Annotated in this window: 201 protein-coding genes, 2 tRNA genes and 3 pseudogenes (2 of these 206 cut by a window edge); 122 read left to right on the top strand and 84 right to left on the bottom strand. The window is 72.1% G+C overall.

The features are described 5' to 3' along the window. Both DWB77_RS07190 and DWB77_RS07185 read right to left on the bottom strand, forming a co-directional pair. On the bottom strand, positions 1 to 1,143 hold the 5' portion of the coding sequence (locus DWB77_RS07190; protein WP_120720451.1) for an ABC-F family ATP-binding cassette domain-containing protein. 498 nt of this gene lie to the left of the window's left edge; only the first 1,143 of its 1,641 coding nucleotides appear in the window; it begins with the start codon at positions 1,141 to 1,143; its stop codon lies off the left edge, out of view. Between the two features lie 383 nt (positions 1,144 to 1,526). Continuing rightward, entirely contained in the window at positions 1,527 to 1,943 is a 417-nt protein-coding gene (locus DWB77_RS07185; protein ID WP_120720450.1) for an SsgA family sporulation/cell division regulator, read from the bottom strand. A 363-nt stretch (positions 1,944 to 2,306) separates the two neighbouring features. On the opposite strand from DWB77_RS07185, the gene DWB77_RS07180 reads away from it, so the two are divergent. Next, positions 2,307 to 3,404 (top strand): WD40/YVTN/BNR-like repeat-containing protein, encoded by a 1,098-nt coding sequence (locus DWB77_RS07180; protein ID WP_174248515.1) that lies wholly within the window; start codon positions 2,307 to 2,309, stop codon positions 3,402 to 3,404. 84 nt (positions 3,405 to 3,488) lie between these two features. Here the strand turns inward: DWB77_RS07180 and DWB77_RS07175 are convergent, their stop codons facing one another. Further along, positions 3,489 to 3,788: a YciI family protein gene (locus DWB77_RS07175; protein ID WP_120720449.1), complete on the bottom strand. Its 300-nt coding sequence runs from the start codon at positions 3,786 to 3,788 to the stop codon at positions 3,489 to 3,491. A 141-nt stretch (positions 3,789 to 3,929) separates the two neighbouring features. Here DWB77_RS07175 and DWB77_RS07170 point away from each other — a divergent pair, with 141 nt between their 5' ends. Beyond that, positions 3,930 to 4,640, top strand: coding sequence for an endonuclease V (locus DWB77_RS07170; protein ID WP_120720448.1), 711 nt, complete (start codon positions 3,930 to 3,932; stop codon positions 4,638 to 4,640). Between the two features lie 22 nt (positions 4,641 to 4,662). Here the strand turns inward: DWB77_RS07170 and DWB77_RS07165 are convergent, their stop codons facing one another. Continuing rightward, positions 4,663 to 5,844: a saccharopine dehydrogenase family protein gene (locus DWB77_RS07165; protein ID WP_246033443.1), complete on the bottom strand. Its 1,182-nt coding sequence runs from the start codon at positions 5,842 to 5,844 to the stop codon at positions 4,663 to 4,665. A 235-nt stretch (positions 5,845 to 6,079) separates the two neighbouring features. On the opposite strand from DWB77_RS07165, the gene DWB77_RS07160 reads away from it, so the two are divergent. From DWB77_RS07160 to DWB77_RS07145, 4 genes are read left to right on the top strand one after another with little or no spacing between them, the layout of a single operon-like run. After that, positions 6,080 to 7,264, top strand: a complete 1,185-nt coding sequence (locus DWB77_RS07160; protein WP_174248514.1) for a CaiB/BaiF CoA transferase family protein — start codon at positions 6,080 to 6,082, stop codon at positions 7,262 to 7,264. 1 nt (position 7,265) lies between these two features. Beyond that, on the top strand, positions 7,266 to 8,408 hold the full coding sequence (locus DWB77_RS07155; protein ID WP_120720445.1) for an acyl-CoA dehydrogenase family protein: 1,143 nt from the start codon (positions 7,266 to 7,268) through the stop codon (positions 8,406 to 8,408). A gap of 37 nt (positions 8,409 to 8,445) precedes the next feature. Beyond that, positions 8,446 to 9,660: an acetyl-CoA C-acetyltransferase gene (locus tag DWB77_RS07150; RefSeq protein WP_120720444.1), complete on the top strand. Its 1,215-nt coding sequence runs from the start codon at positions 8,446 to 8,448 to the stop codon at positions 9,658 to 9,660. A 39-nt stretch (positions 9,661 to 9,699) separates the two neighbouring features. Then, positions 9,700 to 11,874, top strand: coding sequence for a 3-hydroxyacyl-CoA dehydrogenase NAD-binding domain-containing protein (locus tag DWB77_RS07145; protein ID WP_120720443.1), 2,175 nt, complete (start codon positions 9,700 to 9,702; stop codon positions 11,872 to 11,874). A gap of 275 nt (positions 11,875 to 12,149) precedes the next feature. Here the strand turns inward: DWB77_RS07145 and DWB77_RS07140 are convergent, their stop codons facing one another. Together DWB77_RS07140 and sph are read right to left on the bottom strand one after the other, a co-directional pair. Then, complete coding sequence (locus tag DWB77_RS07140) at positions 12,150 to 12,887, bottom strand: MerR family transcriptional regulator (RefSeq protein WP_120720442.1); 738 nt, start codon at positions 12,885 to 12,887, stop codon at positions 12,150 to 12,152. A gap of 164 nt (positions 12,888 to 13,051) precedes the next feature. Continuing rightward, positions 13,052 to 14,035, bottom strand: coding sequence for a sphingomyelin phosphodiesterase (gene sph, locus DWB77_RS07135; protein WP_246033441.1), 984 nt, complete (start codon positions 14,033 to 14,035; stop codon positions 13,052 to 13,054). Positions 14,036 to 14,208: 173 nt separating this feature from the next. Between sph and DWB77_RS07130 the strand changes: the two genes are divergently transcribed. Both DWB77_RS07130 and DWB77_RS07125 read left to right on the top strand, forming a co-directional pair. Further along, positions 14,209 to 14,682, top strand: a complete 474-nt coding sequence (locus DWB77_RS07130; RefSeq protein WP_120720440.1) for a hypothetical protein — start codon at positions 14,209 to 14,211, stop codon at positions 14,680 to 14,682. 112 nt (positions 14,683 to 14,794) lie between these two features. Beyond that, positions 14,795 to 15,673, top strand: a complete 879-nt coding sequence (locus DWB77_RS07125; protein ID WP_120720439.1) for an oxygenase MpaB family protein — start codon at positions 14,795 to 14,797, stop codon at positions 15,671 to 15,673. 50 nt (positions 15,674 to 15,723) lie between these two features. Here the strand turns inward: DWB77_RS07125 and DWB77_RS07120 are convergent, their stop codons facing one another. Both DWB77_RS07120 and DWB77_RS07115 read right to left on the bottom strand, forming a co-directional pair. Beyond that, entirely contained in the window at positions 15,724 to 16,749 is a 1,026-nt protein-coding gene (locus DWB77_RS07120; protein ID WP_120720438.1) for a LacI family DNA-binding transcriptional regulator, read from the bottom strand. Positions 16,750 to 17,129: 380 nt separating this feature from the next. Then, on the bottom strand, positions 17,130 to 18,653 hold the full coding sequence (locus DWB77_RS07115) for a M1 family metallopeptidase (protein ID WP_120720437.1): 1,524 nt from the start codon (positions 18,651 to 18,653) through the stop codon (positions 17,130 to 17,132). A gap of 212 nt (positions 18,654 to 18,865) precedes the next feature. Between DWB77_RS07115 and DWB77_RS07110 the strand changes: the two genes are divergently transcribed. Beyond that, entirely contained in the window at positions 18,866 to 20,848 is a 1,983-nt protein-coding gene (locus tag DWB77_RS07110; protein WP_120720436.1) for a Xaa-Pro dipeptidyl-peptidase, read from the top strand. A 27-nt stretch (positions 20,849 to 20,875) separates the two neighbouring features. On the opposite strand, the pseudogene DWB77_RS07105 reads toward DWB77_RS07110, so the two are convergent. Together DWB77_RS07105 and DWB77_RS07100 are read right to left on the bottom strand one after the other, a co-directional pair. Then, positions 20,876 to 21,787: pseudogene (locus tag DWB77_RS07105) on the bottom strand (FAD-dependent oxidoreductase); the annotation flags it as partial. Between the two features lie 59 nt (positions 21,788 to 21,846). Next, positions 21,847 to 22,620: a thioesterase II family protein gene (locus DWB77_RS07100; protein ID WP_120720435.1), complete on the bottom strand. Its 774-nt coding sequence runs from the start codon at positions 22,618 to 22,620 to the stop codon at positions 21,847 to 21,849. Positions 22,621 to 23,013: 393 nt separating this feature from the next. Between DWB77_RS07100 and DWB77_RS07095 the strand changes: the two genes are divergently transcribed. After that, positions 23,014 to 24,651 carry an ABC-F family ATP-binding cassette domain-containing protein gene (locus DWB77_RS07095; protein WP_120720434.1) on the top strand — a complete coding sequence of 546 codons (1,638 nt, stop codon included), beginning with the start codon at positions 23,014 to 23,016 and terminating at the stop codon, positions 24,649 to 24,651. A 115-nt stretch (positions 24,652 to 24,766) separates the two neighbouring features. Here DWB77_RS07095 and DWB77_RS07090 read toward each other — a convergent pair whose 3' ends face one another. Both DWB77_RS07090 and DWB77_RS07085 read right to left on the bottom strand, forming a co-directional pair. Further along, positions 24,767 to 27,196, bottom strand: coding sequence for a Tex family protein (locus DWB77_RS07090; protein ID WP_120720433.1), 2,430 nt, complete (start codon positions 27,194 to 27,196; stop codon positions 24,767 to 24,769). 67 nt (positions 27,197 to 27,263) lie between these two features. After that, positions 27,264 to 28,127 carry an SCO6745 family protein gene (locus DWB77_RS07085; protein WP_120720432.1) on the bottom strand — a complete coding sequence of 288 codons (864 nt, stop codon included), beginning with the start codon at positions 28,125 to 28,127 and terminating at the stop codon, positions 27,264 to 27,266. Positions 28,128 to 28,250: 123 nt separating this feature from the next. On the opposite strand from DWB77_RS07085, the gene DWB77_RS07080 reads away from it, so the two are divergent. After that, positions 28,251 to 29,213, top strand: a complete 963-nt coding sequence (locus DWB77_RS07080; protein ID WP_120720431.1) for a GlxA family transcriptional regulator — start codon at positions 28,251 to 28,253, stop codon at positions 29,211 to 29,213. A gap of 18 nt (positions 29,214 to 29,231) precedes the next feature. Beyond that, positions 29,232 to 29,870 (top strand): DJ-1/PfpI family protein, encoded by a 639-nt coding sequence (locus tag DWB77_RS07075; RefSeq protein WP_120720430.1) that lies wholly within the window; start codon positions 29,232 to 29,234, stop codon positions 29,868 to 29,870. Here DWB77_RS07075 and DWB77_RS07070 read toward each other — a convergent pair. Beyond that, complete coding sequence (locus DWB77_RS07070; RefSeq protein WP_120720429.1) at positions 29,861 to 30,604, bottom strand: enoyl-CoA hydratase/isomerase family protein; 744 nt, start codon at positions 30,602 to 30,604, stop codon at positions 29,861 to 29,863. The two genes, DWB77_RS07075 and DWB77_RS07070, sit on opposite strands and share 10 nt — an antisense overlap. Positions 30,605 to 30,679: 75 nt before the next feature. On the opposite strand from DWB77_RS07070, the gene DWB77_RS07065 reads away from it, so the two are divergent. Continuing rightward, complete coding sequence (locus DWB77_RS07065; protein ID WP_120720428.1) at positions 30,680 to 31,357, top strand: HdeD family acid-resistance protein; 678 nt, start codon at positions 30,680 to 30,682, stop codon at positions 31,355 to 31,357. Positions 31,358 to 31,492: 135 nt separating this feature from the next. After that, positions 31,493 to 31,993 carry an ATP-binding protein gene (locus tag DWB77_RS07060; protein WP_120720427.1) on the top strand — a complete coding sequence of 167 codons (501 nt, stop codon included), beginning with the start codon at positions 31,493 to 31,495 and terminating at the stop codon, positions 31,991 to 31,993. Here the strand turns inward: DWB77_RS07060 and idi are convergent. Both idi and DWB77_RS07050 read right to left on the bottom strand, forming a co-directional pair. Next, a complete protein-coding gene (gene idi / locus DWB77_RS07055; RefSeq protein WP_120720426.1) occupies positions 31,968 to 32,573 on the bottom strand; it encodes an isopentenyl-diphosphate Delta-isomerase in 606 nt (201 codons plus the stop codon). The two genes, DWB77_RS07060 and idi, sit on opposite strands and share 26 nt — an antisense overlap. A gap of 115 nt (positions 32,574 to 32,688) precedes the next feature. Beyond that, positions 32,689 to 33,630 (bottom strand): cation diffusion facilitator family transporter, encoded by a 942-nt coding sequence (locus DWB77_RS07050; protein WP_120720425.1) that lies wholly within the window; start codon positions 33,628 to 33,630, stop codon positions 32,689 to 32,691. A gap of 421 nt (positions 33,631 to 34,051) precedes the next feature. Between DWB77_RS07050 and DWB77_RS07045 the strand changes: the two genes are divergently transcribed. The 18 genes and pseudogenes from DWB77_RS07045 (at position 34,052) to DWB77_RS37645 (ending at position 54,034) form a co-directional block, all read left to right on the top strand. Beyond that, on the top strand, positions 34,052 to 35,857 hold the full coding sequence (locus DWB77_RS07045) for a DUF5941 domain-containing protein (RefSeq protein WP_120720424.1): 1,806 nt from the start codon (positions 34,052 to 34,054) through the stop codon (positions 35,855 to 35,857). Next, a complete protein-coding gene (locus DWB77_RS07040; RefSeq protein WP_120720423.1) occupies positions 35,854 to 36,591 on the top strand; it encodes a sugar phosphate nucleotidyltransferase in 738 nt (245 codons plus the stop codon). The genes DWB77_RS07045 and DWB77_RS07040 overlap by 4 nt, the downstream gene beginning before the upstream one ends. Continuing rightward, complete coding sequence (locus tag DWB77_RS07035; RefSeq protein WP_120720422.1) at positions 36,579 to 37,640, top strand: iron-containing alcohol dehydrogenase family protein; 1,062 nt, start codon at positions 36,579 to 36,581, stop codon at positions 37,638 to 37,640. The genes DWB77_RS07040 and DWB77_RS07035 overlap by 13 nt, the downstream gene beginning before the upstream one ends. After that, positions 37,618 to 38,397 (top strand): CDP-alcohol phosphatidyltransferase family protein, encoded by a 780-nt coding sequence (locus DWB77_RS07030; protein ID WP_120720421.1) that lies wholly within the window; start codon positions 37,618 to 37,620, stop codon positions 38,395 to 38,397. Before DWB77_RS07035 ends, DWB77_RS07030 begins: the two co-directional genes overlap by 23 nt. 50 nt (positions 38,398 to 38,447) lie before the next feature. Further along, complete coding sequence (locus DWB77_RS07025; protein ID WP_120727469.1) at positions 38,448 to 39,293, top strand: glycosyltransferase family 2 protein; 846 nt, start codon at positions 38,448 to 38,450, stop codon at positions 39,291 to 39,293. A 72-nt stretch (positions 39,294 to 39,365) separates the two neighbouring features. After that, on the top strand, positions 39,366 to 40,247 hold the full coding sequence (locus DWB77_RS07020; RefSeq protein ID WP_120720420.1) for an ABC transporter permease: 882 nt from the start codon (positions 39,366 to 39,368) through the stop codon (positions 40,245 to 40,247). Next, positions 40,234 to 41,049 (top strand): ABC transporter ATP-binding protein, encoded by an 816-nt coding sequence (locus tag DWB77_RS07015; protein ID WP_120720419.1) that lies wholly within the window; start codon positions 40,234 to 40,236, stop codon positions 41,047 to 41,049. The genes DWB77_RS07020 and DWB77_RS07015 overlap by 14 nt, the downstream gene beginning before the upstream one ends. Before the next feature lie 417 nt (positions 41,050 to 41,466). Further along, positions 41,467 to 42,359, top strand: a pseudogene (gene hpnC, locus DWB77_RS07010) (squalene synthase HpnC). Further along, entirely contained in the window at positions 42,356 to 43,306 is a 951-nt protein-coding gene (hpnD, locus tag DWB77_RS07005; RefSeq protein ID WP_162952464.1) for a presqualene diphosphate synthase HpnD, read from the top strand. The pseudogene hpnC and the gene hpnD overlap by 4 nt, the downstream one beginning before the upstream one ends. A 136-nt stretch (positions 43,307 to 43,442) precedes the next feature. After that, the gene (gene hpnE, locus DWB77_RS07000; protein ID WP_120720417.1) at positions 43,443 to 44,825 is read left to right on the top strand and encodes a hydroxysqualene dehydroxylase HpnE; all 1,383 of its coding nucleotides are present in this window, start codon (positions 43,443 to 43,445) and stop codon (positions 44,823 to 44,825) included. After that, complete coding sequence (locus tag DWB77_RS06995; RefSeq protein WP_120720416.1) at positions 44,822 to 45,931, top strand: polyprenyl synthetase family protein; 1,110 nt, start codon at positions 44,822 to 44,824, stop codon at positions 45,929 to 45,931. Before hpnE ends, DWB77_RS06995 begins: the two co-directional genes overlap by 4 nt. 107 nt (positions 45,932 to 46,038) lie before the next feature. Further along, a complete protein-coding gene (gene shc / locus DWB77_RS06990) occupies positions 46,039 to 48,033 on the top strand; it encodes a squalene--hopene cyclase (RefSeq protein WP_120720415.1) in 1,995 nt (664 codons plus the stop codon). After that, the gene (locus DWB77_RS06985; RefSeq protein WP_120720414.1) at positions 48,033 to 48,674 is read left to right on the top strand and encodes a 1-hydroxy-2-methyl-2-butenyl 4-diphosphate reductase; all 642 of its coding nucleotides are present in this window, start codon (positions 48,033 to 48,035) and stop codon (positions 48,672 to 48,674) included. The genes shc and DWB77_RS06985 overlap by 1 nt, the downstream gene beginning before the upstream one ends. A 5-nt stretch (positions 48,675 to 48,679) precedes the next feature. Next, complete coding sequence (gene hpnH / locus DWB77_RS06980) at positions 48,680 to 49,702, top strand: adenosyl-hopene transferase HpnH (RefSeq protein WP_120720413.1); 1,023 nt, start codon at positions 48,680 to 48,682, stop codon at positions 49,700 to 49,702. A 131-nt stretch (positions 49,703 to 49,833) separates the two neighbouring features. Then, on the top strand, positions 49,834 to 51,741 hold the full coding sequence (gene dxs, locus DWB77_RS06975; RefSeq protein ID WP_120720412.1) for a 1-deoxy-D-xylulose-5-phosphate synthase: 1,908 nt from the start codon (positions 49,834 to 49,836) through the stop codon (positions 51,739 to 51,741). Further along, complete coding sequence (locus DWB77_RS06970; protein WP_120720411.1) at positions 51,738 to 53,174, top strand: aspartate aminotransferase family protein; 1,437 nt, start codon at positions 51,738 to 51,740, stop codon at positions 53,172 to 53,174. Before dxs ends, DWB77_RS06970 begins: the two co-directional genes overlap by 4 nt. Before the next feature lie 76 nt (positions 53,175 to 53,250). Further along, entirely contained in the window at positions 53,251 to 53,847 is a 597-nt protein-coding gene (locus DWB77_RS06965) for a helix-turn-helix domain-containing protein (RefSeq protein WP_120720410.1), read from the top strand. A 16-nt stretch (positions 53,848 to 53,863) separates the two neighbouring features. Continuing rightward, positions 53,864 to 54,034 (top strand): DUF6126 family protein, encoded by a 171-nt coding sequence (locus tag DWB77_RS37645; RefSeq protein WP_162952463.1) that lies wholly within the window; start codon positions 53,864 to 53,866, stop codon positions 54,032 to 54,034. A 16-nt stretch (positions 54,035 to 54,050) separates the two neighbouring features. Here the strand turns inward: DWB77_RS37645 and DWB77_RS06960 are convergent, their stop codons facing one another. Then, a complete protein-coding gene (locus DWB77_RS06960) occupies positions 54,051 to 54,866 on the bottom strand; it encodes a tyrosine-protein phosphatase (RefSeq protein WP_246033440.1) in 816 nt (271 codons plus the stop codon). A 171-nt stretch (positions 54,867 to 55,037) separates the two neighbouring features. Here DWB77_RS06960 and DWB77_RS06955 point away from each other — a divergent pair, with 171 nt between their 5' ends. Further along, entirely contained in the window at positions 55,038 to 57,137 is a 2,100-nt protein-coding gene (locus DWB77_RS06955) for an alpha-galactosidase (RefSeq protein ID WP_120720408.1), read from the top strand. 77 nt (positions 57,138 to 57,214) lie between these two features. On the opposite strand, the gene DWB77_RS06950 is transcribed toward DWB77_RS06955, so the two are convergent. Continuing rightward, positions 57,215 to 58,408, bottom strand: a complete 1,194-nt coding sequence (locus DWB77_RS06950; RefSeq protein ID WP_120720407.1) for an erythromycin esterase family protein — start codon at positions 58,406 to 58,408, stop codon at positions 57,215 to 57,217. A gap of 214 nt (positions 58,409 to 58,622) precedes the next feature. Between DWB77_RS06950 and DWB77_RS06945 the strand changes: the two genes are divergently transcribed. Continuing rightward, a complete protein-coding gene (locus DWB77_RS06945; RefSeq protein ID WP_120720406.1) occupies positions 58,623 to 59,414 on the top strand; it encodes an SGNH/GDSL hydrolase family protein in 792 nt (263 codons plus the stop codon). A gap of 50 nt (positions 59,415 to 59,464) precedes the next feature. Here the strand turns inward: DWB77_RS06945 and DWB77_RS06940 are convergent, their stop codons facing one another. The 3 genes from DWB77_RS06940 to DWB77_RS06930 form a co-directional block, all read right to left on the bottom strand. Next, entirely contained in the window at positions 59,465 to 60,478 is a 1,014-nt protein-coding gene (locus tag DWB77_RS06940; protein ID WP_174248513.1) for an NAD-dependent epimerase/dehydratase family protein, read from the bottom strand. Between the two features lie 70 nt (positions 60,479 to 60,548). Next, positions 60,549 to 61,340: a polysaccharide deacetylase family protein gene (locus DWB77_RS06935; RefSeq protein WP_120720405.1), complete on the bottom strand. Its 792-nt coding sequence runs from the start codon at positions 61,338 to 61,340 to the stop codon at positions 60,549 to 60,551. Positions 61,341 to 62,171: 831 nt separating this feature from the next. Beyond that, entirely contained in the window at positions 62,172 to 62,771 is a 600-nt protein-coding gene (locus DWB77_RS06930) for a GNAT family N-acetyltransferase (protein ID WP_120720404.1), read from the bottom strand. 234 nt (positions 62,772 to 63,005) lie between these two features. Between DWB77_RS06930 and DWB77_RS06925 the strand changes: the two genes are divergently transcribed. The 6 genes from DWB77_RS06925 (at position 63,006) to DWB77_RS06900 (ending at position 69,269) form a co-directional block, all read left to right on the top strand. Next, positions 63,006 to 64,211 (top strand): MBL fold metallo-hydrolase, encoded by a 1,206-nt coding sequence (locus DWB77_RS06925; RefSeq protein WP_120720403.1) that lies wholly within the window; start codon positions 63,006 to 63,008, stop codon positions 64,209 to 64,211. An 88-nt stretch (positions 64,212 to 64,299) separates the two neighbouring features. Further along, the gene (locus tag DWB77_RS06920; RefSeq protein WP_120720402.1) at positions 64,300 to 64,701 is read left to right on the top strand and encodes a thiol-disulfide oxidoreductase DCC family protein; all 402 of its coding nucleotides are present in this window, start codon (positions 64,300 to 64,302) and stop codon (positions 64,699 to 64,701) included. 83 nt (positions 64,702 to 64,784) lie between these two features. Further along, positions 64,785 to 65,303 (top strand): GNAT family N-acetyltransferase, encoded by a 519-nt coding sequence (locus DWB77_RS06915; protein WP_120720401.1) that lies wholly within the window; start codon positions 64,785 to 64,787, stop codon positions 65,301 to 65,303. A gap of 133 nt (positions 65,304 to 65,436) precedes the next feature. Continuing rightward, positions 65,437 to 65,919, top strand: coding sequence for a zinc ribbon domain-containing protein (locus tag DWB77_RS06910; RefSeq protein WP_120720400.1), 483 nt, complete (start codon positions 65,437 to 65,439; stop codon positions 65,917 to 65,919). Between the two features lie 657 nt (positions 65,920 to 66,576). Continuing rightward, a complete protein-coding gene (locus DWB77_RS06905) occupies positions 66,577 to 66,990 on the top strand; it encodes a PaaI family thioesterase (RefSeq protein WP_246033439.1) in 414 nt (137 codons plus the stop codon). A gap of 218 nt (positions 66,991 to 67,208) precedes the next feature. Then, the gene (locus DWB77_RS06900) at positions 67,209 to 69,269 is read left to right on the top strand and encodes a transglycosylase domain-containing protein (RefSeq protein ID WP_162952462.1); all 2,061 of its coding nucleotides are present in this window, start codon (positions 67,209 to 67,211) and stop codon (positions 69,267 to 69,269) included. A 17-nt stretch (positions 69,270 to 69,286) separates the two neighbouring features. On the opposite strand, the gene DWB77_RS06895 is transcribed toward DWB77_RS06900, so the two are convergent. Both DWB77_RS06895 and DWB77_RS06890 read right to left on the bottom strand, forming a co-directional pair. After that, positions 69,287 to 69,934 (bottom strand): response regulator transcription factor, encoded by a 648-nt coding sequence (locus DWB77_RS06895; protein ID WP_120720398.1) that lies wholly within the window; start codon positions 69,932 to 69,934, stop codon positions 69,287 to 69,289. After that, entirely contained in the window at positions 69,919 to 71,178 is a 1,260-nt protein-coding gene (locus DWB77_RS06890) for a sensor histidine kinase (RefSeq protein ID WP_120720397.1), read from the bottom strand. Before DWB77_RS06890 ends, DWB77_RS06895 begins: the two co-directional genes overlap by 16 nt. A gap of 191 nt (positions 71,179 to 71,369) precedes the next feature. Between DWB77_RS06890 and DWB77_RS06885 the strand changes: the two genes are divergently transcribed. From DWB77_RS06885 to DWB77_RS06860, 6 genes are all read left to right on the top strand, one after another. Then, a complete protein-coding gene (locus DWB77_RS06885) occupies positions 71,370 to 71,801 on the top strand; it encodes a hypothetical protein (RefSeq protein ID WP_120720396.1) in 432 nt (143 codons plus the stop codon). Positions 71,802 to 72,082: 281 nt separating this feature from the next. Beyond that, entirely contained in the window at positions 72,083 to 74,140 is a 2,058-nt protein-coding gene (locus DWB77_RS06880) for an ATP-binding protein (RefSeq protein ID WP_120720395.1), read from the top strand. A gap of 7 nt (positions 74,141 to 74,147) precedes the next feature. After that, a complete protein-coding gene (locus tag DWB77_RS06875; RefSeq protein WP_120720394.1) occupies positions 74,148 to 74,582 on the top strand; it encodes a roadblock/LC7 domain-containing protein in 435 nt (144 codons plus the stop codon). 2 nt (positions 74,583 to 74,584) lie between these two features. Next, complete coding sequence (locus tag DWB77_RS06870; RefSeq protein ID WP_120720393.1) at positions 74,585 to 74,956, top strand: DUF742 domain-containing protein; 372 nt, start codon at positions 74,585 to 74,587, stop codon at positions 74,954 to 74,956. After that, on the top strand, positions 74,934 to 75,554 hold the full coding sequence (locus DWB77_RS06865; protein WP_120720392.1) for a GTP-binding protein: 621 nt from the start codon (positions 74,934 to 74,936) through the stop codon (positions 75,552 to 75,554). Before DWB77_RS06870 ends, DWB77_RS06865 begins: the two co-directional genes overlap by 23 nt. 2 nt (positions 75,555 to 75,556) lie before the next feature. Then, the gene (locus DWB77_RS06860) at positions 75,557 to 76,126 is read left to right on the top strand and encodes a GAF domain-containing protein (RefSeq protein WP_120720391.1); all 570 of its coding nucleotides are present in this window, start codon (positions 75,557 to 75,559) and stop codon (positions 76,124 to 76,126) included. A 22-nt stretch (positions 76,127 to 76,148) separates the two neighbouring features. Here the strand turns inward: DWB77_RS06860 and DWB77_RS06855 are convergent, their stop codons facing one another. Further along, positions 76,149 to 77,354 carry an acyl-CoA dehydrogenase family protein gene (locus DWB77_RS06855; RefSeq protein ID WP_120720390.1) on the bottom strand — a complete coding sequence of 402 codons (1,206 nt, stop codon included), beginning with the start codon at positions 77,352 to 77,354 and terminating at the stop codon, positions 76,149 to 76,151. 1,175 nt (positions 77,355 to 78,529) lie between these two features. On the opposite strand from DWB77_RS06855, the gene DWB77_RS06850 reads away from it, so the two are divergent. From DWB77_RS06850 to DWB77_RS06820, 7 genes are all read left to right on the top strand, one after another. Next, a complete protein-coding gene (locus DWB77_RS06850; RefSeq protein WP_120720389.1) occupies positions 78,530 to 79,840 on the top strand; it encodes a Gfo/Idh/MocA family protein in 1,311 nt (436 codons plus the stop codon). Positions 79,841 to 79,988: 148 nt separating this feature from the next. After that, entirely contained in the window at positions 79,989 to 80,339 is a 351-nt protein-coding gene (locus DWB77_RS06845) for an MmcQ/YjbR family DNA-binding protein (protein WP_120720388.1), read from the top strand. Positions 80,340 to 80,451: 112 nt separating this feature from the next. Further along, positions 80,452 to 80,525 (top strand) — tRNA-Pro (locus tag DWB77_RS06840). Between the two features lie 300 nt (positions 80,526 to 80,825). After that, positions 80,826 to 82,802, top strand: coding sequence for a SpoIIE family protein phosphatase (locus tag DWB77_RS06835; RefSeq protein WP_162952461.1), 1,977 nt, complete (start codon positions 80,826 to 80,828; stop codon positions 82,800 to 82,802). Positions 82,803 to 83,112: 310 nt separating this feature from the next. Continuing rightward, positions 83,113 to 84,915 carry a CAP domain-containing protein gene (locus tag DWB77_RS06830; RefSeq protein WP_120720386.1) on the top strand — a complete coding sequence of 601 codons (1,803 nt, stop codon included), beginning with the start codon at positions 83,113 to 83,115 and terminating at the stop codon, positions 84,913 to 84,915. A gap of 208 nt (positions 84,916 to 85,123) precedes the next feature. Continuing rightward, complete coding sequence (locus DWB77_RS06825) at positions 85,124 to 86,029, top strand: S41 family peptidase (RefSeq protein WP_120720385.1); 906 nt, start codon at positions 85,124 to 85,126, stop codon at positions 86,027 to 86,029. A gap of 650 nt (positions 86,030 to 86,679) precedes the next feature. Beyond that, positions 86,680 to 86,931: a hypothetical protein gene (locus DWB77_RS06820; RefSeq protein ID WP_120720384.1), complete on the top strand. Its 252-nt coding sequence runs from the start codon at positions 86,680 to 86,682 to the stop codon at positions 86,929 to 86,931. A 271-nt stretch (positions 86,932 to 87,202) separates the two neighbouring features. Here the strand turns inward: DWB77_RS06820 and DWB77_RS06815 are convergent, their stop codons facing one another. Next, a complete protein-coding gene (locus DWB77_RS06815) occupies positions 87,203 to 87,454 on the bottom strand; it encodes a hypothetical protein (protein WP_216826835.1) in 252 nt (83 codons plus the stop codon). 323 nt (positions 87,455 to 87,777) lie between these two features. On the opposite strand from DWB77_RS06815, the gene DWB77_RS06805 reads away from it, so the two are divergent. Next, on the top strand, positions 87,778 to 90,501 hold the full coding sequence (locus tag DWB77_RS06805) for a TIM-barrel domain-containing protein (protein ID WP_428985107.1): 2,724 nt from the start codon (positions 87,778 to 87,780) through the stop codon (positions 90,499 to 90,501). 133 nt (positions 90,502 to 90,634) lie between these two features. Continuing rightward, positions 90,635 to 91,621 (top strand): MDR family oxidoreductase, encoded by a 987-nt coding sequence (locus DWB77_RS06800; RefSeq protein WP_120720383.1) that lies wholly within the window; start codon positions 90,635 to 90,637, stop codon positions 91,619 to 91,621. Between the two features lie 82 nt (positions 91,622 to 91,703). On the opposite strand, the gene DWB77_RS06795 is transcribed toward DWB77_RS06800, so the two are convergent. Together DWB77_RS06795 and DWB77_RS06790 are read right to left on the bottom strand one after the other, a co-directional pair. After that, entirely contained in the window at positions 91,704 to 92,651 is a 948-nt protein-coding gene (locus DWB77_RS06795) for a DMT family transporter (protein WP_120720382.1), read from the bottom strand. Further along, on the bottom strand, positions 92,648 to 93,583 hold the full coding sequence (locus DWB77_RS06790; protein ID WP_120720381.1) for a phosphatase PAP2 family protein: 936 nt from the start codon (positions 93,581 to 93,583) through the stop codon (positions 92,648 to 92,650). The genes DWB77_RS06795 and DWB77_RS06790 overlap by 4 nt, the downstream gene beginning before the upstream one ends. Positions 93,584 to 93,754: 171 nt before the next feature. Between DWB77_RS06790 and DWB77_RS06785 the strand changes: the two genes are divergently transcribed. Beyond that, a complete protein-coding gene (locus tag DWB77_RS06785; protein WP_120720380.1) occupies positions 93,755 to 94,354 on the top strand; it encodes a TetR/AcrR family transcriptional regulator in 600 nt (199 codons plus the stop codon). An 81-nt stretch (positions 94,355 to 94,435) separates the two neighbouring features. Here the strand turns inward: DWB77_RS06785 and DWB77_RS06780 are convergent, their stop codons facing one another. Continuing rightward, positions 94,436 to 95,215, bottom strand: a complete 780-nt coding sequence (locus DWB77_RS06780; RefSeq protein WP_120720379.1) for a DeoR/GlpR family DNA-binding transcription regulator — start codon at positions 95,213 to 95,215, stop codon at positions 94,436 to 94,438. Between the two features lie 151 nt (positions 95,216 to 95,366). On the opposite strand from DWB77_RS06780, the gene DWB77_RS06775 reads away from it, so the two are divergent. The 6 genes from DWB77_RS06775 to DWB77_RS06750 all read left to right on the top strand — a co-directional run bounded on the left by DWB77_RS06775 (position 95,367) and on the right by DWB77_RS06750 (position 101,551). After that, complete coding sequence (locus DWB77_RS06775; protein ID WP_120720378.1) at positions 95,367 to 96,251, top strand: SIS domain-containing protein; 885 nt, start codon at positions 95,367 to 95,369, stop codon at positions 96,249 to 96,251. Positions 96,252 to 96,408: 157 nt separating this feature from the next. Continuing rightward, the gene (locus tag DWB77_RS06770; RefSeq protein WP_120720377.1) at positions 96,409 to 97,266 is read left to right on the top strand and encodes a class II fructose-bisphosphate aldolase; all 858 of its coding nucleotides are present in this window, start codon (positions 96,409 to 96,411) and stop codon (positions 97,264 to 97,266) included. Positions 97,267 to 97,376: 110 nt separating this feature from the next. Beyond that, positions 97,377 to 98,606 (top strand): cytochrome P450, encoded by a 1,230-nt coding sequence (locus tag DWB77_RS06765; protein ID WP_174248512.1) that lies wholly within the window; start codon positions 97,377 to 97,379, stop codon positions 98,604 to 98,606. Between the two features lie 148 nt (positions 98,607 to 98,754). Further along, entirely contained in the window at positions 98,755 to 99,510 is a 756-nt protein-coding gene (locus tag DWB77_RS06760; RefSeq protein WP_120720375.1) for a (Fe-S)-binding protein, read from the top strand. Then, positions 99,507 to 100,925, top strand: coding sequence for a LutB/LldF family L-lactate oxidation iron-sulfur protein (locus DWB77_RS06755; protein ID WP_120720374.1), 1,419 nt, complete (start codon positions 99,507 to 99,509; stop codon positions 100,923 to 100,925). The genes DWB77_RS06760 and DWB77_RS06755 overlap by 4 nt, the downstream gene beginning before the upstream one ends. Next, positions 100,922 to 101,551, top strand: coding sequence for a LutC/YkgG family protein (locus DWB77_RS06750; protein ID WP_120720373.1), 630 nt, complete (start codon positions 100,922 to 100,924; stop codon positions 101,549 to 101,551). Before DWB77_RS06755 ends, DWB77_RS06750 begins: the two co-directional genes overlap by 4 nt. Positions 101,552 to 101,593: 42 nt before the next feature. On the opposite strand, the gene DWB77_RS06745 is transcribed toward DWB77_RS06750, so the two are convergent. Next, positions 101,594 to 102,079 carry a DUF309 domain-containing protein gene (locus DWB77_RS06745; protein WP_120720372.1) on the bottom strand — a complete coding sequence of 162 codons (486 nt, stop codon included), beginning with the start codon at positions 102,077 to 102,079 and terminating at the stop codon, positions 101,594 to 101,596. Between the two features lie 93 nt (positions 102,080 to 102,172). On the opposite strand from DWB77_RS06745, the gene DWB77_RS06740 reads away from it, so the two are divergent. After that, positions 102,173 to 102,246: transfer RNA gene (locus DWB77_RS06740), tRNA-Pro, on the top strand. Positions 102,247 to 102,498: 252 nt separating this feature from the next. Next, positions 102,499 to 103,218, top strand: a complete 720-nt coding sequence (locus DWB77_RS06735; protein ID WP_120720371.1) for an MgtC/SapB family protein — start codon at positions 102,499 to 102,501, stop codon at positions 103,216 to 103,218. A 60-nt stretch (positions 103,219 to 103,278) separates the two neighbouring features. Here DWB77_RS06735 and DWB77_RS06730 read toward each other — a convergent pair whose 3' ends face one another. Next, on the bottom strand, positions 103,279 to 104,487 hold the full coding sequence (locus DWB77_RS06730) for an IS110 family transposase (protein WP_120720370.1): 1,209 nt from the start codon (positions 104,485 to 104,487) through the stop codon (positions 103,279 to 103,281). Positions 104,488 to 104,791: 304 nt separating this feature from the next. Next, positions 104,792 to 105,592 carry a hypothetical protein gene (locus tag DWB77_RS06725; protein WP_162952460.1) on the bottom strand — a complete coding sequence of 267 codons (801 nt, stop codon included), beginning with the start codon at positions 105,590 to 105,592 and terminating at the stop codon, positions 104,792 to 104,794. 296 nt (positions 105,593 to 105,888) lie between these two features. Here DWB77_RS06725 and DWB77_RS06720 point away from each other — a divergent pair, with 296 nt between their 5' ends. After that, entirely contained in the window at positions 105,889 to 106,572 is a 684-nt protein-coding gene (locus DWB77_RS06720) for a chaplin (RefSeq protein ID WP_120720368.1), read from the top strand. Between the two features lie 109 nt (positions 106,573 to 106,681). Here DWB77_RS06720 and DWB77_RS06715 read toward each other — a convergent pair whose 3' ends face one another. After that, on the bottom strand, positions 106,682 to 107,194 hold the full coding sequence (locus tag DWB77_RS06715) for a hypothetical protein (protein WP_120720367.1): 513 nt from the start codon (positions 107,192 to 107,194) through the stop codon (positions 106,682 to 106,684). A 388-nt stretch (positions 107,195 to 107,582) separates the two neighbouring features. Here DWB77_RS06715 and DWB77_RS06710 point away from each other — a divergent pair, with 388 nt between their 5' ends. Next, a complete protein-coding gene (locus tag DWB77_RS06710) occupies positions 107,583 to 108,446 on the top strand; it encodes an ABC transporter substrate-binding protein (RefSeq protein WP_120720366.1) in 864 nt (287 codons plus the stop codon). Between the two features lie 73 nt (positions 108,447 to 108,519). Here DWB77_RS06710 and DWB77_RS06705 read toward each other — a convergent pair whose 3' ends face one another. The 3 genes from DWB77_RS06705 to DWB77_RS06695 are packed head-to-tail and all read right to left on the bottom strand — an operon-like array spanning position 108,520 to position 112,108. Next, positions 108,520 to 109,500, bottom strand: a complete 981-nt coding sequence (locus DWB77_RS06705) for a TolB family protein (RefSeq protein ID WP_120720365.1) — start codon at positions 109,498 to 109,500, stop codon at positions 108,520 to 108,522. Then, positions 109,497 to 110,762 carry an MFS transporter gene (locus DWB77_RS06700; RefSeq protein ID WP_120720364.1) on the bottom strand — a complete coding sequence of 422 codons (1,266 nt, stop codon included), beginning with the start codon at positions 110,760 to 110,762 and terminating at the stop codon, positions 109,497 to 109,499. Before DWB77_RS06700 ends, DWB77_RS06705 begins: the two co-directional genes overlap by 4 nt. Further along, complete coding sequence (locus DWB77_RS06695; RefSeq protein WP_120720363.1) at positions 110,762 to 112,108, bottom strand: discoidin domain-containing protein; 1,347 nt, start codon at positions 112,106 to 112,108, stop codon at positions 110,762 to 110,764. Before DWB77_RS06695 ends, DWB77_RS06700 begins: the two co-directional genes overlap by 1 nt. 379 nt (positions 112,109 to 112,487) lie before the next feature. On the opposite strand from DWB77_RS06695, the gene DWB77_RS06690 reads away from it, so the two are divergent. Next, positions 112,488 to 113,312 carry an SAM-dependent methyltransferase gene (locus DWB77_RS06690; protein WP_120720362.1) on the top strand — a complete coding sequence of 275 codons (825 nt, stop codon included), beginning with the start codon at positions 112,488 to 112,490 and terminating at the stop codon, positions 113,310 to 113,312. A 44-nt stretch (positions 113,313 to 113,356) separates the two neighbouring features. Here the strand turns inward: DWB77_RS06690 and DWB77_RS06685 are convergent, their stop codons facing one another. From DWB77_RS06685 to DWB77_RS06675, 3 genes are all read right to left on the bottom strand, one after another. Beyond that, positions 113,357 to 113,611: a hypothetical protein gene (locus tag DWB77_RS06685; protein WP_120720361.1), complete on the bottom strand. Its 255-nt coding sequence runs from the start codon at positions 113,609 to 113,611 to the stop codon at positions 113,357 to 113,359. Between the two features lie 97 nt (positions 113,612 to 113,708). Beyond that, positions 113,709 to 114,608 (bottom strand): hypothetical protein, encoded by a 900-nt coding sequence (locus tag DWB77_RS06680; protein ID WP_120720360.1) that lies wholly within the window; start codon positions 114,606 to 114,608, stop codon positions 113,709 to 113,711. Next, positions 114,605 to 115,609: an SPFH domain-containing protein gene (locus DWB77_RS06675; RefSeq protein WP_120720359.1), complete on the bottom strand. Its 1,005-nt coding sequence runs from the start codon at positions 115,607 to 115,609 to the stop codon at positions 114,605 to 114,607. Before DWB77_RS06675 ends, DWB77_RS06680 begins: the two co-directional genes overlap by 4 nt. 356 nt (positions 115,610 to 115,965) lie before the next feature. Here DWB77_RS06675 and DWB77_RS06670 point away from each other — a divergent pair, with 356 nt between their 5' ends. Next, positions 115,966 to 117,201 (top strand): hypothetical protein, encoded by a 1,236-nt coding sequence (locus DWB77_RS06670; RefSeq protein WP_120720358.1) that lies wholly within the window; start codon positions 115,966 to 115,968, stop codon positions 117,199 to 117,201. 142 nt (positions 117,202 to 117,343) lie between these two features. Here DWB77_RS06670 and DWB77_RS06665 read toward each other — a convergent pair whose 3' ends face one another. Together DWB77_RS06665 and DWB77_RS06660 are read right to left on the bottom strand one after the other, a co-directional pair. Further along, on the bottom strand, positions 117,344 to 118,009 hold the full coding sequence (locus tag DWB77_RS06665; RefSeq protein ID WP_120727460.1) for a phosphatase PAP2 family protein: 666 nt from the start codon (positions 118,007 to 118,009) through the stop codon (positions 117,344 to 117,346). A gap of 67 nt (positions 118,010 to 118,076) precedes the next feature. After that, positions 118,077 to 118,751, bottom strand: coding sequence for a DedA family protein (locus tag DWB77_RS06660; RefSeq protein ID WP_246033438.1), 675 nt, complete (start codon positions 118,749 to 118,751; stop codon positions 118,077 to 118,079). Positions 118,752 to 118,876: 125 nt separating this feature from the next. Between DWB77_RS06660 and DWB77_RS06655 the strand changes: the two genes are divergently transcribed. From DWB77_RS06655 to DWB77_RS06625, 7 genes are all read left to right on the top strand, one after another. Continuing rightward, complete coding sequence (locus DWB77_RS06655; protein WP_120720356.1) at positions 118,877 to 119,272, top strand: BlaI/MecI/CopY family transcriptional regulator; 396 nt, start codon at positions 118,877 to 118,879, stop codon at positions 119,270 to 119,272. An 8-nt stretch (positions 119,273 to 119,280) separates the two neighbouring features. Continuing rightward, on the top strand, positions 119,281 to 120,210 hold the full coding sequence (locus tag DWB77_RS06650) for a M56 family metallopeptidase (protein ID WP_246033437.1): 930 nt from the start codon (positions 119,281 to 119,283) through the stop codon (positions 120,208 to 120,210). A gap of 151 nt (positions 120,211 to 120,361) precedes the next feature. Then, on the top strand, positions 120,362 to 120,892 hold the full coding sequence (locus DWB77_RS06645) for a DoxX family protein (protein ID WP_120727458.1): 531 nt from the start codon (positions 120,362 to 120,364) through the stop codon (positions 120,890 to 120,892). Positions 120,893 to 121,034: 142 nt separating this feature from the next. Continuing rightward, complete coding sequence (locus DWB77_RS06640; RefSeq protein ID WP_246033436.1) at positions 121,035 to 121,631, top strand: lytic transglycosylase domain-containing protein; 597 nt, start codon at positions 121,035 to 121,037, stop codon at positions 121,629 to 121,631. Positions 121,632 to 122,018: 387 nt separating this feature from the next. After that, positions 122,019 to 122,456, top strand: a complete 438-nt coding sequence (panD, locus tag DWB77_RS06635) for an aspartate 1-decarboxylase (protein ID WP_120720354.1) — start codon at positions 122,019 to 122,021, stop codon at positions 122,454 to 122,456. 181 nt (positions 122,457 to 122,637) lie between these two features. Then, complete coding sequence (locus DWB77_RS06630) at positions 122,638 to 123,303, top strand: aspartate/glutamate racemase family protein (RefSeq protein ID WP_120727454.1); 666 nt, start codon at positions 122,638 to 122,640, stop codon at positions 123,301 to 123,303. A 61-nt stretch (positions 123,304 to 123,364) separates the two neighbouring features. After that, positions 123,365 to 123,634 (top strand): hypothetical protein, encoded by a 270-nt coding sequence (locus DWB77_RS06625; protein WP_216826834.1) that lies wholly within the window; start codon positions 123,365 to 123,367, stop codon positions 123,632 to 123,634. A 38-nt stretch (positions 123,635 to 123,672) separates the two neighbouring features. Here the strand turns inward: DWB77_RS06625 and gndA are convergent, their stop codons facing one another. Next, positions 123,673 to 125,115: an NADP-dependent phosphogluconate dehydrogenase gene (gndA, locus tag DWB77_RS06620; protein ID WP_120720353.1), complete on the bottom strand. Its 1,443-nt coding sequence runs from the start codon at positions 125,113 to 125,115 to the stop codon at positions 123,673 to 123,675. A 231-nt stretch (positions 125,116 to 125,346) separates the two neighbouring features. Here gndA and DWB77_RS06615 point away from each other — a divergent pair, with 231 nt between their 5' ends. Beyond that, positions 125,347 to 126,570 (top strand): transglycosylase family protein, encoded by a 1,224-nt coding sequence (locus DWB77_RS06615; protein ID WP_120720352.1) that lies wholly within the window; start codon positions 125,347 to 125,349, stop codon positions 126,568 to 126,570. Here DWB77_RS06615 and DWB77_RS06610 read toward each other — a convergent pair. Beyond that, positions 126,540 to 127,475: a DMT family transporter gene (locus tag DWB77_RS06610; protein ID WP_120720351.1), complete on the bottom strand. Its 936-nt coding sequence runs from the start codon at positions 127,473 to 127,475 to the stop codon at positions 126,540 to 126,542. The genes DWB77_RS06615 and DWB77_RS06610 overlap by 31 nt on opposite strands. Before the next feature lie 292 nt (positions 127,476 to 127,767). On the opposite strand from DWB77_RS06610, the gene DWB77_RS06605 reads away from it, so the two are divergent. The 10 genes from DWB77_RS06605 (at position 127,768) to DWB77_RS06565 (ending at position 139,724) form a co-directional block, all read left to right on the top strand. Next, on the top strand, positions 127,768 to 128,508 hold the full coding sequence (locus DWB77_RS06605) for a (2Fe-2S)-binding protein (protein WP_120720350.1): 741 nt from the start codon (positions 127,768 to 127,770) through the stop codon (positions 128,506 to 128,508). Between the two features lie 63 nt (positions 128,509 to 128,571). After that, positions 128,572 to 128,814, top strand: coding sequence for a hypothetical protein (locus tag DWB77_RS06600; protein ID WP_120720349.1), 243 nt, complete (start codon positions 128,572 to 128,574; stop codon positions 128,812 to 128,814). A 2-nt stretch (positions 128,815 to 128,816) separates the two neighbouring features. After that, positions 128,817 to 129,365 (top strand): Clp protease N-terminal domain-containing protein, encoded by a 549-nt coding sequence (locus DWB77_RS06595; protein ID WP_120727451.1) that lies wholly within the window; start codon positions 128,817 to 128,819, stop codon positions 129,363 to 129,365. Positions 129,366 to 129,510: 145 nt separating this feature from the next. Then, a complete protein-coding gene (locus DWB77_RS06590; RefSeq protein ID WP_120720348.1) occupies positions 129,511 to 131,037 on the top strand; it encodes an SDR family NAD(P)-dependent oxidoreductase in 1,527 nt (508 codons plus the stop codon). A 472-nt stretch (positions 131,038 to 131,509) separates the two neighbouring features. Then, on the top strand, positions 131,510 to 131,683 hold the full coding sequence (locus DWB77_RS37640; RefSeq protein ID WP_162952459.1) for a hypothetical protein: 174 nt from the start codon (positions 131,510 to 131,512) through the stop codon (positions 131,681 to 131,683). A gap of 294 nt (positions 131,684 to 131,977) precedes the next feature. Continuing rightward, the gene (locus tag DWB77_RS06585) at positions 131,978 to 134,005 is read left to right on the top strand and encodes an alpha/beta hydrolase family protein (protein WP_120720347.1); all 2,028 of its coding nucleotides are present in this window, start codon (positions 131,978 to 131,980) and stop codon (positions 134,003 to 134,005) included. 104 nt (positions 134,006 to 134,109) lie between these two features. Next, the gene (locus tag DWB77_RS37635) at positions 134,110 to 135,300 is read left to right on the top strand and encodes a DUF6777 domain-containing protein (protein WP_162952458.1); all 1,191 of its coding nucleotides are present in this window, start codon (positions 134,110 to 134,112) and stop codon (positions 135,298 to 135,300) included. Between the two features lie 159 nt (positions 135,301 to 135,459). After that, positions 135,460 to 136,491, top strand: a complete 1,032-nt coding sequence (locus DWB77_RS06575) for a hypothetical protein (RefSeq protein ID WP_120720346.1) — start codon at positions 135,460 to 135,462, stop codon at positions 136,489 to 136,491. 175 nt (positions 136,492 to 136,666) lie between these two features. After that, positions 136,667 to 138,661 carry a SpoIIE family protein phosphatase gene (locus tag DWB77_RS06570; RefSeq protein WP_120727449.1) on the top strand — a complete coding sequence of 665 codons (1,995 nt, stop codon included), beginning with the start codon at positions 136,667 to 136,669 and terminating at the stop codon, positions 138,659 to 138,661. Positions 138,662 to 138,863: 202 nt separating this feature from the next. Then, positions 138,864 to 139,724, top strand: a complete 861-nt coding sequence (locus tag DWB77_RS06565) for an Fpg/Nei family DNA glycosylase (protein WP_120720345.1) — start codon at positions 138,864 to 138,866, stop codon at positions 139,722 to 139,724. A 61-nt stretch (positions 139,725 to 139,785) separates the two neighbouring features. Here DWB77_RS06565 and DWB77_RS39245 read toward each other — a convergent pair whose 3' ends face one another. Next, positions 139,786 to 140,406, bottom strand: coding sequence for a zf-HC2 domain-containing protein (locus DWB77_RS39245; protein ID WP_120720344.1), 621 nt, complete (start codon positions 140,404 to 140,406; stop codon positions 139,786 to 139,788). Between the two features lie 83 nt (positions 140,407 to 140,489). Between DWB77_RS39245 and DWB77_RS06555 the strand changes: the two genes are divergently transcribed. The 4 genes and pseudogenes from DWB77_RS06555 (at position 140,490) to DWB77_RS06540 (ending at position 144,646) form a co-directional block, all read left to right on the top strand. Continuing rightward, on the top strand, positions 140,490 to 141,236 hold the full coding sequence (locus DWB77_RS06555; protein WP_120720343.1) for a LytR/AlgR family response regulator transcription factor: 747 nt from the start codon (positions 140,490 to 140,492) through the stop codon (positions 141,234 to 141,236). Between the two features lie 43 nt (positions 141,237 to 141,279). After that, positions 141,280 to 141,633 (top strand): annotated as a pseudogene (locus DWB77_RS06550) (hypothetical protein); the annotation flags it as partial. Between the two features lie 155 nt (positions 141,634 to 141,788). Beyond that, on the top strand, positions 141,789 to 143,468 hold the full coding sequence (locus tag DWB77_RS06545) for a cation acetate symporter (RefSeq protein ID WP_120720342.1): 1,680 nt from the start codon (positions 141,789 to 141,791) through the stop codon (positions 143,466 to 143,468). Continuing rightward, the gene (locus DWB77_RS06540) at positions 143,465 to 144,646 is read left to right on the top strand and encodes a histidine kinase (protein ID WP_120720341.1); all 1,182 of its coding nucleotides are present in this window, start codon (positions 143,465 to 143,467) and stop codon (positions 144,644 to 144,646) included. The genes DWB77_RS06545 and DWB77_RS06540 overlap by 4 nt, the downstream gene beginning before the upstream one ends. A gap of 30 nt (positions 144,647 to 144,676) precedes the next feature. On the opposite strand, the gene DWB77_RS06535 is transcribed toward DWB77_RS06540, so the two are convergent. After that, positions 144,677 to 145,168, bottom strand: a complete 492-nt coding sequence (locus tag DWB77_RS06535; protein WP_120720340.1) for a hypothetical protein — start codon at positions 145,166 to 145,168, stop codon at positions 144,677 to 144,679. On the opposite strand from DWB77_RS06535, the gene DWB77_RS39440 reads away from it, so the two are divergent. Next, positions 145,111 to 145,497, top strand: coding sequence for a zf-HC2 domain-containing protein (locus tag DWB77_RS39440; RefSeq protein ID WP_342777925.1), 387 nt, complete (start codon positions 145,111 to 145,113; stop codon positions 145,495 to 145,497). The two genes, DWB77_RS06535 and DWB77_RS39440, sit on opposite strands and share 58 nt — an antisense overlap. Here DWB77_RS39440 and DWB77_RS06525 read toward each other — a convergent pair. Continuing rightward, the gene (locus DWB77_RS06525; protein WP_246033434.1) at positions 145,398 to 146,018 is read right to left on the bottom strand and encodes a sigma-70 family RNA polymerase sigma factor; all 621 of its coding nucleotides are present in this window, start codon (positions 146,016 to 146,018) and stop codon (positions 145,398 to 145,400) included. The two genes, DWB77_RS39440 and DWB77_RS06525, sit on opposite strands and share 100 nt — an antisense overlap. Positions 146,019 to 146,297: 279 nt before the next feature. Between DWB77_RS06525 and DWB77_RS06520 the strand changes: the two genes are divergently transcribed. After that, on the top strand, positions 146,298 to 147,497 hold the full coding sequence (locus DWB77_RS06520; protein WP_428985106.1) for a CapA family protein: 1,200 nt from the start codon (positions 146,298 to 146,300) through the stop codon (positions 147,495 to 147,497). 143 nt (positions 147,498 to 147,640) lie between these two features. Here DWB77_RS06520 and DWB77_RS06515 read toward each other — a convergent pair whose 3' ends face one another. Then, complete coding sequence (locus DWB77_RS06515; protein WP_120720338.1) at positions 147,641 to 148,120, bottom strand: universal stress protein; 480 nt, start codon at positions 148,118 to 148,120, stop codon at positions 147,641 to 147,643. 71 nt (positions 148,121 to 148,191) lie between these two features. Here DWB77_RS06515 and lysX point away from each other — a divergent pair, with 71 nt between their 5' ends. Then, a complete protein-coding gene (lysX, locus tag DWB77_RS06510) occupies positions 148,192 to 151,461 on the top strand; it encodes a bifunctional lysylphosphatidylglycerol synthetase/lysine--tRNA ligase LysX (RefSeq protein WP_120720337.1) in 3,270 nt (1,089 codons plus the stop codon). Between the two features lie 128 nt (positions 151,462 to 151,589). After that, positions 151,590 to 152,435, top strand: a complete 846-nt coding sequence (locus DWB77_RS06505) for a polysaccharide deacetylase family protein (protein WP_120720336.1) — start codon at positions 151,590 to 151,592, stop codon at positions 152,433 to 152,435. A 45-nt stretch (positions 152,436 to 152,480) separates the two neighbouring features. Here DWB77_RS06505 and DWB77_RS06500 read toward each other — a convergent pair whose 3' ends face one another. Further along, positions 152,481 to 153,140: a class F sortase gene (locus tag DWB77_RS06500; RefSeq protein WP_120720335.1), complete on the bottom strand. Its 660-nt coding sequence runs from the start codon at positions 153,138 to 153,140 to the stop codon at positions 152,481 to 152,483. Positions 153,141 to 153,495: 355 nt separating this feature from the next. Here DWB77_RS06500 and DWB77_RS06495 point away from each other — a divergent pair, with 355 nt between their 5' ends. Further along, positions 153,496 to 153,960: a hypothetical protein gene (locus tag DWB77_RS06495; RefSeq protein WP_428985105.1), complete on the top strand. Its 465-nt coding sequence runs from the start codon at positions 153,496 to 153,498 to the stop codon at positions 153,958 to 153,960. Positions 153,961 to 154,119: 159 nt separating this feature from the next. On the opposite strand, the gene DWB77_RS06490 is transcribed toward DWB77_RS06495, so the two are convergent. The 3 genes from DWB77_RS06490 to DWB77_RS06480 form a co-directional block, all read right to left on the bottom strand. After that, positions 154,120 to 154,689, bottom strand: coding sequence for a hypothetical protein (locus DWB77_RS06490; RefSeq protein WP_120720333.1), 570 nt, complete (start codon positions 154,687 to 154,689; stop codon positions 154,120 to 154,122). 208 nt (positions 154,690 to 154,897) lie between these two features. Next, on the bottom strand, positions 154,898 to 155,659 hold the full coding sequence (locus DWB77_RS06485; protein WP_120720332.1) for a DUF4239 domain-containing protein: 762 nt from the start codon (positions 155,657 to 155,659) through the stop codon (positions 154,898 to 154,900). A 25-nt stretch (positions 155,660 to 155,684) separates the two neighbouring features. Beyond that, a complete protein-coding gene (locus tag DWB77_RS06480; RefSeq protein WP_120720331.1) occupies positions 155,685 to 156,275 on the bottom strand; it encodes a hypothetical protein in 591 nt (196 codons plus the stop codon). Between the two features lie 249 nt (positions 156,276 to 156,524). On the opposite strand from DWB77_RS06480, the gene DWB77_RS06475 reads away from it, so the two are divergent. The 3 genes from DWB77_RS06475 to DWB77_RS06465 all read left to right on the top strand — a co-directional run bounded on the left by DWB77_RS06475 (position 156,525) and on the right by DWB77_RS06465 (position 160,731). Further along, the gene (locus DWB77_RS06475; RefSeq protein WP_120720330.1) at positions 156,525 to 157,490 is read left to right on the top strand and encodes an SCO0930 family lipoprotein; all 966 of its coding nucleotides are present in this window, start codon (positions 156,525 to 156,527) and stop codon (positions 157,488 to 157,490) included. A gap of 257 nt (positions 157,491 to 157,747) precedes the next feature. Beyond that, the gene (locus tag DWB77_RS06470) at positions 157,748 to 158,560 is read left to right on the top strand and encodes an SAM-dependent methyltransferase (RefSeq protein WP_120720329.1); all 813 of its coding nucleotides are present in this window, start codon (positions 157,748 to 157,750) and stop codon (positions 158,558 to 158,560) included. Continuing rightward, positions 158,557 to 160,731 (top strand): putative bifunctional diguanylate cyclase/phosphodiesterase, encoded by a 2,175-nt coding sequence (locus tag DWB77_RS06465; RefSeq protein WP_120720328.1) that lies wholly within the window; start codon positions 158,557 to 158,559, stop codon positions 160,729 to 160,731. Before DWB77_RS06470 ends, DWB77_RS06465 begins: the two co-directional genes overlap by 4 nt. A gap of 2 nt (positions 160,732 to 160,733) precedes the next feature. Here the strand turns inward: DWB77_RS06465 and DWB77_RS06460 are convergent, their stop codons facing one another. Next, positions 160,734 to 161,648 carry a LysR family transcriptional regulator gene (locus tag DWB77_RS06460; protein ID WP_120720327.1) on the bottom strand — a complete coding sequence of 305 codons (915 nt, stop codon included), beginning with the start codon at positions 161,646 to 161,648 and terminating at the stop codon, positions 160,734 to 160,736. A gap of 94 nt (positions 161,649 to 161,742) precedes the next feature. Between DWB77_RS06460 and DWB77_RS06455 the strand changes: the two genes are divergently transcribed. Genes DWB77_RS06455 through DWB77_RS06445 form a run of 3 tightly spaced genes read left to right on the top strand, consistent with a single transcriptional unit; the run spans position 161,743 to position 165,150 of the window. Beyond that, complete coding sequence (locus DWB77_RS06455; RefSeq protein WP_120720326.1) at positions 161,743 to 162,447, top strand: succinate dehydrogenase; 705 nt, start codon at positions 161,743 to 161,745, stop codon at positions 162,445 to 162,447. A 1-nt stretch (position 162,448) separates the two neighbouring features. Further along, positions 162,449 to 164,398 carry a fumarate reductase/succinate dehydrogenase flavoprotein subunit gene (locus DWB77_RS06450; protein WP_120720325.1) on the top strand — a complete coding sequence of 650 codons (1,950 nt, stop codon included), beginning with the start codon at positions 162,449 to 162,451 and terminating at the stop codon, positions 164,396 to 164,398. Further along, positions 164,395 to 165,150, top strand: coding sequence for a succinate dehydrogenase/fumarate reductase iron-sulfur subunit (locus DWB77_RS06445; protein ID WP_120720324.1), 756 nt, complete (start codon positions 164,395 to 164,397; stop codon positions 165,148 to 165,150). Before DWB77_RS06450 ends, DWB77_RS06445 begins: the two co-directional genes overlap by 4 nt. A gap of 88 nt (positions 165,151 to 165,238) precedes the next feature. Here the strand turns inward: DWB77_RS06445 and DWB77_RS06440 are convergent, their stop codons facing one another. After that, positions 165,239 to 166,987 (bottom strand): glycosyl hydrolase family 18 protein, encoded by a 1,749-nt coding sequence (locus tag DWB77_RS06440; RefSeq protein WP_120720323.1) that lies wholly within the window; start codon positions 166,985 to 166,987, stop codon positions 165,239 to 165,241. 2,024 nt (positions 166,988 to 169,011) lie between these two features. Between DWB77_RS06440 and DWB77_RS06425 the strand changes: the two genes are divergently transcribed. Together DWB77_RS06425 and DWB77_RS06420 are read left to right on the top strand one after the other, a co-directional pair. Beyond that, the gene (locus DWB77_RS06425) at positions 169,012 to 169,293 is read left to right on the top strand and encodes a type II toxin-antitoxin system Phd/YefM family antitoxin (protein WP_246033433.1); all 282 of its coding nucleotides are present in this window, start codon (positions 169,012 to 169,014) and stop codon (positions 169,291 to 169,293) included. Between the two features lie 3 nt (positions 169,294 to 169,296). Then, on the top strand, positions 169,297 to 169,578 hold the full coding sequence (locus DWB77_RS06420; RefSeq protein ID WP_120720319.1) for a type II toxin-antitoxin system RelE family toxin: 282 nt from the start codon (positions 169,297 to 169,299) through the stop codon (positions 169,576 to 169,578). Positions 169,579 to 169,759: 181 nt separating this feature from the next. On the opposite strand, the gene DWB77_RS06415 is transcribed toward DWB77_RS06420, so the two are convergent. Continuing rightward, complete coding sequence (locus DWB77_RS06415; RefSeq protein ID WP_120720318.1) at positions 169,760 to 172,129, bottom strand: ATP-binding cassette domain-containing protein; 2,370 nt, start codon at positions 172,127 to 172,129, stop codon at positions 169,760 to 169,762. A gap of 35 nt (positions 172,130 to 172,164) precedes the next feature. Continuing rightward, positions 172,165 to 173,226: an LLM class flavin-dependent oxidoreductase gene (locus tag DWB77_RS06410; protein ID WP_120720317.1), complete on the bottom strand. Its 1,062-nt coding sequence runs from the start codon at positions 173,224 to 173,226 to the stop codon at positions 172,165 to 172,167. A 288-nt stretch (positions 173,227 to 173,514) separates the two neighbouring features. Here DWB77_RS06410 and DWB77_RS06400 point away from each other — a divergent pair, with 288 nt between their 5' ends. Further along, positions 173,515 to 174,003: an LNS2 domain-containing protein gene (locus DWB77_RS06400; protein WP_120720315.1), complete on the top strand. Its 489-nt coding sequence runs from the start codon at positions 173,515 to 173,517 to the stop codon at positions 174,001 to 174,003. Positions 174,004 to 174,182: 179 nt separating this feature from the next. Here the strand turns inward: DWB77_RS06400 and DWB77_RS06395 are convergent, their stop codons facing one another. Next, entirely contained in the window at positions 174,183 to 174,404 is a 222-nt protein-coding gene (locus DWB77_RS06395) for a dodecin (protein ID WP_120720314.1), read from the bottom strand. Between the two features lie 244 nt (positions 174,405 to 174,648). Here DWB77_RS06395 and DWB77_RS06390 point away from each other — a divergent pair, with 244 nt between their 5' ends. From DWB77_RS06390 to DWB77_RS06380, 3 genes are all read left to right on the top strand, one after another. Further along, positions 174,649 to 175,899 (top strand): extracellular solute-binding protein, encoded by a 1,251-nt coding sequence (locus DWB77_RS06390; RefSeq protein WP_120720313.1) that lies wholly within the window; start codon positions 174,649 to 174,651, stop codon positions 175,897 to 175,899. 84 nt (positions 175,900 to 175,983) lie between these two features. Continuing rightward, a complete protein-coding gene (locus tag DWB77_RS06385; RefSeq protein ID WP_120720312.1) occupies positions 175,984 to 176,475 on the top strand; it encodes a peptidylprolyl isomerase in 492 nt (163 codons plus the stop codon). A gap of 213 nt (positions 176,476 to 176,688) precedes the next feature. Beyond that, a complete protein-coding gene (locus DWB77_RS06380; RefSeq protein WP_120720311.1) occupies positions 176,689 to 178,050 on the top strand; it encodes an NAD(P)/FAD-dependent oxidoreductase in 1,362 nt (453 codons plus the stop codon). Here DWB77_RS06380 and DWB77_RS06375 read toward each other — a convergent pair. The 7 genes from DWB77_RS06375 to DWB77_RS06345 all read right to left on the bottom strand — a co-directional run bounded on the left by DWB77_RS06375 (position 178,030) and on the right by DWB77_RS06345 (position 184,412). Next, the gene (locus DWB77_RS06375; protein ID WP_120720310.1) at positions 178,030 to 178,854 is read right to left on the bottom strand and encodes a cytochrome c oxidase assembly protein; all 825 of its coding nucleotides are present in this window, start codon (positions 178,852 to 178,854) and stop codon (positions 178,030 to 178,032) included. The two genes, DWB77_RS06380 and DWB77_RS06375, sit on opposite strands and share 21 nt — an antisense overlap. Further along, the gene (locus DWB77_RS06370; protein WP_120720309.1) at positions 178,854 to 179,369 is read right to left on the bottom strand and encodes a DUF2243 domain-containing protein; all 516 of its coding nucleotides are present in this window, start codon (positions 179,367 to 179,369) and stop codon (positions 178,854 to 178,856) included. The genes DWB77_RS06375 and DWB77_RS06370 overlap by 1 nt, the downstream gene beginning before the upstream one ends. A 114-nt stretch (positions 179,370 to 179,483) precedes the next feature. Continuing rightward, entirely contained in the window at positions 179,484 to 180,446 is a 963-nt protein-coding gene (egtD, locus tag DWB77_RS06365; protein WP_120720308.1) for an L-histidine N(alpha)-methyltransferase, read from the bottom strand. Beyond that, positions 180,446 to 181,198 carry an ergothioneine biosynthesis protein EgtC gene (gene egtC / locus DWB77_RS06360; RefSeq protein WP_120720307.1) on the bottom strand — a complete coding sequence of 251 codons (753 nt, stop codon included), beginning with the start codon at positions 181,196 to 181,198 and terminating at the stop codon, positions 180,446 to 180,448. The genes egtD and egtC overlap by 1 nt, the downstream gene beginning before the upstream one ends. After that, on the bottom strand, positions 181,198 to 182,499 hold the full coding sequence (egtB, locus tag DWB77_RS06355) for an ergothioneine biosynthesis protein EgtB (RefSeq protein WP_120720306.1): 1,302 nt from the start codon (positions 182,497 to 182,499) through the stop codon (positions 181,198 to 181,200). The genes egtC and egtB overlap by 1 nt, the downstream gene beginning before the upstream one ends. Continuing rightward, positions 182,496 to 183,749 carry an ergothioneine biosynthesis glutamate--cysteine ligase EgtA gene (gene egtA, locus DWB77_RS06350; RefSeq protein ID WP_120720305.1) on the bottom strand — a complete coding sequence of 418 codons (1,254 nt, stop codon included), beginning with the start codon at positions 183,747 to 183,749 and terminating at the stop codon, positions 182,496 to 182,498. The genes egtB and egtA overlap by 4 nt, the downstream gene beginning before the upstream one ends. Positions 183,750 to 183,950: 201 nt before the next feature. Next, positions 183,951 to 184,412, bottom strand: a complete 462-nt coding sequence (locus tag DWB77_RS06345) for a type II toxin-antitoxin system PemK/MazF family toxin (protein WP_120720304.1) — start codon at positions 184,410 to 184,412, stop codon at positions 183,951 to 183,953. A 71-nt stretch (positions 184,413 to 184,483) separates the two neighbouring features. Here DWB77_RS06345 and DWB77_RS06340 point away from each other — a divergent pair, with 71 nt between their 5' ends. Next, entirely contained in the window at positions 184,484 to 185,530 is a 1,047-nt protein-coding gene (locus DWB77_RS06340) for a glycosyl hydrolase family 18 protein (protein ID WP_120720303.1), read from the top strand. 42 nt (positions 185,531 to 185,572) lie between these two features. Here DWB77_RS06340 and DWB77_RS06335 read toward each other — a convergent pair whose 3' ends face one another. The 3 genes from DWB77_RS06335 to DWB77_RS06325 form a co-directional block, all read right to left on the bottom strand. Then, the gene (locus tag DWB77_RS06335; RefSeq protein WP_120720302.1) at positions 185,573 to 186,049 is read right to left on the bottom strand and encodes an SRPBCC family protein; all 477 of its coding nucleotides are present in this window, start codon (positions 186,047 to 186,049) and stop codon (positions 185,573 to 185,575) included. A 153-nt stretch (positions 186,050 to 186,202) separates the two neighbouring features. Then, the gene (locus DWB77_RS06330; protein ID WP_120727443.1) at positions 186,203 to 188,920 is read right to left on the bottom strand and encodes a glycoside hydrolase family 2 protein; all 2,718 of its coding nucleotides are present in this window, start codon (positions 188,918 to 188,920) and stop codon (positions 186,203 to 186,205) included. Between the two features lie 153 nt (positions 188,921 to 189,073). Next, positions 189,074 to 190,249 (bottom strand): ROK family transcriptional regulator, encoded by a 1,176-nt coding sequence (locus DWB77_RS06325; protein ID WP_120720301.1) that lies wholly within the window; start codon positions 190,247 to 190,249, stop codon positions 189,074 to 189,076. Positions 190,250 to 190,407: 158 nt separating this feature from the next. On the opposite strand from DWB77_RS06325, the gene DWB77_RS06320 reads away from it, so the two are divergent. The 3 genes from DWB77_RS06320 (at position 190,408) to DWB77_RS06310 (ending at position 194,078) form a co-directional block, all read left to right on the top strand. Then, positions 190,408 to 191,856: an APC family permease gene (locus tag DWB77_RS06320; protein WP_120720300.1), complete on the top strand. Its 1,449-nt coding sequence runs from the start codon at positions 190,408 to 190,410 to the stop codon at positions 191,854 to 191,856. Positions 191,857 to 192,106: 250 nt separating this feature from the next. Further along, on the top strand, positions 192,107 to 193,099 hold the full coding sequence (locus DWB77_RS06315; RefSeq protein ID WP_120720299.1) for a GlxA family transcriptional regulator: 993 nt from the start codon (positions 192,107 to 192,109) through the stop codon (positions 193,097 to 193,099). Between the two features lie 328 nt (positions 193,100 to 193,427). Further along, a complete protein-coding gene (locus tag DWB77_RS06310; RefSeq protein WP_120720298.1) occupies positions 193,428 to 194,078 on the top strand; it encodes an isochorismatase family protein in 651 nt (216 codons plus the stop codon). Between the two features lie 46 nt (positions 194,079 to 194,124). Here the strand turns inward: DWB77_RS06310 and DWB77_RS06305 are convergent, their stop codons facing one another. Together DWB77_RS06305 and DWB77_RS06300 are read right to left on the bottom strand one after the other, a co-directional pair. Further along, positions 194,125 to 194,820, bottom strand: a complete 696-nt coding sequence (locus DWB77_RS06305; RefSeq protein WP_120720297.1) for an alpha/beta fold hydrolase — start codon at positions 194,818 to 194,820, stop codon at positions 194,125 to 194,127. Positions 194,821 to 194,979: 159 nt separating this feature from the next. Next, positions 194,980 to 196,227 carry an MFS transporter gene (locus DWB77_RS06300; RefSeq protein WP_246033432.1) on the bottom strand — a complete coding sequence of 416 codons (1,248 nt, stop codon included), beginning with the start codon at positions 196,225 to 196,227 and terminating at the stop codon, positions 194,980 to 194,982. Positions 196,228 to 196,462: 235 nt separating this feature from the next. Between DWB77_RS06300 and DWB77_RS06295 the strand changes: the two genes are divergently transcribed. From DWB77_RS06295 to DWB77_RS06275, 5 genes are all read left to right on the top strand, one after another. Further along, entirely contained in the window at positions 196,463 to 197,485 is a 1,023-nt protein-coding gene (locus tag DWB77_RS06295; protein ID WP_120727439.1) for a LacI family DNA-binding transcriptional regulator, read from the top strand. Between the two features lie 54 nt (positions 197,486 to 197,539). Next, positions 197,540 to 197,839 (top strand): hypothetical protein, encoded by a 300-nt coding sequence (locus tag DWB77_RS06290; RefSeq protein ID WP_120720296.1) that lies wholly within the window; start codon positions 197,540 to 197,542, stop codon positions 197,837 to 197,839. A 142-nt stretch (positions 197,840 to 197,981) separates the two neighbouring features. Continuing rightward, positions 197,982 to 199,166, top strand: coding sequence for a thiolase family protein (locus DWB77_RS06285; RefSeq protein ID WP_120720295.1), 1,185 nt, complete (start codon positions 197,982 to 197,984; stop codon positions 199,164 to 199,166). Positions 199,167 to 199,385: 219 nt separating this feature from the next. Continuing rightward, entirely contained in the window at positions 199,386 to 200,822 is a 1,437-nt protein-coding gene (locus DWB77_RS06280; RefSeq protein ID WP_120720294.1) for an aldehyde dehydrogenase family protein, read from the top strand. 52 nt (positions 200,823 to 200,874) lie between these two features. Further along, positions 200,875 to 201,798, top strand: coding sequence for an AEC family transporter (locus DWB77_RS06275; RefSeq protein WP_120720293.1), 924 nt, complete (start codon positions 200,875 to 200,877; stop codon positions 201,796 to 201,798). 12 nt (positions 201,799 to 201,810) lie between these two features. On the opposite strand, the gene DWB77_RS06270 is transcribed toward DWB77_RS06275, so the two are convergent. The 10 genes from DWB77_RS06270 to trxA all read right to left on the bottom strand — a co-directional run bounded on the left by DWB77_RS06270 (position 201,811) and on the right by trxA (position 213,103). Beyond that, positions 201,811 to 202,746 (bottom strand): endo alpha-1,4 polygalactosaminidase, encoded by a 936-nt coding sequence (locus DWB77_RS06270; protein WP_120720292.1) that lies wholly within the window; start codon positions 202,744 to 202,746, stop codon positions 201,811 to 201,813. Then, entirely contained in the window at positions 202,743 to 203,405 is a 663-nt protein-coding gene (locus DWB77_RS06265) for a spherulation-specific family 4 protein (RefSeq protein WP_120727437.1), read from the bottom strand. Before DWB77_RS06265 ends, DWB77_RS06270 begins: the two co-directional genes overlap by 4 nt. Beyond that, complete coding sequence (locus tag DWB77_RS06260) at positions 203,402 to 204,310, bottom strand: NAD-dependent epimerase/dehydratase family protein (RefSeq protein WP_120720291.1); 909 nt, start codon at positions 204,308 to 204,310, stop codon at positions 203,402 to 203,404. The genes DWB77_RS06265 and DWB77_RS06260 overlap by 4 nt, the downstream gene beginning before the upstream one ends. 7 nt (positions 204,311 to 204,317) lie before the next feature. Next, positions 204,318 to 205,031 carry a nucleotidyltransferase family protein gene (locus DWB77_RS06255; RefSeq protein ID WP_120720290.1) on the bottom strand — a complete coding sequence of 238 codons (714 nt, stop codon included), beginning with the start codon at positions 205,029 to 205,031 and terminating at the stop codon, positions 204,318 to 204,320. Positions 205,032 to 205,064: 33 nt separating this feature from the next. Beyond that, positions 205,065 to 206,066 carry a GDP-mannose 4,6-dehydratase gene (locus tag DWB77_RS06250; RefSeq protein ID WP_120720289.1) on the bottom strand — a complete coding sequence of 334 codons (1,002 nt, stop codon included), beginning with the start codon at positions 206,064 to 206,066 and terminating at the stop codon, positions 205,065 to 205,067. Positions 206,067 to 206,167: 101 nt separating this feature from the next. Further along, positions 206,168 to 207,556, bottom strand: coding sequence for a hypothetical protein (locus DWB77_RS06245; RefSeq protein ID WP_120720288.1), 1,389 nt, complete (start codon positions 207,554 to 207,556; stop codon positions 206,168 to 206,170). Beyond that, the gene (gene pelF / locus DWB77_RS06240) at positions 207,553 to 209,103 is read right to left on the bottom strand and encodes a GT4 family glycosyltransferase PelF (protein ID WP_120720287.1); all 1,551 of its coding nucleotides are present in this window, start codon (positions 209,101 to 209,103) and stop codon (positions 207,553 to 207,555) included. Before pelF ends, DWB77_RS06245 begins: the two co-directional genes overlap by 4 nt. Positions 209,104 to 209,203: 100 nt before the next feature. Then, complete coding sequence (locus DWB77_RS06235; RefSeq protein WP_120727435.1) at positions 209,204 to 211,315, bottom strand: hypothetical protein; 2,112 nt, start codon at positions 211,313 to 211,315, stop codon at positions 209,204 to 209,206. A 566-nt stretch (positions 211,316 to 211,881) separates the two neighbouring features. After that, positions 211,882 to 212,412, bottom strand: coding sequence for a hypothetical protein (locus DWB77_RS06230; RefSeq protein ID WP_120727433.1), 531 nt, complete (start codon positions 212,410 to 212,412; stop codon positions 211,882 to 211,884). Positions 212,413 to 212,710: 298 nt separating this feature from the next. Beyond that, complete coding sequence (trxA, locus tag DWB77_RS06225; RefSeq protein ID WP_120720286.1) at positions 212,711 to 213,103, bottom strand: thioredoxin; 393 nt, start codon at positions 213,101 to 213,103, stop codon at positions 212,711 to 212,713. Positions 213,104 to 213,228: 125 nt separating this feature from the next. Here trxA and DWB77_RS06220 point away from each other — a divergent pair, with 125 nt between their 5' ends. After that, positions 213,229 to 214,668 (top strand): dihydrolipoyl dehydrogenase family protein, encoded by a 1,440-nt coding sequence (locus DWB77_RS06220; protein WP_120727431.1) that lies wholly within the window; start codon positions 213,229 to 213,231, stop codon positions 214,666 to 214,668. A gap of 42 nt (positions 214,669 to 214,710) precedes the next feature. Here DWB77_RS06220 and DWB77_RS06215 read toward each other — a convergent pair whose 3' ends face one another. Both DWB77_RS06215 and DWB77_RS06210 read right to left on the bottom strand, forming a co-directional pair. Beyond that, positions 214,711 to 215,781 (bottom strand): SDR family NAD(P)-dependent oxidoreductase, encoded by a 1,071-nt coding sequence (locus tag DWB77_RS06215; protein ID WP_120720285.1) that lies wholly within the window; start codon positions 215,779 to 215,781, stop codon positions 214,711 to 214,713. A gap of 65 nt (positions 215,782 to 215,846) precedes the next feature. Then, the gene (locus DWB77_RS06210) at positions 215,847 to 216,629 is read right to left on the bottom strand and encodes a rhomboid family intramembrane serine protease (protein ID WP_120720284.1); all 783 of its coding nucleotides are present in this window, start codon (positions 216,627 to 216,629) and stop codon (positions 215,847 to 215,849) included. Between the two features lie 200 nt (positions 216,630 to 216,829). Between DWB77_RS06210 and DWB77_RS06205 the strand changes: the two genes are divergently transcribed. After that, on the top strand, positions 216,830 to 217,315 hold the full coding sequence (locus DWB77_RS06205) for a GNAT family N-acetyltransferase (RefSeq protein WP_246033431.1): 486 nt from the start codon (positions 216,830 to 216,832) through the stop codon (positions 217,313 to 217,315). 134 nt (positions 217,316 to 217,449) lie between these two features. On the opposite strand, the gene DWB77_RS06200 is transcribed toward DWB77_RS06205, so the two are convergent. Both DWB77_RS06200 and DWB77_RS06195 read right to left on the bottom strand, forming a co-directional pair. Next, complete coding sequence (locus tag DWB77_RS06200) at positions 217,450 to 218,499, bottom strand: M4 family metallopeptidase (protein WP_120720282.1); 1,050 nt, start codon at positions 218,497 to 218,499, stop codon at positions 217,450 to 217,452. A 104-nt stretch (positions 218,500 to 218,603) separates the two neighbouring features. Continuing rightward, positions 218,604 to 218,975 carry a tetratricopeptide repeat protein gene (locus DWB77_RS06195; protein WP_174248510.1) on the bottom strand — a complete coding sequence of 124 codons (372 nt, stop codon included), beginning with the start codon at positions 218,973 to 218,975 and terminating at the stop codon, positions 218,604 to 218,606. A 167-nt stretch (positions 218,976 to 219,142) separates the two neighbouring features. On the opposite strand from DWB77_RS06195, the gene DWB77_RS06190 reads away from it, so the two are divergent. Then, positions 219,143 to 220,108, top strand: a complete 966-nt coding sequence (locus DWB77_RS06190) for a pirin family protein (protein WP_120720281.1) — start codon at positions 219,143 to 219,145, stop codon at positions 220,106 to 220,108. Positions 220,109 to 221,073: 965 nt separating this feature from the next. Here the strand turns inward: DWB77_RS06190 and DWB77_RS06185 are convergent. Then, positions 221,074 to 221,664 carry a TetR/AcrR family transcriptional regulator gene (locus DWB77_RS06185; RefSeq protein WP_120720280.1) on the bottom strand — a complete coding sequence of 197 codons (591 nt, stop codon included), beginning with the start codon at positions 221,662 to 221,664 and terminating at the stop codon, positions 221,074 to 221,076. A gap of 128 nt (positions 221,665 to 221,792) precedes the next feature. On the opposite strand from DWB77_RS06185, the gene DWB77_RS06180 reads away from it, so the two are divergent. The 3 genes from DWB77_RS06180 (at position 221,793) to DWB77_RS06170 (ending at position 224,372) form a co-directional block, all read left to right on the top strand. Further along, on the top strand, positions 221,793 to 222,749 hold the full coding sequence (locus tag DWB77_RS06180) for an SDR family NAD(P)-dependent oxidoreductase (RefSeq protein WP_120727426.1): 957 nt from the start codon (positions 221,793 to 221,795) through the stop codon (positions 222,747 to 222,749). Positions 222,750 to 222,819: 70 nt separating this feature from the next. Then, the gene (locus DWB77_RS06175; RefSeq protein WP_120720279.1) at positions 222,820 to 223,239 is read left to right on the top strand and encodes a DUF6841 family protein; all 420 of its coding nucleotides are present in this window, start codon (positions 222,820 to 222,822) and stop codon (positions 223,237 to 223,239) included. Between the two features lie 407 nt (positions 223,240 to 223,646). Further along, entirely contained in the window at positions 223,647 to 224,372 is a 726-nt protein-coding gene (locus tag DWB77_RS06170; RefSeq protein ID WP_120720278.1) for a GAF and ANTAR domain-containing protein, read from the top strand. 622 nt (positions 224,373 to 224,994) lie between these two features. Here DWB77_RS06170 and DWB77_RS06165 read toward each other — a convergent pair. The 3 genes from DWB77_RS06165 to DWB77_RS06155 form a co-directional block, all read right to left on the bottom strand. Next, positions 224,995 to 225,726, bottom strand: coding sequence for a GAF and ANTAR domain-containing protein (locus DWB77_RS06165; RefSeq protein ID WP_120720277.1), 732 nt, complete (start codon positions 225,724 to 225,726; stop codon positions 224,995 to 224,997). Continuing rightward, positions 225,723 to 226,394 carry a GAF and ANTAR domain-containing protein gene (locus DWB77_RS06160; RefSeq protein WP_246033430.1) on the bottom strand — a complete coding sequence of 224 codons (672 nt, stop codon included), beginning with the start codon at positions 226,392 to 226,394 and terminating at the stop codon, positions 225,723 to 225,725. Before DWB77_RS06160 ends, DWB77_RS06165 begins: the two co-directional genes overlap by 4 nt. A 316-nt stretch (positions 226,395 to 226,710) precedes the next feature. After that, on the bottom strand, positions 226,711 to 227,149 hold the 3' portion of the coding sequence (locus tag DWB77_RS06155) for a DUF5994 family protein (protein WP_120720275.1). 2 nt of this gene lie beyond the right edge of the window; only the last 439 of its 441 coding nucleotides appear in the window; its start codon straddles the right edge of the window (only 1 of its three bases is visible, at position 227,149); its stop codon occupies positions 226,711 to 226,713.

Below are 227,149 nucleotides of genomic sequence, written 5' to 3'. Positions count from 1 at the left end.
CAGCGTCGTCTTGCCCGAGCCGTTGCGGCCCACCAGGGCGATCCGCTCCGGTCCGCGCACCTCGAGTTCCCCCTCCATCCGCGCGCCGTAAGGGAGTTGGAGCTCGCGCAGGGTCAGGACGGAGCGGCCGGGGTGCACCTTGGTGGAGGGGAGTTCGATGCGGATCTCCTCGTCGTCGCGCACCGCCTCCACGGCCTGGTCGAGCCGCTCGCGCGCCTGGCCGAGGCGCTCGGTCTGGAGGATGCGGTGCTTGCCCGCCGACACCTGCGCCTCGCGACGCCGGTTGTTGGCGACGATCCTCGGCACCACCTTGTTGTCGTAACTCTTCTGCCCATAACGCCGTCGCCGGGCCAACTTGACCTGGGCGTCGGACAGTTCACGCTTCTGGCGCTGCACATCGGCCTCGGCGACCCGCACCATCCGCTCGGCCGCCTCCTGCTCGGCCCGCAGGGCTTCCTCGTACGACGTGAAGTTCCCGCCGTACCACGTGAGTTGGCCCTCGCGGAGGTCGGCGATCCGGTCCACCCGGTCCAGCAGCTCCCGGTCGTGGCTGACCACCACGAGCACTCCGCTCCAGGCGTCGACCGCGTCGTACAGCCGCCGTCGGGCCGGCAGGTCCAGGTTGTTGGTGGGCTCGTCCAGCAGCAGCACGTCCGGGCGGCGCAGGAGCAGCGCGGCCAGCCGCAGCAGCACCGACTCGCCGCCTGAGACCTCGCCGATCGTGCGGTCGAGACCGATGGACCCGAGGCCGAGCTGGTCGAGGGTGGCGCGGGCCCGCTCCTCGACGTCCCAGTCGTCGCCCACCGTCTCGAAGTGGCGCTCGTCGGCGTCGCCGTCCTCAATGGCGTGCAGGGCGGCGCGGACCGCGTCGATGCCGAGCGCCTGGTCCACCCGCAAAGCGGTGTCGAGGACCAGGTTCTGCGGCAGATGACCGACCTCGCCCGCGATGGTGACGCTGCCGTCGGTCGGCGTGAGGACACCGGCGATCAGCTTCAACAGGGTTGATTTGCCGGACCCGTTGAGGCCGACGAGCCCGGTGCGGCCGGGGCCGACGGAGAGCTGGAAGTCCTCGAAGACGGGGGTGCCGTCCGGCCACGCGAAGGACAGCGCGGCGGAGCTGATCTGAGGAGGGAAAGATGACATACGGGTCTCCCGGTTGCGGGGAAGGAAGGGGGCAACGGGGGTTCTGAGACACCGCTCAGGGCAGGAAAAAGGCCCTGGTCGTGGTGGGGGACATGGCTCGGAGGCAGCAGTCACACCGGCGCGCGCGACACGGAAGGGAGTGCGCGAAACGGTGTCTCAGGGGCCTCAGACGAGCAACGTCCTACTCCATTCGACGACAACAGGGCCAGACACGAACCTACGCCGACGCCCCGCGTCCCGCAAACCATTTAAAAGCGGGGCCCGCACGCCCGGTGATCAGGCGCGGGTCGGGGGCAAGAGGGCGAGGGGCACAGGCGTCGGGCACCGCCGCGACCGGGCAGGAGCGGAGGCGGTGCGGCAGGTGTGCGTTCTGCGGGGGTGTATCAGCAGGCGTCGCGCAGCAGCGCGGTGAGGTCGCCGTCCAGGTCGAGGTGCTGGTACTCCCGGCCGGGCGGCACCACGAGCCGGGTGCGTTCGAGGAAGCGACGCACTTCGGAGGTGCGGATGTGGACCATGGCGACGCCTTCACGGGCGTGGAATTCGAGCACCGTGCGGTCGTAGCCGTACGGCCGCACCCGGACGTCGCCCACTCCGGCCGGCTCCTCGATGCCCGCTTCGAGCAGCTCGCGGGCGAACTCCCAGGAGACCTCGGCGCCTTCGAGGGTGGCCGGGGCGGGGAAGGCCATGTGGACGGCGAAGGGGTCATCGGGGTCGTAGCGCAGCGTCGCGGGCACGGTTTCCATACGGGGCGCGGACGCGATCAGGCGCACCTGGACGGGCTGCTCGATGACGGTGGACAAAGCCCTGCTCCCTCAACCTCGGGGTTCTCTCCTGCCGCCCGGAAAGACGTCGAAATTCGGCGTTCCGTGCACCGGGGGTTCACGTGACCTGCGTCACGGCGAACGCCGGGACGTGGCGCACGGGTCCGGATTGCTCGTATCAGGGCGGCTTCCCCCTCCCGCGCGGACCACACCACATCACCCCCGTAACTTCGCGCTCACTTCTTTCCGCCTCTTCGACAACGTCGCCTCCTCTTCAAGAGGGTCGCCAGGCGCAGCGGAGTGCTCGGACGCACGGTGCGTACGTCCAACGGCTCGCCGTCCCGGGGCCGGTGGCGTACGCACCCTGGACGGGTGGGGTGGGCTGGGCTAGCTTCCGACGCCATGAGGTCCATGGGGAAGACGAGACGCATGCTGTCGGTGGGGCTGGGCGGGATGGCCTTGGTGACCGCGCTCGCCGTGCCGGCCCAGGCACACGAGTACGGGCACGAGTACGGGCACGGGGGCGGGAGCGTGGCGTGGGAGGTGAAGGGCACCGGGACCGACGCCCGCTTCCGGGGGCTGGCGGCGGTCAGCCGGTCGACCGCGTGGGTGGCGGGCACCAAGGGAACGGTCCTGCGGACCTCCGACGGCGGCCGCACCTGGCGGAACGTGTCGCCGCCCGGCGCGGGCGCCCTGGAGTTCCGGGACGTCGAGGCCTTCGACGGGCGGCGCGCGGTGGTGCTCGCGATCGGCGAGGGCGAGGCGTCCCGGGTCTATCGCACCGAGGACGGCGGAGCGAGCTGGAGCGAGTCGTTCCGCAACACCGATCCGAAGGCGTTCTACGACTGCCTGACCTTCTTCGACCCGCGCCACGGCCTGGCGATGAGCGACCCCGTGGACGGCAAGTACCGCATCCTGTCCACCGCGGACGGCGGCCGCTCCTGGCGGGTCCTGCCGAGCGAAGGGATGCCGGCCGCCCAGACCGGTGAGGCGGGCTTCGCCGCGAGCGGCCAGTGCCTGGTCAGCTCCGGGCCCCGGGACGTCTGGCTCGCCACCGGCGGCGGCGCCACCGGCCGCGTTTTGCACTCGTCGGACCGGGGGCTGACCTGGACGGCCGCCGAGTCGACGATCCCCGCCGGCGATCCGGCCCGCGGGGTGTTCGGCCTCGCCTTCCGCGACCGGACGCACGGCATCGCGGTCGGCGGCGACTACCGCGCGGACCAGCCCTCTCCCCGGGCCGCGGCCGTCACCGGCGACGGTGGCCGCACCTGGCGCCCCTCGGCGACACCGGTGGCCGCCTATCGCTCGGGTGTCGCCTGGCTGCCGCACGCGCGCTCGGCCGCACTCGCGGTCGGGCCGACCGGCACGGACCTCACCCGCGACGGCGGCCGCACCTGGCGCACCGTGGACACGGGCTCCTACGACACCGTCGACTGCACGGCGGACGGCGGCTGTTGGGCCGCGGGGGAGCGGGGGCGGGTGGCCCGGCTCGCCCGCTGAGGCCGCGATCGTCCGAGCGCGTGCAGGTCCGAGCGCGCGTCAGCCCGAGCGCGTGCAGGTCCGAGCGCGCGTCGGTCCGAGTGGCTAGTTCGGCAACTGCTGCTGATACGGCAGGAGTTGAGGGGCGACCTTGGTCGCCAGGAACTCGGTGACCCGGTACGTGGCGCATCCGCCGAGGGCGAAGGGGTCGGTCGCGACGAGCTCTTCCATGGCCGCGCGATCGTCCCCGACGGCCAGAATGACACCGCCGTCGCGCGGCTCCTTGCGCCCGGAGGCGATGAAGACGCCGGCCGCGTAATGGGTGTCGAGCCAGGCGACGTGCTCGCCGAGCAGCGCGTCGACGCGGTCGAGGGGGGCGACGTAGGTCAGCTCGAGTATGAACATGATCGTCAGGCTACTCGGGTCGCTCAAGAACGCCTCGGGGGGCCGCACGGAACGTCGCGGCCATGCCCGTCGCGGCCATGCCCGTCGGGGCCGGGCCGGGCACGGCGTGAGCCACTCACGGCACGGCCTACGCTGGGCGCCATGGAGATCATCACGGGGATTCCGGACGGCTGGCCCGCGGACGACGCGGCCGCGCTCGCCGTCCAGGACGAGTTGCGGGACCGGGTCGTCCTCGACGAGCCCGGTCCGCCGCCCGGCGGCGGGCTCGTCACGGGCGTGGACGTCGCCTACGACGACGAGCGGGACCTGGTCGTCGCGGCTGCCGTCGTGCTCGACGCGGCCACCCTGGAGGTGGTCGAGGAGGCCACCGCCGTGGGGCGGGTGGCCTTCCCCTACGTTCCCGGGCTGCTCGCGTTCCGCGAGATCCCCACCGTGCTCGCCGCCCTGGAGCGGCTGGACTCCGGTCCCGGGATGGTCATTTGCGACGGGTACGGCCTCGCGCACCCGCGACGCTTCGGTCTGGCGAGCCACCTCGGCGTGCTCACCGGGCTCCCCGTCATGGGCGTCGCCAAGAACCCGTTCACCTTCACCTACGAGCAGCCCGGACCCCGGCGCGGCGACAGCTCCGCGCTGCTCGCCGACGACGGCACCGAGGTCGGCCGCGCCCTGCGCACCCAGGACGCGACCAAACCCGTCTTCGTCTCGGTCGGCCACCGGGTGGGCCTCGAAGGTGCCTGCGCCCACACGCTCGCCCTCGCCCGGCGCTACCGGCTCCCCGAGTCCACCCGGCACGCCGACGCGCTGTGCCGGCGAGCGCTCAAGGAGGTCCAACAGGCCGCCGTACAGCCTTAGTTGGAGCGAGCGATGGGGACGATCAGCGGGTGTCGACCACCCGGAAGCGCATCCCGGCGCCCCGCAGCCGCTCGGTGAGGGCCGGCCCCATCGCGGTCGCTGGGGTCAACTGGCCCGAGAGCTTGGGGAGTTCGTCGAAGGCGAGGCTGAGGGCGCCCTCGGCGAGGATCTTCGCCGTCTCCTCGTAGCCCGGGTCGCCGCCCGACACCTCGGTGAAGACCCGGCGCCCCCCGCCCTCGCCGACGAAGCGGACGGTGAACCAACTGCGCCGGCGCCGCGCCTCGTCCGGGCCCTGGCCCGCTTCGTAACGGCCCATCAACCAGTCGCGTGCGGGCGGGAGTTGGGTGACGGCGGCGACCGTGCCCAGGGCCGCGACCGAGCCGATCGCCACCGGAAGGTGCTTGACCGAGGCGAAGTGCCGGTAGCGGAAGTCCGGCCCGTAGCGTTCGTCGGCCGCCGCCGAGCGGGCGATGACCTGGGGGTCGATGGTGGGCATCGGCAGCGCCCAGGTGCCGGTCTCCTTGCTGAAGTGCGGGGCGCCGAGCGGCGCGCGGGCCCGTCGGCCCACCAGGCGCGGCTCGTGCAGCCGGCGCTCGCGGGCGGCCCGCGCGGTCTGCGCGCCCCGGCCCAGCGCGGTCAGCGCCGAGGCCAGCGTGCCGCCGGAGAACATCGCGTTCGTCCGCACGAACCCGTCGACGCGCAGCGGCACTCCCGCCGGGAGGTGGCCCACGGTGAACTGGACGCCGAGGTCGTGCGGCACCGAGTCGAAGCCGCAGGCGTGCACCAGCCGGGCCCCGCGCTCACGGGCCCGCGCGTCATGGCGTACGTACATGGTGTCGACGAACTCCGGCTCCCCGGTCAGATCGAGGTAGTCGGTGCCCGCCTCGGCGCACGCCGCCACCAGGCCCTCGCCGTACCAGACATAGGGGCCGACGGTGGTGGCCACCACGCGCGCCGACTCGGCGAGCGAGCGCAGCGACGCGGGGTCCGTGGAGTCGGCGGTCAGCAGCGGGATCGTGGCGCAGGCCGGGTTGAGTTCGGTGAGCCGCTCGCGCAGTCGCTCCAGTTTGGTCCGGTTGCGGCCCGCGATCGCCCACCGGCAGTCGGCGGGTGCGCGGGTGGCGAGATATTGGGCGGTCAGCGCCCCGACGAAGCCCGTCGCGCCGAACAGCACGATGTCGTAGTCGCGCTTCGAGGGTTCCACCGTGTGCCTCCGTGTGTCCGCTGCCTGGTGACGCCGTCGGCCGAAGCCGGGTTGTGAGGCTAGCGTGCGGGCCCGGTTCCGGGCACCCGGGGCCAGGGGTGAGGTGATCTGGCGGCGGGGTGACGGCGGGCAAGCCCGACGTATCGGGGCAACCGGCGCCACGGTGACCGCCCGACATGCTGAGCGGTTGCTCATGGGGGCTTGTGCACAGTGGAACGTGTTCTTAGCATCATTGATGTTACATCAGTTGTGTCACAGTGCTGGGGGCTTGATGGCAGCGACAGGAACCGGCCCGCTCGCCGGGGTGCGCGTGGTCGAGCTGGCGGGCATCGGGCCCGGCCCGTTCGCCGCCATGCTCCTCGCCGACCTCGGCGCCGACGTGGTGCGCGTGGACCGCCCGGGCGGCGCCGGCCTCGCCGTCGACCCGGAGTACGACCTGACCAACCGCAACAAACGCTCCGTGATCGTCGACCTCAAGGCGGCCGAAGGACCCGGCCTCGTCCTCGATCTCGTCGAACGCGCCGACATCCTGATCGAGGGCTATCGACCCGGCGTCGCCGAGCGCCTGGGGGTCGGCCCCGAGGAGTGCCTCGGCCGCAACCCCCGGCTCGTCTACGGCCGGATGACCGGCTGGGGCCAGGACGGCCCGCTCGCCCAGCGGGCCGGACACGACATCGCCTACATCGCCGTCACCGGCACCCTCGGCATGATCGGCGGCGCCGACGGGGGGCCGGTCGTCCCGGCCAACCTCGTCGGTGACTACGCCGGCGGCTCGCTCTATCTCGTCATCGGTGTCCTCGCCGCCCTCCAGCACGCACGGGGCGGGGGAGCGGGCCAGGTCGTGGACGCGGCGATCGTCGACGGCGCCGCCCACCTCGCCACGATGATCCACGGCATGATGGCGGCCGGCGGCTGGCAGGACCGGCGTGCGGCCAACCTCCTCGACGGCGGCTGCCCCTTCTACGGGACGTACGAGACCTCCGACGGCCAGTACATGGCGGTCGGCTCCCTCGAGCAGCGGTTCTACGACGAATTCGTCCGCCTCCTCGGCATCGAGGACGAGGCCCCCGCCCGCAAGGACCTGGCCCGCTGGCCCGCGCTGCGCACCACCATCGCCGACCGGTTCCGCACCCGGACCCGCGAGGAGTGGACGGCCGTCTTCGAGGGCTCGGACGCCTGTGTGGCCCCCGTCCTCTCCTTGAAGGAGGCGCCGCACCACCCCCATCTCGCGGCGCGCGCCACCTTCACCGGGCACGGCGGGATCACCCAGCCCGCGCCCGCGCCCCGCTTCTCCGCCACCCCCGGATCCATCCGGCGGCCCCCCGCCCTGCCGGGCGCCGACACGGCGGACGTGGCCCGCGACTGGGACCTGCCGGCGCTCCGCCCGGGCCCGGAGTCAACTCCCGTACAGGAGGCTTGAGTTGAAACGGCAGATTTTCCACGCCGAGCACGAGGCGTTCCGCGACACCGTCCGCACCTTCCTCGCCAAGGAAGTTCTGCCGCACTACGAGCAGTGGGAGCAGGACGGCATCGTCTCGCGGCAGGCGTGGCTCGCCGCCGGGAAGCAGGGGCTCCTCGGCCTCGCCGTGCCCGAGGAGTACGGGGGCGGCGGCCAGAGCGACTTCCGCTACAGCGCCGTCCTCGCCGAGGAGTTCACCCGCGCCGGCGCCGCCGGGCTCGCGCTCGGCCTGCACAACGACATCATCGGGCCGTATCTGACCGGGCTCGCCACCGAGGAGCAGAAGCGGCGCTGGCTGCCGGGATTCTGCGACGGCTCGCTGATCACCGCCATCGCGATGACGGAACCCGGCGCCGGATCCGACCTCCAGGGCATCCGCACCACCGCCGAGGACCGGGGCGAGTACTGGCTGCTCAACGGCTCCAAGACCTTCATCTCCAACGGGATCCTCGCCGACCTGGTCGTCGTCGTCGCCAAGACCACCCCCGAGGGCGGCGCCAAGGGACTGTCCCTGCTCGTCGTCGAGCGCGGCGCCGAGGGCTTCGAACGCGGCCGCAACCTCGACAAGATCGGCCAGAAGTCGCAGGACACCGCCGAGCTGTTCTTCCACGACGTACGCGTCCCCAAGGACAATCTGCTCGGCGAGCTCAACGGTGCCTTCGTTCATTTGATGACCAACCTGGCCCAGGAGCGGATGGGCATCGCGGTCGCCGGGATCGCCGCCGCCGAACACCTCCTGGAGATCACCACGAGCTATGTCAAGGAGCGCGAGGCGTTCGGCCGACCGCTCTCCAAGCTCCAGCACATCCGGTTCGAGATCGCCGAGATGGCCACCGAGTGCGCCGTCACCCGCACCTTCCTCGACCGCTGCATCGTCGACCACGCGAACGGAGAACTGGACGCCGTGCACGCCTCCATGGCCAAGTGGTGGGCGACCGAACTGCAAAAACGCGTCGCCGACCGCTGCCTCCAACTGCACGGCGGATACGGCTACATGACCGAGTACCGGGTTGCCAAGGCCTTCACGGACGGCCGAATCCAGACGATCTACGGCGGCACGACCGAGATCATGAAGGAAATCATCGGCCGTTCCCTGCTCGGCTGACCACGCTCACCCCCCACCTCATCCGAAAGGCCCGACGTTGAGCACCGAAGCGTATGTGTACGACGCGATCCGCACCCCGCGCGGACGCGGCAAGGCCAATGGCGCCCTGCACGGCACCAAGCCGATCGACCTGGTCGTCGGGTTGATCCACGAGATCCAGGCGCGTTTCCCGGGCCTGGACCCGGCCGCCATCGACGACATCGTGCTCGGCGTCGTCGGCCCGGTCGGCGACCAGGGCTCCGACATCGCCCGCATCGCGGCGATCGCCGCCGGGCTGCCCGACACCGTCGCCGGCGTCCAGGAGAACCGCTTCTGTGCCTCCGGGCTCGAAGCGGTCAACCTGGCCGCGATGAAGGTCCGTTCGGGCTGGGAGGAGCTGGTGCTCGCGGGCGGCGTCGAGTCCATGTCGCGCGTCCCCATGGCGTCCGACGGCGGCGCCTGGTTCGCCGACCCGATGACCAACTTCGACACCAACTTCGTGCCGCAGGGCATCGGCGCCGACCTCATCGCCACCCTCGGCGGCTACTCGCGCCGCGCCGTCGACGAGTACGCGGCGCTGTCCCAGGAGCGGGCCGCCGAGGCGTGGAAGGACGGCCGGTTCGGGCGTTCCGTCGTGCCCGTCAAGGACCGCAACGGCCTGGTCGTCCTCGACCACGACGAGCACATGCGCCCCGGCACCACGGCCGATTCGCTGGCCGGCCTCAAGCCCTCGTTCGCCGGCATCGGCGACATGGGCGGCTTCGACGCCGTCGCGCTCCAGAAGTACCACTGGGTCGAGGAGATCGACCACGTCCACCACGCGGGCAACTCCTCCGGCATCGTGGACGGTTCGGCCCTCGTCGCCGTCGGCTCCCGTGCCGCCGGAGAGCGCTTCAACATGACCCCGCGGGCACGCATCGTCTCCGCGGCCGTCTCCGGATCCGAGCCCACCATCATGCTCACCGGGCCCGCGCCCGCCACCCGCAAGGCGCTCGCCAAGGCCGGCCTGACCATCGACGACATCGACCTCGTCGAGATCAACGAGGCCTTCGCCGCGGTCGTGCTCCGCTTCGTCGACGACATGGGCCTCAGCCTCGACAAGGTCAACGTCAACGGCGGCGCCATCGCCATGGGCCACCCGCTCGGCGCGACCGGCGCGATGATCCTGGGCACCCTCGTCGACGAGCTGGAGCGCCGCGACCTGCGGTACGGGCTCGCCACCCTCTGCGTCGGCGGCGGCATGGGCGTCGCCACCGTCGTCGAGCGTCTCTGACCGTCCTGCCCCGCGCCCCCTCATACGGAGATTTCAGCAATGACCACGAGCACCACCATCCGCTGGGAACAGGACGAGACCGGCGTCGTCACCCTCGTACTCGACGACCCCAACCAGTCCGCCAACACGATGAACCAGGCCTTCAAGGAATCCATCGCCGCCGTCGCCGAACGCGCCGAGGCCGAGAAGGACTCCATCCGGGGCATCATCTACACCTCCGCCAAGAAGACGTTCTTCGCGGGCGGCGACCTCAAGGACATGATCAAGGTCGGCCCCGAACTCGCCCAGCAGGCCTTCGACACCGGCACCGCCATCAAGAGCTCGCTGCGCCGCATCGAGACGCTCGGCAAGCCGGTCGTCGCCGCCATCAACGGCGCGGCCCTGGGCGGCGGTTACGAGATCGCTCTCGCCTCCCACCACCGTGTCGCCCTCGACGCGCCCGGCTCCAAGATCGGCCTGCCCGAGGTCACCCTCGGCCTGCTTCCCGCAGGCGGCGGCGTGACCCGCACCGTACGCCTCATGGGCATCGCCGACGCCCTGCTCAAGGTGCTGCTCCAGGGCACCCAGTACTCCCCGCAGCGTGCCCTCGAAAACGGCCTCGTCCACGAAGTGGCGGCCACGCCCGAGGAGATGCTCGCCAAGGCGCGTGCCTTCATCGACGCCCACCCCGAGTCCCAGCAGCCCTGGGACGTCAAGGGCTACAAGATCCCCGGCGGTACGCCGTCCAACCCGCGCTTCGCCGCCAATCTGCCGGCCTTCCCCGCCAACCTGAAGAAGCAGCTCCAGGGCGCCCCCTACCCGGCCCCGCGCAACATCCTTGCGGCGGCCGTCGAGGGCTCCCAGGTCGACTTCGAGAGCGCTCTCACCATCGAGGCCCGGTACTTCACCGAGCTGGTGACGGGGCAGACCTCGAAGAACATGATCCAGGCGTTCTTCTTCGACCTCCAGGCCGTCAACTCCGGTGTCAGCCGCCCCCAGGGGATCGAGCCGCGCCCCGTCCGCAAGGTCGCGGTCCTCGGCGCCGGGATGATGGGCGCGGGCATCGCGTACTCCTGCGCCCGGGCCGGCATCGAGGTCGTCCTCAAGGACGTGTCGCCCGAAGCCGCCCGGAAGGGCAAGGCGTACTCGGAGAAGCTCCTCGCGAAAGCGCTCTCACGGGGGCGTACGACCGAGGCGAAGCGGGACGCGCTGCTCGCGCTGATCACGCCGACCGCCGACCCGCAGGACCTCGCGGGCTGTGACGCCGTCATCGAGGCGGTCTTCGAGGACACCGCTCTCAAGCACAAGGTGTTCCAGGAGATCCAGGACATCGTCGCGCCGGACGCACTGCTCTGCTCCAACACCTCGACGCTGCCCATCACCGGGCTCGCCGAGGGCGTTGCGCGGCAGGCCGACTTCATCGGGCTGCACTTCTTCTCGCCGGTCGACAAGATGCCGCTCGTGGAGATCATCAAGGGCGAGCGCACGGGCGCGGAGGCCTTGGCGCGCGCCTTCGACCTGGTGCGCCAGATCAAGAAGACGCCGATCGTGGTGAACGACTCGCGGGGCTTCTTCACCTCGCGCGTGATCGGCCAGTTCATCAACGAGGGCGTCGCGATGGTCGGCGAGGGCATCGAGCCCGCCTCCATCGAGCAGGCGGCGGGCCAGGCCGGCTACCCGGCCAAGGTGCTCTCCCTGATGGACGAGCTGACGCTGACCCTGCCCCGCAAGATCCGCGACGAGTCGAAGCGGGCGGTCGAGGAGGCGGGCGGCGTCTGGCCCGGTCACCCCTCGGACGCGGTGATCGACCGCATGGTCGACGAGTTCGGCCGCACCGGACGCAGCGGCGGCGCCGGGTTCTACGAGTACGGCGAGGACGGCAAGCGCGGCAGGCTCTGGCCCGGACTGCGCGAGCACTTCACGCGGCAGGGTGCGGAGATCCCGTTCGAGGACATGAAGGAGCGGATGCTCTTCTCGGAGTCCCTGGACACCGTCCGCCTCTTCGAGGAGGGCGTCCTGACCTCGGTCGCCGACGCCAACATCGGCTCGATCATGGGCATCGGGTTTCCCGCCTGGACGGGCGGCGTCATCCAGTACATCAACGGGTACGAGGGCGGGCTGCCCGGCTTCGTGGCCCGTGCGCGGGAGCTGGCCGAGCGGTACGGAGAGCGCTTCCAGCCGCCGGGGTTGCTGGTGGAGAAGGCGGAGAAGGGGGAGGTGTTCGGGGACGCGTGAGCCCTCCGGGGGGTGGGGGGGTCCGTGGGCGCGGGGCTGGTTTGCGCAGTTCCCCGCGCCCCTGGGGGTCTCTGGTTGTGTGCGGACCGGTGGGGGCTGGGCGCGCAGTTCCCCGCGCCCCTTAGCGGGTTGTGGGGTGGTTTCGCGTGTGCTTCAGGGGGTTGGGGGCTGGTTGCGCAGTTCCTCGCGCCCCTAGGGGGTGGGGTGTGGTGGTTGTGTGCGGGGCGGTGGGGGCTGGGCGCGCAGGTCCTCGCGCCCCTTGGGGGGCGTGTGCTTCAGGGGGCTGGGGGGCCGAAGGCGGCTCGTAGTTCTGCTTTCAGGGAGCGTTGGAAGGCGGTGACCAGGGCCTGGAGGACCATCGGCTGCATATGGGCCGAGAGCGATTTCATCGCCTCGACGTGGTCGGGGTCCGACTCCCGTTCGCGGTAGGGGTTCCAGACCTCGTCGCGAAAGAGCCGGGTCAGCTCGTGCGCGGCCGAGCGCGTGTGTTCCATCAGCACCGTGCGGGCCGCCAGGATCGTCTCGTGCGCGATCGGCACGTCCAGGAGCTGGACGCCCAGCGCGAGCAGGCCGGCGTCGACGCGGAAGGTGTCGGGGGAGCCCGGGATCCGCTCCAGGACGTCCATCGCGGTGAGCCGGTCGATGTCGGTGTCGGACAGCGAACGTCCGGCCCGCCGCTCCAGCTCCGCCCGGCCGGCGTCGTCCGCCGAGTCCGGCGCCCAGGAGGCGACCACGGCCCGGTGGATGGCCAGGTCGTGCGCGCTCAGATCGGCCGGCAGCCGCTGGAGGTGGCGCTCGATCGCGGCCAGCGTCATCCCGTGGTGCTGCAACTCCTCGATCAGCGCGAGCCGGGACAGATGGGCCGGGCCGTAGTGCCCGACGCGGCGCGGCCCGATCACCGGCGGCGGCAGCAGCCCCCGGGTGCTGTAGAAGCGGATGGTGCGCACGGTGACGCCGGCCCGCGCGGCCAGCTCGTCAACCGTGAGGGTCGGCTCCTCGGTCTCCGTCGCCATGGCAGTGCCTCGTCTCCCCGCTGTCCCCGGCCGGCCTCGTGCGCGGCCGATCCGGTGCAACAGTAATTCCGGTGCAACAGTATTGCTGTCTCACCAGCACTGCTCAATATGCCCGGGGCTGCCGGCCGGCCGGGGCGGGGGGCGTGCCTCGTCTCCGAGAGGGGCTACGCGGTCCGTCCCGCCTGGAGCGGGTAGTGGTCGCTGAGGTCGGTGTAGGTGTAGTCGGTGCCCCAACTGCTCACCGTCCAGGGCGCGGTGGGCTGCTGCACCACGGTGTTGTTCCAGCCGGACGGGCGGGCGTGGCCCGCGACGTGCAGGACGTAGTCGAGGTCCTCGCTCGGGTCCGTGGGGTAGCGGTAGTGCGCGATGGAGTTCTCGGCGGTGTCGAAGGAGTACGCGTGGCCGGTCCGTGCGTCGGCGCCCACCAGGCCGCCGTTGGCGAGCATCGAGGCGTACTCCGGACCGTGCGAGTCCACGTTGAGGTCGCCCGCCACCATGACCTCCTCGCCGGCCGGGATGTTCTTGGCGTCGAGGAAGGACTTGATGGCCTTGAACTGGAGGGCGCGGTCCTTGACGGCCTCGCCCGCGCCGCACCCGGAGTCCGTCGACTGGGTGTGGGTGCCCACGATGTGCACCTTCGCGCCGTTCACGTTCAACACGGCATAGACGAAGCCCTTGTTGGACCACCAGTCGGAGCCGCAGGCGTCCTTGTAGACGTACTGCTCCTTGCGCAGGATCGGCCACTTGCTCAGCAGGGTGACGCCGCCGTCCTCGGGGGTGGTCGAGGAGTAGGAGCCGCCGGTGGCGTCCCAGCCGTCCTTGCCGCGGCCCACGACGGGCGTCTGGTACGGGTACTGGGCCGAGGCGTTCCGCTTCAGCGCGTCCGAGGCGGAGTTGTCGAACGCCTCCTGAAGGACGACCACGTCGTTGCCCTGGAAGAAGGGCGCGGCCGGTATCGCCTGGGCCCGGTGGTCCTGACCCCAGTTCGGATACAGGCTCTGGCTCATCAGGAAGGTGTTGTACGTCAGCACCTTCAGGCGGGGCGGTTCGGCGGCGGCCGCCGGAGCGGGGGCGGCGGCCAGCGTGAGCGCGGTGAGCGCGGCGGCGAGGACCGCCCCGTGGACCCGGCGGCGCGATGGGTGCGGCACATGAACTCCCGTGTCTGGAGTGGTGATTTGGCCCGGCGCGCACATCAAAGCAGCTGCGGTTACCTGGAGGTAACCTCCGTGCGCCCACTGTCTTACCCCTGTCGTACGATCAGGAGTACGAATCCCGGGGATGGTGTGGCCCACGGGTAGGTGCGCGAGGGAAGGTGCCAGGCGTGAAGCTGCTCCCCATGAATGTGGGTCCGCTCAATCCGACCGTGCCGGATCTGCTGATCGGCCTGGTGCTGTTCCTGCTCTGCTTCTGGGTGATGGCGGGCCTGCTGCTGCCCCGCATCAACCGGACGCTGCGGGAGCGCGAGGCGCTGACCACGGGCCGTGCGAGCGAGGCCGAGGCCACGCTCGCCGAGGCCGCCGAGGTGCGTGCCCGTTACGAGGCCGAGCTCACCGCGGCGCGGCACGAGGCGGCCCGTATCCGACAGCAGGCCAAGGAGGAGGGCACCGCGGCGATGACCGCGGCCCGCGCGGACGGCATACGCGAGCGGGACGAGCTCGTCGCCGCCGCGACCGCGGGCATCGCCGCCGCCCGCGCCGCCGCCGAGGCCGAACTGCGCCCGCACGTCGACGCCCTCGCCGCCGAACTGGCCGGCCGCATCCTGGGCGAGCCCCTGTCGGCGCCGATCGGAAGCTGAGCCGGGGCGGCGCGAGAGCCCCTCCGTGCCGTCGTGACCTGGGCGATCGCATACTGGAATCCCCGGAGTCACATCTGTGTGCTCCGGAGCCGCCAGCCCCAGGAGCCCCGTCATGAGCCGCCGCGACGTCCCGCCCGTGCCTCCGCCGCCCGGGGGCGTGCTGTGGAGCCTGGCCGGAGACGTCCGGATGCTGCTCACCCTGCCCGCCGCGCTCACCTTGCAGGTCGCGCACCCCGCGGTCGGGGCGGGCGTGGACGAGCACTCGGTGTTCCGCACCGACCCCTGGGGGCGCGGCGAGCGATCGCTGCGCTCGCTCCAGCTGTGGGTGTACGGAGGCGAGCGGGCCGCCGAGGAGGGGCGCAGGCTGCGCGAACTCCACAAGACCATCCAGGGCACTGACGCCACGGGCCGGCGCTATCACGCGCTCACCCCCGCCTACTACGCGTGGGTGCACGCCACCGGCTATCCCGTCTACGCCCACGCCCAGCAGTACATCGGCCGCCCCTTCACCGACGCCCAGCACCGCGCGCTGTACGCGGAGTGGCTCCGGGTCGGCCGGATCCTGGGGCTCCACGACCGGGACATGCCCCAGACCATCGAGGAGTTCTGGCCCTACTACCGCAAGGTGCTGGCCGACGAGATCGGCACCAATGCCGTGGTCGAGGAACTCCTCGCCACCGACCGTCCCGTCCCGGCCCCCGACCGGGGTCCCCTGCCGCTGCGGCTGCTCCTGAGAGCGCTCTGGCCGGTGCTGTTCCCGCCGCTCGCGCGCTTCCGGCGGTTCGTCACCATCGGGTTCATGCCGCCGGACGCGCGCGAGGCGATCGGTCTGGAGTGGAGCGACGCACAGGAACGCACGCTGCGTCGACTGGGCCGGGCGGTGCGGTTGCTCGTGCCCCTGCTGCCCGACCGGCTGCGGTATCTGCCGCTCGCCCGCCGGGCCCGCGCGGAGTTCCGCTGCTCGGCGGCCCGGGGCGCGGGCTCCCGCTGACGCGGGGGAGCGCCCCCGCTGGAGCGACCCGCCGGGCCCGTTCCCCCGCTTCAGGCGGAAGCGCGCCGAACGAGCGAGGTCGGCGTGATCACGGAGGTGGGCTCGACCGCTCCTGTGCCGCCCTGGTCGAGGCCGCGCAACAGCAGGCGCGCCATCAGGCGGCCCATCTCCTCGATCTCCTGGCGGACGGTCGTCAGCGGGGGATCGGTGGCCTCCGCGACGGAGGCCATGTCGTCGAAGCCGACCAGCGCGACATCCTCCGGCACCCGTCGGCCGTGCTCGCGCAGCACCCGCAGCGCGCCCGAGGCCATCAGGTCGTTGGCGGCGAACACCGCGTCCAACTCCGGTCGCAGCGCGAGGAGTTGGGCCATCGCCCGGGCCCCGCTCTCCGCGGTGAACGCGCCTTCCACCACCAGCGCCGGGTCGGCCTCCGGCAGTACGTCGCGATAGCCGTCGAGCCGGTCCGTGGAAGCCGTCTGGTCCAGGGGGCCCGCGATGTGCGCGATCTGCCGGCGGCCGAGCGAGAGCAGATGGCGTACGGCCTCGCGTGCGCCGCCCCGGTTGTCGGCGTCCACATAGGGCACGGCGGCGGGAAACCCGGGCCGGCCGCCGAAGACCGTCAGCACGCCGGCGCCCCGGGTGATCGCGGGCAGCGGATCCTCGTCGTGCAGGGAGAAGGCGAGCGCGCCGTCCACATGACCCCCCGTCAGATAGCGGGAGATCCGCCCGTAGTCGTCCGGGCCCTCGACGAGCAGCAGCACCAACTGGCTGTCATGCGCGGCTAGTTCCTTGCTGATGCCGCGGATCTGCCGCGAGAAGAAGGGGTCGGAGAAGAACCTGGTCTCCGGCTCGGCGACGATCACGGCGACCGCCCCGGTGCGCCGGGTGACCAGGGAACGGGCCGCCGGATTGGGCACATAGCCCAACTCCTCGACCGCCTGGCGCACCCGGTCGACCAGCGTCGGCCGCACCCCTGAACCGCCGTTGACGACCCGGGACGCGGTGGCGCGGGAAACGCCGGCGCGCGCCGCGACGGCTTCGAGCGTGGGGCGCGTCCCGAAGTACTGCTCGGTCACGGCGGGTTCTCCTCATCGGCGGCGGCGCGGCGGGGCACGGCGGGACCGTGGCTGGCCCTGGCGAAGCCGCGTTGCCCGGCAGCGTATCGGCTGCTCGGACCGGCGGGGAGAGAGCGCTTTCGGCGCCGGGCGCCCCGGCGTCCGCCGCCACGCGCCCGCCGCCCGAGAGCGCTCTCACCACCGCCTGTGCCCGGGGTCGCCGGACCCGCCGCCACGCGCCCGCCGCCCGAGAGCGCTCTCACCACCGCCTGTGCCCGGGGTCACCGGACCCGCCGCCACCCGCCTCCGCCCGCCGCCCCCCGCCTTCCAGCCGCGCGAGAGCCGTGTCCAGGAGCGCGGTGTCGAGGAGAGCCGTGTCGAGGGGAGCGGAGTCAGCCGGGTCAGTGGCCGCCGTGGGCCGCGTGGGACTCGGTGATCTTCTTCCACGACTTGGGCTCCACCGGGGCGGCCGACGGGGCCGAGGGCGAGGCCGCAAGGCCCGCGCGGGGAGCCACCTTCGCCTTGGTGGCCGCGGAGGCGGACGGCTTGGACGGCTGGTAGAGCCAGGTGTCGAAGAGCTCCGCCAGCGGCTTGCCCGAGACCTTCTCGGCGTACTTCACGAAGTCCCCGACCGCCGCGTTGCCGTAGGCGTGCTCGGCCGGCCAGCCCTTGAGGATCTTGAAGAAGGACGCGTCGCCGACCGTGTTGCGCAGCGCCTGGATCGCGAGGGCGCCCCGGTCGTAGACGGCGCCGTCGAACTGGTCGTCCGGGCCCGGGTCGCCCGGCTTCACCTTCCAGAACGGGTCGTCGGCGGGGTGCTGCGCGTACACCCAGTCCGCCAGCTCCTGTGCGGTGCCCTCGCCCTCCTTCTCCGACCACAGCCACTGGGCGTAGGACGCGAAGCCCTCGTTGTCCCAGATGTCCTTCCACCCCTTGACCGAGACACTGTCGCCGTACCACTGGTGCGCCAACTCGTGGACGACCACGGACACGTTGGCGCCGCCCGCGAACTGGGCCGGGCTGTAGAAGGGGCGCGTCTGCGTTTCGAGGGCGAAGTGGGTCGGCACGTTCGGGACGTAACCGCCGAGCGCGTTGAAGGGGTAGCTGCCGAACACGCTCTCCAGCCACTCCGCGACGTCCTTGGTGCGCTCGACGCTGGCGCGCGCCGCCCCGTCGTTGTCGCCCAGGTCCTTGCTGTACGCGTTGAGGATCGGAAGGCCGCTCGCGGTCTTGTCGGTGGTGATGTCGAACTTGCCGACCGCGAGCGTGGTCAGGTAGGAGGCCTGCGGCTTGTTGGAGCGCCAGTGGTAGGTGGTCCAGCCGAGCTTGGAACTCTGGCTCTGCAACACCCCGTTGCTGACGGTCTGGGTGCCGTCGGGCACCTTCACCGTCACGTCGTAGGTGGCCTTGTCCAGGGGGTGGTCGTTGGAGGGGAACCACCACACCGCCGAGTCCGGCTCCTGGGCCGCCACCCCGCCGTCCGGGGTGCGCTGCCACGCCGTCCAGCCGTCGACCTTCAACTCGAAAGGCTTTCCCGCGTACTTGACGACCACCGTGATCGCCCTGCCCTTGGGCAGCGGCGCCGCCGGGGTGACCTCCAGCTCGTGGCTGCCGGACTTCGCGAAGCTCGCCTTGGTGCCGTTCACGCGCACCTCGCTCACCGCGAGGCCGAAGTCCAGGTTGAAGCGGGACAGGTCCTGCTGCGTGGTGGCGAGCAGGGTGGCCGTGCCCTCCAGCAGGTCCGTCTTCGGCTGGTAGGTGAGCCTCAGGTCGTAGTGGGAGACGTCGTAGCCGCCGTTGCCGCTGGCCGGGTAGTAGGGGTCGCCGATGCCCGGGGCGCCCGGAGTGAAGTCCGCGGCCGACGCCGGGATCACCAGCAGCAGGGAGGCGGCGAGCACACTCGGGGCGATGATTTTGCGGTGCACGAAAGAGCTCCAAGTCGTCAGTGTCGTCGTGGGGTGAACGATGGTGAACGATCTCTTCGGAGCCTATTCAGCCCGCACCGGCCCGGTCATGTCCATGGCCCCTGCTGTCACACGATCGCCATTCGGCCGACATGTTGACGTGTGCTCCCTCCTCCTTCCGCTTCTTGGACTGCCCCCTTTTGCAAGGGAGTTGACCGGAGTACCTTCCGGCCATGCCGATACGCGCGCGGGGCACCCGCCACAGGTCACGATCCCCCAGAGCACTCGTCCTCGCGGCGGTGACCGCCCTCGCGGCGGTGCTCCTGACCCCGGTCGGCGCCCAGGCGGCCCCGGCCCGGGAGAGCCGTCCCGTCTACTCCTACGAGAACGCCATACGCGAGGCGGTGTGGGTCGACACCGGCCTGGACGGCGACGGGAACGGCCGGACCGACCGGGTCGCCGTCGACATCGTCCGGCCCCGCGAACCCGCCCAGCAGGGGCGCAAGATACCGGTCATCATGGATGCCAGCCCCTACTACGCGTGCTGCGGGCGCGGCAACGAGAGCCAGCTCAAGACGTACGACGCCAACGGTGTCATCCAGCAGATGCCGCTGTTCTACGACAACTACTTCGTGCCGCGCGGCTACGCCTTCGTCGGCGTGGACCTGACCGGAACCAATCGCTCGGACGGCTGCGAAGACGTCGGCGGACGCTCCGACGTCCTGTCCGCGAAAGCGGTCGTCGACTGGCTGAACGGCCGCGCCCGCGCCTACACGACACGGACCGGAAGCGAGCGCGCCACCGCCGGGTGGACCAACGGCCGCACCGGCATGATCGGCAAGAGCTGGGACGGCTCCATCGCCAACGGAGTCGCCGCCACCGGCGTCGAGGGCCTGCGCACCATCGTGCCGATCAGCGCGATCTCCTCCTGGTACGACTACTACTTCGCCAAGGGCGCCGCCCTGTACGACGGCGGCCCCGCCGACCTCGGCGACTACGTCACGAGCCCCGACGCGCGGACCCGCTGCGCCGCGGCCCGGCAGAAACTGGTCGACGGGGCGCCGCGCAACGGCGACTGGACCCCGCTGTGGACCGAACGGGACTATGTGCGCGGCGCGGACAAGGTGAAGGCCAGCGTCTTCGTCGTGCACGGCATGCAGGACCTCAACGTCCGCACGAAGAACTTCGGCCAGTGGTGGGACGCGCTCGCCAAGAACGGGGTGGAGCGCAAGATCTGGCTGTCCCAAACCGGCCATGTCGACCCGTTCGACTACCGGCGTGACACCTGGGTGGACACCCTGCACCAGTGGTTCGACCACTACCTCCTCGGTTACGACAACGGCATCGAGCGCCGCCCGATGGCCGACGTCGAGCGCCACCCCGACCAGTGGAGCACCGACCGCGTCTGGCCGCCGTCCGCCACCGCGGCGACCACCGTCCACCCCGTGAGCGGGCCGGCCCCGGGCGTCGGCGGGCTCTCCCTGAAGGCCGCGCCGAGCGGAGCCACCGCCGCGTTCACCGACAACCCGGCGCTGGACGAGCAGAGTTGGGCCACCAGCATCGACACGTCCACGCCCGACAAGGCGGGATTCGTCACCCAGCCGCTGACCAAGGAGCTCCGGGTGTCCGGCTCGTCCCGGGTGACCCTCACCGCGACCCCCTCCACCAGCAGCGCCCACCTCTCGGCCGTCCTCGTCGACCTCGGGCCCGACACCATCCGCGACTACGGAGGGTCCGGCGAGGGCATCCGCACCGGCACCGAGCGCACCTGCTGGGGCGCGAGCACGGCCGCCGACAGCTCCTGCTATCTGACGACCTCGGCGGCCACCGTCGACGTGGGCCACACCGTCTTCAGCCGCGGTTGGGCCGACCTCGGCCACTACGCCTCCGCCACCCACGGCGTCGCGCTCACCCCGGGCAGGCCCTACACGATCACCCTCGACCTGGCCGCGACCGACCATGTCGTACCGGCCGGCCACCGGCTCGCGCTGATCGTCGCGGGCACCGACAACGGGCTGATCGAGCCGGCCGCGAGCCGGCCGACCCTCACCGTGGACCTGGCGCGTACGGCGGCCGAGGTGCCCTTCGTCGGCGGCGCCCGGGCGTTCGCACGGGCCACCGCCGGGACGGCTGCCCGGCTCGGCGCTCCGGCATCCCCCGAGGGCGTGCCGGTGCCGCGGATGACGCGGCGGCTTCCGGGAGCCGGTCAGGGCTGAGTCAGTGGGATCGGGACGCGGGGAGGGGGCGGCCAGCACCGCGGCCTCCTCCGCGCATCCCAAGGCGACCGTCACGCCGGCCCCGCCGTGCCCGTAGTTGTGCACCAACACCCCGCCCGACGCGGTGAGTTCACGCTCGACCCGTACCCCCGAGTCCCGGGCCGGGCGCAGTCCCACCCGGTGTTCCAGGACGCGGGCGTTCGCGATCTCGGGTCGGATCCGCGCACACCGCTCGATGATCCGCGTGGCCGTCGCCGGGTCGGGGACGAGGTTCCAGTCGTCCTCCTGGGCGGTGCCGCCGAGCAGCAGCCCGTACGGCTGGGGCATGAAGTAGGTGGTCTCCTCGCCGTCGTGCTCCACCGCGGTGTACCAGTCGCTGATGCCCGGGTTCTCGACCACCACCAACTGGCCGCGCACGGGCCGTACTTCGGGGTCGGGTACGAGGTCTCGTGCGCCCGTGCCGGTGCAGTTGACGACGTACGGCGCGTCCGGGAGGCGCTCGACCCGCCGGAGCTCGATCGTTCCGCCCGCCTCCTCCAAGCGCTGTTCGAGCCGGCGCAGATGGGCCGGCATGTCGATCAGCGGGAGCCGGGCCCGTACGCCCTGGGGCCCTTCGGTGATCCCGGCCACCTGGGCGGTCCACGGCCCGAAGCCGTCCAGCCGGGCCCCCGCGTGCAGCCCCTCGACCAGCCGCACCCCGCTCTCGCGCGGGTCGGCCGCCAACTCCTCGTACACCCGCAGCGAAGCCAGCGCCCAGGCGCCGGCCCGCTCCTCGGGCTCGATGCGGTAGGGCCACCACAGCGCCCCCGCCACCGCGGACGTCGACTCCGCCGCGCGCTGCCCGCACCACATCTGGACCCGACGGCCGGATTCGGCCAGCACTATCGCCGTCGTCAAGCCGATGACCCCGCCACCCACCACGATCACATCGTCGCTCATGCCGGGACGGTAGCCCAGCCGGCGGAGGGTGGCCACGGCCGTCTCGCGCCGGACGAGGATCAGCGCGCCGTTCGTTCCTGTCGCGCCCCCACGTCACACAGCGCCTCCTCCAGGGCCCGCAACACCGGGGCGGGGTGCTGGCGCAAGTAGAAGTGGCCACCAGGGAATTGACGTATCGTCAGATCCTCTGTGGTGTGCTCCCGCCAGGCGTCGAGCTCCTCGCGCGTGTGGTCCGCGCTGCCGCCGAGCAGGGTGATCGGCACGGGCAGCGGCTCCGCCTCGCGCCAGGTGTACGTCTCCAGGACGCGATAGTCGTCCCGCAGCGGCCCGACGATCAGCTCCCGCAGCTCGGCCGAGTCGAGTACCTCCTGCGGGATGCCGCCGTGGAGCTTCGCGACCCGCTCGATGAGCTCGTCGTCGGGCAGCCGGTGCAGCGGGTCGGTGGCGCGGACATGGCGGCGGTGCGGCGCCGGGTACCCGGACAGGATCAGCCGGTACGGCAGCGGCCGGCCCGCGTCCCGCAGGGCGCGGGTGACCTCGTACGCGATGAGGGAACCCAGGCTGTGCCCGAAGAAGGCGAACGGCTCGGGGCCGAGCGGGACCTCGTCGAGGAACGCGGCCACCAGCGCCCTGAGGGAGGCGAACATCGGCTCGCCGTACCGCGAGCCGCGGCCCGGCAGCTGCACGCCCTGGAGCTGGGCGGCCGGCGTGTCGCGGGCCCAGCGGATGTACTCGATGACCGAGCCGCCCGCGTGCGCGAAGCAGTACAGGCTGGGGGCGCCAGGACGCGGCGGCCCGGTGAACAGCCAACGGGGCGACACGGCAGGGCTCATGGTGCGGAAACCTCCGGAGGTGCGGGAGGGCGGTCCGGGGGCCCGCGCCGACCAGCGGCCCGGCCCCCGGCACCCCCGAGCGGGGCGGGGCGGGCTGCGCACGCGGCCCCGGCCGACGACCGAACCACGCGTCGAGGGGCGCCGCCCCGTACGGCCCCCTCGGCGAGCAGTCTGGCATCGCACCGTCCGACGGACGTCCCGTTTCGGCCAGGGTGGGGGTCGCGGGTACGGGTGCGGGTACGGGGGCGAGGGCGAGGATCGGGCGGGCGCCGTCGCGAGGTCGAGGCGGGCTCGCGTAAGCCGCTCGGTGGGCCGGGGGAGCGCGGGGCGCGTCAGGGGCCCGGTGGACCCGTAGCGGGCAGGGGGCGGCTACCGCTTAGGATCGGTCACCTCATGACTGCAACTCTCGTCGCCAAGGACCTCGCCGCCGGCCACGGCGACCGCACCCTGTTCGCCGGGCTCGACCTGGTGGTCGCCCCCGGCGACGTCATCGGCCTCGTCGGACCCAACGGCGCGGGCAAGTCCTCGCTGCTGCGGCTGCTCGCCGGGCTCGACACCCCGGAACAGGGCGAGCTGAGGCTCTCCCCGCCCGGCGCGAGCGTCGGCCACCTTCCGCAGGAGCCCGACCGGCGCCCCGGCGAGACGATCCGGGCCTTCCTCGCCCGCCGCACCGGGGTCGCCGCCGCCCAGGAGACGATGGACGTCGCGACCCAGGCCCTGGTCGACGGTGCGCCCGGCTCCGACGACGCGTACGCCGACAGCCTGGAGCGCTGGCTCGCGCTCGGCGGCGCCGACCTAGACGAGCGGGCCGAGGAGGTCGCCGCGTCGCTCGGCCTGACCACCGGCCTCGACCAGCCGATGACCGCGCTCTCCGGCGGCCAGGCCGCCCGCGCGGGACTCGCCTCGCTGCTCCTGTCGCGTTACGACGTCTTCCTGCTCGACGAGCCGACCAACGACCTCGACCTGGACGGCCTGGAGCGGCTCGAAGCCTTCGTGAAGGGGCTGCGGGCCGGCACCGTCGTCGTCAGCCACGACCGCGAGTTCCTCGCCCGCACCGTCACCAAGGTCCTCGAACTCGACCTCGCCCAGCAGCAGATCAACCTGTACGGCGGCGGTTACGAGGCCTACCTCGACGAGCGCGCCACCGCTCGCCGCCACGCCCGCGACGACTTCGAGGAGTACGCCGACAAGCGCTCCGCGCTCGAAGGCCGGGCCCAGATGCAGCGGTCCTGGATGGACAAGGGCGTCAAGAACGCCCGGCGCAAGGCCACCGACAGCGACAAGCTCGGAAAGAAGTTCCGCAGCGAAGCCAGCGAGAAGCAGGCGTCCAAGGCCCGCCAGACCCAGCGCATGATCGAACGCCTCGACGTCGTGGAGGAGCCCCGCAAGGAGTGGGAGCTGCGCATGGAGATCGCCGCCGCGCCCCGCTCGGGTGCCGTCGTAGCGACCCTGAACGGCGCCGAGGTGCACCGCGAGGGCTTCACCTTCGGGCCCGTCTCGCTCCAGGTCGACTGGGCGGACCGCGTCGCCATCACCGGCGCCAACGGCTCCGGCAAGTCCACCCTGCTCGCCGCCCTCCTCGGCAGGCTGCCGCTGGACGCGGGCCACGCCGCGCTCGGATCGGGGGTCGTGGTCGGTGAGGTCGACCAGGCGCGCGGTCTGTTCCTGGGTGAGGAACCGCTGCTCGACGCGTTCTGCGCGGCCGTCCCCGAGACGGAGCCGGCCGAGGTGCGGACGCTGCTCGCCAAGTTCGGCCTCAAGGCGCACCACGTGCTGCGGCCCGCCGGATCGCTCTCCCCGGGCGAGCGCACCCGGGCGGCGCTGGCCCTGCTCCAGGGCCGCGGCGTCAACCTGCTGGTCCTCGACGAGCCGACCAACCACCTGGACCTGCCGGCGATCGAGCAGCTCGAATCCGCGCTGGACTCGTACACGGGCACGCTCCTCCTGGTCACCCACGACCGCCGGATGCTCGACGCCGTGCACACCACCCGCCGGCTCGAAGTCGCGGGCGGCAAGGTCACCGAAGTCTGACCGCGCGCCCGGGAGGGGTGAAGCGCGGGCATCAACGAGGGGCGGCCGCAAGCCAGTTGGCCGTAAGCCAGTTGACCTGCGGCCGCCCCTCGGGGCGCGTGAGCGCGCGGTCGGCTCAGCGGCCGCCGCGGCCCTTCGGGTCGAGCAGGCCCGCCTTGCGCAGGGCGTCCGCCATCGCGCTGTTCGAGGTGGCCGGGGCCGCCCCGCGCGCCGGGCGGTTGCCGCCGGCGGGCTGGGCGACGTTCCCGTCGCCCCGGGGCCGGCGGCCCTGGTCCCGCGTCTGGCCCTGTCGCTGCTGCGGAGGCCGGCCGTCCTGAGCGCGGGCGCCCCGCTCGGCGCGCTCCCGCTTGGGGGCGCCACCCGGCGCGGACGCGTCGTCGTCGAGCCGCAGGGTCAGCGAGATCCGCTTGCGCGGCACATCGACGTCGAGCACCTTCACCTTGACGATGTCGCCCGGCTTCACCACGTCCCGGGGGTCCTTCACGAACGTCTTCGACAGCGCCGAGACATGGGCGAGCCCGTCCTGGTGGACGCCGATGTCGATGAACGCGCCGAACGCCGCCACATTGGTGACCACGCCTTCGAGGACCATCCCGGGCTCCAGGTCGCCGATCTTCTCGACGCCCTCCTTGAAGGTGGCCGTCTTGAACGCCGGTCGCGGGTCGCGGCCCGGCTTCTCCAGCTCGCGCAGGATGTCGGTGACCGTGGGCAGACCGAAGGTCTCGTCCACGAAGTCGTCGGGCCGCAGCGACCGCAGCACCCCGGTGTTGCCGATCAGCGAGGCGACCTCGCTCCCGGTCGTCTTCACCATCCGCCGCACCACCGGATACGCCTCGGGGTGCACGCTGGAGGCGTCCAACGGGTCCTCGCCGTCCCGGATCCGCAGGAAGCCCGCGCACTGCTCGTACGCCTTCGGGCCGAGCCGCGGCACGTCCTTGAGCGCGCGGCGCGAGCGGAACGGGCCGTTGCCGTCGCGGTGCGCCACGATGTTCTCGGCGAGGCCCGAGCTGATGCCGGACACCCGCGAAAGCAGCGGCGCGGAGGCGGTGTTGACGTCGACGCCGACGCCGTTCACACAGTCCTCGACCACCGCGTCGAGGGAGCGCGACAGCTTCACCTCGGACAGGTCGTGCTGGTACTGGCCCACCCCGATGGACTTCGGGTCGATCTTGACGAGTTCGGCGAGCGGGTCCTGGAGGCGCCGGGCGATGGAGACCGCGCCGCGCAGCGACACGTCCATGTCCGGGAACTCCTGCGAGGCGAACGCCGAGGCCGAGTACACCGAAGCGCCCGCCTCCGACACCATCACCTTGGCGAGGTTCAACTCCGGGTGTTTGTCGATGAGTTCACCGGCGAGCTTGTCGGTCTCGCGGGAGGCCGTGCCGTTGCCGATGGCGATCAGCTCGACCGCGTGCTCCTTGCAGAGCCCGGCCAGCTTCGCGAGCGCCTGGTCCCACTTGTTGGCGGGGACGTGCGGGTGGATCACCTCGGTGGCCACGACCTTGCCGGTCGCGTCGACGACGGCCACCTTCACACCCGTACGGAAACCGGGGTCGAGGCCGAGCGTGGCGCGGGTGCCGGCCGGGGCTGCGAGCAGCAGGTCGCGCAGGTTGGCGGCGAAGACGCGGACCGCCTCGTCCTCGGCGGCCGTACGAAGCCGCAGCCGCAGATCGATGCCGAGGTGGACCAGGATGCGGGTGCGCCAGGCCCAACGCACCGTGTCGGCGAGCCACTTGTCGCCGGGGCGGCCCCGGTCGGCCACGCCGAAGCGGCGCGCCACCATGTTCTCGTACGTCGAGGGGCCGGGCTCGGGCGAGGGCTCCTCGGGCTCCAGGACGAGGTCGAGGACCTCCTCCTTCTCGCCGCGCAGCATCGCGAGGACCCGGTGCGAGGGCAGCGCGGTGAAGGGCTCGGTGAAGTCGAAGTAGTCGGCGAACTTGGCGCCCGCCTCCTCCTTGCCCGCGCGGACCTTCGCCGCCAGGCGGCCCTTGGTCCACATGCGCTCGCGGAGCTCGCCGATCAGGTCGGCGTCCTCGGAGAACCGCTCCGCCAGGATGGAGCGGGCGCCGTCCAGGGCGGCCGCCGGATCGGCGACACCCTTGTCCGCGTCGACGAACGCGGCGGCCGCGGCGAGCGGCTCGACCGAGGGGTCGCCGAGCAGGCCGTCCGCGAGCGGCTCCAGGCCCGCCTCGCGGGCGATCTGCGCCTTGGTGCGCCGCTTCGGCTTGAAGGGCAGGTAGATGTCCTCCAGGCGGGCCTTGGTGTCGGCGGCCCGGATCCGCGCCTCCAGGGCTTCGGTGAGCTTGCCCTGCTCCCGTACGGAGTCGAGGACCGCCGTGCGCCGGTCCTCCAGCTCCCGCAGATAACGCAGCCGCTCCTCCAGGGTGCGCAGCTGGGCGTCGTCCAGCATCTCGGTCGCTTCCTTGCGGTAGCGCGCGATGAAGGGGACGGTCGACCCGCCGTCGAGCAGCTCGACGGCGGCCTTCACCTGCCGCTCCCGTACGCCGAGTTCCTCGGCGATCCTGCCTTCGATGGACGTCGTCACGTTGCCGTACCGCCTTCTCGCTGAGCCTGGGGCGCCAATTGTGGCAGGCGGCGACGGCAATCGACGATCAGCCCTTGCCGACGAGGTCGGCGGGGAAACCGCCCGCGAGGGCCGCGGTGACCACGAAGCCCTTGGCGAGTTCGGTCAGCCGCGCCACATCGTGGTCGCCGAGGAGTTCGTAGGGGGCGCGGTCGAGGCGGTCGGTGCGGTCCTCCAGTTCGGCGCGGAGCGCCGCGCCCGCTTCGGTCAACTCGCCGTCGGCGGCCAGCAGTCCGCGCTTTTGGAGGCGTTCGGCGGCCGCGTCCCAGTCCGACTGCTCCCAGCCGCGCGTGGCCAGCACCCAGCGCCGTGCCATGCCCTTGCCGGTCGCGGTGTGGCTGACCAGGGCCTCCACCGGGTCGAGTTCCAGGTCGAGCAGTGCGGCGAGGTGGCCGTCGCCCCGGTGCTCGCGCAGCAGCGTGGCCGCGTGCCAGAAGGCGAGGTGCGGCTGTTCGGGCACGGGCAGGTCGGCGTGGGCGGCGTACAGGGGCCGGGCGTGCCGGGTGCAGCCCTCGGTGGCGCGCAGCGCGAGGCGGGCCGCCTCCGCCATCTCGTCCGAGGCGAGCGTCTCCTCGCCGAGCAGCCGGCGCAGGGTGGTGTCGACCGAGCGCAGCCGGGCGGCCAGGACGGCATCGGGGGAGGCGGTGCGCCACACGGCGGGCAGGTGCTCGGCGATCAGGCCGTGGCGGAAGTTGTAGAACGAGGCCGCCACCGGTCCCGGCCCCACGGCGCCCATCGCGGCGGCCCGCCCCGCGAAGTAGGCGGCCCTCGGGTTCTCGATGCCGAGCCCGGCCAGTTCCTCGGCGTAGTCGGGCGAGAAGTAGACGGTTGCGTGCAGCGAGTTGAGCGGGCTCTGGCAACGGCGGCCGGCGCGCGGCGGGAGAGAACTCATGGCCAGCACGTTACCGACTGGTTGGTACGGAGTGAAGAGGTGGGCCGGACCCGATGGCCGATGGCAGGAAAGGTGGGCTTCTCGTCATTGCGGCCATCGTCGGCCGCGTCCAAGGATGGGGGCATGACGCAGCGCTCCGTCCTGATGGTTCTCTTCGACCACGTCCAGAGCCTCGATGTGACCGGACCGGCCGAGGTGTTCGCCGCGGCGGGCCGCGTGGTCGGCGACCCGGGCGCCTACCAGGTGCGGTTCGCCTCGCTCGACGGCGCGCCGGTGGTGTCGCACAGCGGGCTGCGCCTCATGGCCGACCGCGCGCTCACCGACGCCACGGACACCGACATCCTGCTCGTTCCCGGCGGCGACGGCGCCGCCGCCGCGGACCCCCGGCTGGTCGCCTGGATACGGACGCACGGCCCCCGCGCCCGGCGGCTCGTCTCGGTGTGCACGGGTTCGCTGCTGCTCGCCGAGGCCGGGCTGCTCGACGGGCGCCGGGCCACCACGCACTGGGCGCTGTGCTCGAAGCTGGCCAGGGGCTACCCCGACGTCCAGGTCGAAGCGGATCCGATCTTCGTGCGGGACGGCAACATCGCCACCTCCGCCGGGGTCACCGCCGGCATCGACCTCTCCCTCGCCCTGGTGGAGGAGGACCACGGGAGGGACGTGGCCCTGGCCGTCGCCCGCTTATTGGTGGTGTTTCTGCGCCGGCCGGGAAACCAGGCCCAGTTCAGCGCCCAGCTCGCCGCGCAGACCGCCCGGCGCGAGCCGCTGCGCGAACTCCAGCAGTGGATCACCGAGCATCCGGACGCCGATCTGTCGGTGGAGGCGCTCGCCCGGCGGGCCAGCCTCTCGCCCCGCCACTTCGCCCGCGCCTTCCACGCCGAGACCGGCATCACCCCCGGCCGCTACGTCGAGCGCGTCCGCCTGGAATACGCCCGCCGCCTGCTGGAGGAGACCGCGGACGGCGTCCAGGAGGTGTCCCGCGCCGCCGGATACGGCACCCCGGAGGCGATGCGGCGCGCCTTCGTGAAGGTCCTCGGCACCGCGCCCGCCGAATACCGCCGGCGTTTTCGACCCGCTTCCGCCTAGCTCCTCGAAAGGCAGCCCATGCAGATCGCGATCCTGCTCTACGACCGGTTCACCGCCCTGGACGCCGTCGGACCGTACGACACGCTCGCCCCGCTCCCCGGAGCCGAGACGGTGTTCGTGGCCGAGCAGGCCGGCCCCGTACGCAACGACAGGGGCAGCCTCACCCTCGTCGCCGAGCGGTCCCTCGCGGAGGTGACCCGGCCCGACATCGTGGTCGTGCCGGGAGCCCCGCCCGAGGCCGTCGAGCCACACCTCGCGGGCGGCCCGCTCCTGGACTGGCTGCGCGCCGTCGACACCATGACGACCTGGACGACCTCGGTGTGCACGGGCTCGCTGCTGCTCGGCGCGGCCGGGCTCCTCAAGGGGCGGCGCGCCACCTCGCACTGGCTGGCCCTGGAGGAGCTGCGCGCTTTCGGCGCGACGCCCACGGCGCAGCGGGTCGTCATGGACCGCAAGTACGTCACCGCCGCCGGGGTGTCGGCCGGCATCGACATGGGGCTCACCCTCGCCGGGGAGATCGCCGGGGACCGTCACGCCGAAGCCGTACAGCTCCTCCTGGAGTACGACCCCCAACCCCCCTACGACGCGGGCTCGCCGCGCACCGCGCCCGCCGAACTGGTCGAGCACTTCCGGGCCAAGGGGATCCCTCAGGTCTGAGGGCTCCAGATGAAGCGGGGCGTTCGGCGCTCCAGAAAGGCGGCGATGCCCTCCGCGGTGTCGCCGGCGCCCCGCTCCTGCTCGGCCCAGTGGGCGTCCCGGTCGGTTCGGCCGTCCGCGAACTCCTTGGCCGCGGCCTGGGTGAGCCGGGAGCGCGACACCAGGACCCGGGTGAAGGCGGCCACCCGCTCGTCCAACTCGCCCTCGGGCAGCACCTCGTCCACCAGACCGGTCCGCAGCGCCCGCGCGCTGTCGATCAACTCACCTGAGAACAACAGGTACTTGGCGGTCGCGGGACCCACGAGCGCGGCGAGGCGCCGGGTGGAGGACGCGGGGTAGACGATGCCGAGCTTCGCGGGCGTCACCCCGAACAGCGCGCCCTCCTGCGCGAACCGCAGGTCGCAGGCGACCGCGAGCTGACTGCCGCCGCCCACGCAGTGACCGCGCACCGCCGCCAGCGTCGGCTTGGGGAACGCCGCCAGCGCCTCCTCCGCCGCCACCGCGAGCGCCCGGGGGTCCTCGCCGGGCTCCCGCAGCGTCGAGATGTCCGCGCCCGCGCAGAACGTCTCCCCGGCCCCGGTCAGCACCAGAGCCCGTACGTCCGGATCGGCGGCCAGGGCTTCGAGCAGCGGCGGAAGGGCCCGCCACATCGCGGACGTCATCGCGTTGCGCTTCGCGGGATGGTTGATGACGACGGTGGCGACGCCCCCGGACAGGCTCTGCTCCAGCTGCATGCGCCGGATGCTATCCGGGCACCCGAAACCTATGATCGCAAGGGGGGCCGCACGCGGATCGATGAGGAGACGCCCATGGCCGGATCCAAGCAGAACGTCGGACGCGAGGGCAGGAAACTGAGCCGCAGCTTCGGTCTGCTCGCCCTGCTCGGGGCGATCCTGGTCGTGGCCGGCCTGGTGGGCCTCGCCTACACCGGGTTCGCCACCCTCACCACGATGCTGCTCTTCGGCTGGCTGCTGCTCATCGGCGGTGTCGTGGGTCTGGCGCACGCGATCCAGTCGCGCGGCTCGGGGTTCTTCTGGCTGGCCGTCGTGGTGGCCGCGCTGAACCTGGCGGCCGGCGTGGTGATCATCCGTCGCCCCGAGGGCAGTGCCGAGGCGCTCACCATGTTCGCCGCCCTGCTCTTCCTGACCGGCGGGGTCTTCCGCCTGGTGGGCAGCGTGGTGGTGCGCGGGCCGCAGTTCGGCTGGACGCTGGTGCAGGGCGCGTTCGGGGTGCTCCTGGGCATCCTGGTGCTCGCGAGCTGGCCGAGCAGCAGCCGGTACGTCATCGGCTGCTTCTTCTCGCTGGCCCTGCTGTTCGACGGTCTCGGTCTGATCGCGATCGGAGTGGGCGGCCGCAGAATCGTCACTCTCGTGAGTGACGCGGTGGCCCCCGCGGGGAGCGGGGAGGGCACACCTCCGATGTCTCCGACACCCCCGCAAGCCATGGCAAAGCCCTCAGACGGGGATCACAACCCGATGGAGAAGTGACCTTCTCGTCCAACGGGGATCAAAAAGCGGCAGTAGATGCTGACTTATGGTCAGTCGGCCGGTCCGGACCAGCGCACTCCCGACACTCTTCACCAGACGGGTGTGCAGTCGAGCCGCGAAGGTGGTGCCGGAACAATGGAGATCCGCGGGAGCCTGCCGCCCGAACCCGCCGCTCCGGCCCGGCAGCAGTCGTACGAGGGGGTGTGGCGCTTCACCGCCCCCTCGGTCGACGCCTCCGTCCCCCAGGCCCGGCACGCGGTGCGCGACCTGTTGCGCCGCCAGGGCGTGCCGGCCCACGAGGACCTCGTCCAGGGCCTGCTGCTGATCGTCTCGGAGCTGGTCACCAACGCGGTCAGACACGCGGCGCTGCTCTCGCCCGAGGTCGCCGTCGAGGTCGCCATCGGCGCCGAGTGGATCCGGGTGTCCGTCGAGGACAACCACCCCTACCGGCCCAAGGCCCTGGAGGCCGACTACGCGCAGACCGGCGGCCGGGGCCTGCTCCTGGTGCGCGAGATCACCGAGGAGGCCGGCGGGGTGTGCGACGTCGAGCAGACCGCCGGTGGCGGAAAGGTCGTCTGGGCCGCACTCCCGCTGGCCCCGCTGCCGGGGATCACCAGCCCGCGTCGGGCCCCGTGAGCTCCTTGACGGCCGGCCGCGCCGCGTCGAGAACCGTCATGAACCAGGCCGAGAACGGGGCGCGGGCGTGCCGCTCGGTGAGCTCCTCGGGCGTCACGAACGCGGTCTCGCCGATCTCCTCCGGGTCCGGCCGCAGCGGCGACTGCACCAGCCCCACGAAGAGGTGGTTGTACTCCTGCTCGACGAGGCCCGACTCGGGGTCCGGGTGGTTGTAGCGCACCGTGCCCGCCTCGGCGAGCAGCGTCGGCGAGATGCCGAGCTCCTCGTGGGTGCGCCGGGCGGCGGCCGCGAACGGCGACTCACCGGGGTAGGGGTGGCCGCAGCAGGTGTTGGACCAGACGCCGGGGGAGTGGTACTTGCCGAGCGCCCGCCGCTGGAGCAGCAGCCGGCCCGCCGGGTCGAAGAGGAAGACGGAGAACGCCCGGTGCAACTGCCCGGGCGCCTGGTGGGCGGAGAGCTTCTCCGCGGTTCCGATGGTGTTGCCGCTCTCGTCGACGAGTTCGAGCATGATCTCCGGTGCTGCTGCGCCCGTGGTCCCGGTCGACGAGTTGTTCGCCGTGGTGGCAGGTGTGCTCGGCATAACCATCCTTCGCTTCGGTCCTCGGCTGCCCAGTCTGCCGTACAAAAGCGGCGTGTCCGCCATTGACCGGCATCCGCATGTCCTGCCCCACGCGGGGCCCCGGGAACCGTAGGGCTCAGTGGCAGAGCTTCGCCTCGTGCTCGGCGTGACCGCCCGGCTCCAGCTGGAAGGTGCAGTGCTCGACGTCGAAGTGGTCCCCCAGACACCCCTGCAACTCGTGCAGCAGCTTCTCGTGCCCCACGCTGTCCAGGACCTCCTGGCTGACCACGACGTGCGCCGAGAGCACCGGCATCCCCGAGGTGATGGTCCAGGCGTGCAGGTCGTGGACGTCCTCCACGCCCGGCAGCTCCAGGATGTGGGCGCGCACCTCCGCCATGTCGACCCCCTTGGGCGCCGACTCCAGGAGCACGTTGAGGGTTTCGCGCAGCAGCTTGACGGTCCTGGGGACGATCATCAGGCCGATCACGAGCGAGGCGATGGGGTCGGCCGCCTGCCAGCCGGTGGTCATGATCACCAGGCCGGCCACCACGACGGCCGCCGAGCCGAGCGCGTCCGAGAGGACCTCCAGGAACGCGCCGCGCACATTGAGGCTGTCCTGCTGCCCCTTCATGAGCAGCGAAAGAGAGACCGAGTTGGCGACCAGGCCGATCAGGCCGAACACCACGGCGGTGCCGCCCGCGGTGCCGGCCGGCTCCACGAACCGCGCCACCGCCTCGAACAGGATGTAGCCGCCCACGCCGAGCAGCAGCATGCAGTTGGCGAGCGCGGCGAGGATCTCGGCGCGGGCGTACCCGTAGGTGCGGTTGCCCCCGGCCGGGCGGTTGGCGAAGTGGATGGCGAGCAGCGCCATCGCGAGCCCGAGGCCGTCGGTCGCCATGTGCGCCGCGTCCGCGACCAGCGCCAGGGAATCGGCGAGCAGCCCGCCGACGATCTCCACGACCATCACGGTCAGTGTGATGCCGAGCGCGATGCGCAGTCTTCCCCGGTACGCGGCGGCCGCGGTGCCGCTGGGCGGCGGACCGCCGTGCGTGTGTCCGTGGTCGTGCCCAGCCCCCATGAAGGCCCTCCCGGGTCCGTTGCCGATCAGTCCCGACGCCTGTACTCCGTCGCTGTACGAGGGCCAAGTGAACTACGGGTAGGGGGTATGTGCAACACGGCACTGAACACCGTTGTCATATGCTCTGACCTGCATAAATGCTTGCAGGTCAGAGCGCCGGGGAGATCACGCCGAGCACCTGGGGGCCGACCCGGCGCGGCGAGTGGACAAGCCCCCTCGGTACGCGGTTTGTGGGGTGCGCCCTTGATCCACCATGATGATCGCGGCGCCCCTCGCACCGGCGCTCCCGGGCCTCAGCGGGCGTGAACGGCCAGTGAATTCCCGGTTCCGTGCATCCGATAGCCTCTGCCGACGTGCCGCCCGCCCCCGTACCGGGCCGGGCCGGGCCGTCAGCCGTGTCCGTCGCAAGGAGTGAATTCGTCTGTCCACCGCCATCCTTACCGGTCCGCCGGTGCCCGGATCGCAGCTCGGAGACGATCTGCGCGCGCTGGGATTCGACGTACAGAACGCCTCGCTCCCCGACGATCTGCCCCGCCTGCTCGCCGAGGTGCCGGCCGGTGAACGCGTCGCGCTGGTCGACCCGCGCTTCCTCGGCCACCTCCACGCCCTGCGCCTGGCGCTGACCGACCCGCGCTTCCCGGCCGCCTCGGTGCCGGGCGCCCTGGCCGTCCAGGCCGAGGCACGCCCCGCGCTCGCCCGCGCCCTGACCGGGGCACCTGCGGCGCCCGCCGCCCAGGTCCGTACGGCTGCCGTGCTCACCGACGGCGTCGCCGCCGCCCTGGAGGCCGACGGGGTCGCGGTGCACCACCCCGAGCTCGGCTCGCTGATCGCGACCGTCCCCGCCGACGAGAGCGCCGCGGCCGCCGCGAGCCGGGCCGTGAGCGCCGTCGACGACGAGGCCGTGCGCCTGCGCAACGCCGTCAAGTCCCGCGACGGCTTCTTCACCACCCACTTCATCAGCCCCTACTCCCGCTACATCGCCCGCTGGTGCGCCCGCCGGGGGCTCACCCCCAACCAGGTCACCACCGCCTCGCTGATCACCGCGTTGATCGCGGCCGGCTGCGCGGCGACCGGGACCAGGGGCGGCTATGTCGCGGCCGGAGTGCTGCTGATCGTCTCGTTCGTCCTGGACTGCACCGACGGTCAGCTCGCCCGCTACTCGCTCCAGTACTCGACGATGGGCGCCTGGCTCGACGCCACCTTCGACCGCGCCAAGGAGTACGCCTACTACGCGGGCCTCGCGCTCGGCGCGGCCCGCGGCGGCGACGACGTATGGGCGCTGGCGCTCGGCGCGATGGTCCTCCAGACCTGCCGCCACGTCGTGGACTTCTCCTTCAACGAGGCACACGTCGTCGGCACGGACGCGTCCGCCAACACCAGCCCCACCGCGGCCCTCTCCGGCAAGCTCGACGCGGTCGGCTGGACGGTGTGGGTGCGCCGCATGATCGTGCTGCCGATCGGTGAGCGCTGGGCGATGATCGCCGTGCTGACCGCCGCCACCACGCCCCGCGTCGTCTTCTACGCCCTGCTCATCGGCTGCTCCTTCGCCGCCTGCTACACCACCGCGGGCCGCGTCCTGCGCTCGGTGAGCCGCCGCGCCCCCCGCACCGACCGCGCCGCCCGGGCACTCGCCGACCTCGCCGACAGCGGGCCCCTCGCCCAGCTCGTCGCCGCGAAGGCGCCGCGGATCCCGGGTGCGCCGGTGGTCGCGGCCGTCGGAGCCGCCGCGCTGATCGCCGCCGCCCTGACCCAGCCCGTCGGCAGCCGCCGGACGATCGTCGCCGCCGTCCTGTACGCGGTCCTCTCCGGCCTCGCCGTCTCCCGCCCCCTCAAGGGCGCCCTCGACTGGCTCGTACCGCCACTCTTCCGGGTGGCCGAGTACAGCACGGTCCTCATCCTCGCGGCCCGCTCGGACGTGGACGGGGCCCTTCCCGCGGCCTTCGGGCTCGTCTCCGCGGTCGCCTACCATCACTACGACACGGTCTACCGCATCAAGGGCGGCTCCGGCGCGCCGCCGCAGTGGCTGGTGCGGGTGATCGGCGGCCAGGAGGGCCGCACGCTCGTGGTGACGGTGCTGGCCGCCGTCCTCGCCACGCGAGCCACCGACTTCACCCTGGCGCTCACCGTCCTCGCGGCGGTCATCGCGCTCGTGGTGCTCGTGGAGTCCATCCGGTTCTGGGTGTCCTCCGGAGCACCTGCCGTACATGACGAAGGAGAAACAGCATGATTGGCCTCGTACTGGCAGCCGGTGCCGGACGCCGTCTGCGCCCCTACACCGACACGCTTCCGAAGGCCCTCGTGCCTGTCGACGGTGACACCACCGTCCTGGACATCGCGCTGAAGAACTTCGCCGAGGTCGGCCTCACCGAAGTCGCCGTCGTGGTCGGCTACCGCAAGGAAGCCGTGTACGCCCGCAAGGAGGCCCTGGAGGCCAAGTACGGCGTCACGATCACGCTGATCGACAACGACAAGGCCGAGGAGTGGAACAACGCCTACTCCCTGTGGTGCGCCCGTGAGGTCCTCAAGCGCGGTGTGATCCTCGCCAACGGCGACACGGTCCACCCCGTCTCCGTCGAGAAGACCCTGCTGGCCGCGCGCGGCCAGGGCCAGAAGATCATCCTCGCCCTCGACACGGTGAAGTCCCTCGCCGACGAGGAGATGAAGGTCATCACCGCCGAGGGCAAGGGCGTTCAGCGCATCACCAAGCTGATGGACCCCGCCGACGCCACCGGCGAGTACATCGGCGTCACGCTCATCGAGGCGGAGGCCGCCGAGGAGCTCGCGGACGCCCTGAAGGCCACCTTCGAGCGCGACCCCGACCTCTACTACGAGGACGGCTACCAGGAGCTCGTGAGCCGCGGCTTCACCGTCGACGTGGCCCCCATCGGCGAGGTGTCGTGGGTCGAGATCGACAACCACGACGACCTGGCGAAGGGCCGTGAGATCGCGTGCCAGTACTGACGCGACTGATCCCCTCGCCCGTCGTCGTCGACATCCGTCGCGGCGCCCTCGACGACCTCGCGACCGTCCTCGCCGACCAGCGCATCTCCGTCAACGGCAATCTGGCGATCGCGGTCAGCGGGGGATCGGGGCAGAAGCTGCGCGAGCAGTTCGCCCCGGTCCTGCCGGGCGCCGAGTGGTACGCGGTCGACGGCGGCACCATCGACGCGGCGGTCAAGCTCGCCGACCAGATCCGCGGCAAGCGCTACGACGCGGTCGTGGCGCTCGGCGGCGGCAAGATCATCGACGTGACCAAGTACGCGGCGGCCCGAGTCGGGCTTCCGATGGTCGCGGTCGCCACGAACCTGTCGCACGACGGCATCTGCTCGCCGATCTCCACCCTCGACAACGACAACGGGCGCGGCTCCTACGGCGTGCCCACCCCGCTGGCGATCCTCATCGACCTGGACGTGATCCGGGAGGCGCCCGCGCGTTTCGTGCGCTCGGGCATCGGCGACGCGATCTCCAACCTCTCCGCGATCGCGGACTGGGAGCTCTCGCACCGCGAGACCGGGGAGCACGTCGACGGCCTGGCCGCCGCCATGGCGCGCAGCGCGGGCGAGGCGGTGCTGCGCCACCCCGGCACCGTCGGCGACGACGACTTCCTGGTCACCCTCTCCGAGGGCCTGGTCATGTCCGGCATCGCGATGTCGATCAGCGGCGACAGCCGGCCCTCCTCCGGTGCCTGCCACGAGATCAGCCACGCCTTCGACCTGCTCTTCCCGCAGCGCGCCGCGAGCCACGGCGAACAGTGCGGCCTGGGCGCCGCGTTCGCGATGCACCTGCGCGGCGCGGCCGAGCAGTCCGCCCTCATGGCCGAGGTGCTGCGCAGGCACGCCCTGCCGGTGACGGTGGAGGAACTCGGCTTCACCGTCGAGGAGTTCGTGCGGGCCGTGGAGTTCGCGCCGCAGACCCGGCCCGGCCGCTACACCATCCTCGAACACCTCGACCTGTCCACCGACCAGATCAGGGACGCGTACGCCGACTATGCCAAGACCATCCGTAGCTGAGCTCCGCCCGGTCGTGCACCCGGCGGGTGTGAAGGACCGGGTCAGCGGCGAACACTGGGGCGGCCGCCTGTACATGCGCGAGATCTCCCTGCGCATCACCCGCGTCCTGGTCACCACCAAGGTCACGCCGAACCAGCTGACCTACCTGATGACGCTCAGCGGTGTCCTCGCCGCTCCGGCCCTGCTGGTGCCGGGCGTCTGGGGCGCCGTCCTCGGCGTCGTGGCCGTCCAGGGCTATCTGCTGCTCGACTGCGTCGACGGCGAAGTGGCGCGCTGGAAGAAGCAGTTCTCGCTCTCCGGGGTCTACCTCGACCGCGTCGGCGCCTACCTGTGCGACGCGGCGGTCCTGGTCGGCTTCGGCCTGCGCGCCGCCGACCTGTGGGGCCCCGGCCGCATCGACTGGCTGTGGGCCTTCCTCGGGACGCTCGCCGCGCTCGGCGCGATCCTGATCAAGGCCGAGACCGACCTCGTGGGCGTCGCCCGCCACCAGGGCGGCCTTCCGCCGGTCAAGGACGCGGCGGCCACCCCGCGCTCCTCGGGCATGGCGCTGGCCCGCCGGGCCGCCGCGGGCCTGAAGTTCCACCGCCTCGTCCTCGGCATCGAGGCGTCCCTGCTGATCCTGGTCCTCGCGGTCGCGGACCAGGTCCGGGGCGATCTGTACTTCTCGCGTCTTGGCGTCGCGGTGCTCGCCGGCATCGCGCTGCTCCAGACGCTGCTGCACCTCGTGTCCATCCTCGCGTCGAGCAGGCTGAAGTGAGCGCCCCGGTGCAGGGCGGCCCCCTGAAGGTCGGCGCGGTGATCATCACCATGGGCAACCGCCCCGCCGAACTGCGCGCCCTGCTCGACTCGGTGGCCGGGCAGGACGGCGACCGGATCGAGGTCGTGGTGGTCGGCAACGGAGCCCCGGTCCCCGAGGTCCCCGACGGCGTACGCACCGTGGAGCTGCCGGAGAACCTGGGCATCCCGGGCGGTCGCAACGTCGGCATCGAGGCGTTCGGGCCCTCGGGCGGCGAGATGGACGTGCTGCTCTTCCTCGACGACGACGGGCTGCTCGCGCACAAGGACACCGCCGAGCTGTGCCGTCAGGCCTTCGCGGCCGACCCGGAGCTCGGCATCATCAGCTTCCGGATCGCCGACCCGGACACCGGCGTCACCCAGCGCCGCCACGTGCCGAGGCTGCGCGCCGCCGACCCGATGCGCTCCTCACGCGTGACGACCTTCCTCGGCGGCGCCAACGCCGTACGCACCCGGGTGTTCGCGGAGGTCGGGGCGCTGCCCGGCGAGTTCTTCTACGCGCACGAGGAAACCGACCTCGCCTGGCGGGCGCTGGACGCCGGCTGGATGATCGACTACCGCGCGGACATGGTCCTGCACCACCCGACGACCGCCCCGTCCCGGCACGCGGTCTACCACCGGATGGTGGCCCGCAACCGGGTCTGGCTGGCCCGGCGCAACCTGCCCGCGCCGCTCGTCCCGGTCTACCTCGGGGTCTGGCTGCTGCTGACCCTGGCGCGCAAGCCCTCGGGGCCGGCGCTCAAGGCCTGGTTCGGCGGTTTCAAGGAGGGCTGGGCGACGCCCTGCGGACCCCGCCGCCCCATGAAGTGGCGTACGGTCTTCAAGCTCACCCGGCTGGGCCGTCCCCCCGTCATCTGAGAGTCTCGGCTCCGCGACCATCGGGCGTACTCGACCATCGGGCGTACTTCATGAACACGAAAGTTTCCACTTGTGAGTGACACAACCCTGTCCCCGGCGGACCTCGCCGCCAAGCACGGGCTGTCGGTGAGCGGTGCCCGACCCGGGCTCACCGCTTACATCAAGCAGCTGTGGGGCCGGCGCCACTTCATCCTGTCGTTCTCGTCGGCCAAGCTGACCGCGCAGTACAGCGAGGCGAAACTCGGCCAGATCTGGCAGGTGGCGACGCCCCTGCTGAACGCGCTGGTCTACTACTTCATCTTCGGCGTGCTCATGGGAACGCGGAAGGGCATCCCCAACGACGTCTTCATCCCGTTCCTGGTGACCGGCGTGTTCCTGTTCACCTTCACGCAGAACTCGCTGATGGCGGGCGTACGGGCGATCTCGGGCAACCTGGGCCTGGTGCGGGCGCTGCACTTCCCGCGCGCCTCGCTGCCCATCTCCTTCGCGCTCCAGCAGCTCCAGCAGCTGCTGTTCTCGATGATCGTCCTGATGATCGTGGTGGTCGCCTCCGGCTTCACCCCGGGCATGACCTGGCCGCTGATCATCCCGGTGCTGGCGCTCCAGTTCGTCTTCAACACCGGCCTGGCGCTGATCTTCGCGCGGCTCGGCGCCAAGACGCCGGACCTCGCGCAGCTGATGCCGTTCATCATGCGGACCTGGATGTATTCGTCCGGCGTGATGTTCAGCATCACCGCGGTGCTCCACGACAAGCCGAGCTGGCTCAAGCACGTCCTCCAGGTGAACCCCGCCGCGATCTACATGGATCTGGCGCGCTACGCCCTGCTGGACGGTTACGGCGGCGGGTCCCTGCCCCCGCACGTCTGGCTGCTCGCGACCGCCTGGGCCGTGGTCGTCGGCGCCCTGGGATTCGTGTACTTCTGGAAGGCTGAGGAGCGTTATGGCCGTGGCTGAGGACATCAAGGACCGCGTCGCCGTCGAGGACGCGCGCATTCCCACCGTCATCTGCGACGACGTGCACATCGTGTACACCGTCAACGGCGGCGGGGGCGGGCGGGGCAGCGCCACCGCGGCCCTGTCGCGCATCGTGAAGCGGGACAAGACCGGCGGGGCCGGCCGGGGCATGCGGCGGGTGCACGCGGTCAAGGGCGTGTCGTTCACCGCCTACCGGGGCGAGGCGATCGGCCTGATCGGCTCCAACGGCTCCGGCAAGTCGACCCTGCTGCGCGCCATCGCGGGGCTGCTGCCGCCCGAGAGCGGCCGGGTCTACACCGACGGCCAGCCCTCGCTCCTCGGCGTCAACGCGGCGCTGATGAACGACCTCACCGGCGAGCGCAACGTGATCCTCGGCGGCCTCGCCATGGGCATGTCGCGCGAGGAGGTCAAGGAGCGCTACGAGGAGATCGTCGACTTCTCCGGCATCAACGACAAGGGCGACTTCATCTCCCTTCCGATGCGGACGTACTCCTCCGGCATGGCGGCCCGCCTGCGGTTCTCCATCGCCGCCGCCAAGGACCACGACGTCCTCATGATCGACGAGGCGCTCGCCACCGGTGACCGCCAGTTCCAGATCCGCTCCGAGGAGCGGATCAGGGAGCTGCGCAAGCACGCCGGAACCGTGTTCCTGGTGAGCCACAGCATCGGCTCCATCCGGGACACCTGCGACCGCGTGCTGTGGCTGGAGCGCGGCGAGCTCCTCATGGACGGGCCGACCGACGAGGTCGTCAAGGCCTATCAGAAGGAGTCCGGCCGCTGACGCACGGTCATCCACCGGACCGCGATTCCAAGCCCCTGTCGATCAACCACGGCAGGGGCTCGTGCGTCCTATGGTGTGGTCGGAGGGTCAGGACCCGTCAACGCGCCGTTGTACGGGGAAGGTTGGGCGGGATCGAGGTGTTCTTGTAATGCTCGCAACACCCCGACGCGGGGGCGGTCGTTGTACAACGTAAGCTGTACCGGTGCTGATTCGCGGCAAGTGGGGTGATACGCCCCCGGTTCCTCGCACGGCAGGTCACGGCGTCCGGGGAGGTCAGGCGGCGTGTCCGAAATAGGATGTATTGGGTCGGCGGTGTAGAACGGGAGATGTGACGGCCATGGCTACGGAAGATCTCCAGCTCCAAGGGACGGCCGCCGTTCCCGCCCCGGGCGGTCCCCGGTGACCCCTGTCCGGGACGTGCGCACCGGATCCCCCACGCGCGCCACGCTCGACAAGGCCACGGACGAGAACTTCCCGGTGGCCCCCTTCTTCCTGCCGCGCGCCTGGCGCGACGACCTGATGGCCGTCTACGGATTCGCCCGGCTCGTCGACGACATCGGCGACGGCGACCTCGCCCCCGGCGGCGCGGACGCCCGCCATCTCGGCGTGGCCCCCGCCGACGCGGACGACCGGCTCCTGATGCTGGACGCCTTCGAGGCGGACCTGCGCCGCGTCTTCGACGGCAGTCCGCGCCACCCCCTCCTCGCGGCCCTCAAGCCCACCGTGCGGCGCTGCTCGCTGACCCCCGAGCCGTTCCTCGGGCTCATCGCGGCCAACCGCCAGGACCAGCGGGTGCGGCGCTACGAGACGTACGAGGACCTGCTCGCCTACTGCGAGCTTTCGGCCAACCCCGTGGGACGGCTCGTCCTCGCCATCACCGGCACCACGAGCCCGGAGCGCGTCCGCCGCTCCGACGCGATCTGCACGGCGTTGCAGATCGTCGAACACCTCCAGGACGTGAAGGAGGACCTCGGTCGGGACCGGATCTATCTGCCGGCCGAGGACATGTCCCGTTTCCATGTCACGCAGGCCGATCTGGCCGCCCCCGAGGGAGCGCCTCGGTGCGTGCCCTGGTCGCGTTCGAAGCCGAACGCGCCGGGTCGTTGCTGAATGAAGGCACCCCTCTGGTGGGTAGCGTCCACGGCAGACTCAAGCTGTTGCTGGCCGGTTTCGTGGCCGGAGGCCGCGCCGCGCTCGACGCGGTCGCTGCCGCCGGCCACGACGTACTCCCGGGGCCGCCCAAGCCCACCAAGGCAAGGCTGATGCGCGAGGTGGGAGCCGTCTTGCGAAGAGCGCGTAGAGAGGGGTGAGCCGGACAGTGGAGGCACAGGCACCCGTGTCCGCACCGGTACAGGCCGCATACAGCTATTGCGAGGCCGTGACCGGGCAGCAGGCGCGCAATTTCGCCTACGGCATCAGGCTGCTGCCGACCGACAAGCGGCAGGCGATGTCGGCGCTGTACGCGTTCTCGCGCCGGGTCGACGACATCGGTGACGGCACGCTCGCCGAGGACGCCAAGCAGACGCGCCTTGAGGAGACCCGGGCGCTGCTCGGGCGGATCCGCGACGGCGCGGTCGACGAGGACGACACCGACCCGGTCGCGGTGGCGCTCACGGACGCGGCGCGACGCTTCCCGATCCCGCTCGAAGGCCTCGACGAACTCATCGACGGCGTCCTCATGGACGTCCACGGCGAGAGCTACGAGACGTGGGACGACCTGAAGGTGTACTGCCGGTGTGTCGCGGGCGCCATCGGGCGGCTCTCGCTCGGCGTGTTCGGCACCCAGCCCGGGGCGCAGGGCAGCGAACGCGCCGCGGAGTACGCCGACACGCTGGGGCTCGCACTCCAACTCACCAACATCCTCAGGGACGTTCGCGAGGACGCCGGAAACGGGCGGACGTATCTGCCCGCCGACGACCTCGCCAAGTTCGGCTGCTCCACGGGTTTCAACAGCCCCGTGGCGCCGCCCGGTTCGGACTTCGCCGGGCTCGTCCACTTCGAAGTCCGGCGCGCCCGGGCCTTGTTCGCGGAGGGCTACCGGCTGCTTCCCATGCTGGACCGGCGCAGCGGGGCCTGCGTGGCGGCCATGGCCGGCATCTACCGGCGCCTGCTCGACCGCATCGAACGCGACCCCGAGGCCGTGCTGCGCGGGCGGGTCTCGCTGCCCGGGCGGGAGAAGGCGTACGTCGCGGTACGCGGTCTGTCGGGGCTCGACACGCGCACCGTCTCCCGGCAGTCCGCCAGGAGGCGCGCCTGATGCACCACGCCCACCTGGACGAAGGGCCGAGGACCATTACGCGGGCCCGACGTGCAACTTCCCGGCGTCCGACGGCGTCCCTGAGGGCATCGGCGTGCCGTGCGGGCGATGCCGGCACGGTCCAAGGAGAGGGCGCATGAACGACGCGCAGTCCCCACGCGCGGTGGTGGTCGGCGGCGGGCTCGCCGGCATCACCGCGGCGCTCGAACTGGCCGACGCGGGCCTGGACGTGACCTTGGTCGAAGGCCGCCCGCGCCTCGGCGGCCTCGCGTTCTCCTTCCGCCGCGGCGAGCTCACCGTGGACAACGGCCAGCACGTCTATCTGCGCTGCTGCACCGCCTACAGCTGGTTCCTCGACCGGGTCGACGGGGCCGAACTCGCCCCGGTCCAGGACCGGTTGGACGTCCCCGTCCTCGATGTCGCCCACCCCCGCGGCCCCCGGCTCGGCCGGCTGCGCCGCGACGCGCTGCCCGTGCCGCTGCACCTCGCGCGCAGCCTGGCGACCTATCCCCACCTCTCGCTCGCCGAGCGGGCCTCCGTCGGGCGCGCCGCGCTCGCCCTGAAGAAGCTCGACCCGGCCGATCCCGCCCTGGACGGCGTGGACTTCGCGACCTGGCTCGGCCGGCACGGTCAGTCCGGGCGCACCATCGAGGCGCTGTGGGACCTGGTGGGCGTCGCGACCCTCAACGCCACCGCGCCGCACGCCTCGCTGGGCCTCGCCGCCATGGTCTTCAAGACCGGGCTGCTCTCCGAGGCGGGCGCCGCCGACATCGGCTGGGCCCGGGTGCCGCTCGGCCATCTGCACGACACGCTGGCCCGCAAGGCCCTCGACGCGGCGGGTGTACGCGTCGGGACGCGTACCAAAGCCGAGTCCATCTCCCGTACCGGACACGGGAGTTGGCAGGTACGGGCGGGCGGCGAGACGCTGGACGCCGAGGTCGTCGTGCTCGCCGTACCGCAGAAGGAGACCCACGACCTGCTGCCCGACGGCGCCCTCGACGACCCGGGCCGGCTGCTCGACATCAAGACCGCGCCGATCCTCAACGTGCACGTCGTCTACGACCGCAAGGTGCTGAAGCAGCCCTTCTTCGCCGCGCTCGGCAGCCCCGTGCAGTGGGTCTTCGACCGTACGGACTCCTCGGGCCTCACCGGCCAGGGGCAGTATCTGGCCCTCTCGCAGTCGGACGCCGGGGACGAGATCGAGCTGCCGGTGGCCGAACTGCGCGCCCGCTATCTGCCCGAGCTGGAAAAGCTGTTGCCCGCGGCGCGCGGCGCGGAGATCCTCGACTTCTTCGTCACCCGGGAGCGGACGGCGACGTTCGCCCCCACCCCCGGCGTCGGACGGTTGCGGCCGTCGGCGCGGACCCGAGCGGACGGCCTGTACCTGGCCGGCGCGTGGACCGCGACCGGCTGGCCCGCGACCATGGAAGGCGCCGTGCGCAGCGGCTTCAGCGCCGCCGGCGCCGCGCTCGCAGCCCTTGGCCGCCCCCACGTTCATCCGCTTCAGGAGGCGGCATGACTGTCAGCAGTACTGGAACAAGAGGAGAGACTGTGCCGACTGTGCCTTCGGCTTCGGCGAATCCGGCTGTGGACGCCGTGGACGTCACCGCCCTGCTGGAGCGGGGGCGCGCGCTGTCGACTCCGGAGCTGCGCGCGGCCGTCGACCGGCTCGCGGCTCCCATGGACACCGTCGCCGCCTACCACTTCGGGTGGATCGACGCCCAGGGGCGTCCGGCGGACGGCGACGGCGGCAAGGCCGTCCGGCCCGCGCTCGCCCTGCTCTCCGCCGAGGCGGCCGGCGCCGCCGCCGAGGTCGGTGTTCCCGGGGCGGTCGCCGTGGAACTCGTGCACAACTTCTCGCTGTTGCACGACGACCTCATGGACGGCGACGAGCAGCGCCGCCACCGCGACACCGTGTGGAAGGTGCACGGCCCGGCCCAGGCGATCCTCGTCGGAGACGCCCTGTTCGCCCTCGCCAACGAGGTCCTGCTGGAACTCGGCACCGTCGAGGCGGGCCGCGCCACCCGCCGACTCACCACCGCCACCCGGAAGTTGATCGACGGTCAGGCCCAGGACATCTCCTACGAGCACCGCGAGCGGGTCACCGTCGAGGAGTGCCTGGAGATGGAGGGCAACAAGACGGGTGCGCTGCTCGCCTGCGCCGTGTCCATCGGTGCGGTCCTCGGCGGCGCCGACGACCGCACGGCCGACACCCTGGAGGCGTACGGCTACCACCTCGGCCTCGCCTTCCAGGCCGTCGACGACCTGCTCGGCATCTGGGGCGACCCCGACGCCACGGGCAAGCAGACCTGGAGCGACCTGCGCCAGCGCAAGAAGTCCCTGCCGGTCGTCGCCGCGCTCGCCGCGGGCGGCCCGGCCTCGACGCGTCTGGGCGAGCTGCTCGCCGCCGACGCCAAGAGCAACGACTTCGACAGCTTCTCCGAGGCCGAGTTCGCCACCCGCGCGGCCCTCATCGAGGAGGCCGGCGGCCGTGAGTGGACCTCCCAGGAGGCCCGCAGGCAGCACACCATCGCGATCGAGGCACTCGGCGCGGTCGACATGCCGGAAAAGGTCCGCGCGCAGCTCACCGCGCTCGCGGACTTCGTCGTCGTCCGAAAGAGATGATCACCATTCCCATATGACGCGCAGTCGCCGGAAGGGCCCGGGAGACCGGGCCGCCTCCGACGGAGACCCCAGCACAGCAGAAGTAGCTACTGCACGAAGGGGAAGCCATGACAGCGACGACCGACGGAAGCACCGGGGCCCCGCGGCCCCGGGCCGCCGCGGCCAGTGCGACAACCGGGACACCTCCCGGCGCGAACGCGGTGCGCGACGCCGCCCGGCAGGCAGCCGAGCGCGGGGTCGGGCACCTGCTCGCGAGACAGGACGCCCAGGGCTGGTGGAAGGGCGACCTGGAGACCAACGTCACCATGGACGCCGAGGACCTGTTACTGCGTCAGTTCCTGGGCATCCAGGACGAGAAGACCCTCCAGGCGGCCGCCCTGTTCATCCGGGGCGAGCAGCGCGACGACGGGACCTGGGCCACCTTCTACGGCGGTCCGGGCGAGCTCTCCACCACCATCGAGGCGTACGTCGCGCTCAGACTGGCCGGTGACCGGCCCGAGGACGCGCACATGGCGCGCGCCTCCGCGTGGATCAGGGCCAAGGGCGGGATCGCCTCGGCGCGGGTGTTCACCCGGATCTGGCTGGCCCTGTTCGGCTGGTGGAAGTGGGACGACCTTCCGGAGCTGCCACCCGAACTGATCTTCCTGCCCTCCTGGGTGCCGCTCAACATCTACGACTTCGGCTGCTGGGCCCGGCAGACCATCGTGCCGCTCACCGTGGTCTCGGCGAAGCGCCCGGTGCGCCCCGCGCCCTTCGCCCTCGACGAGCTGCACACCGACCCCCGGCGCCCCAACCCCGTCAAGCCGCTCTCCCCGTTGCGGAGTTGGAGCGGCGCCTTCCAGCGGCTCGACAAGGTGCTGCACGCCTACCACAAGGTGGCGCCCCGGGCGCTGCGCCGGGCCGCGATGCGCGGCGCCGCCCGCTGGATCGTCGAGCGCCAGGAGAACGACGGCTGCTGGGGCGGCATCCAGCCCCCCGCGGTGTACTCGGTGATCGCCCTGCACCTGCTCGGCTACGACCTCCAACACCCCGTGATGCGGGCCGGGTTGGAGTCGCTGGACCGGTTCGCGGTGTGGCGCGAGGACGGCGCCCGGATGATCGAGGCCTGCCAGTCCCCGGTGTGGGACACCTGCCTCGCCGTCATCGCGCTGGCCGACGCGGGCGTACCGGGCGACCACCCGGCGCTCGTCAAGGCGGCCGACTGGATGCTGGAGGAGGAGATCACCCGGCCCGGCGACTGGGCGGTGCGCAGGCCCGAACTCCCGCCGGGGGGCTGGGCGTTCGAGTTCCACAACGACAACTACCCCGACATCGACGACACCGCCGAGGTGATCCTGGCGCTGCGCCGCGTCAAGCATCCGCGGCCGGAGAAGGTCGAGGCGGCCATCGCCCGCGGGGCCCGCTGGACCCTCGGCATGCAGTCGAGGAACGGGGCCTGGGCCGCGTTCGACGCGGACAACACCAGCTCCTTCCCCAACCGGCTGCCGTTCTGCGACTTCGGCGAGGTCATCGATCCTCCGTCGGCCGACGTCACCGCCCATGTGGTGGAGATGCTGGCCCACGAGGGCCGGTCGCACGATCCGCGCACCCGGCGCGGCATCGAGTGGCTGCTCGCCGAGCAGGAGGCGAGCGGCGCCTGGTTCGGGCGCTGGGGCGTCAACTACGTCTACGGCACCGGGTCGGTGGTGCCCGCCCTCATGGCCGCCGGGTTCCCCGCGGCGCACCCCGCGATCCGCCGCGCGGTGGGCTGGCTGGAGCGCGTACAGAACGACGACGGCGGCTGGGGCGAGGACCTGCGCTCGTACGGTGAGACGGAGTGGGTGGGCCGGGGCCCCTCCACCGCCTCGCAGACCGCCTGGGCGCTGCTCGCGCTTCTCGCGGCGGGGGAGCGGGAGGGCAAGGCGGTCGAACGCGGGGTCGCCTGGCTCGCCGAGAACCAGCGCGAGGACGGTTCCTGGGACGAGCCGTACTTCACGGGCACCGGCTTCCCCTGGGACTTCTCGATCAACTACCACCTATACCGGCAGGTGTTCCCGCTCACCGCGCTCGGCCGCTATGTCCATGGAGAACCGTTCTCCCCCAACGGCGCCAAGGGGAGTTGATGGACACACCCCAGGCCCCGCGGTCCGTGCCGCTGGTGATCGCGTGTGCGCTCACCATCGAGCGGCTCGCGCTGCGCGGCGCCCGCGGCGCGGCAGGGCCGGTCACCGTGGTGCGCAGTGGCATGGGACCCAGGGCCGCCGAGCGCGCGATGGCGGGGGCCCTCGACGGGGCCGTGCTGCGTGACGCGGCGGTGATCGCCTCAGGCTTCTGCGCCGGCCTGGTCCCCGGGATGCACCCCGGGGACCTGATCGTCGCCGAGGAAACCCGCGGCCCGGCGGGCACCACGGTGTGCACCGACACCGAGGTGCTCGCCAAGGCGCTCGTCGAGGCGCTGCCGGGCCGCACGGTCCACACCGGCCCCCTCATCGGGTCCGACCACGTCGTACGGGGCCCGGAGCGGGCCGATCTGAGGGCGACCGGGGCGATCGCGGTGGACATGGAGTCCGCCGCCACCCTCGCGGTCGCCCAGCAGGCCGGATCGCGCCCGGTTGCGGCCGTACGGGTGGTCGTGGACGCTCCAGAACATGAACTCGTCCGGATCGGCACGGTGCGCGGTGGAATATCAGCCTTCCGCGTTCTTCGTGCCGTTCTTCCCGCTTTCTTTGAATGGCACCGTTCTTTGCCGCTCCCCAGGAGGTGAGCCAGATGGCCATGCCGCTTCGCCAGTCCATCAGGGTCGGGACCTATCTCTTTGAACAGAAGTTGCGCAAGCGTGAGAAGTTCCCGCTGATCGTCGAGCTGGAACCGCTTTTCGCCTGCAATCTGAAATGCGAGGGCTGCGGAAAGATCCAGCATCCGGCCGGGATCCTGAAGCAGCGCATGCCGGTGGCCCAGGCCGTCGGAGCGGTCCTGGAATCCGGTGCGCCGATGGTCTCCATCGCCGGTGGCGAGCCCCTGATGCATCCTCAGATCGATGAGATCGTGCGGCAGTTGGTGGCCAAGCGGAAGTATGTCTTCCTGTGCACCAACGCGCTCCTGATGCGCAAGAAGCTGGAGAACTTCACCCCGTCGCCCTACTTCGCCTTCGCCGTGCACATCGACGGGCTGCGCGAGCGGCACGACGAGTCGGTGGCGAAGGAGGGCGTGTTCGACGAGGCGGTGGCGGCGATCAAGGAGGCCAAGCGGCGCGGCTTCCGGGTCACCACCAACTCGACGTTCTTCAACACCGACACCCCCCAGACCATCATCGAGGTGCTCAACTTCCTCAATGACGACCTCAAGGTCGACGAGATGATGATCTCGCCCGCGTACGCCTACGAGAAGGCGCCCGACCAGGAGCACTTCCTGGGCGTCGAGCAGACCAGGGAACTCTTCAAGAAGGCGTTCTCCGGCGGCAACCGGGCACGCTGGCGGCTCAACCACTCGCCGCTCTTCCTGGACTTCCTGGAGGGCAAGGCCGACTTCCCGTGCACGGCGTGGGCGATCCCCAACTACTCGCTCTTCGGCTGGCAGCGACCCTGCTACCTGATGAGCGACGGGTATGTGCCGACCTACCGCGAACTGGTCGAGGAGACCGACTGGGACAAGTACGGCCGGGGCAAGGACGAGCGGTGCGCGAACTGCATGGCGCACTGCGGATACGAGCCGACCGCGGTGCTCGCGACCATGGGGTCGCTGAAGGAGTCGCTGCGGGCGGTCCGCGAGACCGTCCAGGGAAACCGCGGCTGATGCCGACGGCCCCGGAGAGCGGGTCTCTCCGGGGCTCCCCGGCGGCCGTGGCCAGAAGGTGGCCGAGGGCCGCCGTGCCGGGCCCGGGGTTGCTCGTGAACTGAACGGGATCGACAAGAGGGGGCCCGAACGTGACGATCTTGGAAAGCATCCGGGGGCCGCACGACCTGAAAGCGCTGGACCGGACGGCCTTGGGTGAACTCGCCCGGGAAATCCGGGAGTTCCTCATCCAGGCGGTGGCCCGCACCGGCGGCCACCTCGGCCCCAACCTGGGGGTGGTCGAGCTCTCCATCGGCCTGCACCGGGCCTTCGACTCCCCGGTCGACCGCATCCTGTGGGACACCGGCCACCAGAGCTACGTACACAAACTGCTCACCGGACGCCAGGACTTCTCGAAGCTGCGCACCAAGGGAGGCCTGTCCGGCTACCCCTCGCGCGCCGAGTCCGAGCACGACGTCATAGAGAACTCGCACGCCTCCACCGTCCTCGGCTGGGCCGACGGGCTCGCCAAGGCGAACGAGGTGCTCGGCCGGTCCGGCCATGTCGTCGCCGTCATCGGGGACGGCGCGCTGACCGGGGGCATGGCCTGGGAGGCGCTCAACAACATCGCCGCCGTCCGCGACCGCCCGCTGATCATCGTGGTCAACGACAACGCGCGCTCGTACGGGCCGACCATCGGCGCTCTCGCCGGTCACCTCGCGGCCCTGCGCACCAGCGACGGCTACGAGCGGGTCCTGGCGTGGGGCAAGGACGCGCTCCGCAGGACACCCGTCGTGGGGCAGCCGCTGTACGGGTCGCTGCACGGAGCGAAGAAGGGGTTCAAGGACGCCGTCGCCCCCCAGGGCATGTTCGAGGACCTGGGCCTGAAGTACGTCGGGCCCATCGACGGGCACGACACCGACGCCGTCGAGTCCGCCCTCGTACGGGCCAAACGCTTCCACGGTCCGGTCCTCGTGCACTGCCTCACCGAGAAGGGCCGCGGCTACCAGGCCGCGCTCGACGACGAGGCCGACCGGTTCCACACCGTCGGCGCGATGGACCCGCTGACCTGTGAACCCCTGGCTCCGGCGGGCGGGCCGTCCTGGACGTCGGTGTTCGGGGAGGAGCTCGCCCGACTCGGCGCCGAGCGGCCCGACATCGTCGCCCTCACCGCCGCCATGCTGCACCCCACCGGCCTGAGCCGTTTCGCCGAGCGCTTCCCGGAGCGGGTGTGGGACGTGGGCATCGCCGAACAGCACGCCGCGGTCTGCGCCGCCGGGCTCGCCACCGGCGGACTGCACCCGGTGGTCGCCGTGTACGCGACCTTCCTCAACCGCGCCTTCGACCAAGTGCTCATGGACGTGGCCCTGCACCGGTGCGGAGTGACGTTCGTCCTGGACCGGGCCGGCGTGACCGGCGTCGACGGGCCCTCCCACAACGGCATGTGGGACCTGTCGGTGCTCCAGGTCGTGCCCGGGCTCAGGATCGCCGCGCCACGCGACGCCGCCCAGTTGCGGGGCCAGCTCCGCGAGGCCGTGGACGTGGACGACGCGCCGACGGTGCTGCGTTTCCCCAAGGAGTCCGTGGGGCCCGAGGTCCCCGCGCTCGCCCGGCTCGGCGGCATGGACGTGCTGCGCCGCGACGAGGACGCCGAGGTGCTTTTGGTCGCGGTCGGGGTGCTCGCGCCGGTCTGTCTCCAGGCGGCCGAGCTGCTCGCCGGGCGCGGCATCACCTGCACGGTGGTCGACCCGCGCTGGGTCAAGCCCGTCGACGAACAGCTCGCCCCGCTCGCCGCGCGCCACCAACTGGTCGCCGTGGTGGAGGACAACGTCCGCAGCGGCGGCGTCGGTTGGGCGGTCGGGCAGGCCCTGCGCGACGCCGGGGTCGACGTACCGCTGCGCGGCTTCGGCATCCCCGAGCAGTTCCTCGCGCACGCCAAGCGCGGCGAGGTGCTGGCCGACATCGGGCTCACCCCGGTGGAGATCGCGGGACGGATCGGCGCCGCGCTCGCGGCGACCACACAAGCCGCCGCGGCGGCCGGGAAGGAGAGCGACGCATGACCGACGGCGAGCCGAAGGGCTTTCCCGCACCGGCCTCCGGGGCCCCGGGCGACAAGGGCTTCGACCTGACGCGGCTGCTTGCCGAACGCGGGGCCGAACGCTACGAGCTGCACGCCAGACACCTCAACCACCAGCTCCCGCGCATGCTGCACACCATCGGCTTCGACAAGGTCTACGAGCGGGCCGAGGGCGCCTACTTCTGGGACTCCGAGGGCAATGACTACCTCGACATGCTGGCCGGCTTCGGAGTCATGGGCCTGGGGCGCCACCACCCCGTCGTGCGCAAGGCGCTGCACGACGTCCTGGACGCCTCGCTCGCGGACCTGACCCGCTTCGACTGCCAGCCCCTGCCCGGTCTGCTCGCCGAGCGGCTCCTCGCGCACAGCCCGCACCTGGACCGGGTGTTCTTCGGCAACAGCGGCACCGAGGCCGTGGAGACCGCCCTCAAATTCGCCCGGTACGCCACCGGCAAGCCCAGGATCCTGTACTGCTCGCACGCCTTCCACGGTCTGACGACCGGCTCGCTCTCGGTCAACGGCGAGTCCGGGTTCCGCGACGGCTTCGCGCCGCTGCTGCCCGACACCGCCGTCGCGCTCGGCGATCTGGCCGCGCTGGAAAGGGAGTTGAAGCGCGGCGACGTGGCGGCCCTCATCGTCGAACCGATCCAGGGCAAGGGCGTCCACGAGGCGCCGCCCGGCTATCTGCGGGCCGCGCAGGAGCTCCTGCACCGGCACAAGGCGCTGCTGATCGCCGACGAGGTGCAGACCGGCCTCGGCCGCACCGGTGACTTCTACGCCTACCAGCACGACGAGGGCGTCGAACCGGACCTGGTGTGCGTGGCCAAGGCGCTCTCCGGCGGCTATGTGCCGGTCGGCGCGACGCTCGGCAAGGACTGGATCTTCAAGAAGGTGTACTCGTCGATGGACCGGGTGCTCGTCCACTCGGCGAGCTTCGGCTCCAACGCCCAGGCGATGGCGGCCGGGCTCGCGGTGCTCTCGGTGATGCGGGACGAGAAGGTCGTGGAGAACGCGCGCACCACCGGCGATCTGCTGCGCACCCGGCTCGCCGCCCTCATCGACCGCTATGAGCTCCTCTCGGACGTACGCGGTCGCGGGCTCATGATCGGCATCGAGTTCGGCCGGCCGTCCTCGCTCAAGCTGCGCGGTCGCTGGACCATGCTCCAGGCCGCCCGCAAGGGCCTCTTCGCGCAGATGGTCGTGGTGCCGCTCTTGCAGAAACACCGGATCCTGACCCAGGTCTCCGGCGACCACCTCGAAGTGATCAAGCTGATCCCGCCGCTCACCATCACGGAGCGCGAGGTGGACCGGTTCGTCACGGCCTTCACCGCCGTCATGGACGACGCCCACGCAGGTGGCGGACTGATGTGGGACTTCGGCCGCACGCTGGTGAAGCAGGCGGTCGCCAACCGATAGCGGCCGTGGACGAAGGGGCTTTGCCTCAGAGGCAAAAAGTTTGCCTCTGAGGCAATCGCCTGTCTGAATGGAGCGCATGAGCACTCCTGGCGACGACGACGTCGCGGCGCTCCCGGACGTCGCGCCCCGGCTGCGCGAACTGCGCCGGCGCCGCGGCCTCACCCTGGAGGCCGCCGCCCAGCGGGCCGACCTCTCGCCCGCCCATCTGTCCCGCCTCGAAACGGGGGGCCGTCAGCCCTCGCTGCCCATGCTGCTCGGACTCGCCCGTATCTACGGTACGACGGTCTCCGAGCTGCTCGGCGAGATGCCCCCCGAACGCGAGCCCGTCATCCGGGCCGGCCGCGCCGCCCCGCACGAGGTCGACGGCTGGACCTACCACCAGACCGGTGCGTCCGCCCGCGCCATGCAGGCCCTGCGCGTCGAGGTCCCGTACGGCACCCAGCGCGACCTGGTGCGGGTCCACCCCGGCGAGGAGTGGCTGTACGTCCTGACCGGGCGGCTCCGTCTCAGCCTGGGGGACGCCACCCATGAGCTCGACCCCGGCGACAGCGCCCACTTCGACTCACTGACCCCGCACCGCATCTCGGCCGCCTCGCACGGCGGGGCCGAGTTCCTGTTCGTGCACACGCTGCTCCAGAGCCCCGACCCGCATCCGCACCACCCGCACAGCTGAGAGGACGGGAACAGACATGTCCGAGCACGAGATCGCACCCGCGTCGAGGGAGCCCCGCAAGAACATCGAGGAGACGGCCGAGACCAAGTTCCCCAGGGGTCTGGTCGTCCGGCTGTTCGCCTACCTCGTCGCGGGACACATCTTCGCGGGCTTCCTCTATCTGCTCTTCGCGGTCGGCGGTAAGTGACGGAGCCTCCCGCCGCTCAGGCCGCGCTCTCCAGGAGGCGTTCGCGCAGCCGCTCGCGGGTCTCGCCGGACAGGCCGAGGCCCTCGGAGAAGTAGCGGTCGGTGGTGCCCCAGGTCTCCTCGATGGTGTCGAACGCCGCGTGCAGATAGCTGGAGCGGGCGTCGAAGAGGGGGCTCAGGAGCTCCATCACCTCGTCGGACATCGCGTCCGGGGACGTGCTGGAGCGACGCACCTTGTAGCGGCGGTGCGGGTCGTTGGACTTGAGGTAGTCCGCCTCGATGGCGTCCCGCTCCACGCCGACCGCCAGCAGCGCCACCGCGATGGACAGACCCGCCCGGTCCTTGCCCGCCGCACAGTGCATCAGCGCGGGCACGCTGTCCTCGGCCAGGGCGTGCAGCACCCGGCTGTGCTCGGCGGTGCGCTGGGTGATGATCTCGCGGTACGAGTGGATCATCCGGTCCGCGCCCTTGGTGCCGGAGAGCGCCGAGCGCAGCTCGTCGAGGTCGCCGTCGCGGACCATCTTCCAGAACTCGGCCCCGTCGGCCGGGTCGGTGAGCGGGATGTTGACGTTGCGGACGCCCGGCAGCTCGACGTCGGGCCCCTCCAGCTTCTGGTCCCCGGCATTGCGGAAGTCGAAGACGGTGTGCAGGTGGAGGGTGCTGAGAAAGGCCGCGTCGGCCGCCGTGGCATGCGCCAGGTGTCCGCTGCGGAAGAGCCGCCCGCCGCGCACCCGCAGTCCGTCCACGGTCGGCAACCCGCCCACGTCACGGAAGTTGCGCACCCCCACCAGCTCGGGCTCTGTGGCGGGGATCTGCGGAATCTGCTGGGTCACGGGGACTCCTGACGTCGATCCTGGGTGGCGCGTCCTGCGCGTCTGTCGACGATACGACATGTGTTCCTGGGGCAATCATCTCGGTGCGTACCGCACAGCCGTTGCCCCCGGGGCCGGGCAGCCCCGATCCTGTGCGTACGTGTGCGTACGTGTGCTGATCTGGGGGTCGCGATGATCGAGACCGGTGACAACGGACGTCTGTGGCTGCTCACGGGGCGGAGCAGCAGTTATGCGCTGCACCTCACCGACGACGACGAGTTGCTGCACCTCCACTGGGGCCCCCGGATCACCGTCGCCGACGCGACAGCACTGGCCCGGGAGCCGCTCCCACCCCCCTGGCCCTTCGAGTCGCGCCTGGATGGACGCGAGGAGTACCCGGTCGAGGGCGGGCCCCGTTTCGTGCGCCCCGCGCTCTCGGTGCGCGCGGGGCGGGCTCGCGGCACCGCCTGCGACTTCACCGGCGCCGAAGTCGCCCCGGACGAACTGCGGTTGTGCTTCACCGACCCCGTGAACGGCCTCGCGATCACCCTGCACTACCGGATGCGCGACGAGTTCGACGTCCTGGAACGCTGGACGACCGCCGCCCATCAAGGGGCGGACGGGGAAGTGGAGTTGCTGCGGGCGGACGCCGCGACGTGGACGCTGCCGGAGCGCGACGGCTGGCGCCTGTCCCATCTGCACGGCCGCTGGGCCGCCGAGTCCCGTCTCGTACGGTGCGACCTCACCCCCGGCGAGACGGTGCTCGGCAGCAGGCGCGGCCACACCGGGCATCAGCATCTGCCCTGGGTCGCGCTCGACGCCGACGCCCAGGCCACCGAGGAGAGCGGCGAGGTGTACGGCTGCGCGCTCGCCTGGTCGGGGTCCTGGCGCATCGCCGTCCAACGCCTGCCCGACGGCCGGGTACAGATCAACGGCGGCGCCGGGTACGACGACGCGGGCCTGGTGCTGCTCGCGCCGGGAGAGTCGTACACCTCCCCGGTGTTCGCGGGGCTCTGGAGCGGCGAGGGGTTCGGCGGGGCCAGCCGGCAGTGGCACGCCTGGCAGCTCGCCGAGGTGATCCCCGGGGCCGAGCAGCCGCGTCCGGTGCTCTACAACTCCTGGGAGGCCACCCTCTTCGACATCTCCGAGGACCAACAGCGCGCCCTCGCACACCGGGCCGCCGAGATGGGCGTCGAACTGTTCGTGGTCGACGACGGCTGGTTCGGCGCCCGCACCCACGACGGGGCGGGCCTCGGCGACTGGACCCCCAACTCCCAACGCTTCCCCGCCGGGTTGAAGCCCCTCGCCGACGAAGTGCACGCTCTGGGGATGCGGTTCGGGATCTGGGTCGAGCCCGAAATGGTGAACCCCGACAGCGACCTCTACCGCGCCCACCCCGACTGGGTGCAGTTCCAGCCCGGCCGCCCCCGCACCGAGTTCCGCAACCAGCTCGTCCTCAACCTCGCTCGTCAGGACGTACGGGAGTACGTGGGGGAGCAGTTGGACGCGCTGCTCTCCAGCGCGCCCATCGACTACGTCAAGTGGGACTTCAACCGGTGCTTCACGGACGCCGGTTGGCCGGGGGAGGCCTACCCCCAGAAACTGTGGACCGAGCACGTACACGCCTTCTACGCCCTCCTCGACCGGCTCCGGGCCGCCCACCCCCACGTCGCCTTCGAGTCCTGTTCCGGCGGTGGCGGACGCGTCGATCTCGGGGTGCTCTCCCGCACCGACCAGGTGTGGACCTCCGACAACACCGACCCCCTGGACCGCCTCGCCATCCAGCACGGCTTCAGCCAGCTCCACCCCGCCCGGGTCATGGCGGCCTGGGTGACCGACAGCCCCAACACCCAGCTCAACGGGCGCGTCAGCAGTCTGCGTTTCCGCTTCGTGAGCGCGATGGCGGGGGTGCTGGGCGTGGGCGGGGACCTGTCCCGGTGGAGCCCGGCCGAACGCGCCGAGGCGCGCGACTGGGTTGCGCTGTACAAAGAGATCAGGCCGGTCGTGCAGCTCGGCGCTCAGTACCGGCTGCGGGCACCCGAAGGCGGCCTGAGCGCGGTCCAGTACACCTACGGCTGCGACACCGTCGTCCTGGCCTGGCTCCAGGCGCAGCACTACGGGGAGCCGCCGCCCGCCGTGCGGCTGCGCGGGCTCGACCCGGCCGCGTCCTACGCCCGCGTCGACACCGGCGCCGTCCACAGCGGCGCCGTCCTGCTCCACCGGGGGCTCGTCACCGGCCTGCGCGGCGACCTCGACGCGGCGGTGTTCCGGTTGCGCAGGGTGGAGGGGTAGCGCCGCCCGGGCGAGAGCCGACCTGAGCACCTCAACTCCCCGACGGGATCGGCGTGTTGGGCGTCGCGGACGGCAGATCAGGCCAGCCACCGCACGGCGGAGGCCCGTCGGATGTGCACGAGCACGTCGAAGGCTTCGGCGACCGAGTCGACCGTGAGGTATCCGGCCGCGTCGTCGCGGGGGTCGTAGACGCCGCTGATGACCCGTGCCTTGGCCGGTCCCTGCCAGTGGCGGCGTACGTCGTCGCGTCGCAGGTCGAGCCAGTGGGCGGCCGCGTCCACCTCGCCGAGCCGCGCGTCGAGCGACCCCGCGAGGGGCTCCGGGACGACCGTGACCCCCAGATCGCCGTGGTGGAAGCCGATGGCGACGGACACGTACCGGTCGCCGTACCGCGCACGCAGCACGCTGCCCACGGTTGCCCGCGCGTCCTGTCCGGGCGCCATGCCCAGCACCGTCCCGGCCGCAGCGGTGTGCGCGATGCCGTCCCAATAGACCACGCGCGTCCCGGACCGCCGCTGGAAGCCGGCGACGACATCCGACCACGCCGTGGCCTCGCCCGCGTAGTCTCCCCGCCCGGCCACGCTGTGCTCATGGAAGTCGACGATCAGCCGCATGTGGGCCAGGGCGGCCTCGCGCCCCTCGCCCTCGGGCAGCGAACGGAGGAGGGCGAGCGCGTCGCGGGCGTGCTCGGCGAAGGGGCGCCCCGGATGCGTTCCCCGGGCGCGCTGTACGTGTTCGTCGAGGTCATGGGCGGTACGGATCGGGTCCAGATGGGAAGCCGTCCTGGCCAGCAGCTGGGGCGCCCGGGCGCGGACGTGCTCCAGGACGGCGTCGTAGTCCTCGCGCCCGGCCTGCGCCGGTTTGACGCCGAAGACGCGTACGGGGTCGTGGGGGTGGGCCCGGTTGAACGCGCGGATCCACTCCAGGGCGGCGGCCATCTCGGCGGTGCGCTGCGGCCGCCAGGCGTGGTCGAGTGCGGCGGCGGCCGAATCCGCGCCGCCGCCCACATAGGCGTCGAGCGTCGCGCCGACGCCCGCGCTGTCCTGGACGGCGAGCGCCCGGAAGCCGTGGTCGCGGACCAGCCGGCGCAGGAGCTGGTCCCGCACGCCGAAGGTCTCGCGGGAGAACCGGGTGGACTCCCCGACGCCGACGATCGTGGCCCCGGCGGCCACCCGCTCGGCGAGCGCGTCGAGTGCGGCGTCCGAAAGGGGCAGGGCCTCCTCGGTGGTGGCAGGGGAGGCGGGGGCGCTGTTCACGGTGTCGTTGCTCATGCCGCCAAGCCTCCGACCTGAACCCCGCTTGAGGTCAAGGGGCGACTTCCGGCGGTGGAGCAAGGCCTGAACTTCCGCGCCCGACGCGGTAGTTGCGGGGATGGGCGCCCTCTATTCCCGGACCCGACAAACTGACCGGGTGGTCTATATCACCCCCCGTCAACCCCTCCCTACGGTGGCGTAGGTCACTTGCGGGGGTGGAGTATATGCACTCGTGGCAGACGATTCGAGATCATTCAGCAGCGGCACGTTCGGGTCGTACACGGCCATCGGCGACAGCTTCACGGAGGGCGTCGGGGACCCCGGCCCGGACGGCACGTTCGTCGGCTGGGCGGACCGGTTCGCCGTGCTCCTCGGGGACCAGCGGCCGGAGGGCACCTTCCGGTACGCCAACCTCGCGGTCCGGGGCAGGCTCCTCGACCAGATCGTCGAGGAGCAGGTGCCCAGGGCCAAGGAGCTCGCTCCCGACCTGGTGAGCTTCTGTGCGGGCGGCAACGACATCATCCGGCCCGGTACCGACCCGGACGAGGTGGCCGAACGCTTCGAGCGGGCCCTCGCCGACCTGAAGCCCGCCGTCGGCACCGTCATGGTGACCACCGGCTTCGACACCCGGGGCGTCACCCTGCTCCGTCATCTGCGGGGCAAGATCGCGACGTACAACGGGCACGTGCGCGCCATCGCGGACCGCTACGGCTGCCCGGTGCTCGACCTCTGGTCGCTGAAGTCCATTCAGGACAGGCGGGCTTGGGACAACGACCGCCTGCACCTCTCCCCGGAGGGGCACACCCGGGTCGCGCTGCGCGCCGCCCAGGTGCTCGGGCTCGACGTCCCGGCCGACCCGGACCAGCCCTGGCCGCCCCTGCCGCCGCGCAACTCCCTGGAGGTGCGGCGCGACGACATCAACTGGGCGCGCGAATATCTGGTGCCGTGGATCGGACGGCGGCTGCGCGGCGAGTCCTCGGGCGACGAGGTCTCGCCCAAGCGTCCCGACCTGCTGCCGCTCTGACGAAGCGTCAGGACGGCGGGCGGGCCGACCTGACACGTCGCTGACGGGCGTCAGGAAGAAGCTTCCTCGCGCGGCCGCCCGGCCAGGACCTTCCTCTCCACCTCCGGGTCGAGGCCGACCCGGGGGCGGTCCGGGCGCTGGGGGGCGCTGCCGCCGATGGAGCCGAGCCAGGCCCAGGTGTCGGCCACCGTCTCCAGTACGGGCCGGCACCGCAGCCCGGCCGCGAGCGCCTTGGCCACCGTGGAGCCGTGCATGGTGTCGTGCTGCTCGCCCGGCGGGATCCACACCGGCAGATGCAGCCAGGGCTCGATTCCGGCCGCCAGGATCGGCTCGGGATCGGTCCAGCGCGGCACGGCCCGGCCGCCCGTGACGTGCACGCACGCGTCGAGGAGCGCGCCCATCGTGGCGTGACCCACCGGGCTGACGAGGTCGTACGCCCCGCCGCGCCCCGCCTCGGCGGCATCCAGGGTCCACTCGGCGAGGTCGCGGCAGTCGATGTACTGGATCCCCGCGTCGCGCGGGCCCGGCGCGAGCATGTCGCCGCCGCGCGCGGCACGGGCGAGCCACCAGGGGAGCCGGCCGATGTTCTCCCCGGGGCCGAGGATCAGGCCCGCGCGCACCAACAGGGCCCGGTCCTCGCCGAGTTCACGCACGACGGCCAGCTCGCCGCCGCGCTTGGCCCGTGGGTAGTCGGCCGCGTCACCGTCGTCGGGGGAGCCGGCCACCAGGGGTGCGTCCTCGCCCGCGTCGGGTGGCGTCGGGTGCGCGTACACCGAGCGGCTCGACACGTACACATAACGGCCGACCCGGCCGGCGAGCAGCCTCGCCGCGTCGCGGACCACGGCCGGGGCGCCCGACCAGGTGTCGACGACCACGTCCCAGCCGCCGTCGGTGAGCGCCGCGAGCCCGCCGTCGGCGGTGCGGTCGCCGTGCAGCGAGAGCACGCCGGCGGGTGGCTCGTGCCGCCCGCGATGGAAGACCGTCACCTCGTGGCCGCGCGCGAGCGCCGCCTCGGTCACGGCCCGGCCGACGAACTCCGTTCCCCCCAGCAGCACTACTCTCATGCCCTCCACTCTGCCCGGCGCGGCCCTCATCGGGAACGGTTGCTTGCTCTGGGCGTAACCCGGGGGGAGATCACGGCCGGTAGAGGGTGCCCGGTTGGGGGGTGCCGGGGGCGAGCAGCTGCGGCACGGTGACGAACGTGTAGCCGCGCTCGGTCAGTTCGTCGATGATGCCGGGGACGGCGGGCACGGTGCCGTCGTAGATGTCGTGCAGCAGGATGATGCCGTCCCGGCTCGCCTGGTCGAGGATCCGCTTGTGGATCAGGGCGCTGTCGGTCGTGGCGTAGTCCTTGGCGGTGGCGCTCCACAGCACCTGGGAGAGGCCGAGTTCCTTGCTGACGGCCGTGACCTCGTCATTGGTGCGGCCCTGCGGCGGACGCATCAGCGTGGGCGCACGGCCGGTCAGGGCCTCCACCGCCCGCTGGGTGCGGCCGAGTTCGGAGCGGATCTCGTCCGGCTTCAACTGGTCGAGCCGACGGTGCGTCCAGGTGTGGTTGGCGATCTCGTGCCCCTCCGCGGCGGCCCGGCGGACGATGTCGGGATACGTGTCCACGTGCTTGCTGCCGAGCAGGAAGAAGGTGGCGTGCACCTTCTTCTCCTTGAGGATGTCGAGGAGTTGGGGCGTGTGCGGGCCGGGCCCGGCGTCGAAGGTGAGGGCGATGCACTTGGCTCTGGCGCAGTCCACCGTGCCCGCGGTGCGGGCGGCCTTCGCCTGGACCCTGGTGTCGGCCCGGCCGCGGGCCTCCTGAGGAGAGGTGGAGTCCTGCCCGCAGCCGGCCAGCGCCAGCCCCAGAACGGCGGCGGCGGCCAGGCTTGCGGTGGCGGCGGCCCGGGGCCGGCGGGAACGTGCGGTGTTCTTGAGCATGGCGGTGCCCTCCCCGATGACGCGTCGTTGAGAGGCCCCGGGATCAGGGGCCGGGGTCGACTATACGTGAGGTGTATACATCGAGTGCATAGTGGTGGCCACCACAGGGGCTGAGGTTGCCCATGCGGGCCTGCACCGAGCAGTTAAGGGGCGCGGGGAACTGCGCGACCAGCCACGCACGGCCCGCACCCGAAAGCGGGGCGCCCTGGGGCTCCGCCCCAGTCCCCGTTCGCGCCTTAAGGGCGCTCGTCCTCAATCGCCGGACGGGCTGGGGTGCGGGCCCGCACCGAGCAGTTAAGGGGCGCGGGGAACTGCGCGACCAGCCACGCACGGCCCGCAGTCGAAAGCGGGGCGCCCTGGGGCTCCGCCCCAGTCCCCGTTCGCGCCTTAAGGGCGCTCGTCCTCAATCGCCGGACGGGCTGGGGTGCGGGCCCGCACCGAGCAGTTAAGGGGCGCGGGGAACTGCGCGACCAGCCACGCACGGCCCGCAGCCGAAAGCGGGGCGCCCTGGGGCTCCGCCCCAGTCCCCGTTCGCGCCTTAAGGGCGCTCGTCCTCAATCGCCGGACGGGCTGGGGTGCTGGCCAGCGCCGAGTAGTTAGGGGCGCGGGGAACTGCGCGCCCAGCCACGCACGATCCGCAGACGAACGGGCCGGGGGCTCGGTGCGGGCCGGTGCCAGCGCTGCTAGGGGCGCGGGGAACTGCGCGAGCGGCGACCGCGGCCCGCAGATGAACGGACCGGGGGGGGACGCGGTGCGGGCCGGTATCGGTGCCGCTAGGGGCGCGGGGGCGGGGTCGGCAGGGCAGGGCGGGGTTGACCCGGCAGGGCCGGGTCAACCCCCGGCCGGCCAGGGGTCGCCGGCGACCCGCGCATGGAGATGCTCATCGTGCCAACCATCCGCATGCAACAGCGCACTCCGCATCGTCCCCTCCAGAGCGAACCCGGCCCGCCGCGCCACCCGGCACGACGCCGGGTTGCTCACCGAGTGCGTGATCCGGATCCGGTGCAGGCCCAGTTCGTCCAGGGCCCACCGGCTGACCCGCAGCGTGGCGTCCAGTGCCGCGCCCCCGCCGCGGCCGGCCGGAAGCAGCCAGTACAGGATCTCCGCGCTGCCGCCCCGCAGGTCGAAGTCGGCCAGCCCGATCAGGCCCACCGCCCGGTCGTCCGCACGCCGCGAGATCGCCCAGATCGCCGCCTGCTCCTCCGTCCAGCGCTGCCCCCAGTGCGCGATCTTCGCCCGGGCCGCCTCCAGGGACAGCTGCTCGACGCGGTTCCACCGCACGATGTCCGGGTCCAGGGCCGAGGCCACCAGGACGTCCGCGTCGGATTCCCGCCAGGGACGCAGCTCCCGCCCGCCGGGCAGGACGAACGAAGGCTGCTGCTGCCGAGCCATGCGGCCCGCGGGCACTACGGGCGGTATCGGAGTGATCATCCCCGCATCATGGCAGAGCCGCCCGGGCGGACTTCGGGAATCCGCCGGCCGGGAGGAGCGTTCCAGGGGCACCCCCTTCCGCCGGTGGCGGCCCCCTTCCGCCGGTGGCGGCCCCCACCCGCCGGTGGTCACCCCCACCCGTTCACCTCGAAGCCGTTCACCCCGCAGGCCCCCGCACCGGCACAGACGTACCGGCCGCCCATAATGGAATGACCCCGAGTCCCTGGAGGTGCCGTGACCGGCGCTGGTTCTCTGCTTCCCCTTCGCTCCAGACTCCGCGAGCTGCGGACCGACGCGTTCGGCGCCGACCCGGCGGGGGAGCGGATGGCCCGCATTCGCCGCTCGCCCAACTTCGCGGACGGCGTCTTCAGGAACCCGGAAGGCGAGACGCGGATCCGGCCCTCGGGCTCGACCGTGGAGTTCGCGAAGCGGTTCTTCGCCAAGGAGCAGCGCGTACGTCGCGCTCCGACCGGCACCATCCCGGTCCACCCCACCACCCTCGCCGACCTCGCGAAGCCGCCGACGACCGGGCTGCGGCTCACCTGGATGGGGCATTCGAGCGTGCTGGCCGAGATCGACGGGCGGCGGGTGCTGTTCGACCCGGTGTGGGGCGAGCGCTGCTCGCCCTTCGCCTTCGCCGGGCCCAAGCGGCTGCATCCCGTCCCGCTGCCGCTGGCCGCCCTCGGCCCCGTCGACGTCGTCGTCATCTCGCACGACCACTACGACCACCTCGACCTGCCCACGATCCGCGCCCTCGCCGCGACCGACACGGTCTTCGCCGTGCCGCTCGGGGTCGGCGCGCACCTGGAGCACTGGGGCGTACCGCTCGACCGGATCCACGAGCTGGACTGGAACGAGTCCGCGAAGGTCGACGGGCTCACGTTCACCGCGACCCCGGCCCGCCACTTCTGCGGCCGTGGCCTGCGCAACCAGCAGCACACGCTGTGGGCGTCCTGGGTGGTGGCCGGGCCCGAGCACCGGATCTACCACAGCGGGGACACGGGCTACTTCGACGGATTCCGGGACATCGGCGCGGAGCACGGGCCGTTCGACGCGACGATGATCCAGATCGGTGCGTACAGCGAGTTCTGGCCCGACATCCACATGACCCCCGCCGAAGGCCTGCGCGCCCACCTCGACCTCCAGGGGGGCGCCCCGCACGGCGTGATCATGCCGATCCACTGGGGCACCTTCAACCTCGCCCCGCACCCGTGGGCCGAGCCGGGCGAGTGGACGAAGGACGCGGCGCAGGAAGCGAACCAGGCCGCCGCCTTCCCCCGCCCCGGCGAGCCCTTCGAGCCGGCGGCCGCGCTGCCCGGTGACCCCTGGTGGCAGGCGCTCTCCGTCCCGCTCGCCCACCCGTGGCGCCGCCCCCGTCCGGCGGGCATCCGCCCCAGCGCCACCCCCGCGGCCGACCTCGACCTGGCCGGGGACCGGTGACGGGACGGGGCGCCGGCCCCCACGCCCGCTCGGTGCGTGAGTTGCCGTGGGTACCCCCGGTAAGGGCGGGGACGAGGAGACTGTGACTGTGCGGACCCGACCCGTTCTCGTCTACGACGGAGACTGCGCGTTCTGCACCTCCTGCGCGAGCTTCGTCGAGCGCCGTGTCAGGCCCCGCTGCACGATCACCCCGTGGCAGTTCGCAGATCTCGACGCGCTCGGCGTCACCGAACAGCGGGCGCGGTACGAGCTGTTGTGGGTCACGCCCGGCGGAGTGGTCCAGGGTGGTGCCGACGCCGTCGCCCGCCTGCTGTTGAGCGCGGGTCGGGGATGGGCCCCCTTGGGCGCCGCGCTCACCCTGCCTCCCCTGCGCTGGATGGCCCACGGCGTCTACCGGCTCGTGGCCGACAATCGGCAGCGGCTGCCGGGCGGCACGGCGGCCTGTGCGGTACGCCGGGAGCCCGGGCCGCGCCCGCCCGGCGGCGGGTGAGAACGGGCGGGTGGGAAGAGGGCGCACAGCCTCGCCCGAAAGGGTTTGCGGGCCCGCGAGGGGGGTGCGTAGCGTCACCGTCCATGACCCCGACGCTACGGACCGAGCGGTTGCTCCTCGACCCCTACACCCCCGACGACGAAGAGGATTTCGTCGCCCTGTTCCAGGACCGACGGGTGTCGCGCTGGATGGGCGAGGGGCCGACCTCCGAAGCGGAGGACCGGGCTCTGTTCCGGCGGGTCTTCACCCAGGTGTACGCGCGGGACCTGTTCGCCGTATGGGCCGTACGCAGGGACGGAGTGCTGATCGGGCACGCCGAGATCAAGCCCACCGAGGCGACGGGCGGCCACGAGATCATTTATGCGCTGGCGCCTGCGGCGTGGGGAGCCGGCCTGGGCACGGAGCTCGCCCAAGCCGTCGTCGCCCACGGCTTCGACACCCTCGGCCTGACCGAGGTGCACGCCACGGTGGCGGCCGAGAACACGGCCTCGCTGACGCTGCTGGCCAGGATCGGCTTCGTCCACGTCCGTGACATTCAGGAGGACGACGGCAGTACCACCCGCGTACTGACCCTCACCCGCCGCCCACCGAACGGCCCCTGACCCCCGCCGCACCGACACCGTCACTCCTCTCGCGCTGCTGCGGAACACGGAGTCCCGCGAGCTGACTTACGGTTGCCGGGTGGAGTTGGTGGGAGCGATCCGCTCTTGCGGGCAGTGGGAGGGTGAGGAACGGATGGAACAGCACGGCGCGCGCGTGGTGGCCGACCTGGGCCGAGAGCTCGCGGCGGCGTCGTCGCAAACGGGTGGTGCGCTGTGGCGGCTCGCCGAGAGCGGACGCGGTCTGGACGCCAATCTGCTCCGGCTGCCCCCGGGCCGCGCCATCGACGAACACACCGACCTCGTGCTGGACGTCCTGCTCGTCGTCCTCGAAGGAAGCGGGGAACTCCGTACGGAGTCGGGCTCCCAGGATCTGCGCCCGGTCAGCGCGCTCTGGCTGCCCAAGGGTTCGCGCCGGGCGCTGGTGGCGGGGGCCGACGGGATGGGCTACCTGTCCGTGCACCAGCGCAGGCCCGGGCTCACCATCGGGACCCCGCCGCGCCCCGAGGCCGGCGAGGAAGCCGGCCTCCTGGCCCGGGTCTGCCCCGAGTGCGGCCGCCTCGCCCCGGAACGCGCGGCGAGGTTCTGCTGGAGCTGCGGCTCGGCGCTGGAGGCCTGAGCGAGGCGCGCGTCGCGCCTTAAGGGCGCTCGTCCTCAATCGCCGGACGGGCTGAAGGGCGCTCATGCGGGCCGGCACCGACCCGCTGGGGGCGCGGGGAACTGCGCGAGAAGCGGGCACGGTCCGCAGCCGGGAGCGGGTTTCTGGGGCTCTGCCCCAGACCCCGTGTCGCGCCTGAATGGCGCTCGTCCTCAATCGCCGGACGGGCTGAAGGGCGCTCGTGCGGGCCGGCACCAACCCGCTGGGGGCGCGGGGAACTGCGCGGGACGCGGGCACGGTCCGCAGCCGGGAGCGGGTTTCTGGGGCTCCGCCCCAGACCCCGTGTCGCGCCTTGAGGGCGCTCGTCCTCAATCGCCGGACGGGCTGAAGGGCGCTCGTGCGGGCCGGCACCAATTCGCTGGGGGCGCGGGGAACTGCGCGAGTCGCGGGCACGGTCCGCAGTCGACGTCTGGTTTTGGGGGCGCGGGGAACTGCGCAAAACGCCGGCACGGTCCCCGGATGAGGGGCGGCGTTGCTGGGGCTGGCCCAAGCCCCGGGCTCGGGTGGCCCGCGTACCAGCGCCGGGGGCGGGATCAGGGCGGGGGCGCCAACTACCCTCCCCCCGGGCCCAGTTGGTCGATCGTGGCCGTCGGCCGAACCGGGTGCTATGTTCCGTCGATGATGGATGCCGACGCCGCCCAAACCGTCCTCGACTCCACCCCCTTCGCCCCCTGGTGGGGATTCCGGGTGGACGCCGTCAAGGAGGGCTGGGCCCGGGTCTCGCTCCCGCGGCGCCCGGAACTCTTCCGCCCCGGCGGTGTCCTCCAGGGCGGCTGCGCGATGACGCTCGCCGATGTGACCTGCTGGATCGCGATCATGTCGCTGTTCGGCGAGGACGACCCTTCCGTGACCCAGCAGATGACCACGAGCTTCCTGGGTCCGGCTCGCACCGACCTCGTCTGCGAGTCGACGATCGTGCGGCCCGGGCGGCTCATCGTCTACGGGACCGCCGAGACGAGGGACACCGCGGGCAGGCTCGTCTCCCACCACACCCTGACCTACGTCCGCCCGCCCCGACCCGCCGCCGACTGAGCCCCCCCGGGCGCGCGGGATTTCCCGCGGCCCCGACCGATCACGGCCAACGCCACGGGCCCCGCCCCGGGGGTTTCCCGCAGCGGCGGCCGATCACGGCCAACGCCCGCCCACCACCGGCCCCGCCAGCCGCCCCCCCCGGTCGCGTACGGCCAAAATTCTCACCCCCGCACAACCCCCAGGCATGATTCACAGCTCCCCTGCGTATGTTTCGCCGTATGCACTCCCCGCGTTCTGGCCCGGCCGGTTCCCTGTTCACCCGCATCCTGCGCTTCCTCGGCGTGAGCGTTCTGGCGGGCGCATTGGCCGCCGGGATCGCGCTGCCCGTGGCGGGCGGGCTCGGTGTGGGCGCCAAGTCGGCGGCGGAGAGCTTCAACGGACTGCCCGACGCGTTCAAGGCGCCCCCGCTCTCCCAGGCGTCCCAGATCTACGACGCCGACGGCGGTCTCATCGCCACCGTCTACGACCGCGACCGCACCGTCATATCCGGCGACCACATCGCCCCCGTCATGCGCACGGCGCTGATCGACATCGAGGACAACCGGTTCTACCAGCACGGAGCCGCGGACCTTCAGGGCGTGCTGCGCGCCCTGAACAAGAACGCCGCCACCGGCGGTGTGGCCCAGGGCGCCTCCACCCTCACCCAGCAGTACGTGAAGAACGTCTTCGTCGAGCAGGCGGGCAGTGACCAGAAGGCGGTCCTCGAAGCCCAGCGCCAGACCCTGGGCCGCAAGATCCAGGAGCTGCGCTACGCGATCGAGTTGGAGCGGACCCTCTCCAAGGACCAGATCCTCACCAACTATCTGAACATCACGTTCTTCGGCGAGCAGGCGTACGGGATCGAGGCCGCCGCGACCCGCTACTTCAGCGTGTCCGCCAAGGACCTGTCCCTGCCGCAGGCGGCCCTGCTCGCGGGCCTCGTCCAGTCGCCGTCCATGTACGACCCGGTCACCCACCCCCAGGCGGCCAAGCAGCGCCGCGACACCGTCCTGAACCAGATGGCCAAATACGGTTCGATCAGCGCCGCCCAGGCCCAGCAGGCCATCAGCACCCCGGTCAGGCTCAAGGTCAGCGCGCCGCGCCAGGGGTGCATCACCGCTCACCTGGGCGAGGGCTTCTTCTGCGACTACGTGCACCGCATCGTGTTGAGCGACCCGGCGTTCGGCAGGACGGCCGCCGAGCGCCGGGCGCTGTGGAGCAGGGGCGGGCTCCAGATCCGCACCACGCTCTCGCCCAAGGCGCAGAAGGCACTTCAGGATTCGGTCACCTCGCACGCGTACACCACGGACGACGCCGCCGCCGTGATGAGCCTCGTGCAACCCGGCACCGGCAAGATCGTCGCGATGGGCCAGAGCCGCGACTACGGGCTCGGCGCGCACCAGACGGAGATCAACCTCAACGTCGGTACGCGCATGGGCGGCGGCCTCGGCTTCCCGACCGGCTCCACGTTCAAGCCGATCGTGGCGGCCGCCGCCCTGGAGAAGGGCATGAGCCCGGACCAGAAGTACCCCGCGCCGTACTCCATGCCCTGGCCCGCCATGTCCGACTGCGCAGGGAACACCTATCCGGAGAACGGCGAGGTCCACAACGACAGCCCGTCCCTGACCGGCCCGTTCGGGATGCCGGACGCCATGGCTCAGTCCGTCAACACCTACTTCGCCCAACTGGAGGCCGACACCGGCCTGTGCGACGTGGCGAAGATGGCCAACGCGCTCGGCATCACCGCGCAGGCGGGCGGCACGAAATTGCAGGTGGTCCCCTCGCTCACGCTCGGCAGCAATGACCTGACCCCGCTGGAGATGGCCAATGTGTACGCCACCTTCGCCAACCACGGCACGTACTGCACCCCGGTGGCCCTCACCTCCGTGACCAAGCCGGACGGCGGGAGCGTCCCGGTGCCGGGCGCCGACTGCCACCCGGTGATGTCCGCCGAGACCGCCGACACCATCACCACGATGCTCCTCGGCGTCGTGCAGGACGGCACCGGCAAACCGGCCGGGCTCACCGACCGCGACAGCGCGGGCAAGACCGGCACCACGGACGAGAGCAAGCAGGTCTGGTTCGCCGGATACACCCCCGAACTCGCGGGCGCCGCCGTCGTCAGCGACACCAGGGCCCCGCGCGACCTCGACGGCCAGAGCATCGGCGGCGAAACCGTCGGCCAGGCCTTCGGCGGCACCCTCGCGGGACCCGTTTGGCGCGACTCCATCGAAGGGGCGCTGGAGGGTCAGCCCGCCGGGACGCTCACCACGACCACCCTGCCGGGATCCGGCGGGTGAGGTGAACGGCGCCCGGATCAGGGGTTGTTGAGATAGGTGAGGACCGCGAGGACACGGCGGTTGCCGGTGTCGTCGTCGCTGATGCCGAGTTTGCCGAACATGGACGTCGTGTACTTGCTGATCGCGCTCTCACTGAGGAACAGACGCTGCCCGATGGCCGCGTTGGAGAGCCCCTCGGCCATCAAGGAGAGCACCGCGTGCTCGCGTTCGGTGAGCGCTTCGAGCAGCCGGTTCGAGGAGCCGCTGGAGAACAGCTTGGCGATGACCGCCGGATCCATGGCCGTGCCCCCGGCGGCGACGCGCTCCAGGGCGTCCATGAACTGGTCCGCGTCGAACACGCTCTCCTTGAGGAAGTAGCCGATGCCGCCGGCGCCGTCGGCCAACAGCTCGCGGGCATAGAGCTGTTCGACGTGCTGGGAGAGGATGAGGACGGGCAGGCCCGGCACTTCGCGGCGGGCGGCGAGGGCCGCGCGCAGACCCTCGTCCGACTGGGTCGGCGGCATCCGCACATCGACGACCGCGACATCCGGCCGCCACTTCAGGAGGGCCGCGAGCGTCTCGGGCCCGGTGGTGGCCGTCGCCACCACCTCGTGCCCGTAGGCCTCGATGAGGCGGACCATTCCGTCACGGAGGAGGTAGAGGTCCTCGGCTACCACGATGCGCATGGCACCATCATCCTCGCCCGCGTCGGGCCGCCCGCCGGGCTGGTGATCTCCAGGGTCCCGTCGAAGACCGCGAGGCGCCGGCGCAACCCGTCGAGGCCGCCCCCGGAGCGTGGATCGGCCCCGCCCCGCCCGTCGTCCTCGACCACCACCACGAGGTCGGGGCCCGTTCGGGTCAGGGAGATCCGCGCCCGGGACGCCTGGGCGTGCTTGACGGCGTTGGTGACCAGTTCGACCACACCGAAGTACAGCGCGGACTCGACGGGCGGCTCCAGGCGGAGCTCGACGTCGGCCTCGACCCGCACTTCCAGCGGGCTGTCCAGGGCGAACGCGCGCACGGCGTCGACAAGACCGCGCTCGTTGAGGACGGGCGGGTTGATGCCCTGGACCAGGTCGCGCAGCTCCGTCAGCGAGGTGGCGGCTCCCGTCCGGGCCTCCCGCATGAGCGCCTTGGCCCGCTCGGGGTCCCTCTCCATCAGCTTCTCCGCCGTCGCCAGCGACATTCCGAGCGCCACCAGACGTGCCTGCGCCCCGTCGTGCAGATCCCGCTCGATCCGACGGATCTCCGCGGCCTGCGCGATCGTGGTGTCCGCGCGCTGCGCGGTCAGTTCGTCCACCCGGTCCGCGAGCGTCATCGCCGCCGACGGCCGCAGAAACCGTACGGCCACCGGTTCGAGGGACCGCCACGCGTAGGGGGCGGACCCGAGGGCGACGGCCACGCCGAGCACCCCCACTCCGTTCGCGAGGAACCCGGAGCCGCCGAAACCGAGGACGGCCGCGGCCACCCCGGCCGGCGGGACGGCCGCCACCAGGCCCGCGGTCACCGGCAGGATCACGACGAACCGCAGATCCCGCCAGTTGGCCGGGTCGCGCCACCGCAGCCGCATCTTCTGGTCGAGGACGGCGTCGCGGTCGGTGCGCTCATAGCCGAACCCGTTCCACCAGTACCCGGTGGTCAGTTGGGTCACCGGCCCGGGACGCCGGTACCCGGAGGCGATGACGGTGGAGCTCCAGCGCGCGACGAGGAAACGGACGGTCCGGCAGACCGGACGGGAGAGCCCGAGCGTGCCGACACCCACCAGGACCGCCGGGGCCAGCCACGACCAGGGGTTCGACGGCCCCCATGCGATGCCGAGCAGCACCGCGGCGGCCCACACGACGGGGACCAGCAGGGCGACGGCGACCACCGCGAACGCCCGTACCAGGCCCACCCCGACACTCGTCACCCACGACCGCATTCCACGCATGAGCTGTCCTCTCCCCGCACTCGGTGCACTCGGCTCGGTGATCTCCACTCTGCACCGCCCGTCACCGATGAGGACCCTTCCCAGCCGAGGAGTGGGTCTGGACCCACCCCGCCGTGCGTCCAGGCCCATACCGGCCCTTCCGCGCGCTTCCTAACGTCGACACCACACCGAGCAGGAAGCCGAGGAGAACCATGGACACCACCCACCGCACCGCGCCCAGCCCCCTCCGCGACGACAACGAACAGGCCTTCACCACAACCAAGTTGATCGTCAAGGCGTACGGCGCGCTGAGCGCCGGGGTGTTGATCACGGTCGTGGTCCGCGCCCTCACCGGACACACCGTGACCTCGTTCATGTGGGGCCGCTCGATCGGGGTGCTCGCGAGCGCCGCCGTGACGTACTGGCTGACGGTGCTCGCCGCACGGGGAAAGCGATGGGCCTATGTGCGGGTGCGGATCGTCTCGGTCGTCGTGCCCGTCGCCGTCGTCGCCGTCGACGTGATCCCCGGGACCCTCCCGGTGTGGTTCATCGCGCTGCACACGATCTGCGCCCTCACGCTCGCCGCGACCGCCTTCGTCGTCAACGGATCCGGGCTGCGCGCGGCCTTCCCCAAGACGCGCTGACGCGCCACGGACGGGCGGCCGCGGCAGGGCCGGCGTCGATCGGGCCGCCCCGAAACCGCCCGTCGAACGCGTGTCGGCACGCCTCGGCCGCCGCGCGATATCGGTCCCCCGTACGAGGCCTCATACCAGAGCGGGACGCTGCGTGGGGAAGTTTGCCAACTGCACACCGAGGGTGATGGATTGAACACTACGGTGAGTGGTCGACGATCAAAGTGGGCCTTACAACAGACGCGTTGGGCCCACCAGAGTGATCCATGGGACCCCACGCACCGAGGACGCCGATGTCTCATCTCCGCGCACCCGCAGCGCGGCCGGACCGCCGCGAGGGCGGACGGCACGGCCGCACCACCACCCGGCCGCAGTCCCCCTCCGACGCCACCCGTTCCGCCCCGGCGGGCCGGGCTCCGGCGCCCCCCGGGCCGCGCCCGTCGCCCGAGTCCCGCATACGGCCGCAGTTGCTGCGCGCCGCCGTGCTGCCCGCCACCGTGGCGGTGCTGTGCGGCGCGGCCGCGGTCGCCTTCACCCTCCACTCCACCGGCCGCCACCCCTCGGTGGGGCTCTGGGCCACGCTCGCGGGCCTCGCCGGGCTCGCGATCGCCGCGCTGGTCGCGGCGGGAATCGGCGCCGACCGTACGGCCAAGACCGTGCTGGGCCGCGCCAACGCGCTGCGCCGGGGCAGCGCCCGCTCGGCCGCCGACCTCCGGACGGTCGTCGAGGCGCTGCGCCGCGGCGAGGGGCCGCCCGCGCGCGGGACGCCGGCCCAACTCCCGCAGGGCGCCGACGAGTTCGAGCTGCTCGCACACGAACTGACCCGCTCGCACGACGCGGCCGTGGTCGCCGTGGTGCAGGCCTCCCAGCTCTCCAGCAGCGTCGGCAACGAACAGAAGGTCGAGGTCTTCGTCAACCTCGCCCGCAGGCTCCAGTCCCTCGTCCACCGGGAGATCCAGCTCCTGGACGAGCTGGAGAACGAGGTCGAGGACCCCGAGCTGCTCAAGGGGCTCTTCCACGTCGACCACCTGGCCACCCGCATCCGCCGGCACGCCGAGAACCTCGCCGTCCTCGGCGGCGCCATCTCCCGCCGTCAGTGGTCCCACCCGGTCACCATGACGGAGGTGCTGCGCTCGTCGATCGCGGAGGTCGAGCAGTACCCCCGGGTCAAGCTGGTCCCGCCGATCGACGGCACCCTGCGCGGCCACGCGGTCGCCGACGTCATCCACCTCCTCGCCGAACTCGTCGAGAACGCGACCGTCTTCTCCGCACCGCACACCCAGGTCCTGCTGCGCGCCCAGTTCGTGACGGCGGGCCTCGCCGTCGAGGTCGAGGACCGGGGCCTCGGCATGCCGGTCACCGAGCAGAACAAGATGAACGCGCTGCTCTCCGACCCCGACCAGGTCAACGTCGCCCACCTGCTGCAAGACGGCCGCATCGGACTGTTCGTGGTCTCCGCGCTGGCCCGCCGGCACGGCATCGCGGTGCGCCTCCAGACCAACATCTACGGCGGGGTCCAGGCCGTACTGGTGCTGCCGCAGGGCCTGTTGGGCGCCGAGCCGGACGGCCTCAACAACCAGAGCCACCCCCAGCCGGAGGCGGCGCACGACGCGGTACGGGACGGCACGGGACGGCTTCCCGAGACGGGAGCCGCGCCCCAGCTCACCGGGGCGAGCGAGCCCGCCCCGGCCCCGGCGTCCGCGCCCGCCATCGCCCCGCTCCACCCGGAACCGGCACCACCGGCGCCCGTACACCAGGAACCGGTCCGCCTCGCGCCCCCGCTCCCGGAGCCCGCGCTCCCGGAGCCCGTGTATCAAGAAGCCGCGTATCAGGAACGCGCGTATCAGGAACCCGTACGCCAGAAGGCTCCGCGGCCCGAACCCGAGCCGCAGGCGCGGCCCGGCTCGGACCCGCTGCCCCCGCCCCGCACGCATGTGGCCGAGCCGACCACGGCCGGCCGGGGCAACGGGCCCCTTCCGGTCCGCGCGGCGCACGAGGAGCGGCCCAACCCGGCCTCCGCGTCCCCCGGCGTCCAGCACGGCACCTCCTACGAACCCGCCGAACCCCGGCTGATCACCGCCCCCCGAGTCCAGAACGGAGCCGTGCGCGGCACCATGGGCCGCCCCGATCTGCCCCGGCGCCGCAGCCAGGAACACCTCGTCCCCCAGCTCAGGGACGCGCCCGAACCCCGCAGGAACGACGAACACGCCCTGCACGACCCGGGGTTGATGGCCGCGTTCCAGCGGGGCATCGGCCTCGCCGAGGCGCAGCAGAGCCACCCGGCTCCGTCGACCCACCCCTCCCCCCAGGCGCTCCAGTCGGAAACTGACGCCGAACACTCCAAGGAGTAGATGCACCATGGCGAGCGATGCGCCGACCGGACACGTCTCGGACCTCGACTGGCTGCTGAGCGGACTGGTCCAGCGGGTGCCCTACACCCGCAATGCGGTTCTGCTCTCCTCCGACGGCCTGGTGAAGTCCGTCCACGGCCTGGACACCGACAGCGCCGACCACATGGCGGCCCTCGCCTCCGGGCTGTACTCGCTCGGCCGCAGCGCCGGAGCGCGCTTCGGCGACGGGGGCGAGGTCAGGCAGGTCGTGGTGGAGCTCGACTCCACCCTGCTCTTCGTGTCGACCGCGGGCTCCGGCACCTGTCTCGCCGTGCTGGCCGGCCGGGAGGCCGACGCGGCGGTGCTCGGCTACGAGATGGCGATGCTCGTCAAGAGCGTACGGCCGTATCTCGTCACCCCGGCGCGGCAAGGCGCCGGGACGTCGAGCGGCCTGAGGAGTTGACCGTGGCGGCCCCACAGGACGGGCCGTGGCTCGACGACGCGGCCGGGCGGTTGATCCGCCCCTACACGGTGAGCAACGGCCGTACCCGGCCGACCGCGACGCTCGATCTGCTCTCGCAGGTCATGGCCACCGGCACCCTTCCCCAGACGCTCCTGGGTCCCGAGCACTCACAGGCCCTCGGCCTGTGCAAGGGCCCCACCTCGGTGGCGGAGATCTCGGCGCACTTACGGCTGCCGGCGGTCGTCACCAAGGTGGTCCTGTCCGACCTGGTGGACTGCGGGGCGGTGACCGCGCGAGCCCCCCGCTTCCAACACACCCCCACCGACCGATCTCTGCTGGAGGCAGTGCTCGATGGCCTACGACGACGGCTTTGACGCCCTGCCCGACGACGGGACCGCCGTGGACCTGTTCCCGACCGCGCTGAAGATCCTCGTCGCGGGAGGGTTCGGGGTCGGCAAGACGACCTTCGTCGGAGCGGTCAGCGAGATCGAACCGCTCTCCACCGAGGAACTCCTCACCACGGTCAGCGTGGCCCACGACAGCCTGGAGGGGATCGAGTCCAAGACCACCACCACGGTCGCCATGGACTTCGGCCGCATCACCCTGGACGACCAGCATGTGCTCTATCTGTTCGGCACCCCCGGCCAGGAGCGCTTCTGGTTCATGTGGGACGAGCTGTCCGAGGGGGCGCTGGGCGCGGTGATCCTCGCCGACACCCGCCGCCTCGACGAATGCTTCTCCGCCGTCGACTTCTTCGAACGGCGGGGGATCGGATTCCTCGTCGCCGTCAACGAGTTCGACGGTTCGTACCGATACGACCCGGAGGAGGTGCGGGCGGCCATAGACCTCAAGCCCGAGGTCCCCGTCGTGCTCTGCGACGCCCGCATCGGCAGCTCCGGCATCCGCACGCTGGTCACCCTGGTCCAGCATCTGCTCGCCACCATCCCGGCAGCCACCAGCCATGGAGCCTGACTATGACGTACGACCCGACCGGACATCTGTTGCTCACCCCCGTCGACCGGGAAGCGCCGGTCCGTGTCCAGCGGCTGCGCCAGCTGGGCATGGGGGAGCGGCCCGACCCGGCCTTCGACGAGTTCGCCAGCAAGCTCGCCGCGGTGACCGGAGCGCCCTTCTCGATGGTCAACTTCATTGACGAGAACCAGCAGTTCTTCGCGGGGCTGCACACCCCCAACGGCACCCACAACGGTTCGGACCTGGGTGCGGCGGCCGCGGCCGGCGGGGTGAGCCGCATCATGGCGCGCGACCACGGCTACTGCCCCCATGTCGTGGTGCGCCGCAAGGCGCTCGTCCTGGAGGACGTGTGCGACTACCCGCGGTTCGCCGGCAACCCGGTGGTGGACGAGATCGGCATCCGCTCCTATCTCGGCGCCCCGCTCATCGACCGCACCGGCATCGCGCTCGGCACCATCTGTGTGGTCGACACCGAGCCCCGGCCCTGGGGCAGGGCGGGGCTCGAAACCATCAAGACGATGGCGGCCGAGCTCGTCGAGCAGATCCACCGGCGCGAGGACGGCCACTTCTGAGCCGTCCTCGCCGCGGCCGGGGTCAGTGGACGGTGGCCAGTTCCCGCATGCGCACCAGATCGGAGAGGCGCTGCGACCACTGGCCCTTCGCGGTGCCCAGCGCCACCTCGGCCAGCCGCAGCAGCTGGACGTCGGAGGTGCCGGCGGGGGCGAATATGTGGTGGGCGTCGCGCAGATAGCGCTCGATGGGCCGGTCGGTGAAGAGTCCGGCCGCGGCGTGGATCTCCATGGCGTTGCGCGCCGAGTCCAGTGCCGACTCCACGTTGACGACCTTGGCGTTCATGAGCTCGGCGTCGCACGGCAAGCCCTGGTCGAGCAGCTGGACCGCGTGATAGGCGACGAGTCTGGCCGTCATGACCCGGGACTGCAACTGGCCCAACTTGATTTTGATGTTGGGGAGTTCGTGCAGCGGCTTGCCGTAGCGGATCCGCTCGGTGCAGAACCTGGTGGTCTCCTCCAGGATCGCCTGATGGATGCCGAGCGCGACGGCGGTGAGGTTGGCCCGCCCGTACAGCACGCTGGAGGAGTACGCGACGGCGAGGCCGTCCCCCTCCTCGCCGAGCCGATGGGAGGCGGGGACACGGCAGTTGTGGAACCGCACCTCGCCGAAGCTGAAGCCGTGCAGGCCCATCGACTCCCGGTGCTCGCCCAGGGAGAAGCCCGGGCGGTCGGACTCGACCAAGAAGGCCGACAGGCCCTTGGAGCCCGGTCCGGTGCGCAGGATCACGCCATGGAGATCGCCCACATGGCTGTTGCCCACATAGAGTTTTCGGCCATTGAGAAGGTAGTCGTCACCGTCGCGCACCGCGCTCGCGGCCATGCCCAGCACATGGCCGCCCGACTCGGGTTCGGTGACCGCGATCGTCGGCAGGCACTCGCCCGCGGCGACGGCCGGGAGCCACCGCTTGCGCTGTTCCTCGTTCCCGAAGTGCACGATCTTGGCGACGCCGAGCTGGGAGGCCTGCACCATGGCCCCCATGGCGCCGCTCACCCGGGACAGCTCCTCGATGATGATGGTCTTGCCCAGGTGGCCCACGCCCATACCGCCGTAGACGGGGCTGATGGTGGCGCCTATCCAGCCCTGCCGGGCGATGAGCCGCGACAGCTCGTACTGGACGGTGCGGGTGGCCTCCATCTCGGCGATCCGGGGTCGTACCTCACGTTCCGCGAAGTGCCGTACGTCTTCCCTCAGTTGTTGGTGCAGTCGGCTGTTGAAGTATCCGTCCATCCCGCGAGCCCTCCTCCGCGAAACGCCTGCCGCGGGAGGCCCCGGCAGGTGGTGCATCGGCAGTGGTCCCGTCCCGAAGAGGCCGACCCCCTCATGCTGTGAGCCGCCTTCCGCCGCTACACCACTCTCGCCAACTATGGCCAGAAGGTGGTGGGTTGACGACGTAATGGCGATGTGTTGTGTGTGTCCCGGCCTGTTCGGTCCCAGTCGATTGCATCCCCTTCACACAACTTTCCGCCACATGACAACGGCAAAGGTTTCGTGGGCATGTGGCACTGAGGGCCAGGAAGCGGAATCAGATGGACACGGTCATGACATCTGAGGACAGGTGCAGAACCGATTCGGCTTCGACAATGACGAAAACGGCCCGTCCTTCATACGTGTGAGTGAACGAGCGGGCCCCGCGCCACCCCACCGACCTGCACTTTCCGGCACCCGGGGTGGCGTCGGGTGGCGGATCGGGCCACGCGGCGGGCGGGTCGCATTCCGCCCAAGGGCGTCACCTCGCCGGGACGAGGCGGGCACGGACCACCGGTTCACGTCGCTGACCTGGAGATTCTCCATGAGGACCGGGCGGCGCGGAGTGCCGTCCCGAAGGCCCGGAAGCGACTCCGCTCCGTGGCGGACCGAACCGGGCGCCATCGCCGCGGCCCGGCACCGGACTCGACGGACGGCGCCTCCCCGTCCGACTGATCCACAACGGGCGCCCGGCGCAAGGGAGTCGGGGGCCCATGTAAGGGTCGGTGAGAGGCTGTCGCCCCTGGAATTGGTTGCGTCCGGCGAGGGCGCGTTGGGGTGTGGACCAGCGTGAACGGTGCATTGTGGTGGCGCGGGGCGCGTTGAGGAGCGTGAGATACGGAATCGAGCGCCTCCCCTGCCGTGCCCTCGCGAGCGGTCCCGCCGGGGACCGGTGGCAGCGTCATTCGGACACCGGGCCCAGGAGCAGGACGCGGGGTGCCCGAGTGACCTCTGGCGCCGCGTGCGCCGTAACGGGCTCGGAGGTGTGGGGAAGTGGTGAGGAATCCGGCCACCGGGCGGTGGGTCACAACCCCGCCCGGTCCGGTACGGCGCCCCGCGGGGAACGGGCCGGTCGACCCGGGCCCTCGCCCTCCCCGCGCTTCGATCGCATCCTTGGCCCCCTGGCCACAACTCGGCTCGCAGCGAAGGAAGTTGACATGACCGACCTCCGTATCGGCGTCATCGGCTACGGGATGCGCGGCAGCATCGCGCGGGTGGCCCACCGGCCCGGGCGCGGCTCCGCCGTGACCGCCGTCGCGGACCTTGATCCCCAGGCCCGGGCGGAGGCCGGCGCTGCCTTTCCCGGCGCACGCCTCTCGACCGACCACCGCGCCGTGACCGGGGCGGCCGACCTCGACGCCGTCCTCGTCCTCACCCCCGACCACACCCACGCCGACCTGACCTGCGCCGCCCTGCGCGCCGGAAAGCCGGTCTTCGTGGAGAAGCCGCTCGACATCACGGTCGAGCGCTGCGACGAGATCCTGCGCACCGCGCGCGACACCGGAACCCGCCTCTATGTGGGCCACAACATGCGGCACATGCCCGTCGTCCGGATGATGCGCGACCTCATCCGTCGCGGCGCCATCGGCACCGTCAAGACGATCTGGGTGCGCCACTTCGTGGGGTACGGCGGCGACTGGTACTTCAAGGACTGGCACGCCGAGCGCCGCTGCACGACCGGCCTCCTGCTCCAGAAGGCCGCGCACGACATCGACGTACTGCACTGGCTGGCCGGCGGCTACGCGCGCGACGTGCAGGCGATGGGCGATCTGATGGTGTACGGAGCCAACCCGCACCGCCGGGCGCCCGGCGAACCCAAGGCGCGGGACTGGTACACCGAGGACGGCCACTGGCCGCCGCACACCCAGCGCGCGCTCAACCCGGTGATCGACGTCGAGGACGTGTCGCTGCTCAACCTGCGCCTGGACAACGGGGTGCTCGCCTCGTACCAGCAGTGCCATTTCACCCCGGACTACTGGCGCAACTACACGGTCATCGGCGACGCGGGCCGTCTGGAGAACTTCGGCGACGGCCCGGGCGGCCAGGTGAAGGTCTGGAACACCCGGCGCTCCGGCTACCGCGCGGAACCGGACGAGACGTACGAGATCCCCGGGGCGGGAGCGGGAGCGGGAGCGGGGGCGGGGGCTGGAACCGGAGCCGGGGCCGCAGTCCAAGGCGCGGGCGCTGTCCGGGACGGCGGGGACCAGGGGCACGGAGGGAGCCAGGGGCACGGAGGGGACCAGGCGCACGGTGGGGCGGATCCGCTGATCGTCGACGAGTTCCTGCGCTTCGTACGCGACGGCGGCCTCACCGACACCTCCCCGGTCGCCGCCCGGATGGCGGTCGCCGCCGGCTACCAGGCCACGGCCTCGCTGCGGACGGGCGGCACCCCGCGCGAGGTGCCGGCGCTCGACCCGGACCTCGCGGCGTACTTCGAGCGGGGACAGCGCGATGACGTCGCCGGATGAGCGAAGGGCGGGCTCACCGCGACCCGGATCGGGACCGGCGTGACGACGCCGCAGTTGAGCGCAGGACGGACGGGGCTGCACCCCGCTCCGCGCCGCGCTCCTCTCCTTCACCGGGGCCGCTGTCAGTGGCGCGGCGTACGGTTCTTCCATGGCCAACGCCGACGACGTACGCCGTATCGCGCTCGCGCTTCCCGAGGCGGCGGAGAAGCTCGCCTGGGGCAGGCCCACCTTCCGGGTCGCGGGAAAGATCTTCGCCTCCCTCGGCGACGACGACGCCTGGGTGGGCGTGAAGTGCCCGAAGGAGGACCGGGAGGAGCTGATCGCCGCCGAGCCCGACAAGTTCTTCCTGCGGGAGGGGCACGACGAGAACTACGCCTGGCTGCGGGTCCGGCTCGCCGCGCTCGACGGAGACGCCGAACTGTCCGCGATCCTGACCGACTCCTGGCGCCAGGCCGCCCCGCGCAAGCTCCTCGACGCACACCCGGCGCCGGGTGGCTGAGACCGGGCCCTGACGGCGCGCGCTCCGGGAAAGGGGTTCGTGACCACCCGGGGAAGTGCGGTATTGTTCTCATGCACGAACGGCCGGGGGAAACCCCAGGTCAGACGGGCATCGGGACGTGGCGCAGCTTGGTAGCGCACTTGACTGGGGGTCAAGGGGTCGCAGGTTCAAATCCTGTCGTCCCGACTCGAAAGAGTCGAGGTCAGGGCCGGTTTCGGAGAAATCCGAGACCGGCCCTGACCCGTTTCTCGGCGCCGACCACCATTCCCTGGACCCGGTCCCGGGCAGTTCCGGCTCATGGTTCACCGGCGAGGCACCGGGTGCGTCCGCGAGGGACTTTCGGCCCGAAGGGTCGTGACCTTCGCATCCGCCATCGGGGGCCGATGTCGGCTGGGATGGGAAACCCGCCCGTAGGCAGGGCCACCCGTCCGCCCGCTCTTGAGATCGATGTCCATGTGTGCAGACACCACATTCCAAGCCTGCCCGTTGCAGGAGGCGCTCCCTCTCGACGGCATGTGGATGATGCTCGAACCCGCCACCACGCCCGCCGGAGCGGCGGACCTCATGTGTGCCAGCCCGCGCGCCCGGAAGGTTCTGCTGGACGAGGTCACACCGCACCGGACCTTCTCCGACCTGGTGGCGCCGAGCAGCGCCTCCATCTCGCGTCAGTTGCTGCTGGACGCGATCCGGGGCGAGGGGCGCACCTACCGCCAGCCGGTCGAGTACGCGCATCCCCACGGCACCGTCATCTGTATGACCTCCGCCCGCCGGCTGGACATGCGCGGCGCCGGGCCGCCCGCGCTGCTGGTGGAGATCGAGGAGGAGGAACAGGGGGAGTGGCTGCACTGGGAGGCGCTGCGCTCCATGACCGTACTGGCCGATCACTCGCTGTGGGTCTACGACGAGGAGGCCGACCGTTTCAGCTGGCTCGACGGGGAGCGCCTGTACAACGGCATGGGGCCCGGCGACCGGATGCCGCTCGCCGAGCTCTTCGACCGGGTGCACGCCGAGGACGTGGCGCGCGTGCGGGACGCGTTCTGGGCGCTGCGCAGAGGTGAGACCCAGCAGGTGGACGTCGACTTCCGGATGCCGGACGAGCAGGGCCGGCTGCACTGGCTGCGCACCCTCGCGCGCCTCGTGCGGTTCGGCTTCGACGGCGGGCGGCGCGTCGTGGGGACCACGACCAACACGACCGCGGCCGTGGAACGCCACCAGACGCTCGTCAAGGCGCACGCGGATGCCCAGCGGCGCGTCGACCTCGTCCAGCAGCTCGCCGCCGCGTTCGTCGGGGCCGCGACGGAGGACGAACTCACCGCCGCGATCCTGAACCGCGTCGCCCCGGCGTTCGGGGGCACCGGCACGCTGTTGGCGTTCGTCGAGGAGGGGCGGCTGCGGGTGACGTTCGGGGACGGCATCGATCCCGCGCTGGCCCGTTCCCTGCACGGGCTCCCGCTGGACGCCCCCAAGCCGCTGACCGAGGCGATCCGCACCGGAAGACCCCTGTTCATCGCCACCCGGGACGACTACCGGCGCTCGTGGCCGCAGGCGCACAGTCTGCTGGACGCCACGTCCGCCTCCTCGTTCATCATGATTCCGCTCCGCGGCCAGGGTGCCGCCCCGCTCGGGGGCTGGGTCGTCACCTTCGACCGGCCGCACGACCTCTCCCCCCAGGAGCGGACCCTGGTCGGGGTGATGGCCGATGTCGCGGGCCAGGCGTGGGAGCGCATCCGGCTCCAGTCCGCCCGCACCGAGCTGGCCGCGACGGTACAGCGCAACCTGCTGCCCGCCACGCTGCCGACCGTCACGGGGTACGAGGTCGAGGCCCGCTACAGCCCCGCGCATCAGGGCCTGGACGTGGGCGGCGACTGGTACGACGTGATCGCCCTGCCCGACGGCAGCACGGCCTGCATCATCGGCGACGTCCAGGGCCACAACGTGCAGGCCGCCGCCCTGATGGGCCAGATACGCACGGCGATGCACGCCTACGCCTGGCAGGAGCCCGCCCCCGACCGGGTGCTGGCCCGCACCAACGACCTCATGCTCCAGATGCGCCTGCCCGTCTTCGCGACCTGCCTGTACGTCCTGCTCACCCCGGAGGGGGAGGCTCTGACGGCGCGGGCCGGACACGTCCCCCTGGTGCACGCCGCGCAGGACGGAGCGCGGGTCCGCGAGTGCCCGGGCGGGCTGCCCCTGGGGGTGCTCGCCCGCAGTGAATTCCCCGTCCACGCAATGGAGTTGGCCCCCGGAGATGTGCTCGCCCTGGTCACCGACGGCCTGGTGGAGGGCCCCCGACTGCCCGTCGACGACGGCCTGGCCGACGTCTGCGCCGCGACCGACCGCCATCGCGAGGGGCCACTCGGGAAGCTGGCGGACGTCCTGATGGCACAGGACGACTCCCTGACCGGCCATGTCGACGACCGGGCCGTTCTTGTGGTGCGGCGCCAAGACGGCCAGCGGGGTTGAAAAGCGCCGCACTGTAGCGACGCGATGAGGAAATGTCTAGATTGTCAGGGTAAAAGCGCCCGAATGGAGCAATCGACCGGGCGCTGGACGCGCAGGCGTAGGCCAAACGGGCGAACATGATGTCGTCGTTCCACGTGCGCGACGATCACGCCGAGCCCGAGCCCTAGCCCGAGCCCGAGCCCGAGTTCGGCCCGAGCCCGACCTTCGACTTCTCGGCATCGCGCCATTCCGGCAGCCCGGCATTCCTGCACCCGTGCCTTCCTGCCTCCCGGCATTCCGGCCTCCCGTGCAATCCGTATCGGAGCGCTCGATGAAACCGAACTCATTCGTAACGGCGGCCGCCATAGTGTGCGGTCTTGTTCTGATGGGCCCGATGTCGGCCGCCTCGGCCGCACCTGCGCAGCCCGCTTCGGCGCCTGCCTCCCCCGTCAAATCTGCTACGTGCCCGTCCGACGACCCTCCTCCCGGGACGGGCTCGCAGATCAGCGCGTCGGATGCCGATGCCCTCGTCCGTGGCCACAACGAAGCGCGGCAGGAAGCCATCAAGAAATACAACCCCGGGCTGTCCCTCGTTTCCGTCACCTGGAATCCCAAGCTCGCCTGTGACGCACAGGCTTGGGCGGACGACCCGGCGTCCAGTGCGAACGGCGGGCTCGTTCACAGCGATCGCGACAAGAACGGCAACGAGGGCGAGAATCTCCTCAACGGCACCCCTGTTCCCGCGCATCCCGCCGTCGCGGTCGACCCCTCGGTGAGCTACAGCTGGATCGCGGAGAAGGCCAAATTCGACGCGGATGACAACGCTGTGGTCGCGGCCAACCCGGCCCCCGACACCAATCGCCGTGCGTGGGGCCACTACTCCCAGATGATCTGGATGGCCCCCGGATCGGTCACCACCTCGATCGGCTGCGGCGTAAAAGAGGGCGTACCCGTGTCGGGTGGCACCGGGTGGATTCTCGTGTGCCGGTACGCGCCGGCCGGAAATATCTACGGTCAGCGCGCCATTCCGCCCGGTGGGCAGGTGGCGCCGGCGCCGGGTGACTGGAACGCGAAGGCGCACACGGCCGCCGATGTCGCGGGCAAGCCGGCCACCTTGGTGTGGCCGAACCAGCAGCACGTCTTCTACCGCGGCACGGACGGGAGTCTGAAGCACCTGTTCTGGGATTCCACGAAGAACCAGGTGTTCGCGGACGATTGGACCGTGAAGGCGGGCGTGGCCTCCGATGTCGTGGGTACGCCGGCGACCATGGTGTGGCCGAACCAGCAGCACGTCTTCTACCGCAGTACGGACGGCAGTCTGAAGCATCTGTTCTGGGATTCCGCCAAGAACCAGGTGTTCGCGGACAATTGGACTGCGAAGGCGGGTGTGGGTGCTGATGTCGCGGGAGATCCGGTGACATTGGTGGCGAACAATCAGCAGCACGTGTTCTACCGCAGTACGGACGGGAGTTTGAAGCACCTGTTCTGGGACTCCGGCAAGAACCAGGTGTTCGCCGACGACTGGACCGCCAAGGCTCATGTGGCTCCGGATGTCGCGGGTACACCGGCGACGTTGGTGTGGCCGAACCAGCAGCACGTGTTCTACCGCAGCACGGACGGCAGCCTGAAGCACCTGTTCTGGGATGCGGGCACCAACCAGGTATTCGCGGACAATTGGACCGCGAAAGCGAATGGAGGCGCTGATGTCGCTGGTGATCCGGCGACGTTGGCGTGGCCGAACCAGCAACACGTCTTCTACCGCGGTACGGACGGGAGTTTGAAGCACGTGTTCTGGGATTCCGGAAAGAACCAGGTGTTCGCGGATGACTGGAGCGCGAAGGCGCATGTGGGTGCCGATGTGGCCGGCGATCCGGCGACGTTGGCGTGGCCGAACCAGCAGCACGTGTTCTACCGCGGTACGGACGGGAGTTTGAAGCATCTGTTCTGGGACTCCGGCAAGAACCAGGTGTTCGCCGACGACTGGACCGCGAAGGCACATGTGACCCCCGACGTCTCGGACACCCCGGCCACTCTGGTGTGGCCCGATCAGCAACATGCCTTCTACCGCGGCAAGGACGGCGCCATCAAGCAGCTGTTCTGGGACTCGACACGCGATCAGGTCTTCGCGGACTGACCGTTGGCCGCTGCTCGAACTGGTCCCGCAGGCACCGCAGTTACGCGGAGGCCGCGGAGGCCGCGGAAACCGCGGCAGCTGGTGGCGCTGATCGGCGGAACTTGCCGATCAGCGCCACCAGTACGCCGTGCGCGGGGGCCCTGGTGACGCACGCCGAGACCGTACAAACGCTTTGATCATTCGGCGGCACGATGCTCTACTCCCTGCCATGACGACCCTGACGAAGCTTGAGCCCGCTCCTGTCATCGACGAGACGGCCCGGCTGCTGACCGAGCACTACGTTTTCCCCGAGGTGGCCGAGCAACTCGCCGGCCTGCTGCGACGGCGCCTCGCCGAAGGGGCCTATGACGTCGAGGCCGCCGAGGAACTCGCGGGCCTGGTCACCGCGGACCTCCAGTCCGTGAACGGCGACCGCCACCTGAGACTCAAGCACCACGTCGATCCGGTCCCCACGAAGGAGGGGGCGGCGACGCTGGAGTCCATGCGCCGGGACTTCGACGCCTCACTGGGCGGGGCGCCCCGGGTGCAGTTGCTCGACGGAGGTGTCGCCGTGGTGGAGTTGGCACCGATGCTGTTTCCGCTGGAGTGGGCCGCCGAACCGCTGAGCGCGGCGCTCACTCTCGCCTCCCGCGCCCAGGCCCTGATAGTCGACCTGCGCGCGAACCGGGGCGGTGACCCGGACGCGGTCGCCTTCGTCTGTAGCTACCTCCTCGACGAGCGCACCCACCTCAACACCATGTACTGGCGTCGGGGCGAGCGCAGCGAGCAGTCCTGGAGCCTGCCGCACGTTCCCGGCGCGCGCTTCGGCGGCAGCAAGCCGTTGTACGTGCTGTCCAGCACCAGCACCTTCTCCGCCGCCGAGGAGTTGGCGTACGACCTGCAACAGCTCGGGCGCGCCGTAGTCGTCGGCGAGCCCAGCCGCGGTGGCGCACACCCGTGCCAGGGCTGGACCGTGCACCCCCACCTCGAAGCCACCGTGCCCGTCGGCCGCGCCGTCAACCCCGTCTCCAGCACGAACTGGGAGGGCAAGGGCGTACAGCCGGACGTCCCCTGCGCCGCCACCGACGCCCTCGACCGGGCCCACGCCCTCGCCCTCGCACGCCTGGCGGGCTGACCCGGCCCCGGCCCGGTTCACCGACGGCTCTGCGCGCGGGGCCGTCGCACGCGGGGGTTCGGTTCCGCGTCAAGGAAGGGACGTCGAACAAGCTCCCGGGGGAGCGATTACGATCCGGGCTTATGAGCACGTCGGATCAGGAACAAGCGGTGGACGCGGCCCCGGAAGCGCGCGGAGCGTCGCGGCCGCCCGAAACGAAGGTACCGAGCCAGGCTCCGAACGGGCCTACGGGGGAGGGGCCTTCGAGACCGCGGGGTGAGGCGGGCGCCGTCGAAGCCCCTGAGCCCGCCGCGCCTGAGGCCGCCGCGCCTGAGCCCGCCGCGTCGGCCAACCCCGTCGCAGCCGATGCCGCCGCCGAGGCTGCCGCAGCGAGTGACGCCGCCGGCTCGGACGAGCCCGTCGAACCCGCGGTCAGCGCCGCGCCGGCCGACGCTGCCGACGGATCGGACGCGACGCGGTCGCATGAGCCGGCCAAGGCCCTTGAGGACACGGAACCGGCCGCCTCCGCGCCCTCCGCGGCCCCCGCCACCCCCGAGCACGCCGAGCGGCCTACGCACCCCGAGGGCAGCGAGGGCAGTGGGGTCGCACAACTTCCGCAATCCGCAAGCGAGTTGGAGGGGGCTGGCGACCAGCCTGAGCGGCGCCGTGGCATGGCGCCGTGGCAGGCCCGGCGGATTCGGATGGTGGCCGCCGGGGTGCTCATGGCGGCGATGGGGATCATCCTCGTCGTACGGCTGGCCACGCAGTCCTCGGTGCTCGTGGTCGGCGTGTACGGGCTCGCCCTCATCCTCTGCGGTGTCGTCATCGAACTCAGCCGCAACGGCCGCACCCGGCTCGGTTCCTGGCTGCTGGTGGCGGGGCTCGCCGCGGCGTTCGCCATGGACTGGTTCGTGCTGCCCTAGCCACGTCGACGGGTCCGTTGCCCGGTGCTCGGGAGCGCGCGTGCGCAGCGCGTGGCCGCCGCGCCGGCCGACGGCGCGGCCCCTGCGGACGTCTGCGTGCCACCCCGGCCGCCGCCCGTCAGCAAGGCCCGCCCTCGACAAGGCGGGAGGCTCCCGACATCCCTGGCCCGGCCCGGCCACCCGGCCACTTCCACGGAAACGCCCGGCCGCGGTCGGTTCGCATTCCCCAGCGGGCCGGGCGGTGTGACCCGGTTGACGAAACTGCCGCCGATCACCCCACGCTCCGGCCGCCACGGCGACGGCCACCGCCACCGCTACGGCGACCGCCACCGCGACCGCCACCACCGCCCCGGCGACCGCCACCGCCCCGGCGACCGCCGCCGCCCCGGCGACCGCCGCCACGGCCGCCGCCACCGCCGTCGCGCACGGCCGCCGCCCCCGCCACGCCCACCGCCACCACCACGGCGACCGCCACCGCCACCGCCAGCGTCACCGCGACCGCCACCGTCACGGCGACCGCCACGCCCACGCCCACCGCCGCCCCCCGCCGTCCGCCTGACGCAGGCCGTTCGGGCCACCCCCGCCGTCCGCCTGACGCAGGCCGTTCAAGCCGCCGCCCCGCCCTCGGCCCCGCTGGCACGCCGACAGCGGCCCCATAGACCGGCGCGGGTCGCGGCACGGGACGCAGCATCAGGCCCAGCCCGCCCGGCCCTCTCGCCCCCCGCCTTCGTCATCAGGCGCCAAGCCGACTGGCGCGCCCGCGAGTTGCGCCCAACCATGCCCCAGCCGTTGACATGTACCCGGCTCACGGTGAATCTTGATGCTCGAAACTCCATGGTTCCAAGCATGAACGCGCACGCCGCGCCCGGCTGTTGCTCGGTACGAACGGAGAACGAAACCTTGCGGACCCCCTGGTATGGCTCACGCCCGCCCCGACGTCCCGCCGTCGCCGTCCTGTCGGCGCTGGCGCTCGCCCTCACCGCGCTCGCCGTTCCGGCCGCCCACGCGGAGGCCGCCGCGCCACCCGGTGGCGTCCTGGACGGCGGCACGAAGTCGCTCACCTGGCACAGCCCGGTCTACGAGAAGGGCACCGTCGGCTCGCCCGACAAGTGCCCGCCGGCCGCGCAGGACCCGGACGGCGCCGTCTGTGCCCGCTTCGATCTGACCGTGAAGCCGCCGGCCGGTGAGTGGGACGACAACCCGGAGGGCGGGGTGCCCGTCTCCGTCCAATGGGCCACGCCCACCGACGACTTCGACCTGTACGTCTATGACGACGCGGGCAAGCAGGTCGCCTCCAGCGCGGGCACCGCCGACCCCGAGGCGACCGTCATCCCGAAGGCCTCGGGCACGTACCACGTGATCGTCGTGCCCTACGACGTGCACCACAACTCGTTCACCGGCACGGCGTATCTGCCCGAGCCGACCGACGCGGGCGACCTCACCGCCTTCGGCGGCAAGGACGGCACGTACGACATGGCCGCCGGCGCCCTGAAGGCCCGCGTGGACTTCCTCGCCGATGACACGCTGCGGCTGCGGGCGGCCCCGGACGGCGTCTTCACCGATCCGCCCGGCAGCCACATGATCCAGACCCAGCCGAAGCCGCAGAAGAACACCAAGTCCTTTGACGCGGGCGCCTATTACGGCATCCGCGGCAAGGACACCGTCCTGCGCGTCTACAAGAAGCCGCTGCGCTTCGCGCTCTACAAGGGCGACAACCGAAGCGTCGTATGGTCCGAGGCCGATCCGCTGCGGTGGACCTCCGGCGGCATGCGCCAGAGCCTGACCCGCGGCGCCGACGAGCAGTTCTTCGGCGGCGGTGAGCAGAACGGCAGCTTCTCGCACCGAGACCAGGTCATGAACGTGGGCAACAACACCAACTGGAACGAGGGCGGTTGGAACAACTCGCAACCCTTCTACCTCTCCTCCGCGGGCTACGGCGTCTTCCGCAACACCTTCACGCCCGGCGTCTACGACTTCGGGCCGCGGGTGCGCACCGGACAGCAGGAACGGCGGCTTGACGCCTACTACTTCACCGGCGATGTGAAGTCCGTCATCGGCAAGTACACCTCACTGGTCGGCAAGCCGTTCATGCCGCCCGTGTACGGGCTCGAACCGGGCGACTCCGACTGCTATCTGCACAACGCCAACCGGGGCGAGCGGCACACCCTGGACGCGCTCAAGGTCGCCGACGGCTACACCCGCAACCAGATGCCGCTCGGCTGGATGCTCGTCAACGACGGTTACGGCTGCGGCTACGAGAACCTCGCCGAGACCGGCAAGGGACTCCAGGCGCACAACGCCCAGCTCGGCCTGTGGACCCAGGACGGCCTCGACAAGCTCGCCGACCAGGTCAAGGCGGGCCAGCGCGTGGCCAAGCTCGACGTGGCGTGGGTCGGCAACGGCTACGGCTTCGCGCTCGACGCCTGCGATCAGGCGAAGGCCGGCATCGAGGACAACAGCGACGCACGCGGCTTCGTCTGGCTGCCCGTGTCCTGGGCCGGAGCGCAGCGCTGCGGCGTGCTGTGGAGCGGCGACCAGAAGCTCAGCTGGGACTATCTGCGCTGGCAGATCCCCACGTACGCGGGCGCCACGCTCTCCGGCATCGCGTACAACACGGGCGATGTGGGCAGCATCTTCGGCCACGACCCGAAGATGTACACGCGTGACCTCCAGTGGAAGGCGTTCCTGCCGGCCATCATGACGATGGACGGCTGGGCCAAGGACCTCACCACCGGCAAGGCCGCCGACCAGCAGCCCTGGCTCGACGGCGAGCCGTACGCATCCATCAACCGCAAGTACCTCCAGCTGAAGGAGCGGCTCATCCCGTACATGTACGGGCTCTCCAAGGACGCCACCACGACCGGTGTCGGCGCGGTCCGCCCGCTCTCCCTGGAGTATCCGGACGACCCCAACACCCTGGGCGCGAACGCCAAGTACGAGTTCCTCGCCGGCCCGGACTTCCTGGTGGCCCCCGTGTACAGCGACACCAGCGTCCGCGACGGCATCTATCTGCCCCGGGGCACCTGGACCGACTACTGGAGCGGCAAGACCTACCAGGGGCCCACCACCATCGACCACTACGCGGCCCCGCTCGACACCCTCCCGCTGTTCGTGAAGGGCGGCTCGATCGTGCCGATGTGGCCCAAGGGCACGACCTCCTGGCAGACCAGGGACAAGGGCGAACTGGACTACGACATCTACCCGCGGCTCGGCACCTCCTCCTACACGCTGTACGAGGACGACGGCGTGACCCGGCAGTTCGCCCGGGGCGCCTCGGCCACCCAGCGGGTCCAGGTGACCTCGGCGGGACGCGCCTCGGTCGTCAACATCGGTGCCAGTGACGGCAGTTACCAGGGCAAGCCCGCCGCCCGTTCCTACCGCCTCACCGTGCACGGGCAGGCCGCGCCCGGCATCGTCGCACTGGGCGGGAAGCGGCTCCAGCGGTACGGCTCCGCGGCCGAGCTCGCCGCGGCGGGCTCCGGCTGGTTCTTCGATTCCGCGACCGGGGCGACGGAGGTCAAGACGCCGTCGCAGCCGACCGGACGCGGCTTCTCCGTCGAGATCGCGTGACCTGAGGCCCGCCACCGGTTCGGGGGCCGCACCGTGAGCCGTCCGGTGCGGCCCCTTTGCACGGGCGCGAAGGTGCTTGGGGCAAGATCGGCGTACGGCTGAACAGGCACCCCACCGGCAGGAGATCGATTCGATGTCATTCCGCGCCATCCGTGTGACCAAGGACGAGCAGGGCCACCGGGTCGAGACCGTCACGCTGGAGGAGAACGACCTCCACGAGGGCGATGTGACCGTCGCCGTGGACTATTCGACCGTCAACTACAAGGACGGCCTCGCGCTCGCCCACGGCAAGGGCATCGTCCGGACGTACCCGCTGGTCCCCGGGATCGACTTCGCGGGCACCGTCGAGTCGTCCACGCACGCCTCGTTCGCGCCCGGCGACAAGGTGGTGCTCAACGGCTACGGCGTCGGCGAGGGCCACGACGGCGGGTTCGCGCAGAAGGCGCGGGTCAGCGGCGACTGGCTGGTCCCGCTGCCGGCGGGGCTCAGCACCCGGCAGGCGGCCGCGATCGGTACCGCCGGATACACCGCGATGCTCAGCGTGCTCGCCCTGGAGGACGCCGGCCTGACCCCCGGCAGCGGCGATGTGCTCGTCACCGGCGCGGCGGGTGGCGTCGGCTCGGTCGCCGTCGCGCTGCTCGCCCGGCTCGGCCACCGGGTGCTCGCCTCCACCGGGCGGCCCGCCGAAGCCGAGTATCTGCGCGCGCTCGGCGCCGCCGAGATCGTCGACCGTGCCGAACTCTCCACCCCCGGCCGCCCGCTCGGCAAGGAACGCTGGGCGGCCGCGGTCGACTCGGTCGGCAGCCACACCCTGGTCAACGTCCTCGCGGGCACCCGCTACGGCGGCACCGTCACCGCCTGCGGCCTCGCCCAGGGCGTCGATCTGCCGGGCACCGTACTGCCGTTCATCCTGCGCGGGGTGACCCTGGTCGGCATCGACTCCGTGCAGGCGCCGATGGAACGCCGGATCAGGGCGTACGAGCGGCTCGCGCGGGATCTCGACCCGGCCCTGCTGGAGCGGATGACCACGGTCATCGGTCTCGACGAGGTGCCCGGTATCGCGGAACGCATCCTCGCCGGGCAGGTGCGCGGGCGCACCGTCGTGGACGTCAACGCGTAACGGCCGGCGCGGGGCCCGGCGCCGGCCGGGTGTGGGCGCCCCCCCCAGCTTCTACTTCAGGCGGGGATCCGCAGCCCGTGCTTCAGGCAGGGATCCGCACGGCCGGCTCGGTGGCCCGCACGGCCGGCTCGGCGGCCGGCCGCTCCGTGGGCGCCATCGCGGGCACCTGCGGGGGAAGGGGGGCGGGCAGGTCGGCCGGTGCGGCGCCGGTCAGCATGAGCACGCCCCGGGCGGCCACGCCCGCCGCCGCGGCGGCCACCAGCCAGCCGAGCGGACCGCCGTGGAAGCTCTCACCGAGCAGCGCCACCCCGATCACCGCGGCCGCCGCCGGGTTCGCGAGGTTCACCACGGCCAGCGGGGCGGCGAGGCCGCCGCGGTAGGCCGTCTGCGAGAGCAGCAGGCCACCGACCGCGAACATCGCCACCAGCACCGCGAGCAGCGTGGTCTGCCACCAGGTCAGCGGGCCCCCGGGGAGCTCGCGGGCGAGCGAGGCGGTGACCGTCTGGGTCAGCGCGGACGCCACTCCGGAGGCGATGCCGGACGCGGTGGCGTGCCCGAGGCCGCCGCCGCGCGGGGAGTGCGCCCCGGCCCGTACCAGAAAGGCCAGCAACAGCGCGGTGGCCGCGGCGATGGCGAGGGCCTCGGGCAGGCTGAGCGCGTCTCCGGGGCTCGCGGGTCCGGTGACCGCGATCAGACCGGTGAGCCCGGCCAGCGTCCAGGCGGCGCCCCGCCACTCGCGCCGGGTGACGCGGCGCCGCGCGTAGTACGCGGAGAGCGGCAGCGCGGCCACCAGAGTGAGCGCGCCGAGCGGCTGGACCAGGGTGAGCGGCCCGTAGTGGAGCGCGGCCACATGCATGAGGGCGCCCGCGACGTTCAGGCCGACCGCCCACCACCACAGCGGTCGGGTGAGCAGTGTGCCGATGCCCGCGCCCCCCTGGGCGGCGAGCCGGGACTGGCCGACGGCGGCCAGCGCGTAACCGGCGGCGGAGGCGAGGGAGAGCAGGATGGCGAGCAACGCGGATTCGTTCATCGCACGGCCTCGGTGAGCTCGGGCGCGGGGGTGCGCGGGGCAGCGGGCGCCGGCTGGGACGCGAGCGTGAGCGGGGGCAGAAGGGACAGCGGGGATGACGGAGACAGCGGGGACGACGGGGAGAGCTCGGGCGCGGTCGGGGCGGGCGCCCCACGGCCCGGCTTGGATGCCGCAGGCAACTGTATGAGCCGACGCGGCCGGGGCACGAAATAGAGCACCGCGCCAAGGAGCGCCGTGGCCACCAGGGCGTCGAGCCAGTAGTGGTTCGCGGTGCCGACGACCACCAGCAGGGTGAGCAGCGGGTGCAGGAGCCACAGCCAGCGCCAGCGGCTCCGGGTCGCCGCGATCAGCCCGACGGCGACCATCAGCGCCCAGCCGAAGTGCAGCGAGGGCATCGCCGCGAACTGGTTCGCCATGGTGTCGGTGTCGGGCGTCGCCGCGTACACGGAGGGCCCGTAGACCTGTGCGGTGTCGACGAGTCCGGCCGTGGTGAGCATCCGCGGCGGGGCCAGCGGGACCGTGATGTGGAGCACCAGGGCGGCGGCGGTGAGCCCGGCGAGCACCCGGCGCGACCACAGGTAGTGGCCCGGGCGGCGCAGATACAGATAGACCAGGAAGGCCACCGTGGCCGGGAAGTGCACCGTCGCGTAGAAGGTGTTGGCGACCTTGACCAGGGTGTCGCCGTGCAGCAGCAACTGCTGGACCGAGCCCTCGCCGGGCAGGTGCAGCGCGCGCTCCCAGCTCCAGACGCGGTCGGCGTTGTCGAAGGCGCTCGCCTCGTGGCCGTTGGCCAGCCGGCGGCCGAACTTGTACACGAGGAAGAGCGCGGTCACGAGCATCAGCTCGCGCACCAGGGGCGGCCGGGAAGCGGTCGTCTCCGGTCCGGCGGGACGGGTCCGAAGACGCGTCCCCGTGGTTATACCGGCAAACATTCTCCGGCCCCTTTGAACCTGGATCGATAGATGGGAAAAACACAAGCAAACGTAGGAAGGCTAGATCGAAACTCATCGAGACGCAAACGTCTCGATACGTTTGCGTCTCGAACGAGCGGAGCCTACTCTCGTACGTGCAGGAGTGCCGCTTGTTTTTCTCCGGAGGGAACGATGTCGACGCAGGCCGCCACGGCCGCTGCCCGCCGCAGCAAGATCAGCCCCGAGCGCGAGCTGGAGCTGTACGACGCCGTGCTCGACCTGCTCAGAGAAGGCGGCTACGACTCCGTGACCATGGAGGGCGTGGCGTCGCGCACCAAGTGCGGCAAGGCCACCCTGTACCGCCAGTGGAAGAGCAAGCCGCTGCTGGTCACGGCGGCGCTCGGGCGCAACCGCTGCTCGTTCTTCGCCGGCATCGACACCGGCTCGCTCGCCGGGGACCTCCGGGAGGCGGCCCGGGTGGTGGGCCGGCGCGAGGGTCCCGACACGGCGCTGATGGAGGCCGTGGGCCAGGCCTACATCAAACACCCGGACCTGCGCGAAGCCCTGCGCGAGACCGTACTGAACCCAGAGATCGCGGCCCTGGACGCGATGCTGCGGCGCGGGGTCGAGCGGGGCGAGGTGGCGGCGGACAACCCGGCGATCGGCTACGTCGCCCCCATGATCATGGGCATGCTCCGCGTCGAGCGGCTCTTCGAGGACCGCTTCCACGGCGAGGGCACGGTCCTGGGGCTCCTGGAAGCGGTCGTCCTCCCGGCGCTGAAGATCGGCTGACCGGCCCCAACTTGCTTGGCCCGCAAGGGCGTTGAGGCTGGATCGCGCGCGCCTCGTGACGCTTGCCCCGCCGGCCGTCGCTCAGACCGCGACGACCGTCACCCCGGCCTCGGTGAACGCGGCGACCGTCTCCTCGGAGACCGCCGTGTCCGTCACGAGCGTGCCCACCTGGGCCGTCGCGCAGATCCGGGCGAAGGTGCGCCTGCCCAGCTTCGTGGAGTCGGCGGCCACCACGACCCGCTCGGCGCGCTCGCACAGCAGCCGGTTGATCCCGGCCTCGTCCTCGTCGTGCGCGGACGCCCCGTGCGTCACGTCGAAGGCGCCGACACCGAGCACCGCCACATCCATCGTGATCTGGTTCAGGACGCCGCCCGCGAGCGGTCCGGTGAGTTCGTAGGACTGCGGGCGGGCCACCCCGCCCGTCACCACGATCTTGAACTGAGGGCGCACCGCGAGCTCGTTCGCGATGTTCAGCGCGTTGGTCACGATCGTCAACGCCGGTGACCCATGGGCGAGTTCGGGCCGCACCGCCAGGGCGCGGGCCACCTCCGTGGTCGTGGTCCCGCCGGTCAGGCCGACCGCCTCGCCCGGCGCCACCAGGTCCGCCACCGCCTTCGCGATGCGCTGCTTCTCCGATGCCTGGCGCGCCGTCTTGTAGCGCAGCGGCAACTCGTAGGAGACGCCGTGCACGAGCGCGCCGCCCCGCGTGCGCACCAGCATCTGCTGCTCCGCGAGCTGGTCGAAGTCGCGGCGGATCGTCGCCGCCGACACCCCGAGGGCCGACGCCGCCTCGTCGACATCGAGGCGGCCCTGCTCCACGAGCAGTTCGAGGAGCGCCTGCCAGCGGGCGTCGCGCGACATCCGCGCCCTCCATTCTTCGTACCGGTAACCGTCCGTAGTGACCTTAGCGCACGCCCATATGCTTGATCATGCTCGATATCCCGTTATATTTTGCAGAAACAAGCACGAACCCGTACGGCAGCGCGTCACATCCAGAGGGTGGGAGCCCGGCATGAGCCATGTCGAGAACGAACTGAGCAGTCAGCCCGAATGCTGGAAGCGGGCGGCCGAACTGGCCCTCCAGCACAAAGACGCCCTGCCGGCCGCGGGCGAGCGCGTCGCCGTCGTCGGCTGCGGCACCTCCTTCTTCATGGCGCAGGCCGTCGCCGCGCTGCGCGAGGGGGCGGGCCTCGGCGAGACCGACGCCTTCGCCGCCTCCGAGTTCCCCGCCTCCCGCTCCTACGACCGGGTCGTCGCGCTGACCCGCTCCGGCACCACCACCGAGGTGCTCGACCTCCTGGCGCTGGTGCGCGGCCGCACCCGTACCACCGCCATCACCGCCGATCCCGCCACGCCGGTGATGCGGGCCGCCGACGACCTCGTGGTCCTCGACTTCGCGGACGAGGAGTCGGTCGTCCAGACCCGCTTCGCCACCACCGCCCTCACGCTGCTCCGCGCCCACCTCGGGCTGCACACCGAGCAGGCCGTCACCGACGCCCGCACCGCGCTCGACGAGCCGCTGCCCGAACGGCTCGTGGCAGCAACCCAGTTCAGCTTCCTCGGCCGGGGCTGGACCAACGGGCTCGCCCAGGAAGCCGCCCTCAAGATGCGCGAGGCGTCGCTGTCCTGGACCGAGGCGTACCCGGCGATGGAGTACCGCCACGGGCCCATCAGCATCTCCACCACCACGACCGCCACCTGGATGTTCGGCGAAGCGCCCGAGGGCCTCGCCGAGCAGGTGGCCGCCACCGGCGCGCTGTGGATCGAGGGCCGCCTCGACCCGCTCGCCGAACTCGTCCGGGCCCAGCGCCTGGCCGTCGCCGTCGCGGCGGCCCGCGGACTCGACCCGGACCGGCCGCGCCACCTCACCCGCTCCGTCATCCTCGACGGCGCCTGAGCGGGCGAGCCGTGACACCGAACGACGTGACGCGGAGCCATGCGGCACCGGACCGCGCGGCACCGCACCGCGCGGCACCGCACCGCGCGGCACCGCACCGCGCGACACCGCACCGCGCGACACCGCACTACGTGACACAGGTGAAGGGGAAGCACTGATGCCACTCGCCAGAACCGGGACGCTCGTCGCCGAGGCCGCGGTCAAGCGGCGCGCCGTCGCGGCCTTCAACATCATCACGCTGGAACACGCCGAGGCCGTGATCGCCGGCGCCGAGGCCGCCAAGTCCCCGGTCGTCCTCCAGGTCAGCGAGAACGTGGTCAAGTTCCGCTACGGCCGGGTCCTGCCGCTCGCCCGCGCCGCCGCGGCCGCCGCCGAGGCCGCCGGCGTCCCGGTCGCGCTCCACCTCGACCACGTCAAACAGGACGAACTGCTGCGCCAGGCCGCCGACGCCGGCTTCAGCTCCGCCATGTACGACGCCGCCCACCTGCCGTACGAGGAGAACCTGGCCGCGACCCGCGCCGCCGCCGATTGGGCGCACACCCAAGGGCTGTGGATCGAGGCCGAGTTGGGGGAGGTCGGCGGCAAGGACGGCAAGCCTCCGCTGGACGCCCACGCGCCCGGCGCGCGCACCGACCCCGGCCAGGCGCGGCAGTTCGTCGCCGAGTCCGGCGTCGACGCGCTCGCCGTCGCCATCGGCAGCACCCACGCCATGACCTCGCGCACCGCCGAGCTGGACCACGCCCTCCTCGCCCGGCTCGACGACGCCCTGCGCGTGCCGCTCGTCCTGCACGGCTCCTCCGGCGTCCCGGACGAGGCGCTGTCGGCCGCGGTGGCCGGCGGCATCGCCAAGGTCAACATCGGCACCGCGCTGAACATCGCCATGACCGACGCCATCCGCGCCTATCTCGCCGCCCACCCCGAGGCGGTCGACGCCCGGACCTATCTGACGGTCGGCCGTCAGGCGATGGCCGAGACCGTCACCCGCCTCATCGGAGTGCTCGACCGGGCCGTCTGAGGCGCCCGCGGCCGCCATCGGAGCCCCGTCGGGGCCCCGGTGGCGAAAGCGCCACGTTCCGCCCGTCCGGCGCTCTTCCGATGTGGCCGGACGTCATAGACGATGGGCCTGTGGACAGGCATGAGCACGCTCGGCTCGACGCGCTCCAGCGCGACCCCTATCCGCACTATGCGCGGGCCCGGCGCGCCGAGGGCCTGACCTTCGTGCCCGAGCTCGACGCCTGGCTGGTGGCCCGCGACGCGGACGTGCGCGAAGTCCTGCGCCGCCCCGAGGCGTTCTCCTCCGCCAACGCGCTGCGCCCCGACGTCCTGCCCGGGCCCACCGTGCTCGCCGAGATGGGCCGGGGGTTCGGCGGCCGTCCCGTCGTGGTCACCTCCGACGGTGCCATGCACCAGCGGCTGCGCGCCCCGATCGTGCACGGCCTCTCACCCGCGCGCGTCGCCGCGATCGTGCCGTACGTGGCGGAGCGCGCGACCGCGCTGATCGACGCCTTCGTCGAGCGCGGCTCGGCCGATCTGATGGCGGAGTTCGCCCTTCAACTGCCCGGCCAGGTGATCGGCCGCCTCATCGGCCTCGACCCGGCGGACGTGCCGCTGGCCGTGCACGGCGGCCACCGCGCCGAACAGCTCCTGTTCCGCCCGATGCCCGAGGCGGACCAACTCGCCGCCGCCCGCGACGTCGTAGCCATGCAGCACCTGCTCGACACCTACGTACGCGAACGCCATGCCCGCCCCCAGGACGACCTGTGCAGCGCCCTGATCGGCGCACTGGCGCCGGGCGGCGAGTCGCCGATGGTCGAACTCACCCTGGACGAGCGCCACGAGATGGTCGCCCACCTACAGAACTTCCTGCTCGCCGGGCACCTCACCACGAGCGCGCTGATCGGCACGACACTGCTGCACCTGATGCACCACCCCACCCAGTGGGAACTGCTCTGCGAGAAGCCGGAGTTGATTCCCGGCGCCGTCGAGGAGGCCGCCCGCTACGACAGCCCGATCCAGGGATTTCGCCGCATCACCACCCGCCCGGTCGTGCTGTCCGGCACCGAACTCCCCACCGGCGCCGTGGTGTTCGTCGCCTACGGGTCCGCCAATCGCGACCCGAGCCGCCATGAACGCCCCGACGTCTTCGACATCACCCGCCCGCCCGCGCGCCACCTCGCCTTCGGATACGGCGTGCACGGCTGTCCCGGCTCGACCCTGGCCCGCGAACAGCTCCGGATCACCCTGGAGCTGCTGACGAGCCGCCTGCCGGGGGTGCGCCTCGCCGAGGAGAGACCCGTCGTCATGCGCCCCACGATGATCCACCGCTCGCCGGAGGAACTCCCGCTGGTGTGGTGAGACATCGGTTCCCCCTCAATAAGCTTTGCTGGTACGCCAGTTGTCCGATGTCTGGCCATCCCGTCGCTGCCCTCTTGTCCCGATTGCGGAGCAATCTCCGTCGATCGCGGTCCTGTCGTGGACGCCTCGCGCGACATATCCTCCGACCATGCGAGTCGCACTCTTCGTCACCTGCGTCAATGACGCGGTGTACCCGGCCACCGGTGTCGCGACGGTCAAGCTGCTCGAACGGCTGGGGGTCGAGGTCGACTTCCCGGCCGGGCAGACGTGTTGCGGGCAGCCCCAGTTCAACACCGGCTACCGCCATGAGACCGAAGTCCTGGTGCGCCGGATGGGACGGGTCTTCGAGGGCTACGACCACATCGTCACCCCCTCCGGCTCCTGCGCCGCGATGGTCCGGGACGCCTACCCCCGCATGGCCCGCCGGGCCGCCGCCGAAGGCCGGGACGCGGGCCTCGGCGCGATCGCGACCTCGCTGGCGCCCCGCGTGTACGAGCTGACCGAGTTCCTCGTCGACGTGCTGGGGGTGACCGACGTCGGCGCGTACTTCCCGCACACCGTCACCTACCACCCCTCCTGCCACGGCCTGCGCCTGCTGGGCCTGGGCGACCGGCCGCGCCGGCTCCTCCAGGCCGTCGAGGGCCTCGATCTGCGCGAACTGCCCGGCGCCGAGGAGTGCTGCGGCTTCGGCGGCACCTTCGCCGTCAAGAACCCGGACGTCTCCACGGCCATGGGCGCCGACAAGGTGCGCGACGCCGCCGCCACCGGAGCCGAGGTGCTGTGCGGCGCCGACAACTCCTGCCTCATGCACCTCGGTGGCATCCTCCACCGCCAGGACGCCCCGATGCGGGCCCTCCACATCGCCGAGATCCTCCTCAGCACGAAAGCGGAGCCCCACGTATGAGCGGCACCTTCGTCGGCATGCCCGCGTTCCCCAAGGCCGCCCGCGACGCCGTACGCGACGAAACGCTGCGCGGCAATCTGCGGCACGCCACGCACACCATCCGCGACAAGCGGGCCACGGCGGTCGCCGAGCTCGCCGACTGGCAGGAGCTGCGCGAGGCGGGCCGGCGCATCAAGGACCACACCCTGCGCCATCTCGACCGCTATCTGGTGCAGTTGGAGGAGTCGGTCACCGCCGCCGGCGGCATCGTGCACTGGGCGGCCGACGCGGACGAGGCCAACCGCATCGTCGGGGAGCTCGTCAAAGCCACCGGGGAGAGCGAGGTGGTCAAGGTCAAGTCGATGGCCACCCAGGAGATCGGCCTCAACGAGGCGCTCGCCGCCGAAGGCATCCACGCCTACGAGACCGACCTCGCCGAACTCATCGTCCAGCTCGGCGACGACCGGCCCTCGCACATCCTGGTCCCGGCCATCCACCGCAACCGGGGCGAGATCAGGGACATCTTCCGGGAAAAGATGGCCAGTTGGGGCAGGCCCGCCCCGGACGGCCTCACCGAGGAGCCCGCCGACCTCGCGGAGGCCGCCCGGCTGCACCTGCGCGAGAAGTTCCTGCGGGCCAAGGTCGCCATCTCCGGCGCCAACTTCATGGTCGCCGAGACGGGAACCCTGGTCGTCTTCGAATCCGAGGGCAACGGCCGCATGTGCCTGACGCTGCCCGAGACCCTTATCTCGGTCGTCGGCATCGAGAAGGTGGTCCCCACCTGGCAGGACCTGGAGGTGTTCCTCCAGACCCTGCCGCGCTCCTCGACCGCCGAGCGCATGAACCCGTACACCAGCATGTGGACCGGCACCACCGACGGCGACGGGCCGCGGACCTTCCATCTGGTGCTGCTCGACAACGGCCGCACCGACGCCCTCGCCGACGACATCGGCCGCCAGGCACTGCGCTGCATCCGCTGCTCGGCCTGCCTCAATGTGTGCCCGGTGTACGAACGGGCCGGCGGGCACGCCTACGGCTCGGTCTACCCCGGCCCCATCGGCGCCATCCTCACCCCCCAACTCCGGGGCACCACCAGCGAGATCGACGCGTCGCTGCCGTACGCCTCCTCACTGTGCGGGGCCTGCTACGAGGTGTGCCCCGTCGCGATCGACATCCCGGAGGTCCTGGTCCACCTCCGTGAGAAGGTCGCCGAGCAGGGCGGCCCGGGGCACCGACTGGAGAAGGCGGCGATGAAGGCGGCCAGTTGGGTCATGGACCACCCCGCGGTCATGGCGGCGGGGGAGCGGGCGGCGCTCAGGACCCGCGCGCTGCACCCCAAGCGCCCACCGGGCGCGGGGGCCTGGACCGAGAGCCGCGATCTGCCGGAACTCCCCGAAGAACCCTTCCGCGACTGGTGGAGGAAGAACCGCACATGAGCGCACGCGACCGCATCCTGGCCCGCGTCCGGGCCGCGGTGGACGGCGCCCCCGAGGCTCCCCCCGCCGCCCGCGACTACCTGACGAGCCACACCCCCGACGACCCGGCGGCCCTCCTCGACCTGCTGCACGAGAACCTCGCCGACTACCGCGCCCTCGTCCACCGCACGGACCCGGCCGGGGTGGGCCCGCTGATCGGCCGCCTCCTCGGCGCACGCGGGTCGGCGAGCGTGCTGGCGCCGGCAGGCCTGCCGCCCGAGTGGCTGGCGCACACCACGTGCGTCCGTGTGGAGGACACCCCGGACGCCACCGCGGCCGAACTCGACGCCGTGGACAGCGTGGTCACCGGCTGCGCGCTCGCCATCGCGGAGACCGGCACCCTCGTCCTGGACGCGGGCCCCGATCAGGGCCGGCGCCGCATCACCCTCGTGCCGGACCACCACATCTGTGTCGTACGGATCCCGCACCAGCTCGTCGCGTCCGTCCCGCAGGCGATGCTTCGCCTCGATCCCCGCCGCCCGCTCACCTGGATCTCGGGCCCGTCCGCCACCAGCGACATCGAACTCGACCGCGTGGAGGGCGTCCACGGTCCCCGCACCCTGGAAGTGGTGCTGGTCGGCGAGTGAGCGGGGGAGGACCGGCGGCGCGAACGGGGTCGCGCGACGGGCTCAGCGCGTGAGCCGGGGCGCCTGCGTCGCCGCGTCCACCGGGTCCGGCAGCCGGTCCGCGAGGGCCCGTGCCCACCGCGCTAGGCCGTCCAGGTCGATTCCGTACGTCGGTACGCCCTCCTCGGCCGCGTACCGGGCGAGCGAACCCGTGCCCCGCTCCAGGAGCGAGGCGCCGCCCCTGGCGTTGCCGCGTGCGGCATGGGTGAGACCGACCGCGAGCTGCGCCAACCCCCGCCACAGCGGCTCCTCCTGGGCGGGCCCGGACTTCCACGCGTCCTCGAACACCTCGTGCGCGTGGAACGGCATCCCCGCGTCCAACAGGCGCTGCGCCTCCCGCAGCGACTGCTCGGGCGTCCTGCGCACCCCCTCCGGCTGACGGGCCACCCCGTCGGCGCCGTAGGGCAACGGCCGCCCGAGCCCGTCCCTCGGGCGGGCGTTGCGGGCCCGCCCCTCGGCATCACGATCGCGGCGTGCGGAACTCTCCATGCCCCGATTCTCCCCCGTTCCTGTCGCGGTGCCGGAGTGCGGTATGGTTCTCATGCACGAACGGCCGGGGGAAACCCCAGGTCAGACGGGCATCGGGACGTGGCGCAGCTTGGTAGCGCACTTGACTGGGGGTCAAGGGGTCGCAGGTTCAAATCCTGTCGTCCCGACTCGAAGGAGTCGCAGGTCGAAGGCCGCATCGGATTCAATCCGCTGCGGCCTTTCGTCATGTCCGCGCGGCCCCAAATCCCGCCCCGACGGCGCCCGTTGCGCCCGCGCGAGCACCCCACGGAACCCCTCCCGCCCCCGGTCACGCGTCCTCACGCCGTCTCCGGCCGGGCGGCGCGTCATGGAATGTGGCTGTATGGGTAGGGAGAGCCTGGTCGTGTGCGGGGCGCGGTCCGAGTGGGAAGGGGCACCCGATGGTGCTGGTGGCGGCCGGGGGGCTGGAGCCGAGCGGGCAGGGCTGGCTCCAGGTGGGCGAGTTCGGTCTGGCGTTCCTGCTCTCCGCGGCGATCGGCCTGGAGCGGGAGATCCGCCAGAAAGCGGCCGGGCTGCGCACGTACACCACGGTCGGCGTCGGTGCCGCGCTGTTCACGCTGGTCAGCAAGTACGGGTTCGGTGACGTCCTGCACGCCGGGACCATCGAGCTCGACCCGTCGCGCGTCGCGGCGCAGATCGTGTCGGGCGTGGGCTTCATCGGCGCGGGGGTCATCTTCGTGCACCGTGGGTCCGTCCAGGGGCTCACCACGGCGGCGACGATCTGGCTGACGGCAGCCGTCGGCGCCGCGGCGGCGGCCGGGCTCCCGCTCCTCGCGGTCCTGGCGACCGCCGCGTACTTCCTCGCCGCGTATCTGGTACGCCCGCTCGTCCACAGGCTGCCCGCGATGCGCGCGGTGGCGTCCACCTTCCGGATCGCCTACGAGCAGCGCCCGGGGCTGCTGCAAGAGCTGATGAAGCAGTGCGAGCGCGGCGGGTTCACCGTGGTCGGGCTCCAGATGCTCGGTACGGGCGGGGTCGGGGAGACCGCGGAGGTCCTCATCTCGGCGGTCGGCCGCGCCGACCCGGCCCTGCTCACGGCCCGGTTCGTCGATGTCGCGGGCGTGGTGGCATGTACCCGGGGCGGCAACGAGGACGAGTGACCGCGCCTCTCCCCGGGGGGGGGGGGGGTGCCTCTATGTCCTTCGTCAAGCCTGAGCTGGTCATGCGACGGCTGCTTCAGGGACGCGTGGTTCGTAGAAGGTGCCGTCGCGGAGCATGGCGAACAGGACGCTGATGCGGTGGCGGGCGAGGCGGAGCAGGGCCTGGGTGTGGGTCTTTCCCCGGGCCCGGCATTTGTCGTAGTAGGTGCGGGAGGCGGGATCGTGCAGGGCTGCGAACGCGGACAGGAACATTGCGCGTTTGAGCTGCCGGTTTCCGCCTCGTGGTGCGTGTTCGCCGTGGATCGAGGTCCCCGAGGACTTCGTTGTCGGGGCGAGGCCGGCGTAGGAGGCCAGGTGGGCGGCGGTGGGGAAGCTGGTGCCGTCGCCGACGGTGACCAGCAGAACTGCGGCGGTCCTGACCGCGACCCCTGGCATCGAGGTCAGGACCTTGGAAAGAGGGTGGTCCTCCAGCAGGGCTTTGATCTGGGCTTCCAGGGCCCGGCGTTGTTCGTGGACCGCCGCGAGCGATCGGGCCAGGGAGGGCACGACCGTGTCGAGGGTGCCGGTGCCGGGAACGACCACGGTCTGTTCGTCCAGGGCGTCGAAGACGTCGTCGACCAGCCGGGTAGCCATGCGCGGGGCCTTGGGCCGGATGAGTTCGACGAGTCTGCGGCGGCCGGCTTTCCGCAGGGCGGCCGGGGAGCCGTAGCGTTCCAGCAGCCAGGTGACGGCGGGGTGGTCCAGGCGGGGGCCGAGGACGCGTTCCAGCGAGGGGTGGAACTGGGTGAGCAGGCCGCGTATCCGGTTGGAGGTGCGGGTTGCCTCGGCGGCGAGGTCCTGGTCGAAGCCGGTCAGGACGGTGAGTTCGGCGGTGATCTCGTCGGTCAGCTCCAGAGAGCGCAGCGTGTGCGGCATGGTGCGGGCGGCGTCCGCGATCACCGCGGCGTCCTTCGCGTCGGTCTTGGCCTCGCCCGGGTAGAGGTCGGCGATGCGGCGCATCGCGAGTCCGGGCAGGTAGGCGACCTTGCAGCCCGCGTCCCGGGCCACGGTCAGCGGGAGGGCTCCGATGGAGGCGGGCTGGTCCACGATCACCAGGACGGTGCCGAACTTCGCGGTCAGCTTGTCGAAGACGGCCCGCAGTTTCGGCTCGCTGTTGGGCATCGGCTTGTCGAAGACCTTCTTCCCGGCCGGGGTGAGCCCATGGCCGTGATGAGCGGTCTTGCCGACGTCCAGGCCGAGGAACACGCCTACGTCTTCGGTGTCGAACATCGTGCCCTTCCAGCAGAGTTGAACGTGCCGGCCTTGGCAGTGGTGTCGTACGCGCGCATCCACGTTATGCAGACCTGCCGCCCGCGAGCTGTCCGGCATTGCGCCGGACCGGGTGGTGGCCGGACCTCTCATCAGCGTCTCCGACGGCACCTCCCGGGCCCGGTGACACCACCCCCCAGGTCATCCGTTCGACAGGGGGCAACAGTCATGCCGGGCCCGGAGGCCAGCGGCCCTCTTGCAGGACCGCGAAGAAGATAACGGGGGGGGGGCGGGCGGCCCTGCTCGGCCGGGCGTCCGGCGCCCCTCAGGCCGGGCGTTCCGCCTCGCGCAGGGCGGGATCCCGGCGGGTGGCGAGCAGGCCGAGGAGTACGGCGACCGTGATCGCGACGAGATGCTCGCGGCCCGCCAGGTTCGGCTTGTGGAGGGAGCGCAGCACGGTCGGCGTGACCGCGAAGAAGAACAGGACGGGGGCCCGCTTGACCGTGGCGACATGGGCGAAGAGGCCGACCACAGCGGCGGACGCCCCGGTGTCGATGACCTGGGCCGCGTCCGGGGGAAGCCCCCACCACCGGGGCCCCAGTTCGATCATGACGCGAGCGCTGAGGGTGCCCGCCAGCGAGACGGCGTAGGCGACGAGGACCGTCCGGGTCCGGCCGAGCACCAGCTGGGCCAGCGCGACCCCCAGGAACAGCACCGGGATGCCCGGCAGCGCGGCCATGTCGCGGGCCGGGACGAACAGCGACAGCGGGGTACGGAGCAGCACCAGCGGAAGGGGGATGTCGCCGCGGACGTGCGAGGTGAGCCGTATGAGCGCCGCGCCGGTGGGCGACTGGTCCACCGCGTGCAGGGTGAGCACCGCCACCGAGGCGAAGATCGCGAGGGCGACGCCCGACAGACCGCGCCGCACCAGCGTGCGGGCCGGCTGGACGATCACGACCCGGAACTCACGCAGCAGATTGCGCCCGAGGAAACGTACGAACCGGCCGAGTCCGTGTTCGGCTCCGCCGGACGTCCGGGTCTGCGGCACGGCAACGAACCGCCGGACGGGCACGACGGCCGGCTCCGGCCCGCCCGACCGCTCCCGGGCCTCTGTGTCCCCGCGCACCCTCGCCCCCCCCAGACCCGTCTGGCCAGGGACTCCCCGCCGACCACCGCACGATCTTGCCACGGCCTCCGCGCGGATCGAGCGCCGCCCCCGCCCCGTTCGCCCGGGTGTGCGGCGCCTTGTCGTGCGGCGCGATACCGGTTGATACGCGGCAATAATCGCTTCTGTGGTGTGAATCGATAATCAGGCCACTCGATGGGGTGAAAGGCGTATTAGGCATAACCCATTCGGGGTTCCTGGCGTTGATGGCGGTGCGGGCGTGTCGCCCGTGACGAACTCCGGAAGGCAGGAAACCAATGAGACGGGTCGCCATGAAGGGCCTGGTCACGGCGGTGGCCACGGGCGGTGTACTGGCCGCGACCGGCTACGCCTACGCGGACTCGAACGCCGCCGGAAGTGCGGATTCCTCCCCGGGCGTGCTGGCGGGCAACGCCGTACAGCTTCCCGTCCACATCCCCGTCAGCGCGTGCGGGAACACCGTGGACGTGCTCGGGCTGCTCAATCCCAGCGCCGGCAACACCTGCGCCAACGCCTCGCGCGCCGCCCACGCGGGCAGGGCGGGCACCCCGCATGGCGCCCCGCGCGCGGCCAACGGGGGCGGCGCCCACGCCGTGGGCGCCGAGAAGGGATCGCCCGGGCTGCTCGCGGGCAACGGCCTCGAACTCCCCGTCGACCTGCCCGTCAACATCTCGGGGAACTCGATCGGCGTCGTCGGCGTGCTGAACCCGGCCATCGGCAACACCGCGACCAACCAGTCCGCCCCGCCGCCGGTCCGTCACCACCCCGCCCCGCCGACCCCGGTCGTGGCCCCGCCCGCGCCGCCCGCCCCGGCTCCGGCGCACCCGGTGGCCGCCGCACCTCGGGGGGCCGCGCTCGCCCACACCGGCGCCGACGGCCTCGGCCTGGCGATCCCGGCGTCCGCAGCGCTGCTCCTGGGCGGCGGAATCCTCTACCGGAGGTTCCGCGGCGCCACGCGCTAGCCGAACACCGAACAGCGTGGCCCCGGTGGCGATACCGGGGCCACGGTCATGCCCCGGGTCGGCTCAGCGCGGGTCGGCTCTGCGCGGTTCGGCCCCAGTGAGGGTCGGCTCAGTGCGCGGCCGTGCAGTCGACGCGGATGTCCGGTGACGCGTAGGTGTCGCTCGTCGAGAACAGACCGCTGCCGTACTCGTAGTAGAGGTACGAGGAGAAGCCCAGGGTCCGCCCGCACGCCGATTCCGGGGCGATGCGGTACGTGAGGGTCACCGTGCGGCTCGCGCCGGGTGCCAGCGGAAGCGTGTAGTCGAGGCCGAGCCTGGTGGTGTCCGCGCAGGCGGCGCCGCCCGCTTCACAGGAGACCAGCGCGTACGTGAGGTCCGTCTGCCGTTCGGTCTCCCAGGTCGGCCGGATCGACTGGTAGACGAATCTGATCTCGGTCGACTGGGTGTTGGTGAGCGTCATCGTCAACTCCACGGCGGAGCCGGGGGTGACCGCGGCCGTCTCCGTGGCGAAGGTGAGATCGGCGGTGTCGGCGTTCGCGGGGGTGCCCACACAGAACAGCAGGGCGCCGGTGCATGACAGGACCGCGGCGAGGCCGAGACCTGCGAGGCGTGTCGTGTTCATGGCCCCGCAGACTAGAAGCGCCCCGGCCCGCCGTCGCCCCCCTCCGCGCGGTACGGCTCGAAACCGCCGGTGCCCCGCGCCCTCGTCCGTCGGCCCGAGCGAGGACACGTCCGCGCAGGACAGCGGGGGCCGATGCGGGACGGCCGCGGTGGCGCCGGGCGGCACTCCGCCCCAGGAGCGGACCGCGCCGAAAACGGCGTACTCCCCACTGCGGCGTACCCCGGCGCGGCCCCCGCGCCCCGGACCCGTGGGCCGTCGAGGCGTCCAGGGAGCGGCAGTTGGCGTGAGGAGTCGGGAACTGGCGTGATGGGCCCGAGCGTTGGGCAGGCAAGCGGGGACACGGCTGTGACGAGTCGGCAACGCGACCGCATTGGGGGCGGATGACGTCATGGAGCAGACTGCCTGGCGATTCTCGGACGACCGCGGACAGACGGTGACGGCGCCGGTGCCACCGGCCCGTGTGGTGGCCTACATACAGGCCGGGGCGACGCTGGAGGAGCTCGGGATACGCCCGGTGGCGGTGTTCGGGTCCTTCCACGACGGGGCGCGGCCCGATGCGGCCAAGGCCGGTGCGCTGCCCCTGGCCGAGGTCGCCTACCTCGGGGCCGGTGACGCCCTCGACGTGGAGGCGCTGCTCTCCCCGGGGCCGGACCTCGTGGTCGCCGTCGGCTACGGCGGGGGCCAGGTGTACGGGCTCGACGCGGAGACGGCCAAACACCTGGAGGAGCGGGTCGCGGTGGTCGTCCTGGAGGTGGGCGGAGCCCGCACCCTCGCGCACATACGGGAGCGATTCGCCGACCTGGCACGGTCGTTGGGGGCGCCGGAGGCGGATGGCTCCGCTCTCCTCGCGGCACAGGAGCGGCTGCGCGCGATCGCGGCCCGGGCGCCCGGGCCGCGCGTCCTCGCGCTCTCCCCGGCAGGGCCGGACCAGGTGCACCTGGCCCGCCCGGGCGCCTGGCCCGAGCTGCGCGCCCTCGCGGAGCACGGAGTCGATCTGATCGAGCCGGGGGAGGGGCCCGGTGTCAACTGGCTGACCGCGCCCTGGGAGACGGCGGCCGCGCTGCGGCCCGACATCGTCCTCGCGGACATCAGGTCCAACGCCGCACCCCGGGACAGCCTGCGCCGCGACCCCGCGTGGCGCGCCCTGGAAGGTGGCGCCCGCGTCCTGGACTGGAACCCCGAAGCCCCGTGCGGCGCCCGTTCCCACGCCGCGTTCTTCGACGCGGTCGCGGGCGCGCTGGAAGAGGCGTGAGGGCGGCGGGCCGAGCCTGAGCGGCGGACCCGCGGCGCGCCCGGGGGCATCCCGCCATGCCCGGACCCACGGCTCAGCCGAGCGAGACCGGTGAGGAGGCGCCCTCGGCGAGCAGCCGGGGGGCGCCGCTTCCGTCGGCCGGTACGGCCCAGGTGTCGCTCGCCCGTCCCGCCCGCCCGGGCAACGCATAGGCCACCGTGCGGTCATCGAGCCAGGCCGCCTGGTCGTCGACGCTGCCCCGCTCGGCCAGCGGGTGCTCGCGCATGGTCGCGAGGTCCAGGACGTACAGCCGCCAGGGTGCGGCGGTGTCGTCCGAGACCTTCTTCTTGAAGGCGATACGGGTGTTGTCGGGCGAAAGGGAGGGGCATTCGGCGTTCTCCCTCAGGGCCGTCGCCGACCAGTCGGCCATGTTGCCCCGGACGAGATAGGTGTGGCCCTTCGTGGAGACCGTCGCGTAGAACAGGTTGTCGTCTCGCGCGAACGTCACGCCCCAGTAGTTGACGTCGGGCGCGTGATAGCGGGCCCCCGCGAGGGTCAGCGGGATCTCCTCCATCGACTTGATGAGATAGCCGCTGCGCAGGTCCAAAATGGCGGTGCGGGTCGAGAAGGCGCTGGTGGCGTACGAGTCGCCGACCGCGAACACCGTCCAGGAGAGCATCCGCCCCGAGGCGGAGACCCGGGCCCGGTTGGGGATGCCGGGCACGGCCACCCGGCGCACCTCACGAAGGTGCCGGTCGAGCACGATGGCGTACGCGCGCGGCGGCACCCCGGGCTCCCTGCGCAGACACACGGCGGTGTCCCCGGCGGCGTAGAACCGTTCGCACGCGGGACCCCCGCCGGCCCGCGCACCCCGAGGGGTGCCGAGCGGCTGGTGGGCGATGCGGCCGGTGGCCGTGTCCCGGAAGTACAGGCCGGGGCCCTCCAGGGTGAACGAGCCGTCGCCGGCGGCCAGTTGAGGCTTGCGATGGGTGGAGTGCAGTACGTAGCCGAGCGAGCCACCGGCGAGCAGCAGGATGGTGGTGACCAGGACGGCGAGTTGGGTGCGGGGGTTCATGCGGTGGACCTTTCCGGGTCGGGGGCCGAGCTGCCCGGCAACAGCGCCCAGCCGCCCGCGAGGGACACGATCAGCGCCGCGGCCGCCACCCACAGCGCCCGGCTGGGCCCCCACACCGTCCAGGCCGCGCCGAAGCCGGCCGTGCCGAGGAGCCGGGTCAGGGCCTGGCCGGTCTGGAGCAGGGCGAGCCCGCCGGCCCGGCCGCCGTCCGGCAGGGTGGGCGCGGCGAGCGCCATGAGGACGCCGTCGGTCGCCGCGTAGAAGACCCCGAGGAGGATCAGCACCGGCAGCACGAGGGCGAGGGCGGGGCCTTCGGCCGGGACGAGCAGCAGCCCGTACACCCCGAGCAGCGCCACATGGCCGTACAGGAACGGCAACCGTCGCCCGACACGGTCCGCGAGGCGGCCGGCCGGGATCGCGAGCAGGAGGTACGCCGCCGCCGAGCCGAGCGGAAGCAGCGGGAACCAGCCGACCGGGATGGCGAGCCCGCGTTGCAGCAGGAGGTAGACGAACGAGTCTCCGACGGTCGCCGCGCCCAGGAGCGCCGCGGCGCACAGGATGCGTCGGAAGGCCGCGCTGCGCAGGGCACCAAAGGGGTTGTTGGCGCGCCGAGTTGACGGTTTGGCGGCTGCTTCCTGGGGTGGCACGTACAGGACGAGCAGGAGGACGCCGAGCAGTCCGGTGCAGAAGCTGACCACGAACACCGCGTCGTAGGCGTCGGCCGTCACCCACAGCAGGGCGAACGCGGCGAGCGGGCCGAGCAGCGCGCCCGTGGTGTCCATGGCGCGGTGCACGCCGAAGGAGCGGCCGAGTAGATGGGGCGGGCTGCTCAGGGTGATGAGGGCGTCGCGGGGCGCGGTGCGGATGCCCTTGCCCACCCGGTCCACGGCGAGCGCGGCGGCGATCTGGCCGGTCGCGCCGCCCGCGAGGAGCAGGCCGAGGCGGGAGCAGGCGGAGAGGGCGTAGCCGAGGCCGGCGACGCGTTTGTGCCGCCCGCCCCGGTCGGCGGCATGACCGCCGAGGAGCCTTACGACGGCGGCCGCGCCGTTGAACAGGCCGTCCAGGAAGCCGAATTGGAGGGGGGACAGGCCGAGGCCCACGACGAGGTAGAGCGGCAGGACGGCCGTGACCATCTCCGACGAGACGTCGGTGACCAGGCTGACCGTGCCGAGCGCGAGGACGGTGGCGGGGACGCGCCGCCCGGGCCCGCCGGTGGCGGACGGGGGCGGCGCGTCCCGGCGACCGGTGGTCGCCAGGTACATCAGTGGCAGGTGTAGTTCGGTGCGGAGTCCTTGACCTGGCCGTCGGTGCCGACGTAACTCCAGGTGTATCCGGTGGCGTTGAGGTCGAGCTTCAGCACGCCGTACTCGCCGCTGATGCGCTTCTGGCTGTTGGGCTGGACCTGCTCGATGGGGTAGGGCTCGGCGCCGCCCATGCCGCCGACGATTTCGACGATGCCCTTGGCGGTCGCCTTGCCGTCGGGGTCCTGCGGCGCGAAGCGCTCGTAGTGGTGGTCGTGGCCGTTGAGGACGAGGTCGGCGCCCGCCCCGTACAGCAGCTTCCAGACGGGCTTGCTGACCGGGTCGTTGCCGTGGCCGCCGGAGGAGTACAGCGGGTGGTGCCAGTAGGCGGCGATGCAGCCCTTGCTGTTGCGGGCCAGGTCCGACTTGAGCCAGTCGATCTGTGCCGACTGGTCGAAGGAGTTGGAGTCCAGGGCGATGAAGTGCCAGTTGCCCTCGTCGTAGCTGTAGTAGCTCTTGCCCTGCGGGTAGGCGATCGCGCCGAAGTACTGCTTGTAACCGGAGAGGCTGCCCGCCGGGTCGTAGGTCTCGTGGTTGCCGGGCACCGGATGGGTCTTCGCCTTGAAGGCGCCCCACGTCTTGTCGTAGTAGGCGCGGTAGTCGGCGATGCGGGCGTCGTCGTACTGGTTGTCGCCCATCGTCAGATAGAACCGCGGGTCGATCTTCTGGGCCAGCGCGGCGGTCTTGGGGTGGGCGCAGGAGCTGCCGGCGGCGGTGCACTGGGCCGCGATGTCGCCGGCGGCGACCACGGTGAAGGTGCCGGACGGCGGGGTGCCGCCGCCGAGGCTGCCGTAGACCGAGAGGTCGTACAGCGAGTAGCCGTAGGAGGTCCCGCGGGCCGTGCCGTACACCCGCACGTAGCGGCCCTTGCCGGACAGGCCGGTCCAGTCGTCGGTGCCGCCGTTTCCGGCGCTCTCGCCCGCGAGGCGGGTCCAGGTGGTGCCGTCGGCGGATATCTCCACGCGGTAGGCCTTGGCGTACGCGGCCTCCCAGCTGAGCGTGACGCGGGTGACGTCGGCGCTCGCGCCGAGGTCGACCTGGATCCACTGCGGGTCCTTGCCCTCGGTGCTGGCCCAGCGGGTGGTGGCCGAGGCGTCGACGGCGTTGCTCGGGCCGAGCGCGGAGCTTTCGGAGGACGAGGCGGTCGTCGGCCGGTCCCGGGAGATGAGCGGGTCGGCCGCCGCCCCGGCCCGGTCGGGCCACAGGAGCAGGAGGCCCGCGACGAGGACGAGGACGGCGGTGAGCGCGACGACCGGGGCCGGGCGGCGCGGGGTCGAGAAGGGTGGAGCGGAGACGTTCAGGCGCATACCTGGAACTCCCTGCCTTGGGGGGTGGCGAGAGCTGGACACCGTTGCGCGAGGCGCCGCGCCCGCCCGTGCCGGGGCAGGGCAGGGGGCGGCGTCGCGACGGCCGGGTCAGAGCTCTCGCTGAGCGCGTCATGCCCACGGGGGAGTCAGGGCACCGCGCCGAGCCGCCGCCCGGGAGCGTAGCGGACAGGAAAGTTTCCTACCAGTCTTTCAACGGCCTTGTCCGCAAAGGGAGATGGCGATGCGCCCGCCTCGGACACGCCGAGGACCGGGGCTTACCGAGATACCTGGTGCGCGACGGCACGTTCCCTGTGACACTTCGCAACGCGATTATCTAAATTGGCCGTTGACGCAGCGCCGCACCTCAGGAGACCCACCCGTGACCGAGAACCCCGCACCCTCGTCGACGCCCGACCACGTGCGCGACCGCATCAACACCGCGCAGCCGCACACCGCCCGGATCTGGAACTACTGGCTCGGCGGCAAGGACAACTACCCCGTCGACCGGGAGGTCGGGGACCAGATCCGCTCGCTGCACCCGGGCATCGGCGACTACGCCCTGGCCGACCGCTTGTTCCTCGGCCGGGCCGTGCGCCATCTGGTGGCCGACCGCGGGGTGCGCCAGTTCCTCGACGTCGGCACCGGACTGCCCACCGCCGACAACACCCACGAGGTCGCCCAGCGCATCGCACCCGAGGCCAAGATCGTCTACGTCGACAACGACCCCCTCGTCCTCGCGCACGCCCGCGCCCTTTTGACCAGCACCCCCGAGGGCCGCACCGACTACCTCGACGCCGATCTGCGGGACACCGCGAGCATCCTGGAGCACGCGGCGAAGACCCTCGACCTGAGCAAGCCGGTCGCCCTCATGCTGCTCGGCGTCGTCATCTTCATCCCCGACGAGGCCGAGGCCCGCGGGCTCGTGCGCGATCTGATGAAGGAACTCGCCCCGGGCAGTTACCTGGTGCTCTCGCACACCATCACCAGCCCGGCCATGCCCGACGTGGACGCCGCCGTGGCGTTCTGGAACGAACACGGCACCCCGAAGCTGACCCAGCGCACCCCGGAGCGGGTGGCCGGGTTCTTCGACGGGCTCGAACTGCTTGAGCCCGGCGTCGTGTCGTGCTCACGCTGGCGCCCGGAGGCGGACGACACGCTGCCCGACGAGGTCGCGATGTACGGCGGCGTCGGCCTCAAGCGCTGACCCGGGAGGTGGCCCCGCCCCGCTCACCGGCGGGGCCGCCCCGTTCACCGGCGGGGCCGCCCCGGCGCGGGCGCGCCACCCGTCAGGCCCCCGACGAGCGCGAACAGGGCGGCCTCGTTGCCGGCGAGCCCCGCCCGCGCCAGGGCCTCGTCGGCCTCGGCGATGACGCCTTCCAGCGCGACGGGGGACCCTGGCCGGCCGGCCGGGGCGTCGAGGGCCGCGCGCACGGTGTTCAGCAGGCGCAGATAGGCCTGGGCGGCGGAGCGTTCGTGGGACGTCATCACAACGGTGGTGGTCATCGGCGGCCTTCCCTCGACAGTACGGGCTCACCGTTCACGATGCCGTACGCCACTGACAATCGAGGCTCACGGCCCGCTGACGCGCGGCCGATCGGCCTCAACCCACCAGCCGCAGTGACGTGTCCGAGACGCCGACCGTGACCGTCTGCCCCCACGTCAAGTCCAGTGCGTCGCCCTCCATGCCGTCCCCGAAGACCACCAGACGGTCGGACTCGACGGTGATCCGCAGCCGCCGGGAACCGGACAACTCCCCCTCGACCAGCGAGGTCCCGGTCACCGGGGAGGGCCATGCCTCGCGTACGAACCACACCAGACGGGCATCCACCGGGCCCGGCAGCGCCGGGGCGTGCGCCCGCTGCTGCCACAGCGAACGCAGCCAGCCGGTGGCCCCGGTGCCGGTGCCGACCAGCACACCGGACGAGGCCTGTGCCTCGGTGGTGGCGGCCGGGTCGTCGGGGCCGATGCGATAGCGCGCCGTCTGGTGGCCGGACGCTCCGAGGTAGATCTCGTTGAGCGCGAGCAGCCGCTGACGGTCGTCGGTGCGGGCCTCCACCATGGTGAGTTCCTCCACCACGCAGCGCCGCGAAGCGGCCCCCGACAGGAGCGCCGGGGCGGCGGACGGCCGGTGGCGCACCAGCACACCGGGGTTGCGGCCCGGCTCCGGATCGATGCCGACGACCGGCTGTCCGTTCAGGTACTTGGCCGCGTTGGCGACCAGACCGTCCTGGCCGACCACCACCACGACGTCCTCCGGCGCGAACAGAAAGCGGTCGAGGTCGGCCCGCTCGACCCGGGCCTGGCGCCACTGCGCAGGGATCGCCGCCGCCACGTCGGCGACGGCCCGCAGCCCCCGGTGGTGCCGCTCGGCCACCTCGCGCAGGCTCCGGCCGCGCGAGGACAGGAAGAACTCGGCCTGGCCGTGGGTGCCGTGCCGGGCCAGCAACTCCTCGTATTCCGAGGCGCGATGGACCAGCACCGCGCGCGGGGCCAGACTCACGGCCGCTCTCCCCGGCCGAGCCGGGCGAGCAGCGTGGTGAGCACGTCGGGGGAGAGGGTGAGGCTCTCGACGCGCGGCAGGTTCTCGGCCAGCCGGGTCGCGGCCAGGGCGTGCAGGGTGGCCGGGTCGGCCTCCCCGTGCACCTGGAGCCAGGCGGCCTGCGCCCCGGCCCTGGCCTCGCCCGAGGCGCGGGCCGCCTCCGCCTCGGCCCGCGCGAGACGCACCGTGCGGGCGGCTTCGGCCTCGGTGCGCACCGCGTCCGCCGCCGCTTCCTCCTCCGCCTCGCGACGGGTGTTGGTGCCGCGCTGTTCCACCAACTGCTCCTCTCGGCGGGCCAGTTCGATGCGGCTGGCGAGCTCGTTCTCGGCGATGGCGCGTTCGCGCTCGACGGCCACGGCCCGCCGCTCGTAGGTGGCCCGGTCCGCCTCCTGCTGGATGCGCTCCCGCGCCGGGGTCCGCAGCGCGCGCTCCACCTCGGGTTCGGGGCGGATCGCGACGACCCGTACCGCGACGATCTCGATTCCGGTAGCGGGCAGCCGGTGCCCCGCCGCGAGCCCGGCCGCGATCCGTTCCCGTACCGCGGCCACGCCGTCGGCGAGGGCGTCGGAGAGCGCGGTGCGCGCGAGGACGTCGAGGGCGTGCTGCTGTGCCGTCTCGGTGAGCAGGGTCGAGAGCTGTTCCAGGGGGTCGCCGCGCCAGACGCCGGTGTCCGGGTCGATGGAGAAGTCGAGCCGGTCGGCGGCGCTGCCCGGCTCGCTGATCCGGTACGTCACGGTCGCCTGCACGGTGACGTCCTGGAAGTCGGCGGTGCGGGCGTGGAAGGCCATCGCCAGTTCCCGGTCGTTGACCGGCACTTCGGAGAGCGCGGCGCTGAGCGGCTTGAACCAGAAGCTGAGCCCGGCGCCGTCGTGGGCCGGGCGGCCGTTCTTGTGGTGGCGGATGTGCGAGGTGGGCGCGGAGCGCAGATGGCGCCAGCCGAAGCGCCTGGAGATGTCGGCCATGGGAACGACCCCTTCCTTTTCGTCAGAACGACGATAGTGGTCCTTTCTGGTTATCGTCAAGATGACGTGAAAGAAGGGAAGGGTGGCGTCTCCGGCCCGAGTTGAGGTCGGTTCGGCTGTCGGGGTCGGGGTCGGGGTCGAGGCCTGTCGGTCATCGGGGGGAAGGTGCGCTCGCTCTTCGAGCCCCGCCCTGGCGCCGGGTCAACGGATGACCAAGGAAAGGTCAACGGCGGTCACGCGTGGTGACGCTGAGGCTCTTGCGGGGTGGCGGGCGGCTCAATCTCGGGCGATATCGGTTAATTCACGACTATCCGGTCAACACATCTGACGTCCGTGGATGAGCGACGGGAGCAGGCATGCCAGACATCAGTCGAAGGGGATTGCTGGGCGCGGGACTTGGGGCGGTCGCCGCGGCGGGGCTCGCCGGATGTGGTGCACCCGGTGATCAGGGCCCGGCGGACGCGAGTCGTCCGGGGCAGGGGCAGGGCCCCGCGAAGCCGGGAAAGTCGCAGGCCAGGCTCATCGGTGACGGATCGACGGCGGACACCGGCAAGCAGCCGAACCAGCCGGACGCGCCCGTCCCGCTCGAACCCGGCCAGACCCCGCCGCAGTTCGTGATCTTCTCCTGGGACGGCGCGGGCGAGGTCGGCAACGGTCTCTTCCCGCGCTTCCTCGAACTGGCCAGAAACCACAACGCGGGGATGACGTTCTTCCTCTCCGGCCTCTACCTGCTCCCCGAGTCGAAGAAGAACCTCTACCGCCCCCCGAACAACCCCGTCGGCGCCTCCGACATCGGCTACCTCAGCGACAAGCACGTCAAGGAGACGCTGAAGTACATCCGACAGGCCTGGTCGGACGGCCACGAGATCGGCACCCACTTCAACGGCCACTTCTGCGGCGGCTCGGGGTCGGTCGCCGGCTGGACGCCCGGCCAGTGGAACAGCGAGATCGACCAGGCGGTCTCCTTCGTGACGGAATGGCGCACCAACACCGGTTGGAAGGACGAGGACCCGCTGCCGTTCGACTACCACAAGGAACTCGTCGGCGGCCGTACGCCGTGCCTCCTCGGCCAGGAGAACCTGCTGCCCGCCGCGAAGGAACGCGGCTGGCGTTACGACGCCTCCTCGCCCGGCGGCCGCCAGATGTGGCCGGAGAAACGACACGGCATCTGGGACCTGCCCCTCCAGGGCATCCCGTTCCCCGGGCACGGCTTCGAGGTCCTGTCGATGGACTACAACATCCTCGCCAACCAGTCCAAGAACAGCACCAAGGGCGTGGCGTACCGCTATCCCACCTGGCGGACGCAGGCCGCCGCCTCGTACCTGGCCGGCTTCAAGCGCGCGTACGAGACCAATCGGGCGCCCTTCTACATCGGCAACCACTTCGAGGAGTGGAACGGCGGCATCTACATGGACGCCGTCGAGGAGGCGCTGAAGGTCATGGCCGGCAAGCCGGACGTGCGGCTGGTGTCGTTCCGCCAGTTCGTGGACTGGCTCGATGTGCAGGACCCCAAGGTCCTCGACAGGCTCCGGTCGCTGCAAGTGGGACAGGCGCCGCCCGGCGGCTGGAAGGGCTTCTTCAAGGCGGCGTGAGGGGTCGACCGCGTACCCACACCCCCACCCCCGCGAAGCGCTGCCAACGCCCCAATGCCTTCAACGCCGCGACAGAGCAAGGGAGTTGACGCATCGGCGGCTCCACCCTGGCATCCAAGGACCCCGGGAGTTCAGGCGGGCGTCAGGGGTGGCGTGCCGTGGACGGCTTCGCCCGCAGCCGCCGTACGAGCGGCTCCGCGACCCGGGCGGCGAGGCAGAGCCAGAACGCGGCGAACAGCCAGCCGCCCAGTACGTCGCTCGCCCAGTGCACCCCGAGGTAGACCCGGGAGAGGCCGACCGCGGCCGCCCAGAGCAGCACCAGGGCGACGGTGAAGCGGACGGCCGAGATGCGGGAGCGGGTCAGCACCGCCCAGACCAGCAGCCCCGCGGTGAGCGCGCTCGTGGTGGTGTGCCCGGACGGGAAGGAATGGCCCGAGGCCGTGGTCGCCCAGTCGAAGGCGGCCGGGCGCGGGCGGGCTACGGCCGCCATCAGGCCGTAGCGCACCGCCTGTCCGAGGATGAGTACCGCGAGCGCCCCCGCCGCGGCGCCCCGGCGCTCTCTGCCGTCGCGGCCCGCGATCAGACCCGCGACGATCGCCAGGAGGTAGGGCACGAGGCCCGTGCCGGTGGCCGTCACGGCCAGGGCGGTGGCCACCGCGACCGGTGGGCGGTGATCGAGCGGCCAGCGGTGCAGGGCCCGGTCGCCGGGCAGCGGCGCCCCGTGCCGCACGGCGACCACCACCGTGAGCAGCACGAAGAGGGCCAGCAGCACGCCGGCCGCCGTGCCGGTGCGTCGGGCCGGCGTCATCGAGCGGTCACCGGGGGCTGCCGCCGGATGGAGCCGGGCCGTCGCGCGCACTTCGTGTGGAAGGGCATCAACCGGCGTCCTCGGATGCCGTACGCGAGCGGCGGGCGCGCAGGATCTCCAGGGCGACCGGCGTGACCGAGACGACCACGACGAGGGCGACGATCGGCAGCAGATAGCGGTCGATGTTCGGTACGGACGAACCGAGCCCGTAGCCGGCGAGGACCAACGCGCAGGTCCACACGAGGCCGCCGATGACCTGCCAGAGGGCGAAGACCCGGGCCGGTACGCCGAGGACGCCCGCGAGCGGGTTGAGCACCGTACGGACGATCGGCACGAAGCGAGCCAGCACGATCGCCTTCGCGTGCCCGTACTTGGCGAGCAACTCCTCGGCGCGGTCCGCGCCCTCGTGGAGCTTGCGGGACGTGCTGCGGGCCAGCAGGGCGCGACCGCCGCGGCGCCCGATCCAGTAGCCCACCTGCGCCCCAAGCAGCGCGCCGAGCACGGAACAGACGAGTACTTCCGGCAGCGAGAGCGAGACCGGACCGCTGCCGCCGGGCACGCACAGCAGGCCCGCGGTGAAGAGCAGCGAGTCGCCGGGGAGGAAGCAGCCGACCAGCAGGCCCGTCTCCGCGAAGAGCACCACGGCGATGCCCAGGGCCCCGAACGTGGACAGCAGCGATCCGGCGTCGAGGACGTTCACGGCCTGTGGGGCCGAGGCTGCGAACAGGGTTGCGACAGCCATGTCAGTGGGCCCTCCCATAATGGTGGTCGGGCCGCTCGTCCCCGGGGGGCGAGCACGGCCCAACTGATGACGGTGATGCGGACGGTCTACAGCACTGTAGACGAGTGAAGCGGGAGGAGTGTTCCATGACTGCCACGCCAGGCGCCGGGCACAGGGACGCGCGACGCCCCGCGGGCGAACTGGAGGCCGGGGTCCTCGCCGCGCTCTGGGCCGCCGAGGCTCCGCTCACCCCCGGCGAGGTCCAGGCCGAGCTCGGCGGAAGCCTGGCGCGCACCACGGTGACCACCATCCTGACCCGCCTGCACGACAAGGGCGCCGTCACGCGTCGGCGTGTCGGGCGCGGGTACGCGTACACCCCGACCGAGGACGCGCCGGGGCTCACGGCCCGCCGCATGCACACCGAACTGGCCAAGGAGGAGGACCGCTCCACGGTCCTCGCCCGTTTCGTATCCCAGCTCAGCGACGAGGACGAGCAGCTGCTGCGTTCCCTCCTGGGGGAGGCCGGGGGCGGCGGGCGATGATCTTCTCGGTGTGGGTCCCCCTTCTCGTGCCGTTCCTCGCCGTGCCCGTGGCGCGCCGGCTGGCCGAGACGCTGCCGCCCCGCGCCGCCGCCTGGCTGCTCGCCACCGCCGCCATCGGGCTTGCCGCCTGCTCGACAGCCGCGCTGGGCCTCATCGCCCTGGCCGGAGCGCTCCGGCTGTCCTTCTTCGCCTCCCTCGAACACCTGGCGGCGCCTCTCGACGCGCTTCCGACGTGGCTCGCGTTCCCGGCCGCCGCCTTCGCCGCCGGTGTCGTCGCCGTTTCGGGTACGGCCCTGCTCCGTTCCGCCCGCCGACAACTGGCCGAACTGCGCACCGCCCACGGCCGGTTGAGCCCCGGGGCCGGTGAGCTCGCCGTGCTGCGCGACCCCGACCCCGACGCCTACGCGCTGCCCGGACGTCCGGGGCGCATCGTCGTCACCACCGGGATGCTGCGCGCGCTCGGACCCGACGAGCGCGAGGCCCTGTTCGCCCATGAGCGCGCCCATCTCCGGGGCCGCCACCACCTGTTCCTCGCCGCAGCCGAACTCGCGGCCCACTGCCACCCCGCGCTGCGCGCGCTCCGAGCGCCCCTCGCCTTCGCCCTGGAGCGGTCCGCCGACGAGTCCGCCGCCGACGCCGTGGGCGACCGCACGCTGGCCGCGCGCGCCATCGGCCGGGCCGCGCTGGCCTCGCACGCCGTCGCGCCCGGCGCGGCACGGCCCCGCGCGGTGCTCGCCGCGGCGGCGGGACCGGTGCCGCGCAGGGTCGCGGCCCTGCTCGACCGCGACCCCGCGGCGCGACGGCCCCGCTCGCGCGGCGCCCGGCTCATACCCGCCCTCCTGCTCGGCTGCCTGTGCGCGTCGGCCGCCACGGCGATCGACGCGGCGGCGGATCTTCACGGCGGCATCGAGACGGCCCAAGGCGAGACCACACACTGAGTGCGGTGAGCGGGGCCGATCGGGCAGCCGTGATGGCCGTCGGCGGAGTGTGACCCGTATGACCCGTACGGCCCAGTAACGCTGCGGGGTGAAGCCGAGGGCGCGGAGAGTGGAGGACGAACCCATCGCCGCACGCCTCCCGGGAGACGCCATGACCTGCCTCAACCGCCGCGACCTCGGACTGCTCGTGCTGCGGGCCGGCACCGGCGCGGTCCTGATGGCGCACGGCGCCCAGAAGCTCTTCGGCTGCTTCGGCGGGGGCGGCCTGGAGGGCACCGCCGCCGCCATGGAACACATGGGCTTCCGGCCCGGCAAGCAGAGCGCGATCGCCGCCGGGCTCGGCGAGATGGGCGGCGGCGCCCTGCTGGCCCTCGGTCTCGCCACCCCCGCCGCCGGAGCGGCGGCGGCCGGCGCCATGGCGGGCGCGGTCTCCGTGCACGCACCGGCCGGCTTCTTCGCCCAGGGCGGCGGCTTCGAGTACCCGGCGTTCCTCGGCTTCACCGCGGCCGCCATCGGCCTCGCGGGCGCCGGGCGCTACTCCCTGGACCACGCCACGGACCACCTGCTCGACCAGCCCTGGACCGTCGCCGTCGCCTTCCTCGCCAGCGCGGCGGCGGCCGCGGCCGTGGTCGGACGCCGGGCCAAGGAGCAGAACCGCGACCAGGGCGAAAGCCGCGACTGAACGCCGGGCGTCGGTGCCGGCGTCCGCGTGGAGCCGCTCGGAGCCGGCCGGGGTTGGGCGCGTTCGGTGGGGGCATACGGCCCGCAGGTCGAGGAGGCCGCTGGTCCGGGTGAGGGCGGCGGCGGAGGAAAGGCGAGTGAGGGTGGGCGAGTTGACGACGGCGCAGTCGCGGCGGGGGCACCGGCCGGAAGGGCCCGGGGAGGTCGGAACGCCGCCGCTGCGTCCCGGTGGCTACGATCCGGCGGACTACGCCGCGTGTGTGTCGGCCGGTGCCGAGGAGGCCGGGGTGTCGCCCCTGCTGGTGATGACCGTGCTGCACAACGAGGCGTACAAACCGCACCACCCCCTCCTGGAACGCCTGTGGCAGTGGTGGAAGCCGGGGGCGTCGTTCGGGGTGGCCAATATGCACCGGGCGACGTTCGAGCAGGTCCGGCGCAGGCACGGCCTGGCGCAGCGGTGGCGGGACCTCCGTGACGACCCGGCGTTCGCGATCCGGGCCGCCGCCCTGCATCTGGCGGACCTGGACCGCAGCCTCCCCGAGCGCCATGTGCGCCGCTACACCCGCGACGAACTGCTCGCCCTGGGCTACAACGCGGGCGAACGCAACATGCGGGCCTTCGCCCGGGGGGTCCCGCCGGGCCCGATGGCCCGTTCGTATCTGCGCCGCTTCCGCGCCTACCGGGGGCGTGCCGCCGCCGTGCTCAAGACCGGGGGCGGATCGCACGACCCGGCCGCGTGATGAGGCCCCGCTGATGCGTGCGCTCGCCGCGCTCGGTCCTGGGCCGCCTCCCGACCTCGGCGACGCTGCCGCAGGCTGGCACGCGGCTCGGAGAGCGGGCGGGCGGCCACGCCCGTCGTGCGTCCGGTCACACTGACGACGGCCCCGCCCTCCTGTCGGCAGGGGTTGCGTAGGCTTGCGTCGTCGTTGTCGCGGTGGGCCGGGGGCGGGCGGGACCAGCCGCTTGGCGATCGTGGTCGACGGCGCGTCGGACAGGTCCGTGCCCGGTCGGCGTCAGCCGGGGAACCCCACGGCCCGCAGACCGGACCTGCGGCTCGTTGTAAGGTAAGGAAACCGCACTTGACCTGCATAAACGCAGGCAGGGAGCATAGATCCAGGAGTGCCTCGATGCTGCGCACCATGTTCAAGTCCAAGATCCACCGGGCCACCGTGACCCAGGCCGATCTGCATTACGTGGGTTCCGTCACCGTGGATGTCGAGCTCATGGAAGCGGCCGACCTGCTTCCCGGTGAGCTGGTCCACATCGTCGACATCGACAACGGCAACCGCCTGGAGACGTACGTCATCGAGGGCGAGCGCGGCTCGGGGGTCATCGGCATCAACGGTGCCGCCGCCCACCTGGTGCACCCCGGTGACCTCGTGATCCTCATCAGCTACGCCCAGATCGACGACGCCGAGGCCCGGGCGTTCAAGCCCAGCGTGGTGCACGTCGACGGGGTGAACCGGATCGTCGAGCTCGGCACCGACGCCTCGGCGCCGGTCCCCGGCAGCGACCAGCGCCGCAGCCCGCAGGCCAGGATCCCCGCGCCGCCGAAGGAGCAGTAGACGATGCGGGAGACCGTTTCGTCGCCCTCGCCCTCGCCCTCGCCCTCGCAGGCGCTGAGCAACCCCTGGGCGCGGTCGTCCCGTATCTCTGCCATGGACCGGACGAGGCGCCCACCGCGCCGACGGCCGGAGTCGAGGCCGCGCGAAGCCGGCTCGCCGCGAACCCGGAGTCGCGGTGAGCGTGCTCGCGCTGCTGCACACCTCGCCCGTCCACGTCCCGGTCTTCGACGCCCTGCGTGACGAGGACGCCCCGGGCCTCGAACTGCGCCATGTCGTGAAGGAGCAACTCCTCGCCCAGGCAAGGGAGTTGGGGCCAGAGGCGGTGGCCGGGGCCGTCGGGGCCGTGCTGGCCCAAGCGGTGGCCGAAGGCGCGGACGCCGTCCTGTGCACCTGCTCCACGATCGGCGCGGTCGCCGAGGCGGCCTCCGCGTCGCTCGGTTTTCCGGTCCTGCGGGTCGACCGGCCGATGGCCGCCGCCGCCGTGGCGGGGGGCCGGCGCATCGCCGTGGTGGCCGCCGTCGCCTCCACCCTGGAGCCGACGGCCGCGCTGATCCGCGAGGAGGCCGGACACCGGCCCCTCGCCCTGCGCATGGTTCTGGCCGAGCACGCCTGGCCGTTCTTCGAAGCGGGCGACACGAAGGCGTACTTGGCGGAGATCGCCCGGACCGTGGACGCGCTGACCGACGTCGACGTCGTCGTTCTCGCCCAGGCCTCGATGGCGCCCGCCGCCGCACGGACCACGCTCGAGGTTCCCGTCCTGGCCAGCCCCCGGCCCGGCCTCCGCGCGGCGGCAGCGGCGGCAGCAACGGCGGCCGCGGCGACGGCGGGGCGGACCCGGACGGGTTGAACCGGCGGGCGCAGGGCACGTGCGCAGGTGAAGCTGAACTCGAACCTTGAGGAGGCCGACCATGACCGTGCCGCACCCGGAGCCCACCCCTCCGTGGCCCACGCCGCTGCCCGACCCCGAACCGGGACCCATCCCCGGTCCCGGTCCCGGCCCGGGCCCCGATCCGGTGCCGCCGAGGCCCGGCCCCGGCCCCGATCCCCAGCCGCCGAGCCCGGGCCCCGACCCGCGGCCCCCGCAGCCGGGCCCGGACCCGGACCTGCCGGACCCGGTGCCGCAGCCGCCGGGCCCCGAGCCCGTACCGGGTCCGCCGCAGCCCGAACCGGCGGGCTGAGCTGAGCCGGGCGGGGCCGGACCGCGGTCAGTCGCCGGTCAGTCGGTGCTCACCTCGGTCCGGTCCCCGCCCCACAGCGTGTGGAACGAGCCCTCCCGGTCGGTGCGCCGATAGGTGTGCGCGCCGAAGAAGTCGCGCTGGCCCTGCGTGAGTGCCGCCGGGAGGCGCTCGGCGCGCAGCGCGTCGTAGTACGCGAGCGCCGCCGAGAAGCCCGGCACCGGCACGCCCTGCCGGGTCGCTTCCATGATCACCGCACGCCAGTCGTCCTGCGCCGCCCCGATCTCGTCGCCGAACCGCTTGTCCGAGAGCAGGCTCGGCAGATCGGGCTGTGCGTCGTAGGCGCCCCGGATCCGGTCGAGGAACGCGGCCCGGATGATGCAGCCCGCGCGCCAGATCGCCGCGACCGCGCCCGGGTCCACGTTCCAGTCGTAGGTCTCGCTGCCCGCCTGGATCTGGTGGAAGCCCTGGGTGTAGGACACGATCTTCGAGGCGTACAGCGCCTGCTCCACCTGGGCCGCGAAGGCCTCCGCCTCCTTCTCGCCCAGCGGGCTCACCGCCGGCCCGGTCAGGGAACGGGCTGCCTCGCGCAGTTCGGCGTGGCCCGAGAGGGAGCGGGCGAACACGGCCTCGGCGATGCCCGACACCGGGACGCCGAGGTCGAGCGCGATCTGTACGGTCCAGCGCCCGGTGCCCTTCTGCTCGGCCCGGTCCTGCACGACGTCCACGAACGGCTTGCCGGTCGCCGCGTCGACATGGGCGAGCACCTCGGCGGTGATCTCGATGAGGTACGAGTCGAGGCGCCCGGTGTTCCAGTCCCGGAAGGTCTCGGCGATCTTCGCGGGGGAGTAGCCCGCCACCGTACGCAGCAGGTGGTAGGCCTCCGCGATGAGCTGCATGTCGGCGTACTCGATGCCGTTGTGCACCATCTTCACGAAGTGGCCGGCCGCGTCCGGTCCCACATGGGTGACGCACGGGGAGCCGTCGGGGGCCTTCGCCGCGATGCGCTCCAGGAGCGGGCCCAGGGACTCATAGGACTCGGCGGAGCCGCCCGGCATGATGCTCGGCCCGTGCAGCGCGCCCTCCTCGCCGCCCGAGATGCCCACGCCCACGAAGTGGATGCCCCGCTCGCGCAGTTCGCGCTCCCGCCTGCGGGTGTCCTCGAAGTGGGCGTTGCCGCCGTCGATGATCACGTCGCCCTCTTCGAGGAGCGGGGCGAACTCCTGGATCACCGCGTCCGTCGGCTCGCCGGCCTTGACCATGATGACGAGCCGGCGCGGCCGTTCCAGGGCCGCCACGAAGTCTTCCGGTGATTCGGCCGCCACGAAGCTGCCCTCGGAGCCGAACTCCTCGACCAGCGCGCGGGTCTTGGCGGCCGTCCGGTTGTGCACGGCGACCGTGAACCCGTTGCGCGCGAAGTTGCGGGCGAGGTTGCGGCCCATGACCGCGAGTCCGGTGACGCCGATCTGGGCTGTTCCACTCATGCGTGTGCTCCTGGATCCTCGGGGTTCGCGGCGCCACGAGCGACCGTCACGGCGCGCGTTTGGCGCCCACCCTACGGAACCGGCCACGTCACACGGCATGGTCGGGATGCCCGACACGGAGCGGCGAAGGTCCCGGTCATGTCGAGGCCGGCGTTCCGCTTGTCCGATCCCTTGTCATGCCCCGTTCCCAGCCCCTATTTTGGCGGCTCTTGATGCCTTCGAGGGGGACTCATGGCCTTACGCGGCCGGCACCGCCGGTACCAGCCGAGCCGGATCAACCGGGCGTCCCTGACGGTCACGGCCGGCGGGGCGGGCATCGCCCTCCCCCTGATCGGCGCGGGCACCGCGGACGCGGCGTCCATCGACGTGTGGAACAAGGTCGCCGCCTGCGAGTCGACCAACAACTGGCACATCAACACCGGCAACGGCTTCTACGGCGGGCTCCAGTTCACCCAGTCCACCTGGGCCGCGTACGGGGGCCACCAGTACGCGGCGCGCGCGGACCTCGCCACCCGCGACCAGCAGATCGCGGTCGCCGAGAAGGTGCTCAAGGGGCAGGGCCCCGGCGCCTGGCCGGTCTGCTCGGGACAGGCCGGACTCACCCGGGGCGGTTCCGCGCCGCAGCCGGCCACACGGCACCGGGCCGAGATCCCCGCCCAGGCCGCCCACACCGAGGCGAAGCACGCGAGCGGATCGCCCGCCGTCCAGGCGCCCGCCGTACGCAAGGCCGAGCAGGCGAGCCCCACCAAGGTGCCGGGCCGCCGGGAGTCCTACACCGTGGTGCACGGCGACTCCCTGTCCGTGATCGCCGAGCGCGAACGGGTCGAGGGCGGCTGGCCGCATCTGTACGCCGAGAACCGCACGGTCGTCGGCGCCGACCCCGACCTCATCCGGCCGGGGCAGCGGCTGACCCTGCCCGGCGGCGCGCCCGCGAAGCCGACGACCCCGCCGAAGACCGTGCCGAAACCGGCCGCCAAGCCCCCCACGGCCAAGCACCCGACCGCCAAGCCGCCGGCGGCCAAGCCGGTCGCGAAGGCGCCCGTCACCTCGGCCGGGTTCACCGCGCCCGTCGACGCGCACCCCAGCACTCCGTACCACCGGGCCGGCGCGTCCTGGGCGAGCGGCTACCACACCGGTGTCGACTTCCCGGTGGCCACCGGCACCTCCGTCAAGGCGGTCACCTCCGGCACGATCGTCTCGGCCGGGTGGGGCGGCGCGTACGGATACCAGGTGGTGATCCACCACCCCGACGGCCGGTACAGCCAGTACGCGCACCTCTCCGCGCTCACGGTGAAGGCGGGCCAGCGGGTCAACACCGGCCAGCGGATCGGCCGTTCGGGCGCGACCGGCAACGCCACGGGACCGCATCTGCACTTCGAGATCAGGACCGGCCCCGCCTACGGCTCCGACGTGGACCCGCTGGCCTACCTGAGGGCCGGCGGCGTCGCGGTCTGATCCCGGCCGTCCCCCCGGCTCCCGGCGGCACCGGGCGCCGGGGCCGGGCCCGAGGTCATGACCAAGGGGCTGCGGCGGGCGGCGGCCAGCCGTTCCGTGGTGAGCAGGATCAGGCCGCCCGCCGCCACCACGCCGAAGCCGAGGGCGATCGCGGTGCCGGCCGGCCCGTACCGGAACGACTCGCCGAACAGCGTCAGCCCGACGGCCGCGGCCACCACCGGATTGACGACGGTGACGGTGGCGAGCGGAGCCGCGAGGCCCGCGCCGCGGTAGGAGGCCTGCGAGAGCAGCAGCCCCGCGGTCGCGAATCCGGCCGTCGCGAGCAGGACGGGCAGCTCCCCGAGCGGGAGGCCCGACTGCCAGTCCTCGGCGACGGACTTGGTCAACACGGAGGCCAGCGCGAAGGCGGCGCCCGCCGCGGTGGCGAGCAGCACGCTGCGGGTGGCCGCCCGGTGCAGGGCCCTGGACGCCACGAACAGCGCGGCCACCGCGGCGAATCCGGACGCGGCCAGGGTCAGCCGCGCTCCCATGGCGACCCCGCGCGCATCCGCCCCGCTCGTCAGCGCCAGGAGGCCCGCCAGGCCCACCGTGGCCATGACAGCGCCCCGCCACGCGGCCGCTCCGGCCCGGCGGTGGATGAACAGGGCCGACATCGGCAGTGCGAAGACGATGGTGAGCGCGCCCATCGGCTGGACCAGCGTGAGCGGGCCGTAGGCGAGGGCCGCGACATGCAGGGTGGCGCCGAGCCCGTTGAGCGTCACCGAGCCCCACCACGCCGGGCGGCGCACGGGGGCGTACGCGCTGGTGGGGGCGGACGCGGCGACGCGCTCCTGCACGATCGCCGCCGCCGCGTACGCGACGGCGGAGACCAGGGACAGCAGCACGGCTAGGACAAGGGCGCTCATGGCTACCACGATGTCTCGTTGCGGACCCTGTGTCGTCGTCCCTGAGCACCGATTGCCGCGTACTCCAGAAGGAGTAGGGGGCTACGACCAGAGTCGTCCCAGATATCGGACTTTCAGTAAATCCGCAGCTCAAAAGGGACGTCAAGGGGATCGGAAGATCGGCTTCCCGGCAGCCGGGGCGCAGTGGCAGGGGATCGGGGAACGTCCCTGCCCGCAGGGCGGAAACCGGCCACCGGTGCCTTCGTGCCACAGTGACACGAACTGACAGCGGACATCGCGCGGGCGACTGACCATGGGGCGGGCGAGGGCGTTGACTCCACAAGAGCTGGCACAAGCGTCGTCGATCGGAGGGTTCTTCGCCCTGCGGACCGGGCGCGCCGAACACCCCGGGGTGCCGTTGGCCGCCGTGTACGCGGGACGGACGGCGCCCCTCACGTCCCGCATCGACACCGTCGCCGCCCGGCTGCGCGCCCCCGAGCGCAGGGTCGCCGCGTCCATCGCGCACCTGGGGCTCGCGGCCCGGCTCTGGTCGATCGCCCTCGGCCCGGCCGCCCTCCACGGCGCCGTGCCGGACCTCACGGCGGACCGGCTGTCCTGGGACGCCGGGCGGAGCAGCCCGGACGACCTCCTGCTCGCGCCCGGGGGCGAGGCCCGCGAGGCCACCGTCGAGTGCCTGGTGGAGACCGTGCTTGAGGGCCATCTCGCCCCGCTCGGTGAGGCGGTCCGCCGCGACACCCCGGTCTCGGCCGCGCTGTTGCGCGGCAACGCCGGTTCGGCGCTGGCCGGCGCGGTGCGCGAACTCCACGGCTGGGCACGGAAGGCGGGCCGCCCGGAGGTGGGGGAGCGGGCCCGGGCCCTGGGCGCCGCCCTGTTCGCCCACCCCGCTCTCGCCGACACCGGCACCCTCGCGTTCGCGCCCGGTCCCGCGTTCCGCAGGCGAAGCTGCTGCCTCTACTACCGCTGCCCCGACGGCGGGCTCTGCGGCGACTGCGTCTTCGAGCGCCCGCCGAGAAGGGCCGACGGTCCGAACTGACCCTTCCCCTGGACTGTCAGGATTCCTTGACACGGCTCAGGCTGTCAGGGCACCCTGACACTCATGGGAGCTGAGGACACCCCGGCCTCGCTGGCCGGACAAGTCACCAACAAGGACCCCGCCGTCGGGCTCGCGGCGGTCGTCGCGCTGCGCCGCCTCCTGGAGGAGCTGGAGCGGCTGCACGTCGACAACGCCCGGGACCAGGGCTGGTCCTGGCAGACCATCGCCACCTCGCTGCACGTCAGCAGGCAGTCGGTGCACGAAAAGCACGCAGGCAGGCGTAAAGCCACCGGCAAGGAGGAGTGAAGGTGTTCGAGTTTTTCACCGAGCGTGCCAAGCAGGCGATCGTGGCCTCGCAGGACGAGGCGATCGCCCTGGGCCACGACTTCATCGGCACCGAGCACATCCTGCTCGGACTCGCCGCGACCGAGGACAGCACCGCCCGGGAGGCCCTGATGGCGCGGGGGGTCGAGGTGGAGCGGCTCCGCGCGGAGACCGTACGGATCCTCGAAGCGGCCGGGGTGGCGAGCACGGGCGGCCGGCCCGCCAAGGACGCCCTCGCCTCGATCGGCATCGACGTCGAGGAGATCAAGCGCCAGGCCGACACCGCCTTCGGGCCGGGTGCCTTCCAGTACCCCCGGCCCGCGTACACCCCCCGCGCCAAGAAGGTCCTGGAGGCCACCCTCGGCGAGGCCAGGGCGCTCGGCCACGAACGTTTCGGCACCGAGCACATGCTGCTCGGACTGCTGGCGGCCGGGGACGGAGGCCGGGGCGCCGAGGTCCTCGCCGCGCTCGCGGTGGACCCGGCGGGACTGCGGGAAGAGGTGCTGGCCAGAGTCGCTCCCGGCGCCGCGTAACCCCCGGCCCGTGCTTCCCGTCCGCCCGCTGCCGGGCCCGCACCAGGGGTCCGGCAGCGGGCGGTTTGGTCCCCGGGCGTGTCGCTCCGTACCATGGCGCTTTTGGGAACTTGAACAACACGACTGATCGAGGAACGCGGCAGCGATGACGGTGACAGAGGACTTCCAGGACCAGGAGCACGGTCCCGGTGTCGACGAGCGGCCCGGCCAGGGCGTCGACCAGGACTTCGGCCCCGGCATCGACCCCGAGCGGCTCGCGCTCTGCCTGAGCGTGCTGGCGGAACTCGACCAGATCGACGTCGACCACCCCGACGCCATCGCCGTGCGCCGCGCCACCGCCGGCGTGTACCGGACCGTTAAGCAGCGCCGCCGCCAGGAGCGCCGCGCCGCCAAGACCGCCCACGACCGGGCCGTCACCGAGGCGACCGCCACCGGCTCCGCCGAACGCATCGACGACGAGACCGAGGGCCTGCTGCCCAGGTCGTCCGTGACCGGCGAGATCGCGGGCATACTCCAGCGCCCCCGCTCCTGCTACATCTGCAAGGCCCGCTACGTCGAGGTCGACGCGTTCTACCACCAGCTCTGCCAGAAGTGCGCCGCCGAGAACCGCGCCCGCCGTGACGCCCGCACCGACCTCACCGGCAAGCGCGCCCTGCTCACCGGCGGCCGCGCCAAGATCGGCATGTACATCGCGCTGCGGCTGCTGCGCGACGGCGCGCACACCACCATCACCACCCGCTTCCCCAAGGACGCCATCCGCCGCTTCAAGGCGATGGAGGACTCCGGTGAGTGGATGCACCGCCTCGAAGTCGTCGGCATCGACCTGCGCGACCCCGCCCAGGTCGTCGCCCTGGCCGAGCAGACCGCCGCACAGGGCCCCCTCGACATCCTGATCAACAACGCCACGCAGACCGTGCGCCGACTGCCCTCCGCCTACGCCGCCCTGGTCGACGGCGAGAGCGCACCGCTGCCCGCCGGGGAGCTGCCCGCCCACCACGTCATCGGGGCCTTCAACTCGGGCGCGGTCGACGGCCTGGCGGCGCTTCCCGTCGGAACGTCGGGCCTCGACGCCCAGCGGGTCGCCGACCTCGCCCTGGTCGCCGGCAACGCCAGCATCGCCAAGCACCACGACGGCACCGCCCTCGACGCGGGCGGGCTGCTCCCGGACGTCGTGGACACCAACACCTGGGTGCAGTCCATCGACCAGATCTCCCCGGTCGAACTGCTCGAAACCCAGCTGTGCAACTACACCGCTCCGTTCATCCTGATCAGCAGCCTGCGCCCGGTGATGGCGGACGCGGCCCGCAAGGCGCCGAAGGGCCGCGCCTACGTGGTGAACGTGTCCGCGATGGAAGGCGTCTTCAGCCGCGGCTACAAGGGTGCGGGGCACCCCAACACCAACGCCGCGAAGGCCGCCATGAACATGGTCACCCGCACCAGCGGCCAGGAGATGTTCGAGAGCGACAAGATCCTGATGACGTCGGTCGACACCGGCTGGATCACCGACGAGCGCCCCCACCACGACAAGCTGCGGCTCGCCGAGGAGGGTTTCCACGCCCCCCTCGACCTCGTCGACGGCGCGGCCCGGGTCTACGACCCGATCGTGCGCGGCGAGCTCGGCGAGGACCTGCACAGCGTCTTCCTCAAGGACTACGCACCCGGCAACTGGTAGGGCACGGCCGCCCTTCTCGATCCGCTCCCAGGGGCGGCACGCACCCGCGTGCCGCCCCTGCGGCGTTCCCGCCCGAACGGCGGCCACACCGCGCGGTCGGCGTGTCCCGGACCGTCACCGCAATGGAGTACCCACACCGCCTTTCCGGCGCGCGGCGGCCGCGTTCCTCGGCAGATCATGGCGAAGGAACATCGGGCTGAACGCCCGGCCAAGGAAAGTTGACGCAAAGGAAGTGGCCCTATCGAGCGCAACCGCGCTCATTTGGTTACTCTGGTGCGAACGGTAGCCACAGCGGGTCCACCAACCCTCGAGGCCCGTTCCGGATCCGTCCCACAACCTGTGGCCGTGATGCGGACAGAGAGCCGGCGCCACCGCGTCAGAACTGCCCTTGCCCCTGCCTTCGGGCGCACACCGGGTCGGAGATCGACGCAGGCCGGAACGCCCAGGGTTACGCGACCCAGAGGAGTGCGCGGTGACACCAGAGACCACGGAACGCGAACGACGAACACCGGAACGCGGTGCCGAACGAGCGGGACGGACCGACAAGCTCCGCAACATCGAGGTGTGGGCCCGCTCGGCCCCCATCCGCCTCGCCGGCTACGAAGAAGACCTCGCCGAGCCGCACATCCTGCCCGGCATCGACTGACCCGCCTTACACCACCGGTCCGTGTCCCCGCACCAGCGGGGGCGCGGACTCGTGCGTAGAACGCCGAGCGAAACCTCGAACTCCCGGGGCCCGCACGGCAGATGAAGGCGACCTTCCGCGGCCCGCCCCGCACGGCACATGACGGCGAACTCCCGCTGCCCGCACGGCAGATGACGCGGCGTCAGGCACCTGAGGGCGGGGCGTCAAGCGCGCGAGGGCGCGGCATTCGTCGCATCGGAGCATCGGGCGCATCGGGCACTGTCGCCCGGGCGCGCCGCACGGCACGATGACCGGATGTCCCAGACACCCGGTGACACCACCGCCTTCCACGACCTGTCCTCCTTCCTCGCGATCCCGCGCGTCAACCAACTCGCGCTCTCGCCCGACGGAAAGCGCCTGGTGGCCGCCGTGGCGGCCCTCGACTCCGAAGGCACCCAGTTCGTGTCCGGCCTGTGGGACATCGACCCCGAAGCGATACGCGAACCCCGCCGCCTCACCCGCTCACCCAAGGGCGAGTCCGCGCCCGCCTTCGGCCCGGACGGCACCCTGTACTTCCTCTCCGCCCGCCAAAACGGCGACCCGCACGCGGCGAAGGAGACCGAGGAGGCCGCCGCGATCTGGGCGCTGCCCGAGAGCGGCGAGGCCGCCCTGACGGCCCGCCACCCCGGCGGCATCGCCGGGTTCACCCTCGCCAGGGACCACCTCACCCTCGCCTACACCGGCGGGCTGCTGCCCGGCGCCGCCGACGCCGAGGCACACGCCAAACTGCGCGCGGACCGGGCCGACGCCCACGTCACCGCCGTCCTCTATGAGTCCGGGCTCACCCGGTACTGGGACAGCGACCTCGGCCCCGACGAGCGGCACACCTTCGTCCGCCGGGGCCACGACGGCCACGGGTCACCCGTCGACGCCGGCGGCCAGGGCTTCGTGAGCGAGGCCGAGACCGCCCTGTCGCCCGACGGCACCCGCGTCGCCCACACCCGCTTCGTCCACGGCCCCGTGCCCGACCGCAACCGCACCGTCGTCGTGGTCGCCGACGCCACCACCGGCGAGGAACTGCGCGTGGTCGAGGACGACGACCACGTCCACAGCGCCCCGCTGTTCACCTCCGACGGCGCCGGCCTCATCTGCACCCGCCAAGTCCGCGAAACCTATGAGCGGCCGTACCGCTACACCCTCGTCCACGTCGACCTGGCCAGTGGCGAGCAGAGCGAACTCCTGCCGGACTTCGAGAACTGGCCCATCGGGGCGGTGGTCTCACCGCGCGCCGAGGACGCCACCCTCTGGTTCGCCGCCGACGAACTCGGCCACTCTCCCGTCTTCCGGCGCGACGCCGACGGCACCGTCACCCGGCTCACCGCGTCCGGCACGTACACCTCACTCTGCGTCGCACCCGACGGCCGCACGCTCTACGCGCTGCGCAGCTCGGTCGCGAGCCCGCCCACCCCGGTCCGCCTCGACGCCGCCGCGCCCGACCAGGAGCCCGCCGCGCTCAAGGCACCCGGCGCGGCCGGCCGGCTGCCGGGCACCCTGACCGAGGTGCACACGGTCGGCGGCGACCAATTCCCGCTGCGCTCCTGGCTGGTGCTGCCCGAGGGCGCGTCCGCCGAGCGGCCGGCGCCGCTGCTCGTCTTCCCGCACGGCGGACCCGAGACCTCCTGGAACGCCTGGACCTGGCGCTGGAACCCGTGGCCCTTCGCCGCCCGCGGATACGCGGTCCTGCTCCCCGACCCGGCCCTGTCGGCCGGCTACGGCCCGCGGATGCACGAGCGCGGGTGGGGACAGTGGGGCGGGCGGCCTTACGACGATCTGATGCGGATGACCGACGCCACCGAGGCGCGCCCCGACATCGACGCCACCCGCACCGGCCTGGCGGGCGCCTCGTACGGCGGCTACCTGGCCAACCGGGTCGCCACCCTGACGGACCGCTTCAAGGCGATCGTGTCGCACGCCTCGATCTGGGACCTGCGGAGCTTCGAGTCGGACACGGACGTCCCGGACTACTTCCGGCGCATCTTCGGCCACCCGCTGACCCGGCCGGAACGCTACGAGGAGAACTCGCCCTTCCTCGCGGCCGACCGCATCCGCACCCCGATGCTGGTGGTGCACGGAGGCAAGGACTACCGGGTCCCGGTCGGCCAGGGCAGGGCACTCTTCCAGGAACTCCAGCGCCACGAGGTCCCCGTCAAGTTCCTGTACTTCCCCGACGAGGGCCACTGGATCCTCGCCCCGAACCACGCCCGCCTCTGGTACTCGACCCTGCTGAACTTCCTCGACCACCACGTCCTGGGCAAGGAGTGGGAACGGCCCGCGATGGTGTGAGGGGGCCCGGGGGTTCGCCCGTTCTGCCCCCGTCCGTTTGCGTGCGGTGCGCGCCCGCGGCACACAATGAGGGGCAACTCGGGGCGTACAGGTGGGAGATCCACGTGCCCTCGACCCTGCGCAAAATCGCCACTGCCGCCGCCGTCCTCGCCGTCGGCTCCTTCGCCGCCGGATGCGGCGGCGGCGCCAACGGCGCGGACAGCGAGCAGGACCTCAACCTCCAGCCGATCGCGGCACAGGGGCCGGACCCGTTCACCGAGTCCACGGCCGAGTCGACGGCGACACCCACCCCCGCGGTCCCGCCCGGCGCCGGGAGCGGCACCCCGGCGCCGAGCCTCCGTTCGGTCCGTACCGTCACGGGTTCCACGCCGGGCCTGTACGGCGGCACCCAGTCCGTGGCGAGCTGCGACGTGGAGAAGCAGATCCGCTTCCTCGGCGGCGACCGGGCCAAAACCCGGGCCTTCGCCGACGCCGCCGGCATCGACCCGGGCTCCATCCCCAGCTTCCTGCGCGGCCTGACCCCCGTCGTGCTGCGCGTGGACGCCCGGGTCACCAACCACGGCTTCCGCGACGGCTCGGCCACCAGCTTCCAGTCGGTGCTCCAGGCCGGCACCGCCGTGCTGGTCGACGACCACGGAGCGCCGCGCGTGCGATGCGCCTGCGGGAACCCGCTGCGGCCGCCCAGCGCCCACCAGGGCGGTTGGAAGGACAAGGGCACGCCGTGGCCCGGCTACCGGGGTGACCGCGTCATCGTGGTGCGGCCCACCACGGTCGTCATCAACACCCTCATCATCGTCAACGTCACCAACAACACCTGGATCGAGCGCAAGAGCGGCGACGACGGACGGCACGACAAGCGGCGCCCCGACATCCACATCGACCCGGCGAAGCCCCCGGTCCCCGAGCCGCCGTCACCGCCGGCCAGCCCGAGCACCTCGCTGTCGCCGAACACGTCGCCGTCACCGAGCCCCGACTGCCCGACGCCGACGCCGACCGTGACGGTCACCGAGACGCCGAGCTCACCGCCGCCGTCCGCCCCACCGTCCTCGCCGTCCCCGCAATCCGCCCCGCCGTCCCCGCAGAGCCCGCCCGCGTCGAGCCCGAGCGGCTGCCCGAGCGCCACCAAGACGGTCACCGCGACGCCCGAGACGCCCGCGCCGAGTTCCTCGCCGCCCTCCCCGCTGGTGCCCCCGGACACGGGCGCGCCCAGCGACCTCCCCTCGCTGCCCTCCGACATGCCGAGCGGCCCGGAATCCGACCCCTTCGGACCGTCACCGGAGTCGGAGAACGTCTGAGACGTACGCACCGCGGTCACCGGCACCCTTCGCCGGTGACCGGGGCGCGTTCGACACGGGGGAGTGACGAGGGCGCCCCGGAAAGACGGACCAAGGGGCCCATATAGGCTGCGTTCTTCGCCTCGTCGTCCCTCGTCCAGCAGCCGGGAGAGCCCTGTCGTGACCGTCACCGTCGACCTGCCCGAACCGTCCGCGCCCCCGCTCGCCGAAGTCCACGCCGACGTGGCGCGCGACGCCCGCGCCTTCGGCGCCTACGCCCGCACCGGCGGCTGGGCGTTCGCCCTCAAGGTGGCGCGCAGCGTCCGCCCGGGCGGACAGGCGGCCGGTGAGACGCCCAAGATCTCCGCCAAGGAGTTCAGCGTGCTCGCCGGCTGCTCGGCGGAGCGCGTCATGCGCTACTACAAGGCGTGGGACAAGGCATCCGACGACGGACTCGTCCCGCTCTTCGAGGCGCTCGCCCCGGGCCAGGACGTCGAGCTGCCCGACGCCGACGTATGGCTCACCTACTACGCCTCCCGCTCCAGCGCGACCTCCGAGCGGGGCACCGCCATCACGGCGGCCGCCGAGGCCGAGGGCATCCGGCCGACCAAGGCGCTGGAGGTCGCCGAGAACCCGACCGCGCTGCGCGCCGCGATCCTCGCCGACCCCGGCACCGCCCAGGCGGCCCGCTCCGCGCTCCTGGACCGCCTCAAGGACGACCCGGCGCTCCAGACCGAGCTGGCGCGCGACATCGCCCGCACCGACGAGCTGAAGAAGGCGGTGGCCTCCGAGACCAGGGCCGCCGACCGCATCGGCTACGTCCGCCAGATCGTCGAGAACGGCCAGATCCGCACGCCCGCGGGGCAGACCGTCGACGCCCCCGCCGACCTGCGCGCGGAGGCCGAGCGGCATCTGTCGCTGCTCGACGAGCTCGACGGCTCCGAAGAGAGCGGCGAGTGGGCCACCGAGGCGTACGACACCGTCAAGAACCTCGTGGCGCAGGCCGTGGAGGCCGATCCCGAGCTGCGCGTCCAGGAACGCCGCACGAAGTTCTACAGCAGCCTCCAGCGGGCGACCAAGGTGTTCGAGGAGCTCACGCTCGACGACGCCGACGACATCTACGAGGACGACATGGTCCAGCGCCTCGAAGACCTCCAGGCGGCCATCAACACCTGCATCACCGCCCTGCGCAAGGCGTCCCCGGCCCACTGAGCCGTCCGGCGGCCCGCCCGTCCGCTTCCCTGATGCGCGCGCTGCGGCCTGCGCCTAGCGTGGCCCCATGGACGCGGGTACCGGGGGCGGAGGGGCGGGCGAACTGTGCCACTGCGGCGAGCCGGCCGGCGACGAGGAGTGCCGCTTCCTTCACTCCTACGGCCGAGACCTGCGGATGGGCAGCTTCGACTGGGACCTCGGCACCGGCCTGATGCACATGGACGCCGCCGCGCTCGACGTGTTCGACCTGCGGCCCGACGAATACGACAACCGGCCCGAGACGCTGGCCGCCCGGGTGCCGCCCGCCGAGTCGCTCCGGCTCGACGCGCTCGTCTCGCAGGCGCTGAAGAACGGCAGCGTCAACTACGGCGTGTACTTCCGCATCCGGCGCCGGGACGGCGGTCTGCGCTGGACCCACACCCAGGGCTTCGTGCGCCGCGACGACAGCGGCCGCCCGCTGCGCATCATCGGCGTCGTCCGCGACGCCACCCAGGAACTCGCCGAGTCCACCGCGCGGGTCGGCCTGGACGCCGAGCGCCGCCGTACCACCAGCGTCGTGGAGGCCACCACGGCCGCCCTCGCGCACGCCAGGACCGTCAAGGACGTCATCGACGTCATGCGCGACTCGCGCGGCCCCGAGTACCTGGGCGCCACCAGCCTGGTGATGGGGCTCCTGGAGGCCGGACGCATCCATCTCATCGCCGAGGGCCCCGAAGGTAGCTTCGTCCCCGGCACCCGGTGGACCCGCGTCGACGAGCAGTACCCGATGAGCGAGGTCGTCCGCACGCTGGCACCCCGCTTCATCGAGTCGCCGGAGGACTTCGCGCAGTCCTACCCGGGCCTGTGGCCGAACATCAGCGGCCTCGGCATCACCTCCGCCGCCTACCTGCCGCTGATCGCCCAGGCCCGCCCGATCGGCGCGATCGGCCTGCTCTACAGCGACAAGCGGGGCTTCAACAGCGACGAGCGCAACCTCCTTGTGGCGCTGGGCAGTTCGATCGCCCAGTCCCTCCAGCGCGCCATGCTGTACGAGCAGGAACACGACCTGGCCGAGGGGCTCCAGCAGGCGATGCTGCCGCGCCGCATCCCCGAGGTGCCCGGCGCCCAGCTCGCCGTGCGCTACCGCTCGGCACGGTTCGGCCGGGACATCGGAGGCGACTGGTACGACGTGATCCCGCTGCCCGGCGGCCGGGTCGGGGTGGCCATCGGCGACGTCCAGGGACACGACACGCACGCCGCCGCCGTGATGGGCCAGCTCCGCATCGTGCTGCGCGCGTACGCCGCCGAGGGGCACACCCCGGCCACCGTGATGGCGCGGGCCTCGGTCTTCCTGCACGAACTGGACACCGAGCGCTTCGCCACCTGCACCTACGCCGAGGCCGACCTGAGTACCGGCGTGCTCCAGATCGTGCGCGCGGGACACGTCGACCCCCTGGTCCGCCTGTCCGACGGCAGCTGCCACCGGCTCCCGGTGGAGGGCGGTCTTCCGCTCGGGCTCTCCGCCGAGTTCGGACGGCTCGAATACCCGGTGTCGACGATCGAACTCGACCCGGGCCAGACCCTGTTGCTCTACACCGACGGACTCGTGGAACAGCCCGGCGCCGACCTCGACGACGGCATGCGTCTCCTCGCGTCCCTGGTCCGATCCGGACCGGAGGACCTCGAAGCCCTCGCCGACCGGCTGTGCGACGTGGTCGACGAGCGGGCCGGCGACGACGACGTGGCGCTGTTGCTCCTGCGCCGGTGCGCGATGGAGGTGCCGCAGGGCGGCGGCAGACTCCGTCAGCACGTGGCGCAGAACGACCCCGAGGCACTCAGCTCCTCGCGGCACATGATCCGCGCGGCGGTCCGCGCCTGGGGCGCCCGCGAGCGGTCCGACGAGATCGAGCTGGCCGCCGACGAGCTCATCACCAACGCCCTGATGCACACCGACGGCGGGGCGATCATCACCATCCGGGTGCTGTCCGGGCCCGAGCGCCGACTGCGCGTCGAGGTGGAGGACCGCTCCAGCGCCCTGCCGCGCCGCCGCGAGGCCGGCGCCTCGGGGGTGTCCGGGCGCGGCCTGATGCTGGTGGACCGGCTCGCCGACGTGTGGGGCGTGGAGTCGCGCGGCAGCGGCAAGTGCGTGTGGTGCGAGTTCGTCGTCCCGCAGCGCGACGCCGGCCGCTGACGGAAAGCTCCCTCCCGTACGTGGCGACGGCCGTACGGGATCGCCGGCCGTACCGGGCCCGTAGCCGTACGGGGGCGACGGCAGGACCCGCCCCGACCCGGGCCCGCACGCCGCGGGACCCGCCCCGGCCCGGGTCCGCACGCCCCACCCCTCGGGCCGGTGCGGCTCGCTCAGTGGGGGCGGGCGGGGCACCCTGGTACGTATGCCGGAACTTCCCGAAGTCGAGGCCCTGCGGGAATTCCTCTCCGACCACCTGGTCGGTCAGGAGATCGCGGGCGCCCAGCCCGTCGCGATCAGTGTCCTGAAGACCTACGACCCCCCGTACACCGCCCTGGCCGGCCGCACCGTCACCGGCGTGGCGCGGCACGGCAAGTTCCTCGACCTCGACGCCGACGGGCTTCACCTGTGCGTCCACCTCGCCCGGGCCGGCTGGCTGCGCTGGCACGACGTGCTGCCCGCCGCCCCGCCCAAACCCGGCAAGGGCCCGCTCGCGCTGCGGGTCGCGCTCACCGGCGGCGCGGGCTTCGACCTCACCGAGGCGGGCACCCGCAAGAGCCTCGCCGCCTACCTCGTCCACGACCCGTCCGAGGTCCCCGGCATCGCCCGGCTCGGCCCCGACCCGCTCGCCCCCGACTTCGGCCGCGACGCGTTCGCCGCGCTGCTCGCGGGGGAGCGGCGCCAGCTCAAGGGCGCGCTGCGCGACCAGTCCCTCATCGCGGGCATCGGGAACGCGTACAGCGACGAAATCCTCCACGCGGCCCGGATGTCCCCGTTCAAGCCCGTCGCCCATCTCACCGACGAGGAGACCACCGTGCTGTACGAGGCGATGCGCACCACCCTCGCCGAAGCCGTCGAGCGGTCGCACGGGCTGGCGGCCGGCCGGCTCAAGGCCGAGAAGAAGAGCGGGCTCCGCGTGCACGGCCGCACCGGGCAGCCCTGCCCGGTCTGCGGCGACACCGTCCGCGAGGTGTCGTTCGCCGACTCCTCGCTCCAGTACTGCGCCACCTGCCAGACCGGCGGCAAGATCCTCGCCGACCGGCGCCTGTCGAAGCTGATCAAGTAGCCACGGCCGGGACCGGGGCGTCCCACCGCGGCGACTCACCGCGGCGTCTCGGCGCGGCGACTCAGCGCGGCGCGATCGTCGCAAGCCGGGTGCCGTCCGCCGTCCGCACCTCGAACCGTGCGATGGCGCCCTGGGCCAGGCCCGCGGAGCCCCGCATCCGCACCGGCTGCCCGCTGCGGTCCGCCCAGGTCGCCACCGTCTGACGCGTGCCGTCCCGGCCCACCGCCACCAGCGTGCAGGACGCCGGCGCCGCGCCCGTGAGCCCGAGCTCCACGTCCGTACCCCACTCCTTGGGCGCGGTCACCAGCGTCGCCGTCACCCCGGGCGCGTGCGCGGCCACCTTCCACCCCGGCGCCGCCGGCTCCAGGACCACGCCGACCCCGCCCGCCACCAGCACCGCCGCGGCGGCCACCAGGGCGAGCCGCGCCGCCCGGCCGCGCCGGCGCCGCCCGGCCACCGCGGCCAGCATCCGGTGCAGCACCTCGGGCGACACCGGGCCGACGGGATCCGGCCGGTCCGCCGCGTACGCGGCGAGCAGCGCCGTCACACCGCCGAACTCGGCGAGCAGCGCCCGGCACGGGGCGCATCCGGTGAGGTGCTCCTCGAAACGGAAGACGTCGGCGGCGCCGAGCACACCGAGGGCGTAGGCCCCGGCGTCCCGGTGGATCTGCGGCGAACTCATGCCGTCAGGTACGCACACCGCGGCCGGAACGCTCAGGACGGCGCCGGGCCCCCCGCGGGGCCCAGGCCCTAAACTCCGGCCCCATGCTGCGCGTACTGGCGGTCGACGACGAAGCCCCCGCCCTCGAAGAGCTCCTCTATCTGCTGCGCTCCGACCCCCGCGTCCGCTCCGCCGAGGGCGCGACCGGCGCCACCGAGGCGCTGCGGCTCATCGGCGCCGCCCTCGAAGCGGGCGAGGACGGCGAGCGGGGCGTGGACGTGGTTTTTCTCGACATCCACATGGCCGGCCTCACCGGACTCGACATCGCCCGGCTGCTCGCCGGTTTCGCCCGGCCGCCGCTGATCGTCTTCGTCACCGCCCACGAGGGCTTCGCCGTGCAGGCCTTCGACCTCAAGGCCGTGGACTACGTCCTCAAACCGGTGCGCGGTGAGCGGCTCGCCGAGGCGGTCCGCCGGGTCGCCGAACTCGTCGGCGACCGCGCCGCCACCGTCCAGGAACCCGACCAGATACCCGTCGAACTCGGCGGCGTCACCCGCTTCCTGCCCATCGACGACATCGTGTACGCGGAGGCCCAGGGCGACTACGCCCGGCTGCACACCGCCCGCGGCAGCCATCTCGTACGGATCCCGCTGTCCACCCTCGAAGAGCGCTGGCGCAGCCGGGGCTTCGTCCGCATCCACCGCAGCCACCTCGTCGCGCTGGACCGGATCGACGAACTCCGCCTGGACGCGGGCAGCATGAGCGTACGGGTCGGCGACGCCGAACTCCCCGTCAGCCGCCGCCACGCCCGCACCGTCCGCGACCGGCTCCTGCGGCGCACCAGCCGCTGACCTGGCCTTCCCCGACCGTGCTGTGCTGCGTACACTCCGCGCCATGTCCGCAGAGCAGGCGGCGCGCCGCGAGCGGGTCACGGGGGAGCCGAGGACGGCCCGCCCGCTGCCGCGCCACCGCGCCCAGTCCGAGATCGACGAGCAGACCGCGCTCGGCGGGGCCTATGTGCGCTCGCTGATGCGCGGCCAACTCCGGGCCGCGCTCACCGGGTTCGCGGTGCTGGCCCTCACGGTCGCCACCCTGCCGCCGGCCTTCCGGGCCCTGGACGACTCCGCGGTCACCTGGTGCGTGCTCGGCTTCGCCGTCTACGGGCCGCTCGGCCTGATCGCCTGGTGGTACGTGCGCACCGCCGAGCGCAACGAGCGCGACTTCGCCCGCCTGGTCGCCGACCGCCCGACGGAGGGCCGCCCGATGGAGGGCCGCTCGATGGAGGGCCGCCCGACGCAAGCCCGCGCACCGGAGGGCCGTCCGCCGCACGGCCGCCCGACGCAAGCCCGCGCACCGGAGTCCGGCCGCGCGAACCCCCGCCCCGATCACGGCAGTTGTACCTCGTGAGCCAGACGTACGCTGTCGTGGCGGTGACCACCGTCGTGGTCGCCACCGTCCTCGTCGGCGGGTTCGGGCTGCGCATCTCGCGCACCACTTCCGACTTCTACGTCGCCTCGCGCACGGTGGGTCCGGGCCTCAACGCGGCCGCCATCAGCGGCGAATACCTCTCCGCGGCCTCCTTCCTCGGTGTCGCAGGCCTTGTCCTGGTCCAGGGCCCCGACATGCTCTGGTACCCGGTCGGCTACACCGCCGGCTACCTCGTGCTGCTGCTGTTCGTCGCGGCCCCGCTGCGCCGCTCCGGGGCGTACACCCTGCCCGACTTCGCCGAGGGACGGCTCGAATCGCGGGCCACCCGCCGGCTGGTCAGCGTGTTCGTCGTCGGCGCGGGCTGGCTCTATCTGGTGCCCCAACTCCAGGGCGCGGGGCTGACGTTGAAGATCCTGACGGGGGCGCCGGGCTGGCTGGGGCCGGTCCTGGTGGCGGCCGTCGTGGTCCTGGCGGTGGCCGCCGGAGGCATGCGCTCCATCACCTTCGTCCAGGCCTTCCAGTACTGGCTGAAGCTGACCGCGCTCCTCATACCCGTGTTCTTCCTGGTCCTGGCCTGGCGGGGCGACGGCGCGCCGCGCCCGGTCTACGACGAGCCGGCCGCCCTGCGCCACCAGCAGACCGTCCGCTTCGCCGACACCCTCACCCTGCGCCTCACCGAGCCGCTGCCCGTCCACGCCGACGGCACCGTGGACGGACGGCGCCACGACGGCGACGCCCTGACACTGCGGCCGGGCGAGCACCGGGTGGAGGCCGGCACCCGGCTCGCGCTCGCCGCCCGAACCCGCGTCCCCGGCAGCGCGGCCCGCACCGAGTACCCGCTGTACGCCACCTACGGGCTGATCGTGGCGACCTTCCTCGGCACCATGGGCCTGCCCCATGTGGTGGTCCGCTTCTACACCAGCCCGGGCGGCCGCGAGGCGCGCCGTGCCACCCTCGTCGTCCTCGCCCTCATCGGCGCGTTCTATCTGCTGCCCCCCGTCTACGGGGCCCTCGGCCGGCTGTACGCCCCCGAACTCGCCCTGACCGGTGACGCCGACGCCGCGGTGCTGCTGCTGCCCGAGCGCCTGGTCGGCGGCGCCGGGGGCGATCTGCTGGGCGCGCTGGTCGCCGGTGGCGCGTTCGCCGCGTTCCTGTCGACGGCCTCCGGGCTCACCATGGCGGTCGCCGGAGTCCTCACCCAGGACGTGCTGCCCTCGCGCGGCGTACGCCACTTCCGGCTCGCCACCCCGCTCGCCATCGCCGTGCCGCTGCTCGGCGCGCTGCTGGTCAGCCAGGTGCCCGTGGCCGACGCGGTCGGGATGGCGTTCGCGGTGTCGGCGTCCTCGTTCTGCCCGCTGCTCGTGCTCGGCATCTGGTGGCGGCGGCTGACCCCGCCGGGCGCCGCCGCCGGTCTGGTGCTCGGCGGGGGCTCCGCGCTGGTGGCCGTCGCCGCCACCGTCCTCGGGCTCGCCCCGCCCGGCCTCGCGCACGCGCTGCTCGCCTGGCCGGCCGTCTGGTCGGTGCCGGTCGGCTTCCTCGCCATGATCGGGGTGTCGCTCGCGACCCCGGGCCGGGTCCCGCCCGGCACCAATGCCGCCATGACCCGCTTCCATCTGCCCGAGGCGCTGGCCGGTAGGGGAGGCGTCCACCGATGACCCTGGCCGCGCTGCTCTTCCTCGGCCCGCTGCTCGCCGGCGCCGGCTTCCTGCTGGGCCGGCGCTCCGCCCGGCAGGGACGCATCAGCGATGTCGGAACCCCCGTCGAGCACGCCACCTTCGAGACCCTGCACACCGCCTCGCTCGCCGCGCCCCCGCTGCGCGCCGGGCTCACCGCCGAGGCCGCCCGCAAGTCGGCCCGGGGCCTGCGCTCCCTGCTCGGCACCGACGCGCTCTGCCTGACCGACCGCGACACCATCCTGACCTGGGACGGCGCGGGGGAGCAGCACCACAGCGCCCAGGTCATGGACCAGACGACGGCGCTGTTCGACACCGGCCGCGACAAGGCGTTCACCCTGGGATGCGACGACCTGGACTGCCCGCTGCGCTGGGCTGTGGCCGTCCCGCTCACCGTCGACCACCGGGTGCTGGGCACCCTGATCGCCTACGCGCCCCGCGAGTCGGCGGTCCTGGCGCGGGCGGCCGGCGAGGTCGGGCGCTGGGTCTCCGTACAGCTCGAACTCGCCGAACTCGACCGCTCCCGAACCCGGTTGATCGAGGCCGAGATCAAGGCCCTGCGCGCCCAGATCTCCCCGCACTTCATCTTCAACTCGCTCGCCGCGATCGCCTCGTTCGTACGGACCGACCCCGAGCGCGCCCGCGAACTCCTCCTGGAATTCGCCGACTTCACCCGCTACTCCTTCCGCCGCCACGGCGACTTCACCACACTGGCCGACGAACTCCACTCCATCGACCAGTACCTGGCCCTGGTGCGGGCCCGCTTCGGCGACCGGCTCTCCGTCACCCTCCAGGTCGCGCCCGAAGTGCTGCCCGTCGCCCTGCCGTTCCTCTGTCTCCAGCCGCTCGTCGAGAACGCCGTCAAACACGGCATCGAGGGCGCGGTCACGGCGGGGCACATCACCATCAGCGCCCTGGACGCGGGCAACGAGGCCGAGGTCGTCATCGAGGACGACGGCGCGGGCATGGACCCGGAGCGGCTGCGCCGCATCCTGCGCGGTGAGGACGGCGCCTCCGGCGGCATCGGTCTGCTCAATGTCGACGAACGGCTGAGGCAGGTCTACGGCGACGCCTACGGCCTCGTCATCGACACCGGCCTCGGCGCGGGCATGAAGGTGACGGCCCGCATCCCCAAATACCGTGCGGGCGTCCATAGTTGAGGCCACGCAAGGTCCATAGTTGACGGCGCGTCAGAACAAGTGGATCGCCAAGTGACCGAGCGGCAGGCCCAGTTCCCAGGCGGGGGTCCAGACGCGGGGCTCGTCCTCCTCGGCGCACGGGTCGACGGCGCCCGGCACCACCGCGTCCAGATCCGCCGCGAGCAGCTCGGTCTCCTCCAGCCACCGCCAGGCGGCCCGCGCCATCTCCAGATCGGGCCCCTGGTCCTGTTCGCGGTCCAGCCTGCGCAGCCGGGCGCAGATCCAGCGCCGCCAGGGCCGCCCGGCCGCGGTGAGCGAACTCCACTCGTCGAGCCGCGCCACCACCCGGGCCCCGCCGACCGCCCCGTCGGACAGGAAGATCGTCAGGGCCAGGGCATTGCGCCCGGCCCGGAACTCCAGTGTCGTCGGCGGCATCAGATCGCCGGTACGCAGCAACTCGTCGGCGATGTACTCCGCGTACATCCATGCCATCGGCACCACCAGCTCGTCACCGCTGGTCCCGCTACTTCCCTCCGGACGCATCCTGTCTCGCCTCTTTCATCGACCGTCCCGGCGCTCCCGGGGAGCTCCAGGGAGCATTGAACCGGGGGCGCGTGCCCGCCGTGGCCAGAAGGGCAGGATCCGTCACACGACACGAGGTGCTCATGCATGTGCGGCAGCTGTTGGGCGCGTACGTCCTGGGCGCCCTGGAGCCCGGCGACGACCACGCCGTCGCCGCGCATCTGCGCCGGTGCGCACCATGCCGAACCGCCTACCTGGAGCTCGCCGAGGCGCCCTCGCTGCTCGCCCTGCTCACCGAGGCGGACCTGGAACCCACCGAGGAGAGCCCTTCGGGACCTGACGCAGAATAGCCGGGCAGCACCCGGGCCAGTGCGCGCAAGGCGTAGTACGAACGGGACTTGACGGTCCCTGGCGGCACACCGAGCACTTCGGCCGCTTCGTTCACGCTCAGGCCCCGAAAGTACAACTGCACCAGCACCGCCCGGTGTTCAGGTGTGAGCGACCTCACGGCGGAGCGGACGTCGAGAGCGGCGGCGCAGCGCTCGGTGTGGTCGCCGGATTCCGCCGTCGCGAGCAGCACCTCGTCGCCGACCTCGGCCGGCCGGGCGAGCCGGCCGCGGCGCGCGTCGATGGCGAGCCGCCGCGCGACCGTGAACAGCCAGGGCCGCATCGAGCAGTAGGGCGCTTCGAAGGCCTCCGGGTGCTGCCAGGCCCGTACCAGCGTCTCCTGGAGCAGGTCCTCGGCGCGCTGGCGGTCGCCGTAGGTGAGCCCGAGCAGGAAGTGGAGCAGGGCGGGGCCGTGTGCGCGCTGCAACGCGGCCAGCTCCCGCTCGGGGGTGTAGCGCCGTATGTCCGAGACCACCGTCGTCACCGTGTACGCCCTTTCCCCGTGACCCGTGAACCAGCGGTATCCGAGCGCATGGCAGGGGGCGGCGACAGCGGTCGCGCCAGGCGCTGCGACAAGCGGTCGAACCGAGCGACGAGTGGTACGGCGAGCGGTCGCGGACGCGGGGCGGGAGGCGTGTCGGGTGCGTCCGATCCAGCGGTCTTTCGTCGTATGAACGGCTTTTCGGCTTGACCGGCCGGTTCTCGCGGGGTGGATTTCGGACACACGCCCGCCCCCGACCGACGGAGTCCGACGCCGATGCCCATGCGGAAGCCGACCCAGCGCGCCCGACAGGGGGCGGCGGCCCTCGCGGTCCTCGCGCTCGCGGCCACAGCGGGATGCGGCGGCGGGCAGCGGCCCGCACAGCCCCCGGCCCATCGGGACGCCCAGCACTCACCGGCCTCGGGCGCCGCGTCCGCCCGGCACCCCTTCACGCTCGTCGCGACCGGCGACGTACTCCCGCACGACTCGACGATCGAGCGCGCCAAGTCCGATGCGCAGGACGGGGGTTACGACTTCCGGCCGATGCTGGCCGGGGTCAAGCCGATCATCTCGCGCGCCGATCTGGCGATCTGTCACATGGAGACCGTGTACGGCCCCGACGAGGGCCCCTTCACCGGCTACCCGGCCTTCACCTCCCCGCCCCAGGTGGCCGCCGCGCTGAAGGACGCCGGGTACGACTCGTGCTCGACCGCCTCCAACCACACCCTGGACGACGGCGCCGACGGCATCGCCCGCACCCTGAAGGCCTTCGACAAGGCGGGCCTCTCGCACACCGGCTCGGGACGCACCGCGCAGGAGTCGGCGCGCCCCGCGCTGATGACGGCCCGGGGCGCCAAGGTCGCGCAGCTCGCCTACACCTATGACACCAACGGGTACCCGATGCCGGACGGGCAGCCGTGGGCGGTCCACCTCATCGACCAGAAGAAGATCGTCGCCGATGCCCGGGCGGCCCGCGCCGCGGGCGCCGACGTGGTGGTCGTCAGCCTCCACTGGGGCACCGAATGGCAGACGGAGCCCGACGAGCGACAACTCGCCCTCGGCAAGGCCCTCACCGCCTCCAGGACCGGTGGCCGGCCCGACATCGACCTCATCCTCGGCACCCACGCGCACATCCCGCAGGCGTACGAGAAGGTCAACGGCGTCTGGATCGTCTACGGCGAGGGCGACCAGGTCGCGGGCGAGATGTTCAACGACACCGGCGAGCGCGACGCCCGCGGCAACATGAGCTCCATCGCCCGCTTCACCTTCGCGCCACCGGTGCGGCCCGGGGCGCGCTGGGAGGTCAGCCGGGCCGAGTTCGTACCGCAGTGGATCGACGTGGAGCGGGGCCGTGTGATGAGCCTGCCCGAGGCCGTCGCCGCGTCACCGGAGCGCGAGGAGTACGCCGAGGCGCTGGACCACATCCGTACGGCCGTCCTCAGCCGGGGCGCCGCGAAGGACGGCCTGAAGATGTCCCGCTGAACGCGCTCAATACCTCACGGGTGCGGACGGTGACCTGACACGGCGTACGACACCCCCGCGACCGGCCTCGGCACCACCGCGATCGGCGTACGACACCACCGCGGCTGTCCTACGACGCGACCGGCCTCGGCACCGCGACTGGCCTACGGCACCACCGTGACCGGCCAGCGGCCCGCCTTCACCAGCCGCACGGCGACCGACCCGACGATGCGGTGCCCGGCCGACTCCGAGACGCCCACCACGACCGCGTCCGCCTTCAGCTCGTCGGCCGCGGTCACCAGGCCGGAGTAGGGGTCGCCGCGGAAGGTGTGGAACTCCCAGCGCACGTCCCAGATGCCCCGCACCCGCTCGGCCGCCGCCCTGATCTCCGCGACCAGGCCTTCGGCGATCTCGACGGTGGCGTCGGTCACGGGCGCGCCGAGCGCGGCGCCCGCCGCAAGCACGGGCTGGACGTAGACGAGGGCGAGCAGGGCGTTCTGCCGCCGGGCGAGGCCACTGGCGTACGCCGCGGCCCGCAGGGAGGAGTCCGAGCCGTCGACGCCGGCGACGATCACCTTCGGGCCGTCGGTACCGCGTTCGAAGCGCTGGGACTCGGGGTGGGGCTGGGGCCGCTGCTCTGTCACGCCCCGAGGCTAACGGGCCCCGCCGAGCCTCCGACAGGCGGCCCGGCCCCCGCCTCCCTAAAGTGCAGAGCATGACTGTCAGCGAGGCGGCGCCGACACCGTCGCGGACCGGCTTTCTGGGGCGGGTGCCCGAAGCGTTCGCGATGTTCTTCGGCCTGCTCGGGCTCTTCTGCGCGGCCATCGCGCTCATCCCCCCGCTGCGCAGACTCCTGCACCCGATCTCCTGGTTCCTGGACCGGGTCACCGTGCCGGTCAGCGCCAACCTCGCCTATGCCGTCTTCCTGCTGCTGCTCGCGGCCGCGATCGGCGCCCGCAAGAAGGTCGCCTGGTGGCTGGTGGTCATCTACCTCGGGCTGCTCTTCCTGCTCGACGTGCTGCTGATCACCGTCGCCGACTGGGCGTGGCTCCCCAACGGGGTGCTCTGCGCCGCTGCCCTGGTGGTGCTGATCCTGGCCCGCGGGCAGTTCTACGCCCAGACCCGCAGGGGTGCCTTCCGCCGGGCCGTGGGGGTGCTGTGCCTCGGGCTCGCGGCGGGCGTCCTGGTCGGCTGGGGCCTGGTCGAGATGTTCCCCGACACCCTGCCGCGCGGCCAGCGACTGCTGTGGGCCACCAACCGCGTCCTCGGCGGTCTGGTCTCCAGCGGCCAGTTCGACGGCAGCCCGCCGAGGCCCCTGTACTTCTTCCTCGGTCTGTTCGGCGCCATCGCCCTCCTGACGGCCGCCTCCACGCTCTTCCGTTCGCAGCGGATGGAAGCCGCCCTGCACGGCGACGAGGAGCCGCGCATCCGGGCCCTGCTCGGCGCGTACGGCCGCCAGGACTCGCTGGGCTACTTCGCGACCCGCCGCGACAAGGCGGTGGTGTTCTCGCCCAACGGCAAGGCCGCCGTCACCTATCGGGTCGAGACGGGCGTGGCGCTCGCCAGTGGCGACCCGGTCGGCGACGCAGGCGCCTGGGGCCCGGCCATCGACGCCTGGCTGGACATCGCCCGCCAGTACGCCTGGGCGCCCGCCGTGATGGGCGCCTCCGAAGAGGGGGCGACCGCCTACGCCCGGCACGGCCTCGGCGCCATCCAGCTCGGCGACGAGGCGATCCTGCACGTCGCCAAGTTCGACCTCGACGGCCGCGACATGCGCGTCACCCGGCAGGCCGTGCGGCGGGTCGCGCGCACCGGCGCCACCACCCGCATCCGCCGCCACTCGGCCCTCAGCGACGAGGAGATGCGCCAGATCGTCGACCGCGCCGACGCCTGGCGCGACACCGAGACCGAACGCGGCTTCTCGATGGCGCTCGACCGCCTCGGCGACCCGGCCGACGGCGACTGCCTGCTCGTCGAGGCCTTCGACGCCGACGGCACCCTGATCGCGCTGCTCTCCTTCGTGCCCTGGGGCACCGACGGCATCTCGCTCGACCTGATGCGGCGCGACCGCAGCGCCCCCAACGGCGTCATGGAGTTCATGGTGGCCGAAGTGTGCGCCACCGCACCGAAGTTGGGCATCCGCCGCATCTCGCTCAACTTCGCGGTGTTCCGCTCGGCCTTCGAGGAGGGCGCCCGCATCGGTGCGGGACCGGTGCTGCGGCTGTGGCGCAAACTGCTGCTGTTCTTCTCCAAGTGGTGGCAGTTGGAGGCCCTTTACCGCTCCAACGTGAAGTACCAGCCGCAGTGGTACCCCCGCTTCCTCTGCTACGGCGACGCGGGCTCGCTCGCCCGGGTCGGCCTCGCGTCCGGCATCGCCGAGGGCTTCGTCTCCGTACCGAGCCTGCGCAAGCTCTGGGGCAAGGGCCGCCCCAAGGGCGTCACCAAGCCCGTCACCACCGCGGGCCTGCCCTCCATCGAGGCACTCGGCCTCGCCTCGCCGGACACCCTCGAAGTGATGGAGCGTCAACTCCCGGAGCAGGTACGGGTACGCCACCGCAAACTGGAGCGGCTGCGCGCGGAAGGCACCGAGCCCTATCCCGTCGCCGTCGCGGTCCGCACCCACACCCTGGCCCGGCTCAGGACCGCGGGCGAGGGCACGAGCGCCACCGTCGCGGGACGCGTCATGGCCGTGCGCGACTTCGGCGGCGTCGTCTTCGCCGTCCTGCGCGACTGGTCGGGCGACCTCCAACTGGTCCTCACCCGCGAGGGGGCGGGCGCCGCAGTCCTCGGACGATTCACCCGCGACATCGACCTCGGCGACCACATCACCGCCTCCGGCACCACCGCCACCAGCGACCAGGGCGAGTTCTCGCTCTTCGCCACCGGCTGGCAGCTGACCGCCAAGTGCCTGCGCCCGCTGCCCGACAAGCGGCGCGGCCTCGCCGACCCGGAGGCGCGGGTACGCCGGCGCTATCTCGACCTGGTGGCGAGCCCCGAGGCCCGCGAGGTCGTCAGGGCCCGCTCCACCGCCGTCCAGGCGCTGCGCCAGGGCCTGCTGCGGCGGGGCTATCTGGAGGTCGAGACGCCGATGCTTCAGCAGATCCACGGCGGCGCCAACGCCCGCCCCTTCACCACCCACATCAACGCCTACGACCTCGACCTGTATCTGCGCATCGCCCCCGAGCTGTACCTCAAACGGCTCTGCGTCGGCGGCGTCGAGAAGGTCTTCGAAATGGGCCGCACCTTCCGCAACGAGGGCGTCTCCTACAAGCACAACCCCGAGTTCACGATGTTGGAGGCCTATCAGGCGTACGCCGACTACGACGTGATGCTCGACCTGGCCCGCGAGCTCATCCAGGACGCGGCCACCGCCGCCTTCGGCGCCCCGATCGCCCGCAAGGCGGACCCGGACGGCACGATGGTCGAGTACGACATCTCCGGGCCCTGGCCCGTCAAGACGCTGTACGGGGCGCTCTCCGAGGCGCTCGGCGAGGAGGTCGACGCCGATACCGACGAACGGCGCCTGCGCCGGCTCTGCGACCGTGCCGGGGTGCCGCACACCCCCGACAACACGCGCGGCGACGTCGTCCTCGAAATGTACGAGCGGCTCGTCGAGGAGAAGACGCGCCAACCCACCTTCTACAAGGACTTCCCCACCGAGGTCTCCCCGCTGACCCGCGTCCACCGCGCCGACGCCCGGCTCGCCGAGCGCTGGGACCTGGTCGCCTTCGGCACCGAACTGGGCACCGCCTATTCGGAGTTGACCGATCCCGTCGAGCAGCGCCGCAGACTCACCGCGCAGTCCCTGCTCGCGGCGGGCGGCGACCCGGAGGCCATGGAGATCGACGAGGACTTCCTGGACGCCCTCGAATACGCCATGCCGCCCACCGGTGGCCTCGGCATCGGCGTGGACCGCCTCGTCATGTTCCTCACCGGGCTCACCATCCGCGAGACCCTGCCCTTCCCGATGGTCCGCCGTACCTGAAACGGACCGGGACCGGCGGCGCCGGGTGACTCCATTCGTGCCGGTGTCGCCCCGGCGCTGACGTTTCGTCGGCCCGGCGGCGGCCCGGGGTCCTAATGTGCGGCCATGACGAACAAAAGCCGTATGTCATGAAAAGGGATCAGATGGTCCCCAGTCGGCGGACGCTGCTGCGCCTCACCGCCTGCGTCGGAGCCGCCGCCGCCGTGCGCCTGCTCACCGCCGAGCACACCGGCGCCCCCACCGGCCCGACCCGCGCTGCCCCCGCCGCGGGACCCCAGGCCGCCGCGCCCCGGCTGCGCACCAGCGCGTACCGCCTGGAACCCATGACCGCCTACACCCCGCCGCGCTACCACACCGCCCTGCCTCCGGTGCGGACCAGACCGTTCCTGAGCATGCCCCAGCTGGGGGAGCGCTCGATGGTGCTCACCTTCGACGACGGCCCCGACCCGCGCTACACCCCCGGCATCCTCAAAACCCTGCGCGAGCACGACGTGCGCGCCGTGTTCTTCCTCTGCGGCGAGATGGCCACCGACAACCGGGACCTGCTGCGCGAGATGCGCGACGACGGGCACGTCATCGGCAACCACACCTGGACCCACCCGCAGCTCAACAAGACCGCCCCCGCCGCGATCCGCTCCGAGATCGGCCGCACCAGCGAGGTCATCGAGCAGACCGTGGGCGAACCGCCGCAGTGGTTCAGGGCGCCGTACGGGGCGTGGAACCGCAATGTGTTCGAGATCCAGGCCGAGCTGGGCATGGAGCCGCTCGCGTGGACCGTCGACACCCTCGACTGGACCACGCCCGGGACCCCCAGCATCATCCGCCGGGTCCTGGACGGGGCCGCGCCCGGTGTCGTGGTGCTCTCGCACGACGCGGGCGGCGACCGCTCGCAGAGCGTCGCGGCCCTGCGCACCTATCTGCCCGAACTCCTCGCGCAGGGTTACGCGTTGAAGGTTCCGCCCCGGCGCAGATGAGCCCGCGGGCGGCTGTCCTCCGACGGCCGCGCGATCGCCCCGGCGCTACTTGACGGACACCAGGCGCGCGAAGGCCACGACGTTCCCGTCGTAGCCGCGGGCCCTGGAGAAGCCGCCGCCGCACGTGATCACCCGGAGCTCCGGGTGCCCGGTGTCGCCGTACACCCGGGCACCCGGGAAGGTGGCCTTGTCGAAGACCTCGACGCCGTACACCTCGAACACCGCGGTGCGGCCGTCGAAGCGGTCCACCTCGATGTGGCTGCCCTTCTGGAGCGAGCCGAGCCCGTAGAAGACCGCCGGCCCCTTGGTGTTGTCCACATGGCCGACGACCACCGCCGTGCCGCGCATGCCGGGGGCGACGCCGTTCTGGTACCAGCCGGCCAGGTTCGGGTCCTGGGGCGGCGGTGCCTGCACCCAGCCCTGCGCATCGGTGCCGACGTCCATGACCGGCGCGTTCACATTGATCGACTCGATCCGCACCCGGGAGGCCGGGGCGAAGGGCAGCGGCTCGACCTCGGCGGCCGGCGCCGGTGTGGACGCGGTCTCCGCGCTGCTGGCAGGCGCGGCCGCCGCTGCGGGCTGCGGCGGCCCCATCGTCGCGTCCGCGCCGTTGCGCATCAGCGCGAGGCCGGTCAGCATCACCAGGGCCAGAGCCCCCCACGGGGAGCGCCTGCGACGCTCCATGCCGCTCTCTTCGTGCGCCATCTCTCTTCGTCAACTCCTTCGCCGTCCACCCTCAGCGCGCCTTCGAGCACCGTAAGGGCGGCGCGCCCGCTCGGCGATCGCAGAGCGGCGAACGGGTGCCGGTCCAGCCGGCCTGGGCCATCCGGGTACCACGGCGGCGAAAATGATCTGACGGTCTGTGACCTGCGGGTCCGTCAGATTTCGGGGCCGAACGGGGGGCCGGCCGTTCACCAGGGTGGATGAGTACCGAAATGCGGCTTGTATGAGCGGCGGTGAGGGTTCGACGTGGGAGGCGTACTCGTCGATCATCCCGGGGCACGGCTCCGGGGCGTCCTCCCATGGAGGTTCAACGATGCGTGCTTCACGCGCTCTAACGGTGGCGCTGGCGGTCGGCGCCGCGGTCGGGTTCGCCGCGCCGGCGGCCCTCGCGGGGGGTCCGCCGTCCGGCGGGCCGACCGGTGTCGAGGTCGACCCCTCCCGGGTCCACCAAGGTGCCACCTTGAACATCACCGCCCACGGCTGCCACAACGGCGGCCGGGTCAGCTCCAACGCCTTCGACGAGGTCCATCTCTCGTCGGGCGACACCAACTTCGCGACCGCGCGGATCCACGACCACGCGACGCCGGGGGAGTACAGCCTGGCGGTCAAGTGCAACGACAACGACCGAGTGGCGACGCGCAGCTTCCGGGTCCTCGAAGGCCGGGGCGCCGACGGCGGGCTCGGCGGCGCCGCGGGCCCGAGCGACACCGAGATGGCGGTCGGCGGCGCCCTCGTCGGTACGGCCGCGATCGGCGGTGCGCTGTTCGTCGCGCACCGCCGGCGCCAAGGCGTAGGGGTCTGACCGGACGAACCTCCCGGGAAGGGCCCCAACGGCCGGTCGCCCCCGAGTCCTGGCCAGGACTCGGGGGCGACGGGTGTCCCTAGGGCCAGTCCGGCGGATCTTGTCTGGGACGCCACAAGGCCAAGGCACCCGACGGCGACCAGATCCGCCGGACAGGCCCTAGTGCCTGCGGGTCGCGGAGCGCCGACGCAGGGCGTAGACCCCGCCACCGAGCGCGACCGCGACCAGCGTGGCGCCGACTGTGAGCTCGACGGGGTCCAGGCCGTCGTGCACGCTGCCGCCGAGCCCGCCGCGGACGCCGAGCGGGGGCGTGCTGGACCGGATGGTCGGGCGGTCGGTGGGACGGAAGGTGGGGCGGGTGGTCGAGCTGGCGGTCGGCGCGCCACCGGCGATGGTGAGCTGCGTCGTCGACCGCACACCGTCGCAGTTGAACGTCACGGTGTACGAGGCGCCCCGTTTGGCGTCCCCGTCGACCGTGGCGTTGCGCGAACTGTTCCTGGGGATGGTGACGGTGTCGAACACACCGGAGGAGGCTGTCGCGTCGCCGGAGCAACCGGTGGCGTTGAGGGTGACTTGGCCGGCGGGCGCGATCACCGACGGGGTCACGGTGAAGGTGGGTGTTGCGGAGCTTGCGTTGGCGCTGCCGTCGGCGGCCACCGCGGTGGACGGCGCGAGCGCGAGCGCGGCGGCGCCGACGAATGCGACGGATGCGATGCGTATCGCGCCCATGGTCAATCCTCCGGTCCCCGAGGGGCAAGCTGCGGAACCGATTCCACATTGGGGGGTGAATGCACCTCGATGCCCGAAACGCTAGGAGGCGACCCGGCGTGTCGCGATCCGTGTCGGGCGAATGGGGCATCGGCGTCCCCCACCCGGCCGAGCGAAGGCCCCGCCGGTCCGGCGGAGCCTCGGGGCGCGGCCTGCCCGGCGGGGAGCGTCAGCCGATGGTGGGGAACAGGTCGAAGAAGGGCCCGGCGGTCGCCGAGATGCCTCGGCCGAAGGGAGCGTCGAAGTCCCAGATCAGGAAGAGCAGGAAGGCGATGAGCGCGCTGAAGAGGCCCGCGAGCAGCAGCTCGCGCCTGGTGCGCCGGATCTGAAGCGTGAAGATCAGCCCGACCGTGACCAGCGCGCCGATGATCAGGCCGAACCAGACAACCCCGGGCATGGTGGCGCCCGCTCCCTGCCCGCGCGCCGTCCGGGCGGAGTCCACGACGGCCACCTGGTCGATCAGCGGCTGGTAGGCCTGGGCCTCGAAGTCGTTCGCGGGGTGGTAGTCCGTCACATCGCGGCGGATCCTCTCCAGTTTCTGCGCGCTCTCGTCGGTGAGTTCGCCCTCCTTGGCCATGTGGCTCCACTCGGTGTGCACCACATAGGAGGCGTACGCCTCGACGTCGGTCCGGGTGCGCTCGCGCACCTCCGCCGGATACACCTGGACCCGCTGCGAGATCTCGTGCAGCGCCTGGGCCTCCTGCTGCACATCCGCCTGGGCGGCCCCGCGCCCCTCCCAGACGCCCGCGATGGCGAGGCCGAGCACGATGGCGTACACCACGCCGATCATCATCGTCATGTACTCGATGACGTCCGGGGTGTCCGAGGGGTCGTCCTCCGGGTCGACCCGGCGGTTGCTGAACAAGGTGATGGTGAGCACGACCGCGCATGCGGCGGCCATGGCGATGACCAGGACGAGCCAGTCGGACAAGGGAACCTCTCAGGAGGAAGCGGACTCAGCGGGAGCGGGAGCCGGAACGGGTGCGCAGCAGGGCCGCGCCGATGACGGCGGGCGCGGTGATGAGCAGCGTGAGGGTGACGGGGGAGAGCCGGGGCGCCGCCTTCTTGCGCGGCGGCATCCGGTAGTTGCGCAGGACGATCCGCTGAGCACGCGGCGGCCCGGGGTGCGGCGAGGCGGCGGGCGGCGGCGGCACCACGGGCGGCGCCGGCGCGGCAGGGTTCACCGGCGGGCGCGGTGCCGGGGGCGCCGGCGCGGGCGGGACGGCGGGTGGCCTCGGGTGCGGCGCGGGGTGGTGCGGCGGGGCCGGCCGCGGTGCGGGCGCGGGCGGCGGCTTCGGCGCGGGAGGGGGCGTGGGCGGGGTCGGGGTCGGCGGCACCCGGGTGGGCGGGGGCGTGGGGTGCGGAGGGTGCGGCGGCCAGGGGCACCGGTGGCCCGTGCCCGCGACCGCCCAGGGCGAGCCGCCGCTGCCCTGGGTTACGGAGGCGTACGCACAGGCGTCGGCCCGCGCGGCCGGTGCCGGTGCCGCCAGCAGCACGGTGAAGGCCGTGGCGGCGAGCAGCCGCCCGGCGAGGTGTCGTCCTTGCACTGAATGATCATCGGGCGGTGGGGGCGCAACCGGAGGGGGCGTCGAATCGATTCGCCTGAAGGGGGGAGTTCCGGGCGGCTTTGTGTTCGCCGCGTTGACCGCTTGTTCGGGCCCTTGTCGATTCGGCGCCCCCGCATCGGAAAGATTTCCGCTCCCGCGTTGAACACACCGGTGCCCCCCGCCCGTACTTAGGGCCATCACCCGGCGCACCCGGGCGTCCCAACAGCCTTACCGAACACGGGAGTTGACATGACAACCTGGCGCAGCGCATCGCTCGCGGCAGCGGCGGCAGCGGTACTGGCACTGACCGCGACGGGCTGCGGCCAGGACAAGGGCAGCAGCTACGCGGGCGGCAACGGGCAACCCGTCGGCAACGCCGGCGCCGCCCAGCAGCCCACCGACAACGCCTATGGCGCGGGCGGCGGTTATGGACAAGCGGGCGGCGCCGAGTCCGCCGCGAAACCGGCCGGACAGCTGACGGTCAGCGACAGCAAGGACCTGGGCAAGGTCGTCACCGACAGCGCCGGCTTCACCCTCTACCGCTTCGACAAGGACACCGCGAACCCGGCCAAGACGAACTGCGAGGGCGACTGTGCGAAGGCCTGGCCCGCGGTGCCCGCCGACGGGGTCAGCGCCGCCGCCGGCACGGACGCCTCGAAGCTCGGTTCGGTCACCCGCGCCGACGGCAGCAAGCAGCTCACCATCGGCGGCTGGCCGATGTACCGCTATGCCAAGGACACCAACCCCGGCGACACCAACGGGCAGAACGTGGGCGGCACTTGGCACGCCGCCGCGCCCGACGGCAAGAAGGCGCAGGCCCAGGCAGAGGCGCCGGCCCCGGCCGCCGCGGCCATGCCCGGTCTCTCGGTCCGCAAGGACGCCAAGCTCGGCGACGTCATCGTGGACGCGCGCGGCATGACCGTCTACCGCTTCAAGAAGGACTCGGCCTGGCCGATGAAGTCCGCCTGCACGGGAGCCTGTCTGGAGAAGTGGCCGGTGGTCGCGCCGGTCGAGAAGAACGACACCAAGGGCATCGCCCTCAAGGGCTTCGTCACCTTCAACCGCCCCGATGGGGTGAAACAGCAGTCGATCACCTGCTGGCCCGTCTACACCTTCGCGGGCGACGCCAAGCCCGGCGACACCAACGGCCAGGGCGTGGGCGGGACATGGTACGCGGTGTCCCCCGAGGGCAAGCTCGTCGGCGCCCCCAAGTAGCCCCGCCCCCGGCCCCTTCGGCCCGTCACCGCGACCCCCCACGCGGCGGCGGGCCGACGGGTGTGTCCAGTCGGCGATACGATGGCGCGTGCTCCCGCGTCGAGCCGTACGATCCGGCGCACAAGCCGGGAGCGTGTGACTAATAACGGACGACCATTTTCCGTTTTTACTCGCTCTCTCGGCGGACGATCAGTAGCCTCAGGCGCAAACAATGGTCATGGTCATGGCCGTCCTGCGGCGACTTGTTGGAGACATTGATGGAGCGTCCCGCCTGGGCCCCTCAGGGCATCGACATCTCGGTGCCGAGCGTGTCCCGCATATACGACTACTACCTGGGCGGTTCGCACAATTTCGAGGTCGACCGCGAAGCGGCCCGCGAGGCCATGCGATTCATGCCGGGGCTGCCCAAGATCATGCAGGCGAACCGGGCCTTCATGCGGCGTGCCGTGCGATTCGCGGTGAGTGAGGGAATCACTCAGTTCCTGGACATCGGATCCGGAATCCCGACTTTCGGAAATGTTCATGAGGTCGCCCAATCGGCGAACCCCGAGGCACGCGTCCTGTACGTCGACCACGACCCGGTGGCCGTGGCCCACAGCCGCGCCGTCCTCGCGGACAAGAAGCTCGCCGGCATCGCCTCGGCCGACCTGCGCAAGCCACACGACATTCTGAGCGCCCCCGAGACCTCCCAACTGCTCGACCTGACACAGCCGGTGGCGCTGCTGCTGATCGCCGTGCTGCACTTCGTCGAGGACCAGGACGACCCGTACGAGGCCGTCGCCGCACTGCGCGACGCGCTCGCCCCCGGCAGCCTCCTCATCCTCACCCACGCCTCCTATGAAGGCATCCCGCTCAGCGAGGAGGAGGCGGGCCGGACGGTCGGCGTCTATCGCAACATCAAGAACCCGCTGGTGATGCGCTCGCCCGAGGAGATCGCCGGGTTCTTCGAAGGGTTCACGATGCTCGACCCCGGTCTGGTCTCGATGCCGCTGTGGCGGCCGGAGGGCGAGGCCGACCAGGAAGACCCGTACGCCTTCTCGGGCTTCGCCGGCGTGGGACGCAAGGCGTGAGCAAGCTGCCCGAGCCGCAGGCTCCGGACCTGGTGCCGGACAGCCCCGAGGACCGGCTCAGACGGTTCGCGACGATCTGGGGCCGGGCCATCTTCCCGGTGACCGCGACCTCGCTGACCCGGCCCGAGTTCGAGCAACACCTCGTGCCGCTGGCCCGCCGGCTCATCCACGCCCTGCACGGGCGGCACTTCGACCCCGCGCCCGCCCAGGAGGTCGGCGCCGATCTGGTGGCCGTGCACTGCACCGACCCGGACGCGCTCAGCCGCACCCTCGGCGTGGTCGAGTCGTATCTCGTCCTGTACTGCGGCGCGGGCGACGAGCTGGCCTCCGAAGAGGCCCGGGCCCGCTGTGCCCGGCTCCAACACGCCCTGGCGGCCGGCTTCGCCGCGGCCCTGCGCGAACGGACCCGCTCCGAGCAGGAAGCCATCGCCCGCTCCGCGATGTCGGCGCGCACCGCGGCCCTGGACGCCCTGCACGCCACCGAGACCCGGTTCCGCGCGGTCTTCGAGGGCGCCGCGATCGGCATCGGCATCGCCGACCTCGACGGCCGGGTCCTGGAGGTCAACGAGACGCTCACCCGGATGTTCGGCGGCATCGAGGGCCAGCTCCGCAGCCGCAACGTCAGCGAATGGGTGCACCCCGAGGACGCCCCGCAGGTCTGGCGCCTGTACGAGGAACTCGTGCGGGGCGACCGGGACCACTACCGCGTCGAGAAGCCCTACTACCGCGGTGACGGCACCGTCCTGTGGACCAACCTCACCGTCTCGCTGCTGCGCGACGCCGAGGGCCGGCCGCAGTACCAGCTCGCCCTGATGGAGGACACCACCGAGCGCCGGCTGCTCAATCTGCGGCTGCGCTACGAGGCGACCCACGACGCGCTCACCGGACTGCCCAACCGCACCCTGTTCTTCGAACGCCTGGAGAAGGCGCTCGCGCCGGGCGACGGCAAACGGTTCGGGCTCTGCTATCTGGACCTCGACGGCTTCAAGGCGGTCAACGACAGCCTCGGCCATTCGGCGGGCGACCGGCTCCTGGTGGAGGTCGCCGACCGGTTGCAGAGCTGCGCGACGGGACCCGGGGAGATGGTGGCCCGGCTCGGTGGCGACGAGTTCGTGGCGCTGACCACCGGACCGGACACCGAGTTCGAGGCGGACGAGCTGGCCTCCCGCATCCTCAACACCCTCGCCACCCCGATCCGCATCGAGGGCCGCGAGCTGACGGTGCGCGGCTCGATCGGCGTCGTCGAGGGCCCGGCGGGCGAGCGCAGCGCCGCCGAAGTGCTGCGCAGCGCCGACATCACGATGTACCGGGCCAAGTCGGCGGGCGGCAACCGCTTCCAGTTCGCGGACGCCGAGGCCGACGCCCGTGCCATCACCCGGCACGGGCTCACCAACGCGCTGCCCGCGGCCCTGGAGCGCGGCGAGTTCTTCATCGAGTACCAGCCTCTGGTGCACCTCGGCGACGGCAGCGTGCACGGCGCCGAGGCCCTGGTGCGCTGGTCGCACCCGCAGCACGGGGTGCTCGGGCCCGACCGCTTCATCCCGCTCGCCGAGCACACCGGGCTCATCGTGCCGCTCGGGCGCTGGGTGATGCAGGAGTCCGTACGCCAGGCACGTGCCTGGCAGGAGGCCCACCCCGGCGCCACCGACGGCGGCCCGCTGCGCATCAACGTGAACCTGTCGCCGACCCAGCTCTACCACCCGGGCCTGGTCGCCGACACCGTCGAGATGCTGGAGCGCACCGGGCTCTCCCCGGGCGCGCTGTGCCTGGAGGTCACCGAGTCCGCGCTGATAGGCGCGGACGACGATCTGCTCAAGCCGCTGCGCCAGCTCGCCGAGATGGGCGTCGACATCGCCCTCGACGACTTCGGCACGGGCTATTCCAACCTCGCCAATCTGCGCCGGCTCCCGGTGAGCGTGCTCAAGCTGGACCGCTCCTTCACCCAGTCCATGCAGCAGCTGCCAGCCGACCCGGTGGACATCAAGATCGTCGAGGGGATCGTCTCGCTCGCGCACAGCCTCTCCCTCGCGGTCACCGTGGAGGGCGTGGAGACGGGCGCGCAGGCCGAGCAGTTGAAGGAGCTGGGCTGCGACACGGCCCAGGGCTGGTACTACGCCCGCCCCGGGGCCCCCGACCGCATCCACTCCCTCGCGCTGGTGGACGCGGTGTGACCTCAGGGGGCGGCGCTGCCCTCGGGGCGCCGCCCCGTGCCGATGCCGAGCAGTACCCGCCGCAACTCCCGTGCCGCGCGCGGCGGGTCGACGTCGCCGCGGTGGGCCAGGGCGATGGTGCGGCGCAGACCGGGGCGGGCCAGCGGGGTCACCCGCAGGTCCCCGGCGCGCGCCGCCACCATGCTCGGCACCACGGCGATCCCGAGCCCGGCCCGCACGAAGCCGAGCACCGCGTCCATCTCGCCGCCCTCCACGGTGAAGGCGGGCTCGAAGCCCTCGGCCCGGCACGCGGCCACCGTCAGCTCCCGCAGGTCGTAGCCGTGCCGGAACATCACCAGGGGCGCCTCGCGCAGCTCCGCGATGCGCACCGCGGAGCCCGCGCAGGGCGGCGGCTCGGCGGGTGAGGAGACCACCACCAGGTCCTCCTGGAGCAGCTCGACCGTGGTGAGGACGGGGGAGCCGGCCGGGAGCGGCAGCACGATGAGCGCCAAGTCCAGTGCGCCGCGCGCCAGTTCACGTACCAGATCGTGTGAGCCGCCCTCCTCGATGAGGAGCTGGATGCCGGGATGGCGGTCGTGGAAGGCGCGCAGCACATCCGGCAGCAGGCCCGTGCACAGGCTGGGCGTGGCCCCGAGCCGCACCCGGCCGCGCCGGAGCTGGGCCAGCTCCTGGACCTCGACGCGGGCGGTGTCCGCGTCCGCCAGGATGCGCCGGGCCAGCGGAAGCAGCGCCTCGCCCGCGTCGGTGAGCGCGATGTTGCCCCGGGCGCGGCTGAACAGTTCGGCGCCCAGCTCGTTCTCCAGCGCCTTGATCTGCTGGGAGAGCGAGGGCTGGGAGACGTGGACGCGCTCGGCGGCCCGGGTGAAGTGCCGGGTCTCGGCGACCGCCACGAAGTAGAGGAGCTGCTGGAACTGCATGCCCTCAACGATACGGCACGATAGGGCATCGCTATGAAGATGAGCCGAACCATGTCTTGGACCTCTTGGGCCCTTCGCCCCTAGCGTCGATGCCATGGCTCTGGCACCGCGGACGGACAAACGGCCGTCCATGACGCGCACCCTCTGGGACTCGACCGTCGGCAAGAAGACGGTCATGGCCGTGAGCGGTCTGATCATGCTGTCCTACCTGGTCGTCCACATGATGGGCAACCTGAAGATCTTCTTCGGGGCCGGCCAGTTCGACTCCTACGCCCACTGGCTGCGGACGATCGGCGAGCCCTTCCTGCACTACGAGTGGGCGCTCTGGCTGATCCGCGTCGTGCTGGTGGCCGCCGTGGTGGGCCACGCCGTCTGCGCCTACCAGCTCAGCCGCCGCGATCTGCGGGCCCGGCCCACCGGCTACGTCCACAAGCGGGCCCGGGCGAGTTACGCGACCCGCACGATGCGCTGGGGCGGCATCATCCTCGCCCTGTTCATCGTCTGGCACATCCTGGACCTGACGACCGGCACCGTGCACTCCGGCTTCCGGCCCGGCCACCCCTACCAGAACGTCGTGGACACCTTCTCCACCTGGTACGGCAACACGATCTACATCGTGGCGATGGCCGCGCTCGCCCTGCACGTGCGGCACGGGTTCTGGAGCGCCGCACAGACCCTGGGCGTCGGCAACGCCACCCGGGACCGGGTGCTGAAGACGCTCGCCAACCTCCTCGCGCTGCTGCTTTTCGCTGGATTCGTCGCCGTACCCGTCGCCGTGATGACCGAAGTGGTGAGCTGACATGACCTCGTACACCCACTACGCGCTCGGGGACCCCGTCCACGACACCCGAGCGCCCAAGGGGCCGATCGCCGAGCGCTGGGACACCCGCCGCTTCGAGGCCAAGCTGGTCAACCCGGCCAACCGCCGAGGGCACACCGTCATCGTGGTCGGCACCGGACTCGCGGGCGGCTCGGCCGGCGCCACCCTCGCCGAACAGGGCTACCACGTCGTCCAGTTCTGCTTCCAGGACTCGCCGCGCCGCGCCCACTCCATCGCCGCCCAGGGCGGCATCAACGCCGCGAAGAACTACCGCAACGACGGCGACTCCGTCCACCGCCTCTTCTACGACACCGTCAAGGGCGGCGACTTCCGCGCCCGCGAGTCCAACGTCCACCGCCTCGCCCAGATCTCCGTCGAGATCATCGACCAGTGCGTCGCCCAGGGCGTCCCGTTCGCCCGCGAATACGGCGGGCTCCTCGACACCCGCTCCTTCGGCGGCGTCCAGGTCTCCCGCACCTTCTACGCCCGCGGCCAGACGGGCCAGCAACTCCTGCTCGGCGCCTATCAGGCGCTCTCGCGCCAAATCGCCGCGGGCAACGTGGAGTTGCACGCGCGCACCGAGATGCTGGACCTGATCGTGGTGGACGGCACGGCGCGCGGCATCGTGGCCCGCGACCTCGTCACCGGGAAGATCGACACCTACTTCGCCGACGCCGTGGTCCTCGCCACCGGCGGCTACGGCAACGTCTTCTACCTCTCCACCAACGCGATGAACTCCAACGCGACCGCCATCTGGCGGGCCCACCGCCGCGGCGCGTACTTCGCCAACCCCTGCTTCACCCAGATCCACCCGACCTGCATTCCGCGCACCGGTGAGCACCAGTCCAAGCTCACCCTGATGAGCGAGTCGCTGCGCAACGACGGCCGCATCTGGGTGCCGAAGGCCCAGGGCGACACCCGCCCGGCGGCCGAGATCCCCGAGCACGAGCGCGACTACTACCTGGAGCGGATCTACCCCTCCTACGGCAACCTCGTCCCGCGCGACATCGCCTCGCGCGCCGCCAAGAACGTCTGCGACGAGGGGCGCGGGGTGGGCCCCGGCGGCCAAGGCGTCTACCTCGACTTCGCCGACGCCATCAAGCGCCTCGGCCGAGCGGCCATCGAGGCGAAGTACGGCAACCTCTTCGACATGTACGCGCGGATCACTGCCGAGGACCCGTACGAGACGCCGATGCGGATCTATCCCGCCGTGCACTACACGATGGGCGGCCTGTGGGTCGACTACGACCTCCAGACCACGGTGCCCGGCCTGTTCGCGATCGGCGAGGCCAACTTCTCCGACCACGGCGCCAACCGTCTCGGCGCCTCCGCCCTCATGCAAGGCCTCGCCGACGGCTACTTCGTGCTGCCCTCCACCATCAACGACTACCTCGCCCGCAATCCGCGCCAGGAGCCCGTCACCGACGAGCACCCGGCGGTCGCCGAGGCCCTCGCCGAGACCGAGGACCGCATCAACCTCCTGCTGGCCGTGAACGGCGACCGCACCCCCGACTCCTTCCACCGCGAGATCGGTGAACTCATGTGGGAGTACTGCGGGATGGCCCGCACCGAGGAGGGCCTGCGCAAGGCGCTGGAGCGGATCCCCGGGATCCGTGAGGAGTTCTGGCGCCGCATCAAGGTGCCGGGCAGCGGCGAGGAGTTCAACCAGTCCCTGGAGAAGGCGAACCGCATCGTCGACTACCTGGAGCTCGCCGAGCTCATGTGCCTCGACGCCCTGCACCGCGCCGAGTCCTGCGGCGGCCACTTCCGCGAGGAGTCCCAGACCCCGGAGGGCGAGGCCGCACGCCGCGACGAGCAGTTCTCGTACGCCGCCGCCTGGGAGTTCGCGGCCACCGGCGAGGCCCCGGTCCTGCACAAGGAAGACCTCGTCTTCGAGTACGTCCACCCCACCCAGCGGAGCTACGCATGAAGCTCACCCTGCGCGTCTGGCGCCAGAAGAACGCCAACTCGCCCGGCGCCATGGCGACTTACCACCTCGACGACATCTCGACGGACATGTCCTTCCTCGAAATGCTCGACACGCTCAACGAGGAGCTGATCCTGCGGGGCGAGGAGCCGGTCGCCTTCGACCACGACTGCCGTGAGGGCATCTGCGGCGCCTGCTCACTCGTCATCAACGGCGACGCCCACGGCCCCGAGCGCACGACCGCCTGCCAACTGCACATGCGGTCGTTCCGCGACGGCGACACCATCGACGTCGAGCCCTGGCGCGCCTCGGCGTTCCCCGTGGTCAAGGATCTGGTGGTGGACCGCTCGGCCTTCGACCGGATCATCCAGGCCGGCGGCTACGTCAGCGTGCCGACCGGCGCCGCGCCCGAGGCGCACGCCACCCCGGTGCCCAAGCCCGACGCCGACTTCGCCTTCGAGCACGCGGAGTGCATCGGCTGCGGCGCCTGCGTGGCGGCCTGCCCCAACGGCTCGGCGATGCTGTTCACTTCGGCGAAGGTCAACCACCTGAACGTGCTGCCGCAGGGCGCGCCCGAACGCGAGACGCGGGTCCTGGACATGGTGGGGCAGATGGACGCCGAGGGCTTCGGCGGCTGCACCCTGACGGGGGAGTGCGCGACGGCCTGCCCCAAGGGCATCCCGCTCCCGTCGATCGCGGCCATGAACAAGGAGTGGCTGCGCGCGACGCGGAAGGCGAGGAAGGTCGGCCGCTGAAGGTCCCCGAGGCGAGGACGCGCCCCCGGTGTCCCCGGGAGCGCGTCCGTAGGCTCAACTCAAGCTCTCGAAAAGGCGGTTGAACGGATCAGGCGACCGACAGATCGTCCCCGTACACCGCGCCCTGTCCGTACCAGCCGTGCAGATAGACGGTGACGGTGCCCGAGGCGCCGGTGGTGAACGGCACGGTCAGCTTGGACCAGCCGCTGGAGTTGCCCCAGGTGCTGGCGGTGGCGCCGCCCCGCACCCCCAGGTAGGCGTAGCTGCCCTGCACCCAACCGCTCAGCGTGTACTGGGTGTTGGGGGCCAGGGTGAGTGTCTGCGCGCACTCGCCGGTCGCCGCGGAGGTGGGCTGGGTCTTCAGCGCGTGGGAGCCGCCGTGCACCGGGCTCGCCACCACGGCGGCGCCGCTGTCGCACGTCCACGGGGAGAGCGAGCCGCTCTCGAAGCCGCCGTTGACCAGCGCGCCGGTGTTGCCGCCCGGGCCCGACACGGTGAGCGTGAACGTCGTCGAATGGGTCAGCGCGCCCGCGGTGCCGGTGACGGTGATCGGGTACGTGCCGGGCGCGGCCGAGGCCGACGCGGCGACCGTGAGCCGGGCCGAGGCGCCCGCGGTGACCGAGCTCGGGCTGAGCGTGGCGCTCACCCCGGCGGGTGCGCCGGTGGCGGTCAGGGCCAGCGTCTTGGCGGTGCCGGAGGTCACGGCCGTGCTCACCGTGGCAGTGGTGGAGCCGCCGGGCGCGACGGAGGCCGAGCCGGGCGCGACGGCCAGCGAGAAGTCGTCCTGGACCGGCCCGCCGCCCCCGGTGAAGGGCTCGAAGGTGTGGCTGAAGTACCACGGGTCCTGGGCGATGCCGGAGCAGCCGTCCTGGCCGCCGGTGCCGGGGCAGCCGCCGTTGTCGCGCTGGAGGGCCCAGAACGAGAGGGTGTTGATGCCCTTGGCGGTGGCCCAGTTGTAGACGGCGGTGGCGTCCGCCGTGGTGAACGTCTCGGCCGGCCCGTAGTCGTCGATGCCGGGCATCTCGGTGACGCCGACCATGCCCCACAGCTGGGCCGAAGTGCGGCCCGGGTAGAGGGAGTTGAGCTGGTTGTAGAGCCCGGTGGCCGCGGTCTGGGTGTCGTTGGCCATGTTGTGGGTGGCGCCGTCGTAGTAGTCGAAGGTCATGAGGTTCACGACGTCGACCTTGGCGCCGTACTGGACGGCGCTCCTGAGCACCGCGAGCCCGCTGTCGGCGAGGCCGCTCGTGGTGGTGGGCAGGGTGTAGGAGATCTGTACGGAGCGCCCGTTGGCGGCCGCCCAGTCCTGCACCTTCTTGATCGCCTGGTTGCGGCGGTCGATGCCGGCCTTGTTGGTCAGCGAGTTGTCCTCGATGTCCATGTCGAGCCGGGAGAGGTCATAGGTGGTGATGACCTTCTCGTAGGCGGCGGCTATCGAGTCGACACTGGTGCAGCTGTCGGCGATCTCGGTGCCGCCGTTGTCGGCCGCGTACCCGCCGAAGGACGGAATGACGTCGCCGCCGCGCGAGCGGATGGTGGAGATGTCGGCGCCGAACACGGACGACGCGATGGGCTGGCTGGTCGAGCCGTTCCAGTACGGGGTGCAGGACCCCTTGGCGTCGGCCTGCACGAACGCCATCGTCAGGTACTTGGCACCCGACTTCTGCGCGAGATCGGCCGGGCTGTCGGAGGAGTACGCCTCGAAGTACGGCGCGAAGACATGGGCGGGCAGCGGCGTAGCGGCGTGCGCCGCACCACCGGCTCCGATGACGAGGCCGGCGGACGCGGCGACGGTACTGAGGCTGGCGAGCAGGGCGCGGACGGATCTCGGGCGTCTCATCGGGGCTCTCCGACGGGGGGTGAGAGAAGGATGCGGACGCCCCATGATTGGTCTGGACCAACGACCGGTCAAGGGTCTAGGCCAATTCATTTCACGCGCTTTGCCTCACGGGTCAACTGACCTGCGACGCAAGGGAGTCGGGGATCTGAGTCGTGCCGACGCGTCCCCCAGCAGCGAGCTCGCTCCATGAGGCCGGAGGTCCCGGGCGGACGAGACGCCGCCCGATCTCGCCAGCGGCGGGCCGTCCTTTCGTCCGCTATGCTCCCCGCATTCGGCTGGCGGAGAGTCGAAGGGCGGCAATGTGTCCGAAGGCCCGGCACCTGAGGACGCTGCACATGGGTGTGGTGCACCCAACTCCGTACGAGTACTGGTGGGTTCACGAGGTATGTGACCGAGAGCGCCAGCCGGGTGGCATCGAGGGATCAGCATGCCTGAAACCGTGAAAAAGACCATTGCTCGAACCCGAGCGGAATTTACCGGTGAGCCCGAAGAGGGGGCGTTCGCGGGGGTTCCGCGGGACGGCTCACTCGGTCTTGATACCTGCCTGAGGGAACAACGTGCCCTTCGCGCCCTGGTGGCGCTCGGCCTCTTCAACCGACGGGGGCTCGGGGAAGCTCGTCCGCCCAGTCGGTGGGGATTGCACACGCTCGTGGCCTACGACATCACAATGTCGCCTCGCTACAACCGGCTCGTCCTTCTCACGAACGCTCCGCACAACGTGGCCCCGTACTTGCTGCCCAGCAACGACGGGGGGAGTTCTCTACCGGGACTCAGGCTCGAGGAGTTCCGAGGCCGACGCACCTATGTGGCGCGTCATCTGCCCACGGGCGCTGAACCAGTAATCACCGGAAACCCGTCCGGCACCTGGAGTGCGTCGCGGCGTCCTTCACCGCGCTCCGACTTCTACTCGGTCGACGAACCGCTGAGCGCCTCGGAGCGGGCGCGGTTGGACGAGGTACCAGTCCTGAGCGCAGATGCGGAGTGCCTGTTGGCTGGGCTCGCTACCAGGATCGCGACCCAGGATCCTCGGGGCAGGTGGGCTATCGGCAACTGGTTTTCCGACCCTCTGCGACGTCCAGGCCGGCTCAACGACGGCAGTGAAGAGTGGTATGGGAAGCAGCTGTGGGGTTCGGTGGACCGATGGCGATTCTGGTGGAACGGCTTCCCCTACGTTGATGACGTCGCAGCGTCACTGACGGCGCCTCGAATTGGCATCTCGGGTGCCACATGGCGCCGTGTCGGCGACAGCGTGGACGTGCGGTTGGGGACTGCGACCCTCAGCCTGTACGGGCGTCGAGCGTCGTTCTTGCGGACCGTGGGGCGATCCGCATGAGCTGGGACGACGTGACGCTGCTGATGCTTGCTGCCTTTGGCGCCGTCATGCTGCTGCTCACGCAGATCACCGAGGTGCTGTCAAAGCTCACTGACGTCATCCACGCTTGGCGTGAGGTACGGGGCGCACTGCGAGAGAGGCCAGCGGGCTCCACGGAACCCCGGGGGTTCCACGGCCCCACCGATAACGAACCTGCCCGCGGTACGGCCTTTCCCCAAGGACTGTCGTCGCGGCCGACTGGCCACGCCCACGGCGGTCAGGAGCCGGGGTGTGAGAGGCACGGGCGGCACGCGGCCTGTCGGAGCGGATCCGACCAGGGGTCGTGCCCTTGTTGGGCCTTCATGGTGGAGGTAGGCGGTGTCGGCATGCCGGACTGGCCGTAGGACTGGCGAGCATCAGCCTGTTCATCGCCGGTGACGGGGCCCGAGGCGGCCTGTTCAGCTGAACGTGGCGGCGGTGCTGGTGGCGGATTGCGCGGACCGCAACGGTGAGGCCGGTGCCGGTTGGCTCTGGCCGATGTCCTCGTACCCCCACGACCTGCGTCGCGCCCGGTCGCGACGCATGAGGCGCAGCCATACGTTGCGGGACGGGGCGACGGCGCGCCCCTCTTCACGGGATTGCCTCAGAGGCCAACGGGCCCGTGTGTCAGCGGAGAGTTTCCGACGTCATGTACATCTGTTACATTGATTACATGAGTGATCCGGTGGTTGAATCCATGGCCGAGGTCCGCAGTCACCTCGCCGACGTCATCGATCGCGCTCGCCGGGAGGAAACCCCGACGATCATCACCCGGCGCGGCAAACATGAAGCTGTCGTGATCGACATCCAGGAGTACCAGCGCCTGCGACAGATCGCCGAAGAGGCCGAAGAGGCGTTGCTCAACCGGCTGGCCGACGAAGCGGAGTCCGAGGGCACGGAAGGTTCGGTCTCGCTCGAAGAGATGGCCGCCTTGCTCCGCGCCCAAGAGGGCTGACCCATGGGCCACGTCACGCGTTTCACGCCGCACGCCCAGCGGGACATGCTGAAGATCCCGCGCCCGGATGCTCTGCGTATCCTGTATCGCCTCGCTGAACTGCAAAGGGCAATGGACGCGGGCGATACGACCGCATTCGACGTCAAAGCCCTCCAAGGGCACGACGCTCGTTGGCGACTGAGGGTCGGGGACTACCGCATCGTCTATACCGTCGAGAACGGCCAACTCATCGTGTGGGTCCTGGCCGTCGGCAATCGCCGCGACGTTTACCGCCAGGTTCCGTAGGAGGCCCGGTTGACGCTGACCTGCCGGGCGACGTTCGGCAGATCAGCTCCTCAGCCCGCTCACGCAAGCGGCCCCGGACGAGGGCGTCCGAGGCCGACCAAAGCGCCTTCGGCACGTAGAACCCCAGGTCAACGGCGCAATGCCTTGTGCCCCGGAAGGATGCAAACCTGGGACACCCGGTTTAGGAGAGCGGTGTTCCGCTCCCCTGAGAAGCCGTCGCAAGCGCCTTCGCCAGGTAGGGGGCCGTGCGGCCCGTGCCCGCCGCGGCGATCTCGGTCGGGGGGCCCGCGGCGATCACGTGGCCGCCCTCGTCGCCGCCGCCCGGGCCGAGGTCGAGTACCCAGTCGGCGCCCGCCACCACGCTCATGTCGTGTTCGACCACGACCACCGAGTGGCCCGCGTCGACCAGGCCGTGCAGCTGGCGAAGGAGGATCTCCACGTCGGCCGGGTGCAGGCCCGTCGTCGGCTCGTCCAGGACGTACAGGGTGTGCTCGCGCCGGACCCGCTGCAACTCCGTCGCCAGCTTGATGCGTTGGGCCTCCCCGCCCGACAGCTCGGTGGCGGGCTGGCCCAGGCGCAGATAGCCGAGGCCCACGTCGAGGAGGGTGGCCAGGCTGCGCGCGGCGGCGGGGGTGTCCGCGAAGAACCCGGCCGCGGCCTCCACCGTGAGGTCGAGCACCTCGGCGACGGTGCGGCCCCGGCGCGTCACCTCCAGCGTCTCGGGGTTGTAGCGCGCGCCGTGACAGTCCGGGCAGGGCGCGTAAGTGCTCGGCAGGAAGAGCAGCTCGACGGAGACGAACCCCTCGCCCTGGCACGTCTCGCACCGCCCGCCCGGCACGTTGAAGGAGAACCGGCCCGCCTTGTACCCGCGCGCCTTGGCCTCGTCGGTCTCGGCGAACAGTTTCCGTACGACGTCGAAGAGGCCGGTGTACGTCGCCAGATTGGAGCGCGGGGTGCGGCCGATGGGCTTCTGATCCACCCTCACCAACCGCCCCACGCCCGGGAGTTGCTCATCCAGCGCGTCGACCAGGGTGGACTTTCCCGAGCCGGAGACGCCGGTCACCGCCGTGAACACGCCGAGCGGGAACGCCGCGTCCACACCGCGCAGATTGTGCCGCCGCACCCCGGTCAGCTCCAGCCATCCGCGCGGCTCGCGGACGGTGCGGCGAGGCGCGGGGGAGCGGTCGAACAGGAAGCGGCGTGTCGCCGAGCCCTCGATGCCGGCGAGGTCCGCGGGTGGCCCGCTGTGGAGCACCCGCCCGCCGTGCTCGCCGGCCAGCGGCCCCACATCGACCAGCCAGTCCGCGCGCCGGATCACCTCCAGCTGGTGCTCGACCACGAACACCGAATTGCCCGCGGCCTTCAGCCGGTCGAGCACCGTGAGCAGCGCCTCGGTGTCGGCGGGATGCAGACCCGCCGACGGCTCGTCCAGGACGTACACCACACCGAAGAGCCCCGAGCGCAACTGGGTTGCCAGGCGCAGGCGTTGGAGTTCGCCCGCCGAGAGGGTCGGCGCGGCCCGGTCCAGGCTCAGATAGCCAAGACCCAGCTCGACGACCGGGGCGATGCGCGAGAGCAGGTCGGCGGTGACGGTGTCCGCGGTCGTCCCGCCGTCCGCCGCGGCGAGCAGCTCCGCGAGCGCCGTTAGCGGAAGGGAGACGAGCTCGGCGATCGTACGGCCCGAGAAGGTGACGGCCAGCGCCTCGGGACGCAGCCGGCTGCCGTCGCAGACCGGGCAGCGGGCCGCGGTCAGGAAGCGCTCGGCCTTCGCCCGCAGCGGCTGGCTCCGGCTCTCGGCGAACGTCTTCATCACATAGCGCCGGGCGCTGAAGTACGTTCCCTGGTAAGGGCGTTGGATGCGGTCGGCCTCGCGCACCGGGTGCACCGTCACCACCGGCTGCTCGTCCGTGAACAGGATCCACTCGCGGTCCTTCGGGTCCAGCTCCCGCCAGGGCCGGTCCACGTCGTACCCGAGCGCGTCGAGCACATCGCGCAGGTTCTTGCCCTGCCAGGCGCCCGGCCACGCCGCGATCGCACCCTCGCGGATCGACAGCGAGGGGTCGGGCACCAGCAGCTCCTCGCTGGTGCGGTGGACCCGGCCCAGGCCCTGGCACTCGGGGCAGGCGCCGACCGCCGTGTTGGGCGAGAACGAGTCCGAGTCGAGGCGCTCGGCGCCCGCCGGATAGTGGCCCGCCCGCGAGAACAGCATCCGCAGCGAGTTCGAGAGCGTGGTCACCGTGCCGACCGACGAACGCGAGGACGGGGCCGAGCGGCGCTGCTCCAGGGAGACCGCGGGCGGCAGCCCCGTGATCTCACCGACCGCGGGCGCCCCCACCTGGTGGATCAGCCGGCGTGCATACGGCGCGACCGACTCGAAGTAGCGGCGCTGCGCCTCGGCGTAGATCGTGCCGAAGGCGAGCGAGGACTTCCCCGACCCGGAGACGCCGGTGAACACGGCGAGACAGTCGCGCGGAATGTCGACGTCCACCCCGCGCAGATTGTGCTCGCGGGCACCGCGGACACGGACGTACGGATCAGTGGGGCTTTGCATACCGGAATCCTACGGCCGGACGCGCGGCGTGATCTTCAGGCCCGGCGGTCCTCGCCCAGACCCGCGAGACGGGCGAGGCGACGGTAGGAGTCCAGCAGCGCCGCGCGGTCGTAGGTGCTCGTCGTGACCAGGAACTCGTCGGCCCCGCTGTGCCCGATGACCTTCTCGAGCGCGTCGGCGACCTCCTCCTCGGTCCCGTACACCTGGCCGCGCAGCGCCTCGTCGAACAGGGTCCGCTCGCGGTCGGTCATGGTTCGGGAGAGGACGTCCTCGGCCGGGGTCAGCGGGGGGAACTCGCCGCGGGTGCGCGAGTACGCCGTCGACCAGGCTTCCGGGAGCAGGATCCGGCGGGCCTCCTCGGTGGTCTCCGCGACGGCGACCGTGCCGGAGACGATGACGTACGGGTGCTCGCGCTGCGCGGAGGGCCGGAAGGACGTGCGGTAGCCGTCGATGGCCCGCAGCATCGCGTCCTCGCCGCGCACGTTCGCGATCACGAGGGGCAGCCCGGCCTCGGCGGCGACCCGGGCGCCCTTGCCCGTGGCCAGGACGAAGGCGGGCACGGTCAGGCCCTCGGCGGGGCGGGCGTGGACCTGGGGGTGGGCGCGCTGACTGCCGTCGAAGTAGCCGAGCAGTTCGGCCAGTTGGGCGCCGAAGTCGTCGGCGTCCTCCTTGCCCCGGCCCAGCGCTTTGCGGATCCCGTCGGTGAAGCCCACGGAGCGGCCGAGGCCCATGTCGATCCGGCCGGGGAAGAGCGACTCCAGGACCCCGAACTGCTCGGCCACGACCAGGGGTTGGTGGTTGGGCAGCATCACCCCGCCGGTGCCCACCCGGATCGAGGAGGTCGCCGAGGCGACGGCCGCGGCCAGGACGGCGGGCGCGGAGCCCGCGACGCCGGGGACGGAGTGGTGCTCGGACACCCAGAAGCGGTGGTATCCGAGCCGTTCGGCCTCGCGGGCGAGCGCCACCGTGTCCCGCAGGGCCTGCGGTCCGCCGTGGCCGGCCGCCGTGTCGCGGGGGACCTGCGGTGCGCTGTGGCCGGCACGGATGCGCGAGCGGTCGAGTACGGAGAAGCGGGTCGTCGCGATCGTTGAGCTCACACCGGGTTCAACGCGGCGGGTGCGGGATGATTCCCGCGAACGGAATGGAGCGGAACGGAACGGAACGGGCCGGGCCGGGCCGGACGGACCCAATGGGCCGAGTGGGCCGAGTGGGCCGAGTGGGCCGAGCGGGCCGGACGGGCCGACCGGGCCGATCGGATGGGCCGGACCGACCGGATGGACCGGGCGGATCCTGGTCGGACCCGACGTGCCCCGACCCGCCCCCCCCCGGCCAGACCCGACCCGCCCCGAGCCGTCGCCCGGCCGCACGGGCTCTAGCCTGAGGGCGTGATCGACAGAACCCGGCCCCTGGCCGTCTTCGACCTGGACGGCACGCTCGCCGACAGCTCCCACCGCCAGCGCTTCCTCGACCGCAAGCCCCGCGACTGGGACGCGTTCTTCGCCGCGGCCCCCGCCGATCCGCCGCTGGCCGAGGGGGTGGCGCTGTGCCGGGAGGCGGCCGAGGAGTGCGAGGTCGTCTATCTGACCGGGCGGCCCGAGCGCTGCCGCCGGGACACCGTGGAGTGGCTCGCCGCGCAGGGGCTCGCCGAAGGCGCCCTGCACATGCGGCGCAACGACGACCGGCGCCCGGCCCGGCTCACCAAGCTGGACATCCTGCGCAAGCTGGGGCGCGACCGCGAGGTCCGGATGCTGGTGGACGACGACGAGCTGGTGTGCGACGCCGCCGAGCGCGCGGGTTTCCGCGTGGTGCGGGCCCGCTGGGCCGACGCCGGCGAGGCGCTCAAGGCCGCGCAGGAGCGGGAGGGCCGCACCTGAGCGCGGGGCGGCTCCCTCCAGGGCCGGGTCGAGCCACCCGCACGGCGCCGCCCGACCCTGACGGTCGCCCTGCCCCCGGCGTCGCCCCGCGCCCGGCGTCGCGCGCGCACCCAGGGACGCCGCCAAGCCCCGCGCCGCCGGACCTGGCCCGAGTCGCGCCCCGCGCAGCCGGCTCGTGTTCAGGCCTCCGCGTCGTCGTCCAATCGGAAGCCCACCTTGAGCCCGACCTGGTAGTGCTCGATGACACCGTTCTCGATGTGTCCGCGCACCTGTGTCACCTCGAACCAGTCCAGATTGCGCAAGGTCTGCGCCGCGCGGGTGACGCCATTGCGAATGGCCTGGTCGACGCCCTCGTGGGAGGTGCCGACGATCTCGCTGACGCGGTACGTGTGGTTGGACATGGAGGTGCTCCCCTCTCGTCGCGTTACTCCACGGTGCCCCACCTGGGCGCACCGCGCGAGGCAGCGGCCGACGGCTCGGCAAGGCGCGGTCGCGTGGATGGCCGGAAAAGTTCGGTCCCCTGCGGGGCTTGACCGCCCCATTGGTCCATACCAAACTCACGTGCCACACCCGAACAAGCCGGATCGCGCTTGCCCCACGTCGGGCCATGACTGCTTGCCCCCTCGCAGAAGGTGACCTCTCGTGATGATCCGACGTGTTCTTGCCTGCTCCGTCGCGCTGGTGGCGGTCTGTTCCCTCGGCGGGTGCGGCACGCTGCCCGGCTTCGGGGACGACACCACCGAGGTCACCGTCTGGCTGATGCGCAACAGCGCCTCCGACGACTTCGTACAGCGTTTCAAGCACGGCTTCGAGCAGGAGCACAAGGACGTGGAACTCGACGTCCGGATCCAGGAGTGGACCGGGATCGGCGAGAAGATCGACCAGGCGCTCAAGGACGGTGACGCGCCCGACGTCATCGAGGTCGGCAACACCCAGGTGCCCCGGTACGCGGCGAGCGGCGGCCTGCTCGACATGACTCTGGAGTCGCTGCGCGACTGGGGCAGCGACGCCTGGCTGCCGGGCCTGGCGCAGCCCGGCAACGTGGACGGCATGCAGTACGGCATCCCGTGGTACGCCGCCAACCGCGTCGTCATCTACAACAAGGACCTCTTCGCGGCCGCCGGGATCACCAAGCCCCCGAAGGACCGCGCCGAGTGGCTCGCCGACACCGCCAAGCTCAACTCCGGCCAGAACCAGGGGATTTACCTCGCCGGCCAGGACTGGTACACGCTGGCCGGATTCGTCTGGGACGAGGGCGGCGAGCTCGCCCAGGAGGGCACCGGCGACTGGAAGGGCGCCCTGGACAGCCCCGCCGCGCTGCGCGGCATGGCGTTCTACAAGCAGCTCCAGGCGCTCGGCAACGGCCCCAGGAACGCGGACGAGGAGACCCCGCCGCAGGCCGGGATCTTCGCCGGTGGGAAGGTCGCCCAGATGATCGCGGTGCCCGGGGCCGCGAAGGCCATCCAGAAGGCCAATCCCCGGCTCGCCGACAAGCTGGGCTACTTCCCGATCCCGGGGCCCACCGAGGCCAAACCGGGCGCGGTCTTCACCGGCGGCTCGGACCTGATCATCCCGCGCAGGACCGCGCACCGCGCCGCGGCCGTACGGGTCGTCGCGGCGCTGACCGGGGAGAAGTGGCAGACCGATCTGGCCGCGACGATGAACTACGTACCCAACAAGTCCACCCTCGCCCACGCCGTCGAGGGCCAGGCCGGAACCGCCGCCATGGCCCGGGGCGCCGCCCAGGGCAGGGCCACCCCCAACTCGCCCCAGTGGGCGGCCGTCGAGGCGGACAACCCCATCAAGCCGTACATGACGAGCGTCCTGAACGGAGCCGATCCGAAGCGGGCCGCGAAGGCCGCTTCCGACCGGATCACGACGCTGCTCTTCCCCTGAGCCGCGCCCGGGTTCCGCGGCGCGGTGGCCGCGGGGGGTGAGCCGGGCTCGGGCCGCCGGACGGCGGATGTCAGGATGGGGTCCATGCAGAACGTTTACTTCGACATCACCATCGGCGGCGAGAAGGCCGGCCGCATCGTCTTCCGGCTCTTCGACGACGTCGTCCCGGAGACGGCCCGCAACTTCCGCGAGCTCGCCACGGGCCAGAACGGCTTCGGCTACGCCGGCTCCTCCTTCCACCGCGTCATCCCGGAGTTCATGCTCCAGGGCGGCGACTTCACCGACGGCAACGGCACCGGCGGCAAGAGCATCTTCGGCGCCAGCTTCGCCGACGAGAACTTCGCCCTCAAGCACGACCGGCCGTTCCTGCTGTCGATGGCCAACCGCGGCCCGAACACCAACGGCTCCCAGTTCTTCGTGACGACCGTCGTCACCCCCTGGCTCGACGGCAAGCACGTCGTCTTCGGCGAGGTCGTCGAGGGCCAGGACATCGTGCAGAAGATCGAGGGGCTCGGCAGCCGCAGCGGCGCCCCCAGCAAGGACATCGTCATCAGCGACAGCGGCGTCGTCGCCTGACGTCGTCCCACCGGCACCCGAACGGCGCCGTTCACCCGGATTCTCTCCGGGTGGACGGCGCCGTTTCGCGTGGGTGATGCGCGCGGTTCGGTGGTGCGGGCGGGCCGCGTTGATCACTATGGGGATGTTGACGAACGCCGGTCAGGGGCACTCGGGCAGTGGACGGCCCAGTACTCGTCCCCGTTCGCAGGTCCCAGGGAAAGGACGCACACCGTGGCACGACCGAGGATTCTCGTCGTAGGCGCCGGCTTCGCCGGGGTCGAATGCGTACGGCGCCTGGAACGCCGCCTCCAACCGGGAGAAGCGGAGATCTCCCTGGTCACCCCGTTCTCCTACCAGCTGTATCTGCCCCTGCTTCCCCAGGTCGCGTCCGGGGTCCTCACCCCGCAGTCGGTCGCCGTCTCCCTGCGGCGCAGCGCCAGGCACCGCACCCGGATCATCCCCGGCGGCGCCATCGGCGTGGACCCCAAGGCGAAGATCTGCGTCATCCGCAAGATCACCGGTGAGACACTCGACCAGCCGTACGACTACATCGTTCTGGCGCCCGGCAGCGTGACCCGCACCTTCGACATCCCCGGGCTCGTCGAACACGCCCGCGGCATGAAGACCCTCGCGGAGGCCGCGTACATCCGCGACCACGTCATCTCCCAGCTCGACCTGGCCGACGCGAGCGAGGACGAGGACGAGCGGGCCTCCCGGCTGCGCTTCGTCGTGGTCGGCGGCGGCTACGCGGGCACGGAGACCGCCGCCTGCCTCCAGCGCATCACCCAGCACGCGGTCAAGAAGTATCCGCGTCTCGACCCGCGCCAGATCAAGTGGCACCTCATCGACATCGCGCCCAAGCTCATGCCCGAACTCGGCGACAAGCTGGGCACGGCCGCCCTGGAGATCCTGCGCAAGCGCGGGATCGAGGTGTCGCTCGGTGTCTCCATCGCCGAGGCCGGCGCCGACAAGGTCACCTTCACCGACGGCCGTGTCCTGCCCTGCCGCACGCTGATCTGGACGGCCGGCGTCGCCGCCAGCCCGCTGGTGGGCACCCTGGACGCGGAGACCGAACGCGGCCGGCTCCTGGTCACCCCCGAGATGACCGTGCCCGGCCTGGACGGCGTCTTCGCGCTCGGCGACGCCGCGGCCGTGCCCGACCTCGCCAAGGGCGAGGGCGCCTTCTGCCCGCCCACCGCCCAGCACGCGATGCGCCAGGGCCCCAAGCTCGCCGACAACATCGTGGCCTCGCTGCGGGGCGAGTCGCTGCGGCCCTACGTCCACAAGGACCTCGGCCTCGTGGTGGACCTCGGCGGCCGGGACGCCGTCTCCAAGCCGCTCGGCATCGAACTGCGCGGTCTGCCCGCCCAGGCGGTGGCGCGCGGCTACCACTGGTCGGCGCTGCGTACCAATGTCGCCAAGACCAGGGTGCTGACCAACTGGATGCTCAACGCGATCGCGGGCGACGATTTCGTCCGCACCGGCTTCCAGGCCCAAAAGCCCGCCACGCTGAAGGACTTCGAGTACACCGACGCCTATCTGACCCCTGATCAGGTCCGGGCGCACACCGCGTCACTGACGGTACGGGGCTGAGGCCGGCGGCCTCCGGTCGGTCGCCCCGCGCCGGTTCTCGCGCGCGAGGCGGCGGCCGGAGGCCGCGTACCACTGGAGCCCGACGACGACCGCGAGGGCGATCTCCACGAGGTCGCCGCCGTAGTACATGAGCTCGGCCGCGGCCGAGAGGTCGCCCGCGGCGAAGCCCGTGCCGGGCGGAGCGGCCGCGTACAGGGTCCTGGACAGGACGGAGTGCGCGGCCCCCGCTCCCACCAGCCCCGCCGATCTGACCGCCATGCCGTGGCGCGGCAGCGGGTCGAGCGAGCAGACGACGGCCGAGAACAGCACACCGGCCACCAGGACGTGCGCATGTACCAGACACCCGAGCCAGGGCCGTTCGTGTGCGAGGGCGAACAGCGGCGTCCGGTACAGCAGCCACAGCCCGCCCGCGTCGAGCGCCGCCGCCACCAGGGGGTTCGTGAGGCCGCTCAGGGGCCGTGAGCGCAGCACGGCGAGGAGCCGGCGCCGGCCTCCCGGCGGCAGGGAGCGCAGGGCGAGCGTGAGTGGGCGGCCGAGGACGAGCAGCAGGGGCGCCACCATCCCCGTGGCCAGGTGCTGGGCCATGTGGGCGGTGAAGGGGCCACCGGGAAACGGGAACAGGGCCCCCGCCACGACCACGGCCGAGCCCGCGGCGCACCACAGGTCCCGCAGGGGCGGCCACCGGTCCCCGCGGCGCCGCAGCCGTGCCGCCGCCCATCCGTAGGCGACCTCCGCACACAGCGCCACCCCGGCGACGATCAGCGCGAGCGCGCCGGGCTGCCCCGCGCCGTGCTGATGCACCATCAACGCCCGGGCGCGGAAAGGGACTTCGAGGAGCGAGCACTTCGGAGCAACACCACTCCGACACCGAGGAACACCACGGCGAGGATGTTCCACGTCAGGTCGTACGGGGTGAGATCGACGTGGTACCTGATCTGGTGCAGGCCCATGAGCTTGTGCTGGACCGTGCCGTCGTACAGCTGGAACGCCCCCGTGCCGGTCAGGACGCCCCCGGCCAGGGCGCGCCCCACCAACCCTGCCCGGTGGCGCAGATCGGCGACCATGAACAGGCCGATGACCACGGCGAACCAGCCGAACGCGTGGAAGAGGCCGTCGGAGACCAGGCCGACGCCGGGCGTCGAGCGGTCGTAGAAGTGGTGCCAGTGCAGCAGTTGGTGGAAGACCGTCTCATCGACGAAGGCGGCGATCCCCACGCCGATGAGCACACCCGACCAGACCGAACGGGCCCGCAGCGGACGGCCGCGCACCGGCCCGGGGGTGGTCCGGGAAGGGGAGGGAGCACGGGATGGAGTCACCATCGGCGGCACGTCCTCGGTAGGAGTCTGGGGAAGGCCGCCCGGCGTGGAACGGCCCACCCGTCCGCTTGCCCGCACCCGGATGCGGGCAAGCGTTCGAATTGAGCCTTCCTGGTCTCAGCCCGCGGTCGCCAGCGAGAGCGCGAACCGTCCGGCGGCATCCGTCCACCAGCGCGACGGCACGAACCCGGCCGCGCCCAACTCGGCCCGTACGCCCTGCTCACGGAATTTCGCGGACACCTCGGTGCGCAGCTCCTCGCCCTCGGCGAAGGAGACCACCAGGTCGAGTTCCGGGATCTTCACGGTCACGTCGCGGCGGGCCCGCAGCCGCATCTCGATCCACTCCTCCTCGCGGTTCCACAGCGCGACATGGCTGAAGTCGTCCAGGTCGAAGTCCGCGCCCAGCTCCCGGTCGATGACGCTGAGCACGTTCTTGTTGAAGGCCGCCGTGACGCCCGTCGGGTCGTCGTACGCGCGGACCAGGACGGATTCCTCCTTCACCAGATCGGTCCCGATCAGCAGCGAGTCGCCGTGCTCCATCAACTTCCGCACCGAGGTGAGGAATTCGGCGCGCTCATCGGGCAGCAGATTGCCGATGGTGCCGCCGAGGAACGCCACGAGCCGGGGGCCCGGAGTGCGGGGCAGTTCCAGGACCCGTGTGAAGTCCGCGATCAGCGCGTGCACGAGCAGACCGGGACGCTCGGCGAGCAACCCCTCGGCCGCCCCGGTCAGCGCGCTCTCGCTCACGTCGACCGGGATGTACGTCAGCGGCGCGGGCAGCACGTCCAGCAGGAGCCGGGTCTTCTCCGAGGAGCCGGAACCCAGCTCGACCAGGGTGTGGGCACCGGTCGCGGCGGCTATCTCGGCGGCGCGGTCGGTGAGGATCTCCCGCTCGGCGCGGGTGGGGTAGTAGTCGGGAAGCCGGGTGATCTCTTCGAACAGCTCGCTGCCGCGCGCGTCGTAGAACCACTTGGGCGGCAGGGACTTGGGGGTGCTTGTCAGCCCGTGCAGCACATCGGCGCGCAGTGCGGCCCCGGTGGCGTCCTCGGGCAGGGTGCGGGTCAGCTGGAAGGGGCGCACTACTGGGGCTCCTTGAGGGGGGTGAGCAGGACGTCGGTGGGAGTGGCGGTGAGCAGGGTGCGATCGGGCACCTCGCACCAGAGCGGATCGTCGTCGTAGGGCTCGGAGGCCACGACGGCCGAGCGGCCGGGCGTGTGCAGATACCACAGGGTGTCGCCCCAGGCGGTCGCGGTGACCGTCTCGCCGTCGGTGAGCAGCAGGTTCAGTCGTGAGTCGGGCGCCGCGGCGGCCAGCTCGGCGACGGTCTCGGACAGGGCCCGGGACGCGTCGTCGCCGCTGCTGAGACGGTGCAGCACCAGCGCCCACACGAAGGCCGCGTCGCAGCGCGCCTCCAGGCGGAGCAGGGCCTCGGCGGGCAGTGCGGCGGCGAGCGCGGCCACGCTGCCGGGCCAGTTCCGCAGGGCGCCGTTGTGGCTGAACAGCCAGCGGCCGTGCGCGAACGGGGCCGCCGCCGCCTCGCTGTCCGCGCCCGCTTCGGTCGCGTCCCGCACCGCCGCGAGCAGCGCCCCCGAGCGCACCACCCGGGCCAGGTCCAGGAGGTTCGGGTCGGCCCAGATCGGTCCGGCCCGCCGGTAACGGGCGGGCACCGTGTCGCCGTCGGCGTACCAGCCGACGCCGAACCCGTCGGCGTTGACCGTGCCGTACCGCTGCCGGCGCGGCGCCCACGCCTGCCGATACAGTCCGTGCGACGGCCGCACCAGCAGCTCACCGAGCGCCATCGGCTGCCCGGTGTAAGCGATATGACGGCACATCAGGCGGCGTCCCGTGCGGTGCGGAAACCGGCGAAGATCTGGCGGCGCACCGGCAGGTCCCAGTTGCGGAAGGTGCCCCGGCAGGCCACCTCGTCCACGGAGAACGCCCCGCCGCGCAGCACCTTGTGCTCAGGACCGAAGAAGACCTCCGAGTATTCGCGGTAGGGGAAGGCGACGAAGCCCGGATAGGGCAGGAAGTCGCTCGCCGTCCACTCCCACACGTCGCCCATCAACTGCCGTACGCCATCGGGCGATTGACCTTCGGGGTACGCCCCGGCGGGCGCGGGGCGCAGGTGGCGCTGGCCGAGGTTGGCGTGGGCCGGGGTGGGGTCGGCGTCGCCCCAGGGGTAGCGGCGCGAGCGGCCCGAGACGGAGTCGTGGCGCGCCGCCTTCTCCCACTCGGCCTCGGTCGGCAGGCGCCGCCCCGCCCAGCGCGCGTACGCGTCGGCCTCGTACCAGCTGACGTGCAGCACGGGTTCGTCCGCAGGCACCGGCTCCGTCACCCCGAACCGCCTGCGCAGCCACTGGCCGCCCTCCTGGCGCCAGAACAGCGGGGCGTCGAGCTTGTGTTCACGCACCATCGCCCAGCCGGCCGGCGCCCACCAGCGTGCCTCGCGATAGCCGCCGTCCTCGATGAAGGACAGATACGCCCCACAGGTCACCGGGGTCGTATCGAGGTGGAAGGCGGCCACGACGCGCTGGTGCGCGGGGCGCTCGTTGTCCAGGGCCCACGGCTCGGTGGAGGTGCCCATCGTGAACGGGCCGCCGGGCACCAGGACCTCCCCGGGCAGGCCCTCGGTCGTGCCGGGCGGCGGCTGCGGCGCGGTGAGCGCGGCAGGTCCGCTGCGCAGCTGATGGGTGATCAGCATCGTTTCGTCGTGCTGCTGTTCATGCTGGGCGATCATCCCGAACGCGAACGCGGCATCCGTCAAGGGACCGCCGCGCAGCGGAGTGCGCTCCAGTACGTCCAGGGCGCGGCCCCGCACATCGGCGGCGTACCGGCGCGCCTCGGCGGGCGCCAGCAGCGGCAGGGTGGGGCGGGACGCGCGGGGGTGCTCGAAGGCGTCGTACAGGGAGTCGATCTCCGGGCGGATGGCGTCCTGCCCGGCGACGGCACGCAGCAGCCACTGCTCTTCCTGGTTGCCGATGTGGGCCAGGTCCCAGACGAGCGGGGACATCAACGGCGAGTGCTGCGCGGTCAGTTCACGGTCGTCGACGCTGGAGGTGAGCACGCCGGTACGGGCGCGCGCGGCGGTGAGTGCCGTCAGGGCACGCGCCCTGAGCAGCTCCGGGTCGGTCATATGCGGCTGTCCTTCGGTGGGACGGGCGAGGAGGCGTCGTCGGCCGGACATCGGCCCCGTACGACATGGCGGTCGGTGAAGGCGGCGACCCGGTCCTGGAGTTCCCGGGTCGCGCCGAGCCGGGGAAGCGCGTCGAGCGCCGCCGCGAAGCACACCGTGGCCGCCTCGCGCAGTTCCGGGTCGGCGAGTGCGTCCCGGGCCGCGGCGTGCCACAGCGGGTTGCGCGGCGCGGACTGCGAACCGGCGCGCTCGGCCAGGGGTTTGACGGTGCGGTAGGCGATCTCGGCCGCCTCCGGGTCGTCGAACAGGGCGTGGGTCACGGCGAGCGGCACGGTCCATCCGTCGTCGCCGGGCTGGGCGTCGATCATGCGCAGCTCCAGGTGGCCGCGCGGTCGCACCGGCGGGAACAGGGTGGTCAAGTGGTAGTCGAGGTCGTCCCGGGTGGGAGGCCGTGGTTCCCCGGTGCGCAGCCACTGCCGGAAGGTGAGCCCCGGGGGTGCGGACCACGGCCCCGCTTCCGCCCGTACGCACATGACGGGCGCGTCCAGGACGTGCGCCGCCCAGGCCGCGCGCGGCGGGGCGTCGAGCGGCGGGGCGAGCGCGCGCACCGGGTCGATGTCGCTCCAGTGGGCCTGGCGGACCGAGCGCCAGCCGGTCGAGGTGCGGGGGCGGTGCGGCGAGTTGGCGAACGCGGCGACCAGCACGGCCCCCAGCAGATGCGCCATCAACCAGCGCCGCCCGAAGCCGAGGGGGCCCGGCTCCTCGTGGCCGGCGTCGAGGCAGACCTGTACGGAGGCCGAGGAACACATCATGGCCCGGCCGGCCGGGCCCGTACGGTCGAAATGGGCTTCCATGGCGTCGTACCGCGCCTCGTGCAGCATGCGGCGCGGGGGATGCCAGGGGTCCTGGCCGAGTCCGACGAGTGCGAGGCCGCGCTCCGCGAGGGCGGCGCGGACCGCCGTCAGATCGGCGGAGACGGTGGAGACGCATTCCATGAGGGATGCGGCGGGCAGCGAGCTGAGCTCCAGCTGGCCGCCGGGTTCGACGGTGAGCGGTGATCGCAGCGGCAGCGTGCGCAAGGCCGCGTAGGCGGATCTGAGACGGTCGTGCGGGACGGGGAGCCGGGGCTGGTGGGCGTCGTGGACGAGCCATTCCAGCTCCACGCCGACGGCGCGTGGCGGGCCCGTCTTGAAACATATGCAGCGCAGCAGGTCGTCGGCCTCTGCCTCGGTCAACTCACGTGCGGTCATGGACGGATGCCACCCTTTCCGGGGTCCGGATACACATGCCGTCCTACCTAAGTCGTCGGCGCCGTCGCGCACAAGACCGCCTCGCCGGACACCTCGTCGATCGCGGCGGTCTTTCGCGTACGTCCACGATGCACGCGGGAGTGCGCGGCTGCGCGGGATGGCCCGCCAAACGGAGGAGACCGGAGTCGGGGGGAGGCGGGGTTAACGCCAGCCGTACCGTTCGCGCAGCCGCTGCGCGACCAGGGTGAAACGCGGCAGGTCCAGGGCGCATGCCTCACGGCGCATGCCGCGTTCGTGCAGGCGCAGCACCCGGTCGAGGTCCACCCAGGACTCGCGGCCCGCCCGGTCCCAGGGGCCCACGCCGATCGCCACCCATTCGCGGTCGTGGTCGTGCCGCTTGCTGGACAGCTGCACCGCGAGCACCGTGCCGGCCGCCTCGCGGGCCACCACGAGGACCGGACGGTCCTTGCCGCGCCCGTCGTTCTCCTCGAACGGCACCCACGTCCAGACGATCTCGCCGGGATCGGGGTCGCCGTCACGGTCCGGGGCGTAGCCCATGCGCACCGCCCCCACCTCGTGGGGATCGGCCTCGGTGGTGGCGGTCGGACCGCACTGGCCCGGCAGCGGGGGACGGTCGGTGGGGTCATCGAGGTAGGCAGTCATCCGGACACCGTAGGGCCTGTACGGCGCAACCCGTGAAGCGGCCGCGCCGAGCGGCCCGCAGGCTCGGGCCCATGGCCCCACGCTCCCGCACACGCCTGTGCCTCGCCGCCCTCGGCGCCGCCACCGCGCTGCTCACCGCCCTCCTCCACGCTCCGGCCCGGGCCGAAGAAGGACCGGCCCGCACCGTCTCGGGCTGGCTCCCGTACTGGGACCAGGAGGGCGCGTACGCCGACGTGTTGCGGCACTCCGCGCAGCTGCACACCGTCAGCCCCTTCTGGTACCAGGCGAAGGCGGCGGACCGGGTGGAGGGCCATCCCGGCGCGGGCGAGAACCGCATCATCGACGGGCTGCACCAGGCGGGCATCAAGGTGGTGCCCACCGTCATGGAGACGATGAAGGCCGGCGAGCTCGCGGCGATCCTCACCGACCCCGGCCGCCGCGCGACCCATGTCGAGACGCTGCTCGCGGTCGTGAGCAGCAGGACCTACGACGGGATCGACATCGACTACGAGTCGATCGCGTCGACCGGCGACGCCGAGTACCCGGCGGTGCGCGCCGCCTACGCCTCGTTCGCCGGTGAACTGTGCGGGCGGCTGCGCGCGTTGGGCAAGAGGTGCCTGCTCACGGTGTCCCCGCAGACCGCGACCACCGGCCGGATCTGGGACTACGCGGCCCTTGGCCGGGTCGCGGACCGGGTCCGCATCATGGGGTACGACCTGCACTGGCAGGGCGGCGAGGCGGGCCCGCTGGCGAGCCCCCAGTGGTACGACGACATCCTGCGCCGGGCCACCGCGCTGATCCCCGCCGACAAGCTGGAGATGGGCCTGCCCGCCTACGGCTGGGACTGGGTGGCCGGGGGCGCGACCCGCCATGTCACCTGGCGCGAGGCCGAGGCGCTGCGCGTGGCGAAGGGCGCCCCCTACCGCCTCGACCCCGCGTCGCAGACGCCCCACTTCAGCTATGAGGAGGACGGCGCGGTCCGGGAGGTCTGGTACCAGGACGCGGCCGGTGTCAGCGCGGATCTGCCGGTGCTGCGCCGCTACGGCATCCGCAACACCACCATCTGGGCCCTGGGGTTCGAGGACCCGGAGCTCTGGCCGGTCCTCGGGAAGGTCTGAGCACGGCCGGTTCTGGAAGGCGCCTTCAGGTCCGTGCGGGGCTCAGCGTGCGGGCAGGGGTTCGCCGGTCTCCAGGAGCGTCTTCAGGCTGGACAGGATCGGCGGCCACCCCTGGCTGCACATGGCGTGCAGGGCACCCGCCGGGTCGAAGTCATGGGTCACGGTCAGCTTGACCTGGCTGCCCTGGGGCTCCAGGTCGAACGTCACCGCCGAGCGCCGCTCCGCCGCGATCTCGGCGCGCACGTCCTCCGAGAGACCCACGCCCTTCGCCCACGCCTGCGTGAACGAGTGCCAGGTGTAGGCGAGTTGGCGGTAGGGGTCGCTGGAGAGGACGACCTGTTCGGGGTCGGCCATCGTGGCTCCGCCCTGCTTCCAGACGAGGGGCGAACCCTCGGTCCAGTCGCTCTCGAAGCTCACGCCCCAGTACCGCTCGGTGAGGGCCGGCTCGGTCAGGGCCTGCCACAACCGCTCGGGGGTGGTGGCGATGTAGGTCGTGTAGAGGAACGTCCTGCTGTCCATGGGGGTCTGCTCCCGTGCTCTTCGGGTCCCGGCCGTGCGGCCGAGCGGCCACCCCTACAGGATTGGCACCCTCGGGGGCGCCTGTCGAACGCAAGGGGCGCGCGAGGGGTGGGCCACCCGGCCCACCCCTCCCGGCGGCCCCCTCCGGCCCCGTCAGCTCCCGGGCACGGTCGATGTCGCCGTGTTCCAACCCGACACCCGCAGGCGGGGCGCCGAGCCGTGCAGATCGGCCGTGCGAAAGGTCGCCGTCAGGGTCGTCGACTCCCCGGGCCACAGGCTCACCTGGTTGTCCGACCACCGCACCGGCAGGACCGGGGCGCCCTGCGCGTCCACCAGATGGACGTCGGTGAGCAGCGCGGGCACTGTGCCCGAGCCGGTGTTCTTCACCGTCACCGTCGTCGTCGACATGCCGTCCGCGTCCGCCCTGGTGGTCCCCGACGCCGACACCGTCGCCCTCGGCATCGAGGACAGGCCCTTCAGATCGGCGAAGGACGTGGTCGGGGTGTGGAACCAGTCGGTGTGGTCGTAGTCGAGGGTGTCGGGCTTGGTGGAGAGCCAGTACACATTGCGGCTCACCTCCGTGCCCGCGCCGTCGGTGAGGACGAGCTTCGCCAGGTAGGTGGTGGACAGGCCGCTCACCGCCGCCGGGAGGGTCAGAGCCGTCGTGCTCGCGCCACCGCCACCGACGCCCACCCCGGTCGCCGTCCGGTCGTAGACGCGGGTGCCGTCCGGATTGAAGAGGGAGACGTGGGCGGTCAGACCGGCGGCTGCCGTGGGCCGGTTGTTGACGACGGTCACCGCCTGGTTGTCGTAGGAGTACTGGATGTGCAGCGGCTCGTTCGCCTTCTTCGCTCCGAAGTAGGCGCCGCCCTGGTCCAGATAACGGTCCGTCAACTGCCAGTGCAGGGACGTCCATCCGCTGGCGAACATCCAGTACACGACGCCGGTGGCCGGCTTCGTGGCGTCCTTGGCGTTGCGGGCGTACGCCTCGTACTGGGCCCGTACGTTCTCGTACTGGGCCAGCTGCGCCTTGCGTACGTAGTCGTCGAGGCCGGTCGGGGCGCCGTAGCGGCCGGCCAGCGCGTCGTCGTACAGCTTCAGCGTCGCGAAGGTGGTCGAGGGGGAGCGGTGGTACTGCTTCGCCGAGGGGGACTTCCACAGGGTGTCGAGTTCGGCGGGGGAGAGCATGCGGCGCAGGGTGTCCAGGGTCGGGATGTCGGGGCCCGCGCTGGTCTCGGAGTTGAAGCCGGTGGCGCCGCCCTCCTGCTTGTTGTACCAGTAGTTCGGCGGCACCCAGTCGTAGGGGCCCGTCATCTTCATACCCGAACTGCCCGTGATCGGGGCGGAGTTGTCGGAGGCGGCAGCGACCACGGGCGTCGGCCAGTCGGCCGCGTCGAGCGCGTCCAGATAGGTCTTCTCGATGGTCCGGTCCGGGGCGAAGTCGCTGCCGATGAGGAACGAGATCACGCTGGGGTGGTCGCGCAGACGGGCGGCTTCGGCCGCCATGGAAGCCTTGGCGACCGGGTAGTCGGCGGCCGTCCACTTCTCGCCCGCCTCGTCACCGTTGACCTGTCCCTCCCACTTGTCGCAGCACTCCCAGCCGGGCAGCGTGAGCAGGCCGTGGCGGTCGGCCAGGTCGAAGAACTCGTCCGGCTCGACATGGCCCTCCAGGCGGATGGTGTTGAGCCCGAGGTCGAGCGCGTACTGGAGCCGGTCCGCCACGAAGGTGCGGTCCCAGCGCAGGAACTCGTCGGGGGACCAGCCGCCGCCCTTGATCAGCAGGGGGCGCCCGTTGATGGAGTACTGGCGCGCGCCATCGGCGTTCAGCGGTGCCTTCACGTCGCGGATGCCGAACGATTCGCGCGCCGTGTCGGAGACGCCGGACGGCAGTGACGCGGTGAGCGACAGGTCGTACAGGGGTTGTCCGCCCATGCCGGCCGGCCACCACACCCGCGGTGCGGCGAGGCGGAGTTGGGGGTATTGGGCGGGTGCGAACACGACCGGTTTGGTCTGGTGCGCCGCCAGGGTGACGTTCTGGCTGAAGGCGATCGGGCCGATGGTGCCGGAGACGGTCGCGGTGACCGGGGACGCAGAGTCGTTGCGGGCCTGGGCCTTCACGGTCAGTTCGGCCGACGACAGCGACGGCACCGAGAGCGCCGTCACCACATGGGCGTCCCGCAGCGCGACCGGCCCTCCGCGTCTGACCAGCACGTCACGGACGATGCCCATGTTCTCGTCGGGCGGCGGCTGAAGCCAGTCGATCCACCCCATGGTCAGGTTCTTCCTGGGGTCGTTGGGCTGGATCCGGAAGGCGACCGTGTTCGTGCCCGCCTTCGCCAACTCCGTGACGTCCAGCTCGTGTTGGGTGTACGCCCCGGCGACCGCCCCCTTGTCGGCGACCTGGTGGCCGTTGACGTACACATCGGCGGCGGAGATCACCCCGCTGAAGCTGAGGTAGGTGCGCGAGGAGGTGTCCGCGAGGGTGAAGTCCGAGCGGTACCACCAGGGGACCGCGAAGTCGGCGGCCGGGATCTTCTTCTGGTTGGTCGAGTAGAAGGGGTCGGCGTACTTGCCGGCCGCGAGCAGTGCGGCGAGCACCGTGGAGCGGGCGCCGGCCGGGTACCAGCCGGCCGTGGCGTAGCCGGGGCTCGACACGGCGGCCGGGGAGTCGGCGACCTCGGCCGTCGACCGGATCGCGAACCCGGCCAGGGCGGTCGTGCTGCCGGGCGCCGGGTCGACCGATGTCACCCGGGCCCGGCCCGGTGCGGCGTTGGGTGTGGCCGGCGGGGTCCCGGCGGTGAGGGCGAGCACCAGGGCGAGAACCGCGCCGGCGGCGGTCCTTCGGCGCGGGAAGGCGGGACGGTGGAACACGGGGGTTTCGCGGTGGAACACGGTGGTCTCCCAGAGGGCTGGTCACGACATCCGCGCATCGCTACAAGTAAAGGAACCTTACTAAGCTGTTGAGCAAGCTAGAGGGGGCACGAGGGACTGTCAATCACGCGCCCCTGAAGCACGGCGGGGCCCTCAGTGCGCCGAGCGGCGCTCGAAGGCCACGTCCCGCGCCGTGCCCAGGGCCGTCGCCACCGCTCCGAGCAGCACCGCGTCCTCCCCGAGCGAACTGGGCGCCACCTTCGGCCGCAGCGGCGTGAGCGCCCGGAGCGTCTCCCGTACGGGACGCAGCAGAAGATCCGCGCTGTGGCCGACGCCGCCGCCGAGCACCACCAGATCGGGGTCGAGGACGGCCGCGACCACCGCGACGGTGTGCGCGATCCGCTCGCCCTCCAGCTGAACCGCCTCTACGGCGGCAGCCGTTCCGGCCCGCGCCGCGTCGAAGACGTCCTTCGCGGTGAGCGGACCCGCCATGCCGAGCGAGCGCGCAGCCGCCACGACGGCGTCACCCGAGACAGCCTCCTCCAGGGTGTCCGGCTTGTGGCCGCCGGGCCAGGGCAGAAAGCCGATCTCGCCGGCGCCGCCGTGCGCCCCCGTGAAGGGCTGGCCCTCGCTGACGACACCCATGCCGAGGCCGGTGCCGATCATCACGTACACGAAGAGCCTGCTGCCCGCGCCGACGCCGAAGGTGTACTCGCCCAGCGCGGCCAGGTTGGCGTCGTTGCGCACGGCCAGGGGTATCCCGAGCCGCTCGCGCATCTGGTCGAACAGGCCCGGTCTGCCCCAGCCCGGGAGGTGCTGTGCGTAGCGCACCCGGCGCTTCTCCGCGTCGTACACGCCGGGGGTGCCGACCACCGCCTGGGTGACCTTGTCCGCGTCCACCCCCGAGCCCTCGACGAGTTGGTGCGCGCTGGTGACGACCAGATCGGCCATGGTGGCGGAGGTGCGCGCGTGGTTGCGGACCTCGGAGCGGGCCACCACCGTGCCGTCGAGGTCGGCGAGCGCGATCCGCAGCCAGGCCCGGCCGATGTCGATGCCGAGGGCGTAGCCCGCCGTGGGATCCGGTGCGTAGAGCACGGCGGCGCGGCCCCGTTCGGGCGTCATCGTGCCGGCCTCGTGGACCAGTCCGGCCCCTTCGAGCGAGGCGAGCGCACTGGAGACGGTGGGCTTGGACAGGCCGGTGTCACGGGCGAGCTGGGCCCGGGAGGCGGGGCCCTCGGCGCGCAACCGGTCGAGCAGCAGACGCTCGTTGGAACTGCGCTGGCGCTGTGGGTTCCAGGGCAGGTCGCCACCCTCGTCACTGCTGGTCATCGCATCATTCTCACGCATCGGGCCGGACGGCTCATCGACAACCCCTTGACGATGAAAGTAAAGGTCCTTAACTTAAGCACGCCGCACGCCGAGGGAGTCCCTGTGCCGGTGCATCGGCAGTAGCTTCCTTTCTCCGACATCAGCCCAGGGAGGACCCCGTGTCCGCAACCCCTCCGCCCGCCGGCGGCTTCGTCCGCCGCATCGGGCTCTTCCAGGCCACCGCCATCAACATGAGCCAGATGTGTGGCATCGGCCCGTTCGTGACCATCCCCCTGATGGTCGCCGCCTTCGGCGGCCCCCAGGCCGTCCTCGGCTTCGTCGCCGGCGCGGTCCTCGCGCTGGCGGACGGTCTGATCTGGGCCGAACTCGGCGCCTCGCTCCCGGGTTCCGGCGGCAGCTACGTCTATCTGAAGCAGGCCTTCCAGTACCGCACGGGGCGCCTCATGCCGTTCCTCTTCGTGTGGACGGCGATGCTCTTCATCCCGCTGGCCATGTCCACCGGCGTCGTCGGATTCGTGCAGTACCTGGGCTATCTGGCACCCGGCCTCGGCGAGACGGCGGGCGACCTGATCGGTCTCGGCATCGTCGCCCTGGTCGTCCTGCTGCTGTGGCGGGGCATCGAGAACATCGCCAGGATCACCACCGTGATGTGGGTCGTGATGATCGCCTCGGTGAGCCTGGTGATCGTCGCCGCGGCCAGCGACTTCAGCCCGCACCTCGCCTTCAGCTACCCGGCCGGCGCCTTCTCGGTGACGAGCAGTCAGTTCTGGATCGGCTTCGCGGCCGGACTCACCATCGGCATCTACGACTACCTCGGCTACAACACCACCGCGTACATGGGCGCCGAGATCAAGGATCCCGGACGCACCCTGCCGCGCTCCATCATCTACTCCATCTTCGGCATCATGGCGATCTATCTGCTGCTCCAGATCGGCACCCTCGGCGTCATCGACTACCACCGGATGCTGGACCCGAACGACATCGCCTCGTCGTCGGTCGCCTCCGCGGTCCTGGAGAAGGCCTGGGGCAAGGGCGCCGCCGACGTGGTGACCGTGCTCATCCTGGTCACCGCCTTCGCCTCCGTCTTCGCGGGGCTGCTCGGCGGTTCGCGGGTGCCGTACGACGCGGCGCGCGACAAGGTGTTCTTCCGCCCCTACGCCAAGCTCCACCCCCGGCACCGCTTCCCGATGCTGGGCCTGGCCACCATGGGCGTCATCACCGCCATCGGCTTCATGATCGGCCGCCGCACCGATCTGACCACCCTGATCCAGCTCCTCACCACGGTGATGGTCATCGTGCAGGCACTCGCCCAGATCCTCGCCGTCACGGTGCTGCGCAAGCGCCGGCCCGACCTCCGCCGCCCGTACCGCATGTGGCTCTATCCGCTGCCCAGCCTGGTGGCCCTGGTCGGTTGGCTCACCATCTACGGCTACTCCGACAAGAACTCGCCCGGCCGCCACCCCATCGAATGGTCCCTCGCGTGGCTGGCGCTGGGCTGTGTCGCCTTCGTCCTGTGGGCCCGCTTCGAAAAGGTCTGGCCGTTCGGGCCGCGCGAGATCGAGGAGGAGTACTTCGACGAACCGCCCGTGCAGAAGCTCCCTGTCTGAAACGTGGTTCCGGCGCGGCGGGAGGATTGTGCCAACTGGGCCTGTACGCAAGGAAATTGATGGCGTGAAGCGCGGCTCTCGCGAGCGGAGCCCGTCCCCGCTCAGCCGCATCGAGCGCGGGTCTCAGCTCACCAGGGTCGTGATTCATCGACGAGGAGGCGCCGGACCCGGCCGGACCGTCGGATGCCGTGTCCGGATGTGACAGGGAATCGTCATTGCGGCCATCGGTCCGGGCGATGAGGATGAGGGCATGCCCCCTTCGCACCGGGTCGTCATCGCGGTCTTCCCCGATGTCGACCTCCTCGACGTCACCGGACCCGCCGAGGTCTTCGCCCTCGCCAACCGGGAGACCCGGGGCGGCGCCGGGTACGAGGTCCGCCTCGCCGGGCCCGCCGCGGGCGAGGTGCGGACCTCGGCGGGGGTGCGGCTCCTCGCCGACCTCTCCTTCGAGGAGGTCGGGCCCCGGGTCGACACCCTGCTCGTGCCCGGTGCGGTCGACCACACCGAGGCGGGGCCCGTGGCCCGTGTCGACCCGGACGTGGTGGCCTGGGTGAAGGCCACGACGCCGCATGCCCGGCGGGTGGCGTCGGTGTGTGTCGGCGCCCATGTCCTTGCCGCGGCCGGCCTCCTCGACGGCAGGACGGCGACCACCCACTGGTCGACCGCGGCCCAGCTCGCCGCCGACCACCCGGCCGTCACCGTCGACCCGGACCCGATCTTCGTACGCGCCGACCGGGGCCGGCTGTGGACGGGCGCCGGGATCAGCGCCTGTCTGGACCTCGCCCTCGCGCTCGTCGCCGAGGACCAGGGAGAAGACGTGGCGCTCGCGGTGGCCCGGCAGTTGGTGATGTATCTACGGCGTCAGGGCGGCCAGAGCCAGTTCTCGGTGCCGCTCAGCCGGCCCGCGTCCTCCCGGCGCGACATCGACGAGCTGCGCCTGTGGATCGCCGACCACCTGGACGCGGACCTGTCGGCGGCGGCCCTGGCGGCCCGCATGTGCCTGAGCGAGCGGCACTTCGCCCGGGTCTTCACGAAGGAGACCGGCGCGAGCCCCGCGGCGTATGTCGAGGCCGCCCGGGTGGAGGTGGCGCGGCGTCTTCTGGAGACCACCGACGGCCCGCTCGACGAGGTCGCGCGGGAGGCGGGGCTCGGCTCGGTCGAAACCCTGCACCGCGCCCTCAAACGGCAGCTCGCCACCACCCCGGCGGCCTACCGCCGCCGCTTTCGCGCCGAGCCCGCCTGACCCCTACCGCCGCCGCTTTCGCGCCGAGCCCGCCTGACCCCTACCGCCGCCGCTTTCGCGCCGAGCCCGCCTGACCCCTACCGCCGCCGCTTCCGCGCCGAGCCCGCCTGACCCCTACCGCCGCCGCTTTCGCGCCGAGCCCGCCTGACCCCTTCCCCCTCGAACGCGGGCCCCTCGGCTTCGCCCTGCCCCGCCCCCGAACGCGAGCCCCGAGGCTCCGCCCTGCCCCGCCCCCCGAACGCGAGCCCCTCGGATTCGCTCCGCCCTGCCCCACGACCTCACTCCCGATGAACGTCATGCCCTCCAACTCCCTTGTGAAAGGCCCCCGATGAGCACCAGCGGCACCTCCACCACCACCTCCACCCCCACCCCCTCGACGACCCTGCGCGATGTGGTCGGCCTGGACAACACGCCACCCAAGCTCAGCGACTCCGTGCTGATCCTGGTCGACTACCAGAACACCTACCGCACCGGCGTGATGGCCCTGGAAGGCGCCGAGGAGGCCCTCGCCGCCGGGGCGCGCCTGCTGGCACGGGCCCGCGAGGCGGGCATACCGGTCGTGCACATCGTCAACGACGGGGGAGAGGGCGGCCCGTACGACATCCGCGCCCACATCGGCGCCCTCAGCGACGAGGTCGCCCCGAGGCAGGGGGAGCCGGTCGTGGTCAAGGCGTTCCCCAACTCCTTCCACCTCACGGATCTGGAGAAGACCCTCACCGAACTCGGCGCGGCGCCGGGCAACGGCAAGGACCTGGTCATCGCCGGCTTCATGACCCACATGTGCGTCAACTACACGGCGCAGGGCGCCTTCAACCTCGGCTACCGCCCCACCGTCGTCGCCGAGACCACCGCGACCCGGGCGCTGACCGCCCCCGACGGCACGGTCCTGCCCGCGGCCGCCCTCCAGGCCGCCGCGCTCACCGCGATCACCGATCTGTTCGGGGTCGTCGTGCCCACGGTCGACGCGCTGCCGGCCTGAGCCGAACGGCCGGGCGGCGCGGCGGGTGCCGTGCCGCCCGGCGCTCTCATATCCAGCCGTCAAGTGAGGCCATGAACCCCGCGAAGTCGTCGCGGTGGATGGTGTGCCCCGCGCCCTTGACGGTGCGGACCTCGAAGCCGCGCGCCTCCAGGCGGGCGACCTCCGCGGCGTCGTACAGGAAGCTCGCGTCGGCGAACTGGACCAGTGAGGGGACCACGGCCTTTGCCGGGACCAGGTCGGCGCCGAACGTCGGAGCGAGGCCGAGGGCGGTGTTCTCGTCCCAGAGCTTCAGCGTCGCCAGCTCGATGTCGACGTCCTCGGCCTCCCAGCGCGGATTGAGTCCCGCGACCATCTCCCGGCTGGCCGACTTGAGTTGGGCGAAGACTTCCGGACCGACCACCTCCTGCTGGGGGTTGACGTTCCAGGCCGGGTCCGAGTAGATCGCGCGGGCCGGGCGTAGCCGCTCGACGGCGAGGGACAGGGCGAGCCCGCCGAGGGAGTGGCCGATCGCCAACTCGGCCCCGGTCGGCAGGGTTTCGACCAGGTCGTCGACGAAGAGCTCGGTGCTGTATGCCCCGCGTCCGCTCGCGCCGTGGCCGCGCAGGTCCACCGCGAGCACGCGGTAGCCCCGCTCTGCGAGCGCCGGGCCCACCTTCCGCCATGTGCGGTGGTCGGCCATGATCCCGTGGACCAGGAGCGCGACACGGTCGCCGTCTCCCCAGGTGTGGGTGTGGAGTTGCACGGTGTTGCCTTTCGGTACGGGTGGTGCTGTTGGGGTGCGGGTGTACGGGGCCGGGGCGGGCGGCGCGGTCAGGTGCGGGCCCGCCCCGGAACCGTACGGCTACGGACCCCGGTGCCGGCGCTTGCGTCAGGTGGGCGCCGGCCCGGGCCCGTACGTCTGTCAGCGCACGGACCTGATCGGGCGCACCGCGAGCGCGCCCAGGACCGAGAGCGCCGCTCCGGCCAGGAAGAGCGCGGTGTAGCCGCCGCTGACCGAGACGATCAGCGACGCCGCGAACGGGGCGACGATCTGGGGCCCCGCGTTGGCGATGTTCAGGACGCCCATGTCACGGGCGGCGTCCTCAGCCTGCGGCAGGACCAGGGTGACGAGCGCGGTGTCGACCGCCATGTAGCAGCCGAAGCCGAGGCCGTTGACGACCGAGAACACGATCATGGCCGACCAGCTCGCCGAGACGGCCGGAATGACCAGGGCCGCCGCCGACAGGGCGGCCGACGCCCCGACGAAGAGCTTGCGGCGGTCGTGGCGGTCGGAGAGCCAGCCGCCGAGGACGGTCGAGACGACCATGGCGAGGGCGTTGACCGGCATCAGGATCGCCACCGCGTGCTCGGGTGCCAGACCTGCGGGCAGCCGGGTGTGGTCCTGGAGGATGTAGAGCTGATATCCGGCCACCGCGAAGTAGCCGAGCACGAGCAGCGCCCGGCCGATGAACGCCCAGCGGAAGTCGTGGTCGCGCAGCGCGCCGGTGAACGCGGCGAGCTGTCGGGCGAGGGGCAGCGGCGCCCTGGGCGGCCGCCGCTCCTCGCGGGTGGCCGCGGTGAAGATCACCGCGGCGGCCGCGACGAGCGCGCCGAAGACCAGATAGCCGGTGCGGTACCGGTCCGAGAAGGCGGCTCCGAGCAGCGCGCCGACCGTGGACCCGAACGGCAGCCCCAGCCCGACGGCGGCCGAGGCCCTGCCGCGCGCGGCCAGGGGCACCCGGTCGGGGACGACCGAGGTGAGGGCCGCCTGGTAGACGTTGAGGACGGCTTGGCCCAGGCACCACACGACGGTGATGAGCAGGATCGTGTGGACCGTGCCCAGCAGGAACATCGCGGGCAGCGCCAGCAGACCGCCGCCGAGTATCCAGGGGTTGCGGCGCCCCGAGCGGTCGGAGAGTGCGCCCGCCACCGGGTTGAACACGGTCGCGAAGATCGCCGAGACGCCGGAGACGAGGCCGAAGTCGGCGACCTTGTGCGCCGCGTCGATGTGCTCGATCTGAAGCGCGAGCAGCACGCCGGGCACCCCGATGTAGAGGGCGTACATCGCGGTGTTGCCGAGCAGCAGCAGCGGGAGGAGCCCGCGTGTGAGCGGGGGCGACGGGGTGGCGACGGTCAGGGGAAGCCCGGTGCCGGGGGAGGAAAGGGCCACGCTGCCCTCCGAGGAGTGGGAAGAGGCGGACGAGGGGCACGAGCGGGTGCGGCGCGGGGCCCGACCGGTCGGAACGCGGCTTCGGGCCCCTTGTGACCTGGGGCGATGTCGACGGTCGTCGCAGGGGCGACCCTGGTGACACGTGTCTGGTTACTCGTGTAAGCACTGTGTAGCATCGAATTCGAGCCATCCGCTAGACCCGGGCCGGGACGGGTCTGGAAAGATGCCGATCGCGATGAGCCAGACACCCAAGCAGCCTGCCGACCGTCCCGTCCCGACCAGCGCCGATGTGGCACGGCTGGCCGGAGTCTCCCGGGCGACCGTCAGCTACGTGCTCAACAACACCTCGGCCGTGCGGATCAGCGAGCCGACCCGGGTCCGGGTCCGCGCCGCCGCCGAGGAGCTGGGCTATGTGCCGCACGCCGCGGCCCGCAGTCTGCGCGCTGGGCACACCCGCATCGTGCTGCTGCCCACGGCGCACATCCCGGTCGGCCCCCTCTACAGCCGCTTCTTCAACGAACTCCAGTGGGAGCTGCGCCGACTCGACTACACGGTGGTCCAGTACGGCAGCCTCGGGCTCGGCGCGGACGAGGCGGCCCGCGCCTGGGCGGAGCTGCGGCCCGTCGCGGTGGTCTCGCTCGGCGAGATCGAACTCACCGAGCAGGGCGTCCAGTTGCTCAAACGCTCCGGGGCGCGCGCGGTGATAACGCTGGGCCCCCAGCGCGTCGAGGGCGCCCACGCGCTCGTGATGGACCAGCGCGAGATCGGCGAGAGCGCCGTCGGACACCTGAGGGAACGGGGCCGTCGGCGCATCGGTGTGCTGATGCCCGCCGAGCCGGGCCTCGACCTCTTCTCCCGCCCCCGCCTCGCCGGTGCCCGCAAGGCCGTGCACGGCAGCGACGCGGTCGTCGAGCCCCTGGCGATGGCGTACACGGAGGAGTCCGCGGCCGAACTGGCCGGTCGCTGGCGCGCGTTGGGCCTGGACGCGGTGTTCGCCTACAACGACGAGTACGCGATGCTCCTGATGCGCGCCCTCCAGGACGCTGACATCGATGTCCCCCGCGAGACCGCCGTGATCGGCGCCGACGACCTCCTGCTCGGGCGCCTGCTGCGCCCCCGCCTCAGCACCGTCCGCGTGGAGATGGTGACCGGCCGCCACCTGGCCGAGCTGGTGGACCGCGTGGTACGGGACCCGGACGGCACCCCCGAGCGCCACGATCTGATGGGCGCCCGGGCGCTGCCCCGCGAATCGAGCTGAACGGGCTCACCGGGACGGCGTGCGTTCGGGCCCGGGGGTGTCTAGCGTCGGAGCATGAGCAACCGACCAGAGCACGCGAGCCGGCACCCCCGGCGCTTCGAGATCCTGCTCGTTCCCGAACACGTCGAGTCCCGGGGCGAGGCCTCGGTGGCCGACAGCGCCGTACGGTCCGCCGTCGTCGAGGCGACCGGCGAAATGGGCGTCTCGGGCTATCCCCGCTACGCCGGACACGGCATCGAGGCCGAGATCGACTCCGCCGGGCGCGCGGTCGAGGCGCTCCTGGTCGACGGATCCGAACTCGACATCGGCCTGACCGCGGTGGTCAGGGAGGTGGCGACCCGTCCGGGGGTGTGATCGCGCTCCGGCCGAGGCCCGTTGACAGCCGACGGCGACGGGCAGAGACTCGGGCGGCAGCCGTTCATGAACATCACTTCACTGGGCGAACCGGCCGCCGTGGTGGCCCCGAAGCGGTGGAGAGATTTGTGGGAGAGACCCGATGAGCATCCGCGACGTGTACATCGTCGACGCCGTCCGCACCCCCGTCGGCAAGTTCGGGGGCGCCCTCGCCGGGGTGCGGCCCGACGACCTCGCCGCGCACGTCGTCAGGTCGCTGGTGGACCGCACCCCGGAGCTCGACCCGGCGCGCATCGACGACGTGTACTTCGGGGACGCCAACGGCGCGGGCGAGGACAACCGTGACGTGGCCCGGATGGCCGTGCTGCTCGCCGGGCTTCCCGTCTCGGTGCCCGGGGTCACCGTCAATCGCCTCTGCGGCTCCGGCCTGGAAGCCGTGATCCAGGCGGCCCGCGCCATCGCCGTCGGGGACGCCTCGATAGCCGTCGCGGGGGGCGTCGAGTCGATGTCCCGCGCACCCTGGGTCGTCCAGAAGCCCGAACGCGCCTTCCCCGCCGGGCATCAGCAGATGTACTCCACCACCCTCGGCTGGCGCATGACCAACCCGAAGATGCCCGCGCAGTGGACGGTCGCGCTCGGCGAGGGCGCCGAACTCATCGCGGAGCGCCACGGCATCACCCGCGAACAGCAGGACGCCTTCGCCCTCGACAGCCACCGCAAGGCCGCCGAGGCCTGGGCCAAGGGCCTGTACGACGGCGAGGTCGTCCCCTACGGCGGCGTCGACCTGGCCCGTGACGAGTGCATCCGGGAATCCTCCACGCTGGAGGCGCTCGGCCGCCTCAAGCCGGTCTTCCGGGCGGACGGTTCGGTGACCGCGGGCAACGCCTCCCCGCTCAACGACGGCGCGGCCGCTCTGCTGCTCGTCGACGAGGAAGGGCTGCGGGCCACCGGCCGCGAGCCCCTCGCCCGCATCCGGAGCTCCGCCGTGACCGGCATCGAGCCCCACCTCTTCGGGCTCGGCCCCGTCGAGGCGGTCCGCAAGGCGCTCGCCAGGGCGGGCCGGGACTTCGTCGACCTCACCACCTTCGAGCTGAACGAGGCCTTCGCCGCCCAATCGCTCGGCTGCCTCGCGAGCTGGCCCGAGCTCGACCCCGCCGTGGTCAACCCGCGCGGCGGCGCCATCGCCATCGGCCATCCGCTCGGCGCCTCCGGCGCCCGGCTCGCCGGAGCCGTCGCCCATCAGCTCGCCGCGGCAGGATCCGGCACCGGCCTCGCCGCCCTCTGCATCGGAGTGGGCCAGGGCCTGGCGCTCGTACTGGAACGCTGACCGCCGGGCGATACGGAGTCGGCGCCCCCCCGAGGTGGCGGCCCCGAGGTGGCGGCCCCAGGGTGGCGGCCCCGGGGTGGCGCCCCCCGGCGCTCCATCGCGCGGTGAAGCCTCTTACGATGGCGCCGCGCTCGGGCGCCCCGTGGTCGGCGGATGCCGTCAACCGCCGTGTCCCGCGCGGGAGTTACCCTCGGACGCGACAGTGACAGGAGAGTTCTGATGCCCCTGCTCGATCCCAAGACATGGCAGCCCACACCGCTCGCCGGGGGTGAGTACGAGGTCGTCGAGCCGGCCACCGGGGAGTCGCTCGGCGCCGTGACCCTGGCCGCGGGCGCCGACGTCGACGCGGCGGCGGCCTCCGCCGTCGCGGCAGGGACCGCCTGGGCGCGCACCCCGCACGTCGAACGCGCGGCGGTCCTGCGCCGGGCCGGCGACCTCTTCGGCCACCACGCCGACGAGCTGCGGGAGTGGCTCATACGCGAGTCCGGATCGGTGCCGGGCAAGGCCGACTTCGAGCTGCACGTCGCCGCCCAGGAGTGCTACGAGGCGGCCGCCCTCGCCTCCCGGCCGCTCGGCGAGGTGCTGCCGAGCGAACAGCCCCGGCTCTCCTACACCCGCCGGGTCCCGGTCGGCGTGACCGCGGTCATCGCCCCGTTCAACGCCCCGCTCATCCTCTCCATCCGCTCGGTGGCCCCCGCGCTCGCGCTCGGCAACGCGGTCCTGCTCAAGCCCGACCCGCGCACCGTCGTCTGCGGCGGACTCGCGCTGGAGGCCGTGTTCGCGGAGGCCGGCCTGCCCGAAGGGTTGCTGCACGTCCTGCCCGGCGGCGCCGAGACCGGCCAGGCGCTGATCGCGGACCACCGGATCCCCGTCATCTCCTTCACCGGCTCGACCGCGGCGGGCCGCCTGGTCGGCGAGGCGGCCGGCCGTCAACTCAAGCGCGCGCACCTGGAGTTGGGCGGCAACTCGGCACTCGTCGTACTCGCCGACGCGGACATCGAGGGCGCCGTCGCCCAAGCCACCTGGGGCTCCTTCTTCCACCAGGGCCAGATATGCATGACCACCGGGCGCCACCTCGTCCACGCCTCGCTGTACGAGGAGTACGTCGAGCGGCTCGCCGCCAAGGCCGACGCGCTGAGCGTCGGCGACCCCTACCGCGAACGGGTCCACCTCGGTCCCGTCATCGACGACGCCCAACTCGCCAAGATCCAGCACCTGGTGGAGGCCAGCACCGCGCGGGGCGCCCGGCTCGCCGCGGGCGGCACCCACCACGACCTCTTCCACCGGCCCACCGTCCTCGCCGACGTCGACGACCACACCCCCGCCTACACCGAAGAGGTCTTCGGGCCGGTCGCGCCGGTCCGTTCGTTCACCACCCTGGACGAGGCCGCGGCCCTGGCCGCCGCGGGACCCTACGGCCTGTCGCTCGGCATCGTCACCCAGGACACCGCGCTCGGCCTGGAACTCGCGGACCGCATCCCGACCGGGATCGCCCACATCAACGACCAGACGGTCAACGACGAGGCGGTCGCGCCGTTCGGCGGGATCGCCGCGTCCGGGACGGGGGCGCGGTTCGGTGGTTCGGCGAACCTGGACGCCTTCACCGAACTGCGCTGGACCACGGTGCGCCGCGAACCGGCCGACCATCCGTTCTGACCACGCGCACCCTGACGTCAGGGGGCGGACACCCCTCGGGCATCCTTGGCCGGTGCATTCGGTTCTCTCCGGCTTCCTTCCCATCTGGATCATCACCGCGTTCGGCTGGGTCGCGGGACGGTTCAACCTGCTCGGCGACCAGGCCCAACAGGTCCTCGGGCGCTTCGCGTTCACCTTCGCGATGCCCGCGCTGCTCTTCCTGACCATGGCGAAATCGCGGCCCGGAGCACTCGCACAGCCCGGCGTCGCGGTCTTCGCCCTCAGCCTGCTCGCCGTGTTCGCCGCGGGGCTCTGGGCGAGCAGGCGACTGTTTCGGCGCAAGAGGGCCGAGCAGGCGATAGGCGCCATGGCCGCGTCCTATGTGAACTCCGCCAACCTGGGCATCCCCGTCGCCCTGCACGTCCTGCACGACACCTCGTTCATCGTGGCCGCGGCCCTGTTCCAGATGCTGTTCATCACGCCGCTGATCCTGGTCCTCATCGAACTCGACGTACGCCGCGACGCGGGCCGGCGCCTGCTCCGGATGGCGCAACTCCCCCTGCGCAACCCGGTGGTCGGCGCCTCGGCCGCCGGGGTGGCCGTCGCCGCACTCGGCCTCCGGCTGCCCGCCGAGGTGACCACGCCGCTGACCATCCTGGGCGGCGGCGCCGTCCCCGCAGCCCTGTTCGCCCTCGGCATGTCGCTCACCGCACGCACCGCCGCCGACCCCGGCGAGCGGGCCGAGCGGGCCGTGCTGGTCACCCTGAAAACGGCCGTACAGCCGCTGCTCGCCTATGTGGTGGGGAGGTGGGCCTTCGGGCTCGGCCGCCACGAACTGTTCGCGGTGGTGCTCTGCGCGGCGCTGCCCACCGCGCAGAACGCGTTCATCTTCGCCTCCGAATACCGGCTCGACACCGCGCTGCCCCGGGACGCCGTCCTGCTCTCGACCCTCCTGTCGATGCTGTCCCTGTCTCTGATCGCGATGCTCCTCGGCTGATCCGCGCGCCACTCAGCAGGGCTGGCGCCAGGCGTCCAGCTTCAGGTTCTTGCGCATCGAGGACAGCCCGAGCCGGCCGGACTCGGCGCAGAAGTCCTGCGCGGGCAGCTCGTACTCGACGTGGAACACCGCCTTGTCCGCCTTCACGAACGGGGAGAGCAAGGCGCACTCGTCGTACTGCGCGCACTGCTCGTTGACCGCGAAGTCGAAGGCGGGCACCAGATCGGGGATCTGCTGGAGATCGTTCTTGAGCCCCACCGCGAGACCCCGCGCATGGGCGATCGAGGAGAGCATGCGGTTGTACGCCAGCTGGTCCGCGGCCGTGAGCGCGAAGCCCGTCTTGTTGAGGTAGCCGTCCATCAGATCCGGCTCCACCCCGTCGAAACCCTTCTCCCGGCACATGTCGAACCGGCGCTCCATCAGGGGCCGCAGCACGTCGATCCGCCGGATGTCGAGCCAGCGCTCGCCCTCCCAGCCGTTGTTCTCGCCGCGCACCGCGCTGGGGAAGGCCTCCTTGTCGGGCCGGAAGTTCTCCCAGGCGCCCGCGTTGACGTAGCAGATCGCCTTGCGTCCGCGGGCGTGCAGTTTGGCGACGTCGGCCGCGGTGTTCTCGAAGCCGTCGATGTCGTACACCGGCACGTCGGGGCCGTCCTGCACCCGCCCGTTGAGCTGCCACTGCCAGGCGGTGCCGGGTTTGGGCTGCCAGATCCCCGCCCGGGCCGAACCGCTCGGCGCGGGCGTCGGGGACGAGGAGGCGGACGGAGGAGCGGCCGTGCGGCCCCGGGTGGGAGCGGGGGAGAGGGTGGGCGCGGTAGCCGTCGGGCGGGGTTGGTCCGAGCCGTCCGCGTCGTCGTCCGAGGAGGTCGACGAGCATGCGGTGGCGAGCAGGAGCACGGTGACGGCGGTGCACAGCAGGGCCTTCGGCCGGCGGGGCGGGGTGCGGTTCATGGTGTCTTTCCTGGAAGCGCGGGCGGCAGCGCCGCCCACGGATTGGGCAGCTCGCGCTCGACCACACAGCACACGCCCGCACCACGCTCCCCGGGCGTCCGCAGCGCGAGTGCGAGGAGCGCCTCGGGTACGCCGTACACCAAGTGGCACAGGCGCTCCGGTGGTTGACGGTCGGCCCAGGCCGGCCGGGTGAAGGCGGACACATAGGTCGTCCAGTGTCCCTCGAAGGTGACGACCAGGTCGGCCAGACGCAGATATCCGGGCGCGGGATGCACCCCCGGGTTCAGGACCAGGGTCGTCGCGCCCCCGCGCCGGGCGGTCCGCGAGACCTGCCGCACGAACGGCAGCCCCGTCCGGTCGGCGGGCGCCCGGTCCAGGAAGAACCCGTCGGCGCCGTACCAGTCGCGATGGCACTCGATGTCCCGCACCACGGCGGCCGCCGGACGCGCGCCGTAGTCCAGGTCGACATAGCCGAGCACCCGCACGCCGGCCGAGCGCAGCGCCCGGGCCGGCTCCAGGAAGGCCTGGTCTGGGGCGGCGCCCGGACCGTCGGCCACGTTGAGCACCACCCCGTAGAGGTCGTCGGCCACCTCGGTCAGCCGCCGCCAGGCGACCGGGTCCTCGGCGGGGTGGACATAGAGCGGAACCAGCAGCATCAGTGCACCGGTTCCCGGTCCGGCTCGGCGCGCACGGCCGCCCACAGCGCGGCCACCGAGTCGTCGAGGCCGTGCTGGGGCGTCCAGTCCAGGGTGGTGTGCGCCGCGGCCGGGTCGGAACACTGCCAGGGCACGTCCGCCGAGCGCGCCGAGCCCTCGGCGTTCTCCTCGATGCGGCCCCCGAATCCCGCGGCGCGCGCCAGCGCGTGCGCCAACTCCCTTACGGGGACGGCCTGTCCACGGGAAATGTTGAGGACGCTGGGCAGGGGTCCGCCGCTGGTCGCCGCCAGGACCGCGGCATGGGCGACATCGCGGGCGTCCACGAAGTCGCGGTGCGCCGAGAGGTCGCCGAGCCGTATCGAGGACCGGGGCCCCAGGTCGCGCAGCCGGCGCGCCAGACGGCCCGGCAGCCCGGCCGCGGGCGCGCCGGGACCGACCGGATTGGTGATCCGCAGCACCACCGCGTCAAGGCCCGACGACGTCACGGCCACGGTGCCCGCCAGTTTCGTGGCCCCGTACAGGGTGGTGGGACAGGCCGGGGAGTCCTCGGTGACGCGCTCACCGATGCGGCTCGGGCCGTACTCGGCGGCCGAACCGAAATGGACGAGACGGGCGGTGGGAGCGGCCTCGCGCAGGGCCGCGCACAGCACGGCCGGCCCCCGCACATTGGCCTCGGCCAGCGCCACGGCCTGCGGGCCGACGGCGCCCGCACAGTTGATGACGGCGTCCGGCGCGAACGCGAACAGCCGCTCCGCGAGCGGGCCGGGAGTGGTGGTGGACAGATCCACGACGAGGTCGGAGGTCGGGCCCCGGCCCGCGCCGAAGAACCGCACGCCGGGCAGGGCGCGCAGCTCCCGGGCGACATGGCCGCCCAGGTAGCCGCTGTGTCCCAGGACGAGAATGCGCATGGGACGGTCAGGCCCCCTTCAGCAGGAGGGAACGGTGCGTGGTGAACTCGGCGTTCGCCCGGTCGTAGTCGTCGGGGCGCCCGATGTCGAGCCAGTACCCGTCGAACGCGTAGGCGTGCGGCGGGGTTCGGGTCTTCAGCAAATCCAGGACCAGCTCGTCGAAACCGAGCGGAAGCCCCGCCGTGTATCCGGCCAGGGTGGCGAGCGACAGGCCGTACACCCCCATCGACACCCGGTAGTCCATGCTCGGCTTCTCGGTGAAGCCCACCACCTTGGTGTCGTCGGTGGTCAGCACCCCGAAGTCGATGTGGACCTTGCGGGCGTAGGTGGCGATCGTCAGCGGCGCGCCGCTGGTGCGGTGCTGGGTGAGGACGTCGGCGTAGTCCAGGTCGGTGAGGATGTCCCCGTTCATGACGAGGAAGGACTCGGGCAGCCGGTCGCGCATGGTCAGGAGCGGGCCGATGGTGCCCAGCGGGCTCTCCTCGGTGCTGTAGTCGACCTTCAGGCCCCAGCGTTCGCCGTCGCCGACATAGGCGCGGATGATCTGGCCCAGATGGCCGATGGCGATGGTGCAGCCGGTGAACCCGGCGGCCGCGAGCTGGCGCAGCACGATCTCCAGGATCGCGTGCTGGTCGCCGATCGGGACCAGCGGCTTGGGCAGCGCCGTGGTGTACGGCCGCAGCCGCACGCCCTTGCCTCCGGCGAGTATCACTACATGCATGGGAGCCTCCCTAGAACAGTGGGACTGGCGACGTCAGATGTTGTAGATGCCGGTCTTGTAACGGGCCAGGTTGCCGGGGTCGCGGAAGAACTCCGCGGTCCGTTCCAGACCTGTCTCCAGGCCGAACCCCGGCTGCCAGCCGGTGGCTTCGGTGAGCCGGCTCGCGTCCGCCACCAGACGCATCACCTCGGAGTTGGCCGGCCTGATGCGCCGGCTGTCCTCCTGGACGTCGAGTTCGGCGCCCATCACCTTGCCGATGAGCCGCACCAGGTCACCCACCGATATCTCGGTGCCGGTACCGGCGTTGAAGGTGCGGCCCACCACGCGTTCGGCGGGGGCGGTGCCCACCGCGAGGAAGGCCCGCGCGGTGTCGACGGCGAAGGTGAAGTCCCGGGTGGGACGCAGATCGCCGAGCGTGATGGTGCGCGAGCCCGCCGCGACCTGCCCGATGACGGTGGGGATCACGGCCCGCATCGACTGGCGGGGCCCGTAGGTGTTGAAGGGCCGCAGCGTCACCACGGGCGTCGCGAAGCTCGCGAAGTAACTGTCCGCGAGCCGGTCCCCGCCGGCCTTCGAAGCGGCGTACGGGGACTGGGTGTTGATGGGGTGGTCCTCGGTGATGGGCACGGTCTGCGCGGTGCCGTAGGTCTCGCTGGTCGAGGTGTGCACCAGGCGCGGGATCTCCAGCGCGCGGACCGCCTCCAGGACGTTGAGCGTGCCCGTCACATTGGTGTCCACATAGCTGTGCGGGGCCTGGTAGGAGTACGGGATCGCGATCAGCGCCGCCAAGTGGTAGACGGCCTCGGTCCCTTCGAGCAGACCGCGCACCGAGCCCGGGTCGCGGACGTCGCCCAGGACGATCTCCACCTGGTCCAGGACGTCGGCGGACAGCGTCTCAAGCCAGCCGTAGGACGAGAAGGAGTTGTACTGGGCCATGGCGCGGACCCGGTGCCCGGTGGCGACGAGGGCCTCGGTGAGATGGGAGCCGATGAAGCCCTCGGCTCCGGTGACGGCGACAAGCGGTGCGGACGTCAACTGCCGCTCCTTTCAAGGAGGTTCAGAACTAGCGGTGGTCATGCGGGTGCGGTGCGTGAGGCCCGTGGCGCGGCTGGTGCCGGGCGGGGCCGTGGTGCGGGTCAGGCGTGCGCGGTCGGCCGCCCGAGCAGACGCAGCGTGGTGCCCATGAGGGCGAGGGCGGCGAGCGAACAACAGAGCAGCTCGGTCAGGGGGCCGGGCGGTGGCGCGACCAGCTCCGTCGAGGCGACCGCGGCGGCGGCAGCCAGGCTGACGACGGCGGGCGGCCAGGCGATGCCGAAGGCCTGGAGCAACAGCGCCGTCCACAGGAGCGCGGCCAGCGCGAGCAGGGGTGCGGGTTCGGCGCCGGTGAACAGCGCCGCGGGAAACAGCGCGAGGAGGTAGACGAGCAGACAGCCCCCGAGGACGGCCGCCGATCGCCGGCGGAACGCGGCCGGAGTGGCCGTCGCCCGCAGCGCCGCGACCGAAAGCCCCCGATAGCGGTAGAGCAGCCATTCGGCGGGACCCATGCTGAGCGTCAGCGCGATCACCGCCAGCGGATGGCGCTGTCCGGCGAACGCCACCAACACCCCCGCGGCGAGCCCGAAGAGACCGTAGGGGAGCGAAGCCAGGATCCGGGGCGTCACCGGCGCGCTCGCCGGGGGCTGCCGCAGCGCCTCGCGCAGACAGTGGGCGACGGCCGCGACCACCAGGACCAGCGTGAACACGCTGACCCCCACGCGGGCCACCGTCCCCGGCTCCCGGAACGGCAGGGTCGCGGCCCCCGCCATCAGCGGGGTGAGCGCGCACAGGAGCAGCCGCTCCCGCGCCAGGACCAGCAGGATCCCGGCCGCCGCGAGATAACAGGACTGGCCCGCCACGAAGAACGCGGCCCGGCTCGGGCCCGCGATCGCCAACCCCGTGACGAAGGCGAGCAGCGCGCCGAGCGGCGCCCCCGCCCTCAGGGTCCGGGCCGCCTCGGGCCGCCCCGAAGCCATCCGCAGATAGGCCCGGTGGCCGAGCCCCTGCCCCCATGCCCAGGACACCAGGCCCGCGACGATCAGGGCGAGCACCGCCCGGTCGCTCTGCCAGAGCCGGGCGGTGAGCGGGTAGGCGAGCCCGGGCAGCGCGAACAGGGCGCCGCGCAGGGCGCAGCGGGCCGGATCGGGCGCCCAGGGATCGGCCGCCGGGGGCGGCTCCGGGAAGCTGCGCGGCACGCGCCGGTACAGGTCCTCGGCGAGCGCGAACAGATCGCGGTGGCCGTACTCGTCGGCGATCCGCTGGGCCGTCAGGCCCTCGGACTCCAGGACGGCCGCGACCTCATAGGCATGGACCGCGGGCCCTATGTGGGCGGCGAGTTCGGCGGCGAGCCGGTCCACCGCCGCGTCCTTGCCCGACCGTGTCCGCCCCTGCCCGGGCAGCCGCAGCGTCATGGTGGACTCGGTGGCGAGCCGGAGCGTCAGCGTGTCGTCGCGGCCGTCGGGCGGCTCCAGACGGATGGGCCCGCTCACCCCGCCACCCGGCTCAGCTCATCATCCGGCGCCCCGGCGGGCACCAGACGCAGGGACATCGTGACGTCCTCGCCGCCGGCCCTGTGCCGCACCGGTACGAGCCGGTCGCGTACGGAGAGTTCGAGGTAGATGGCCCGGAAGGTGTCGACGGTCTGGCGCAGCGTGAACTGCTCGACCACCCGCAGCCGGGCCGCTTCCCCCATCGCGGCCCGGCGCACCGGATCGCGCAGGAGCTCCAGAGCCGCCGCCGCCATGGCGGCCGGATCGCGCGGCGGCACCACGAGACCCGTCTCGCCGACCGCCTCGCGCACCCCTCCCACATCCGTGGACACGGTGGCCCGGCCGCAGCTCATCGCCTCGATGAGCGTGAAGGGGAAGCCCTCGCTGATGCTGGAGAGCATGACCACGTTGCCCGCCGCGTAGGCGTCCTTGATGTCCTCGACGCGGCCCTCGAAGGTGACCGCGTCGCCCTGGCCGAGCGATGCGGCGAGCGCCTCGCACCGCTCCCGGTACGCCTCGCCGCCCCGGGGTGTGCCCCCGAACAGGCGCAGGGTGGCGCCGGGGAGCTCTTCGCGTACCTGCGCGAAGGCGCGGATGAGGGTCTCCAGATCCTTGATCGGGTCAACTCGCCCGGCCCAGCTGAGCGTTGGCGTCGACGGCTCGGGCCCGGCCGGCGGGAACGCCGCCGGATCGACCCCGTTGTACACGGTGCGTATGAGCTCCGGGGCGGCCCCGCCCTGCTCCTCCCACAGCCGGTTGTACTGGTTGCCGGGCGTGATCAGCGCGGCCCGCCGGTAGGTCTCCTCGGCGAGCAGCCGGAAGAACCCCAGAAGGACCGCTTTGATCGGCCACCGGTACGGGGCGGTCCGGTAGCCGAGATAGCGCTCGCGCAGATAGACCCCGTGCTCGGTCAACAGCAGTGGTACGCCGTGGAGTTCGGCCGCCGCGAGCCCCGGAAGCACGGCCACCCCGCCGCTCACCGCGTGCGACACGCCCTGGCTCGGCGGGGTCGCGGCGAGCGGCCGCAGCGCGTGCTCCAGGAGCCCGGTCGCGGTGACCGCGTCGTGCAGGGTGGGCCGGGCCTCGCGCACCGCGAGCCCGGGCCGGTTCCACACTTCGGTCAGGACCCGTATCGCCCGGTCGCCGCGGAGCGCGGGGCTGAGCTTTCCGTCCTGGGCGGCCCGAGCCATCTCGTACAGGGCGGGCCCGAAGGCGTCCTGCTCCGCCGGGTCGAGCAGGGCGGTCAGAAAGCGTTCGTAGGCGGCCATGAGGCGCCGTTCCTGTCGGCCTCGCGGGGCCGAACCCCCGGGCGGCGGGCCCCACATGGGGACCGAGACGGCTTCCGAGGCGTGCGGCGGAAGCTCCCACACGGTGGGCTCGCGACCGGTGCCGGTCACCGCGATGATGTCGAAGTCGATGTCGGGCATGGTGGTGACGAGCTGGTCGCACCAGACGCTCACCCCGCCGTGGCTGTGCGGATAGGTGCCCTCGGTGAGCAGGGTGACCCGCGCCGCGCCGGAGCGCGGCGCGCGGTGTCGTACGTGCATGCATGCGCTCCGCGGCTGATGAGAGCGGTGGGTGGTGAACACGCCCCGGCGGTCCGCCGCCGCGGCGGCGGCGGACCTCGGGTGTCGGTACGGCCCGGTGTCAGCGCCGTTCGGCGCTGTAGGGGACCGGTCGGGCGACGCCGGCGGGGACCGGTGTGCGCGGTGCGGGCGGCGTCGTCGCGCGCTCGGCGGACGACGCGGAGCGGGAGTGCGGTGCCAGGGCTCTGGCGGGAGCGGGCGCCAGCGTCAGCGCGACGGCGTCGTGCCCGGGCTGCGGTGAGACCCAGCCGGACACGCTGCCCGCGTAGGCCTGGCCGAAAGCGGTGGCGCCGCCGTCCAGGACCTGGCGGGTGCCGCTCGGCATCGTCGCGGTGACCGCCACGCCCGCGGGGGCCCGCACGGTCACGCTGTCGCCGATCCGGTACGCGGTGACCTGGCCGGACTTGACCGCGGCGCGCCACGCGTCCCGGTCGCGCAGTTCGGCGCCGATGTCCTTCATCCGCAGGTTCACCAGCGGAGCGCTGGGCGCGTACAGCGTCCGGTACTGGTCGAGCACCCCGTCGAGCACGGGGTAGCCGATGCGGTCCTCGGTCAGGTTGGACTGGTGGATGAAGTGCGGCCGGGGGTCGTTGCCCAGCACGTGTCCGAGGGCGACCTGGGTCTCCAGGGGCACGATGTGCCCCGAGTACCCGGTGGCGGTGGAGAGCGGCGCGGGCAGACAGGTGGTGTTCGGCAGATCGTCGCAGAGCCCGCTGCCGCCCTGGGCGCGGCTGGTGTAGATCCAGTTGTACTCGTCGACCTGCTCGGCGACGTGGCCCGCGTTGTAGAAGATGTTGATCGGGTAGCGGGCCACGGTGAGGGCGCCGCCCACCGGGCGCTGCTCGGGGTCGCGCGACATGTCGGCGCCGAGCCAGCCGATCTTGTTGGCGGTGAGTGCGGGCGCCAAGTAGGGGTTGTCCTGCGGCTGTTGGGGCAGGAGCCGCATCCCCGAGTGCTCTCCGGTGATCAACTCATCGGAAGAAACCGGCAGTTGGATGCTCCTGACCCACTGGTCGTTGGCGGATATCTCCTGGGATATCTCGGCCTGGCTCACGTACTTGGTGGAGCCATCCGGGTTGGTCGCACACTTCCATGGGACGACCGCGACGTTCTGCTCGCAGCCGAGATAGGCGTGGTCGTAGGTGTGGTTGACCCAGCGGAAGTCGTTCCTCGCCGCGGTGAGCGCGTCGGCGAGCTGGTCGGCGCCGTTGTGGTTCTCGCGGTACTCGACGCTGCCGCCGCCGTTGTAGGCGAGGTCCAGCGTGAAGCCGCGGGCCTTCTCCCAGGCGACGGCGTTGGCCACGTCGGCCGGGGTCATCCGGATCGAGTCCTCGACGCCCTGCCCGGGCGGGCAGTCGACGTCGCCGGGTGTGCAGTTGAGGGTGGTGTCCCAGCGGTCGTCGCCGGCGAACACGTCGTCGACGTGGACCGCGAAGTAGTTGCGCGAGGCGCCGAGCCGCACGTTCTGCGTCATCCAGTCGACGATGCCCCGGGCCAGCAGCTTGAACTGTTCCTGGTAGCGGTTGTACGCGAAGGTGACGACGAGCTCCCGGCGCCCGTCGTGGCGGTACTCGCCGACGAGGGTCCCGTTGCCGGTCCTGCCGGGGATCGGCGCCTCGACGTAGCTGGTGAAGTCGGCGCCCGCGGTCGGCTGGGAAAGGAAGGCGTAACTCTCGCTCACGGCGGGCGAGTTGTTTTCGAACGGCACGCTGTGGTTGAGGTAGCCGAAGGGGCCCGCGCCGAGGCCCGCGGCGGTGACCTGCGCCTTGAGGCCGTCCACCGAGCCGCTGTAGCCGCTGGTGGCGGCCGGCTGGAGACCCACCTGCGGACGGGCGTAGGTGTAGGCGTCGACCTGGGGGATCGCATACGTCTTCTCGTACGCGGCGAGCGCGGCCATCTCGGTGGAGCCGGCCGGGAAGGGGTTGTCGTTGGGCAGCACCACCGCCTGGAACTTGGCGCGGGGGACTCCGTTCACGGTGTCGGCCAAGAAGGCCTGGTCGATCACCGGGCGGCCGGATTCGGTCAGGTCGATCTCGGTGTACGGGGTGCCCTCGCCGTCGAGTTCCGCGGTGAGGGCGCCGGTGGCCGGGCCGCCGTCCGAGACGACGAGGACCATGAGGTCGATGCGCGGCGCGGGCGTCGCCGAGTACGCCGGCGCCGCCGGTAAGCCCATGGCGAGCAGCACGGTTCCCACGGCCAGGCCACAGGTGTGTCTGCTGCGGTGTGTGTTCCGCTTCACGCGGTGAAGTCCCCTCCCCTGGAGGTCCGGTCGGCTCCCCTGCCTGACCGGACCCCGCCCACGGCGCAACCGTCGTGCGCCCCGATGAGGAGGGCCCGGCGTTCCGCTCTGACGCGTCACATAGTGCGGCCCTTCAAGGAGTTTTCGAGTGGCTAATGTGAAACATGACGCGAAATTGCGGCCGTTGTGATGGGGCGCGGGCGGGTGCACGAAGCGGTATCCGTGCTTCCGGACGGCCTCGACGAGACGCGCGGAGCGCGGGAAAACGGAGCGACCCGGCGGGGCAATCGCTTTCGGTGCCGGGGGCGCACGCGGGCGCATACCGCCAATGGTCCAGACAACCAGGCGTTCCGGGGTGTATCCGATTTTCGGCCAGACGGGCGAAACACCCGCTCGAATACGGCCTCGGGATGTTCGGTTTCGGACACACGAAACCGGCCGACCCGGGGGAATGGGTCGACCGGTCGATGTGGGCCGCCGATACGGGGGCGGCTCGGGTGCTAGCGAGCGCCGGCCGGGGCGGGAGTGGCGCAGTTGACGCGCACCGTCGGGGAGTTGAAGACGCCGTCCTTGTGGCTCTGGCTGTCGTTGTACTCGTAGTAGACGTAGCTGTAGAACGCGATGTTGCCGTTGCAGCCGGAGTCCGCCGCCACCTGCACCGGGATGGTGACGGTGCGGCTGGTGCCCGGGGCGACCGGCACGGAGTAGTTCACCCCGATCGTGGTGCCGCCGGTTCCGGTGCAGGTCACGCCCTCGCCGGAACACGAGGCGAGCGCGTACTTGAGGTCGGGGCGCTGGGTCGTCGTCCAGGTCGGCTGGACCGACTGGTAGACGAACCACACATCGGTGGTCTGGTTGTTCGTGAAGGTCATCTTGAGGTTGACCGTGCCGCCGGGCGTCGCCGTGGTCTGGTCGGCGCTGAACGCCACATCGGGGGCGTCGGCATGCGCGGACTGGCTCATGCCGACCAGCGCGAGGGAGGAAGCGAGGGCCGCGGCGAGGCTGTAACGCCTCAGGTGTGTGAGTCGCATGAGGACGGAGAGTAGGAGGAAGGACACGTACCGTCCGCCGAATCCTCACACCGTGAAGACGCGCTGGCTCGAAGGGGCGGGTGTGAACTGGCCCCGCATTGGCGCCAGTTCACGTCTTGACCGGACCGTGGGCACGGCGTGTGCGCAGCCGCCCTCGGATCGCAAGTGTCCGCCTGACCGGTAACCGATCCTCCCCGGCGGGCCCAGCAATGGCGCATTCCGCCCCGGACGGCGAACGGCCCCCGGCCCAGGAGGGCGGGGGCCGTGCGAACGGACGCGATCACGCGCCCGCGCGGGCTCACTCCGGCTGCGAGGGCTGCTGCCCCGCCTCCCGCTGGGCCGCCTCGACCGACTTGCGGACCTCGTCCATGTCCAGGCCGCGGGCCTGGCCGATGACGTCCTCAAGGGCCGCCTCGGGCAGCGCTCCGGGCTGGGCGAAGACCGCCACGTTGTCACGGACGATCATCAGGGTCGGGATCGACCGGATGTCGAAGGCCTGCGCCAGCTCCTGCTGGGCCTCCGTGTCCACCTTCGCGAAGACGAGGTCGTCATGGCGCTCGGAAGCGGCCTCGTACACCGGGGCGAACTGACGGCACGGGCCGCACCAGGAGGCCCAGAAGTCGATCAGCACGAATCCGTTGTCGGACACGACCGAGTCGAAGTTCTCTTTGGTCAGCTCGACAGTCGCCATCACACCTACCTCTTCCCGGCCCCAGGGGTGGGGCCGCCTCGCACAACGGCGTGCGCCGCCGCGCTATTCCGTTCCCGGCGGGTGCCCCTGTGGCCTCCGAGTACACCGACCACCAGACTGTGCGTATGACGGAAGCCGAGGAATACGACGTGGTGGTGCTGGGTGCGGGCCCGGTCGGCGAGAACGTCGCCGACCGGGTGCGGGCGGCCGGCCTGAGCTGTGCGGTGGTGGAGAGCGAGCTGGTCGGGGGCGAGTGCTCGTACTGGGCCTGCATGCCGAGCAAGGCGCTGCTGCGCCCGGTGGTCGCCCGGGCCGAGGCCCGCAGGGTGCCGGGGCTGCGGCAGTCGGTGCAGGGTCCGCTCGACGCCGAGGCGGTCCTCGCCCATCGCGACGACTACACCTCCCACTGGAAGGACGACGGGCAGGTCGAGTGGCTCGACGGCATCGGCGTCCACCTCTACCGCGGCCACGGGCGCCTGTACGGCACCCGCAAGGTCAGCGTCACCAGCCCCGAGGGCGAGCACCACGTCCTGACCGCCCGCCACGCCGTCGCCGTGTGCACCGGCAGCCGCGCCCAGCTGCCGGACCTTCCGGGCCTCGCCGATGTGAACCCCTGGACCAGCCGCGAGGCCACCAGCGCCAAGGAGGTGCCGGGCCGTCTCGTGGTGGTCGGCGGGGGCGTGGTGGCCGTCGAGATGGCCACGGCCTGGCAGGCGCTCGGCTCCCGCGTCGCCGTCCTGGTGCGCGGCGAGGGGCTGCTGCCGAAGATGGAGCCGTTCGCGGGCGAGCTGGTCGCCGACGCGCTGTGCGAGGCCGGCGCCGAGCTCCGCACGCACACCTCGGTCACGGACGTCGTGCGCCATACGGGGACCGGGGCGCTGACGGTCTCGGTGCGCGGGCCCGAGGGCGACGAGCGCCTTGAGGCCGACGAGATCCTCTTCGCCACCGGCCGGGCCCCGCGCACGGACGATATCGGCCTGGACACCATCGGCCTCGACCCCGGCTCCTGGCTCCCCGTCGACGACTCCTGCCGGGTCGAGGGCAGCGACTGGCTGTACGCGGTCGGCGATGTGAACCACCGGGCGCTCCTGACCCACCAGGGCAAGTACCAGGCCAGGATCTCCGGTGCGGCCATCGCCGCCCGCGCCGCCGGGGTCCCGGTCCTGGAGAGCGACCCCTGGGGCGCGCACGCGGCGACCGCCGACCACGCGGCCGTCCCTCAGGTCGTCTTCACCGACCCCGAGGCCGCCTCGGTCGGCCTCACCCTCGCCGAGGCGGAGGCCACCGGACGGCGGGTGCGGGCGGTCGACTACGACATGAGCGGCGTCGCGGGCGCGGGCCTGTACGCCGACGGCTACCGGGGACGGGCCCGCATGGTCGTCGACGAGGACCGGCGCGTCCTGCTCGGCGTCACCTTCGTGGGCCCCGGCGTCGGCGAGCTGATCCATTCGGCGACGGTGGCCGTCGCGGGCGAGGTGCCGCTGGAGCGCCTGTGGCACGCGGTCCCGTCGTACCCGACGATCAGCGAGGTGTGGCTGCGCCTCCTGGAGACGTACCGGGGCTGAGGGGCGTGGGGCTGAGGGGCGCGGGGCGCCCGGGGGCGGGGGTCACCGCGCGAACGCGTCGACCCCGGTGAGCTCGGCCGACAGCGCCCAGAGCCGGGCCGCCTCCCCGGGGTCGATCGCGTGGGGGTGGACGCCGCTGGTGAGCACGTCATGGTCGAGCTCGCCAGCGGTCACTCCGGCCGCGTTGCCGGTCCCGTTGGTCCCGCCGCCCCCGTTGGTCCCGTCGGTACCGGCGGCACCGGTGGTGCGCGGCTCGACGGGTTCGGCGATGTCGCAGTCCTCGCAGTAGACGCCGCCGAGCCCGGTCAGCCGCGGGGAGGTCGCCGCCCACACCTGGGTGGCGGCCCCCTGTTCGGGGGTTTTGAAGTCGAGGGACCAGGTGCCCTCGGCGTCGACCCAGCCCGCCGCGATCCGCTCCTCGGCCGAGACATGGCGCACCAGCGCGGTGTTGATCTCGCCGGGGTGCAGCGAGAACGCGCGCACCCCCGCGTCCCGGCCCAGCCGGTCGAGGTGCACGGCGAACAGCGCGTTGGCGGTCTTCGCCTGCCCGTACGCTTGCCACTTGTCGTAGCCGCGCTGGAAGTGCGGGTCGTCCCAGCGGATGGCGGAGAGCTGGTGGCCCCGCGAGGACACCGAAACGACCCGGGCGCCGCCCTCGGCCAGCGCCGGCCACAACCGGTTGACCAGGGCGTAGTGGCCGAGGTGGTTGGTCGCGAACTGGGCCTCCCAGCCCGGCCCCACCCGAGTCTCGGGGCACGCCATGACCCCGGCGCTGTTGACCAGGATGTCGATGGCGCGACCGGAGTCGAGGAAGCGGTCGGCGAAGGCGAGCACGCTGTCGAGGTCGGCGAGGTCGAGCGCGTCCACCTCCACCCCGGCAAGGTCCGCCAGCGCCGCCTCGGCGGTCGCGCGCCGCCGGGCGGGCACCACGACGCGGGCGCCGGCCCCGGCGAGCGCGCGGGTGGTCTCCAAGCCGAGCCCCGAGTAGCCGCCCGTGACGACCGCGAGCCGTCCGGTCAGATCGACTCCGGCGAGGACGTCGGCCGTGGTGCTGCGGGTTCCGAAGCCCGATCCGATCGGGTGCTGGGCCGTGAGGTGTTCCGAAGTGGTCATGGCGGCGACGCTACGAGTTGAAGTGCGCTCTCAGTCAACTCGCCCATACGGTATGGGCGTTCGGGTCAGTGGCCCTTCAGGTCGCCCTCCGGCTCCGGGGCCTCGTCGGGTGCCCCGGTTGCCCCGGGCCCGGGGGAGTGGGGACGTACCCCGGTTGCCCCGGGCCCGGGGGAGTGGGGACGTACCGCCGTCGGGTCGGCCGCGACCGGTCGCCACACGCGCGGCCATCGACGCTGGACGAGGGCCGCGACCAGACCCGCGACGATCCCGGTGATGATGGGCTCGCCGTGACCGTCGCCGAGCAGCAGCAGGGCCGCGCCGTCGGCCACGATCGCGACGGTGAGCAGGGTGTGGCGGCGGCAGGGGCGGGTGAGCAGGGCAAGGCCGGCGATGCTGGTGGCGAGCCGGAAGGTGAGGCCCGAGTTGCCGCCCCCGGGCGGCCCGTGGACCAGGAGCGTGTCGACGCTGAACACGAGCAGCAGGGCGGGGACGAGCGCCACCATCATGCGGCTGCCCCACACGCGTTCCGCGACGAAGCCGATGAGGGCAAGGACGAACAGGTTGAACGCGGTACCCCCGACCCCGCCGTCCTGCACCATGAACGAGGTGTACGCCCGCCACCACTGGCCGTGGTCGATGATCAGGTCGGAGTCGCGGTGCAGGGCGTCGTAGATCCCCGGGAAGGCGAACTGCGCCAGGGAGGGGATCGCCACGAGCAGCCAGAGGCCGATCGCCACCTTCGGGGGGTTGCGCGGGCTGAAGGTGCGCCGGGGCAGACCGTCCGAGACCTTCATGACCAAAAGGATCATCAAGGCGTACAGGGCGGGCGACAGGAGATGGTCGGTCATGCCCCCTCTCTACCCCGCGTCCCGCCGGACCCGCCCCCACCACGCGGTATCGGCCACGCCTCCCGCCCACCCGGACACCCGCCGCGGTGTGGGCGTACGGCCTCAACAGGTCCCGGGCTCCGACGAATTCGGCTTGATCCCACCGCGTGCGCGAGAGGGGCGGGGGTGCGGGTGTCACCCCCATGAGTAATACTCTCCGCATGAGTTCACATATTACGGACAGGACGGGGGCGGCGCAGGGTGTGGTGCTGGTCCGCAGGGCGACGGCTCGCGACGCCAAACGACTCACCCACCTGGTGCGCACCTCCCGCGCTTATGAGGGCCCCTACGCGCCGATGATCGCCGGATACCGGGTGGGCCCGGACTACATCGAGGCCCATGAGGTCCATGTCGCGGTCGGGCAGGACGACCGGGTGCTCGGCTTCTACGCGCTGCTGCTGACGCCGCCCGAACTGGACCTGCTGTTCGTCGCGGACGCCGCCCAGGGCCTCGGCATCGGCCGCCTTCTGGTGGCCCACCTCAAGGACACGGCCCGAGCCGCCGGCCTCGACCGCGTACGGATCGTCTCGCACCCGCCGGCCGAGGGCTTCTACCTGGGCGTGGGGGCCGAGCGCGTCGGCACCGTCACCGCCAGCCCGCCCGCGGTGATGTGGGACCGTCCTGAGCTTGAACTGCCCATCACCTAGCGGGAGTTGACCACCCCTGCCGGGCCGGGCGCCCGCGCCCCGGCACGACCCCGAGACCTCCGAGGCCGAGGACGGGCGGGACGCGGTGCGCTCGACGGTTGGGTGCGACCGGCCGGTCGCCGGCCGGGGGCTCGTCAGGTTGCCGGCACGCCGACCTGGGACCATGCCTTGAGCACCGCCGAGATCTCGTCGCCCTCGCCGAACAGAGTGCGCGCGGTCGCGGCGGTCAGCCGGGCGAAGTCGGCGAACTGGGCGCTCGCGCCGAGCTCGCCGCCGGTGAGCGTGGCGTACCAGATCCGACCCGCCCGCTCCCAGGCGTTGCCGCCGAGCGCGGTGGCCACCAGGTAGAAGGCGTAGTTGGGGATGCCCGAGTTGATGTGCACCCCGCCGTTGTCGCGGCTGGTGCGCACATAGCCGTCCATGGCGGCCGGCTGCGGGTCCTTGCCGAGCTGCGGGTCGTCGTAGGCGGTGCCGGGGGCCTTCATCGAACGCAGCGCGTCGCCGTGGATGCCGGGGCCGAGCAGGCCCGCGCCGATCAGCCAGTCGGCCTGGGCGGCGCTCTGACCCAGCGCGTACTGCTTGATGAGCGAGCCGAACACGTCGGACACGGACTCGTTGAGCGCGCCCGACTGACCGAAGTAGTCCAGGTTCGCGGTGAACTGCGTGACGCCGTGCGTGAGTTCGTGACCGATCACGTCGACCGGCAGCGTGAAGTCCAGGAACAACTCGCCGTCACCGTCGCCGAACACCATCTGCTCGCCGTTCCAGAAGGCGTTGTCGTACTGCTCGCCGTAGTGCACGGTTCCGATCAGCGGCATTCCGGAGTCGTCGATGGAGTGACGCCCGTACGCCTTCAGATACAACTCGAACGTGGCACCCAGGCCGGCGTGCGCGCGGTTGACGGAGGCGTCGCCCGTGGGCCGGTCGCTCTCGGAGTGCACCTTGGTTCCGGGCAGCGTCTCCCGGTGCCCGGCGTCGTAGATGGTGCGGTCGGGCTGGTCGGACGGTGTGCCGGTGGGGGCGGCCGCGCCGCGCACCGCGGTGATCCGGCGCTGGGTGCGCAGCTGGGCGTCGTGCTCCAGGGTGCGGCGCGCGGGCCCGTACACGGTGGGGTCCTCGTGCTGGGCGAGCCGGTCGAGGATGTGGGGAGGCACGACGGTGCAGAAGGGGGCGGGATTGTTCATGCCCAGCAATGTGGCACAACGTGACGCAACTGTCACTGCGTGCGATCGAGTTAGCTGGAATGCGATGCCCGACGGGCGCCCCTCGACGGGGCGGGGCGCCCGTGCTACTCGGCCTCGGGGAATTCGCCCGCCATGGCCGCGGCGATCCGCAGATGGGGAGCGGCCTCGGCCCGGCGGCCCTGACGTTCCAGGGTGCGGCCCAGCATGAGCGTGGCGTACCGCTCGGCGGGATCCTGTTCGAGCACGGTCCGCAGCTCGGCCTCGGCCTTGCCGAGCTGTGCGGAGTGGTAGTAGGCGCGGGCCAGCAGCAGGCGCGGGCCCACCTGCTCGGGCACCTCGCCGACCAGACCGGCCAGGATGCCCGCGGCGGTGACGTACTCCTTCGCCTCGAAGAACATCCGGGCCCGGTCCCAGCGGTCCGCGGCCGTGCCGAACTCGTAGTAGCTGTCCGTCACTTCACTGCGTGCGGTGGTCATGGGCGCGTCCTGGGGTGGGGCCCCGGGGGTGGGGGCCGTGCGTCTCGCTCAACGGCGGCATCTTGTTGAATATTCCACTACCGGGGTCGAGGGCGGTGGGAGCGGGTCCGGGGCCGCCGACGGGCGTTCGTGGCCGAGGTGGGCCCGGGAGGGAATAGGTTGACCGCATGAGCAATCTCGATCGCCAGCCCACGCTCTCCGTCTGCGGCGGACGCGGTTTCGTCGTGGCGGAGCCGGTGCGCGAGCTTCTGTCACCCCGCACCGTGCAGCTCGGCGAGTCCTCCGAGGTGCGCCGGCTGCTGCCCAACCTGGGGCGCCGCATGGTCGGGGCCTGGGCGTTCGTCGACCACTACGGCCCCGACGACATCGCCGACGAGCCCGGGATGCAGGTGGCGCCCCACCCCCATATGGGCCTACAGACGGTGAGTTGGCTGCACGAGGGCGAGGTGCTGCACCGTGACAGCCTGGGCAGCCTTCAGACCGTACGGCCCCGGGAGCTGGGCCTGATGACGTCGGGCCGGGCCATCAGCCACTCGGAGGAGACCCCCGCTACGCACAGCCGGTTCCTGCACGGAGCCCAGCTGTGGGTGGCCCTGCCCGACGCCCACCGCCATGTCGAGCCGCACTTCCAGCACCACGCCGACCTCCCGCACGTGACCGCGCCGGGCGTCGACGCGACGGTGATCCTGGGCGAACTGGACGGCGCCGCGTCACCGGGCACCACGTACACGCCGATCGTCGGCGCCGACCTGACCCTGACGGCGGGAGCCGAAACCCGCCTGCCGCTGAACCCGGACTTCGAATACGCCGTCCTGTCCATGTCGGGCGAGGCCCATGTGGACGAGGTGCCGCTACTCCCGGGCTCGATGCTCTACTTGGGCTGCGGCCGCACCGAACTCCCCCTGCGCGCAACCTCGGACGCCTCCGTGATGCTGCTCGGCGGCGAGCCGTTCGAGGAGGAGATCCTGATGTGGTGGAACTTCGTCGGCCGCTCCAACGAGGAGATCCGGCAGGCCCGTTCGGACTGGATGAACGGTGATCGCTTCGGCGAAGTGAAGGGCTACGACGGGCCTCCGATCCCGGCCCCCGAACTCCCGCCAGTGCCCCTGAAACCGCGGGGACGGGTGCGCTGAGCTGCGGGAACAGTCCCCATGCTGACCTTTCTGGCGATGTGTCATGTCGGTAGGTGAGGATGGCGGCGCAGATCAGGGGCGCGTGGCTGGTGCCGCAGGTGACAGCGCGAAAACGGCATTGCTGACCTCGGGCGCCTATCCGACTCCGGGCCGAGGGCGCCCGCGCGCTGCACGAGCGGATGCCGTCACGGCTGCGCAGAGCATGTGTGGGGATCGAACAACCACCAGGCGAGTGCTCGGTAGGGTCGGAGGGGTGCTGTCGCAGCATCCACTACGGTGGAAACTACGTGCGCATCGCAGCCGGGGCCAAAGTGAGCCTCCCCGTCTCGTGGCGCAACCGGGTGAGCTCGTACCGCCAGCTGCCGGCCGGTATCAGCAGTTGCGTCTACGACTGATGTGAGGGCATGCGCCTGCCGAAGGCCGCGTGGAGCCGCGCGAGTCCTCTCCGCGCACTCGCCCGTCTCGCGTGGCGTCGCCCCGACGCGTAAGGAAAATTCGGGCGGCCTGCACCGAGCCCCATGGTCATGGGCCGGCTCCCTCACGAGGTGAGTTCACCACCGTCGAGCTGCTTGGCTGTCGAGCAGGATGAGGGCCCACGGCGTTTGTCCTCATGGCAGAACGACGCCGGGGCTCACCGCGGTTCGAAACCGTGCCGGCCAAAGTTTGCGAGGCTCGCATGCGACCGGGCCGACCACGATCCGTCCTGACCGTGTGAGGGCCTGCAAGGGACATGCGTCTCCCTCAGAAACCGCGCTTACGTGCGCCGAGGGGGCGGTGCAGGAGGAGGGCGCCGAGCGGAGTTTGTTCGGCGTAGTGCACGGGCGCGGGTGCGGGGAGGTCGTCCAGATCGTCGTTCTCGGGCCTCCCCTTTCCCGGCCCGTGTCAGTGGCTCGCACTCCGCAGTGCGGTCGGGGCGGTCTGACCGCTGACGTTACGAAGCCGCCCGGGACCTCGACCAAAGCCGGTCACGGGCTGGACGCCGATCCGTCCGCTCCGTGCCGCAGGCCGTCAAGGAGCAGGTCGAGGAGGCGTCCGGCCCGTTCGCGCTGGTCGGGAGCGCTGGTGATCAGCCCGATGCCGGCCAGGCTGAAGCCGACGTCGAAGGGGTCGACGTCCGGGCGCAGGAGACCGGCCCCGGCGCCTGCGTTCAGCAGGGTGCCGAGGGCGGTGGCGAGCTTGTCGAGGGTTTCGGCGAAGGGGTCCGCCCCGGATGCGGCCGCGGCCCGCAGTGCGTCCGCCATGCCCTGCTTGGCAGTGAGGTAGTCGATGAAGTCGTCCATCCACAGGCGGATCGCCCGGTCCGGCGCATGGTCGGCGAGGAGGTTCGTGGCGCTGTCGCAGATGCGGGCCAGCTCGTTGCGGTAGGCCGCCTCGACAAGCGCCTCGCGTGTGGGGAAGTGGCGGTAGAGCGTGGCCGAGCCGACGCCCGCGGCTTTGGCGATGGTGTCGATCGCGACGTTCGGGCCCTTCTCGGAGAAGGCGTGCACGGCCGCTTCGAGGATGCGCTCGCGGTTGCGGCGGGCATCGGCGCGCAACACGATCGGCTTGGTGGTCAAGGCTGCTCCCTTCGGCAGGGGATCAGTCTATCTGGACAACCGGGGAGTTCTCCGTTTACCGTGAAAGCTAATCGGGGAACTCCCCGGTTAGGGTGTTGGCCGTGACGCTCCATGCGCGAGGAATGGCGATCATGACAGCACAGCAGCCCATCGGTTCCGGCTTCGGGGCCCACAGCACCACGGCCGACGTCCTGGCCGGCCTCGACCTCGCCGGAAAGCTCGCTGTCGTGACCGGCGGCAGTTCCGGACTGGGGCTGGAGACCACACGCGCCCTGCGGGGCGCCGGCGCGACTGTCGTCGCGGCCGTCCGCCGCCCGGAAGCGGCCCCGGAAGCCTTCACCGCGGTGGACGGCGTCGAGGTGCGCCGTCTCGACCTGGGCGACCAGACCAGCGTGCACACCTTCGCGGACGAGTTCCTGGCAAGCGGCCGCGGCATCGACATCCTCATCAACAACGCCGGCGTGATGGCGCTGCCCGAGACCCGCCTCGGACCCGGCTGGGAGGCGCAGTTCGCCACCAACCACCTGGGTCACTACACACTCACGAACCGGCTGTGGACCGCCCTGGCAGCCGACGGCGGCGCGCGCGTGGTCGCGCTCAGCTCTGCCGGTCACCGCTACTCGCCGATCCGCTGGGACGACGTCGTGTTCGCAAACGGCTATGACAAGGCCGTCGCCTACGGACAGTCCAAGACCGCGATCGCGCTGTTCGCCGTCCACCTCGACGCCCTGGGCCGCGAGCACCAGGTGCGGTCCTTCGCCGTCGCCCCCGGTGCCATCATGACCCCGCTCCAGCGGCACATGACCCGCGGGGAGATGGTCGCCCTCGGCTGGATCGACGACCAGGGCAACACGGCTCCCGGTTTCAAGACCCCCGAGCAGGGTGCCGCCACCCAGGTCTGGGCGGCCGCCTCCCCGCAGTTGACCCACACCGGCGGCGTCTACCTGGAGGACTGCGACATCGCCCCGCTCTCCCAGGACGACGCACCCGGAGTCCGGCCCTACGCGGTCGACCCCGAACAGGCCGCACGCCTGTGGACCCTGTCCGCTCAACTGACCGGCACCAACGCGTTCGCGAACCGGTGACACGACGGCATAGCGCATTCGCCTCCAAGAAACCCGCACCTGAAATCTCCGCAAGAAGGGTCACGAAATCATGACGCACACCGATCTGGCCGCCGTCGCGAACGAAGCACAGGCATGGTTCGACAGCTACGTCGAGACGTTCATCGGACTGGCAGCAAAGGGGAGCACTGATCCCGCGCCGCTCCTCAGCTACTTCTCGGTGCCGATCAGCATGACCACGGGGACGGCCCACACCGTACTCACCTCCGCCGAGGCGCTCTCCCAGGGACTCGCACAAGAGCTGCGCGAACTGCGCGACGCCGACTACGGAGGTAGCAAGGCCCTCGACCCGGTGGTGCGCGCGCTCAACGAGCGGGCCGCGCACATCGAGGTGACCTGGGTGCGCCAGGACAGCCAGGGGCGGGAGTTCCAGCGTGTCCGTGTGCTCTACCTGGCCGCCCGTACCGATACGGGATGGCGGACAGTGGCTTCCGTGATCCTGGCCGGCTGACGAAGCACAGTGCCCGCCCGGTCGCCCGCAGCAGTGGGAGTGCCTGCCCCAGGAACTCGGCGGGGTCGTGATCACCGAAGTGAGCGCTCGCGGCGCGCCGCGTCAGTCTCGGCATCCCCACTCCGCTGACAGACCCGAAAACCCTCTTTCTGGCGGTGTGTCACATTGCTGGGTGAGGATGGTTCGCCGGCCAAGAACGGAAGCATGTGGCGCCGTGCCATCGTCACCGACTCGCTCGGCCTGGCACTGGCACCTACTTCGGCCACATCCGCGCGTGGCCGTGCCGCGAGGGCGGGCCGTGAGACGGGTTCGCGTCCGCTGTGCGCCGCTGCGGGACCTAAGCTTGTGTGTGCGGCGAGTGAGTGGTTGGGCCCGACCGCGCTCCTGGATGGCTTGGGGGTTGCGTCATGGATGTCCGGCAGAACACCGCGGCGTGGAAACGCGTGGTCGATGTCGCGAGCAGCGCGGGCCGGCCGGTGGCGTTGCCCTCCGCCGGGGCCGCGTGTCTCGAAGACGTGGGCGCGGACGGGCTGGGGGTCAGTCTGATTACGGGCGGCCGGATCAGGACCGTGGCCTACGCCGCTGACGACCGCAGCTACCGGCTGGAGGACGCGCAGCTCGTGGCGGGGGAGGGCCCGTGCACCGCGGCCTACAGACAACGCGGCGTCGTGAAGGTGGAGGTGCACTCCAGCTCGGCACAGTGGCCGGTGTTCGTGCGGACGGCCGGCGAGCTGGGCATCCGCAGCGTGGTGGCCGTGCCGCTGCTCGTCGGCAACGGTGTCCCGGTCGGCGCCATGGACCTCTACCACACCACCCGCGCCGTCCTCGGCGAGACGGACCTCAGCAGGATCGAAGCCTACGCCCGGGTCCTCGCGCTGCTCGCCCTTGACGCTCACCCCGCATTGATCGGCTGGGAACAGGCGGCCCCGGAAGCGGGCCCGGCCGGCTACCCGCCCATCGTGCACCAGGCGGCGGGTGTGGCCTCCGAAGCGAGCAAAGTGCCCGTGGCCGACGCCCTGGCCCGTATGCGTGCCCACGCCTTCAGCCACCGACGGCTCCTCGAAGACGTCGCCCGCGACATCCTTGCCGGACAACTACGCCTTGAGGAAGACCGAGACACTCCGCCCGGCTGACAGAACCCCCTTCACGCGATGACGGACCGGGGGCTGAACGTCGACCCCGGACAGGTCCTCGCGAGGAGCGCTCGGCGCCGTCGTCCGAGTAGGTCTGGCCGGAGGGAGTCGCCGGTCTGGATGGTGAGGGTCCAGGGGCCGCCGCTCAGTGGCGGCGGCCCCTGGACGCGCGTGGGATGCGAGGCTCCCCCTCGTCGTAGCCCACGCGCGGGCCCTGAGCGGCAGGGAGGGGGGTTGCGGGAGAACCCCGGGATCCTGCCACGGAGGACCCTGGAGGCTGGGCCGCAGAATGTGGGCGCTGCGGCTCCGGCCGGGCCTTGTGGTCTTACGGGCTCGGGGTCCGGGAGCCGTGGCGGGGCCGACTGGTACGAGCCCCGGTGTTCGCCTGCCCATCCACCGTAAAGCGGAAGGACGGATCCGGATAGGGCGCGACCGGCCATGTTCAGGGCGGAGCGGCGAAGTCGAGGTGGGCAGTTGGAGCGGTGGGAAGAGGGCCGTCGCAGGGGCCGAATGCCCCGGCTGCGCACGGCAGGAGCTCCATGGTGAGAAACAGCCGGCCGCGGGGTGTTCCTGGTGGGGGACCGTCGGCGGCAGGCGGCCCGTTGTGGGGGGACGGTCGGCCTCAGGACAGGGCGCTGCGTCCGGGGACGCCGTCGATGATCTGGCGGCCGAGATCGGACATGCGCAGGCCCTGACTACGCGCGTGGGCGCGGAAGCGGTTGAAGGCGTCGTCGGGGCTGGTGTTCCATCGCTCGGCGAGGATGCCCTTGGCCTGTTCGATGACGATCCGGCTCGTGAGTGCCGCCTGGAGCTGGTCGCGCTCGACGTAGGTCTGTTCCAGGGTGCGCTGCTGAAGGATCGCGATGGTGGCGATGTCGGCCAGGGCCTGGGCGAGCGCGGTGTTCTCCGCGGTGAGCGTGCCCGGCTGGGTGTGGAAGAGGTTCATCGCGCCCACGACCCGGGTGCGCAGCCGCAGGGGCAGGGCGTGGGTGACGGCGAAGCCGTTCTTCTGTGCCTGCTGGGCGAAGTGCGGGAAGACGGATGTGGCCTTCGGGTCCGTGAGGTCGATGTTCGTGCGCTGGACGCCGCTGCGGAAGGTGTCCACACAGGGGCCCTGGTCGTGCTGGATGGCGAAGAGCTCCAGGAGTCGGGTGTTCTCGTCGGAGGCGGCGATGGTGTGGAGTTCGCCGTGCTCGTCGCCCAGCATGATGCCGACCGCCGAGATCTCCAGGAGTTCCACGCACCGGCACGACAGGCTCTGGAGGAATTCGATGACGTCGAAGTCATCGATCAGGGAGTCCGCCAACTCGACAAAAATTTCGGCCAGACGCTGCTCGCGACCCATGACACTCATCCCCTATCCCTGACGGGCACGTGGGGCCCGGTCTCATCGTCCTTGAATCGCAGCCGTCTGGCCACCACGTCCCGCGCGACCTCGGTGATCGGCCGGTCATGGGCGTACGCGAAGGCGCGCAGCCGCATCAGAGCCTCGGACAGCGGCCGCCCGAGCTGCACGCTGATCATTCCGGTGGCCTGGTGGACCACCGCACGGTGCAGGACCTGCGGTGTGTCGTGTTCGCCGCCCAGGAAGCGCGCGGTCAGCAGCCGGGCCACCGCGGTGGCGTCGTCGGCCTGCTCCCTGGACAGCGGCAGGGGCCGAGAGCGCACCGCGGTCATGACGCCGACGGTGATGGCACCGAGCACGAGGGGGAAAGCGAACACCGCCCGCACCGGCAGACCGTCCAGTGCTGCCAGCAGGGCCGGCCACCGTCCGGTCCGTACCTGGGCGAGCTCGGGCACCTGCACCGGACGGCCGAAGGTGAGAGCGTCGAGTGCCGGCCCCTCGCCCAGCGTGAACTGAAGGTCCTCCAACCGGGCCGAGACGGTGCCGTGGCACCACACCAACTCCGTATGTCCCCTGTCCAGGACCAGAGAGACGGCCAGGCCCTCGGCGTCCAACAGACGCGCGCACAGGGCAGCGAGCTGATCGTCCGTGTGGGCATCCGATCGGAGTTCGCGCAAAACCTTGGCGGCTCGCTCGCTGACCACTACAACGTGCCCGCTTTCCGTCGGCTGACAGGCTGCGCGTGCGCGGCGGAACGCCTGTCGAAACACACGTCCCGGACGCCGGCAAAGGGGGGAGGCAACTCGGCGAGGCCCGTCCCTGCGAGCAGCAGGGAGATACTCCTTCGAGTGTAGACCAGGCACACCCCGCCGCCCCGACCGGCGTGGGCCACGGACGGACGGCGAACAGAGCTGCCCGTCGGCGGCCGAATCGGTCTCGGTGTGTCTGCCCGAGCGGCGGTCGAGGGCGATCCAGTCCTGCTTCGGCCCGACTTCATGCCCCATGGGCAGACACGTGCGGGAAGAGGCTGCCTCGGGTGGAGGAGGCGTCGCCGTCCGCGGCGGACAGGAGGCGCAGGGCCTCGGCTCTGTCGGTACCGGGTGGAACGACGAGCAGGTCCCAGCGGCCACTACCGGGGGCCAGGAGACAGATGGTTTCCGCGGTGCACCGGCCGGCGGCATGGTGCAGTTCGATCACGTGGTTGGCCACGAGGAGCCGGCCGGGGAAGGACGACCAGAGGGCGGCGTTGACGGTGGCGTGGGCTATTTGCGGCCAGGAGTGGGGCAACGCGCCTACCAGGCGGGGTAGTTCGACGGTCAGATCCTCCGAGCGGGGCCACCAGGCGCCGTCGACGAGGTGGGGGCCGCTGCCGGGTGGCACCAGGCGCAGGCGTACCGGCAGCAGGGACGAAGGGGACGGGAGTGTGGTGGTC

It is taken from the genome of Streptomyces hundungensis (assembly GCF_003627815.1).
Classification (GTDB): Bacteria; Actinomycetota; Actinomycetes; order Streptomycetales; family Streptomycetaceae; genus Streptomyces; species Streptomyces hundungensis_A.
The sequence above is the reverse complement of the archived record's forward strand: the minus strand, read 5'-3'. Positions and strand labels throughout refer to the sequence as shown.

Excerpts from the sequence above, each read along its gene's own strand:
- shc (WP_120720415.1), top strand. The coding sequence starts at position 46,039 with ATGACAGCGACGACCGACGGAAGCACCGGGGCCCCGCGGCCCCGGGCC.
- DWB77_RS06665 (WP_120727460.1), bottom strand. The coding sequence starts at position 118,009 with ATGACGCCGGCCCGACGCACCGGCACGGCGGCCGGCGTGCTGCTGGCC.
- DWB77_RS06605 (WP_120720350.1), top strand. The coding sequence starts at position 127,768 with ATGGGGCGGGCGAGGGCGTTGACTCCACAAGAGCTGGCACAAGCGTCG.
- DWB77_RS06710 (WP_120720366.1), top strand. The coding sequence starts at position 107,583 with ATGGAGCAGACTGCCTGGCGATTCTCGGACGACCGCGGACAGACGGTG.
- DWB77_RS06800 (WP_120720383.1), top strand. The coding sequence starts at position 90,635 with ATGTCATTCCGCGCCATCCGTGTGACCAAGGACGAGCAGGGCCACCGG.
- DWB77_RS07125 (WP_120720439.1), top strand. The coding sequence starts at position 14,795 with ATGAGCCGCCGCGACGTCCCGCCCGTGCCTCCGCCGCCCGGGGGCGTG.
- DWB77_RS06285 (WP_120720295.1), top strand. The coding sequence starts at position 197,982 with ATGAGCATCCGCGACGTGTACATCGTCGACGCCGTCCGCACCCCCGTC.
- DWB77_RS06715 (WP_120720367.1), bottom strand. The coding sequence starts at position 107,194 with ATGAACACGACACGCCTCGCAGGTCTCGGCCTCGCCGCGGTCCTGTCA.
- DWB77_RS06230 (WP_120727433.1), bottom strand. The coding sequence starts at position 212,412 with ATGCGACTCACACACCTGAGGCGTTACAGCCTCGCCGCGGCCCTCGCT.
- DWB77_RS06720 (WP_120720368.1), top strand. The coding sequence starts at position 105,889 with ATGAGACGGGTCGCCATGAAGGGCCTGGTCACGGCGGTGGCCACGGGC.
- DWB77_RS07145 (WP_120720443.1), top strand. The coding sequence starts at position 9,700 with ATGACCACGAGCACCACCATCCGCTGGGAACAGGACGAGACCGGCGTC.
- DWB77_RS06470 (WP_120720329.1), top strand. The coding sequence starts at position 157,748 with ATGGAGCGTCCCGCCTGGGCCCCTCAGGGCATCGACATCTCGGTGCCG.
- DWB77_RS06865 (WP_120720392.1), top strand. The coding sequence starts at position 74,934 with ATGGCCTACGACGACGGCTTTGACGCCCTGCCCGACGACGGGACCGCC.
- DWB77_RS06795 (WP_120720382.1), bottom strand. The coding sequence starts at position 92,651 with ATGAACGAATCCGCGTTGCTCGCCATCCTGCTCTCCCTCGCCTCCGCC.
- DWB77_RS06295 (WP_120727439.1), top strand. The coding sequence starts at position 196,463 with ATGAGCCAGACACCCAAGCAGCCTGCCGACCGTCCCGTCCCGACCAGC.
- DWB77_RS07040 (WP_120720423.1), top strand. The coding sequence starts at position 35,854 with ATGATTGGCCTCGTACTGGCAGCCGGTGCCGGACGCCGTCTGCGCCCC.
- trxA (WP_120720286.1), bottom strand. The coding sequence starts at position 213,103 with ATGGCGACTGTCGAGCTGACCAAAGAGAACTTCGACTCGGTCGTGTCC.
- DWB77_RS06730 (WP_120720370.1), bottom strand. The coding sequence starts at position 104,487 with ATGTTCGACACCGAAGACGTAGGCGTGTTCCTCGGCCTGGACGTCGGC.
- DWB77_RS06215 (WP_120720285.1), bottom strand. The coding sequence starts at position 215,781 with ATGACCACTTCGGAACACCTCACGGCCCAGCACCCGATCGGATCGGGC.
- DWB77_RS06845 (WP_120720388.1), top strand. The coding sequence starts at position 79,989 with ATGGCCAACGCCGACGACGTACGCCGTATCGCGCTCGCGCTTCCCGAG.
- DWB77_RS06805 (WP_428985107.1), top strand. The coding sequence starts at position 87,778 with ATGAACGCGCACGCCGCGCCCGGCTGTTGCTCGGTACGAACGGAGAAC.
- DWB77_RS06500 (WP_120720335.1), bottom strand. The coding sequence starts at position 153,140 with ATGGCGCACGAAGAGAGCGGCATGGAGCGTCGCAGGCGCTCCCCGTGG.
- DWB77_RS06260 (WP_120720291.1), bottom strand. The coding sequence starts at position 204,310 with ATGCGCATTCTCGTCCTGGGACACAGCGGCTACCTGGGCGGCCATGTC.
- DWB77_RS06390 (WP_120720313.1), top strand. The coding sequence starts at position 174,649 with ATGATCCGACGTGTTCTTGCCTGCTCCGTCGCGCTGGTGGCGGTCTGT.
- DWB77_RS06505 (WP_120720336.1), top strand. The coding sequence starts at position 151,590 with ATGAAAAGGGATCAGATGGTCCCCAGTCGGCGGACGCTGCTGCGCCTC.
- DWB77_RS06685 (WP_120720361.1), bottom strand. The coding sequence starts at position 113,611 with ATGACCACCACCGTTGTGATGACGTCCCACGAACGCTCCGCCGCCCAG.
- DWB77_RS06985 (WP_120720414.1), top strand. The coding sequence starts at position 48,033 with ATGGACACACCCCAGGCCCCGCGGTCCGTGCCGCTGGTGATCGCGTGT.
- DWB77_RS06220 (WP_120727431.1), top strand. The coding sequence starts at position 213,229 with ATGACGGAAGCCGAGGAATACGACGTGGTGGTGCTGGGTGCGGGCCCG.
- DWB77_RS06655 (WP_120720356.1), top strand. The coding sequence starts at position 118,877 with ATGACTGCCACGCCAGGCGCCGGGCACAGGGACGCGCGACGCCCCGCG.
- DWB77_RS07065 (WP_120720428.1), top strand. The coding sequence starts at position 30,680 with ATGGCCGGATCCAAGCAGAACGTCGGACGCGAGGGCAGGAAACTGAGC.
- DWB77_RS06540 (WP_120720341.1), top strand. The coding sequence starts at position 143,465 with ATGACCCTGGCCGCGCTGCTCTTCCTCGGCCCGCTGCTCGCCGGCGCC.
- DWB77_RS06955 (WP_120720408.1), top strand. The coding sequence starts at position 55,038 with ATGATCGAGACCGGTGACAACGGACGTCTGTGGCTGCTCACGGGGCGG.
- DWB77_RS06235 (WP_120727435.1), bottom strand. The coding sequence starts at position 211,315 with ATGGGCTTACCGGCGGCGCCGGCGTACTCGGCGACGCCCGCGCCGCGC.
- idi (WP_120720426.1), bottom strand. The coding sequence starts at position 32,573 with ATGCCGAGCACACCTGCCACCACGGCGAACAACTCGTCGACCGGGACC.
- DWB77_RS06490 (WP_120720333.1), bottom strand. The coding sequence starts at position 154,689 with ATGGGCGCGATACGCATCGCATCCGTCGCATTCGTCGGCGCCGCCGCG.
- DWB77_RS06885 (WP_120720396.1), top strand. The coding sequence starts at position 71,370 with ATGGACACCACCCACCGCACCGCGCCCAGCCCCCTCCGCGACGACAAC.
- DWB77_RS07080 (WP_120720431.1), top strand. The coding sequence starts at position 28,251 with ATGACGCAGCGCTCCGTCCTGATGGTTCTCTTCGACCACGTCCAGAGC.
- DWB77_RS06625 (WP_216826834.1), top strand. The coding sequence starts at position 123,365 with ATGACCGTGCCGCACCCGGAGCCCACCCCTCCGTGGCCCACGCCGCTG.
- DWB77_RS06660 (WP_246033438.1), bottom strand. The coding sequence starts at position 118,751 with ATGGCTGTCGCAACCCTGTTCGCAGCCTCGGCCCCACAGGCCGTGAAC.
- DWB77_RS06385 (WP_120720312.1), top strand. The coding sequence starts at position 175,984 with ATGCAGAACGTTTACTTCGACATCACCATCGGCGGCGAGAAGGCCGGC.
- DWB77_RS06860 (WP_120720391.1), top strand. The coding sequence starts at position 75,557 with ATGACGTACGACCCGACCGGACATCTGTTGCTCACCCCCGTCGACCGG.
- DWB77_RS07050 (WP_120720425.1), bottom strand. The coding sequence starts at position 33,630 with ATGGGGGCTGGGCACGACCACGGACACACGCACGGCGGTCCGCCGCCC.
- DWB77_RS06610 (WP_120720351.1), bottom strand. The coding sequence starts at position 127,475 with ATGAGCGCCCTTGTCCTAGCCGTGCTGCTGTCCCTGGTCTCCGCCGTC.
- DWB77_RS06995 (WP_120720416.1), top strand. The coding sequence starts at position 44,822 with ATGACTGTCAGCAGTACTGGAACAAGAGGAGAGACTGTGCCGACTGTG.
- DWB77_RS06175 (WP_120720279.1), top strand. The coding sequence starts at position 222,820 with ATGACGCACACCGATCTGGCCGCCGTCGCGAACGAAGCACAGGCATGG.
- panD (WP_120720354.1), top strand. The coding sequence starts at position 122,019 with ATGCTGCGCACCATGTTCAAGTCCAAGATCCACCGGGCCACCGTGACC.
- DWB77_RS39245 (WP_120720344.1), bottom strand. The coding sequence starts at position 140,406 with ATGAGTTCGCCGCAGATCCACCGGGACGCCGGGGCCTACGCCCTCGGT.
- DWB77_RS39440 (WP_342777925.1), top strand. The coding sequence starts at position 145,111 with ATGCCATCGGCACCACCAGCTCGTCACCGCTGGTCCCGCTACTTCCCT.
- DWB77_RS07085 (WP_120720432.1), bottom strand. The coding sequence starts at position 28,127 with ATGAGTTCTCTCCCGCCGCGCGCCGGCCGCCGTTGCCAGAGCCCGCTC.
- DWB77_RS06705 (WP_120720365.1), bottom strand. The coding sequence starts at position 109,500 with ATGAACCCCCGCACCCAACTCGCCGTCCTGGTCACCACCATCCTGCTG.
- DWB77_RS06585 (WP_120720347.1), top strand. The coding sequence starts at position 131,978 with ATGTCCCAGACACCCGGTGACACCACCGCCTTCCACGACCTGTCCTCC.
- DWB77_RS06745 (WP_120720372.1), bottom strand. The coding sequence starts at position 102,079 with ATGGAGAGTTCCGCACGCCGCGATCGTGATGCCGAGGGGCGGGCCCGC.
- DWB77_RS06445 (WP_120720324.1), top strand. The coding sequence starts at position 164,395 with ATGAAGCTCACCCTGCGCGTCTGGCGCCAGAAGAACGCCAACTCGCCC.
- DWB77_RS06825 (WP_120720385.1), top strand. The coding sequence starts at position 85,124 with ATGACGACCCTGACGAAGCTTGAGCCCGCTCCTGTCATCGACGAGACG.
- DWB77_RS07110 (WP_120720436.1), top strand. The coding sequence starts at position 18,866 with ATGCCGATACGCGCGCGGGGCACCCGCCACAGGTCACGATCCCCCAGA.
- lysX (WP_120720337.1), top strand. The coding sequence starts at position 148,192 with ATGACTGTCAGCGAGGCGGCGCCGACACCGTCGCGGACCGGCTTTCTG.
- gndA (WP_120720353.1), bottom strand. The coding sequence starts at position 125,115 with ATGAGTGGAACAGCCCAGATCGGCGTCACCGGACTCGCGGTCATGGGC.
- DWB77_RS06370 (WP_120720309.1), bottom strand. The coding sequence starts at position 179,369 with ATGGTGACTCCATCCCGTGCTCCCTCCCCTTCCCGGACCACCCCCGGG.
- DWB77_RS06755 (WP_120720374.1), top strand. The coding sequence starts at position 99,507 with ATGAGCGGCACCTTCGTCGGCATGCCCGCGTTCCCCAAGGCCGCCCGC.
- DWB77_RS07015 (WP_120720419.1), top strand. The coding sequence starts at position 40,234 with ATGGCCGTGGCTGAGGACATCAAGGACCGCGTCGCCGTCGAGGACGCG.
- DWB77_RS06935 (WP_120720405.1), bottom strand. The coding sequence starts at position 61,340 with ATGCTCAAGAACACCGCACGTTCCCGCCGGCCCCGGGCCGCCGCCACC.
- DWB77_RS06375 (WP_120720310.1), bottom strand. The coding sequence starts at position 178,854 with ATGGTGCATCAGCACGGCGCGGGGCAGCCCGGCGCGCTCGCGCTGATC.
- DWB77_RS06570 (WP_120727449.1), top strand. The coding sequence starts at position 136,667 with ATGGGCAGCTTCGACTGGGACCTCGGCACCGGCCTGATGCACATGGAC.
- DWB77_RS06460 (WP_120720327.1), bottom strand. The coding sequence starts at position 161,648 with ATGCAGTTCCAGCAGCTCCTCTACTTCGTGGCGGTCGCCGAGACCCGG.
- DWB77_RS06645 (WP_120727458.1), top strand. The coding sequence starts at position 120,362 with ATGACCTGCCTCAACCGCCGCGACCTCGGACTGCTCGTGCTGCGGGCC.
- DWB77_RS06450 (WP_120720325.1), top strand. The coding sequence starts at position 162,449 with ATGACCTCGTACACCCACTACGCGCTCGGGGACCCCGTCCACGACACC.
- DWB77_RS06565 (WP_120720345.1), top strand. The coding sequence starts at position 138,864 with ATGCCGGAACTTCCCGAAGTCGAGGCCCTGCGGGAATTCCTCTCCGAC.
- DWB77_RS06780 (WP_120720379.1), bottom strand. The coding sequence starts at position 95,215 with ATGTCGCGCGACGCCCGCTGGCAGGCGCTCCTCGAACTGCTCGTGGAG.
- DWB77_RS06875 (WP_120720394.1), top strand. The coding sequence starts at position 74,148 with ATGGCGAGCGATGCGCCGACCGGACACGTCTCGGACCTCGACTGGCTG.
- DWB77_RS06590 (WP_120720348.1), top strand. The coding sequence starts at position 129,511 with ATGACGGTGACAGAGGACTTCCAGGACCAGGAGCACGGTCCCGGTGTC.
- DWB77_RS06280 (WP_120720294.1), top strand. The coding sequence starts at position 199,386 with ATGCCCCTGCTCGATCCCAAGACATGGCAGCCCACACCGCTCGCCGGG.
- DWB77_RS06345 (WP_120720304.1), bottom strand. The coding sequence starts at position 184,412 with ATGACTGCCTACCTCGATGACCCCACCGACCGTCCCCCGCTGCCGGGC.
- DWB77_RS06210 (WP_120720284.1), bottom strand. The coding sequence starts at position 216,629 with ATGACCGACCATCTCCTGTCGCCCGCCCTGTACGCCTTGATGATCCTT.
- DWB77_RS06170 (WP_120720278.1), top strand. The coding sequence starts at position 223,647 with ATGGATGTCCGGCAGAACACCGCGGCGTGGAAACGCGTGGTCGATGTC.
- DWB77_RS06760 (WP_120720375.1), top strand. The coding sequence starts at position 98,755 with ATGCGAGTCGCACTCTTCGTCACCTGCGTCAATGACGCGGTGTACCCG.
- DWB77_RS06200 (WP_120720282.1), bottom strand. The coding sequence starts at position 218,499 with ATGAACAATCCCGCCCCCTTCTGCACCGTCGTGCCTCCCCACATCCTC.
- DWB77_RS06615 (WP_120720352.1), top strand. The coding sequence starts at position 125,347 with ATGGCCTTACGCGGCCGGCACCGCCGGTACCAGCCGAGCCGGATCAAC.
- DWB77_RS06670 (WP_120720358.1), top strand. The coding sequence starts at position 115,966 with ATGCCAGACATCAGTCGAAGGGGATTGCTGGGCGCGGGACTTGGGGCG.
- DWB77_RS06195 (WP_174248510.1), bottom strand. The coding sequence starts at position 218,975 with ATGACCACCGCACGCAGTGAAGTGACGGACAGCTACTACGAGTTCGGC.
- hpnH (WP_120720413.1), top strand. The coding sequence starts at position 48,680 with ATGGCCATGCCGCTTCGCCAGTCCATCAGGGTCGGGACCTATCTCTTT.
- DWB77_RS06940 (WP_174248513.1), bottom strand. The coding sequence starts at position 60,478 with ATGAGAGTAGTGCTGCTGGGGGGAACGGAGTTCGTCGGCCGGGCCGTG.
- DWB77_RS06930 (WP_120720404.1), bottom strand. The coding sequence starts at position 62,771 with ATGATCACTCCGATACCGCCCGTAGTGCCCGCGGGCCGCATGGCTCGG.
- DWB77_RS06335 (WP_120720302.1), bottom strand. The coding sequence starts at position 186,049 with ATGGACAGCAGGACGTTCCTCTACACGACCTACATCGCCACCACCCCC.
- DWB77_RS06890 (WP_120720397.1), bottom strand. The coding sequence starts at position 71,178 with ATGCGTGGAATGCGGTCGTGGGTGACGAGTGTCGGGGTGGGCCTGGTA.
- DWB77_RS06425 (WP_246033433.1), top strand. The coding sequence starts at position 169,012 with ATGAGTGATCCGGTGGTTGAATCCATGGCCGAGGTCCGCAGTCACCTC.
- DWB77_RS06790 (WP_120720381.1), bottom strand. The coding sequence starts at position 93,583 with ATGTTTGCCGGTATAACCACGGGGACGCGTCTTCGGACCCGTCCCGCC.
- DWB77_RS06475 (WP_120720330.1), top strand. The coding sequence starts at position 156,525 with ATGACAACCTGGCGCAGCGCATCGCTCGCGGCAGCGGCGGCAGCGGTA.
- DWB77_RS06915 (WP_120720401.1), top strand. The coding sequence starts at position 64,785 with ATGACCCCGACGCTACGGACCGAGCGGTTGCTCCTCGACCCCTACACC.
- DWB77_RS06290 (WP_120720296.1), top strand. The coding sequence starts at position 197,540 with ATGAGCAACCGACCAGAGCACGCGAGCCGGCACCCCCGGCGCTTCGAG.
- DWB77_RS07160 (WP_174248514.1), top strand. The coding sequence starts at position 6,080 with ATGTTACATCAGTTGTGTCACAGTGCTGGGGGCTTGATGGCAGCGACA.
- DWB77_RS06695 (WP_120720363.1), bottom strand. The coding sequence starts at position 112,108 with ATGCGCCTGAACGTCTCCGCTCCACCCTTCTCGACCCCGCGCCGCCCG.
- DWB77_RS06700 (WP_120720364.1), bottom strand. The coding sequence starts at position 110,762 with ATGTACCTGGCGACCACCGGTCGCCGGGACGCGCCGCCCCCGTCCGCC.
- DWB77_RS06910 (WP_120720400.1), top strand. The coding sequence starts at position 65,437 with ATGGAACAGCACGGCGCGCGCGTGGTGGCCGACCTGGGCCGAGAGCTC.
- DWB77_RS07075 (WP_120720430.1), top strand. The coding sequence starts at position 29,232 with ATGCAGATCGCGATCCTGCTCTACGACCGGTTCACCGCCCTGGACGCC.
- DWB77_RS06950 (WP_120720407.1), bottom strand. The coding sequence starts at position 58,408 with ATGAGCAACGACACCGTGAACAGCGCCCCCGCCTCCCCTGCCACCACC.
- DWB77_RS07025 (WP_120727469.1), top strand. The coding sequence starts at position 38,448 with ATGGGCAACCGCCCCGCCGAACTGCGCGCCCTGCTCGACTCGGTGGCC.
- egtA (WP_120720305.1), bottom strand. The coding sequence starts at position 183,749 with ATGACCGCACGTGAGTTGACCGAGGCAGAGGCCGACGACCTGCTGCGC.
- DWB77_RS06255 (WP_120720290.1), bottom strand. The coding sequence starts at position 205,031 with ATGCATGTAGTGATACTCGCCGGAGGCAAGGGCGTGCGGCTGCGGCCG.
- DWB77_RS07170 (WP_120720448.1), top strand. The coding sequence starts at position 3,930 with ATGGAGATCATCACGGGGATTCCGGACGGCTGGCCCGCGGACGACGCG.
- DWB77_RS06735 (WP_120720371.1), top strand. The coding sequence starts at position 102,499 with ATGGTGCTGGTGGCGGCCGGGGGGCTGGAGCCGAGCGGGCAGGGCTGG.
- DWB77_RS06855 (WP_120720390.1), bottom strand. The coding sequence starts at position 77,354 with ATGGACGGATACTTCAACAGCCGACTGCACCAACAACTGAGGGAAGAC.
- DWB77_RS06420 (WP_120720319.1), top strand. The coding sequence starts at position 169,297 with ATGGGCCACGTCACGCGTTTCACGCCGCACGCCCAGCGGGACATGCTG.
- DWB77_RS06415 (WP_120720318.1), bottom strand. The coding sequence starts at position 172,129 with ATGCAAAGCCCCACTGATCCGTACGTCCGTGTCCGCGGTGCCCGCGAG.
- DWB77_RS06325 (WP_120720301.1), bottom strand. The coding sequence starts at position 190,249 with ATGACCAGCAGTGACGAGGGTGGCGACCTGCCCTGGAACCCACAGCGC.
- DWB77_RS06770 (WP_120720377.1), top strand. The coding sequence starts at position 96,409 with ATGCCACTCGCCAGAACCGGGACGCTCGTCGCCGAGGCCGCGGTCAAG.
- DWB77_RS06555 (WP_120720343.1), top strand. The coding sequence starts at position 140,490 with ATGCTGCGCGTACTGGCGGTCGACGACGAAGCCCCCGCCCTCGAAGAG.
- DWB77_RS06315 (WP_120720299.1), top strand. The coding sequence starts at position 192,107 with ATGCCCCCTTCGCACCGGGTCGTCATCGCGGTCTTCCCCGATGTCGAC.
- DWB77_RS06600 (WP_120720349.1), top strand. The coding sequence starts at position 128,572 with ATGGGAGCTGAGGACACCCCGGCCTCGCTGGCCGGACAAGTCACCAAC.
- DWB77_RS06675 (WP_120720359.1), bottom strand. The coding sequence starts at position 115,609 with ATGGCCGACATCTCCAGGCGCTTCGGCTGGCGCCATCTGCGCTCCGCG.
- egtC (WP_120720307.1), bottom strand. The coding sequence starts at position 181,198 with ATGTGCCGTCATATCGCTTACACCGGGCAGCCGATGGCGCTCGGTGAG.
- DWB77_RS06900 (WP_162952462.1), top strand. The coding sequence starts at position 67,209 with ATGCACTCCCCGCGTTCTGGCCCGGCCGGTTCCCTGTTCACCCGCATC.
- DWB77_RS06830 (WP_120720386.1), top strand. The coding sequence starts at position 83,113 with ATGAAACCGAACTCATTCGTAACGGCGGCCGCCATAGTGTGCGGTCTT.
- hpnE (WP_120720417.1), top strand. The coding sequence starts at position 43,443 with ATGAACGACGCGCAGTCCCCACGCGCGGTGGTGGTCGGCGGCGGGCTC.
- DWB77_RS07180 (WP_174248515.1), top strand. The coding sequence starts at position 2,307 with ATGAGGTCCATGGGGAAGACGAGACGCATGCTGTCGGTGGGGCTGGGC.
- DWB77_RS06880 (WP_120720395.1), top strand. The coding sequence starts at position 72,083 with ATGTCTCATCTCCGCGCACCCGCAGCGCGGCCGGACCGCCGCGAGGGC.
- DWB77_RS07070 (WP_120720429.1), bottom strand. The coding sequence starts at position 30,604 with ATGCAGCTGGAGCAGAGCCTGTCCGGGGGCGTCGCCACCGTCGTCATC.
- DWB77_RS37645 (WP_162952463.1), top strand. The coding sequence starts at position 53,864 with ATGTCCGAGCACGAGATCGCACCCGCGTCGAGGGAGCCCCGCAAGAAC.
- DWB77_RS06820 (WP_120720384.1), top strand. The coding sequence starts at position 86,680 with ATGGCGCCGTGGCAGGCCCGGCGGATTCGGATGGTGGCCGCCGGGGTG.
- DWB77_RS06970 (WP_120720411.1), top strand. The coding sequence starts at position 51,738 with ATGACCGACGGCGAGCCGAAGGGCTTTCCCGCACCGGCCTCCGGGGCC.
- DWB77_RS06750 (WP_120720373.1), top strand. The coding sequence starts at position 100,922 with ATGAGCGCACGCGACCGCATCCTGGCCCGCGTCCGGGCCGCGGTGGAC.
- DWB77_RS06895 (WP_120720398.1), bottom strand. The coding sequence starts at position 69,934 with ATGCGCATCGTGGTAGCCGAGGACCTCTACCTCCTCCGTGACGGAATG.
- egtB (WP_120720306.1), bottom strand. The coding sequence starts at position 182,499 with ATGACCGACCCGGAGCTGCTCAGGGCGCGTGCCCTGACGGCACTCACC.
- DWB77_RS06520 (WP_428985106.1), top strand. The coding sequence starts at position 146,298 with ATGCGGAAGCCGACCCAGCGCGCCCGACAGGGGGCGGCGGCCCTCGCG.
- DWB77_RS07060 (WP_120720427.1), top strand. The coding sequence starts at position 31,493 with ATGGAGATCCGCGGGAGCCTGCCGCCCGAACCCGCCGCTCCGGCCCGG.
- DWB77_RS07175 (WP_120720449.1), bottom strand. The coding sequence starts at position 3,788 with ATGTTCATACTCGAGCTGACCTACGTCGCCCCCCTCGACCGCGTCGAC.
- DWB77_RS06455 (WP_120720326.1), top strand. The coding sequence starts at position 161,743 with ATGGCTCTGGCACCGCGGACGGACAAACGGCCGTCCATGACGCGCACC.
- DWB77_RS06270 (WP_120720292.1), bottom strand. The coding sequence starts at position 202,746 with ATGAACCGCACCCCGCCCCGCCGGCCGAAGGCCCTGCTGTGCACCGCC.
- DWB77_RS06340 (WP_120720303.1), top strand. The coding sequence starts at position 184,484 with ATGGCCCCACGCTCCCGCACACGCCTGTGCCTCGCCGCCCTCGGCGCC.
- DWB77_RS06785 (WP_120720380.1), top strand. The coding sequence starts at position 93,755 with ATGTCGACGCAGGCCGCCACGGCCGCTGCCCGCCGCAGCAAGATCAGC.
- DWB77_RS07100 (WP_120720435.1), bottom strand. The coding sequence starts at position 22,620 with ATGAGCCCTGCCGTGTCGCCCCGTTGGCTGTTCACCGGGCCGCCGCGT.
- DWB77_RS07030 (WP_120720421.1), top strand. The coding sequence starts at position 37,618 with ATGCCAAGACCATCCGTAGCTGAGCTCCGCCCGGTCGTGCACCCGGCG.
- DWB77_RS06965 (WP_120720410.1), top strand. The coding sequence starts at position 53,251 with ATGAGCACTCCTGGCGACGACGACGTCGCGGCGCTCCCGGACGTCGCG.
- DWB77_RS06775 (WP_120720378.1), top strand. The coding sequence starts at position 95,367 with ATGAGCCATGTCGAGAACGAACTGAGCAGTCAGCCCGAATGCTGGAAG.
- DWB77_RS06205 (WP_246033431.1), top strand. The coding sequence starts at position 216,830 with ATGAGTTCACATATTACGGACAGGACGGGGGCGGCGCAGGGTGTGGTG.
- DWB77_RS06190 (WP_120720281.1), top strand. The coding sequence starts at position 219,143 with ATGAGCAATCTCGATCGCCAGCCCACGCTCTCCGTCTGCGGCGGACGC.
- DWB77_RS06850 (WP_120720389.1), top strand. The coding sequence starts at position 78,530 with ATGACCGACCTCCGTATCGGCGTCATCGGCTACGGGATGCGCGGCAGC.
- DWB77_RS06395 (WP_120720314.1), bottom strand. The coding sequence starts at position 174,404 with ATGTCCAACCACACGTACCGCGTCAGCGAGATCGTCGGCACCTCCCAC.
- DWB77_RS06440 (WP_120720323.1), bottom strand. The coding sequence starts at position 166,987 with ATGAGACGCCCGAGATCCGTCCGCGCCCTGCTCGCCAGCCTCAGTACC.
- DWB77_RS06310 (WP_120720298.1), top strand. The coding sequence starts at position 193,428 with ATGAGCACCAGCGGCACCTCCACCACCACCTCCACCCCCACCCCCTCG.
- DWB77_RS07095 (WP_120720434.1), top strand. The coding sequence starts at position 23,014 with ATGACTGCAACTCTCGTCGCCAAGGACCTCGCCGCCGGCCACGGCGAC.
- DWB77_RS06165 (WP_120720277.1), bottom strand. The coding sequence starts at position 225,726 with ATGAGTGTCATGGGTCGCGAGCAGCGTCTGGCCGAAATTTTTGTCGAG.
- DWB77_RS07140 (WP_120720442.1), bottom strand. The coding sequence starts at position 12,887 with ATGGCGACGGAGACCGAGGAGCCGACCCTCACGGTTGACGAGCTGGCC.
- DWB77_RS06905 (WP_246033439.1), top strand. The coding sequence starts at position 66,577 with ATGATGGATGCCGACGCCGCCCAAACCGTCCTCGACTCCACCCCCTTC.
- DWB77_RS06535 (WP_120720340.1), bottom strand. The coding sequence starts at position 145,168 with ATGCGTCCGGAGGGAAGTAGCGGGACCAGCGGTGACGAGCTGGTGGTG.
- pelF (WP_120720287.1), bottom strand. The coding sequence starts at position 209,103 with ATGCACGTACGACACCGCGCGCCGCGCTCCGGCGCGGCGCGGGTCACC.